At 38.6% G+C, this 230,686-nt stretch carries 212 protein-coding genes, 2 tRNA genes, 2 other RNA genes and 3 pseudogenes (2 of these 219 only partly in view); 83 read left to right on the forward strand and 136 right to left on the reverse strand.

The window, feature by feature from the left end; genetic code table 11:
• A protein-coding gene (locus F935_RS10145; RefSeq protein ID WP_016138852.1) for a Na+/H+ antiporter NhaC family protein crosses the window boundary here: on the reverse strand, window positions 1–503 show its beginning. 925 nt of this gene lie to the left of the window's left edge; 503 of the gene's 1,428 nt are visible here — the first part of the coding sequence; its start codon is at window positions 501–503; the stop codon falls past the left edge of the window.
• Between the two features lie 115 nt (window positions 504–618).
• Between F935_RS10145 and F935_RS10150 the strand changes: the two genes are divergently transcribed.
• The 3 genes from F935_RS10150 (at window position 619) to F935_RS10160 (ending at window position 3,180) form a co-directional block, all read left to right on the forward strand.
• A complete protein-coding gene (locus tag F935_RS10150; protein WP_016138853.1) occupies window positions 619–1,488 on the forward strand; it encodes a LysR family transcriptional regulator in 870 nt (289 codons plus the stop codon).
• Between the two features lie 89 nt (window positions 1,489–1,577).
• Window positions 1,578–2,819, forward strand: a complete 1,242-nt coding sequence (locus F935_RS10155; RefSeq protein WP_016138854.1) for a D-amino acid dehydrogenase — start codon at window positions 1,578–1,580, stop codon at window positions 2,817–2,819.
• A gap of 1 nt (window position 2,820) precedes the next feature.
• Window positions 2,821–3,180: a RidA family protein gene (locus F935_RS10160; RefSeq protein WP_016138855.1), complete on the forward strand. Its 360-nt coding sequence runs from the start codon at window positions 2,821–2,823 to the stop codon at window positions 3,178–3,180.
• Window positions 3,181–3,551: 371 nt separating this feature from the next.
• On the opposite strand, the gene F935_RS10165 is transcribed toward F935_RS10160, so the two are convergent.
• The 4 genes from F935_RS10165 to F935_RS10180 form a co-directional block, all read right to left on the reverse strand.
• Window positions 3,552–4,151, reverse strand: a complete 600-nt coding sequence (locus tag F935_RS10165) for a hypothetical protein (protein WP_016138856.1) — start codon at window positions 4,149–4,151, stop codon at window positions 3,552–3,554.
• Window positions 4,152–4,266: 115 nt separating this feature from the next.
• Window positions 4,267–4,356 (reverse strand) — tRNA-Ser (locus F935_RS10170).
• Window positions 4,357–4,441: 85 nt separating this feature from the next.
• Complete coding sequence (locus F935_RS10175; RefSeq protein WP_016138857.1) at window positions 4,442–6,472, reverse strand: NADPH-dependent 2,4-dienoyl-CoA reductase; 2,031 nt, start codon at window positions 6,470–6,472, stop codon at window positions 4,442–4,444.
• 128 nt (window positions 6,473–6,600) lie between these two features.
• Window positions 6,601–6,936, reverse strand: a complete 336-nt coding sequence (locus F935_RS10180; RefSeq protein ID WP_016138858.1) for a hypothetical protein — start codon at window positions 6,934–6,936, stop codon at window positions 6,601–6,603.
• Window positions 6,937–7,165: 229 nt separating this feature from the next.
• On the opposite strand from F935_RS10180, the gene argG reads away from it, so the two are divergent.
• Complete coding sequence (gene argG, locus F935_RS10185; RefSeq protein ID WP_009390370.1) at window positions 7,166–8,524, forward strand: argininosuccinate synthase; 1,359 nt, start codon at window positions 7,166–7,168, stop codon at window positions 8,522–8,524.
• A 61-nt stretch (window positions 8,525–8,585) separates the two neighbouring features.
• Here the strand turns inward: argG and F935_RS10190 are convergent, their stop codons facing one another.
• Window positions 8,586–9,848 (reverse strand): GGDEF domain-containing protein, encoded by a 1,263-nt coding sequence (locus F935_RS10190; protein ID WP_016138859.1) that lies wholly within the window; start codon window positions 9,846–9,848, stop codon window positions 8,586–8,588.
• Window positions 9,849–9,997: 149 nt separating this feature from the next.
• Between F935_RS10190 and pyrC the strand changes: the two genes are divergently transcribed.
• The 3 genes from pyrC to F935_RS10205 all read left to right on the forward strand — a co-directional run bounded on the left by pyrC (window position 9,998) and on the right by F935_RS10205 (window position 11,773).
• Window positions 9,998–11,032: a dihydroorotase gene (pyrC, locus tag F935_RS10195; RefSeq protein ID WP_003652801.1), complete on the forward strand. Its 1,035-nt coding sequence runs from the start codon at window positions 9,998–10,000 to the stop codon at window positions 11,030–11,032.
• A complete protein-coding gene (rnt, locus tag F935_RS10200) occupies window positions 11,017–11,679 on the forward strand; it encodes a ribonuclease T (protein ID WP_016138860.1) in 663 nt (220 codons plus the stop codon). Before pyrC ends, rnt begins: the two co-directional genes overlap by 16 nt.
• Window positions 11,680–11,697: 18 nt before the next feature.
• Window positions 11,698–11,773: transfer RNA gene (locus tag F935_RS10205), tRNA-Glu, on the forward strand.
• Window positions 11,774–11,869: 96 nt separating this feature from the next.
• Here the strand turns inward: F935_RS10205 and F935_RS10210 are convergent.
• Window positions 11,870–12,463 carry a DUF2726 domain-containing protein gene (locus F935_RS10210; protein ID WP_016138861.1) on the reverse strand — a complete coding sequence of 198 codons (594 nt, stop codon included), beginning with the start codon at window positions 12,461–12,463 and terminating at the stop codon, window positions 11,870–11,872.
• 294 nt (window positions 12,464–12,757) lie between these two features.
• Here F935_RS10210 and F935_RS10215 point away from each other — a divergent pair, with 294 nt between their 5' ends.
• Together F935_RS10215 and F935_RS10220 are read left to right on the forward strand one after the other, a co-directional pair.
• Window positions 12,758–14,875: a TonB-dependent siderophore receptor gene (locus F935_RS10215; protein WP_016138862.1), complete on the forward strand. Its 2,118-nt coding sequence runs from the start codon at window positions 12,758–12,760 to the stop codon at window positions 14,873–14,875.
• Between the two features lie 229 nt (window positions 14,876–15,104).
• A complete protein-coding gene (locus tag F935_RS10220; protein WP_016138863.1) occupies window positions 15,105–15,788 on the forward strand; it encodes a glutathione S-transferase in 684 nt (227 codons plus the stop codon).
• Between the two features lie 5 nt (window positions 15,789–15,793).
• Here F935_RS10220 and F935_RS10225 read toward each other — a convergent pair whose 3' ends face one another.
• The 6 genes from F935_RS10225 to F935_RS10250 form a co-directional block, all read right to left on the reverse strand.
• Entirely contained in the window at window positions 15,794–17,038 is a 1,245-nt protein-coding gene (locus F935_RS10225) for an NADH:flavin oxidoreductase/NADH oxidase family protein (RefSeq protein ID WP_016138864.1), read from the reverse strand.
• 181 nt (window positions 17,039–17,219) lie between these two features.
• Entirely contained in the window at window positions 17,220–18,821 is a 1,602-nt protein-coding gene (locus F935_RS10230) for an ABC transporter ATP-binding protein (RefSeq protein WP_155237756.1), read from the reverse strand.
• Window positions 18,796–19,806 (reverse strand): ABC transporter permease, encoded by a 1,011-nt coding sequence (locus F935_RS10235; protein WP_016138866.1) that lies wholly within the window; start codon window positions 19,804–19,806, stop codon window positions 18,796–18,798. The genes F935_RS10230 and F935_RS10235 overlap by 26 nt, the downstream gene beginning before the upstream one ends.
• Complete coding sequence (locus F935_RS10240) at window positions 19,806–20,858, reverse strand: microcin C ABC transporter permease YejB (RefSeq protein WP_016138867.1); 1,053 nt, start codon at window positions 20,856–20,858, stop codon at window positions 19,806–19,808. Before F935_RS10240 ends, F935_RS10235 begins: the two co-directional genes overlap by 1 nt.
• A gap of 31 nt (window positions 20,859–20,889) precedes the next feature.
• Complete coding sequence (locus F935_RS10245; RefSeq protein WP_035366213.1) at window positions 20,890–22,725, reverse strand: extracellular solute-binding protein; 1,836 nt, start codon at window positions 22,723–22,725, stop codon at window positions 20,890–20,892.
• Between the two features lie 15 nt (window positions 22,726–22,740).
• A complete protein-coding gene (locus tag F935_RS10250; protein WP_016138869.1) occupies window positions 22,741–25,950 on the reverse strand; it encodes a LysM peptidoglycan-binding domain-containing protein in 3,210 nt (1,069 codons plus the stop codon).
• A gap of 232 nt (window positions 25,951–26,182) precedes the next feature.
• Here F935_RS10250 and dnaQ point away from each other — a divergent pair, with 232 nt between their 5' ends.
• The 3 genes from dnaQ to nudC all read left to right on the forward strand — a co-directional run bounded on the left by dnaQ (window position 26,183) and on the right by nudC (window position 30,076).
• Complete coding sequence (gene dnaQ / locus F935_RS10255) at window positions 26,183–27,559, forward strand: DNA polymerase III subunit epsilon (RefSeq protein ID WP_016138870.1); 1,377 nt, start codon at window positions 26,183–26,185, stop codon at window positions 27,557–27,559.
• 130 nt (window positions 27,560–27,689) lie between these two features.
• Window positions 27,690–29,333 carry a hypothetical protein gene (locus tag F935_RS10260; RefSeq protein WP_016138871.1) on the forward strand — a complete coding sequence of 548 codons (1,644 nt, stop codon included), beginning with the start codon at window positions 27,690–27,692 and terminating at the stop codon, window positions 29,331–29,333.
• On the forward strand, window positions 29,333–30,076 hold the full coding sequence (gene nudC, locus F935_RS10265) for an NAD(+) diphosphatase (RefSeq protein WP_005303431.1): 744 nt from the start codon (window positions 29,333–29,335) through the stop codon (window positions 30,074–30,076). The genes F935_RS10260 and nudC overlap by 1 nt, the downstream gene beginning before the upstream one ends.
• 28 nt (window positions 30,077–30,104) lie before the next feature.
• Here the strand turns inward: nudC and F935_RS10270 are convergent, their stop codons facing one another.
• From F935_RS10270 to F935_RS10280, 3 genes are all read right to left on the reverse strand, one after another.
• Window positions 30,105–30,968, reverse strand: coding sequence for an alpha/beta hydrolase (locus tag F935_RS10270; protein ID WP_016138872.1), 864 nt, complete (start codon window positions 30,966–30,968; stop codon window positions 30,105–30,107).
• A 3-nt stretch (window positions 30,969–30,971) separates the two neighbouring features.
• Entirely contained in the window at window positions 30,972–31,679 is a 708-nt protein-coding gene (locus tag F935_RS10275) for a BON domain-containing protein (RefSeq protein WP_016138873.1), read from the reverse strand.
• Window positions 31,680–31,756: 77 nt separating this feature from the next.
• Window positions 31,757–32,158: a YraN family protein gene (locus F935_RS10280; RefSeq protein WP_004793907.1), complete on the reverse strand. Its 402-nt coding sequence runs from the start codon at window positions 32,156–32,158 to the stop codon at window positions 31,757–31,759.
• 208 nt (window positions 32,159–32,366) lie between these two features.
• Between F935_RS10280 and rsmI the strand changes: the two genes are divergently transcribed.
• Window positions 32,367–33,203 (forward strand): 16S rRNA (cytidine(1402)-2'-O)-methyltransferase, encoded by an 837-nt coding sequence (gene rsmI / locus F935_RS10285; protein ID WP_016138874.1) that lies wholly within the window; start codon window positions 32,367–32,369, stop codon window positions 33,201–33,203.
• A gap of 129 nt (window positions 33,204–33,332) precedes the next feature.
• Here rsmI and F935_RS10290 read toward each other — a convergent pair whose 3' ends face one another.
• Entirely contained in the window at window positions 33,333–34,223 is an 891-nt protein-coding gene (locus tag F935_RS10290; RefSeq protein WP_016138875.1) for a LysR family transcriptional regulator ArgP, read from the reverse strand.
• A gap of 105 nt (window positions 34,224–34,328) precedes the next feature.
• Here F935_RS10290 and F935_RS10295 point away from each other — a divergent pair, with 105 nt between their 5' ends.
• Window positions 34,329–34,931, forward strand: coding sequence for a LysE/ArgO family amino acid transporter (locus F935_RS10295; protein ID WP_016138876.1), 603 nt, complete (start codon window positions 34,329–34,331; stop codon window positions 34,929–34,931).
• A 56-nt stretch (window positions 34,932–34,987) separates the two neighbouring features.
• Here F935_RS10295 and F935_RS10300 read toward each other — a convergent pair whose 3' ends face one another.
• Complete coding sequence (locus tag F935_RS10300) at window positions 34,988–35,629, reverse strand: cation efflux transmembrane domain-containing protein (protein WP_016138877.1); 642 nt, start codon at window positions 35,627–35,629, stop codon at window positions 34,988–34,990.
• Window positions 35,630–35,694: 65 nt separating this feature from the next.
• On the opposite strand from F935_RS10300, the gene F935_RS10305 reads away from it, so the two are divergent.
• A complete protein-coding gene (locus F935_RS10305; protein ID WP_016138878.1) occupies window positions 35,695–36,096 on the forward strand; it encodes a MerR family transcriptional regulator in 402 nt (133 codons plus the stop codon).
• A 60-nt stretch (window positions 36,097–36,156) separates the two neighbouring features.
• Here the strand turns inward: F935_RS10305 and F935_RS10310 are convergent, their stop codons facing one another.
• From F935_RS10310 to F935_RS10330, 5 genes are all read right to left on the reverse strand, one after another.
• On the reverse strand, window positions 36,157–36,408 hold the full coding sequence (locus F935_RS10310) for a hypothetical protein (protein ID WP_016138879.1): 252 nt from the start codon (window positions 36,406–36,408) through the stop codon (window positions 36,157–36,159).
• Between the two features lie 207 nt (window positions 36,409–36,615).
• Complete coding sequence (locus F935_RS10315; RefSeq protein WP_016138880.1) at window positions 36,616–37,848, reverse strand: FAD-dependent monooxygenase; 1,233 nt, start codon at window positions 37,846–37,848, stop codon at window positions 36,616–36,618.
• Window positions 37,845–39,053, reverse strand: coding sequence for a 2-octaprenyl-6-methoxyphenyl hydroxylase (gene ubiH, locus F935_RS10320; RefSeq protein ID WP_016138881.1), 1,209 nt, complete (start codon window positions 39,051–39,053; stop codon window positions 37,845–37,847). The genes F935_RS10315 and ubiH overlap by 4 nt, the downstream gene beginning before the upstream one ends.
• 31 nt (window positions 39,054–39,084) lie before the next feature.
• Window positions 39,085–40,404 (reverse strand): Xaa-Pro aminopeptidase, encoded by a 1,320-nt coding sequence (pepP, locus tag F935_RS10325; protein ID WP_016138882.1) that lies wholly within the window; start codon window positions 40,402–40,404, stop codon window positions 39,085–39,087.
• Between the two features lie 67 nt (window positions 40,405–40,471).
• Window positions 40,472–41,101: a UPF0149 family protein gene (locus F935_RS10330; RefSeq protein WP_016138883.1), complete on the reverse strand. Its 630-nt coding sequence runs from the start codon at window positions 41,099–41,101 to the stop codon at window positions 40,472–40,474.
• A 64-nt stretch (window positions 41,102–41,165) separates the two neighbouring features.
• On the opposite strand from F935_RS10330, the gene F935_RS10335 reads away from it, so the two are divergent.
• The 3 genes from F935_RS10335 to ssrS all read left to right on the forward strand — a co-directional run bounded on the left by F935_RS10335 (window position 41,166) and on the right by ssrS (window position 42,379).
• Window positions 41,166–41,726 (forward strand): hypothetical protein, encoded by a 561-nt coding sequence (locus F935_RS10335; RefSeq protein WP_016138884.1) that lies wholly within the window; start codon window positions 41,166–41,168, stop codon window positions 41,724–41,726.
• Window positions 41,723–42,007, forward strand: coding sequence for a cell division protein ZapA (locus F935_RS10340; RefSeq protein ID WP_003652859.1), 285 nt, complete (start codon window positions 41,723–41,725; stop codon window positions 42,005–42,007). Before F935_RS10335 ends, F935_RS10340 begins: the two co-directional genes overlap by 4 nt.
• Window positions 42,008–42,195: 188 nt before the next feature.
• Window positions 42,196–42,379, forward strand: a non-coding RNA gene (gene ssrS, locus F935_RS18440) — 6S RNA.
• A 134-nt stretch (window positions 42,380–42,513) separates the two neighbouring features.
• Here ssrS and F935_RS10345 read toward each other — a convergent pair.
• From F935_RS10345 to F935_RS10350, 3 genes are all read right to left on the reverse strand, one after another.
• Window positions 42,514–42,834 (reverse strand): hypothetical protein, encoded by a 321-nt coding sequence (locus F935_RS10345; RefSeq protein WP_016138885.1) that lies wholly within the window; start codon window positions 42,832–42,834, stop codon window positions 42,514–42,516.
• Between the two features lie 90 nt (window positions 42,835–42,924).
• Window positions 42,925–43,038, reverse strand: a complete 114-nt coding sequence (locus tag F935_RS18445; protein ID WP_016138886.1) for a hypothetical protein — start codon at window positions 43,036–43,038, stop codon at window positions 42,925–42,927.
• A 114-nt stretch (window positions 43,039–43,152) separates the two neighbouring features.
• Window positions 43,153–43,497, reverse strand: a complete 345-nt coding sequence (locus F935_RS10350) for a hypothetical protein (RefSeq protein WP_016138887.1) — start codon at window positions 43,495–43,497, stop codon at window positions 43,153–43,155.
• A 223-nt stretch (window positions 43,498–43,720) separates the two neighbouring features.
• Between F935_RS10350 and F935_RS10355 the strand changes: the two genes are divergently transcribed.
• From F935_RS10355 to F935_RS10375, 5 genes are all read left to right on the forward strand, one after another.
• Window positions 43,721–44,305: a 5-formyltetrahydrofolate cyclo-ligase gene (locus tag F935_RS10355; RefSeq protein ID WP_016138888.1), complete on the forward strand. Its 585-nt coding sequence runs from the start codon at window positions 43,721–43,723 to the stop codon at window positions 44,303–44,305.
• 455 nt (window positions 44,306–44,760) lie between these two features.
• Complete coding sequence (lon, locus tag F935_RS10360) at window positions 44,761–47,190, forward strand: endopeptidase La (RefSeq protein WP_016138889.1); 2,430 nt, start codon at window positions 44,761–44,763, stop codon at window positions 47,188–47,190.
• Window positions 47,191–47,496: 306 nt separating this feature from the next.
• Window positions 47,497–47,976 (forward strand): 23S rRNA (pseudouridine(1915)-N(3))-methyltransferase RlmH, encoded by a 480-nt coding sequence (gene rlmH / locus F935_RS10365; RefSeq protein WP_016138890.1) that lies wholly within the window; start codon window positions 47,497–47,499, stop codon window positions 47,974–47,976.
• Window positions 47,977–48,088: 112 nt separating this feature from the next.
• Entirely contained in the window at window positions 48,089–48,865 is a 777-nt protein-coding gene (locus F935_RS10370) for a DODA-type extradiol aromatic ring-opening family dioxygenase (RefSeq protein ID WP_016138891.1), read from the forward strand.
• A gap of 169 nt (window positions 48,866–49,034) precedes the next feature.
• Complete coding sequence (locus tag F935_RS10375) at window positions 49,035–50,144, forward strand: META and DUF4377 domain-containing protein (RefSeq protein WP_016138892.1); 1,110 nt, start codon at window positions 49,035–49,037, stop codon at window positions 50,142–50,144.
• Window positions 50,145–50,199: 55 nt separating this feature from the next.
• On the opposite strand, the gene gdhA is transcribed toward F935_RS10375, so the two are convergent.
• Window positions 50,200–51,603, reverse strand: coding sequence for an NADP-specific glutamate dehydrogenase (gene gdhA, locus F935_RS10380; RefSeq protein WP_080645588.1), 1,404 nt, complete (start codon window positions 51,601–51,603; stop codon window positions 50,200–50,202).
• A gap of 272 nt (window positions 51,604–51,875) precedes the next feature.
• Between gdhA and F935_RS10385 the strand changes: the two genes are divergently transcribed.
• Window positions 51,876–52,667 (forward strand): RnfABCDGE type electron transport complex subunit B, encoded by a 792-nt coding sequence (locus F935_RS10385; RefSeq protein ID WP_016138894.1) that lies wholly within the window; start codon window positions 51,876–51,878, stop codon window positions 52,665–52,667.
• On the forward strand, window positions 52,668–53,357 hold the full coding sequence (gene nth, locus F935_RS10390) for an endonuclease III (protein ID WP_005048343.1): 690 nt from the start codon (window positions 52,668–52,670) through the stop codon (window positions 53,355–53,357).
• A 37-nt stretch (window positions 53,358–53,394) separates the two neighbouring features.
• Here the strand turns inward: nth and F935_RS19245 are convergent, their stop codons facing one another.
• From F935_RS19245 to F935_RS10405, 4 genes are all read right to left on the reverse strand, one after another.
• Window positions 53,395–53,532 (reverse strand): hypothetical protein, encoded by a 138-nt coding sequence (locus F935_RS19245; RefSeq protein WP_336169372.1) that lies wholly within the window; start codon window positions 53,530–53,532, stop codon window positions 53,395–53,397.
• A gap of 71 nt (window positions 53,533–53,603) precedes the next feature.
• A complete protein-coding gene (gene adk, locus F935_RS10395) occupies window positions 53,604–54,257 on the reverse strand; it encodes an adenylate kinase (RefSeq protein ID WP_016138896.1) in 654 nt (217 codons plus the stop codon).
• An 86-nt stretch (window positions 54,258–54,343) separates the two neighbouring features.
• Entirely contained in the window at window positions 54,344–55,657 is a 1,314-nt protein-coding gene (locus F935_RS10400) for a DUF445 domain-containing protein (RefSeq protein WP_016138897.1), read from the reverse strand.
• A gap of 61 nt (window positions 55,658–55,718) precedes the next feature.
• Entirely contained in the window at window positions 55,719–56,237 is a 519-nt protein-coding gene (locus F935_RS10405) for a hypothetical protein (protein WP_004793942.1), read from the reverse strand.
• Window positions 56,238–56,472: 235 nt separating this feature from the next.
• On the opposite strand from F935_RS10405, the gene mrdA reads away from it, so the two are divergent.
• Both mrdA and rsmD read left to right on the forward strand, forming a co-directional pair.
• Entirely contained in the window at window positions 56,473–58,485 is a 2,013-nt protein-coding gene (mrdA, locus tag F935_RS10410; RefSeq protein ID WP_016138898.1) for a penicillin-binding protein 2, read from the forward strand.
• Entirely contained in the window at window positions 58,485–59,036 is a 552-nt protein-coding gene (gene rsmD, locus F935_RS10415) for a 16S rRNA (guanine(966)-N(2))-methyltransferase RsmD (protein WP_016138899.1), read from the forward strand. The genes mrdA and rsmD overlap by 1 nt, the downstream gene beginning before the upstream one ends.
• Window positions 59,037–59,077: 41 nt before the next feature.
• Here rsmD and F935_RS10420 read toward each other — a convergent pair whose 3' ends face one another.
• The 8 genes from F935_RS10420 to F935_RS10455 form a co-directional block, all read right to left on the reverse strand.
• The gene (locus F935_RS10420) at window positions 59,078–59,647 is read right to left on the reverse strand and encodes a HupE/UreJ family protein (protein WP_016138900.1); all 570 of its coding nucleotides are present in this window, start codon (window positions 59,645–59,647) and stop codon (window positions 59,078–59,080) included.
• 9 nt (window positions 59,648–59,656) lie between these two features.
• A complete protein-coding gene (ureG, locus tag F935_RS10425) occupies window positions 59,657–60,271 on the reverse strand; it encodes an urease accessory protein UreG (protein WP_002117800.1) in 615 nt (204 codons plus the stop codon).
• A 24-nt stretch (window positions 60,272–60,295) separates the two neighbouring features.
• Entirely contained in the window at window positions 60,296–60,961 is a 666-nt protein-coding gene (locus F935_RS10430; protein ID WP_016138901.1) for an urease accessory protein UreF, read from the reverse strand.
• The gene (gene ureE, locus F935_RS10435) at window positions 60,948–61,430 is read right to left on the reverse strand and encodes an urease accessory protein UreE (protein ID WP_016138902.1); all 483 of its coding nucleotides are present in this window, start codon (window positions 61,428–61,430) and stop codon (window positions 60,948–60,950) included. The genes F935_RS10430 and ureE overlap by 14 nt, the downstream gene beginning before the upstream one ends.
• A 72-nt stretch (window positions 61,431–61,502) precedes the next feature.
• Window positions 61,503–63,203, reverse strand: coding sequence for an urease subunit alpha (gene ureC, locus F935_RS10440; RefSeq protein WP_016138903.1), 1,701 nt, complete (start codon window positions 63,201–63,203; stop codon window positions 61,503–61,505).
• 37 nt (window positions 63,204–63,240) lie between these two features.
• A complete protein-coding gene (locus F935_RS10445) occupies window positions 63,241–63,549 on the reverse strand; it encodes an urease subunit beta (protein WP_016138904.1) in 309 nt (102 codons plus the stop codon).
• 11 nt (window positions 63,550–63,560) lie between these two features.
• Window positions 63,561–63,863 (reverse strand): urease subunit gamma, encoded by a 303-nt coding sequence (gene ureA, locus F935_RS10450; RefSeq protein WP_002117495.1) that lies wholly within the window; start codon window positions 63,861–63,863, stop codon window positions 63,561–63,563.
• Window positions 63,864–63,963: 100 nt separating this feature from the next.
• A complete protein-coding gene (locus F935_RS10455; RefSeq protein WP_035366217.1) occupies window positions 63,964–64,839 on the reverse strand; it encodes an urease accessory protein UreD in 876 nt (291 codons plus the stop codon).
• A gap of 201 nt (window positions 64,840–65,040) precedes the next feature.
• Between F935_RS10455 and F935_RS10460 the strand changes: the two genes are divergently transcribed.
• Both F935_RS10460 and F935_RS10465 read left to right on the forward strand, forming a co-directional pair.
• Window positions 65,041–65,364, forward strand: coding sequence for a hypothetical protein (locus tag F935_RS10460; protein ID WP_016138906.1), 324 nt, complete (start codon window positions 65,041–65,043; stop codon window positions 65,362–65,364).
• Window positions 65,365–65,551: 187 nt separating this feature from the next.
• A complete protein-coding gene (locus tag F935_RS10465; protein ID WP_016138907.1) occupies window positions 65,552–66,022 on the forward strand; it encodes a copper resistance protein NlpE in 471 nt (156 codons plus the stop codon).
• A gap of 60 nt (window positions 66,023–66,082) precedes the next feature.
• On the opposite strand, the gene F935_RS10470 is transcribed toward F935_RS10465, so the two are convergent.
• Entirely contained in the window at window positions 66,083–67,687 is a 1,605-nt protein-coding gene (locus F935_RS10470) for an isocitrate lyase (protein WP_016138908.1), read from the reverse strand.
• A gap of 587 nt (window positions 67,688–68,274) precedes the next feature.
• Here F935_RS10470 and F935_RS10475 point away from each other — a divergent pair.
• The 3 genes from F935_RS10475 (at window position 68,275) to F935_RS10485 (ending at window position 72,607) form a co-directional block, all read left to right on the forward strand.
• Window positions 68,275–69,264 (forward strand): LysR family transcriptional regulator, encoded by a 990-nt coding sequence (locus F935_RS10475; protein WP_003653025.1) that lies wholly within the window; start codon window positions 68,275–68,277, stop codon window positions 69,262–69,264.
• Window positions 69,265–69,374: 110 nt separating this feature from the next.
• A complete protein-coding gene (locus tag F935_RS10480; protein ID WP_016138909.1) occupies window positions 69,375–70,700 on the forward strand; it encodes a polyamine export protein PaeA in 1,326 nt (441 codons plus the stop codon).
• Between the two features lie 569 nt (window positions 70,701–71,269).
• Window positions 71,270–72,607: a CitMHS family transporter gene (locus F935_RS10485; RefSeq protein WP_016138910.1), complete on the forward strand. Its 1,338-nt coding sequence runs from the start codon at window positions 71,270–71,272 to the stop codon at window positions 72,605–72,607.
• A 42-nt stretch (window positions 72,608–72,649) separates the two neighbouring features.
• Here the strand turns inward: F935_RS10485 and F935_RS10490 are convergent, their stop codons facing one another.
• Window positions 72,650–73,162 carry a hypothetical protein gene (locus F935_RS10490; RefSeq protein ID WP_016138911.1) on the reverse strand — a complete coding sequence of 171 codons (513 nt, stop codon included), beginning with the start codon at window positions 73,160–73,162 and terminating at the stop codon, window positions 72,650–72,652.
• Window positions 73,163–73,383: 221 nt separating this feature from the next.
• On the opposite strand from F935_RS10490, the gene F935_RS10495 reads away from it, so the two are divergent.
• Complete coding sequence (locus tag F935_RS10495; protein WP_016138912.1) at window positions 73,384–73,932, forward strand: DUF2239 family protein; 549 nt, start codon at window positions 73,384–73,386, stop codon at window positions 73,930–73,932.
• Window positions 73,933–73,984: 52 nt separating this feature from the next.
• Here F935_RS10495 and cysN read toward each other — a convergent pair whose 3' ends face one another.
• The 5 genes from cysN to lysS all read right to left on the reverse strand — a co-directional run bounded on the left by cysN (window position 73,985) and on the right by lysS (window position 80,076).
• Window positions 73,985–75,598 carry a sulfate adenylyltransferase subunit CysN gene (gene cysN / locus F935_RS10500; protein WP_016138913.1) on the reverse strand — a complete coding sequence of 538 codons (1,614 nt, stop codon included), beginning with the start codon at window positions 75,596–75,598 and terminating at the stop codon, window positions 73,985–73,987.
• 30 nt (window positions 75,599–75,628) lie between these two features.
• Window positions 75,629–76,537: a sulfate adenylyltransferase subunit CysD gene (gene cysD / locus F935_RS10505; protein ID WP_004641806.1), complete on the reverse strand. Its 909-nt coding sequence runs from the start codon at window positions 76,535–76,537 to the stop codon at window positions 75,629–75,631.
• Window positions 76,530–76,661 carry a hypothetical protein gene (locus tag F935_RS18455; RefSeq protein WP_080026499.1) on the reverse strand — a complete coding sequence of 44 codons (132 nt, stop codon included), beginning with the start codon at window positions 76,659–76,661 and terminating at the stop codon, window positions 76,530–76,532. Before F935_RS18455 ends, cysD begins: the two co-directional genes overlap by 8 nt.
• A 253-nt stretch (window positions 76,662–76,914) precedes the next feature.
• Window positions 76,915–78,360 (reverse strand): capsule assembly Wzi family protein, encoded by a 1,446-nt coding sequence (locus F935_RS10510; RefSeq protein WP_016138914.1) that lies wholly within the window; start codon window positions 78,358–78,360, stop codon window positions 76,915–76,917.
• Window positions 78,361–78,546: 186 nt separating this feature from the next.
• On the reverse strand, window positions 78,547–80,076 hold the full coding sequence (gene lysS / locus F935_RS10515; RefSeq protein ID WP_016138915.1) for a lysine--tRNA ligase: 1,530 nt from the start codon (window positions 80,074–80,076) through the stop codon (window positions 78,547–78,549).
• Window positions 80,077–80,334: 258 nt separating this feature from the next.
• Between lysS and F935_RS10520 the strand changes: the two genes are divergently transcribed.
• Window positions 80,335–80,823 carry a YqiA/YcfP family alpha/beta fold hydrolase gene (locus F935_RS10520; RefSeq protein ID WP_016138916.1) on the forward strand — a complete coding sequence of 163 codons (489 nt, stop codon included), beginning with the start codon at window positions 80,335–80,337 and terminating at the stop codon, window positions 80,821–80,823.
• Between the two features lie 53 nt (window positions 80,824–80,876).
• On the opposite strand, the gene F935_RS10525 is transcribed toward F935_RS10520, so the two are convergent.
• Window positions 80,877–81,317 (reverse strand): SRPBCC family protein, encoded by a 441-nt coding sequence (locus F935_RS10525; RefSeq protein ID WP_016138917.1) that lies wholly within the window; start codon window positions 81,315–81,317, stop codon window positions 80,877–80,879.
• A 436-nt stretch (window positions 81,318–81,753) separates the two neighbouring features.
• Between F935_RS10525 and rubA the strand changes: the two genes are divergently transcribed.
• The 4 genes from rubA to oxyR all read left to right on the forward strand — a co-directional run bounded on the left by rubA (window position 81,754) and on the right by oxyR (window position 85,107).
• Complete coding sequence (rubA, locus tag F935_RS10530) at window positions 81,754–81,918, forward strand: rubredoxin RubA (protein ID WP_000760495.1); 165 nt, start codon at window positions 81,754–81,756, stop codon at window positions 81,916–81,918.
• Between the two features lie 94 nt (window positions 81,919–82,012).
• Window positions 82,013–83,194, forward strand: a complete 1,182-nt coding sequence (gene rubB / locus F935_RS10535) for a rubredoxin reductase RubB (protein WP_016138918.1) — start codon at window positions 82,013–82,015, stop codon at window positions 83,192–83,194.
• 53 nt (window positions 83,195–83,247) lie between these two features.
• Window positions 83,248–84,192: an esterase EstB gene (estB, locus tag F935_RS10540; RefSeq protein WP_016138919.1), complete on the forward strand. Its 945-nt coding sequence runs from the start codon at window positions 83,248–83,250 to the stop codon at window positions 84,190–84,192.
• Between the two features lie 6 nt (window positions 84,193–84,198).
• Entirely contained in the window at window positions 84,199–85,107 is a 909-nt protein-coding gene (oxyR, locus tag F935_RS10545; protein WP_003653052.1) for a LysR family transcriptional regulator OxyR, read from the forward strand.
• A gap of 29 nt (window positions 85,108–85,136) precedes the next feature.
• Here oxyR and F935_RS10550 read toward each other — a convergent pair whose 3' ends face one another.
• The 3 genes from F935_RS10550 to mtgA all read right to left on the reverse strand — a co-directional run bounded on the left by F935_RS10550 (window position 85,137) and on the right by mtgA (window position 88,834).
• Window positions 85,137–85,727 (reverse strand): SPOR domain-containing protein, encoded by a 591-nt coding sequence (locus tag F935_RS10550; protein ID WP_051110042.1) that lies wholly within the window; start codon window positions 85,725–85,727, stop codon window positions 85,137–85,139.
• A gap of 245 nt (window positions 85,728–85,972) precedes the next feature.
• A complete protein-coding gene (gene ppk1 / locus F935_RS10555) occupies window positions 85,973–88,051 on the reverse strand; it encodes a polyphosphate kinase 1 (protein WP_016138921.1) in 2,079 nt (692 codons plus the stop codon).
• Between the two features lie 105 nt (window positions 88,052–88,156).
• Window positions 88,157–88,834 carry a monofunctional biosynthetic peptidoglycan transglycosylase gene (mtgA, locus tag F935_RS10560; protein ID WP_004793982.1) on the reverse strand — a complete coding sequence of 226 codons (678 nt, stop codon included), beginning with the start codon at window positions 88,832–88,834 and terminating at the stop codon, window positions 88,157–88,159.
• 76 nt (window positions 88,835–88,910) lie between these two features.
• On the opposite strand from mtgA, the gene F935_RS10565 reads away from it, so the two are divergent.
• A complete protein-coding gene (locus F935_RS10565) occupies window positions 88,911–89,720 on the forward strand; it encodes a rhomboid family intramembrane serine protease (RefSeq protein WP_016138922.1) in 810 nt (269 codons plus the stop codon).
• A gap of 1 nt (window position 89,721) precedes the next feature.
• Here the strand turns inward: F935_RS10565 and F935_RS10570 are convergent, their stop codons facing one another.
• On the reverse strand, window positions 89,722–92,181 hold the full coding sequence (locus F935_RS10570) for an ABC transporter permease (protein WP_016138923.1): 2,460 nt from the start codon (window positions 92,179–92,181) through the stop codon (window positions 89,722–89,724).
• A 3-nt stretch (window positions 92,182–92,184) separates the two neighbouring features.
• On the reverse strand, window positions 92,185–92,877 hold the full coding sequence (locus F935_RS10575) for an ABC transporter ATP-binding protein (protein ID WP_016138924.1): 693 nt from the start codon (window positions 92,875–92,877) through the stop codon (window positions 92,185–92,187).
• A gap of 44 nt (window positions 92,878–92,921) precedes the next feature.
• Here F935_RS10575 and F935_RS10580 point away from each other — a divergent pair, with 44 nt between their 5' ends.
• Window positions 92,922–93,545, forward strand: a complete 624-nt coding sequence (locus F935_RS10580; RefSeq protein ID WP_016138925.1) for an arylesterase — start codon at window positions 92,922–92,924, stop codon at window positions 93,543–93,545.
• 35 nt (window positions 93,546–93,580) lie between these two features.
• Here F935_RS10580 and F935_RS10585 read toward each other — a convergent pair whose 3' ends face one another.
• On the reverse strand, window positions 93,581–94,195 hold the full coding sequence (locus F935_RS10585) for a carbonic anhydrase (RefSeq protein ID WP_016138926.1): 615 nt from the start codon (window positions 94,193–94,195) through the stop codon (window positions 93,581–93,583).
• A 285-nt stretch (window positions 94,196–94,480) separates the two neighbouring features.
• On the opposite strand from F935_RS10585, the gene F935_RS10590 reads away from it, so the two are divergent.
• Window positions 94,481–95,506, forward strand: coding sequence for an alpha/beta fold hydrolase (locus F935_RS10590; RefSeq protein WP_016138927.1), 1,026 nt, complete (start codon window positions 94,481–94,483; stop codon window positions 95,504–95,506).
• Between the two features lie 26 nt (window positions 95,507–95,532).
• Window positions 95,533–96,540 (forward strand): hypothetical protein, encoded by a 1,008-nt coding sequence (locus F935_RS10595; RefSeq protein ID WP_016138928.1) that lies wholly within the window; start codon window positions 95,533–95,535, stop codon window positions 96,538–96,540.
• A gap of 23 nt (window positions 96,541–96,563) precedes the next feature.
• On the opposite strand, the gene F935_RS10600 is transcribed toward F935_RS10595, so the two are convergent.
• A complete protein-coding gene (locus F935_RS10600) occupies window positions 96,564–98,828 on the reverse strand; it encodes a TonB-dependent siderophore receptor (RefSeq protein WP_016138929.1) in 2,265 nt (754 codons plus the stop codon).
• 169 nt (window positions 98,829–98,997) lie between these two features.
• Window positions 98,998–99,636, reverse strand: coding sequence for a Fe-S biogenesis protein NfuA (gene nfuA, locus F935_RS10605; RefSeq protein ID WP_016138930.1), 639 nt, complete (start codon window positions 99,634–99,636; stop codon window positions 98,998–99,000).
• Window positions 99,637–99,793: 157 nt separating this feature from the next.
• Between nfuA and F935_RS10610 the strand changes: the two genes are divergently transcribed.
• The 5 genes from F935_RS10610 to F935_RS10630 all read left to right on the forward strand — a co-directional run bounded on the left by F935_RS10610 (window position 99,794) and on the right by F935_RS10630 (window position 105,632).
• Window positions 99,794–100,411 (forward strand): rhomboid family intramembrane serine protease, encoded by a 618-nt coding sequence (locus tag F935_RS10610; RefSeq protein WP_016138931.1) that lies wholly within the window; start codon window positions 99,794–99,796, stop codon window positions 100,409–100,411.
• 170 nt (window positions 100,412–100,581) lie between these two features.
• Window positions 100,582–102,258, forward strand: coding sequence for an arylsulfatase (locus F935_RS10615; protein ID WP_016138932.1), 1,677 nt, complete (start codon window positions 100,582–100,584; stop codon window positions 102,256–102,258).
• The gene (locus F935_RS10620) at window positions 102,255–103,259 is read left to right on the forward strand and encodes an SUMF1/EgtB/PvdO family nonheme iron enzyme (protein WP_016138933.1); all 1,005 of its coding nucleotides are present in this window, start codon (window positions 102,255–102,257) and stop codon (window positions 103,257–103,259) included. The genes F935_RS10615 and F935_RS10620 overlap by 4 nt, the downstream gene beginning before the upstream one ends.
• Before the next feature lie 107 nt (window positions 103,260–103,366).
• Window positions 103,367–103,531 (forward strand): hypothetical protein, encoded by a 165-nt coding sequence (locus tag F935_RS18465; protein ID WP_016138934.1) that lies wholly within the window; start codon window positions 103,367–103,369, stop codon window positions 103,529–103,531.
• Window positions 103,532–104,084: 553 nt separating this feature from the next.
• Window positions 104,085–105,632 carry a hypothetical protein gene (locus F935_RS10630; protein ID WP_016138935.1) on the forward strand — a complete coding sequence of 516 codons (1,548 nt, stop codon included), beginning with the start codon at window positions 104,085–104,087 and terminating at the stop codon, window positions 105,630–105,632.
• Between the two features lie 42 nt (window positions 105,633–105,674).
• Here the strand turns inward: F935_RS10630 and F935_RS10635 are convergent, their stop codons facing one another.
• Together F935_RS10635 and F935_RS10640 are read right to left on the reverse strand one after the other, a co-directional pair.
• Window positions 105,675–107,009 carry a D-serine ammonia-lyase gene (locus F935_RS10635; RefSeq protein ID WP_016138936.1) on the reverse strand — a complete coding sequence of 445 codons (1,335 nt, stop codon included), beginning with the start codon at window positions 107,007–107,009 and terminating at the stop codon, window positions 105,675–105,677.
• 164 nt (window positions 107,010–107,173) lie between these two features.
• The gene (locus F935_RS10640) at window positions 107,174–108,805 is read right to left on the reverse strand and encodes an inorganic phosphate transporter (RefSeq protein WP_016138937.1); all 1,632 of its coding nucleotides are present in this window, start codon (window positions 108,803–108,805) and stop codon (window positions 107,174–107,176) included.
• Window positions 108,806–109,268: 463 nt separating this feature from the next.
• On the opposite strand from F935_RS10640, the gene metH reads away from it, so the two are divergent.
• Window positions 109,269–112,955, forward strand: a complete 3,687-nt coding sequence (gene metH, locus F935_RS10645) for a methionine synthase (RefSeq protein ID WP_016138938.1) — start codon at window positions 109,269–109,271, stop codon at window positions 112,953–112,955.
• Between the two features lie 182 nt (window positions 112,956–113,137).
• Window positions 113,138–113,965: a TIGR02391 family protein gene (locus tag F935_RS10650; RefSeq protein ID WP_016138940.1), complete on the forward strand. Its 828-nt coding sequence runs from the start codon at window positions 113,138–113,140 to the stop codon at window positions 113,963–113,965.
• Here the strand turns inward: F935_RS10650 and F935_RS18470 are convergent.
• Window positions 113,965–114,173 (reverse strand): annotated as a pseudogene (locus tag F935_RS18470) (DUF559 domain-containing protein); the annotation flags it as partial. The gene F935_RS10650 and the pseudogene F935_RS18470 sit on opposite strands and share 1 nt — an antisense overlap.
• A gap of 83 nt (window positions 114,174–114,256) precedes the next feature.
• On the opposite strand from F935_RS18470, the gene F935_RS10655 reads away from it, so the two are divergent.
• On the forward strand, window positions 114,257–114,460 hold the full coding sequence (locus F935_RS10655; RefSeq protein WP_016138941.1) for a hypothetical protein: 204 nt from the start codon (window positions 114,257–114,259) through the stop codon (window positions 114,458–114,460).
• Window positions 114,461–114,469: 9 nt separating this feature from the next.
• On the opposite strand, the pseudogene F935_RS19075 reads toward F935_RS10655, so the two are convergent.
• The 5 genes and pseudogenes from F935_RS19075 to F935_RS10675 form a co-directional block, all read right to left on the reverse strand.
• Window positions 114,470–114,595 (reverse strand): annotated as a pseudogene (locus tag F935_RS19075) (hypothetical protein); the annotation flags it as partial.
• Window positions 114,596–114,705: 110 nt separating this feature from the next.
• Complete coding sequence (locus F935_RS10660; RefSeq protein WP_000080243.1) at window positions 114,706–115,710, reverse strand: transketolase family protein; 1,005 nt, start codon at window positions 115,708–115,710, stop codon at window positions 114,706–114,708.
• A gap of 10 nt (window positions 115,711–115,720) precedes the next feature.
• Complete coding sequence (locus tag F935_RS10665; RefSeq protein ID WP_080645743.1) at window positions 115,721–116,566, reverse strand: transketolase; 846 nt, start codon at window positions 116,564–116,566, stop codon at window positions 115,721–115,723.
• Window positions 116,567–116,585: 19 nt separating this feature from the next.
• Window positions 116,586–117,887, reverse strand: coding sequence for an MFS transporter (locus F935_RS10670; protein ID WP_035366221.1), 1,302 nt, complete (start codon window positions 117,885–117,887; stop codon window positions 116,586–116,588).
• 78 nt (window positions 117,888–117,965) lie between these two features.
• The gene (locus tag F935_RS10675) at window positions 117,966–118,715 is read right to left on the reverse strand and encodes an SDR family NAD(P)-dependent oxidoreductase (RefSeq protein WP_016138944.1); all 750 of its coding nucleotides are present in this window, start codon (window positions 118,713–118,715) and stop codon (window positions 117,966–117,968) included.
• 184 nt (window positions 118,716–118,899) lie between these two features.
• Between F935_RS10675 and F935_RS10680 the strand changes: the two genes are divergently transcribed.
• Window positions 118,900–119,775 carry a LysR substrate-binding domain-containing protein gene (locus tag F935_RS10680; protein ID WP_080645744.1) on the forward strand — a complete coding sequence of 292 codons (876 nt, stop codon included), beginning with the start codon at window positions 118,900–118,902 and terminating at the stop codon, window positions 119,773–119,775.
• Between the two features lie 12 nt (window positions 119,776–119,787).
• Here the strand turns inward: F935_RS10680 and F935_RS10685 are convergent, their stop codons facing one another.
• Window positions 119,788–120,234, reverse strand: a complete 447-nt coding sequence (locus tag F935_RS10685) for a hypothetical protein (RefSeq protein ID WP_016138946.1) — start codon at window positions 120,232–120,234, stop codon at window positions 119,788–119,790.
• A gap of 171 nt (window positions 120,235–120,405) precedes the next feature.
• Here F935_RS10685 and F935_RS10690 point away from each other — a divergent pair, with 171 nt between their 5' ends.
• Window positions 120,406–121,551 (forward strand): aldose epimerase family protein, encoded by a 1,146-nt coding sequence (locus F935_RS10690; RefSeq protein WP_016138947.1) that lies wholly within the window; start codon window positions 120,406–120,408, stop codon window positions 121,549–121,551.
• Window positions 121,552–121,619: 68 nt separating this feature from the next.
• Here F935_RS10690 and F935_RS10695 read toward each other — a convergent pair whose 3' ends face one another.
• Window positions 121,620–122,840 (reverse strand): MFS transporter, encoded by a 1,221-nt coding sequence (locus F935_RS10695; protein ID WP_016138948.1) that lies wholly within the window; start codon window positions 122,838–122,840, stop codon window positions 121,620–121,622.
• 105 nt (window positions 122,841–122,945) lie between these two features.
• Between F935_RS10695 and F935_RS10700 the strand changes: the two genes are divergently transcribed.
• Window positions 122,946–123,734: an AraC family transcriptional regulator gene (locus F935_RS10700; protein WP_016138949.1), complete on the forward strand. Its 789-nt coding sequence runs from the start codon at window positions 122,946–122,948 to the stop codon at window positions 123,732–123,734.
• Here F935_RS10700 and F935_RS10705 read toward each other — a convergent pair.
• Together F935_RS10705 and def are read right to left on the reverse strand one after the other, a co-directional pair.
• The gene (locus F935_RS10705) at window positions 123,701–125,023 is read right to left on the reverse strand and encodes a glutaminase (protein ID WP_016138950.1); all 1,323 of its coding nucleotides are present in this window, start codon (window positions 125,021–125,023) and stop codon (window positions 123,701–123,703) included. The genes F935_RS10700 and F935_RS10705 overlap by 34 nt on opposite strands.
• A gap of 177 nt (window positions 125,024–125,200) precedes the next feature.
• Window positions 125,201–125,683 carry a peptide deformylase gene (def, locus tag F935_RS10710; RefSeq protein ID WP_016138951.1) on the reverse strand — a complete coding sequence of 161 codons (483 nt, stop codon included), beginning with the start codon at window positions 125,681–125,683 and terminating at the stop codon, window positions 125,201–125,203.
• Between the two features lie 237 nt (window positions 125,684–125,920).
• Between def and F935_RS10715 the strand changes: the two genes are divergently transcribed.
• The gene (locus tag F935_RS10715) at window positions 125,921–127,219 is read left to right on the forward strand and encodes an MFS transporter (RefSeq protein WP_016138952.1); all 1,299 of its coding nucleotides are present in this window, start codon (window positions 125,921–125,923) and stop codon (window positions 127,217–127,219) included.
• Between the two features lie 60 nt (window positions 127,220–127,279).
• On the opposite strand, the gene F935_RS10720 is transcribed toward F935_RS10715, so the two are convergent.
• From F935_RS10720 to F935_RS10785, 14 genes are all read right to left on the reverse strand, one after another.
• Complete coding sequence (locus F935_RS10720; protein ID WP_016138953.1) at window positions 127,280–128,476, reverse strand: hypothetical protein; 1,197 nt, start codon at window positions 128,474–128,476, stop codon at window positions 127,280–127,282.
• 155 nt (window positions 128,477–128,631) lie between these two features.
• Complete coding sequence (locus F935_RS10725; protein WP_016138954.1) at window positions 128,632–130,272, reverse strand: thiamine pyrophosphate-binding protein; 1,641 nt, start codon at window positions 130,270–130,272, stop codon at window positions 128,632–128,634.
• 38 nt (window positions 130,273–130,310) lie between these two features.
• Window positions 130,311–131,777: an aldehyde dehydrogenase gene (locus F935_RS10730; protein WP_016138955.1), complete on the reverse strand. Its 1,467-nt coding sequence runs from the start codon at window positions 131,775–131,777 to the stop codon at window positions 130,311–130,313.
• 13 nt (window positions 131,778–131,790) lie between these two features.
• Window positions 131,791–132,582: an aspartate dehydrogenase gene (locus tag F935_RS10735; protein WP_016138956.1), complete on the reverse strand. Its 792-nt coding sequence runs from the start codon at window positions 132,580–132,582 to the stop codon at window positions 131,791–131,793.
• Between the two features lie 15 nt (window positions 132,583–132,597).
• Window positions 132,598–133,392, reverse strand: coding sequence for an SDR family oxidoreductase (locus F935_RS10740; RefSeq protein WP_016138957.1), 795 nt, complete (start codon window positions 133,390–133,392; stop codon window positions 132,598–132,600).
• Window positions 133,393–133,407: 15 nt separating this feature from the next.
• Window positions 133,408–134,232 carry an alpha/beta fold hydrolase gene (locus F935_RS10745; RefSeq protein WP_016138958.1) on the reverse strand — a complete coding sequence of 275 codons (825 nt, stop codon included), beginning with the start codon at window positions 134,230–134,232 and terminating at the stop codon, window positions 133,408–133,410.
• 36 nt (window positions 134,233–134,268) lie between these two features.
• Window positions 134,269–134,790, reverse strand: coding sequence for a cupin domain-containing protein (locus tag F935_RS10750; protein WP_003653112.1), 522 nt, complete (start codon window positions 134,788–134,790; stop codon window positions 134,269–134,271).
• A gap of 23 nt (window positions 134,791–134,813) precedes the next feature.
• Complete coding sequence (locus F935_RS10755; RefSeq protein WP_016138959.1) at window positions 134,814–136,037, reverse strand: MFS transporter; 1,224 nt, start codon at window positions 136,035–136,037, stop codon at window positions 134,814–134,816.
• A gap of 42 nt (window positions 136,038–136,079) precedes the next feature.
• Window positions 136,080–137,291, reverse strand: coding sequence for an NAD(P)/FAD-dependent oxidoreductase (locus tag F935_RS10760; protein ID WP_016138960.1), 1,212 nt, complete (start codon window positions 137,289–137,291; stop codon window positions 136,080–136,082).
• A gap of 28 nt (window positions 137,292–137,319) precedes the next feature.
• On the reverse strand, window positions 137,320–138,249 hold the full coding sequence (locus tag F935_RS10765; protein WP_016138961.1) for a VOC family protein: 930 nt from the start codon (window positions 138,247–138,249) through the stop codon (window positions 137,320–137,322).
• Between the two features lie 11 nt (window positions 138,250–138,260).
• On the reverse strand, window positions 138,261–139,025 hold the full coding sequence (locus tag F935_RS10770; RefSeq protein ID WP_016138962.1) for an SDR family oxidoreductase: 765 nt from the start codon (window positions 139,023–139,025) through the stop codon (window positions 138,261–138,263).
• A complete protein-coding gene (locus tag F935_RS10775; RefSeq protein ID WP_004641722.1) occupies window positions 139,018–140,085 on the reverse strand; it encodes an aromatic ring-hydroxylating oxygenase subunit alpha in 1,068 nt (355 codons plus the stop codon). Before F935_RS10775 ends, F935_RS10770 begins: the two co-directional genes overlap by 8 nt.
• Window positions 140,086–140,101: 16 nt before the next feature.
• On the reverse strand, window positions 140,102–140,401 hold the full coding sequence (locus F935_RS10780; protein WP_003653124.1) for a recombinase-like helix-turn-helix domain-containing protein: 300 nt from the start codon (window positions 140,399–140,401) through the stop codon (window positions 140,102–140,104).
• A 27-nt stretch (window positions 140,402–140,428) separates the two neighbouring features.
• Window positions 140,429–140,734: a non-heme iron oxygenase ferredoxin subunit gene (locus tag F935_RS10785; protein WP_003653126.1), complete on the reverse strand. Its 306-nt coding sequence runs from the start codon at window positions 140,732–140,734 to the stop codon at window positions 140,429–140,431.
• Between the two features lie 273 nt (window positions 140,735–141,007).
• Here F935_RS10785 and F935_RS10790 point away from each other — a divergent pair, with 273 nt between their 5' ends.
• Entirely contained in the window at window positions 141,008–141,820 is an 813-nt protein-coding gene (locus F935_RS10790) for an IclR family transcriptional regulator (RefSeq protein ID WP_016138963.1), read from the forward strand.
• Between the two features lie 46 nt (window positions 141,821–141,866).
• On the opposite strand, the gene F935_RS10795 is transcribed toward F935_RS10790, so the two are convergent.
• Both F935_RS10795 and pnuC read right to left on the reverse strand, forming a co-directional pair.
• On the reverse strand, window positions 141,867–142,166 hold the full coding sequence (locus F935_RS10795) for a hypothetical protein (protein ID WP_016138964.1): 300 nt from the start codon (window positions 142,164–142,166) through the stop codon (window positions 141,867–141,869).
• A 14-nt stretch (window positions 142,167–142,180) separates the two neighbouring features.
• Window positions 142,181–142,762, reverse strand: coding sequence for a nicotinamide riboside transporter PnuC (pnuC, locus tag F935_RS10800; protein ID WP_016138965.1), 582 nt, complete (start codon window positions 142,760–142,762; stop codon window positions 142,181–142,183).
• A gap of 407 nt (window positions 142,763–143,169) precedes the next feature.
• Here pnuC and F935_RS10805 point away from each other — a divergent pair, with 407 nt between their 5' ends.
• The 4 genes from F935_RS10805 to F935_RS10820 all read left to right on the forward strand — a co-directional run bounded on the left by F935_RS10805 (window position 143,170) and on the right by F935_RS10820 (window position 146,599).
• A complete protein-coding gene (locus F935_RS10805) occupies window positions 143,170–144,114 on the forward strand; it encodes a DMT family transporter (protein ID WP_016138966.1) in 945 nt (314 codons plus the stop codon).
• A gap of 194 nt (window positions 144,115–144,308) precedes the next feature.
• Window positions 144,309–145,097: a crotonase/enoyl-CoA hydratase family protein gene (locus F935_RS10810; protein ID WP_016138967.1), complete on the forward strand. Its 789-nt coding sequence runs from the start codon at window positions 144,309–144,311 to the stop codon at window positions 145,095–145,097.
• Between the two features lie 34 nt (window positions 145,098–145,131).
• Window positions 145,132–146,010, forward strand: coding sequence for an alpha/beta hydrolase family protein (locus F935_RS10815; RefSeq protein WP_016138968.1), 879 nt, complete (start codon window positions 145,132–145,134; stop codon window positions 146,008–146,010).
• A gap of 28 nt (window positions 146,011–146,038) precedes the next feature.
• Complete coding sequence (locus F935_RS10820; protein ID WP_016138969.1) at window positions 146,039–146,599, forward strand: TetR/AcrR family transcriptional regulator; 561 nt, start codon at window positions 146,039–146,041, stop codon at window positions 146,597–146,599.
• Window positions 146,600–146,644: 45 nt separating this feature from the next.
• Here the strand turns inward: F935_RS10820 and pgaD are convergent, their stop codons facing one another.
• The 5 genes from pgaD to F935_RS10845 form a co-directional block, all read right to left on the reverse strand.
• Complete coding sequence (gene pgaD, locus F935_RS10825; RefSeq protein WP_016138970.1) at window positions 146,645–147,064, reverse strand: poly-beta-1,6-N-acetyl-D-glucosamine biosynthesis protein PgaD; 420 nt, start codon at window positions 147,062–147,064, stop codon at window positions 146,645–146,647.
• Window positions 147,065–147,153: 89 nt separating this feature from the next.
• Window positions 147,154–148,410, reverse strand: a complete 1,257-nt coding sequence (pgaC, locus tag F935_RS10830; protein ID WP_035366226.1) for a poly-beta-1,6-N-acetyl-D-glucosamine synthase — start codon at window positions 148,408–148,410, stop codon at window positions 147,154–147,156.
• A gap of 13 nt (window positions 148,411–148,423) precedes the next feature.
• Window positions 148,424–150,418, reverse strand: a complete 1,995-nt coding sequence (gene pgaB / locus F935_RS10835; protein ID WP_016138972.1) for a poly-beta-1,6-N-acetyl-D-glucosamine N-deacetylase PgaB — start codon at window positions 150,416–150,418, stop codon at window positions 148,424–148,426.
• A gap of 243 nt (window positions 150,419–150,661) precedes the next feature.
• Entirely contained in the window at window positions 150,662–151,000 is a 339-nt protein-coding gene (locus F935_RS10840; RefSeq protein WP_016138973.1) for an FKBP-type peptidyl-prolyl cis-trans isomerase, read from the reverse strand.
• A gap of 86 nt (window positions 151,001–151,086) precedes the next feature.
• A complete protein-coding gene (locus tag F935_RS10845; RefSeq protein WP_016138974.1) occupies window positions 151,087–151,617 on the reverse strand; it encodes a YaeQ family protein in 531 nt (176 codons plus the stop codon).
• Window positions 151,618–151,806: 189 nt separating this feature from the next.
• Between F935_RS10845 and dctA the strand changes: the two genes are divergently transcribed.
• Window positions 151,807–153,069: a C4-dicarboxylate transporter DctA gene (gene dctA / locus F935_RS10850; RefSeq protein WP_016138975.1), complete on the forward strand. Its 1,263-nt coding sequence runs from the start codon at window positions 151,807–151,809 to the stop codon at window positions 153,067–153,069.
• Window positions 153,070–153,111: 42 nt separating this feature from the next.
• Here the strand turns inward: dctA and F935_RS10855 are convergent, their stop codons facing one another.
• A complete protein-coding gene (locus F935_RS10855) occupies window positions 153,112–154,110 on the reverse strand; it encodes a CobW family GTP-binding protein (RefSeq protein ID WP_016138976.1) in 999 nt (332 codons plus the stop codon).
• A 495-nt stretch (window positions 154,111–154,605) separates the two neighbouring features.
• Here F935_RS10855 and F935_RS10860 point away from each other — a divergent pair, with 495 nt between their 5' ends.
• Complete coding sequence (locus tag F935_RS10860; protein WP_016138977.1) at window positions 154,606–154,806, forward strand: hypothetical protein; 201 nt, start codon at window positions 154,606–154,608, stop codon at window positions 154,804–154,806.
• 114 nt (window positions 154,807–154,920) lie between these two features.
• Here the strand turns inward: F935_RS10860 and F935_RS10865 are convergent, their stop codons facing one another.
• The 4 genes from F935_RS10865 to F935_RS10880 all read right to left on the reverse strand — a co-directional run bounded on the left by F935_RS10865 (window position 154,921) and on the right by F935_RS10880 (window position 160,126).
• On the reverse strand, window positions 154,921–155,436 hold the full coding sequence (locus F935_RS10865) for an acyl-CoA thioesterase (RefSeq protein WP_003653152.1): 516 nt from the start codon (window positions 155,434–155,436) through the stop codon (window positions 154,921–154,923).
• A 252-nt stretch (window positions 155,437–155,688) separates the two neighbouring features.
• Window positions 155,689–156,303 carry a MarC family protein gene (locus F935_RS10870; RefSeq protein ID WP_003653161.1) on the reverse strand — a complete coding sequence of 205 codons (615 nt, stop codon included), beginning with the start codon at window positions 156,301–156,303 and terminating at the stop codon, window positions 155,689–155,691.
• An 11-nt stretch (window positions 156,304–156,314) separates the two neighbouring features.
• Window positions 156,315–158,381, reverse strand: a complete 2,067-nt coding sequence (locus F935_RS10875) for a choline transporter (RefSeq protein ID WP_005048485.1) — start codon at window positions 158,379–158,381, stop codon at window positions 156,315–156,317.
• Between the two features lie 122 nt (window positions 158,382–158,503).
• Complete coding sequence (locus F935_RS10880; protein WP_016138978.1) at window positions 158,504–160,126, reverse strand: BCCT family transporter; 1,623 nt, start codon at window positions 160,124–160,126, stop codon at window positions 158,504–158,506.
• A gap of 265 nt (window positions 160,127–160,391) precedes the next feature.
• Between F935_RS10880 and betI the strand changes: the two genes are divergently transcribed.
• The 7 genes from betI to F935_RS10915 all read left to right on the forward strand — a co-directional run bounded on the left by betI (window position 160,392) and on the right by F935_RS10915 (window position 169,381).
• Complete coding sequence (gene betI / locus F935_RS10885; protein ID WP_016138979.1) at window positions 160,392–161,015, forward strand: transcriptional regulator BetI; 624 nt, start codon at window positions 160,392–160,394, stop codon at window positions 161,013–161,015.
• Window positions 161,008–162,480, forward strand: a complete 1,473-nt coding sequence (gene betB / locus F935_RS10890; protein WP_016138980.1) for a betaine-aldehyde dehydrogenase — start codon at window positions 161,008–161,010, stop codon at window positions 162,478–162,480. Before betI ends, betB begins: the two co-directional genes overlap by 8 nt.
• Before the next feature lie 95 nt (window positions 162,481–162,575).
• Window positions 162,576–164,234 (forward strand): choline dehydrogenase, encoded by a 1,659-nt coding sequence (gene betA / locus F935_RS10895; RefSeq protein ID WP_016138981.1) that lies wholly within the window; start codon window positions 162,576–162,578, stop codon window positions 164,232–164,234.
• 510 nt (window positions 164,235–164,744) lie between these two features.
• Window positions 164,745–166,385 (forward strand): malate dehydrogenase (quinone), encoded by a 1,641-nt coding sequence (gene mqo / locus F935_RS10900; protein WP_016138982.1) that lies wholly within the window; start codon window positions 164,745–164,747, stop codon window positions 166,383–166,385.
• A 90-nt stretch (window positions 166,386–166,475) separates the two neighbouring features.
• Window positions 166,476–166,946, forward strand: coding sequence for a hypothetical protein (locus F935_RS10905; RefSeq protein WP_016138983.1), 471 nt, complete (start codon window positions 166,476–166,478; stop codon window positions 166,944–166,946).
• A 216-nt stretch (window positions 166,947–167,162) separates the two neighbouring features.
• Window positions 167,163–168,041, forward strand: coding sequence for a homocysteine S-methyltransferase family protein (locus F935_RS10910; protein ID WP_016138984.1), 879 nt, complete (start codon window positions 167,163–167,165; stop codon window positions 168,039–168,041).
• Between the two features lie 5 nt (window positions 168,042–168,046).
• On the forward strand, window positions 168,047–169,381 hold the full coding sequence (locus tag F935_RS10915) for a basic amino acid/polyamine antiporter (protein ID WP_016138985.1): 1,335 nt from the start codon (window positions 168,047–168,049) through the stop codon (window positions 169,379–169,381).
• A gap of 54 nt (window positions 169,382–169,435) precedes the next feature.
• Here the strand turns inward: F935_RS10915 and F935_RS10920 are convergent, their stop codons facing one another.
• Window positions 169,436–171,349, reverse strand: a complete 1,914-nt coding sequence (locus F935_RS10920; protein WP_016138986.1) for an esterase/lipase family protein — start codon at window positions 171,347–171,349, stop codon at window positions 169,436–169,438.
• Window positions 171,350–171,498: 149 nt separating this feature from the next.
• Entirely contained in the window at window positions 171,499–172,206 is a 708-nt protein-coding gene (locus F935_RS10925) for a YoaK family protein (protein ID WP_016138987.1), read from the reverse strand.
• Window positions 172,207–172,527: 321 nt separating this feature from the next.
• Here F935_RS10925 and F935_RS10930 point away from each other — a divergent pair, with 321 nt between their 5' ends.
• Window positions 172,528–172,803, forward strand: coding sequence for a hypothetical protein (locus tag F935_RS10930; protein WP_016138988.1), 276 nt, complete (start codon window positions 172,528–172,530; stop codon window positions 172,801–172,803).
• A 5-nt stretch (window positions 172,804–172,808) separates the two neighbouring features.
• Here the strand turns inward: F935_RS10930 and F935_RS10935 are convergent, their stop codons facing one another.
• From F935_RS10935 to F935_RS10970, 8 genes are all read right to left on the reverse strand, one after another.
• A complete protein-coding gene (locus F935_RS10935) occupies window positions 172,809–173,249 on the reverse strand; it encodes a YbaN family protein (RefSeq protein WP_016138989.1) in 441 nt (146 codons plus the stop codon).
• A 28-nt stretch (window positions 173,250–173,277) separates the two neighbouring features.
• A complete protein-coding gene (locus tag F935_RS10940; RefSeq protein ID WP_080645590.1) occupies window positions 173,278–173,877 on the reverse strand; it encodes a biliverdin-producing heme oxygenase in 600 nt (199 codons plus the stop codon).
• 32 nt (window positions 173,878–173,909) lie between these two features.
• A complete protein-coding gene (locus F935_RS10945; RefSeq protein ID WP_016138991.1) occupies window positions 173,910–174,830 on the reverse strand; it encodes an energy transducer TonB in 921 nt (306 codons plus the stop codon).
• Window positions 174,831–174,840: 10 nt separating this feature from the next.
• On the reverse strand, window positions 174,841–176,307 hold the full coding sequence (locus F935_RS10950) for a hemophilin secretion modulator (RefSeq protein ID WP_080645748.1): 1,467 nt from the start codon (window positions 176,305–176,307) through the stop codon (window positions 174,841–174,843).
• 102 nt (window positions 176,308–176,409) lie between these two features.
• Window positions 176,410–177,201 carry a Slam-dependent surface lipoprotein gene (locus F935_RS10955; protein WP_016138993.1) on the reverse strand — a complete coding sequence of 264 codons (792 nt, stop codon included), beginning with the start codon at window positions 177,199–177,201 and terminating at the stop codon, window positions 176,410–176,412.
• Between the two features lie 192 nt (window positions 177,202–177,393).
• Window positions 177,394–180,567 carry a hemophilin receptor HphR gene (locus F935_RS10960; RefSeq protein ID WP_016138994.1) on the reverse strand — a complete coding sequence of 1,058 codons (3,174 nt, stop codon included), beginning with the start codon at window positions 180,565–180,567 and terminating at the stop codon, window positions 177,394–177,396.
• A gap of 139 nt (window positions 180,568–180,706) precedes the next feature.
• A complete protein-coding gene (locus tag F935_RS10965; RefSeq protein ID WP_016138995.1) occupies window positions 180,707–181,723 on the reverse strand; it encodes a FecR family protein in 1,017 nt (338 codons plus the stop codon).
• On the reverse strand, window positions 181,724–182,245 hold the full coding sequence (locus tag F935_RS10970) for a sigma-70 family RNA polymerase sigma factor (protein WP_080645750.1): 522 nt from the start codon (window positions 182,243–182,245) through the stop codon (window positions 181,724–181,726).
• Between the two features lie 889 nt (window positions 182,246–183,134).
• Here F935_RS10970 and F935_RS18485 point away from each other — a divergent pair.
• The 3 genes and pseudogenes from F935_RS18485 (at window position 183,135) to F935_RS10980 (ending at window position 184,590) form a co-directional block, all read left to right on the forward strand.
• On the forward strand, window positions 183,135–183,419 hold the full coding sequence (locus F935_RS18485; RefSeq protein ID WP_016138997.1) for a hypothetical protein: 285 nt from the start codon (window positions 183,135–183,137) through the stop codon (window positions 183,417–183,419).
• A gap of 278 nt (window positions 183,420–183,697) precedes the next feature.
• Window positions 183,698–184,001 (forward strand): annotated as a pseudogene (locus F935_RS10975) (hypothetical protein).
• A gap of 205 nt (window positions 184,002–184,206) precedes the next feature.
• Window positions 184,207–184,590 (forward strand): VOC family protein, encoded by a 384-nt coding sequence (locus F935_RS10980; RefSeq protein ID WP_016138999.1) that lies wholly within the window; start codon window positions 184,207–184,209, stop codon window positions 184,588–184,590.
• Here the strand turns inward: F935_RS10980 and F935_RS10985 are convergent, their stop codons facing one another.
• The 3 genes from F935_RS10985 to F935_RS10995 are packed head-to-tail and all read right to left on the reverse strand — an operon-like array spanning window position 184,591 to window position 186,646.
• Window positions 184,591–184,905, reverse strand: coding sequence for an AzlD domain-containing protein (locus F935_RS10985; RefSeq protein WP_005048537.1), 315 nt, complete (start codon window positions 184,903–184,905; stop codon window positions 184,591–184,593).
• Window positions 184,902–185,567 carry an AzlC family ABC transporter permease gene (locus tag F935_RS10990; RefSeq protein ID WP_016139000.1) on the reverse strand — a complete coding sequence of 222 codons (666 nt, stop codon included), beginning with the start codon at window positions 185,565–185,567 and terminating at the stop codon, window positions 184,902–184,904. The genes F935_RS10985 and F935_RS10990 overlap by 4 nt, the downstream gene beginning before the upstream one ends.
• Window positions 185,564–186,646, reverse strand: a complete 1,083-nt coding sequence (locus tag F935_RS10995; RefSeq protein ID WP_016139001.1) for a hypothetical protein — start codon at window positions 186,644–186,646, stop codon at window positions 185,564–185,566. Before F935_RS10995 ends, F935_RS10990 begins: the two co-directional genes overlap by 4 nt.
• A gap of 1,300 nt (window positions 186,647–187,946) precedes the next feature.
• Here F935_RS10995 and F935_RS11000 point away from each other — a divergent pair.
• On the forward strand, window positions 187,947–188,564 hold the full coding sequence (locus F935_RS11000; RefSeq protein ID WP_016139002.1) for a hypothetical protein: 618 nt from the start codon (window positions 187,947–187,949) through the stop codon (window positions 188,562–188,564).
• A gap of 60 nt (window positions 188,565–188,624) precedes the next feature.
• Here F935_RS11000 and F935_RS11005 read toward each other — a convergent pair whose 3' ends face one another.
• From F935_RS11005 to F935_RS11015, 3 genes are all read right to left on the reverse strand, one after another.
• Window positions 188,625–189,026, reverse strand: a complete 402-nt coding sequence (locus F935_RS11005) for a hypothetical protein (RefSeq protein WP_035366229.1) — start codon at window positions 189,024–189,026, stop codon at window positions 188,625–188,627.
• Between the two features lie 236 nt (window positions 189,027–189,262).
• Window positions 189,263–193,312: an NACHT domain-containing protein gene (locus F935_RS11010; protein ID WP_016139004.1), complete on the reverse strand. Its 4,050-nt coding sequence runs from the start codon at window positions 193,310–193,312 to the stop codon at window positions 189,263–189,265.
• A gap of 506 nt (window positions 193,313–193,818) precedes the next feature.
• Entirely contained in the window at window positions 193,819–194,067 is a 249-nt protein-coding gene (locus F935_RS11015) for a helix-turn-helix domain-containing protein (protein ID WP_016139005.1), read from the reverse strand.
• A 127-nt stretch (window positions 194,068–194,194) separates the two neighbouring features.
• On the opposite strand from F935_RS11015, the gene F935_RS11020 reads away from it, so the two are divergent.
• Window positions 194,195–194,878, forward strand: coding sequence for a zinc ribbon domain-containing protein (locus F935_RS11020; RefSeq protein ID WP_228253328.1), 684 nt, complete (start codon window positions 194,195–194,197; stop codon window positions 194,876–194,878).
• A 76-nt stretch (window positions 194,879–194,954) separates the two neighbouring features.
• Here the strand turns inward: F935_RS11020 and F935_RS11025 are convergent, their stop codons facing one another.
• The 3 genes from F935_RS11025 to F935_RS11035 form a co-directional block, all read right to left on the reverse strand.
• Window positions 194,955–195,467 (reverse strand): hypothetical protein, encoded by a 513-nt coding sequence (locus F935_RS11025; protein ID WP_016139007.1) that lies wholly within the window; start codon window positions 195,465–195,467, stop codon window positions 194,955–194,957.
• Window positions 195,464–196,528 (reverse strand): hypothetical protein, encoded by a 1,065-nt coding sequence (locus F935_RS11030; protein ID WP_016139008.1) that lies wholly within the window; start codon window positions 196,526–196,528, stop codon window positions 195,464–195,466. Before F935_RS11030 ends, F935_RS11025 begins: the two co-directional genes overlap by 4 nt.
• Window positions 196,529–196,667: 139 nt before the next feature.
• Window positions 196,668–197,741: a hypothetical protein gene (locus tag F935_RS11035; protein ID WP_016139009.1), complete on the reverse strand. Its 1,074-nt coding sequence runs from the start codon at window positions 197,739–197,741 to the stop codon at window positions 196,668–196,670.
• A 210-nt stretch (window positions 197,742–197,951) separates the two neighbouring features.
• On the opposite strand from F935_RS11035, the gene F935_RS11040 reads away from it, so the two are divergent.
• Entirely contained in the window at window positions 197,952–198,206 is a 255-nt protein-coding gene (locus F935_RS11040) for a hypothetical protein (RefSeq protein WP_016139010.1), read from the forward strand.
• Between the two features lie 17 nt (window positions 198,207–198,223).
• On the opposite strand, the gene F935_RS11045 is transcribed toward F935_RS11040, so the two are convergent.
• From F935_RS11045 to F935_RS11080, 9 genes are all read right to left on the reverse strand, one after another.
• The gene (locus F935_RS11045) at window positions 198,224–198,472 is read right to left on the reverse strand and encodes a hypothetical protein (RefSeq protein WP_016139011.1); all 249 of its coding nucleotides are present in this window, start codon (window positions 198,470–198,472) and stop codon (window positions 198,224–198,226) included.
• Between the two features lie 57 nt (window positions 198,473–198,529).
• A complete protein-coding gene (locus F935_RS11050; RefSeq protein WP_016139012.1) occupies window positions 198,530–198,856 on the reverse strand; it encodes a hypothetical protein in 327 nt (108 codons plus the stop codon).
• 172 nt (window positions 198,857–199,028) lie between these two features.
• Window positions 199,029–199,778 (reverse strand): hypothetical protein, encoded by a 750-nt coding sequence (locus tag F935_RS11055; RefSeq protein WP_016139013.1) that lies wholly within the window; start codon window positions 199,776–199,778, stop codon window positions 199,029–199,031.
• Between the two features lie 604 nt (window positions 199,779–200,382).
• A complete protein-coding gene (locus tag F935_RS11060) occupies window positions 200,383–201,624 on the reverse strand; it encodes a tyrosine-type recombinase/integrase (protein WP_016139014.1) in 1,242 nt (413 codons plus the stop codon).
• Window positions 201,625–201,803: 179 nt separating this feature from the next.
• Window positions 201,804–202,162: a transfer-messenger RNA gene (gene ssrA, locus F935_RS18490) on the reverse strand.
• Between the two features lie 160 nt (window positions 202,163–202,322).
• Window positions 202,323–204,305, reverse strand: a complete 1,983-nt coding sequence (gene ggt, locus F935_RS11065) for a gamma-glutamyltransferase (RefSeq protein ID WP_035366521.1) — start codon at window positions 204,303–204,305, stop codon at window positions 202,323–202,325.
• Between the two features lie 303 nt (window positions 204,306–204,608).
• Window positions 204,609–206,135: a DHA2 family efflux MFS transporter permease subunit gene (locus F935_RS11070; protein WP_016139016.1), complete on the reverse strand. Its 1,527-nt coding sequence runs from the start codon at window positions 206,133–206,135 to the stop codon at window positions 204,609–204,611.
• A gap of 6 nt (window positions 206,136–206,141) precedes the next feature.
• Window positions 206,142–207,293, reverse strand: coding sequence for an EmrA/EmrK family multidrug efflux transporter periplasmic adaptor subunit (locus F935_RS11075; RefSeq protein ID WP_016139017.1), 1,152 nt, complete (start codon window positions 207,291–207,293; stop codon window positions 206,142–206,144).
• A gap of 267 nt (window positions 207,294–207,560) precedes the next feature.
• Window positions 207,561–208,058: a thioesterase family protein gene (locus tag F935_RS11080; RefSeq protein ID WP_016139018.1), complete on the reverse strand. Its 498-nt coding sequence runs from the start codon at window positions 208,056–208,058 to the stop codon at window positions 207,561–207,563.
• A gap of 142 nt (window positions 208,059–208,200) precedes the next feature.
• On the opposite strand from F935_RS11080, the gene hemB reads away from it, so the two are divergent.
• Together hemB and F935_RS11090 are read left to right on the forward strand one after the other, a co-directional pair.
• Window positions 208,201–209,214, forward strand: coding sequence for a porphobilinogen synthase (gene hemB / locus F935_RS11085; protein ID WP_016139019.1), 1,014 nt, complete (start codon window positions 208,201–208,203; stop codon window positions 209,212–209,214).
• Between the two features lie 25 nt (window positions 209,215–209,239).
• A complete protein-coding gene (locus F935_RS11090) occupies window positions 209,240–210,355 on the forward strand; it encodes an NAD(P)/FAD-dependent oxidoreductase (protein ID WP_016139020.1) in 1,116 nt (371 codons plus the stop codon).
• On the opposite strand, the gene F935_RS11095 is transcribed toward F935_RS11090, so the two are convergent.
• Together F935_RS11095 and F935_RS11100 are read right to left on the reverse strand one after the other, a co-directional pair.
• Window positions 210,347–211,252, reverse strand: coding sequence for a TIGR01777 family oxidoreductase (locus F935_RS11095; protein ID WP_016139021.1), 906 nt, complete (start codon window positions 211,250–211,252; stop codon window positions 210,347–210,349). The genes F935_RS11090 and F935_RS11095 overlap by 9 nt on opposite strands.
• Window positions 211,253–211,335: 83 nt before the next feature.
• Window positions 211,336–211,788 (reverse strand): ABZJ_00895 family protein, encoded by a 453-nt coding sequence (locus F935_RS11100; RefSeq protein WP_016139022.1) that lies wholly within the window; start codon window positions 211,786–211,788, stop codon window positions 211,336–211,338.
• A 379-nt stretch (window positions 211,789–212,167) separates the two neighbouring features.
• Between F935_RS11100 and F935_RS11105 the strand changes: the two genes are divergently transcribed.
• The gene (locus F935_RS11105; protein WP_016139023.1) at window positions 212,168–212,545 is read left to right on the forward strand and encodes a VOC family protein; all 378 of its coding nucleotides are present in this window, start codon (window positions 212,168–212,170) and stop codon (window positions 212,543–212,545) included.
• Between the two features lie 75 nt (window positions 212,546–212,620).
• Here the strand turns inward: F935_RS11105 and F935_RS11110 are convergent, their stop codons facing one another.
• Entirely contained in the window at window positions 212,621–213,094 is a 474-nt protein-coding gene (locus F935_RS11110) for an OsmC family protein (protein ID WP_016139024.1), read from the reverse strand.
• 164 nt (window positions 213,095–213,258) lie between these two features.
• On the opposite strand from F935_RS11110, the gene F935_RS11115 reads away from it, so the two are divergent.
• Together F935_RS11115 and F935_RS11120 are read left to right on the forward strand one after the other, a co-directional pair.
• Entirely contained in the window at window positions 213,259–214,527 is a 1,269-nt protein-coding gene (locus F935_RS11115; RefSeq protein WP_016139025.1) for an exonuclease SbcCD subunit D, read from the forward strand.
• Between the two features lie 9 nt (window positions 214,528–214,536).
• Window positions 214,537–218,133 carry an AAA family ATPase gene (locus F935_RS11120; RefSeq protein WP_016139026.1) on the forward strand — a complete coding sequence of 1,199 codons (3,597 nt, stop codon included), beginning with the start codon at window positions 214,537–214,539 and terminating at the stop codon, window positions 218,131–218,133.
• 110 nt (window positions 218,134–218,243) lie between these two features.
• On the opposite strand, the gene F935_RS11125 is transcribed toward F935_RS11120, so the two are convergent.
• Window positions 218,244–219,086 (reverse strand): undecaprenyl-diphosphate phosphatase, encoded by an 843-nt coding sequence (locus tag F935_RS11125; RefSeq protein WP_016139027.1) that lies wholly within the window; start codon window positions 219,084–219,086, stop codon window positions 218,244–218,246.
• A gap of 107 nt (window positions 219,087–219,193) precedes the next feature.
• On the reverse strand, window positions 219,194–219,886 hold the full coding sequence (locus tag F935_RS11130) for a YggS family pyridoxal phosphate-dependent enzyme (protein WP_016139028.1): 693 nt from the start codon (window positions 219,884–219,886) through the stop codon (window positions 219,194–219,196).
• A 126-nt stretch (window positions 219,887–220,012) separates the two neighbouring features.
• Between F935_RS11130 and F935_RS11135 the strand changes: the two genes are divergently transcribed.
• Together F935_RS11135 and F935_RS11140 are read left to right on the forward strand one after the other, a co-directional pair.
• Window positions 220,013–221,050 (forward strand): type IV pilus twitching motility protein PilT, encoded by a 1,038-nt coding sequence (locus F935_RS11135; RefSeq protein WP_035366231.1) that lies wholly within the window; start codon window positions 220,013–220,015, stop codon window positions 221,048–221,050.
• Window positions 221,051–221,069: 19 nt separating this feature from the next.
• Window positions 221,070–222,188, forward strand: coding sequence for a PilT/PilU family type 4a pilus ATPase (locus tag F935_RS11140; RefSeq protein WP_004641663.1), 1,119 nt, complete (start codon window positions 221,070–221,072; stop codon window positions 222,186–222,188).
• Between the two features lie 69 nt (window positions 222,189–222,257).
• Here F935_RS11140 and fur read toward each other — a convergent pair whose 3' ends face one another.
• Window positions 222,258–222,695 (reverse strand): ferric iron uptake transcriptional regulator, encoded by a 438-nt coding sequence (gene fur / locus F935_RS11145; protein ID WP_016139030.1) that lies wholly within the window; start codon window positions 222,693–222,695, stop codon window positions 222,258–222,260.
• A 111-nt stretch (window positions 222,696–222,806) separates the two neighbouring features.
• Between fur and F935_RS11150 the strand changes: the two genes are divergently transcribed.
• Window positions 222,807–223,205, forward strand: coding sequence for an outer membrane protein assembly factor BamE (locus F935_RS11150; RefSeq protein WP_003653245.1), 399 nt, complete (start codon window positions 222,807–222,809; stop codon window positions 223,203–223,205).
• A gap of 67 nt (window positions 223,206–223,272) precedes the next feature.
• Here the strand turns inward: F935_RS11150 and F935_RS11155 are convergent, their stop codons facing one another.
• From F935_RS11155 to rep, 9 genes are all read right to left on the reverse strand, one after another.
• Complete coding sequence (locus F935_RS11155) at window positions 223,273–223,584, reverse strand: RnfH family protein (protein ID WP_016139031.1); 312 nt, start codon at window positions 223,582–223,584, stop codon at window positions 223,273–223,275.
• Window positions 223,584–224,651: a hypothetical protein gene (locus F935_RS11160; protein WP_016139032.1), complete on the reverse strand. Its 1,068-nt coding sequence runs from the start codon at window positions 224,649–224,651 to the stop codon at window positions 223,584–223,586. The genes F935_RS11155 and F935_RS11160 overlap by 1 nt, the downstream gene beginning before the upstream one ends.
• Before the next feature lie 151 nt (window positions 224,652–224,802).
• Complete coding sequence (locus F935_RS11165) at window positions 224,803–225,258, reverse strand: bacteriohemerythrin (RefSeq protein WP_013198763.1); 456 nt, start codon at window positions 225,256–225,258, stop codon at window positions 224,803–224,805.
• Between the two features lie 249 nt (window positions 225,259–225,507).
• Complete coding sequence (locus F935_RS11170) at window positions 225,508–226,356, reverse strand: class II glutamine amidotransferase (RefSeq protein ID WP_016139033.1); 849 nt, start codon at window positions 226,354–226,356, stop codon at window positions 225,508–225,510.
• Between the two features lie 107 nt (window positions 226,357–226,463).
• Entirely contained in the window at window positions 226,464–227,246 is a 783-nt protein-coding gene (locus tag F935_RS11175) for a GNAT family N-acetyltransferase (RefSeq protein WP_016139034.1), read from the reverse strand.
• Window positions 227,247–227,368: 122 nt separating this feature from the next.
• Window positions 227,369–228,274, reverse strand: coding sequence for an acetylglutamate kinase (gene argB / locus F935_RS11180; RefSeq protein WP_016139035.1), 906 nt, complete (start codon window positions 228,272–228,274; stop codon window positions 227,369–227,371).
• Between the two features lie 15 nt (window positions 228,275–228,289).
• Window positions 228,290–229,708: a phosphomannomutase/phosphoglucomutase gene (locus F935_RS11185; RefSeq protein WP_016139036.1), complete on the reverse strand. Its 1,419-nt coding sequence runs from the start codon at window positions 229,706–229,708 to the stop codon at window positions 228,290–228,292.
• 198 nt (window positions 229,709–229,906) lie between these two features.
• A complete protein-coding gene (gene dut, locus F935_RS11190) occupies window positions 229,907–230,359 on the reverse strand; it encodes a dUTP diphosphatase (protein WP_016139037.1) in 453 nt (150 codons plus the stop codon).
• 23 nt (window positions 230,360–230,382) lie between these two features.
• Window positions 230,383–230,686 carry the 3' portion of a DNA helicase Rep gene (gene rep / locus F935_RS11195; RefSeq protein WP_016139038.1) on the reverse strand. The gene runs 1,736 nt beyond the window's last position, so the window shows 304 of its 2,040 coding nt (coding positions 1,737–2,040); the start codon falls outside the window, past its right edge — the gene reads right to left on this strand; its stop codon occupies window positions 230,383–230,385.

The raw sequence follows: 230,686 nt of genomic DNA on the forward strand, positions 1-230,686 counted from the left end.
ACAGCAACAATAATGGCATTACCACCTGCCATAGTGCCCAATGAACCACAAATAATAACTGATGAAATCATGATGCCAAGTTTGACGCGAGGAATACTTGAAAGCCCAACTTTATTGACAATAAATTTGACCAATTCTTTCGCGGCACCTGTTCGGTTGGCAACTTCACCAACCCCAGCACCTAACATAATAATAAGACCTACAGTCGCAATAAATGAGCCCGTAGACTTTGCAAGAATTCCACCCAATTCAAATACACTGGTGGATGTCATTATCACGCTGATAACAATGGCAATAATAACAGCAAGGACAATATCGAGACCAATAACAGTTAAGAGCGCCAAGGCAAAAATAGGCAATAACCCGATTAAACCGACCTCCTCTATTGGTAGGCTTTTTGCGTAAAATGCTAAAGCAAAGCTAAGAATAATAATGGTGATAAGGGCAATATTTTTAGGTGTCCTTATATTAGGTATTGTTATAGAAGATTGCTCAACTGACATATGTATCACTCCTTGATCATTGGGCATTGAATTTCTCACCAATTTACAAGGGTTCATTGACATTAAATAATGAATTCTAATAGATTACCTATAACTATTAGTTATGTGCTCATTTATGAATCTTCGACACCTAGAAATATTCTATTTAGTCATGCTTTTTGGTTCACTCACAGAAGCAGCATCATCGTTATGCATTTCACAGCCAGCAGCCAGTAAATTGCTCAAACATGCTGAACAACGCCTTGGTTTTGCTCTATTTAAACGGGTCAAAGGGAAATTACAACCCACGAAAGAAGCCTATATTTTATATGATGAAATTAAGCCAATTTATGAAAAAATAAATGAATTAAATAAGTTGACGGATAATTTGGCAAGAAATACTCAAGGTCAAATCACACTCGGATGTTTACCCAGTTTAGGTTTGAGCCTCATTCCCAAATTAACTGCAAAATTTCTAAAAAAATACCCTGAAGTTTTTGTCAATATTGGTACAGATCACACTCAAGCATTAGAACAAAAATTATTAAGACGTGAAATTGATATTGCAGTGACATTCCAGCCCCATACTCAGCATGGCATTATTGCCACACCTGTTCTGGAAATTCCTCTGGTTTACATTGACTCTAAGCCTATTGATGCAAAGCAAGATATTCATTCAATTGATGAAAACAGGTGGATTCAACCCTACTCAGATTCCCTCATGCAAGTCGTAAAAAAGTACAGAACATTTAATAAAAGTATTGTGAATGTACAAACTTACTATATGGCGAGTGAACTGGTACACGAAGGTTTAGGGTGTAGCATTACCGATATTTATACTGCTGCACACTCCTTACCCAATCATATGATTCATGAAATAAAACCAAGTTTATATACCACAATTTATATTTTAAAAAATGCCAATGTAAGTACGACCAAAGCGACTGAAGATTTTATTGAATTGATTAAAAGAGAAATTGCTTCGATGACGCCATCGATTAACTAAAAGTTATGAGTACTACGTAAAAACTCATTTGTTTAACTCTTTTTCTTCTTCTTTAATACAAATGTGTGTTGCAAATATAGCATGGAAGAATGAAAAAACATGTCGTTGTCATTGGTGGTGGAGTCATTGGTTTAAGTACAGCCTATGCACTTATTCACGCGGGTCATCAAGTCACAATAGTGGAAGAAAAAGACCAGATTGGTTGCCAGACAAGTTTTGCAAATGGTGGTCAACTCAGTTATCGCTATGTTGCACCTTTAGCAGATGCGGGCGTGCCGTTTCAGGCGCTGCAATGGTTAGGAAAAGCCCACTCGCCTTTAAACTTTAAATTGAATTTTTCACCTCTTCAATGGTCTTGGTTATTCCAATTTCTCATGGCATGTAATCGCAAAGATAACATTGTGAACGGCAATCATATTTTACGGTTATCCCTATATAGTCAAAGTATTATGTCTAAATGGCGTGATGAAATTGATGATTTTGACTGGGCAAAATCGGGAAAAATGATTATTCATCGTGATGAAGAAGCTTTTAGAAAAGCAGCAACAGGGATAGATCCAATTGTACAAAAGGTACTGTCACCACAAGAAACAGTTCAACTTGAACCTGCATTGAAAGGTATTGAATCTACTTTAGTAGGTTCAATTTATACACCTGATGATGAAACAGCAGATTGCTACAAATTTTGTTTAGCTTTGTATAAATCACTAGAAAAGAGTAGTAACTTCACATGTTTATATGCACATGAAGCGAAAGATTTTTTTGTAGAAAATAATAAAATTACTGCAATTGAAACAAATCAAGGACGTATAGAAGCAGATGAATTTGTCGTTGCTGCGGGCAATGGTAGTACTGCAATTTTTAATATGGTGGGTATTTCAGTCCCAGTTTATCCATTAAAAGGATATAGCCTAACTTTACCATTCCCAGAAAAAGCCAATGTTGTACCCAATATAAGTGTAACCGATTATGCAAATAAAATTGTATATGCAAAATTGGGGAATCAACTTCGAATTGCCGCAATGGTCGATATTGGCTATCAAGATATCTACATTCGAAAAGAACGTATAAATGCATTGAAAGATACGGTACGAAAAACATTTCCCGATTTATTTGGTGTAAATACTGCTCAAGAATGGAGTGGTTTACGTCCATCCACCCCTACAGGTTTACCCATTTTGGGTCGTACGAAATATTTGAATTTATGGGCAAATATTGGCCAAGGTAGTTTAGGTTTCACATTGGCAGCTGGTTGTGCCATGGTCATTAGTCAATTAATTAGCCAAGCAACCTCGCCAATTATATTAGATGGTTTATCTCTGGAGAAATAAAATGAGTCATGATATTCAACGTATTGATGCGAATGCACGTTTATCAGGTTGTGTCCTTCATAACGGTTTAGTGTATGTTTCTGGTCAAGTTCCAACGACTTTAGATGCTGATGCTAAGCAACAGACTTTAGAAGTTCTAGCAAAAATTGATGCTTTACTGGAACAAGCTGGTAGTGATAAAAGCCGTATTTTAACTGCACAAATTTGGATTAAAAATATTGCCGAAGATTTTGTAGTGTTCAATGAATGTTGGGAAGCATGGTTACCAGATGGAGCAGCACCAGCACGTGCGGCTATTCAAGCAGATTTGGCACGTCCGCAAGTATTAGTCGAAGTAATGGTTACAGCGAGTATTAAATAATATTTGCCTTAAATAAAGCCAGTGAATTTACTGGCTTTATTAATTACATGTTCAAATGTAATCACTCATTAACTCGATGTTGCACATCTTTATATGTAACGCTGATCACCTTATCCTTACTAAATACTTTACGAATTGATTTTAATCTGACCAGTTAGTTAGGCTGAGACAAAATAAACTTTCAAAAGACATTTTTAAAATTTTTATAATAAAAAACTCGTTCCAAAAACTTGAAATGGCTCTAGTGAAAAACACTGAGCCTGAAATAGTAAAAAATTAGAGCCTAATAATATCTACTGTAATAATTTGATGAGAAAATACAATATATTCAAATAATTTTTTAGAAGAAATTTACTAAAAATTAAATTATATTAATTAACAAAATGTATTTCCTTTACTTCTTCATTTAAAATTTTTAATGCAGTTAGACAAATATCTAAATATTGATTATCTGTAATTTTTTTAGGATAGGTATTAGCATCAATATTAATAATTACCCCATTCCACGTAAAAAGCTTTCTAAATGTATTTGATTTACATGCCACATCACTACTCAAAAAATCAGCTTTACGATTATAATATTGTGGTGAATACATAAAAACTCGAAACCCACCTTCCACCACAATATCACCTTCCCACTTTTTCCCTATTAGTTTATCTATATCTATAACTCTAATAGTAAAACCATTAGCACCATAATACTCTCTTGGTATTAACCAAAAACGACCATTACGTTTTATTAAAAAATATTTACGAGAGTCATATTTGGGCAATCTTGCTCTATCTGCATCTGTAATAGCATCAAATTCCCGAGCCAATCTTCTATTCTGCGCCTCCATCAGTCGCCGAATTTCTCCCTCCTGTTCCTCTTTTGTTAAAGGAACACACTTATATACAAGCCAAGCTATAAAAACTAGCAAAAGCAAAGTCCATATAAAACCTTTAGTTGGTGTGTAGTTTTTTATTTTCATTTTTCTACCTTTAATAAACTAAGAATTAATGTACCTACATTTTGATGTGGGTTATTTGGGTGGTAAAAGCATAGATAAAAAAAAGCCCCTGCTATTAACAGGGGCTTTTCGAATTTGGCGGAAGCGGTGAGATTCGAACTCACGGAGGACTCACACCCTCGTCGGTTTTCAAGACCGGTGCATTAAACCGCTCTGCCACGCTTCCATGTGCGTAAGAATACAAAGCTTATTCATTTTATTCAAGAAAAATATCATCGCTTTGTGTTCAAGTGCATATTGTTTCATCAATTTTACAATCGAGCAGCTAATTCTGCTCCTTCTTTGATCGCACGCTTCGCATCTAGCTCTGCTGCGAGCTTTGCTCCACCAATAATATGGTAGTTCGCTATAGTCGACTCACCTTCTTTTGGCATCAAGTCTTTTACAGACTCTTGACCTGCACACACCACAACTGTGTCTACACGTAAAAGCTGATCTTGACCATTGTGCTCAATCCAAAGCCCTTCATCAGTGACTGCTTTATATTGCACACCACGTAACATACGCACGCCATGCTTTTTAAGCTGTGCACGGTGTACCCAACCTGAAGTCTTGCCAAGGCCAATACCGAGAGGTGTTGTTTTACGTTGCAATAAATAAATCTGGCGAACAGGAAGTTCAACTACTGGTGGCTGCATACCACCTTCAGAAACATAATTCGGATCTGGGTCTACACCCCATTCACGTTGCCATTCAGCTAAAGGTTGAGGCTGTGGTTGATGTGGAGGTTTAAGTAAAAACTCAGATACATCAAAACCAATACCACCTGCCCCAATCACTGCAACTTTTTGTCCAACTTCTGCACCTTTTAAAACTTGAGCATAAGAAAGAACTTGTGGTGCATTGCTTCCTTCAATTTTTAATGCGCGAGGGATTACACCAGTTGCAACAATCACTTCATCAAAACCTTCGCGTTCAAGCTGCTCGCGATTCACGCGAGTATTTAAACGTACATCCACCCCTGTTTTTTCGAGCTGGACTTTAAAATAACGAATCGTTTCGTGGAATTCTTCTTTACCTGGTACAACTTTGGCAAAGTTAAATTGACCACCTACATCTGAAGTTGCTTCAAATAGTGTCACTGCATGGCCACGGCTTGCCGCAACAGTTGCCGCGGACATTCCCGCTACACCGCCACCTACAACAGCAATACGTTTAGGCTGTTTGGTTTTTAAATAAACCAGTTCTGTTTCATGGCCTGCACGTGGGTTCACTAAACAAGACACGCGCTTATTTTTAAATGCATGGTCTAAACAGGCTTGGTTACAAGCAATACAGGTATTAATTTCATCAACGCGGTTAGTCGCAGTTTTATTTACCCAAAATGCATCGGCCAATAAAGGACGTGCCATTTGAACCATATCTGCTTTGCCAGTTGCCAAAATCTCTTCGGCAGTTTCAGGCATGTTAATACGGTTTGACGCAATAATCGGAATAGAAATATGCTGTTTTACATGTGCAGTGTAATCGACAAAAGCGGCTCGAGGCACAGATGTTACAATGGTCGGTACACGTGCTTCATGCCAGCCAATGCCAGTATTTAATAAAGTCACACCTGCCTTTTCTAAAGCTTTGGCTACAGTAACCACTTCTTGCATGGTGTTACCATCATGCACAAGATCGAGCAACGACAAGCGGAAACAAATAATAAATTTCTCACCAACTTTGGCACGAATCGCTTTAACAAGCTCGACTGGAAAGCGCATACGGTTTTCAATTTCACCACCCCAACGGTCAGTACGTTGGTTTACGTGGCTACTTAAAAACTGATTAATTAAATAACCTTCTGAGCCCATAATTTCGACACCGTCATAGCCTGCTTTTTTGGCAATGTCAGCGCACTGTGCGTAATCTTCTATTGTGCTAAGAATATTTTTTTCAGAAAGCTGACGCGGTTTAAATGGCGAAATTGGAGATTTAATTGCTGTTGAAGACACAACAAATGGTTGGTAGCCATATCGGCCAGCGTGCAAAATCTGCATTAAGATTTTAGAGCCATGTTTATGAACAGCATGGGTTACCAAACGGTGCTGAGGAACATCAAAGAGACTGTTCATGGTTCCACCAGCAGGGGCCAACCATCCTTGACGGTTCGGAGAAATACCACCTGTTACAATCAGGCCAACCCCGCCTTTTGCACGCTCTTCAAAATAAGCTGCCAGTTTTGGGTAATTATAGAAACGGTCTTCAAGCCCCGTATGCATGGATCCCATCACCACACGGTTTTTAATGGTGGTAAAGCCTAAATGTAATGGTTTTAATAAATTGGCGTAACTTGTCATGCTGCGTCCCAATAGTTTTTTGCAACTTGTTGCATAGTACTTTAATACTTTTTTAATAATTTTGGATGACCCAGTAAAGAAATTTATCGGAGCTTATGGTCAATCCATCAAAACCACTCCGATTACTTTTATTTAATGACACTAAGGAAATCTGGTTCTTTTTCCCATTTATATAATAAGCAGAGCATAATCACACCAAGAATAGTTCCAATTGGGAATGCAAAAAGTAAAAATACCGTTAAGAAAAGTGAAATATATCTAGAATTTTTTGTGCCATCTAAAACTCTTTTAGCAGCATATAGATGAAGCCCAATCACAACCACTTTCCCAGTAACTCCACCGAGTAAATAAGCAGAGCTTGAGCCACTGATTGCCATATAATGGTAAATCATATAAATCACGTCGAGTACCGTGATTATAGCCACGACATAGTGTGCACGCGATAAGCCAAAATTTTCCTTCATATTTATCCTATTTTCTTTTTAAGTCATTAAAAGTCTTTTCTTATTTGGAATAACAATACTTCATTCCCCCTTCTCATTCTATAAATACGCTTAGATTTTTTATGAAATTAAAACCCCAAATCAGAACAAGTGAATTAATGCTTTTTTTGCCAAAAAAGCACCATAAATAGTGATACAATAGCCGCCATTCAGAATTCTCGAGACCACCTGTACGGGGTCTTTTTTATAAATGTTAGGATTAGCAATGACTGATAATGCAACTATCTTGCAGCATGTACCAGTAGGCAAAAAAGTTGGGATTGCCTTCTCCGGAGGCCTAGACACTTCAGCTGCTTTATTATGGATGAAACAAAAGGGTGCAGAGCCTTATGCATATACTGCAAACTTAGGCCAGCCTGATGAAGATGACTACGATGCAATTCCAAAGAAAGCAGAACAATACGGCGCTGTAAAAGCTCGCTTAATTGACTGCCGCTTACAACTTGCGCTCGAAGGTATTGCTGCAATTCAGTGTGGTGCATTCCATATCAGTACAGGTGGTGTTCCTTATTTCAATACGACTCCATTAGGTCGTGCAGTAACAGGTACAATGTTAGTTACTGCAATGAAAGAAGATGACGTAAACATCTGGGGTGACGGTTCAACTTATAAAGGTAACGATATTGAACGTTTCTATCGTTATGGTTTGTTGACCAACCCGAATCTTAAAATTTACAAGCCTTGGTTAGATCAAAACTTCATCGACGAACTCGGTGGCCGTGCAGAAATGTCACAGTTCCTGATCGACAATGGTTTTGACTACAAAATGTCAAAAGAGAAAGCGTATTCAACTGACTCAAACATGTTGGGTGCAACTCACGAAGCAAAAGATCTTGAATACTTAAATGCTGGTATCAAAATCGTTGACCCAATTATGGGCGTTGCTTTCTGGAAAGAAGAAGTTGAAATCAAACCAGAAGAAGTAACTGTACGTTTTGAAGAAGGTGTACCTGTTGCGTTAAATGGTCAAACTTTTAACAATCCAGTTGAGCTTATTCTTGAAGCGAACCGTATTGGTGGTCGTCATGGTTTAGGTATGTCTGACCAAATCGAAAACCGTATTATCGAAGCGAAATCTCGCGGTATTTATGAAGCTCCGGGTATGGCCCTTCTTCATATTGCTTACGAGCGTTTGGTTACTGGTATTCATAACGAAGATACGATCGAACAATACCGCATTAACGGTTTACGTTTAGGTCGTTTACTTTACCAAGGTCGTTGGTTCGACTCTCAAGCGCTTATGTTGCGTGAAACTGCACAGCGTTGGGTTGCTAAAGCTGTTACAGGTGAAGTGACTCTTGAACTTCGTCGTGGTAATGACTACACCATCATGAACACCGAATCTCCAAACTTAACGTACGAAGCTGAACGTTTAACAATGGAAAAAGGCGATTCAATGTTCTCGCCTATGGATCGTATTGGTCAGTTGACTATGCGTAACCTCGACATTACCGATACACGTGCAAAACTTGGTATCTATACAGATGCTGGTTTACTTTCAATCGGTCAAGGTTCTGCTATTCCTCAATTAGACAGTAAGAAAAAATAATTTTCTTATAGCGTTAAAAAAGGCCACCTTAATAGGTGGCCTTTTTATTTTTAAAGTTCATTCAGGCAATTTCGGCGACTTGTAAAGGCTGATAATAAATCTGGTTACGTCCAAGCTGCTTAGCCCGATATAAAGCTTGATCGGCAGCATGAATTAAATTTTCCTGAGTGACTTTTAAACCTTCTGTGTAAACAGTAAAACCCAAACTAATCGTTACATGCTTAGATACCAACGATGCCCCATGGGGTATCGCTTGACGCTCAATGGCTTTATAAATATTGGCAGCCACCGCATAGGCACCTTGAGCGGGTGTTTTTGGTAAAAGAACCACAAACTCCTCTCCGCCATAACGGGCGACAAAATCAACATGACGTATCGAATTTTTAATTGCAGAGGCAATAGACGCGATGACCTTGTCCCCCATCTGATGCCCATAAAAATCGTTATAGTTTTTAAAAAAATCGATATCAATAAATAAAACGGCCAATGGTCGTTGCTCTTGTTTTGCCCGATAGTAAAAAAAGTCGAACATCTCATCGAAAGTACGTCGATTAGAAATTTTAGTGAGCGCATCTTGCTGACTTAAATGAAGCAATTCAGATGCCTCAATACGTAAAATCTTTTCGTTAAGTTCAGCAAGCTGATTATTTAAAAAAAGGCTTCTTTCCCTCGAGATAAGCATCGTACTAATTGAAAAACCTAAAATACAGCTACCAAATAATGCTCGCCCCAAAGCAATATAGTCACAATTCGCTTGCAATAAAATTAATGAAGAAAAAACGAAAATTGCTGCCGTTAAACCAACATAAAGCATGTGCAAAGGTTTTATACCGCTCAAAATAAAACCAAGCATATATAAAAAAGAAAGCAGCAACATCGACTGATTTTTGAGAGCGATATTTCCTACACTAAGCAGCAACATTGCATTGAAAATAATGGTAAAAAATACAATACCGCACGCAGCGACGTAAAAATATTCAGTGAGTTTTTTAAACTTGGCAAAAACCCAAAATAGTAGCAGCGCACCAGCGATATTAATTGCGCTCAGTAAACAGTAAATAAAATCCCAAGTAATGTAAGGTACACCGATCACCAAGTAGTCTGTAGGAAGCGCTAATAAAATAAAAATGAGATAAGTGAGAACACCACTTGCTAAAAATTTTGAGATATTTTGTTTAGTTCGTTCAAGATTCAAGCACCAGAACTTTTTTTCTAATTGATGAGGCAAAGCTGTATTGGCATAACGATGGGTATGTAAAGTTACCAGATATTCTATTTCTTCTTTTGCTTTGAGTAATTCATGTACATTTCCCCTATTTACCACTACCCGATTCCTACCTCTTACACATTAACAAAATATAACATTATTTTTTAAGGCCTCTTGGGCTTTATTTTGCCATTTGTCCGTAATTCTCGTTACCATTTTCACACTTTATCGATTATCATTTGTTTTATTTCGAAGTTTGAACTGCCTTGGACTCTATTACCCTGCTCCAGCCAGATGACTGGCATGCACATTTACGTGATGGTTTAGCATTAAAACGTACTGTACCTGATTTGGCTAAACAGTTTGCTCGCGCGATCTGTATGCCAAACCTTGTTCCGCCAGTGAAAACTGTGGAAGAAGCACTGGCTTACCGTGAACGTATTCTTGCTCATGTTCCAGAGGGTCTCAATTTTGACCCGCGTATGGTGCTTTATTTTACTGACTTCACCTCACCAGACGAAGTTCGTAAAATTAAAGAATCTGGACATGTAAATGCAATTAAACTTTACCCAGCGGGCGCGACCACCAATTCTGATAATGGTGTGAGTGATATCCGTAAGGTTTATGCAGTTATTGAACAATTAGAAGAACATCAAGTTCCATTATTACTTCATGGTGAAGTGACTCATAACCATGTCGATATTTTTGACCGTGAAAAACGCTTCCTTGACGAAGTACTCAACCCGCTTTTAAAACAGTTTCCAAAACTTAAAGTGGTACTTGAGCACATTACAACAAGCGATGCGGCTCATTTTGTGTTAGAACATGACCGTAATGTTGCTGCGACAATCACTCCTCAGCATTTATTATTTAACCGTAATGATATGTTGGTTGGTGGTATTAAACCGCATTTTTATTGTTTGCCAATTTTAAAGCGCCAAACACACCAAACAACTTTGCTTGAAGTTGCAACGAGTGGTAACCCTAAATTTTTCTTGGGTACAGACAGTGCGCCTCACTCACAAGATGCAAAAGAAAATGCGTGTGGCTGTGCAGGCTGTTATAGTGCACCTAATGCAATTGAGCTTTATGCCCAAGCATTTGACCAAGTCGGTAAATTAGAGCGCTTAGAAGGGTTTGCTAGCCATTTTGGCGCGGACTTCTACGGTCTACCACGTAATACTTCTACCATTACTTTGGTAAAAGAAGATAATCTTGTACCAGAATCTTTTGATTATTTAGATGATCAAAAAATTATCCCGCTGCATGCCGGGAAAACGCTGCAATGGAGAAAAGTGTGACACAAGAAACCTCTGTCCCGGTCATTGGCCAACGTTTTCGTGGCTTCTTACCTGTTGTTGTTGACGTTGAAACGGCAGGTTTTAATGCCCAGACAGATGCATTGCTAGAAATTGCGTGCATTCCAATTGTGTATGATGCTCAGGGACAATTTGTCCCTGGTCCAGCATTCCATGCGCACATTAACCCGTTTGAAGGGGCTAACCTCGACCGTCGTTCGTTAGACTTTATTGGTATTGATCCATTCAATCCAATGCGTATTGCAATGGCTGAAGATGAGCGGACTGCTTTACGCCGTATTTTTAAATCAGTCAATGAAGTTCGCAAACAGCAACATTGTACGCATGCCGTGTTGGTCGGTCATAATGCCCATTTCGATCTTAGTTTTGTTCAAGCAGCGATTGCACGTACAAGCACCAAAAACCAGAATCCTTTTCATAGTTTTTCAGTCATGGATACAGTTACTTTAAGTGCTGTGATGTTTGGACAAACCGTCCTTGCTAAAGCCTGTATTCAAGCTGGAATTGAGTTCGATGGCAAAGAAGCACACTCTGCTTTATACGATACTCAGAAGACTGCTGAACTGTTTTGCTATATTTTGAACAAACTGTCTCCTTACCTACTTGACAGTTTGGTGGCGGCTTCTTAAGATACCGCCATCCTCAACGTCCCTATCGTCTAGAGGCCTAGGACATCGCCCTTTCACGGCGGTAACCGGGGTTCGAATCCCCGTAGGGACGCCAATTTCTTTTATAAGAAATTCATTTCAAAATCGTATCTTTTTAACTACATTATCTCACTTCAATTTTATCCATGAGATAACTTAGTTTTTTCAAAATTTAAGATTTCAACTTTACTTTATCAACATGTGATAAAGGTTGTATTGTCGGATCATCTCTCTCAATAGTGATTGCATCAGTCACGAACTTTGTTTTTATCTCAATTGGGTTTGACTCTAGTGAAACTTGGTCTAATAAAATTTTTGAAATATTAAAATCAGCATGTATTTGCGCAAGCTCTGGTGTTCTTTTATAACGTACAACTCTAAAACCAGCTTCCTGAATCAAAGCATCTCGTTCTGCATCAATTTTTTCTTTCCCCTTATGACTTGAATCATCTAATTCAACAATAGCAACGATATTAAATTTTTTATCTAACACAATAAAATCAGCAACTTTACGATTAAACAAATTACGTGTCGCATATCCTTGTGCTGTCATAAAAGCACTAAAAGCAACTTGTGCCAAAATAATATGTTCAGGCAAGGCTTCTCTTAGCTTTATAAAAGTCGGTTGTTCATTCATGGTAATGATACGCTTTCCCTTGATTGGGCTACGTTTTGCATTTCCATTTTTACTTTCCCCTTTCTTTAAAACACTTAAAATTGCCAATATAATTATGGTCAACAAAACCATGCCGATAAGCATAGACATTAGACTTCCCCTTGATAAAAATAAAAAACTAACTGATCTCTAAAAAATACAATTTAAAACGATTAGCTATGAAATATTTAATTGATTTTTAAAGCTATTGTTTATGCATCTAACGAGCTATTTTAGACTGAAATTTAGAATTATTTAAGGATATTTTTTTAACTCTCAAAATTTATATTTTCAAATAAAATACACTTGTGCAAATATATCACTGATCCAGTATTTCCTTTACATAGATTTACAATATAATAATTCTTATTTTTATACTGATATTTATTATCAAAAAGGTTTTAAATGGATCTTAAGCTTCGTCTCCTCTCCCTGAGCATCGCTCAACTATGTTGTATGTCAACTGCTTTCGCAGAAACAGATCAACCTTCAACTACGCTTGCTACCATTAAAATTAAAGCTCAACAGGCCTCTGACCAAGCTTATAAGGTAGATAATTCGAGTAGCGCAACACGTAGCGAAGTTGCATTAAAAGATACGCCGCAATCTGTCAGTGTGGTGACTCAAAAAGTAATTGAAGATATTGGTGCAACACGTTTAATCGAAGCACTTGATTTAGCCGGTGGTGTTACTCGTGCTAATAACTTTGGTGGTCAAGGTTTAACTGGTTTTAACGTTCGTGGCTTCACCAGCGGTGAGTTTTACCGTAACGGATTCCCAATTAACCGTGGTTATCCAAATGCTCCAGATAGCAACACTATTGAACGTGTAGACGTTTTACGTGGCCCCTCCTCTAGCTTGTATGGCCGTGGCGACCCAGGTGGTACGTTTAACTTAATTTCTAAAACACCAAAATCTGAACAACAAACAACTTTAGGAGCACAGCTTAACAGTGAGGGTCTGTACCGCACTACTGTCGACACGACAGGCACTATTCCAAATGCAGAGAACATTGGCTATCGCCTAAATGTAATTGCAGAAGGTGGTGATAGTTACCGCGATGGTGTCGAATCTAAACGTTATGGAATTGCCCCAGTCATCCAATGGCAAGCTTCCGATGCAACCAAAGTTACTTTTGAAGCCGATATTTTACGTAACCAGCATCCGCTTGACCGTGGGCATACGCGCTACCCTACACAAAAGTCTTTTAATAGTTCACCCGAAACCTATTTATGGGAAACTGGTAAATACAACAACCGCCTCTACAATGACAATAATATGACTCAATTACGAGTCGAACACGACCTTGGAAATGACTGGAAACTTAATGCTGGCGTGCAATATTTAAATGGCAAATTGTATGGCTATGCGGTAGAAGGAAGCGGTGTTAATAAAAATGATATAGAAAAAATTAACAGGAATTACAGCTATCGGGAATTAAAGTGGCAAGATACTGATGCGCAGATCAATCTAACAGGTAATTTCCAACTTTTAGGTTTAGCACATACCTTAGTGACTGGGCTTGAATATGAAAATTATGACTACAAGTCCTACATTATTCGTTCAGACCCAAATTCAAACAACTATCCTATTAATATTTATGATCCAGTTCTAGGACAGCCTTTACCTGAACTTAATAGCGTGGCAACACATGACCGTGAAAACTTAAAAACAACCGCCCTTTTTATACAAGACCAAATCGATTTAAATGAACGTTTAAGTGCACTATTGGGCTTACGTTTTGAGCACTACGAACATGATTACAAAAACCTATTACCGAATACTGCAAACTGGAATACCAGTCATGATGCATTTATTCCACGTTTAGGTTTAGTTTTTAAAGCCCGTGATGACCTTTCTATCTATAGCAATGCTGCAAAATCTTTTAAACCAAACACAGGTGCTAGCCGTAATGGAGAAGGTTTTGACCCAGAAGAAGGCATGGCTTATGAGCTAGGCTTTAAATGGCAAGCACTCGACAATATGCTATCGGTTGACTCTGCTGTTTTCTATGCAAAAAAAGAAAATGTCTTAACTCTAGATCCTATAGATTCAGCCTATAAAGTTGCTGCTGGTGAAGTTCGTAGCCAAGGTATTGAATTAAACGTTGCGGGGCAAATCACACCTGCTTGGAAAATTATTGGTGGATATGCCTATACAGATGCAGAAGTCAGCAAAGATAATACTTTGAAAAAAGGAACCTCTTTAGCGAATATTCCAAAGAATAGTTTTAATCTTTTAAATATCTATGAATTTCAGGATGGCCCTTTACAAGGCTTAGGTCTAGGAATTAATCAAAAATATATTGATAAGCGTGCAGGACAAACAGCAAATAGTACTTACACCATGAAAGGTTATGCGGTTACAGATTTGGTTTCTTACTATCAAGCAACACCAAAACTTCGTCTTAACTTAGATCTGAAAAATATTTTTGACAAAGTTTATGATGAAAGCGCCTTTAGCTCATATGCATATCCAGGTGAATCACGTACTGTTCAATTGGGTATGAGCTATATGTTCTAAACTGAAATATAAAAACATTCGATATACAGCAGTCTGTTCAGGACAACAACCTTGTAAGGCAGATCTCGTTAGGGATATCAAACAATAAAAAGCCACTGCATTTTTAAGGCAGTGGCTTTTTATTAAGCTAATTTTATAGAAAAAATATAATTTACTGATTTATAAATATTTTTATAATTAAATTATGTAATACACTAAACATAGATCAAAACTATAATTTCAACATGACATGCAAATTCAATTATTTCACCTAAAAAATTCGCGCTCTCAACGCATTATTTGGTTTTTAGAAGAATTAGGGCTCGACTATGAGCTCACTATTAAAGATCATTCAGGTATTGGCGAAGATAAAAATCCACCTCATCAATTATCAAAATTTCCAACTCTCGAAATTATTGAACAAGGAAAAACTTCAGTCTTAGCTGAAACCTCAGCAATCCTAGATTACCTATCTCATTTACATCCTCAATTGGGACCGAACTACCTATCAAGCCACCAGCTCCAAAATTTTTATTATTGGAAAAATTATTGCGAGGCGACATTCATTCCCGATTTGGTACTCAAACAAATCTTTCACCAAATTGCACAAAGTACACCTTTTCCAATCCGTTTCATTCCTAAACTTTTAAAATATGGATTTGATCAAGGTTATCTCAATCAATCGTTACAACGACAAATGAAAATGATTGATGAATATTTAGAGCAACATGCGTGGTTTGCCGGAGATCAGTTTACTATTGCTGATATTTTGATGTGGTTTCCATTACTGGCTTGCTCACAAAATTACAGCCAGTTTAAGCATATACACCGTTATCTTGCCCAAATAGAAAACAGACCTGCCTTTAACAATGCTTTAATTAAAGGCCAATGGTCTGCTTCTACATTTAATGCTTACTGGACGACTGCATGGTAATGAAATTATGCCGACTTACGTGAATTCACTTGTCCTTGAATCACCGCTTTAATATTGCCTTTGGCATAATTTAAAAACACCACAAGTGGTGAAAGTTTTGGATTTGGTTTTTTACCCTTGCCAATGGTTTTAAATTGAGCGGCATACCAAATAATTTCCATAATTGCCATTTTATCGACAAAAGGTAAGCCCGTTTTAATCGGTTTCACGGCGTAACGCACATCTTGCCCTGCAATTAAACGTTCTGTTAAATCGGTTTCCACAGCAAATGGGCGAGCAATACCAATAAAATCACATGCACCACTTTCAAGTGCAGCATTCATGCCCTCTACGGTACGGAAGCCACCTGTTACCATGAGTTTACACTTAACATGTTGGCGAATTTTCTCAGCAAAATCTAAAAAGTATGCCTCACGCGCAATCGTGCTTGCTTTACGCTTATCCGCCTTAGCTCCAGCCATTGCTGGTGCCTCGTAAGTGCCACCTGAAATTTCAATTAAATCGATACCAGCTTCATCTACTGCTTTAAACACTGAAATCACATCTTCTTCGCTAATACCGCCACGCTGGAAGTCAGCCGAGTTAAGCTTCACTGAAATAATAAAATTCTCTGAGGTTGCTGCACATACCGCTTTATAAACCTCTAATAAAAAACGGCTACGATTTTCAACAGAACCGCCCCATTGATCTGTACGCTTATTCGTTAATGGCGATAAAAATTGACTAATTAAATAACCATGTGCACCATGTAATTGCACTCCTTCAAAACCTGCTTTTTCACAAATGTGAGCTGCTGTCGCGAAACGTTTAATAATATCTAGAATTTCATCATGAGTAAGTTCACGTGGCGTTCCAAACATGGTTGCTAAAGCTGGGCTAAAAGGTACTGCTGATGGTGCAACGGTTTCTTTATTTAAACCTTTTGGACACTGACGACCTGGGTGTGACAATTGAATCAACTGCACCATGCCATATTTTTTACCTAATGCTGCCCACTCTTTTAAGCGATCTAGGTCACGTTCAGTTTCAATAACAACAACGCCCGGTTCATTTTTTGCTCTAGCATTTACCATGACATTTCCCGTAATGGCACAGCCAAGTTCACCTTTTGCCCAAGCACCATATAAGCCCAAATGTAAATCATTTGGTTGGCCTTCATAATTTGCAAGTGCCTCACTCATCGCACCTTTAATAATTCGGTTTTTAAAGGTGGTATTACGAATTGTGATGGGTTGAGCAATCTGGTTCATGGTTAACCTCTTTTTTTGAATTATAGAGCAATTACTCTAATTTAGATGAGTTATGGAACATGTCAAGCCATAATCGATAACTGACAATAGCACATGTCAATTTTAAAAAATATAAAGAAATGCAACTTTTTGCATAAGTTGAAAATTTAAATTATTTAATTAAAAAACAATTAATTAAGATCTAATTATAAAGAGATGCCTTTATTAACTGTCTCGTATATTCAGTTTGCGGTTTAGAAAATAAGAGTTCAGTTTCCTGATATTCAACAACTTTTGCATGACGTAATACCATCACTTTATGGCACAGTGATTTCACGATATTTAGATCATGACTAATAAAAATATAACTTAACTGCTCAGTTTGCTGTAATTGTCGTAACAACTTAATCATGGCTTTTTGCGTGGTCCGATCTAAGGCTGATGTAGGTTCATCCAAAATTAAAAGTTTAGGCTGAACCACTAAAGCTCTGGCTAAAGCGACACGTTGACGTTGGCCACCCGAAAGTTCATGAGGATAACGATGTTGAAAATCTTCAGCCAACTCAACTTTTATCAAGGCAGATTCAACTTGCTGGATTACCTCTTTTTCATTCACAGCTTTGAGCTTTAATCCTTCAGCAATAATCTGCCCCACCGTCATACGCGGGTTTAAACTGCCAAATGGGTCTTGGAATACAAGTTGAAAATCTGATCTCATCAAACGTAGAGCTTTTGGCTGTAACTGATTCAAATCTTGCTCTAAAAAAATAATTTGCCCGTTACTCTTAATAAGCTGAACCAAAGCGAGGGCTAAAGATGACTTACCTGCACCACTTTCACCAACCACCCCAAGTGATTCACCTTGAGCAAGATCGAAACTCAAATCTTCTATTGCGGTGAAATATTCTTGAATGCGATTTAAAATTCCTTTTCTTATAGGAAATTGCACGCTGAGCTGTCGAACTGATAAAACGTTCTGCTGAGCGGGTCTAGACTCTAAACTTCCAAAATCATGATCTAACAACTGTACTGTATAAGCTGTTTTAGGGTTTGCAAAGATTTGGCTCAGTTCACCTTGCTCTACTACACGCCCACTTTGCAATACAATCAGTTTCTCAGCATAGCGATGTACTAAATTTAGATCATGGCTAATTAAAATAAGTGCCATTCCATATTTTGCTTGCAAAGATTTTAATAGCTCTAAAATCTGTATCTGTAAAACCACATCCAACGCAGTCGTAGGTTCATCAGCAATCAAAACTTTAGGCTGAAGCGCCAATGTCATCGCAATCATGACACGTTGTTTTTGTCCACCAGAGAGTTCATGCGGATAGCGTTTTAAAATTTGTTCTGGTTCAACAATTCCCACATCTTTTAGCAGTTCAACTATTTGTTGTCGAACTTCTTGCTTTGAAAAACCTGATAAAAGAAGATTTTCTCCTATGATTTTTTCAACACGATGGAGCGGATTTAACGCAGTAGCTGGTTCTTGAAAAATCATAGCGATTTGTCGACCACGTAAATATGCTTGAGCTCGTTCATCTAACTCAAGCATGTTTTGTGAGCCAATCCAAACTCGACCCGTTACTTCTAATTTTTCTTGTAGCAACCCCATTATTGCTAAGCAGCTCATCGATTTACCTGAACCACTTTCGCCCACAATAGCGAGTGTTTCACCTTCACTTAAGTAAAAATTTAGATCTTCTAATAAAACCTTTTGGTTTTTGGTTTGAACCGAAAGATGCTCTACCTTTAGTAAAGTTGAAACAGTGTTTAAATTATTTTCTTGGGTCAAATGCATCACGGGCCGCCTCCCCAATATAAATTAAAAGTGAAAGAACAATAGCCAGACTAAAAAAGCCTGAAATTGCTAGCCATGGCGCATCTAAATTATTTTTACCTTGTAGCAATAACTCACCTAATGAGGCTGCATCGGGTGGCAGCCCATAGCCTAAAAAATCAAGAGCGGTTAAAGCGCTAATATTAGTCGTTAAAATAAAAGGTAACTGAGACAAACTCGAACTGATCGCATTGGGCAAAATATGCTTAAAAATAATAGCGCGATCTGTCACTCCCAAAACTTGGGCTGCACGCACATAATCCAACTGGCGAGCTTTCAAAAATTCGGCTCTGACAATACCCACTAAAACGGTCCAGCCGAAAAACAACATAATGAAAAATAGCCAATATACATTTGGAACAAACATACTGACTAAAATCATGACCATAAAAAGCATGGGTAAACCATTCCAGACCTCAACCAAACGTTGTCCTAATAAATCTATCCAACCTCCATAGTAACCTTGAATAGCGCCCACGGTAATTCCAAATAAAGCGGAACAAAAGGTTAAGGCTAAACCGAAAAGTAAAGATACTCTTAAACCATAAAGAATGCGGGCAAAAACATCTCTTCCTTGATCATCTGTTCCCAACCAGTTTTGCTTGGAGGGTGGTGACGGCACAGGAACGGCCAAATCTAAATTAGGCGTTTGATATGAAAATTGAATGAGGGGCCAAACTGCCCAACCTTTATGATTAATAAGCGCTTGTACGGCGGGGTCTTTATAATCCGCTTCTGTTTCAAACACTCCACCAAACGTCGTTTCAGGATAAGTTTTAAATACAGGCAAATAGTAAGAATCTTCATACTTCACTAGCAGCGGCTTATCGTTAGCAATCAACTCCGCGGCTAATGAAAAAACCAAAATCAGACTAAATAGAATAAAGCTGGCCCAACCCAATTTATGCTGCCTAAAACGCTGTAATCGTGTACGCACAATTAAAGACATTATTTGCCTCCTTGTGCGTCAAAGTGAATTCGAGGATCAATCCATTGATACAACACATCACAAATGAGACGTAAAATTAGACTAAATAAAGTAAAGAAAAATAAAACCCCAAAAATAACAGGATAATCACGCTGGACAAGGGCTTCAAAGCCTAGCAAACCCACCCCATCTAAATGAAAAATAATTTCTACAAACAGGTTACCCACAAAGAAAATACCCGCTAACACTTCTGGCAAGCCTGCGAGCACCACTAAAATGGCATTACGAAATACATGCTTATATAAGACCTGTTGGCTGTTCAAACCTTTTGCATAAGCTGCTAAAACGTAGGGTTTATTGAGTTCTTCTAAAAATGAGTATTTGGTTAAATAGGTTAAACTGGCAAAACCGCCTAATACCATCGTAATCAGTGGCAAAGTCATATGCCATAAATAATCGGTAACTTTGCCCCAAAGACTAAGTTGATGAAAGTTATCTGATACTAGGTTTTGTAATGGAAACCATTGAAAATAAGAGCCGCCCGCAAAAAAAACAACTAACAAAATGGCAAATACAAAACTTGGTACAGCATATCCCACCACAAGCACTAAAGAGGTGGACCGATCGAACCATGAACCTTGTTGTCTTGCCTTCTTAATTCCCAGCGGAATAGAAATTAAATAAATCAGAAAAGTACTCACCAGCCCAAGCGAAATCGAAACAGGTATTTTTTCCCACAACAATTCCACGACTGGTTTATCTTTAAAGAAACTTTGTCCAAAATCTAAAGTTAAATAGCCTTTTAACATTAGAAAAAATCGTTCAGGGGCAGAATGATCAAAGCCGTACTGAGCCTTAATTTGCTCAACCATTTCAGGACTTAAACCTTGAGCACCTTGATAATAAGTTTCTGCACTCAATGCACGACCAATTCCCAAATCACTTTGTGCCTGATGTATTGCTTGCTCAACTGGCCCACCTGGTGCAATTTGAACAACCACAAAGTTAATCAATAAAATGACAAACAATGTGGGAATTATTAAAAGAAGCCGCTTGAGAATATATGAACCCATATAACAGGATTTCCTTTATGGCAGGTGCTTTTTATTGTTGATGTAAATATTTAGCAACTGTTTTGGCTTTGTTTGCATCACTCCACCAATATTCTATCCCAGAAGAAAGTGCTGGTTTACCTTTAGGTTGTTGATACATATTCCAATAAGCATACCAGTTTTCACCTTTACCATAGGTCGGAATTTGATAATAACCAGCTCTCAGCAATCGATCGAGAATGCGAGTATAAATAATCTGTTGTTCACGGCTTTTACTTGCAACGAGTTTTAAAATCACTTGATCAATTATTGGGTTGCGAATCCCTGCATAGTTGTAATTCCCATCCTGCGCTGCGGCGATACTTCCCCAAAACTGAGTTTGTTCATTGCCTGGATTGAGAGATTGCGGCAGATTCATTGTGGTCATATCAAAATCGTAACGACGAGTCCTTTCTAAATATTGCGGAGCATCGACCTGACGCAAATTAACTGCAATGCCTAACTTTTTTAGATTACGAATAAAAGGTAAGAGTGTTCGTTGTTTACCATCTTGCTGAATTAAGAACTCAAGCTGAACTTTTTTTCCTTCAGGTGTAAATAGCTGCCCTTCTTTTACTTTATAACCAGCCTGTATGAGTAATTGCCGTGCTGTTAACAAGTTCTGACGGTTGAACCCACTTGCATCCGACACTGGATATTTCCAGTCTGCTAAAACACCTTGCTGCATAAGTGGAGATAACTTAGGCAATAACGGTTTTAATAACTCTAATTCAGTTTTTGAAGGTCGGCCCGTTGCTGCTAATTCACTATTTTCAAAATAACTTTGAAGGCGTTGATATTGACCATAAAACAAAGCTTTATTTTGCCATTCAAAGTCATAGGCGTAGGTTAAGGCTTGTCTAAAACGAATATCATCTAAAGGTTTTCGTCTGGTGTTAAAAATATAACTTTCAGTGGCGATAGGATTGTGGTGACGAAATTTATATTGAGTAACCAACCCTGCTTTTACGGCTGGAAAACGGTAATCTGTTACCCATTTTTTAGGATTAGTTTCTTCATGCAAAGTGTATTGCCCAGATTTAAATCCTTCAAAAGCAATATCCCAATTTCGATAATAGACATATTTTAATCGGTCAAAATTATAGCGCCCTTTATTAATAGGCAAATCTTTTGCCCAGTAATTCGGGTTTCTTTTATAACTAATGCTTCTACCTGCATCAACTCGCTCGACCACATATGGCCCCGAGCCAACAATTGGCTGTAAGGTAATTCGGCTAAAATCTCTTTTCTGCCAATCTGCTTTTGAATAAATGGGTAAGGTTGCCAAAATGAAGGGCATTTTAGGATTATGGGTAGACTTAAAACTAAATTTTACTTGATGGATATTGATTACTTCTGTTTTTGCCAAATCGGCAAGGTACATCTGTAAACCTAAATTGGACTTAGTCTGATATGCATCGAAGCTAAATTTAACATCTGCCGCAGTGACTGGCTGTCCATTACTAAAACGCGCTTTAGGGTTTAAATAGAAAGTAACAGACTGCGTTTTTTCTGGGTCATAACTTACTTTCTCGGCCAAAAGCGGATATAAAACCCCGACCTCATCTAACGACTGAGTCATTAAAGTATCAAAAAGATAATTAACACCCTCTGTAGCATTCCCCTTACCATTCATACTATTGAGGTTATCAAAAGTTCCTTGAGCTGCCTGACTTAATAGACCACCTTTAGGGGCATTCGGGTTTGCATATGACATAGCCATCTTTCCCAAATATTTAGGTTTGGAATGAATCGCTATATATGAGGTCGTTTGCTGTGCAGAAAAAACTACATGCGAAACGGCACTGAGCCCGACTAGCAGGCTCAGTTGAAAAGATGATTTATGCATAAATTGCTAATTGTTTTATAAATTAGGCACTTTAATAACATCACCAATGCGAAGCTGAGTAGAAGGTGTCAAATTATTCAGCTCAGCCAAGAAATTGGTTTCTAAACCATATTTGCTAGCAAGACCAATTAATGTATCACCACGCTTCACTTTGTATTCCACAACAGTTTTTGGAATTACAATATTTTGGCCGCGCTGTAAATTAGCACTCGCTTTTAATGCATTCATTTCAGCAAGTTCACGCACTGAAATGCCGGCACGGCTCGCAATACTATTTAAAGACTCACCAGATTTCACAGTATATTTTTCAGTGTTTTTACCAGCCGCAACTGTTTTAGTTGAAGACTTGGTATCTACTTTAGCTGTTTCTACTGTAGGTACATCACCTGTTAGCTTTAAACGTTGCCCTACACGAACGCTACTGGTACGTGAAAGACCATTTAATGAAGCAAGGTAGTCTAACTGTAAGTGGTAACGGTTAGCGATATTACCTAAGCTATCACCAGATTTGACTGTATAAGTTTCTGGTGTTTCTTCTTTAGTATTTTTAGAAGGCTTAGTTGGTGCTTCTTCTTCAACTGTACCTGTGAGTTTTAAACGTTGACCAGCACGTAACCCAGCAGTACGAGACAAACCATTTAAGTCAGCCAAATAACCTGTTTGCAAGTTATATTTACTCGCAATCGCATTTAGACTATCACCCGACTTTACAACGTATTGTTCTGGAACACTTACCCCTGCTGGTACTTTTATCGTTTGACCAAGCTGTACATGGCTACTCGCTTTTAAGTTATTTAACTCGGCTAACTCAGCTAGGCTAATTTTTGATTTCGTTGCAATACTCGATAAAGTATCACCACGCTGTACTTTATAGCCCTCTGTTTTATAAGAAATACTAGCAGTAGCCTTCTCAGATTTACTAGAAGTTTTATTTTCAGCAACTTCATCTACAGAAATATCTTGTGTAGGCACATTAATTTTTTGGCCAGCCATCAAGTTACTGCCCGCAGATAAACCTGGCGTTAATTCAGCAAGTTCCTGATTAGAGAGCGCATAACGATCTGCAATCAATTTAAGGTATTCACCGCGCTTCACAGTATAACTTTTAGTTGCTATACGTTTTGCACTTGCCTGAACTGCTTTCGGCTCTGCTTTAGCAATTGAACGAATATTCTTAGGCTCTTTTAACTGTAGTTTTTGCCCGACAAATAGGCCATCGGTCACTGATAAATCGTTATATTCAGCCAATTGTTTTACTGACAAATTAAACTGATTAGCAACACCGCTTAAACTGTCGTTAGCTTCAACTACATATACATCTGGTTTAGCCGTACTTTTAGAAGTAGTTTGAGTGTCTTGTGGCTTAGCATCATAAAGATAAAGCGTTGACCCTACATATAACGTCTTTTCAGGGTCAATTTGGTTCCACTTAGCAACATCGCGCCAGTTCACACCATTTTTCATTGCAATAACGGCTAAAGTATCGCCCGGTAAAACCGTATAAGTACTACGTTTGCCTTTAGGTTGTACAACCACTACATCAGTATCAGTCTTGATGTAAGGTTTATCTTTGTTGCGCTGTCCATCTTCTGAATTCGCAACGCTTGCATCTTCAGCTAAAGTTTTTGGATAAGCAAAACCTCTACTTACCTCTTTACCTTGTTGCTCTGCAACTGACTGGCTCGTCTGAATTGCGGTTAACCTAATTTTGCCATCATACGGATCGACAATTTCAGTTCCTTTAGGCGCGATTGCTTTTAATTCAGCAACGACTTGATCTTTTTCAGCTTGAGTTGCTTGCGGTTGTAAAGCTTGATCTACAGTCTCTTTTTCACCTTCAGCGCGAACCGCCGCTAAAATCTTTTCACGTTCAGAAGCCGAAATTGGTGGCTCCATCTTAACAGGCTTTTTAATGTTAGCTGCATTGGTTACAGCTACAGGAATACGCGGTGCACTCGGTACATCCGCTGAAGCTGCAAAGGCAGCCAACGCATCTGAACCACGTGGAGTAGATTTTGATGAACTATTCTTCACTGGTGAAGATGGTTTAACTGGCTGAACTTGTGTTGTAGGAGTAGTTTTTGTTGTCACTGTAGTAGAAGGACTAACAGTTGTAGGTGTAGACGGTGAAGTTACATTTGCCCACCAACCAGAGCTACCACCCGATTTCGTTCCTTTTAATTTATTATCAATTGAAGGACTTAAATCTGCTGGAATCAAAATACGCATTGGGCTCGCAGGGTCTACTGCTTCACCACGATATCCTGGGTTCAATGCATAAAGTTCTGAACGGCTTAATCCTGCGGTAGAAGCAATTTCATTTAAAGTTAAAGGTGCAGATAAAGTCACTTCACGGAAATGGGGTCTATTTGCAATTGGCGGTAGTTCGACACCATACGCCTTCGGATTTTTAATAATTTGAGCAACAGCTAAGAAACGTGGAACATAGTTCATTGTTTCTGCAGGCAATTTTAATGACCAATAGTCAGTTGGTAAACCAGCAGCTTGGTTACGGTTAATCGCTTGTTGAATACGTCCTGGGCCAGCATTATAAGCCGCCAAAGCAAGTTCCCAAGAACCAAATTGATTATAGAGGCTTCCCAAAAATTCATAAGCTGCACGAGTCGACTCAACCACATCTCGGCGCCCATCATACATACCAGTTTGCTTTAAGCCATAAATACGACCAGTACTTGGAATAAACTGCCATAGCCCCGCTGCTGCTGCACTACTTGTTGCAGCTGGGTCATAAGAACTTTCAATTACCGGCAATAACGCAAGTTCAGTCGGTAAGCCACGGCGTTCTGCTTCTTTCACAGTATGGTACAAATAACGACTGGCACGAGCACTCAAGCGATCAAGGTAAGGCTGACGAGAAATAAACCAACTACGCTGAGCTTCAATACGTGAATCCCAATGATTCAAGTCCATTTTGAAGCCAACTGACATACGCTTCCAGACATCACCATGCTTCAAAATAAGCAGACGATCACCTTCTACAGCGCGCATATCGGTTGCTGAAAGTAAGTCTTCCAAAGAGTCAAGACTACTCGCATCTAAATAACCTGCACCACTGACCTGTTTCGATTTTGAGGTTTTTGCAGATTGCGGAGTCGATGAACAGCCTGTTGTAATACCCAACGCAGCTAAAGCAGAGCTAAGTACGGTAATTTTGAACAATGATGCCGCAGATGGCTGCCACACAAATGTGGTTGGTTTATACATAAAAACTTCCAAACAACTCGCGTAATATTTTTTGGGGTCTGGCCACAAACCCTAGGTCTTCGATGCCATTGTAGTAAAGCGTGCAAGATAGACAAGGCAATAATTTGATGTCATTTGCATGGAAATGTTACAAGAAATTAAAAAAACCTTGCTTTGTTACGATGGAACCGAACTTTTTGCGTATACAATACACCATATTCAGTTCTTTTTCTTTTAGTTTAGGTTTCGATTTATGTCTCAAACAATCACACTGTATGTTGATGGTGCATGTCGTGGCAATCCGGGGTTAGGTGGTTGGGGCGCATATGTCATTACCGAGCAGGGTGAACATAAACTATTTGGTGGTGAACCGGATACAACCAATAACCGCATGGAACTCACAGCTGCGATTGAAGGCGTTGCATTTTGCCCAACCGATGCTCATTTAATTATCTGGACAGATTCAAATTATGTGAAGCAAGGGATTACTGAGTGGATTCATGGCTGGAAAAAGAAAAACTGGAAAGATGTAAAAAATCCTGACCTTTGGCAAAAATTAGATGCTGTATGTGCTGGTCGAAATATTGAGTGGCATTGGATTAAAGGCCATGCTGGACATGCTGGCAATGAAATGGCCGATGAGCTTGCCAATATCGGAGCCGATCAAACTGCATTGCAAAAAAAAACAGTTCAAGCAACTGCCCTGCAAGATATAAAAAAGCCTGAAGAGGATTGGTTGCTTGATGACCCTTTTGGGTTTGACATGGCAGAAGTAGCCGAAGAAGATAATATTGATCTTGAACAGCCTAAAGAAGTTGAGATGATTATTGTGGAAGAAGAAGTTATTGAAGTTGAAGCTGCTGAGCCAGAAAGTAAACAACCCATTAATAATATTCATCCTCAAGTTGTTGTGACCGAAGCCAAACTACAATTACAAGGGCCTCGACAACTGATTCTCGATACGGAAACCACTGGTTTTTATTTCCAAGATGGCGACCGAATTATTGAAGTGGGCGCTATTGAAATGATTAACCGGAAACTCACCGGTAGCTCAATTCATATTTATATTAACCCGCAAAAACCCGTAGGCGACTCAGAAAATATCCATGGTATCAGTGATAACTTCTTAAAAGATAAACCGCTCTATGCAGAAATTGCTGACACGCTCTTTGATTATTTAAAAGGCGCAGAGATTATCGCCCACAACGCAACCTTCGATATGAACTTCCTTGATATGGAGTTTAGACGCGCTGGCCTTCCCGCGCTTTCGGAAGTATGTGAGGTAACAGATACTTTAGCTTTAGCAAAAAGCAAACATCCGGGACAAAAAAACTCGCTTGATGCCCTTGTAAGACGTTATGAAATTCCAGCACGTGACCGTACTTTCCACGGCGCATTACTGGATGCTGAAATTCTTTCAGACGTTTACCTAGCAATGACAGGTGGACAGGTTTCTTTTGATATAGATGCTTTATCTCAAAGTGAAAACAGCCTGAACACAGCAAATAAAACTAGGGTTCAAATTGACTTACCAGTTATTCATCCTTCCGAAGAAGAGCTCAATACACATGAGACTTGGGTCAAAGAATTTGAGAAAAAACATGGAGAACCTTGCCTTTTTGCAAAATAAATTTTTGATTCTTTAGCGTTTTTAGCTTTTCCCCTTTGTAAGTTAAGTTATATTAGTCACATAGATTTTTAGCTCAAATTACCGAGCACTACGAATATAACAATTGATTTTTTTGCAAAGGGGAACGTTTATGTCTGAGCATACTTCGATTCATTTCGATCCAACAGCTTTACTCATCATTAAACATGAAATTGATCGCTCAATAAAACTGGTTGAAGGTGCAGTAAGTACTTTAATTGAAGAACAAACACTCCCTTTTGGTATTGATGATGCATTAGAACAATTTAAGCAATGCACTCAAGTCCTACGTTTAATTGATATCCCCTATCTTGCAAAAATTACTCAATATTCAACTGAGCTAATGCAAAAAATTATTGCGAAGCCAACGCAAATTAATACGAACGATGTCGTTGCACTGAGTGAAGGCACGACTATGGTAAAACGATATATTGAGTTTATCTGTTTGCGTGAATTACAAGTACCTCAGTTTCTTCTTAATACCTTAAATAATTTAGAATTAGCTTTAAATAAACCGCTGACATCTTCTGGACAAGCGATTGCTCCTTTACTTGCAAATACTTCACTTGAACTTCCATCTCCAGAAGTGTTTATAAATGAACAAACTCAGTTTATTCATCAGCTCTACAAGCTATCTCTGCATCAATTTTTAAACAAGACAGAAGCTACGCATAATTTTCAAGCTTTTAAACTGATTGCGACCTATTTAGTCAGCATGGCAAACCATCAGCCAAGCCAACAATATTGGCAACTCGTAAATTATGCTTTCGATCATATCGATAACTTGCTTTTAAATGATTCACACCTACGCATACTCATTAATATTGAAAGTTATATTGGTCAGTTCCTAGCAACTCCAGAAACTTTTAAGCCCGATTTAGCTGCCCTTGCAGATATTTTAAGTATCGTTATCGCTCAGGAAGATGAGTTTGCGCACCATATTCGCAACCAACTGCATATTGGCGATGAAATACAAACAGACACGCAACTACTGGTTTTAAGCCGCCATCTTTTTGGTCCTGATTTTGAAACTATGCACGCAGTCAGCCAATTAATTTTGAGCGAAATGAACAAAGTGCGTAACGATATTGAGTATAACTATCAAAATATGTCGACTGAAAAAGCACAGCAATTACAAACAAGTCTTTTACAGCTCGCATATACATTTAAGCTACTTAACCTTGATGAAGCTTCATCTCAACTTTCTCAACAAGCGAGTAGCTTAAGTCAGCTCAATATATTAAGTAATGAAAACTATGCTCAGCAGCTTATGGACAGCATTTTGTCTGCCATGAACTCAATTGGTATTTTGGTCCGCCAATATACGTCTAGTCGCTTACAACTTAACGTGAACAATACGAATATTTCCTTAGATCGTCTTGATGAGGCACATCAAGCCTTACTCATCGAGACAAAAAATTTAATTGATTTTATTTGTCAGAGCCTTACGTTGTATGCAAATGATCCAACACAAAATATTGAAGCAATTGCAGGTTCACTAAAAGAACTAGCGGGTGCCGCCGAATTTCTCGGAAGTACCATTCAACAAGATGCTTTACTTCAAACTGCTCAATTTGTTCAACAACAACTTGAACAAAACCAGCCTTTTAATACAGACCAAATTCACTGTATTTTTAACGTATTAGCGGGCCTTGACATGTTGGTTGACAATTTAAAAAACAAACAACCTGTTCTACAATCTATGTTTGATGTAGCATTGTCGAGTAGTCAACAACTTCAAGAAAAGGCAGCTTAATGTCTGAATTATCACTTGCTTATATTTTTCATCATCAACAATTACTGGTTGACCAAAACCTTCAACTGCCCAAAGTCGAAAAGTTAGCAAGTGATTTACTTTTCACTCATGATGAGCAGGTCATTGCACGTGACTTGCTTGCTGAGGAACCTATCCCCGAAGGCTTACAACTTGTTCCAATTCGCCAACTCATTACAAGTTGGTCAAAAGAACAGTTCTTGCAAGCAAGCCGTGCTGTACAGTTACTTGAATGGCGACGCAATCATAAGTTTTGTAGTCACTGCGGACACCCAACAGAAGTTCACCCAACCGAATATGCAATGGTGTGTCCTTCTTGTCGCTATCACCAATATCCTCGTGTAAACCCCTGCATTATTACCGTCATTACGCGAGGTGATGATGAAATCTTGCTGGCGAAGTCAGTTCACAATAAAACCAACATGTATGGTTTGATCGCGGGTTTTGTTGAAGTTGGAGAAACTCTTGAAGAAGCGGTACAACGCGAAGCTTTTGAAGAAGTAGGCCTAAGACTCAAAAATGTTCAATATATGTCAAGTCAGCCTTGGCCGTTCCCAAGTAACCTTATGGTTGCTTTTAGAGCAGAATATGAGTCTGGTGAAATTAAGCTACAAGAAGAAGAAATTGCAGATGCACAATTCTTCAAAATTGATCAATTACCCGAAATTCCATTTAAAGGTAGTATTGCTCATTCAATGATTATGCAGATTACCCAAGCTGGGTAATCTGCCGTATTTTAAACGAGAATATCGTTTAAAATACTTCTTCAAGAAAATGTAAGATCGTTCTTTTAGTCCTGAAATAATGACTAATAAAACTAGAAAGACTGGCCAAAATTGTAATATGTCCAGTTTTAGGAATCACGGCGATATGGCTGTGATTTCCCTTTTCTCTAAGTGCTAAATCCATATCTAAAGTATTGTGTTTTTTCACAATCTGATCATTTTCAGCCATCAAAAGGTAATGCTTAATATTATTTTGATTGACGAAATAATATGGCATGACTTCTTTATAAGAGATGCCTTGATCAAATGCATCTTCGGCCAGTGGGTCACCCTTGTAGTCAAAATGATAAGGCCCAGCTAAACCAATTATTGCCTTAATTTTCCCTAGGCACTCAATTTTAGTTGAATCAGGGTGATAAACAGCAGACATGACATTAAATGCACCTGCCGAATGCCCCATAAGTACAATATTTTCTGTAGAGATTTCTAGCTTGTCTTGGTTTTGATGCAAATAGTTCAATGCCTGAGTCAGGTCATCAACAAAACTTGGGAAAATATTTTTAGGTGCTAACTGATAGTTAATCACAGCAACGTCATAGCCTTCTTTGGCAAATGTCTCACCAATAAAAAGATAATCTCGTTTATTACCATGTTGCCAAGCCCCACCATGTACAAAAACAATAAGGGGCTGATGAGTTAGCTTTTTAACAGATCGGTAAACATCCAAACGGTGGCGAGGCTTTAGGCCATAACGAACATTTGGAACCTGCTCAAAACCATCTTTTGGCGTAAAACGGTTTAAAGCAAAACTCCCCAAATCATACAGGCGGAAATCTTTATAAAGAGTTCGCGCCTGTTCAATTTTGCTTTGTACTTGTTCAATCAGATTCATATATTACTGTGCAGTCGAAGCAGGATCTGTTTGGTCAGGATCAATTGCAACAGGTGTTTGAACTGTTGGTTGAGCAATGACGTTATTAATAATCGGCGTAGTCGTTGTATTACCAGAACTTGCTGCTGGAGCAGGTGCCAAATCAATATTATCAATTAAAGTGACAATTTTGGTGACGTTACCAACGTTTTGTAAAACACTGTTTAAATCATTAATTTCAGCAGTATTTAAACGTCCCATTACATAAAGCACACCATCTTCGGTATGTACAAGAACCTTACTATCAGAAACCACAGGTGCTTTCATTAAAAGAGCACGCGTATTTGCTGTTACACCCGCATCTTGCATGATGGTGTTATAGCTAACTTTGTTACCCACCGTAATATAGTTATGTACGGCTTTCACATCACTCATGGCTTTAAGGTTGTCTTCTGCCAATTGTTTCAAGTACGGGTCTGGTACTTGGCCAGTTAATAAAACTGTACTGTGGAAGCTTTCGATATTAATACGTGACTGCTTGAAACGTTGATCAAGTTTGTAAATGTTGATATTTGCTGTACGTTTAATTGAAGAGTCAATGAATACTTGGCCTAGACTGCGAACACCACTATCTGTGCCCACTGGAGCTGTGCCTGTTCCACCAGAAATAAAACTTGCGCAACCTGATAAACTTGCGACACAAAGCATTGTTACAGCAATACGTTTTAACACTCCACCAGACTCCTATCAATTTCTTGGCTTGATCATAAAGCATCAGACTTAAATTTGCTCAAAAGAGTAATGAACTCTTAATCCAAAGTAAATGCATTTTCGATCCATTGCAGATCATAATGGAATTTTGAAAAGTCATGCTGTACTGTTTTTGCAATTTTCTGTGGAAAATCAAAACAAATCACATCAAAACGACAATAAAAATCCTGATAAGATGGATAGCGCTGTAAAAAACGCATTGCGGTTTTGATAATTTTCTTCTGTTTTGTCCACGTTACCATTTCACAAGCCTGCCCATAATTTCCTATAGTGCGTGCTTTTACTTCAACAAAAACTAACTCTTGCCCTCTTTTGACGATTAAATCCACTTCGCCACGGCGTGAATGGTAATTACTTGTGACCCATACATAGTTTTGTGCTTGTAAAAGGCTTAAAGCAGTTTGCTCTGCCCATTTCCCCAACTGTTGTGCTAATAGCATTTTTATTTTCCCCAATAAAAAGCATCTCTAGATGTTTTTATGCGTAAGTTATTTTCTTAAATTCATCTGTCGCATCAACTCTAAATCGAACAAATGAAAATCAGATCTTTTTCGAAAAGCTCAAGCTAGCAGACATTGTTCACGCCCAAATCATAATTTCGGGTAAACTACTCCATTAAAATTGTTTATCTGTACGGAGTAAGACCAAATGAGTGCTCAGTTATTTGTTGTAGCCACCCCAATCGGGCACTTAGATGATATGACTTTCCGTGCAATTGATATTTTAAAATCAGTTTCTATTGTAGCTGCCGAAGATACGCGTCAATCAGCACAATTATTTAAGCACTATAATATATCGACTCAACTTACTGCATGTCATGATCACAATGAAAGCAATAAAATTGAGCAGTTAGTTCAAAAACTACTTGCTGGCGATAGCGTTGCGTTAATTAGTGATGCAGGTACACCGCTCATCAGTGACCCAGGCTTTAAATTAGTCCGCGCTGCTCAAGAACATGGCATCAGAGTCGTTCCTGTGCCAGGTGCGTGTGCTGCTATTGCTGCCTTAAGTGCGGTAGGTTTGCCAAGTGACCGTTTTAGCTTTGAAGGCTTTCTGCCATCTAGAGCGTCACAACGTATTTCTCAATTAGAAAAACTTAAGAACGAAACTCAAACCTTAATTTTCTATGAAGCACCCCATCGTATTTTAGAGTCTATTAAAGATATGGCTCAGGTATTTGGTGAAGACCGTCCTGTAGGGTTTGCACGTGAAATTACAAAAACATTTGAAACCATCAAAAAAATGACCTTAAAAGATTTGGTCAGCTTCATTGAAAATGACCACAATCAAGAAAAAGGTGAAATTGTAGTGGTTGTGGGTGGTGCAGCGGCAAAAACAGATCTAGAACAAGAAAAACTAGATGAACTGTTAAAGCGTTTACTTCAAGACTTATCTGTTAAAGCTGCATCTCAACTTGCTGCCGATTTAACAGGAATTAAGAAGAAAGTCGCTTATCAACGTGCGCTCGAGTTAACTCAATCTTAATTTTTTAATTAGATATGGTGATGACATAGATTATTTGTCATCACCATCTGTTAATTTTGAATAATAATATTACAGATAAAATTACTTCAAAATCTGAACAAACTTTCTGGCTTTTAAAATACCTAATCGCTATCTCAATATGCGTTTTGCTGACTCCACAATAGTCTCTGTTAGTGCATCTAACTGTTTAGACTGCCTTTTCCAATGGTGCCAATATAACGGAATGTCTAGCTCAGCATCAGGGATAACATCCACTAAAGTTCCATTATTTAGTAAAGATTGAACCTGAAGCTCGGGCACCATGCCATATCCCAAACCTAATTGGATTGCTTTCACAAAGGCATCTGTGGCAGGAATAAAACTATAAGGATAGCTCTGCAAAGGCAACCCATAATATTTCAGTAATACCTCTGAATGCATGAGGTCTTTGTGGTTAAAAATTACAGCGGGTGCATTTCTTAAAGTTTCTCGGTTTACGCCCTGTTTAAACCAGTCAGCCACAAATTCAGCAGAAGCCAACATTTTATAACGCATTTCCCCGAGTGGTTGAGCTAAACAACCGGACATGACCTGCTCTTCTGCCGAGATACACGCGTTGACTTGTCCTGTTTCTAATAAAGTATGCGTATGCGATTGGTCATCAATTTTTAGTTCTAAGACTATTTTTTCTTTAAAAAGGGTTTGCTGAATGCTAGGTAAAAGCCAAGTCGCTAGCGAATCTGCATTGGAAGCTAGAGCAATTTTATAAAACTCCGACTCAGATGACTTGCCCATCAAACCTTGTAATAAATTTTGCTCCATTATTCTCGTATGACGTAAATGTTGCAATAACGTTTGCCCAGCTTGTGTGAGTACGCATGGGCGTCCACGTATAATTAAAATTTGACCTAAATACTTTTCTAAAGCTTGCACGCGTAAGGACACTGCTGAGGGCGTAATATATAAATGCTTACCTGCCGCATCAAAACTTCCCACTTCTGCTACTGCAAGAAAGGCTTCACATTGTTTGCTATCTAACATATCAAACCTAAATTTTTTTTAGCTAAACCTAAATATTCTTAATTTTACTTATTTCTTAAGAAAAAGTCAGATAATTCCCACATCTGATTTTTTCACCTTATTGTTATGTTCTCTCTTAGTATATTTTTTAAAGGTTTCGGTATTGGTAGCGGGCTTATTGTAGCAATTGGAGCGCAAAATGCTTTTGTTCTAAAACAAGGACTTAAACAGCAATATGTATTTTGGTTATGTTTAATCTGTGCGCTGTCCGACTCAATTCTAATCGCTTTTGGTGTATTAGGTTTTGCCGAAATCATGACAGCATCACCCATCTTAATTACAGTCGCTAAATATTTAGGGGCAACATTCTTATTGGTCTATGGTGCGAAAGCATTCTATGCTGCCTTAAAAACCACCCAAAGCATGGAGCTTGATAGCAGCCAGAAACAGACTTTAACTCAAGCACTAGTGACCTGTCTCGCCTTTACTTGGCTTAACCCCCATGTCTATTTGGATACCATTGTTCTGATTGGTTCAGTTGCAACTCAGCTAGAAGACAAAATTAGTTTTGCTTTGGGCAGCATTGTTGCCTCTTGGATTTTCTTTTTCAGCTTAGGTTATGGCGCAAGGTTATTAAAACCATTATTTATCAATCCTAAAGCATGGAAAGTTTTAGATTTCATTATTGGTTGTGTTATGTGGAGTATCGCAATATCGCTTCTCATCTAATGCATTCAAACAGTAAAAAGTACCATGTCTGAATGGTACTTTTTATACGCTCAAAATTATGCTTGAGAACCCAACACCAGTTTTGACTGTTTTCTTTCTTGCTGAGACTGTTTTATGACAGCATAACCAGAAGACACGCCCAAGTACGCAATGACAAAGGCAACAAATAAATCGGGAAATACACTACCTGTTCCAAATACGCCAACGGCCGCTAAAATCACAGCAATATTGGCAATAGAATCGTTTCTACTACACAACCAGACAGAACGCATATTGGCATCTCCATCACGGTACGCATAGAGCATAAGCGCAACTGAAACGTTAGCAATTAAAGCCATCACGCCAATTGCTCCCATCACCATAGGTTCGGGCGGAACACCATGAAAATACGACAAAACCACTTTTGCAATAACAAAAACACCAAAAGCTGTCATCGTTATTCCTTTAAGTAATGCAGCTGTTGCGCGCCAATACAAACTCATCGAAAGCACGACTAAAGATAATGCATAATTTGCTGCATCTCCGGCAAAATCTAATGCATCGGCCCACAATGAAACAGATTGGGCTTTATAACCGCCCAATATTTCAACTACAAACATCAAAGCATTGATCACAAGTGCAATCCATAATGCTCTTCTAAAACGTGGACTCACTTTCTTTGAAGGAGAACATGTTGAAGCACAACCACATCCAGCCATTTTATTTCCTCTAAAACTCTTTTATAGTCATTAAAAACCTTTGAGTAGCTCCAGAGTCAAGCCTTATGAATCTTTCTATTGGTCAATTATCAAAAAAAGCGGATGTTCCAATTGATACGATCCGTTATTACGAAAAAGTAGGTGTGTTGGACCGTATCCAACGTTCAGAAAATAATTATCGTATTTATACCGAGCAGACATTCAACGACCTATTGTTTATTAAGCATTGCCGAGAATTAGATATTTCACTCAGTGATATTAAAACGTTAAAAGAAATGAAAACTCAGCCTAAACAGGCATGTACAAAAATTGATAACCTAGTAGATAAATATTTAAATGAAGTATCTGAAAAAATTGAACGATTATTGCTTTTAAAAGAATCTTTAATTGATTTAAAACAGCACTGCTCTACCAATCGAACAGTAGATGAATGTGGAATTTTAAAAGAACTGCAAAGCTCGCCTTAAACCTATTTTAGTAAATTTACACAAATAAAAAAGCACCACTCATGTGATGCTTTTTTAAGATTAATGGTCGCTATGTTCATCAGGAGGAACTTCGGTAATTCTCCCACCCCGAGCTAAAAATGCGGCGATTTCATCTTCCAGCGCTTGGCGCTGTTTCTGTTTAGCAGTTACAGTCAGCGTTTCTGCCTCAGCAAGATCAGTATCACTCATACCGCCTACTTCTTCATCAGCTGCACCGCTTTCGGCTGCTTTCGCTTCATCTTCATCTACAGCAGAATCTTCTGCATCTTCATAATCATTGATATCTGACATTTCACACTCCCCACAATGATTTTTATTGCATCATCGCTATGGTCCCAAGACCTCAGAAATTTAGCAATCTCTTTGCGTTTAGCAAAGAGCCAATTTGGTCACTTCCGTATCTTTTATGACCAAATTGGTAATGATATATAAATGATTGTTCAAAAAATATCTACTGGCATTGAATTCGCTTAGTAGAGTATAGGCCCAGTGAATATTTTAATGCTTATAGCGGGTACTTTGTAAAGCCCCTAAACCATTTGCTTGTTGCATAAATCGATCTTTTAAAACCGGAGTCAGCTCAACTTGCTTAAGCCCCATATTACGAGCCCACACGACTGGAAATAGCTCACTACTTTCAAGCCAACCAATTGCCGACATGCTATGCATCATTGCATCATTCTGACCTTTACGGCGATGTTCATAGCGCATTAAAGTTTGCTCATGCGCCCATACACCACGGTTTAAATCGTGAAGCAATACATCACACAGTACTGCGGCATCAAGACAGCCAATATTTACCCCTTGTCCAGCAAGTGGATGAATTACATGTGCAGCATCACCAATCAAAGCTAAACCTGCTTTTACATATTGTTTTGCAGCACGAGCTTTGAGCGGAAATTGTGCTCTTGAACGAACCTCTAACACCTCACCCAACATGTGTTGGCTTTCTTGAGTTAAAAGTTGCATAAACGCAGTATCGTTTAAAGCTGAATATTCATCGGCATAATCATCTGGTAGTGTCCAGACAATGGATTGCCAGTATCCGTTCTCAGTTTCTTCAAGACTTGCCATAGGTAAAAATGCTAAAGGTCCTGTAGGTAAGAAAATTTGGCGGGCAACATAATGATGAGGCTTTGCTGTTCTGATTGCACAGCTAATGGCTGCTTGTTTGTAATCTAGTACATCGAGGTCAATAAAAGCCTGTTCACGTACAAACGAATTCGCACCATCTGCACCAATAAGAAGTTTAGTTTTAAGCGTAGTGCCATCTGCTAATTGAATATGCCAACATCCTACGCCCTGCTCAATACGTGTAACACGCACTTGAGTACGGTAATCTGTAAGCTGCTGCAACATTTTTTGCTGAATGGCAACGTTCAGTACACTGGGTTCCACCATAGAACCCAAGGCTTGCTCTGGCATCGGTCTTAGTTGCGACTCTTGGCCAAAATTAATTTCACCGTAGCCATTTAGATTCCAGACCTGCATGCCTGTATAAGGCATTTGACGAGCAAGATCATCCCAAACATTTACCGTTTTAAGCAAATGAATGGTCGCTTGGCTAAGTGCTAAAACACGTGGATTCATCACGCTTAATGTTTTCTCAACATCAAGTACAGGAGCCGCATCAAGCACTGTGGGTTGCACCCCACCTTGCGCAAGTAACAAAGCAGTTAAACCTCCAACCAATCCACCACCAATAATGACGACATCCAACACTTCACTCATGCTTTTAACCCCATTGCATAGTTAGCCACCAATGGTTTTACACCCGGAATAACATCAAATGCAATTAATCCCGTATTACGAATTAATTTTAATAATGGGTTTTGGTTACTAAAACCACGAACTACAGTGTCACAGAACTTAATAACCCGCTGCTGATCTGATAAACGAGCTTGCTCATAGGCAAGTAAGTTATCTGGGTTACCTAAATCATCAGAAGTGCTTAACTGGTTCACTAAATAACGCACTAAAACATCGGCATCACGTAGACATAAATTAAAGCCTTGTCCTGCAACAGGATGAATTGTATGCGCTGCATTACCCATTAAAATAACGCGACCAACAGCTTGTTTATGCGCAAGCACTTGTGAAAGTGGATAGCTAAAACGTTTACCCGTTTTTTCAAATTTACCCGCTCGGTCACCGTAAGTTTGTTGCAAAGCACTTAAAAAGTGTTGGTCATTTTCATCACCTAGCCATTCATTTTCGGTGCCTTTTTTCACAGGCCATACCACTGAACGGCGGTACTCACCGGGTAAAGGTAATAAAGCTAAAGGGCCTAATGCACTAAACCGTTCAAAACCTACCTGTTCATGCGGTTTTGATGTCTGAACCGTAGTCACAATTGCAACCTGATCATAGTCGTGAACATCAACACCCACGCCAATTGCCTGACGACAAAAAGAATCGCGTCCATCAGCCGCAATTAATAATTTTGACTCAAGTTTTAAAGTTTCCTCACCACGCAAAGCTTCAATATGTACTTGTTCGGCATCTTGAGTTAAAGCGGTAACCTGTACACCATCAATTAGTTCAATCAAAGGTTGTTGGCGCACTTGAGTTAAAAGTACACGTCCAAGCCAAGCATTTTCAATTACCTGACCAAAGCTTTCGACTTTTTCTTGTTCTGCAATTAAACGTGCCTTGCCAAAACTACCTTGCTCTGTAATATGGACTTGCAAAATTGGAGTCGCATGTTGCTGTAATGCATCCCACAACCCCAGCTTCTGATAAATCTGTACGCTACGACGCGATAAAGCCGTATTACGTGCATCAAAACTCGAATGGTAAGGAGCAACATTTTGATCATCATAGTTTGGGTATCTCACAGCTTCTAATAGCTTTACCGCAATATTAGCCTTCGCCAGCATGAGTGAAAGGCTCAAGCCAACCATTCCCCCACCTACAATAATCACTTGTTGTTGCATCGAATTTTGCTCCTTTGGCGAATACGTTTAATTATGCTTTAGCTTGCGCCATTAAATGTTCAATATCTGCAATATCTTTAACCACATGGGCAGTTAAAACTCGTGGTCCTTTCGATGTTGCTACCACATCATCCTCAATACGAATACCAATACCACGCCATTTTTCATCTACAGTTTCATCATCTGGTGCAATGTATAAACCAGGTTCCACTGTAATCACCATACCTTCTTCGTATTGACGCCAGTCTTCACCTTTTTTGTAAGATCCGACATCGTGTACATCCATGCCTAACCAATGACCTGTGCCATGCATATAAAACTGACGGTATGCTTCGGTTTCGATGAGTTCGTTAACATCACCTTTGAGCAAACCTAAATTAACTAGACCTTTAGTTAAAATTTTAACTGCTATTTCATGAGGCTCACGGTATGAATTACCAATACGTACTGCATCAATCGCTGCATATTGGGCAGCCAATACAACTTCATATAATGCTTTTTGCTCAGCACTAAATTTACCATTGACCGGAAAAGTACGGGTAATATCTGACGCATAGAATTCATATTCACATGCAGCATCAATTAAAACTAAATCACCATCTTTGAGTAGCTTGTTATTTTCAACATAATGTAAAACACAAGCATTCGCACCACCGCCTACAATACTGTTATAAGACGGGACACAACCATTTTTCCCAAAAATATAATTAAGTTCAGCTTCAAGAGCATATTCCATCATCTCTGGGTGTACCGTTTGCATCGCACGCGTATGTGCTTCAGCACTAATATTTGCAGCAATTTGCATTAAGTCAAGTTCTTGCGGTGACTTAACTAAACGCATTTCATCAACAATACGGTCGAGCTGGACCAATTGAGCTGGAGCACTCTCATGTCGGTGTTCGTCATCTGCTTTTTTAATCCACTGACTCACCCGCGCATCAAACGCAGCATTGTGCCCAATCCGATAATAAAGACGCTCTTTATTTAATAATTTTTCAATAATTTCTTCATCAAGCAAATCAATTACATATGCTTCATCAGCATCGTAGTCTTCAACTGCACCATCAACTCCGGCACGGAAACCATTCCAGATTTCCATCTCGCGATTACGTTCACGGCAAAAAAGACTATAGCTATAGTCTTCATCGTCAAAGGTTTCAATGACAGCAACTGCCTCAGGCTCAGCAAAACCCGTCAAATAGAAAAAACTACTATCGGCACGGAATTTATAATCCGCATCACGATTACGGTACATTTCCTCACGCGTTGCAATAATTGCAATGCTGTTTGGACCCATTTTTTCTGCCAGACGGTCTCTACGATGTCGAAAATCAGCTTGAGGCAATTTCATAATGATCTACTTGATTTAGAATTTTAAAGTCAAAAAATAAAATACAACCAATAACACATCGCCTCAATTAGCTTGGGCGATGTGGAGTAAACATTTCTACAACATTTTTTTCTGTAGCTACAGCAGCAGATTTACTTTTCGCATGAAAGTTTTTCAATAAAGAGCTTTCAGTTACAGTAATTTTTTTTCTGCCAATAGACAAACTTACAGGAATTAAGCGTACAAATTCATATAATTCTTCATAACTGCTTTCACCTTCCTCATCATTATCAGAGTCTTCAAATTCGACTGCTGCAATATCTTGAAGGTTCTCAATTAATTCAAGTTCATCTGGACGAATATGACCCGATGCCAACCCAAAACCTAATACAACACCTGCACACCAATCTGATAAAGCTTGTACACGCTCTTGAAGAAGGTGGTCATCATCAGGAAGCATAGGTAAATAATCTAATTCATCATCAGATATAGCGTGAACGACATCTTCTGCTTCATCAGTTAAAAGTGTTAGAGCATCTTCACTTAACTCTGGCACATTAAGGGTTGTTAAAATTTGTGACCATTCTTCACGCGTTGGCGCTTCTGTCACACAAACAATACCTGTTAATAGACCATGTAACTCACTAGGGCTTGAAATTTCTTCAATTCCTTCAAAATGAGCGTTCCAATCTGTCCAGCCTGAAATATCGTCTTGCATTCGTTTATCCAATCTCTATACTTTGTATATATTACCTTTGATTGCAATTCTGTGCGACCTCGTTATGTTAGAACAATTACAGCGGCTACAAGCGCATATTAGCGTATTAAAAACACGCTTACATCATTTAGAGAGTGAACATGCGACACTCTCGGAAGCTAAAGAACTGGCTGAAACAGAGCATCACGCACAAGTTGTGCAAAAAAATAGTATTATCACTAAAAAACAAGAGGAAATTGAGTCGGTAACTGAGCAACTATCTCAGTTAAAAGGTCAATTTCAACAATTGAATCAGGATGCTAACACACTTGCTGAACGTTATAGTCGATTAGAAAAAAGTACGACTGATTTAAAAAATCGTTTTCAAGAAATTCTTGCCGAACGCAATGAATTACGTGTTGCAAAAGAAAAGTTACAAGCCCACCAACGTCAAACTCAGCAAGAGCTTCATGATTTACAACAAGATCGTGATCGTTTGTTACAAAAAAATGAGCTTGCTAAATCAAAAGTTGAAGCCATTATTCAACGTTTAGGAATTTTAGGCACTGCCCAAGATCAGCATGCTCAAGAAATTCAGCAGCTTGCCCATCCTAATGCTGAAACTGGTGAGGAGACCCAATCATGAGTGAACAAGTCATGGTAGAGCTTAGGCTGATTGAGCAGACCTTTAGACTCGCGACTACGCTAGATAAAAAAGACGAACTTGAACGTGCAGCAGAACTTCTCAATGAGAAATTTAATGAGATGCGTCGTAGTGCTCCACGTGTTGAGCACAATAAACTGGTCATTATGGTTGCTCTACAATTGACTCAAGAAGTATTGAGCCTTAATAAGTCTTTGCAAGAATACACTCACTGTGAACGTTTACTGCAAACGATATTGGATGATGTTGAACAAATTGTTTAATAAATCATCCATACAAAAACGCCTTGCTCTATGAAGAATAGATGCAAGGCGTTTTTTATTGAGGCTATTAAGCGCAATTGGAAATGATTTTTGCATATTAGTGTACAAAGCTTCATCAAACGCAAACTAAGTTTACAGTTCCTGAGGATTTGAGGATTGCCAACATAGTCAGATCGGTTATACTTAAATTGTCTCTGGGGTGTTCGCCAGCGGGTCTATTCCCCTGCCGATACTTAAACTTATGGATGTGTTCTGTATATTTAGAGTGTATGCCTACCCTCGTGTAGGAAACCCAGCAAGTATACGTCGCGTCCACCTTGAACTCATCGGGTTCAGGGTAACGACACATGCAGCGGCATCTTCGGAGCATTTAGTTTTAACTTTTAAGAAAAATTCAAAACATTTATTTTAATTTAGCTTTCCATACAGACCTTTCAGTCTAAAATTTTCTTTTTAAAACATTAAATTGTAGTTTAGCTGATTAATCTACTCAGCCCTCTCTAATATTATTTTTTATTTCTATTAAGACACTCTTCATACCAGCCTGTTTGAAAATCTTCTATTGCCTTTCTTTTAAAGAAACTGGTTCTAAATACTTTGGCAGAGTAAGCCGAATTAATTAAATCTTGATAAAGTTGTTTGGCTTTAGGATCTTCGAGGCCATTTGCTATCTGTTGCAAGTCTTCAGATGGAACTTTTTGTTGACGTGCCTCCATGACAGTATAAGCAACTTTTTTTACTACATTACAAATCTCAGGATCACTTACATTTTCGTCTGCATAACAACTTAAAGCCAAAAAACTAAGCAGAAATAATCTAAACTTCATGACCCTACCTTTTTTTATAGTTTAAAATTAATGACAGAATTTAATTATTAAAAAAGAAATAGAAAATTTCTTACTATTTCTTTTTAAAGATCACGCTGGATTAATTACATAAAAATATAGAATAAGGCCAGCCAAAATGGTTGAAGCAATCGTTAAATATGTACCGACAGTATTAAAACTCTGTAAGAATTTCAAGATTTCCATATCTAGAACCCCCTAAATTAGCAACTATAAAGACAAAATGAAATTTATCACAATTCAATAATGCCAATCAATTCACACTTATCGGATTTTTTGAGAGTTAAAACATCAATTGGCTTATTGGTTACAGCTAATCGCTAAAGCATCCTTGTAGTAGTCAGTGGCACTCTTCAAATCTGACAACATTTTTTCTTCGGTATAAGGTTTAGGTGAAATTTTGATTAATGCAGGCATATATTGGGTCTTATAGACCTCAGGATAATCATGACACAAGATTTTTACTTTAACCTCTTGTGATATCTTCGGATTATCTAATTGATCTAAAAACTCTCCAATTTTACGGTCAGACTCTTCAAATTGAGCTTTATAGTCAACTTCAGCTGCTTCAGGTTCTGTTTGTTTTGTGCACCCACCAAGCATCAATACGGTGCTTATTGTAATGGTTAAAATTTTTAACTTCATAGGCTTAACAATTTCACATTCATCTTTTTAAATATTCTTATCTGATTAAATGTAAATAAATACTGGTAATACGTAAAGAAAGAGAATTTTTTAACGCCAAAGAAGATACCTCACATCAAGTAAAGTTAAAGTTATTTCTTAATTACTCCTCTATTTCCATAAAGCTATAGAAAAATAGGTATAATTTTGCTCGACTGATCTCAAATCTTTGTTAGATTTACACATGAATGAACTTAGTTTTATTAGAAAAAATTTAAGATCTAAAAGACGCTCTTTAAGCCCATTGGAGCAAAAACAAGCTCAGCTTAATGTCCTCCATCATTTAAACAGTCTTGCTATTTTTCATTCATCAAAAAAAATTGGTTTATATTTACATGCCTTCGGAGAAGTTCATACAGATCTGCTCATAAAGTTATGTTTTCAAAAAAATAAAAAAGTTTATTTACCTATGATTTGTTCTATGAATCAACATTTAGTTTGGGTAAGAATATCTAAAAACCAATATTTAAATCGGCGTTTTTCGCATCATCCGTTGGGTATGAAAGAACCCATGGCAACAAGAGGAAAACATGTATCAAAACTTGATTTACTGTTGATGCCACTTTTAGCTTGTGATCACTACGGAACACGTATTGGTATGGGAGGCGGCTATTATGACCGAACACTAGCAAGTGCAAAACATAAGCCTTATCGTTTGGGAATGGCGCATCAATTTCAATTTATTGAGCATACTTTAAAACGTCAAAGTTGGGATCAACCATTAGATGCTTTACTCACCCCTCAACATATTTATTATTTTAAAAGATGATTTTTATATAAAAATTTATAAAACTTAAAATATATCCTTTTACTTTTTAGTCCCTTAAAACGAAAAAGTAACCACCCTAAGGATGATTACTTTGCCGTGACAGACCGTTTTACCAACTTATATTAACACGCCTATTTAATGTTCAATATCGAATAAGCTTTGCATTATTGTTAACAATACATTGTGTATAAATGGCACAAGAAAATGGTTATTTACTATCCAAACGATTTTTTTATCATATGAATATTTCATAATTATTAAGCTAAATTACTTACCCTTTCTACAAAATTTTATTCTTCTTAAGAATTAATTCGTTGATTCATAATATTTTAATAAAAAAGTTGACTAAATTAGTCATTTTTTCCACATTTTCTATAAATAGGCCCTTGTAATTTTTGAAATACACATCACTATAAAAAACATGGCAACCTCGTTGTCACTCATTAGGAGTGCCCATGTCTGAACTTATTATGAATGAAAAAACTGACTTAGAGCCTCAGGTTCCAAGTGTATTACCACTTTTAGCGTTACGTGATGTAGTGGTCTATCCACACATGCAAATTGCGTTATTCGTGGGTCGTGAACAATCGATCAATGCAGTTGATGTGGCTCGTAACAGTGACAATTTAGTATTTGTAGTTGCGCAAAAAGATTCGCTTACAGAAGATATTGATCACGATAACCTTTATCAGTACGGAACTGTCGCTAAGATTGTTCAGGTCGTAAATCATGAGAATGATGAAAACTGTATCAAAGTACTTATTGAAGGGTTACAGCGCTCTAAACTTGAAAAAATTATCGATGAAGATAGCTATTTGACGGCTGAACATAGCTTAAGTCCAATGACAATTAACGTAGATAAAGCTACTCAAGAAACTCGTTTACAAGAGTTACGTACTTTATTTGCTCAATACGCTGAAGCAAAATTACGTAATGCACGTGAACTGGTTGCAGCTGCTAATAAAATTGAAGACTTACTACAGCTTATGTTCTTCGTGGCAACACGTGTGCCTCTAAATATTGAAATTAAACAGAAGTTTTTAGAGCACGATGAGTTTGAAGCACATTTGCAAGAACTTATGAGCTACTTGGTAAATCAATCTGCTGAACAGCAAATTGAACAAACTTTGCATGACAGCGTAAAACGCCAAATGGAAAAAAACCAACGTGAATACTTTCTAAATGAAAAAATGAAAGTCATTCAACGTGAACTTTCTGACATGAATGGTGGCGCTGAAGATGACGTTGCTGAAATAGAAAAACGTCTTGCTGAAGCTGATTTACCTGAACACGTACGTAAAAAAGCTGAAGCTGAGTTCCGTAAGCTTAAAGCAATGCAACCTGCATCTAGTGAAGCAGCTGTTGTACGTAACTATCTAGAAGTAATTTTAGATACGCCGTGGAATAAGGCGAGCAAAGTCAGTATTAACCTTGCGAAAGCTCAAGAAATTCTTGATACAGATCACTACGGCTTAGATGACGTTAAAGATCGTATTGTTGAATATTTAGCTGTTCAATCACGTGTTAAAAAACTCAAAGGTCCGATTCTATGTTTAGTAGGTCCTCCTGGTGTAGGTAAAACTTCACTTGGTGAGTCAGTTGCGAAAGCAACAGGTCGTGAGTTTGTTCGTATGGCACTTGGTGGCGTACGTGACGAAGCTGAGATTCGTGGTCACCGTCGTACTTATATTGGTGCGATGCCAGGTAAAATCGTGCAGTCTTTAACAAAAGTTGGCGTGAAGAACCCTCTGTTCTTACTCGACGAAATTGACAAGATGGCACAAGACTACCGTGGCGATCCTGCTTCTGCATTGCTTGAAGTATTAGATCCATCACAAAACAGTAAATTCAACGATCACTATTTAGATCTTGATCTTGACCTCTCTGAAGTGATGTTTATCTGTACTGCAAACAGCATGAATATTCCTGAGGCATTACTTGACCGTATGGAAGTTATTCGTCTACCGGGTTATACCGAAGATGAAAAAGTTAATATTGCTGAACGTTACCTTGTTCCAAAAGCGATTAAGAACAACGGTCTACGTGCTAAAGAGTTAACAATTCATGAAGAAGCGATTCGTGATATTGTTCAGCGCTATACACGTGAAGCTGGTGTACGTAGTTTAGAACGTGAAGTATCTAAAATTGCGCGTAAAGTGGTAAAAGAAGCAGTAAGTAAAAAGTCTAAAAACTTACAACTTGATGTGACTTCTGCCAATCTTCCAGAATACTTAGGTCCACATAAGTTTGACTTCGGTATTGCAGAAGAAGAAGCGCAAGTAGGTCGCGTAAACGGTCTAGCTTGGACATCTGTAGGTGGTGAGTTACTTACCATTGAAGTTGCAGCGGTAAAAGGTAAAGGCAAATTCATTACGACCGGTTCACTTGGTGATGTAATGAAAGAATCGATTACTACAGCAATGACTTTAGTACGTACACGTGCCGATGAGCTAGGTATTGAAGCTTCTCGTTTTGAAGAAACTGATGTACACGTTCACTTACCAGAAGGTGCAACACCAAAAGATGGCCCATCTGCTGGTTTAGCATTAACAACTGCCCTTGTATCAGCATTTACAGGTATTGCGATTCGTCCGGATATTGCAATGACTGGTGAAACAAGTTTAGGTGGTCGTGCAATGCGTATTGGTGGCTTAAAAGAAAAACTTCTTGCGGCACACCGTGGTGGAATCAAACTTGTATTTATTCCACAAGATAACGTACGTGATTTGGCAGAAATTCCAGCCAATGTTAAAGAAGGTTTAGAAATCAAAGCTGTGAAAAGTATTGATGACATCTTGCCTTTAGCATTAGTTTCAATGCCAAAGCCTTTACCTAAAACGCCGATTGTAAAACCGGTGGAAGGTTCAAAAGCAGCACGTCACTAATTAAAATACGAAAAAAGAGAGCTTCGGCTCTCTTTTTTTTGTTACACAATTTGATTGAAAAATATCCAACCATCCTCATAATAGGTATTAAGAGTATTTAATTAAATTAAGTATTCTTCGTTATCTATTATTTTATAGATAACCTTGTTTTTTTATTCTCTATGATCATCTGAACTCCAGACAGGTGATCATTTGATCGCAGTCCAACACAGTTTTTTGGACTGCGTTTTTTATGCCTATTTTACTACCACGAACTTATCTCTTCCTCAGGTATAATGCGCAAGCTGTTTTGAATGAATAGATAATATGAAAATTCGTATTCTGACCATTGGTCAAAAAATGCCTACTTGGGTTCTCACTGGTTTTGAAGATTATTTCAAACGCATCCAACCTTTTGTGCAAACCCAAGTCATTGAACTGCCTATGGCCAAACGTGGTAAGAATGATTCAGAAGCAGATATTTTAAAATATTGCCAAATTGAAGGCGAAAGCATTTTAAATGCTTTAAAACCGAATGAAACTTTAATTGCTCTAGAAGTCGGTGGGCGAGAACTCAGCACAGAAAAGCTGGCTGACACCATGAAACAGTGGATGCTTGAAGGCAATGATATAGTACTTGCGATTGGTGGCCCAGATGGCTTGTCAGATCAAGTACGTAAAGCTGCTGCATGGCATTGGTCACTCTCAAAACTCACAATGCCCCATCCTTTGGTACGCGTGTTATTAATTGAGCAACTGTATCGGGCAATGACTATTAATCATAATCATCCCTATCACCGTGCATAAAAACAACAACCGTTTCATTTTAGGAACAATCCGTTGAAATCAGGATACTTTTAACATGCCCTGATTTTGGCATAATGACTATTATTCTGCTTTTCAACTCAGGTGCAATGCAATGGAACTACAAACCCTTCCTGGACTGTTTATTTCACATGGTTCACCCATGCTTGCACTTGATCCAGAACAAGTAGGACCTGCTCTACATCGTTTAGGTGCAAATCTTCCCACACCAAAGGCAATCATTGTGATGTCTGCTCATTGGGAAAGTAAAGCACTTGAAGTATGTATTTCGACACGTCCAGAAACATGGCATGACTTCCGCGGCTTTCCTAAAGAGTTATATGAAATTCGCTACAGCGCACCTGGACAACCACAACTCGCTGAAGAAATCTTAAAATTACTGGCAGATGCTCATCTTGTGGCACATGCGAATAGTACGCGCCCTCGTGACCATGGTGTATGGATGCCTCTATTACATATGTATCCTGATGCTGACATACCAGTGGTCGAGATTTCTTTGCCAACCAATTTAAGTGCACAAGAAATTTATCGTATAGGGCAAACACTTGCGCCTTTACGGGACAAACAAGTTTTATTGATTGGTTCAGGCAGTATTACCCATAATCTTGCAGAGTTATCTTGGCAAGGAGACAATTCCAAAGTTCCTGAATGGGCTTCGACTTTTAGAAATGCTGTTGTGAATAAACTTACACATCAAGATTATGATGGCGTACTGGACTGGCAATCATTGCCCTATGTAAAACGTAATCATCCTACCCTTGAACATTTTGCCCCTTTGTTTTTTGCTATGGGCACAGGCAATCGCTTTACGATTGTTCACAGTAGCTTCACAATGGGCTCACTAGGCATGGATATCTATCGTTTTGATTAATTATTAACAAATACCCCGTTTTTCGGGGTATACCATTATTTTTGTTGAAAATTAGAATAACTTACAAACTTATACATTTTAAAAACCGAAACAATCAAATGTTTACATTTTCTTTTTTTAAGAATGTTTTAAGCTTATTGCTGTTGTTTTTTTACTTGAAGTTTTTTAAATGAAAATTAAATATTTAATTCTTGCGTTATTACCTTTTTCTTTGATGGCATGTCAAACAGTTACGAATACTCCAGCTCCAATTGTATCTGAGCAACAACAAAACCTTGCGGCCACTTTAGGTGAATATGCTTGGACTTATCAAAATGTAAAAGCTTCTAAACCACTTATCCTTAACTTTAATGCAGATAGCAAATTAGCAATCAATACAGGTTGTAATAGTCAAGGCGGTACTTGGAAAGTTGAAGGCAACCAACTTGTTACTTCTAACCTTGTTTCAACCATGATGGCTTGCCAAGATGACCTAATGAAACAAGAACAACTTTCTAATAGCATCTTTAATGACGCGAAATTACCAATCGAAATTAGTAACAATAATGGTCAGGTGATTTTAAGCGTGACAGATAAAACTGGTCAAAAACATATTTTCCAAGGTCAAAAAGCAGTAAATACTCAAGCTTTAACAGACTACTCTTGGTCTTATCAGCCTGAAAATACAAAAAAACCTATCGTTCTTAACTTTACCAATGACCGTTTATCGATCGCAACGGGTTGTAACCGCCAAGGAACAACTTGGAAAGTTGAAAACAACACCATCGTAACTGCTGATGTAATGTCAACAATGATGGCGTGTGAACCTGCTTTAATGAAACAGGAACAATTTTCTAGCAGCCTTTTCCAAAAACGTGCGATTCCATTTGAACTCAATACCACAAACGTTGATCAACCAACTCTAACGGTATCTGATGCTCAAGGTCAAAAATATACCTTTACTGGTAAAATGACACCTGAAGCAAAATATCAATCTGAAGGAAAAACTGTTTTCCTAGAAGTTGCTCCACAAACTAAATCATGTACTGGTGTTGCCCCACAAACTTGTATGCAAGTTCGTGAAATTAAATATGATGACAAAGGCGTTAAAACTTACGCTGACAAAAACTGGTCATTATATTATGGCCAAATTGAAGGTTTTGAACACAATCCAGATCAACGCGTAATTTTACGTGTAAAACGTTTTGAAGTGAAAAACCCAGCAGCAGACCAATCTAGTCAAGCTGATGTATTAGATATGGTTGTTGAACAAGAACTAGTTAAAAAACCTAAAAAATAAGTTTTTAGACTAAAAAAAATCCGATGCTTTTGCATCGGATTTTTTATTTCTATTTTTAGAAAATACCTTGAGCAAGCATTGCATCAGCTACTTTTACAAAACCTGCAATATTGGCACCATCAACATAGTTAACAGTACCATCTTCTTTAGTACCGTATCTTACACAATTGGCATGAATGTCTTTCATGATTGCATGTAAGCGTTCATCAACCTCAGCATGTGTCCAGCTTAAACGAATTGCATTTTGAGACATTTCTAAACCAGACGTTGCAACACCACCAGCATTAGATGCTTTTCCTGGCGCATACAAAATTTTAGCTTCGATGAAGTATTCAACTGCTTCAAGTGTAGATGGCATATTTGCGCCTTCAGCCACACAAATTACACCATTTGCAATAAGCGTTTTAGCATCTTCACCTGTTAATTCATTTTGCGTAGCACATGGTAAAGCAATATCGACAGGAATATGCCAAGGCGTTTTTCCTTCAAAATATTCAAAACCATGTTTAGAAGCAAACTCGGAAATACGACCACGCTTAACGTTTTTAAGATTCATGACTTCAACAAGCAACTCATCTGTAAAACCATTTTTTACATAAACTGTGCCGTTAGAGTCAGATAAAGTAACAACTTTTGCCCCTAGGAACATGGCCTTCTCTGCTGCATATTGTGCAACGTTACCAGAGCCAGATACTGAAACAGTTTTACCAGCAAAAGATTGTCCACGTGCTTTGAGCATTTCCTCTGCAAAATAAACCGTACCATAGCCAGTTGCTTCAGGACGCATTAAGCTACCACCAAATGAAATTCCCTTACCGGTAAAGACACAAGCGGTGTCATTACTCAGCTTTTTCATCATACCTGCCATATAACCGACTTCACGCGCACCCACACCAATATCTCCCGCAGGAATATCAGTATTTGGTCCTAAATGACGATAAAGCTCAATGATTAATGCCTGACAGAATCGCATAATTTCAGCATCAGATTTGCCTTTAGGATCGAAATCTGAACCACCTTTTCCCCCACCCATTGGTAAGGTGGTAAGTGAGTTTTTAAAAGTCTGCTCAAAACCTAAAAATTTTAAAATTGATAGATTGACTGATGGGTGGAAACGCATTCCCCCTTTGAATGGACCAATTGCTGAATTGTATTGAACACGGAAAGCTCGGTTAACTTGAGTCTGACCTTGATCATCCATCCATGAAACACGAAATTGAATCACACGCTCTGGTTCAACTAAGCGTTCCAACAAACCCTGCTCTGCATATTCCGGATTTTTTTCAATAAAAGGCCACAAACTCGTCATGACTTCTTCGACAGCTTGCAAAAATTCAGGTTGATGCGGATCACGCGCTTGCACGTAATTCAGGAATTCATTCAGGTTGTTATATTTCAATGCACGGTCCTCAGCATAGTAATGAATTAAATTGGTGCAATACATTATTAAATGCATCATTTAGCAGCAAAATATTAAATCCCTTTCCATCAATTTTAACAATAGTTATTTTAAATTATTTTATTCACCTTAATTATCAAAAACTTATTTTTAGAAAAACTACTTAAAAATAAGAAATAGTCATTTAACTTTTCACTTTTATTGATCTATTATTGTGCAATATTGGCGACATTTTAGGTCAATTAAAAACCCGATAAATTCGTTAAAATCCATTGACCTTACTTAGGTTTTTCTTCATTATCGCATCGTTTTAACCAAGCTATTTGCCCACTATGAATTCATCTATTTCTCTCATACGCGAGATTGATGCGTTATTACCACAAACACAATGTGGTCTATGTGGACATCGTGATGGATGTCTACCCTACGCAAAGTCGATTGCTGAAGGTGAAGAAGCAAATAAATGTGTTCCAGGTGGACAACCTGTTGCTGATGCACTCGCAAATCTATTAAATCGCTCCCCATTAATTGCTGAAAGTAGCGTGTGGCCTATACAAACAGATGGTCGCCCACAGCGAATGAAAGCAATTATTCGTGAAGATGAATGTATTGGCTGTACCAAATGTATTAGTGCTTGTCCTGTAGATGCTATTATTGGCAGTGGTAAGCTCATGCATACCATCTTGACCGACTTATGTACGGGTTGTGAGCTATGCATTCCACCGTGTCCCGTAGATTGCATTGATTTGGTTGAGGACACACAAGCCTTACCAAATGAACAACAGCGTAACGCAGAGCAAGATGATTTAAGACAACGCTATTACGCACATATTCAACGTGAAGAAAAGCGTCGCAGTCACCGTAAAGGGCCTGTAGTACGCGCTGAAATTGATACTCAACTGTTTGCGCAGTTTTCTCAGGCACTTGATGAATTACCTTCAATTGAACTCATTGAGAAATCTAAAGAAACTGCGCCAACTGATGCTAAAACTACAATTGAGTTAGCTAAAATTCGTACACAAATTAAGAAACTGGAAAAACAGTTAAGTGTACGTGAAGATGCTAAAAAACGTCTTCAACTCGAAGAACTACAACAGCAACTCATGCAACTACAGGAGGTCTGAATGGCTGTCAAAAATATGACGAAAAAGCAGATTCAAATTTTCTTTGAACGCCTTCGTGAACAACGGCCCTCTCCTCAAACCGAGTTAAAATATTCATCTTCTTTTGAGTTACTCATTGCAGTTATGCTGTCAGCTCAAGCGACCGATGTGAGTGTAAATAAGGCAACTGATAAACTTTACCCTGTGGCTAATACAGCCGAGAAAATCTACAACTTGGGCGTAGATGGGTTAAAGGAATATATTAAAACTATTGGCCTTTACAACGCGAAAGCTGAAAATGTTATTAAGACCTGCAAGATTTTAATGGAGCAATTTAACGGCGAAGTTCCAAGCAACAGAAAAGATTTGGAAGCTTTACCAGGCGTTGGACGTAAAACCGCAAATGTTGTTTTAAATACAGCTTTTGGACAACCGACTATGGCTGTCGATACCCATATTTTCCGAGTGGGAAATCGAACTGGCTTAGCCGTAGGTAAAAATGTACTTGAAGTTGAGCATCGCTTAATTAAGGTCATTCCTAAAGAATTTATTTTAGATTCACATCACTGGCTCATATTACATGGCCGTTATTGTTGTATCGCTCGTAAACCGAAATGTGCTGAATGTGTAGTTGCAGATGTTTGCAACTGGCCTGATCGCTTTGAATTTGGTGCACAAAAGCAAATTGCTATTAAAAATATTGAAGCTTAAAAATATGGTTGGGTATAGATAATATACCCAGTCAATCTTACTTTAGACGTTTGTTCTGATTACGCTCTTCTTTTGCTTGTTTTTGTACCTGCCTAAGCATTTTATAGCTCTGATAACTCAAAAAGATGACGAGTGCCAGACTTAGCAATACCACCAAAATCAATATGATTTTCATATTGTTCTCCTGCACCGAATGAAAGAAAAGAGCCCTCACAAAGAGGGCTCATTATCACAAACAATATTAAATTATTTGTCTAAGATGTTGAACAAATCTTTTTGTACATCTTCAATTGTACGCAAGCCATCAAGCTTGTCATAAGTCGGTGCATTCTCACCAGATGCAGCACGGCTTTGATAGAAACCAACCAATTGCTCAGTTTCTGTATGATAAGACGCTAAACGTTTACGGATTGTTTCTTCTTGGTCATCTGGACGTTGAACAAGATCTTCACCAGTTTCATCATCTTTACCTTCCACTTTAGGTGGATTGTAAACTGTATGATAAACACGGCCAGAAGCTGGATGCTGACGACGACCAGAAAGACGTTGTACGATTTCTTCGTCAGGAACGTCAATTTCAATCACGTGATCAATGCTAATCCCTTCTTTTTCCAAAGCTTCAGCTTGTGGAATAGTACGTGGGAAACCATCGAAAATGCAGCCATTTGCACAATCAGGCTGAGCAATACGTTCTTTTACTAAACCGATAATAAGTTCATCTGAAACCAAACCACCAGATTCCATTACACTTTTAGCTTTTAGACCTAATTCAGTACCTTCACGAATCGCAGCACGGAGCATATCACCGGTTGAAATTTGTGGGACATTGTAGCGCTTACAGATCAACTGAGCCTGAGTCCCTTTGCCTGCCCCAGGTGGTCCGAGTAAGATAATGCGCATAAAAAACATCCTCATTTAAAACAATGAATGTGAAGCCTGGCAGAAAAAGTCTCGTTAATCTTCAATAGATCCTGCCCGACATCGAATTATAAGAAAGCCACAAACAAATGTATTGTACCAGCAATAAATCCGGTTACCCCACCCAGCACAATAAGAATCCACTCATCCTCCTGAAATGCAGGACGCAATAAATTCTGAAACTCTTTTGGTGTCAGTTCGCGAATACGCTCTTTAAACATTTGAAAAATTTTCTGTGCCCGGCTTGCGTTTAGCGCAGGGTCACATACGGGTCCCATCGTAATTTCAATTGAACGATCAATCAAGTCCGTCTTTAACCTTGCGTACTCTCTTGGCCCTAAAGAAAGCTGTAAAGATGTACGAACTAACGGTGTTTCCATAATTTCGTTAATATGACGCTTCACAATACGACGGGTTTTATCTTTACGTGGCCCGTACATCATTTCAGTCATAATCGATTTTAACGTAATCAAATCTTCTGTTACTACGCTTGAAAACACATCAGAGACTTCTTCTTGACGCTTCATGAAAGCACCTTGGAAATTATAGGTCCCAATTCGAAGAACGGGTACAATCCAAGGAAACTTACGATCTTCTGTTAATCTAAAAATCTGTGGGTAACGAATATAATGTGGTTCAAGAGGATTAAATACCATCCAGATTGCAATCCAGTTGGTTAAAAAGCCCCAAATTGAAGCCCAAAACGGGACTGTCCAGTGCCAAGGTACGACAAACCAAACAATCATTTGGAAAATACCAAAGAACATCCCAATTAAAGCGCTAATATGCCAAATAAAGTTGATTTCTTTTTGTCCAACTTTTAAGAACATGCGTACCATCAAACGGCGATCACCTTCCATTTGACTCACGACCATTTCACGCATATTAACCAGTGACTCGACGTTCATGGTCAGCTCAGTCACTAATTCTCTTAGCACGCCTGGTAATTGTTTATGTGCCTGAGCATAAATACGGCGTTTAATTGAATAAGGTAAATTTTCCCAAAGTACGGCATTACGATCGATCATGACTTCATCAATCAGGTGTTCAAGTTCAAAACCAACCTGCTCACCAATAATGCGTGCCATATCTTCAGGATCCATTGCTTCTAAAAATTCACGCAATGAACCTAACTTAGATAAAGTATTGTCGGTAATAATACCCGAGATACGTCCAGCTTTACGTGGCACAATACCTTGCCAACCTACTGGTAATGGACCTAAATGGAATCCCCAAAATTTAATTGGGTAAAACACCATTTTTAAAGCCATCCACACGTGTGCCCATGTAACAAAGGCGGTGACTGGAATGATACTTAAAACGGCCCAAAAATCAGGTCTGTGTAAAAAGGTCTGCCACAATCCGCTGACGTACTCTAACATGTAAGACTCTCGTATTTATTTGTGCTCTGCTTATGGCGAGTTAACGATAAACTGCTTTGTTTTATAAACCAAAACTTAGAGAATAAGAAAATTGAATTTGTGGTTTCGTATCCGCAGCAACTGCTCCATTTTGGTCAGTTAATTTTTCCGCCGCGCCAATACCCACACTAAAAGTACTAATTCTTTCTGAATTCAACAATACATAAGCCAAATCAACACCAGCGCCTAAACGGGATTTATAATCACCATCGACCTCTTTACTATCGAGATGCCCAGCATAAAAACCAATATAGTAACCATTTTTATCTGTGCCGGTAAGATAGTAAGGATATCGAAACCCGACTTGGCCACCAGCAGTTTTGTCACCATTCAAAAATGCGCCAACTTTGGCATAGGCAATACCATAAGGGTTTACCCATTCACCGTTTAAATGTAATAGTTTTTGTGTAAAACCGGCACCCACATTCCACGTAGATGCAGTATGTCCTGCTAATTTTGCTTCTGGAAGAAACGAATAGTCTTGAGCATGAGCCCAACTACTTACCGTCAAAACTGCAAGTAAGGGATAAATTTTTCTCATTATTTTCTCCATTTTCCCTAATCGTATGGTGAGAACAACCCTATTCTATTGAATGAGAGACTTTAACAGAATTATTTTGCTTCTTATATACAAGTATCTACAATTTTGTTGTCTGCAAAGTCAAAAAGTATCTTATCGAAATGCACTGAAACTTTGAAAATTATGCAATATTTTAAGTGCTCTTGCGTTAGAATAAGCAGCTATTTTTCTACCCTATGTCATTAAGTCGATCCTTATGAAGCAGCACTTTCCTTTAAAAGATATCCAGCAAGAAAAGCGCATTTATCGAGGACGAATCTTTTTTGCCGTAGGTCTGGTTATCGTTTGCTTATTAGTGTTGATTAGCCGATACGCTTATTTGCAAATTTTTCACTACGACGAATTTTCTACTGCATCCGATAAAAACCGGATTCGCTTACAACCACTTCCACCAGCTCGTGGTTATATCTATGACCGAAATGGTGTATTACTGGCAGATAATTATCCTGTTTTTACAGCAACTTTAAGTAAAACAGATGTAGAAGATGCCGACCATGTTGTTGAGCAGCTACAGCCTATTTTAGATCTCACACAAGAAGATATTGACCGCTTCAAAAGTCGTATAAAAACTGCTCGAAAAACTGAACGTGTTGCGATTAAACTTAATCTAACCGAAGCCAATATTGCCAAGTTCAGCGAAGCAAAATATAAATTTCCCGGCGTAAGAATCGAAACACAAATGACCCGTTACTATCCACATGGTGAGTTATTTGCTCATGTGATTGGTTATGTCGGGCGTATTAACGATAAAGAATTAAAAAGTATTGATAAAGATTTATATGCTGGAACCAACCTGATTGGAAAGATTGGCGTTGAGAAAAGCTATGAAGATTTGCTACACGGAACACCAGGTTATGAATCTGTTGAAGCAGACGCTCACAGTAATATATTGCGCCATTTAGGCCGCAAAGACCCTACTCGTGGCAATGATCTCTATTTATCTTTAGATTATGGTTTACAGGTTGTTGCCTCTCAACAGCTCGCAGGCCGTCGTGGTGCCATTGTCGCCATCGACCCTCGTACTGGTGAAATTCTGGCTTTAGTATCTAGTCCAAGTTTCAACCCTAATTTATTTGTGACTGGTATTAACCATAAAGATTATAGTTCTTTACGTGATAGTTTAGATCAACCGCTTTATAACCGTGCTGTACAAGGTGCATATCCACCAGGTTCTACCATTAAACCAATGGAAGCGATGGGTGGCTTACACTACGGTATTGTAAACTGGTCAACAGCAATTTCTGACCCAGGCTATTTCCACTTACCCGGTGATTCTCATAAATTCCGCGACTGGAAAAAAACCGGTCATGGCATCGTAAACATGCATAAAGCCATCATTATGTCATGTGATACCTATTTTTATATTCTTGCCCATCAAATGGGTATTGATCAAATGAACCAATGGATGCGTCAATTTGGGTTCGGGCAAAAAACCGGTGTCGACTTACCAAGTGAAAGTGAAGGTCTTTATCCAAATCCTGAATGGAAAATGCGTACTCGCAAAGCCAAATGGATGAAAGGTGAAACGATTTCTGTGAGTATTGGTCAAGGTGCGTTTACTGCCACACCTTTACAACTCGCTATGGCAACTGCAATTACAGCCAATCATGGTTCTCATGTTACCCCTCACGTTTTACGTTCAACTCATGGTGCAAAACCATTTACTGTACGTAATGCACCAGATGGCAAAATCAACTTCAATGGAACGGATGAAGACTGGGTTCAAATGCGCGATGCCATGATTGACGTAATTCAATCAGGTACTGGCCGAGGCATTCGTACACCTCTCTATCAAATTGCAGGAAAGACAGGAACTGCGCAGGTTAAAAGTATTGCACAAGGTAAACGCTACAATGAATCAGCCCTGAACGAACGCCAACTTGACCATGGTTTATTCGTTGGCTTTGCACCAGCTGATAAACCAGAAATTGCGATTGCCGTGATTTGGGAAAATGGTCGTCATGGTGGTTCTGCTGCCCAACTTGCAAAACCTATTTTTGATTACTGGTTATTAACTCGTAAGAAAAACCCAGTCCGACCAGCAAACCATCAAGTTAATGGTGGACTGATGACTGCAGGAATTAAGCCAGGTGAACTCTCAAGCGGTGCTGAAAGCTCTAGTCCAGCAGCAGCTACTTCAACTGCACCTGCTGCCTCAACACCACTGGCTACCCCAGCTCGCCCTGCAACCAATGAGGTCGATGACTAATGAAAAATCAATTACGTATTATTGGCGGTGAATGGAAAAGACGAGTCCTTCCCTTCGCTAGCATTGAAGGTTTACGCCCAACGCCAGACAGAGTACGTGAAACTCTATTTAATTGGCTCATGTGGGATATTCAAAATGCGCATGTACTTGATATCTGCACAGGCTCTGGTGCATTAGGTTTTGAAGCATTGTCACGTGGTGCTGCCTCAGTTTATATGATTGAACCAGACAAAACTCAGGCACGTTTTTTAAAAGATAACGTTGAGCTATTAAAAGCCCAAAAATGTCATTTAATTAATGCGACTGCTCAACAAGCATTACCCCGTTTAAAAGAACAGTTCGATGTGGTGTTTTTAGACCCACCTTATAGTCTAGATTTATGGCAAGAACTTTCAAACTTGGCAGATCCACATATTAAAAAGAATGGATATATTTATGTTGAAGCCGATCGAGATTTATCTCAGCTTCTCCTCCCTTCAACATGGCAACAAGTTAAAACAACGAAAGCTGGTACCGTTCATGCAGGGCTTTATCAGAAAGTAGCTGAATAAAAAAGGTAGCTTAGTGCTACCTTTTACTTTTAAAGTTATGACTAACTTAATCCAATCACTGCAACAACTGCTGCACAGGCGCCAACAATTTTTTTGCCATATGGCACATATCGTGTAAGCGCAGCACCCAATGCTAATCCACCACAATAAATTAAAGCCATAGCTGAAACCATACCCATTACTAATGCAACGACATGGCCTGAGTGTGCTAATTCAACACCATGCGCTATGCCATGAAAGCTCGCAAGTAATGCCGCGGCGATAGGTAAAATCCGATTTGATTTTGTCCATAGTGCAATTGCTGTAACGACTAAAGAAGCAACAATTCCATATTCAGCAATATTTGCAGACACTAAGCCTTGAGCACCGATTAAAAAGCCAATAATAAGGGTAACACTCAAAGTCATTACGCCTGCAATTTTCCATTGCTTAGCTGCTGACCAGAGTAGAACACCAAAAGCCAAAGCCATCACTAAATGATCTAAACCTGTAAAGGGATGAATAAAACCCGCCATAAAACCAGAATGTTCATGGTCATGTCCTGGGTGTGCCATTACCAGTGTCGGCAATAATGCAAGGAGCCCTATGCCCCATTTTTTAATGAAGTTCATAATCTCTCCTTAAGCTTTAAACAGCCCTTGTTTCTCGATAAATTGAATGATTTCTTCAAGACCATCTTGCGTTTTCATATTTGAAAATAAGAATGGCTTTTCTCCGCGCATGCGTTTCGCATCCTGATCCATCACATCAAGATTTGCGCCGACCATTGGTGCAAGGTCTGTTTTATTAATAATGAGTAAATCTGATTTGGTAATACCCGGCCCGCCTTTACGAGGGATTTTTTCTCCGCCTGCCACATCAATCACATATAGAGTTAAATCCGAAAGCTCAGGACTAAATGTTGCAGCTAAATTATCACCACCGCTTTCAATAATAATAAGCTCCAAGCCTTCAAACTTTTCACACAAATCATCAATTGCAGCTAAGTTAATTGATGCATCTTCACGAATTGCTGTATGAGGGCAACCACCTGTTTCTACCCCCACAATACGATCTGGTGACATCGCTTCGTTACGGGTTAAAAAGTTTGAATCTTCTTTGGTGTAAATATCATTTGTCACCACAGCCATGTTGTATTTATTACGCAAGGCTAAACATAAATTAAGTGTAAGCGCAGTTTTACCCGAACCTACCGGTCCGCCAATTCCAACTCGTAATGGACTACGTTCTGTCATGATTTTTATCCTTCTTTCCTAAACTTAAGATCTGAATAACCGTGAATATTGTGTTTCGTGTTTCATGCTCAGCATGGCATAACGGGGTAAAGCACTACTCAATTGCTCATCAACAAGTTGCAAGGCTTTTTCCACGGCTTGGGGCACTAAACCATGTAAGTGCCATAAAATTCTTTGTCCAGCCATTTGCCCTAAAGGAACAGTTTTTACTGCTGCTAAAACCTGATTTTCTAAAACGGTAAAGGTATAAGCTGTGAGCACGTCAACATCGTTAAGCCCAAGTCGACCACAGAGCTGTGCATAGACAGGCACAAAACCAAACTGCTTTTTAACCTCAACAGGTTTTTTTAAAACATCTCTAATCCACGCATTCAAAGAAAATGCCAGCTGTTGAGACTCTGCTAAAAGCTCTTTAGTTTCACGGCTTGCCTTATATAAATTTGCCCAAATCAGAAACTGATCTTGGTCATCATGATGTTGCATGAGACGTTTTAATACTGGTAGCTCAAACCGTACTAACAGCATTTCCAGCACTTCTTCAAAATAAGCTATTGCCGAGGCTTCATCGTGTATTAAGCCAATATCGATGGCTGTTTCTACACCTTGTGAATAACAATATGCTCCAACTGGCAGTGCCGTAGAAGACAATGTCAGCAATTGAAGTAATTGCGCTGCGTTATGAATGGACATGATGCAAAGCTTTGATTGGGCTTAAGCGGTGGTCATGACTATGCTGTGCATAGGCGCCACTTTCAGGTTCAAACGGATGATCAGTTTCTGAGACTGTAAGCCCCAGTCCTTCTACCATTTCTGCAAGCACATGATCAGGTTCAAAATATAAAGCTGTAGGCGTCAACATTAATGGCACATGTCGGTTACCAAGGTGATAGGCCGCTTTAAGCAGATCAAAATCACTAGCTGCGCTGACTTGCATCAAACGTTCAGGCTTCGCATCTACGCGTAGTACATTACCCTGTTCAGTTGCAATATATGAACCACTACGCAAAATGCCAGTACGTGGTAAATCAGCACCAATATCTACACCACTCACTAAAGTCGCCCGAAAGCGAGATTTTTGGCGTGTATCAAAAGTCAGTTCAACCGTTTCAAATGTTTGATCAGGAGAAATATATTCAAGGCGTTGTGTATAGATTTTCATTTAGCTCTTCTCTCCTTATTTATTTCATTCATGTGTATAAATTAATGGGGCAAACCACCCCGACAAAACTAATCAAAACAAGAAATAACGCTGAGCCATAGGTAACACATCAGCAGGTTCACACGTTAATAACTCACCATCAGCTCGCACCTCGTAAGTCTCGGGATGTACCTGCATGACAGGGCAATATGTATTGTGTTTCATGTCAGTTTTGCTAATTTCACGCGTGTTTTTACACGGACTAATTAATTTCTTCAGGTTTAATTTTTCAGCAACTTTTTCATCAATCGCTGCTTGAGATAAAAAGGTAATGCAGGTGTTATGAACACCACGTGGATATGCACCAAACATTGGACGGTAATGCACTGGTTGAGGGGTTGGAATTGAAGCATTAATATCACCCATTGGTGCCGCTGCAATCATGCCACCTTTAATAATCATGGAAGGTTTCACACCAAAAAAGGCTGGCTTCCATAACACTAAATCGGCAAGTTTCCCGACTTCAATCGAACCGATTTCATGGCTTAAACCATGTGTAATTGCTGGGTTAATTGTATATTTGGCAATGTAGCGTTTAACGCGATTGTTATCATGAAACTCATTGTCACCCTCTAAAGGACCACGTTGAATTTTCATTTTATGGGCAGTTTGCCAAGTACGTAAAATCACCTCACCCACGCGACCCATCGCCTGAGAGTCCGAAGACATCATGGCAATCGCGCCTAAATCTTGCAAAATATCTTCGGCGGCAATAGTTTCACGGCGAATACGGCTTTCTGCAAAAGCAATATCTTCAGCAATTGCTGGGTCTAAATGATGGCAAACCATGAGCATATCTAAATGCTCATCAATGGTATTAATCGTATAAGGTCGTGTTGGATTTGTTGAAGATGGCAATACGTTACTTTGTCCAATCGCTTTTAAAATGTCTGGTGCATGCCCACCACCCGCACCTTCGGTATGGTATGTATGAATCGTACGATTTTTAAATGCCGCCAAAGTTTCTTCTAAAAAACCGCTTTCATTTAAAGTATCTGTATGAATTGCCACCTGCACATCAAACTCGTCCGCCACACTCAAACAGTTATCAATAGCTGCCGGTGTTGAACCCCAATCTTCATGCAGTTTTAAGCCAATTACTCCTGCTTTAATTTGCTCTCGAATGGGATCAGGTAAACTCAAATTCCCTTTGCCTAATAGACCAATATTCATAGGCAAATCATCAATCGCCTGTAACATGGTCGCAATATGCCAAGGTCCTGGAGTCACTGTGGTTGCCGAAGTTCCGGCTGCTGGTCCTGTACCACCACCAACCATTGTTGTTGTACCCGACATTAACGCAGTTTCAACTTGTTGAGGGCAAATCCAGTGAATGTGGGTATCAATACCACCTGCTGTTAAAATTTGTCCTTCACCTGCGATCACTTCTGTTGCAGCCCCTAAAGGAATCGTAATGTCTGGTTGAATATCGGGATTTCCAGCTTTTCCTATTTTCCAGATTCGGCCATTTTTTAAGCCCACGTCAGCTTTAACAATTCCCCACCAATCCACGATTAAAGCATTGGTAATGACTGTATCAGCAACTTCATCAGCTAAAAGCTGTGATTGCCCCATCCCGTCACGAATAACTTTTCCGCCACCAAATTTAACTTCTTCACCATAAGTCGTTAAGTCTTGCTCAACTTCAATAAAGAGCTCTGTATCCGCCAAACGAATACGATCACCAACCGTTGGACCAAACATCTCAGCATATGCACGACGTGACATTTTCATAACTTATTACTCATCTCTTTCATTATCGTTGTTATGTTTAATCCAACTTACCCATGACGCGGCCTGCGAAACCATAAACTTCTCGCTTACCGACCAAAGCAACAAGCTCCACTTCTCGAGTTTGTCCCGGTTCAAAACGAATTGCTGTACCCGCTGCAATATTCAGTCGAAAACCCTTCGCCATTTCGCGATCAAACTGTAATGCATCATTTGCTTCATAAAAATGAAAATGAGAACCCACCTGAATAGGCCGATCGCCAATGTTAGCAACTACAACTTTTACGGTTTGCCGTCCAACATTCAGTTCAATATCGGCATCTGGAGTAATGATTTCACCGGGGATCATAAGCGTTCCTTTTATACGATTGGCTGATGGACTGTGACTAATTTCGAGCCATCTGGAAAAGTTGCCTCGACTTGAACCTCAGCAATCATTTCTGGCACACCATCCATCACATCTTCGCGCTTTAATAAGGTGGTACCGTAATGCATCAAGTCGCTGACTGTCATACCGTCTCGTGCACCTTCAAGTAAAGCTGCTGAAATAAAAGCAATAGCTTCCGGATAATTCAGTTTCAAACCACGAGCTTTACGGCGCTCAGCCACTAAACCTGCAGTAAAAATGAGTAACTTATCTTTTTCTGTTGGATTGAGTTCCATTTCTCTTTCCTAAATTTCATTTATATTCTTTAAGCAAAATACGTGCTCAAAAACAGCATAGCTGTTTTAACTGTTTTTTAAATACGCAATTTAACGTAATTTAGGTTTTCCATATTCTTGGAAATTCTTCTTCTAAATCAAACCAATAACGTCTTAATTTTGCTCGTATAGCCGCAAAAGCATCATGACAATGTCGGACATCATTTCCCAAAAAACGGGCCAAAACCACATCATCCAATAAAGTTAATGTGACAGGTACTTGCATACGCATCATCAATTCACGAATGAGTTCTAGCTGTTGTTCTAAGTAAAATGATGAACGATATTTCTCTGGAGCAACTGCCCAAAAGCTTCCCATTACGGCTTGATTATTCATGCCTAAACATGAACTCAGCCAACGATCCTCTCCTTCAAAATACAATGTATCTGCAACCAATAACTTATGTTCTCGCCATAATTTAAACTGGTTGTGATAACTCCCTTGAGCAAAGCGCTCCCCACGTGCCTGCCGCCCAAGCACCAACATATCCCACCCAATAAAACTTGCAGCATTATCAAGATGAATATGAGTTTCTGAATGTGCTAAAGCCCCATCAAACAGCATCGTTTCTTGTGGAACCCACTCTAAAATGGACTGATCTTTCACGTGTAAATGAATATGCTGAAAAGCTTGCTTACCATTGGTTTTGTACCATTTTCCGGCGCCCGGAGTAGTTACTACCGCATGAGCTTGATCTTTGGTTTCAATTTCAAAAGTAAGATGATCTCCTCCTGCAATTCCTGCTGGTGGATGAACAATAATGGCATGACATACACCCGTTCTTTCAGGCCAGAGCATTTTTTGCACCCTAACAGGGCCATGATGCTTTCTGTGATTCATTATGGTGCGTGAATTTTCAAAACAAAATCCGAGTTCTAATCGCGCATACCAAAATGGTGCTAAAGAGTTTTTTGAAAACGTTTGTACCTGATTCATTCTGATTCATATGTTCAAAATAAGTGCTTAAACTTATAAGCAAAATACGCACCAAATATGAAAATAAGCCCACTGATAAAATTAGATACAATTTTTCGATTTTAATGAGTTAAAAAATCATCAATGTCTAACATAAAACCACAGTAACTTATGGAATTGTTTATACAATAGCGCCCATCCTCGCTCTTATAAATTTTTTCCATGAAAATCTTTTTCGTGTTAGTACCATTGGTATTTTTAACTGGGTGTATTTTTGGCCAATCTAGTGAGGTCAAACGTGCAGAAAAACTATTAAATAATTTTCAATGTAAAAATATTGAAACAAGTGAAATACCTACAAGTTCTATCAATTCTTATTACCAACAAACTTTAGCAGTCAGTAAAGACAAAGCAACCTCTTATGTAAAAAGCTATAACGATGGTGAAGAATTATTCGCTATGCCTTTAGATGAAGTTGTAAAGCAACAATATGAACTTTATAAATCAGCTTGCGACTCTCTAGGTGGAGTTTCAGCGCAACCGTAATTTATAAGGTATTCATTAAATCGTTTTAGTGGATACCTCCTTTTTATTTTTGTTTTAATAATTATTCCAAAATTTACTCACTTTACCTTTTGTTAAAATTTAATTACATACTTAAACTTTTATTAAGCTCTCATATTTCATAGCCTGTTATTTGCTTTTTTATTTATTTTCCGAGGTTTAGATCATCATGAAAAAAACATTATTATCAGTTGCACTTGTAAGTGCCCTTCTTGTTGCTTGTAGCAAAAACGAAAATAAAACCGATACAACAACTCAAGCCTCTGCTCCAGTACAAACTACAGAGACGAACAACAATGCAGTAGATACTGCTCATACGGCTGAAAACTCACTAGATTGGGATGGCACATATAAAGGCACTCTTCCATGTGCGGACTGTGAAGGCATCAAAACTGAGTTAGAGTTAAAAGATGATAAAACTTACGAATTAACTGAAACTTATCTTGGCAAAGGTGATAAGAAACCATTTGAAACCCATGGTACATTTACTTTTGATAAAGATAATACTTCAGTCATTACCCTAGATGATAAATCTGAAAACCGTAAATTCTTTATTGGTGAAAATACGGCAACTGCTTTAGATACAGAAGGTAAGAAAATTGAAGGCTCTTTAGCTGAGCATTATGTATTGAAAAAATAATTATTTTTTCATAATAAGAAAACCCGCTCATGTGAGCGGGTTTTCTTTTGAAATCAATTCTTAGTGAGCTGCGAATTGGTTCATTGTGTTTTTAGCATCATCATGTGCTTTAAGTGCGTTGTCACCAGAGAAGATTTCTTTGTGATCATCACCGATGTCAGAACCCGCCATTGCTTGGTGTTTCACACAAGCGATACCACCGCGGATTTCTTTACGTTGTACGCCAGCAACATAAGCCAACATACCTTCAGAACCGAAGTAACCTTGTGCAAGCTCATGTGTAGAAAGAGCAGCAGTATGGTAAGTAGGAAGAGTGATCAAGTGATGGAACACACCCGCTTCACGAGAAGCATCTGCTTGGAATGTACGGATCTTAGCGTCTGCATCAGCAGCTAATTCAGTAGCATCGTACTCAGCGCTCATTAATTTAGCACGGTCGTAAGCAGAAACATCTTTACCTTCAGCCACCCAACGATCGTAAGCTTGTTGACGGAAGTTTAAAGTCCAGTTGAATGATGGGCTGTTGTTATAAACAAGCTTAGCATTAGGAACAACTTCTTTAACACGGTTAACCATGTGAGCGATTTCTTCTACGTTTGGAGTCGCAGTTTCGATCCAAAGAAGGTCAGCACCATTTTGAAGGCTAGATACACAGTCAAGTACAACACGATCAATTTGAGTGTCAGCACGGAACTGGTATAAACCAGAAGCTAAACGCTTAGGACGGTGTAATTTACCATTACGTTTGATCAAGATTTCATCTTCTTGAGCATCAGCAATGTCAATTTCAACAGTGTCTAAGAAACCGATGTATTGAGAAGCAATGTCACCTGGCTCTTTAACCACTGGGATTTTTTGAGTCAAGTCAGCGCCTTCAGAGTCAGTACGTGCAACGATGATACCGTCATCAAGACCCATTTCTAAGAATGCATAACGTAATGCATGGATTTTAGAGATGAAATCTTCATGTGGAACAGTTACTTTACCAGCTTGGTGACCACATTGTTTCGCATCAGATACTTGGTTTTCGATTTGAAGCGCACAAGCACCAGCTTCAATCATTTTACGAGCAAGTAAGTAAGTCGCTTCTTCGTTACCGAAACCAGCATCGATGTCCGCAATAATTGGTACGATGTGAGTTTGGAAACCATCGATTTGAGCAGTGATTTCAGCAGCTTTAGCAGTATCACCAGCTTCGTTTGCTTTTTTAAGCGCACGGAATAAATCGTTTAATTCTTTTGCATCAGCTTGACGTAAGAAAGTGTAGATTTCTTCGATCAATGCAGGTACTGAAGTTTTTTCGTGCATAGATTGGTCAGGAAGTGGACCAAACTCAGAACGAAGAGCAGCAACCATCCAGCCAGAAAGGTAGATATAGCGACGTTCAGTAGTACCGAAGTATTTTTTGTTCGCAATCATTTTTTGTTGTGCAATAAAACCGTGCCAGCAACCTAATGATTGAGTGTATTTGCTAGAGTCAGCATCATAAGCAGCCATATCACGACGCATAATCGCAGCTGTATATTTAGCAATGTCTAAACCAGTTTTGAATTGGTTTTGCATTTGCATACGTGCAGCATCTTCTGGGCTAATATCGCGCCAAGTGCTACCGAATTTTGCTTTTAGTTCGCGGATTGCATCAATCGCTGTTTGATATGTAGTCATGATATTGTCCTGTATTCATTTTAGGATTTCATCGATTAAAGCCTAGAGTCATGTACTTAAATTTCTTATGACACCAGCTGCTTCTTCATGAACACAGCTTAGACTTAGCCAATCAATTAATCCAATATCCTTTATTAATCTTCAGTATTTATTTAAAAAATGTACCGATAAATCGATATTATAGATAAAACCAAAAACTTTAACACTTTGTTTATAAAAATAAAATTATTCTAAAGGAGTATAGAATTTTATTCTAAAAACTTAGTAAGTCTTATTTTTATACAATTTCTGAAGTTTTTCCCACCCATTTTTAACCTTAAAAGTCAATTGTAAATTAGGCTATTTTGCCAATGTTAAAAGTCAATTTTTATGCTAGAAAGTAATAAGTTATATATAAATATATTCTATTTGTCACCTTCATACTTAAAAACATAGCAAAGACAATAAAATCGAGCGTTTGAAGTACTTTTTACACCTACTTAATTCCTACAAAAAATGTCGTTTTTCTCATCATTTTTTCACACAATAGTTATTAGATATGGCATAATTTGAAACAATTTCAGGGTTTTATTTTCGGTATTTTTTTTATGAATCTGGAGCGAGTAGATCTTAATCTATTAATATATCTTGATGTACTTCTTCGTGAAAAAAATGTTACACGCGCAGCCGAACAACTTGGGGTAACTCAGCCTGCTATGAGTAATATTTTACGTCGCTTACGTAATTTATTTAATGACCCTCTTCTTATCCGTTCTTCTGAAGGGATGACTCCAACAGAACGTGCTCTTGAATTACAACCTCGTATTCGTGATGCACTTGCTGATCTCTCCATGATTTTGGAACCCCGTACCGAATTCCGCCCTTATACAAGTAACCGCGTTTTCCGCATTATGACATCGGACTATGCCGAGGCAACTTTAGTTCCTCGTCTTGTAAAAGCGCTCCGCTCTGAAGCTCCAAACGTTGTTCTTGATTTTCTTACACCAAGTGATGTGTCTTATAGAGACATGGAACAAGGTAAAGTTGATCTCGCAATTAATAGATTTAATGAAATACCGCAAAGTTTCCATCAGGTTTTAGTTTGGCGTGATAGTTTCAGTTGTATTCTTAACGACAAACACCCTGCTGTGACTCATCTAAATTTAAAAAGCTATTTAGATGCACAACATATCTGGGTTTCTAAAACAGGTATGGGTGTAGGTTTTGGCGTAAACCCCGATAAACAAGGTGGTTTAGGCTGGATTGATCAAGCATTAGAACGTATTGGTCAGCGTCGTAAAATTTCTGTATTTACTCGCCACTACCAAATGCCAGCGTTACTTGCTCAAAATGTAGACCTTATTGCCACCCTCCCAACACGGATGGCACGCCTACAAACACAGAATCCTAAACTGGTTATAAAGGATCCTCCTTTTTACATTCCAGAGTTCGAACTTAAAATGGCTTGGTGTCCGTTATTACATCATCACCCTGCTCATCGCTGGTTGCGCCAACTTATCTTATTTGTTGCTCGTCAAATGATTGAAGAGGAAAACCGTGAATTTCTAACCAACAATTCACAGTTTTCTCACTATTAAATAAATTTTAATTTAATTGTCGATTTCAGGCGCTGGGCAATCAATCTGATTACCTCAGCGCTTTTTTATGTTAAAACATAGTCATAATAATGATGAATCTCAGGTGATTTGTGAGTCTCTTTCAAAATATCATTATCATCGTACTGCTTATCATCGGAGCAGGCTTTTTATCTTTAACCGAAATTGCACTAGCTGGTGCCAGAAAAGTTAAGCTAAAAATTCTAGCCGAAGCGGGTGAAGAACGTGCCCAACAAGTACTAGATTTACAAGAACAATCTGCTGACTTTTTTGCAGCCTCTCAAATTGGTCTAAATGCAGTCGCGATTTTAGGCGGTATTTTGGGTGAAGCTGCTTTTCGTCCTTATTTCGTCACTTTAGTGGACCGTTTCTATGTAGGCCCTTGGACACAGACAATCGGTTTTGCCCTATCTTTTACTTTAGTGACATCACTGTTTATTTTATTTGCCGATCTTATGCCAAAACGTTTGGCTATGATTGCACCTGAAAAAATTGCAATTAGTGTTATTAATCCAATTCAGGTTTTTATTAAGGTTTGCAAACCCTTAGCTTGGGGAATTAACGCAATTGCCAATCTGCTATTCCGTTTATTTAAAGTGAATACCACCCGAGAAGACAACATTACTTTTGATGACATTTCAGCAGTAATGGACGCAGGTGCTCAAGCAGGTGTACTTCAAAAACAAGAACATCACTTTATCGAGAATGTTTTTGAATTAGAAGAACGCAACGTACCTTCCAGCATGACAACACGTGAAAATGTTGTTTATTTCACTTTAAATGAACACGAAGATAGCATTCGCCAAAAACTAGCAGAATATCCTTATTCAAAATTTTTGGTATGTAATGAAAATATTGATCAGGTCATTGGTTACGTCGATGCCAAAGACTTTCTTGTTCGCATTTTAAACAATCAATCTCCAACTCAATTGAATGAAACAACCATTCGTACTGTCTTGATGATTCCAGATACCCTAACCCTTTCGGAATTACTTGATCGTTTCCGCTCTACAAAAGAAAAGTTTGCGGTTGTAATAAACGAATATGCTCTTGTCGTAGGTGTTATTACTTTAAGCGATATTATGATTACGGTTATGGGCGACTGGGTAACCCCAATTGAGGAAGACCAGCAAATCTTTAAACGTGATAATAACTCATGGTTAATTGATGGCAGCACACCAATCGATGACTTAAGACACGCACTTGAAATTGACGAAATGCCTGATGAAGAAAATTATGAAACATTAGCAGGCTTCATGATGTACCGCCTACGTAAAATTCCACGCCCGGCAGATTTTGTAGAATTTGGTGGATACAAGTTTGAAGTAGTCGATGTTGATCATTTTAAAATTGACCAACTCCTTGTAACTCGAATTTTAGAACAAACCGAAGTACATTCATCAATTGATGAAAACTGATTTATATTAATTTAAATACCTCACAATTTTATGTGGGGTATTTTTTTAATCTAAATAAATTTTTCAAATATATGTAATAATTATTTTAGATTTATAAATTCAAGTTGCTCTTTTAATCTAAAAGCAATATTATTTAAATCATCATCTATATTAAATCTTAAATACTGAAAAATAATAAAATAATCCATATATCTCAATTAACACGAAGCGACTAAGCCCCAATTTACATTACCACTAAACTTATGTAACTTAGCTCAAAGCCAGTCTTTAAATGGTTCTCCTTCTCATCTCAACCATCAAAACACATATAATGAAAAAAAATATCATATAATTTTTATTTTTATAAAACCTTTATAATCCATTATAATGAGTTGTATTTATTATATGCTTACTATAATCCTAATATATATGTTCAGTATTTCGCCTAAATATACCTCTCCAACTGAATATATATTAACCAAATAAACTAAATATATTATTTGTCTTTTTATTAAAAATTAATAAGAATAACCAAGGTCAGAGTTTTGAATAAACTTGTTCAGTAAAACTATAGGCAAAGGATTGATTGTATGCTGACATTACTTGGTGTTGGCATGATTTTGTGCTTCATGTACTTAATCATGTCCAAACGTTTAAGCCCTATTATTGCTTTAATTCTCATCCCATTTATTTTTTCTCTTATTGCTTGGGGCCTCGGTCACTACTTTGAAAGTTTAAGTCACATTGAACTCAAAGGTCTCAGTGAGATGATGCTAGAAGGCATCAAAAAATTAGCGCCAACTGGCGTAATGCTTTTATTCGCAATTTTATATTTTGCCTTAATGATCGATGCAGGTCTCTTCGACCCACCGGTTAAATGGATTTTAAAAAAGGTTAAAGGCGATCCTCTAAAAATCACAATGGGAACCGTATTCTTAACCACAATGGTTTCTTTAGATGGTGATGGCTCAACAACTTATATGATTTGTGTAGCTGCAATGCTGCCACTTTATCAACGCTTAGGAATGAATACACTCATCATGACTGCACTTATGCTGTTATGTAGTGGTGTAATGAACCTAACACCATGGGGTGGTCCTACAGCTCGTGCTGCAAGCGCCCTGCAAATTGACCCAAGCCACATTTTCGTACCAATGATTCTTCCTATGGTCATTAGTATTGGTTGGTTATTCTTCTTGGCATACCTATATGGTCGTTACGAGCAAAAACGTTTAGGCGTTATTGAGCTTGAAACTCACCACGGTGACAATATTACCGTATCGAAAGATCCTGAAGCGACTCGTCCACATTTACGCAAAGTAAATATGGTACTCACAATCCTTCTTATGATTGCTTTGATCAAAGGCATTTTGCCTATGTCTGTGTTGTTCATGATAGCGTTCTGTATCGCAATGCTCATTAACTACCCAGATGTTGATATGCAGAAAAAACGTATTGCAATGCATGCTGACAGTGTCTTAGCTGTTGTAGGCTTAATTTTCGCAGCGGGTATTTTTACAGGTATTTTATCTGGCACAGGTATGGTTGAGGCGATGTCTAAAGAATTCGTCGCAATGATTCCCCCAAGCATGGGTCCATATCTAGCACCGATTACTGCTTTAGTAAGCATGCCGTTGACATTCTTCATGTCAAATGATGCTTTCTTCTATGGCGTTTTACCTATTCTTGCTGAAGCTGCTTCACATTATGGTATTAGTGCAGAAGCGATTGCTCGTGCTTCGATTGTAGGTCAACCTGTACACTTGCTATCGCCTCTTGTTCCATCAACCTATTTGTTATGTGGTCTTGCTAAAGTCGATTTTGCTGACCATCAAAAGTTCACTTTAAAGTGGGCATTTATAACTTGTATGGTATTGATGGGAACCGCTTTAGTGATTGGGGTTTTCCCACTTTTCAGTTCACTCTAATTCTTCTTTCATAATAAAAAAAAGCCCCAATCGGGGCTTTTTTTATTTCTGTACATATTCAATTAAGTGATCTAACACAATGTTAAAATGCAATGTAATGTCTTCTTCTAAAATTTTATAGGCATTATCAAATTGCACCATTGGCCAGCCTTCTTTCCAAAATGGAAAAATATTGTGTAAACCTTCAGTCACGATCGCATCTTCACGACTAATCGCTTGAGCAACTTGAGCTAAAACCTGAGCGGTTTCTGCACCATCCATAGCTAAATAATCAAGACCACGTGCTTTAAAAATACGGATACGGTCTTTTTTATAACGAATCTTTTTCGCCTGACCTGAATTCAAGCCTAATGCCAACGTAGCAGCTTCTACAAACTTATCTTCAAAGTTTGCGCTCAATGCAACTAAAGCCTGTTTATGTGCTTCTTGACGCCCAGCTTTCCCCCCATTACGGATAATCTCATTTGCTTCCGTATCAAGCTTATCTTTTTTCATAGACTGTAAAATGTCTAAAATTTCGATATCGCTTAGAGATTCAGGAGATTGCTCAAACATAGGAGTCCTTATACATAAAACTAAAGGCATATTCTCTCATAAAAGCGCTACTAAAGCAGAGTAAAATTTTAAATAGCCTATCAACTTGACTATTTTTATAGTCCTAACTTCAGAGACTACACTCATAAAATCAGATAATTCTTTGGTTATAATTTTAATTATTTGCAAAATTAATTTTACCCAGATAATATAGTTTTACCCAGATAAAATATACAGCTAAAATGAATACTAAAATCACCTATACTGCTTTCACTGGAAGCACGCTTATTGCGAGTGACTCCCTAGTTGAACTTGCAAAAAAACTCAAAGATCTTCCAAAAACAACGGAAAATATTTTGATTTTTAATGATCAAACAGGTCAACAAATTGATCTTGATCTTTCTGGTTCGGAACAAGAATTTCAACAACGTTATGCTGAACCGGAAGAAATTAAAAAAGTTGGACGACCTAAACTCGGAGTAATTTCTCGTGAAATCACTTTACAGAAAAAACATTGGGATTGGTTAGATCAACAAAGTGCGAGTGCATCAGCAGTAATTCGTAAGTTAATTGATCAAGAGTTAAATAACCCAAATTCTGAAGGTAATATTATGGTCGCTAAACAAGCCATCGACCGTTTTATGTCTGCCATGTTGGGTAATATGCCAAATTACGAAGAAGCAACACGCGCCTTATATCAAGGTCATCGAGATATATTTTTAAAGATGATTCAGAGCTATCCTAAAGATTTAAGAGAATATTTAACTTTAAAATCTCAAAGTATTTTCTAAACCCAATAAAAAAACCCGCTTACGCGGGTTTTTTCAAAATCAATTCAACCTATTAAAGACGAACTAATTCCACAACTTTTTCAGCGGCCTCTTCAACGGTTTCAGCAGTAACTTCTGTATCTGTGCCATCCACAACCGTAGTGATAACCACAACACCTGTCTCACGCAATAAAGTAATTTGCTCAGCAGTTAAGTTGGCTTTTGCAATCGCAACTACACCTTGGTGGATCAATAAGCTTTCTAAAACTTGAGCTTTCTCGATTAACTGTGCAGAAATCCCAATCACCGCAGGTTTTTGACCTAAACGTGCAGCACGATCTTCAGCAGTAACAGGATTGCTATGTGCAGTCCACTCTACCGCAGACTCAACCATACCCGCACCAACCGTTACATTGCTTAAACGATCAATGAAAATAAATGAACCTGTGTATCGTGAATCTTGATATTGATCAAATACGACTGGTGCATCGAATTCAACAACAACATCTGCAATTGCATTTAACTCAAGCTCTTCTACCTGAGTATGCTCAAGCGTATTCACATTCACACGATAGTGAATGTTAGTCACTTTGGCAGGAACAGTCTGTGTACCAATCTTAACGTTGTACAACTTACCCTTCACTAGAGGATGTTCATTCATCCATACTACTGAAGCACGAACACTGCGTGAAATTAATGGCTGTTCACCTGCACGTACTAGAACGTTGCCACGGCTAATATCAATTTCATCATTCAACGTTAATGTAACTGCTTGACCCGCAACAGCCTGGTCTAGATTTCCATCGAATGTTACGATTTCTTTAACTGTTGAACGCTTACCTGATGGTAATGCAACAATTTCATCACCAACATTGATTTCACCTAAAGCAACAGTACCAGCGAAACCACGGAAATCTAGATTTGGACGGTTTACATATTGAACAGGGAAACGGAATTCGTGTTTGTTTGATTCACGACTAATTTCAACTGACTCAAGAATGTTCATCAAGGTTTGACCCTTGTACCAAGCTGTATGCTCAGAAACATTTACCACGTTATCGCCATTTAAAGCAGAAATCGGTACAAATTGAATATTGGCTGGACGACGATCGCCCAATTGGCTTACAAAAGCATCATATTCAATCTGAATTTCAGTGAAGCGTTCAGGTGAATATTCAACCAAGTCCATTTTATTAATGGCAACAACAATATTCTTAATACCAAGCAAACTTGCAATAAAAGTATGACGACGTGTTTGTGTTTGCACACCATAACGTGCATCAATCAAGATAATTGCAAGATCAGCTGTTGATGCACCTGTTGCCATGTTACGGGTATATTGTTCATGCCCAGGTGTATCAGCAATAATAAACTTACGCTTTTCCGTTGAGAAATAGCGGTAAGCCACATCAATGGTAATACCTTGCTCACGCTCAGCTTGTAAACCATCTACAAGTAATGCTAAGTCTGGTGCATCACCTGTGGTTCCTACTTTTTTACTATCACGCGTTACAGCTTGCAATTGATCTTCGTAAATCAATTTTGAGTCGTAGAGTAAACGTCCAATTAAAGTACTTTTACCATCATCTACGTTACCGCAAGTCAAAAAGCGCAGAAGGTCTTTTTGTTCATGTTGCTTCAAATAGGCCAAGATATCTTGACTGATTAATTCTGATTGATGAGACATTGCTCAAACTCCACAAATTTAGAAATTGTCTTAGAAATAGCCTTCTTGCTTTTTCTTTTCCATTGAGCCCGCTTCATCATGATCAATCATACGACCTTGACGCTCAGAACTCGTGGCTAAAAGCATCTCTTGGATAATTTCAGGTAACGTATCTGCTTCAGACTCAACTGCACCAGTTAATGGGTAACAGCCAAGCGTACGGAAACGTACAGACTTCATCTGTGGAACTTCACCCTCTTTTAAACGCATACGTTCATCATCAACCATGATTAACGTACCGCTACGCTCTACGACTGGACGAACAGCAGAGAAATAAAGAGGAACGATTTGAATATTTTCTAAATAAATATATTGCCAGATATCCAACTCAGTCCAGTTAGATAAAGGGAATACACGAATACTTTCACCTTTGTTCACTTTACCATTGTAAAGATTCCAAAGTTCAGGACGCTGGTTTTTCGGATCCCAACGATGCTTACTATCACGGAATGAATAAACACGCTCTTTCGCACGTGATTTTTCTTCATCACGGCGTGCACCACCAAAAGCAGCATCAAATTGATATTTATCCAAAGCCTGTTTCAAAGCTTGGGTTTTCATAATATCTGTATATTTTGAGCTACCATGATCGAATGGATTAATTCCAGCTTCGCGACCTTCTTTGTTCTGATGAACGATTAAATCGAAGCCATGCGTTTTTGCCATGTTATCGCGAAATGAAATCATCTCTTTAAATTTCCACCCAGTATCTACATGTAATAACGGGAATGGAAGTTTAGCTGGATAAAATGCTTTTAACGCAAGATGAAGCATTACCGCAGAGTCTTTACCAATTGAGTAAAGCATGACCGGATTTTCAAATTCAGCAGCAACTTCACGGATAATATGAATACTTTCAGCTTCAAGTTGCTTGAGATGTGTAAGTCTTGATTCAGTCATGAACACGTCCTTCTCTATCCATTTTGCCCATAAAATCTAGAAGTGGTATTAAACCACCACGTAGAAGACCATGTGGAGGAACGAGTGCCATAACAACTCCAATTTTTCGTGATAGATAATCCAACCACAAGCCTTTATATGGCTTATAGCATTAGTTATGCATTATAGTGATTTAAAACCGATTCCTTTTGCTTGTTTTTTCATATTGATATTCGATTTCATCATATACATGTAATATGCTGTTCCACTTGCACAACTTGGCAATCGTAGCTTGTGTAGCCAACTTAAGCAAATCATGTTCTAGTCTTTAGATTTCTCTAAAAACCATAAAAAAGAGAAGCTTTGATAGCTTCTCTTTTCTAAAACAAGATCTATTCTTAGAAACCGAACATTTTACGTTCTAATGGAATTTCAATCCCAATAGATGCGCCTGCATCATTACCTTCTAGATCAGAATCACTTACCCAGCCATTAATTTTTAATGGAAGATCAGGTTTGATGTAATGCGTCCAAGTTAAATCAAGGGCTTTAATTTCATCATCTTTAGGGAATGCTTTATTGATTGCCAAGTTAGATTGGTTAACCTTAACCACCATTGCTCGACCACTTAAACGGTTCATGACATCAAAGCGGATATCCCCACCCACTGAATACATTTGCCCATCACCACCCATCGCATGACCTAACGGGAAACCATGTTGGTAATAGCCATCTTTATAAGTTGAATGAGCATAAGAGATGCCTCTTACATCACCATTAGTACGTGTATCTGCCCATTCTGCATAAAGTTGATAAGGCAAGTTATTGTAGCTAGATGAATAGTCCACACCTGCTAAGTACATTTTCTTAGAAGGTAAACCGCCTGCCTCATCTTCACCTACATATTGTCCATAGATGCTAACTGGAACTTGGAATAGTGGTTGTAATAATAAGCGGCCATCAAAGCCAGCAATTTGGTTTGATGGATCTGGTTCACCTGTTCCGCCATTATCTTTATTACCGACAAATGCATCCCATAAAGAACTAAAACTTTCAGGACGTCCATCACCACCCCATTGAATAGCACGCGATGCACCCAACTCAATATATGGTAATGGTTGTGCAGTCACACGTAAGCCAATTAACTTAGCATCTGGGACTGATTTATAGTCATCTAACTGACCAGCAAAAGCTTGATATTGCCAAGGCCCAATCCAAGATAACCATTTTGTATCAAAAGCATTTTGTACAGCACGTTGTGCAGTTACACCATAAACCGGACGGCTAGCATCACCACGAATTAAGCTACCATCATGGCCAGGCCCCCACCATGTTGGAATTTGACCCGCAACGACCCACTGATTCCAAAGTTTACCAGCAACATATGAACCTTCAACATTCACATCTTGACCATTATCAATTTGTGGGTCTTTTTCTGCATTTACTCGGATTTTTGCATCCCAGTTTTCGCCACCTGCATTAAACTCTAAAGAACCTTGATATTGAGCTTTTTGGTTATCACCAAATGCTTGGGGAATATTTTTGCTATCGGTTTCAGCAAAAGCACCCACTTTAACCGTATTATTATCTGCTTTTAATGCATCAAGAACTGAATTAATAACTTTTTGTTGAGCTGGATGCGTCACTTGTGCTTGAGAGAGTGCTCTCTGGATTTCATCACCACTTAACGGCCAAGTTGAGGTGCTAATCTTGATAACACCTTGTTGATTCAACCAATTTAAGTCTGTACGTAAGTCCTCATTATTTAGCACTAAACCTTGTGCAAAAATAGCGGATGAAGCAGTTGCCAATATTGCAATCGAAAGTGTTTTTCTTAGAAACATGCCAGCCAATTCTCAAAGTTATTTATGAGCAACACCTTAAATTTTTTATCACAACTTTGCAATTGTTAAACTGTGCAATTACATTTTTTAACGCTATTTTAAGATTAGTGTAGATAGGTAAGTTTTTGAGATATAAAAGTAATAAAAAAGGCAGTATAAATACTGCCTTTTTTTGTCTTTAGAAGATTAACCTTCTTTACGACGCATGTGCGGGAATAAAATTACATCTCGAATACTTGGAGCATCGGCAAATAACATTACTAAACGGTCAATACCGATACCTTCACCAGCTGTAGGTGGTAAACCATACTCAAGCGCTTCAACGAACTCTGCATCGTAATGCATTGCTTCATCATCACCAGCATCTTTCTCTGCAACCTGAGCTTGGAAACGTTCAGCTTGATCAATTGGATCGTTTAACTCGCTGAAACCATTTGCTAATTCACGACCACCAATGAAAAACTCAAAACGATCAGTAATATGTGGATTGTCATCATTACGACGAGCAAGCGGAGATGTTTCAGCTGGGTATTCAGTAATAAATGTTGGCTGACGAAGTTTAGTTTCAACAGTTTCTTCAAATACAATCGTTTGAAGCTTACCTAAACCAAAACCAGGCTTAACTTGTTCTTTTAATTCTTCACGAATAAATTGAGCAAGGAACTCACGGTCACCAACATTTTCAGGTGTAAATTGTGGGTTATTCTCTAAAATCGCATCAGACATAGAGATTTTCTTGAATGGTCCTTTGAAGCTAAACACTTCACCTTGGTAAGGCACATCAGTTGTACCTAAAATATCCAAAGCCAGCTTTTCAAGCATGTTTTCAGTTAATTGCATCAAGTCTTTATAATCAGCGTAAGCTTGATAAAACTCGATCATTGTAAATTCAGGGTTGTGACGCGTTGAAACACCTTCATTACGGAAGTTACGGTTAATTTCAAACACACGTTCAAAACCACCAACAACCAAGCGTTTTAAATAAAGCTCAGGTGCGATACGCAAGAATAAAGGCATATCCAAAGCATTGTGATGTGTTTCAAACGGACGTGCAGATGCACCACCTGGAATCACGTGCATCATTGGCGTTTCAACTTCCATGAAACGTTCATTGTTTAAGAATGCTCGAATACCTGCAACAACTTTGGCACGGATTTCAAAAGTTTTACGTGTTTCTTCATTCACAATTAAGTCAAGGTAACGTTTACGATACTTAACTTCTGTGTCATTTAAACCATGGAATTTATCTGGTAACGGACGAAGAGATTTTGTAAGAAGTTCAAAACCTTCAAGGTGAACATATAAGTCACCTTTTCCTGAGCGTCCGATATAACCTTCGGCAGCAATAATGTCACCAAGGTCTAAACCTTTAATGGTCTCAAGAATATCTTTTGGTAAACCTTTACGGTCAACATATAACTGAATACGACCTGTCATATCTTGAATAACCATGAAAGAACCACGGTTTAACATGACACGACCAGCAATTTTCACATAGACATGCTCAGCGCTTTCAATTTGTTCTTTCGACTGATCTTTAAATTGTTCTTGTAGATCAGCAGCGTAATGTTCACGCTTAAACGTATTCGGCCAAGGACTCTTTCCAGTTTCCTTCGCAACATCTTGGATTTGCTTTAATTTGGCATGACGCTGTGCAATTAAATCGTTTTCGGAAATAGTTGGTTCAGAAGTCGATTGAGCGTTTTGTTGCGTCATCTCTGCCTCGATTAAGTAAAAATTAAGTGCTATATCCTAACAGATTGCGGGAGTTTTTCGAATGATTTCAATCAAACAAAAATGAAAAAAGACAATTTTATAGAACAAAACACCACTTTTTAAAGGCAAAGTGACTTAGACCAATCGCTAAGATCATTTTTTAAAGCATTTAGTAAAATATAAAAAAATCCAAATAACCTCGATATTCAAAAGGCCGGATTTGCCTTTTATTTTATCAATGAGATTGTGTCGTAAATAATGAAAATTCTATTTTTACATGGCTTGGATTCTTCGCGTGAGTCGACAAAGTTCCATGCCATTTTACATCCTGAAAAATTTTGTATTGACGTCGATTATCGTAACTTAAGTTATGCATCTGTTGAGTACTTTTACCATCAGGCGATTCAGACGATCAAACCAGATTTATTGGTGGGTCATAGCATTGGAGGCTATTGGGCGCTAAAAACTGCTGCTCAACATAAATTAGCTGTGATTGTGGCAAATCCAAGTCTTACACCTAATTTTCGGGAAGACTACCCTCAGCTTTCTGAAGAAGAACTCATACTCTCTAATCCTAAAATGGCCTATTTAGAATTAGGAGATGAGCAACTGGATATGTATCAGGTTCAAGAAAAACTTGCTCCTTATATGAATATTGAAACGTTTGAAGGTGGACATCATCGCTTAGCCTATCCTTCTCGAATTAATGATCTGATTATAAAAATTTATAAAAAATATTTGGCTTAGACTTATATCGTTTGATTATAGAAAAACTGGTTTATAGGTGAATAAAAGAAGCTCTATTTTGCTTCTGCCATTTTTTTAACCACATCAAAACCTTGAACAAAGCCACTTTTCAACATGCCCATATATTCGGGTAAAGTGGCCAATTCAACTTTTAAAGTGGTTATATTACCTTTTTGGTTTAGAAAATATTTTTCTTGAGAACCACTCCAACCTTTAACCTCTTCACTTTCTAAATCTTCTTTACCCTCCTTAATCATACCTAAATGTTTAAAAATCAATATTTCCGGTTTTTGCATTTGTTCAATTGTAGAAACCATCCCATTTCCTTCGCCATCAAGAAAATAAGTTTTCCCACCTACTTGCCAGTCAGTACGCATTGAGGAATCTGGTGCAAAAAATTTCGTCCAAGCGTTATATGTCTCGCTATTCCAAAGTATGTCCCACACTTTTTCTATAGGAGCATCAATTTCCACTTCATATACTAAATTTTCCATATTTCACTTCCCTGATTTATACCGTCTTAAATGACAGTAAATTTTAATTTTCGGTTTTAATAATGACATTCTGGAGCGTCGTAGTTTGTTGTTATTTAGCTTTCAAATGAGATGAATCTTTTAAATAATTAGACACTCTTTATTTCATAATATTTTCAAAAATAAAATTAATTATAAGAATGCATTAGTTATTATTCGTTTATGGCGAAGTTTTGCCTAAATAACCAGTTATTTGTCCTAACCTGCCATTCATCTTTGCTTACGAATGATTAAACTCCGTTATTTACTTTACTTTGAATGTAGAACTGCGTAAAAATTTGATATCCGATCAAAGGCACATTGGTTATTATTGACCGGATCGTAGTTACATTATTAATAGATGGAATAGTTTTACTGAAAGGCAGCTTTGAGCAAACTTATCAGTGCGGAGAGTCTCATGAAAAAATATCAATGTATCGTTTGTGGATGGATTTATGACGAAGCGGAAGGTTGGCCACAAGACGGCATTGCAGCTGGAACAAAATGGGAAGATATTCCTGATGACTGGACTTGCCCTGATTGCGGCGTTTCAAAAGCTGACTTCGAAATGATCGAAATCTAAGAACGTAAAGTAAAAGGCCATGATAGACATGGTCTTTTTTACGAATATTACCAATCACCGTATTAAATAAATAATTCTAACTCTGGAGAAAAAAATGCATCCTATCGTCATTATCGGATCAGGCATGGCGGGTTATACCTTAGCACGTGAGTTCCGTAAGCTTAGCCCAGAGCAAGAACTTGTGATGATTTGTGCGGATGATGCAGTGAACTATGCAAAGCCAACATTATCAAATGCATTTGCAGGTAAAAAAGCACCAGAGCAGATTCCATTAGGTGATGCTGCTAAAATGGGTACTCAACTCAATATGCGTATTGAGCCTTTTACTTTTGTAAAAGAGATTTTAACTGAAGACCATGAGCTTGTTTTAGAAAAAGATGGTGTAACGTCGAAGCAACCCTACTCAAAACTGATTTTAGCTGTGGGTGCTAACCCAATTCGCCTTGCAATTGCAGGTGATGGTAGCGATGACATTCATGTCGTGAACTCATTGATTGACTACCGCGCTTTCCGTGAAAATCTAGCTCAGCGCAAAGACAAACGTGTTGTTATTTTGGGTGCAGGTTTAATTGGTTGTGAATTTGCCAATGACTTACTGCATAGTGAATATGACACCACTGTGATTGATTTGGCTCCGCAACCATTAGGTCGTTTACTTCCAGAACATATTGCTTCTGCTTTCCAGCAAAATCTTGAGGAAGCTGGAGTAAAATTTGCACTTGGAACCACGGTTGAAAAAGTAAGCAAAATTAATAATGGCGAAGACTATGCGATAACACTCGCAAATGGACAAACATTGGTTGCGGACCTTGTTCTTTCTGCAATTGGTTTACAGCCAAATATTTCACTTGCTAAAAGTGCGGATATTCAAACAAGCCGTGGAATTATTACCAATGGTTTACTTGAAACCAACCAAGCAGACATTTATGCAATTGGGGATTGCGCAGAGGTAAACGGTACTTTACTTCCATATGTAATGCCGATTATGCAACAGGCTCGCGCCCTCGCAAAAACACTTAGTGGACAACAAACTGCTGTGCACTACCCTGCTATGCCAGTTGCAGTAAAAACGCCAGCAGCTCCACTCACAGTTTTGCCTGCTCCAGTTGATGTAGAAGTGAACTGGGAAACAGAAGAATTCGACGATGGGATGCTTGCCAAAGCAATTGACAATGAAGGAACATTGCGTGGTTTTGTATTGTTAGGTGCAACCGCAGGTAAACAACGCTTAGCTTTAACAAAGCTTGTTCCAGATCTTATTCCAGCCCAAGCATAAGGTTTGTATCAGGAATACTCAGTTAGAGAGTATTCCTTTAAGGAATGAATAACATGAATAGCGCCTTACAGTTTAACATTTCACCGTACACATCTTTCATGCAAGAAACCAAAGTCAACTTAGGCAATGGAATTGAATTACATGTAGAAGTTGGTGGAAAACCAGAACATCCAACCATTTTGCTGATTATGGGTCTTGGTGCCCAAATGCTTTTTTGGCCAGATTTCTTCTGTAAATCGCTGATTGATCAAGGATTTCGTGTTATTCGTTTTGATAACCGTGATATTGGCCTTTCTTCAAAAGTACGTCATGAAGGTAAACGCTTAAATACTGTCAAATTGATGAGCCGCTTTGCACTAGGGCTAACTAATCAGGGTGCACCTTATACTCTGCATGATATGGCAGACGATGTGTCTATGCTTATTGATCGTTTAGGCGTAAGCAAAGCACATGTGATTGGTGCATCAATGGGTGGGATGATTGCTCAAATTCTTGCAGCAAAATATCCAGAAAAGGTTGAGAAGTTAGGGCTTATGTTTACAAGCAATAACCAGCCTTTTTTACCACCGCCTTTTCCGAAACAACTTTTGAGTTTAATTGGTAAACCCGAAACGCGTGACGAAGAAGGTATTGTTAACCACAGTTTAAAACTATTTCAATTGATTGGTTCACCTGGTTATATCAACCAGATTGAAGCAATACAAACTGCGCGTAAGCTTTATCAACGTAGCTACTATCCTGCTGGTGTACTTCAGCAGTTTTTAGCAATATTATGTACAGGCTCCTTACTTCAACTGGACCGTGAAATTAAGCAACCCGCATTAGTCTTACATGGCTCTCGCGATCGCTTACTTCCACCTAGCCACGGTAAGGCTGTAGCAAAAGCAATTTCCGGTGCTAAGTTTGAATTAATTGATGGAATGGGGCATGATATCCCTGCACATTTTATTCCACAGCTTAGCGGTTTATTTGCGCATCATTTTAAATCATCAGACTAGGACACTATGGCTGCATTACCCTCACTAAGACAGCTATCATATTTAGTTACGTTGTCGGAAACTTTGCATTTTACTGAAGCAGCACGCCGCTCTTTTGTCACTCAATCGACGTTATCAGGCGGCATCATGGAGCTTGAACGTTTATTAGGTGGCGTTCTGGTAGAACGTGATCGTCAGAATGTGCGTTTAACACCTTTAGGTGAACAAGTCGTTGCTCGTGCCCGTGTACTACTAGCAGATGCTCAAGATTTAATGCGTTTGAGCCGTGAAATGAGTGAGCCGTTAACGGGTGATTTGCATTTGGGTGTTATTCCAACCATTGCACCTTTTATCCTGACACGCTTACTTAATGAAGTGCATCAACAGCTACCTAAAATTCAGCTGCATTTGCATGAAGCACAAAGTGAAAAAATTGTAGAGCGTTTGGAACACGGAAATCTAGACATGATTGTTCTTGCTCTACCGTTTGACACTCGAGGTCTAAAAGTCGCTGAAATTTCGAAAGAGAATTTGTACCTTGTATGTAGTAAACAAGATACGAATGCTCTTCAAGCAAACTCTCTAGATGATCTTGATTTATCCAGATTAATTTTGCTTGAAGAAGGCCACTGCTTACGTGACCACGTTTTAAGTGCATGCCCTATCGGTGAGCGTAAAAACGACAACCGTTTAAAAGCAAGTTCTTTACCAACGTTAGTTGAAATGGTTTCTTCTGATTTAGGCTTTACGCTTTTACCAGAAATTGCAATTGAAAATAGTATGATCAAGTTTAATGATCAGATTACTGCAAAACCAATTGAAGATGCACCGAGCCGTACCTTAGCGCTAGTGACGCGTAAAAGTACACCATTGCAAAGTGAGTTCGATGTGTTACTACAAATTATGCAGAAAATCACGACAAGAATACATGAATAAAAAAAGGAGTCTTCGGACTCCTTTTTATTTTATTGCGGCGTTAAAGATGCCCACTTAAACACCCAAGCAGATGGCATATTCAAACTATTGTCAGCAATAATTTTTTCTCTAATAATTTGTGCAATGGCATAGTCATTGGCAGGGTCTACCATAACTCGTATTCCTTTAGTCGTTACACTCGTTACAACCTTGTACCCTTTTGCTTCTAACTGCGACTGAACCGTACTTGCCTTATTTTGATTAGCAGCTAGCGCCACTTGTACCATCCATTTCTTTTCACCATTTTCTAAAATTTCTTTAGCGACAGCTGCATCAAGTTGCTTTTTACTATCAAAATTTTTCTTTTCTTCTACTTTCTTGGTGTGGATATCTTCAATTTTCTTTTGAGCTAAAAACTCATCTTGTTTTGGTTTTCTTTTTTGGATGATTATTTTTTTATTTTTCTCTCCACTTTTGTTAGCTTTTTCATTAGATGAGTTTACAAAATAAGGATATATCGCTTGATCATCAAATCTTTGAAATACGATGATATCTCCATAACACTTCTGATCTGCATAGGCGGTCACTGGTATTATCCCCAAAAGTATTTTAATAAGTAAACTTCTAATAAAGCATTGCATCTTATTCATTTACCAAAGTTAAGTATATTTAATGCGGCGTATTAAAGTAGATTTCTCGTGATTTGTATATTTTTATAATTCAATGTTTTATGTAAAAAATCACATATTTTCAAAACATATTGCAGTGCTTCAAATTATTGTCGTTTATCCAGCAACCATTTAGAAAAACTAACTAAATTACTTTGAATTTCAGTCAATTAAAAAAGCCGACAAAATGTCGGCTTTTATTTATTCTTGAAAGTTGATTATTTAATGATTTCCAATAACGCTCTTTGAGCATTATGCAATTTTTCACCCTCTGCTGGCTCAGCACGAATCCAAGTACCATCACCTTGTAGCAACCATGCCTGTTGATTATCTTGTAAGTAGTTCACCAAACCTTGTTGATAAATACGTTTTTTCAACGCAGGGTCTTCGACAGGGAAACATGCTTCAACACGATTAAATAAGTTACGGTCCATCCAGTCTGCACTTGAACAGTAAATACGTGCATCACCATTATTACTGAAGTAATAAACGCGAGTATGCTCAAGGAAGCGTCCTACAATTGAACGCACCCGAATATTCTCCGACAGGTTCGGTAAACCCGGACGTAAACAGCAAATCGAACGAATAATCAGGTCAATCTGAACACCTGCCTGAGAAGCTTCATATAATTTATTGATTAACTGGACTTCGGTTAACGCATTTACTTTAACAATGATCTGAGCTTTGCGCCCTGCTTTAGCATTGGCAATTTCTTCATCAATAAAGTTAATGAGCTGAGCATGTAAGGTAAATGGTGCATGTAATAGCTTTTTCAATTTCGCCATTTTGCCCATACCGGTCAATTCTTGGAATATACGATGTACATCTTCACACAGATCTTTATCTGTGGTCATGAGACCATAATCCGTATAAATTCGGGCATTCGTCGCATGGTAGTTACCCGTCCCTAAATGAACGTAACGTACCAATTTATTATTTTCACGGCGCACAACCATAATCATTTTGGCATGGGTTTTATAACCTACGATACCGTAAACAACGACCGCACCAGCCTCTTGTAAAACGTTTGCTACCTCAATATTTGATTCTTCATCAAAGCGAGCACGTAATTCAATAACGGCAATAACTTCTTTTCCGTTACGCGCCGCTTCTGCCAAAATTTGCACAATTTCAGAATCAGCGCCACTACGATATAACGTCTGCTTAATTGCTAATACTTGTGGATCACGCGCAGATTCACGTAGCAATTGAATAACTGGTGCAAAAGATTCAAACGGATGATGCAGTAAAATATCTTGTTTCTGCATTGCCGAGAAAATACTCTCGGTCTTTTTAAATACTTTAGGCACAACTGGCGTATGCGAGTCATAACGTAAATGGGGACGTTTAAAATTTGAAACCAGACGAGCTAAGTTTACTGGACCATCAACTTTATATAATTGCTCATCAGTTAAATCGAACTCTTCAAGTAAGTACTCATAAATATGTTGTGGACAGTTATGAGTCACTTCTAAGCGAACCGCACGACCAAAACGTCGAGAACTTAATTCACCTTTTAATGCTTTAGCTAAGTCTTCAACATCTTCGTTCAATGCCAAGTCCGCATTACGTGTCACACGGAATTGGTAACATCCAGTTGCTGTCATTCCTGGGAATAAATCAGACACATGTTCATGGATAATTGCCGACAACATCACGTGATGTTCTTTACCACCTGTTAATTCGTCTGGTAGGCGTACAACGCGAGGTAATGAACGTGGTGCAGGCACAACAGCTAAATCAATTTGACGACCAAAAGCATCTTTACCTTCAAGCGTAATAATGAAGTTCAAGCTTTTATTAACAAGTCGAGGAAATGGATGTGCTGGATCTAAGCTAATTGGAGTTAATACAGGTGCAACTTGTTCCTGAAAATATTTTTTTACCCAAGCAGACTGAGCTGGAGTTAACTCACCACGACGTAAGAAACAAATATCTTCTTCACGTAGTTTAGGTAAGATTTGCTCATTTAAAATACGATATTGACGCTCAATCGCAGCATGAGCTGTTTCAGATATTTTTTGTAAAACTTGTCTTGGCGTAAGACCATCAGGGCTACGGCTTTCATTGCCTAGAGAGAATTGCTCCATCACTCCCGCAACACGAATTTCAAAGAACTCATCGAGATTACGTGAAAAAATGAGCAAGAAATTCATTCGCTCAAGCAATGGATGTAAAGGGTCTACCGCTTGTTCCAATACACGCAAATGGAAGTCAAGAATAGACAATTCACGATTTATATAACGGTCATTATAACTATATTCTATTGGGGTCGTTGCTGTAATCGCTGTATTCATGTCTAACTCTATTCTCTATCCAGCCAAAATCTCTATAAACCAGTATGCTGCAAAAATATGACAATTTGGTAAAAACTAAAAAATTAACACATCTTTAAAACAGCATTATTCAGGAATCTGGGTGCTATTCATATAACGTAAAATAACGCGTTTTCTATATTGTAGTTTATGATCGTTGCGGTGATCTTGATAATATTTTGGATCAGGCAATAATGCGGCTAAGAAAGCAGCTTGTTCACGCGTTAAGCTTTTAGCACTTTTACCATAATAATGATGAGCGGCTGCTTCAACACCATACAGATTTTTGCCAAATTCAACCGAGTTCATATATACCTCAAGAATTCGGCGTTTTGACCACATCCGTTCCATCATCCAAGTCGCGACTGTTTCTTGGCCTTTACGAATAAATGAACGCTTATTGTATAAAAACAAGTTCTTCGCAAGCTGTTGAGACACCGTAGAACCACCCGCAACCACTTCACCCTCTTCATTATTTCGCTCAAGGGCAAAACGGATACCTTGCCAGTCAAAACCATGATGATGGATAAATTTTGCGTCTTCGCCCGCTAAAATCGCATGTTTGAAATTGTCGCTAATATCATCATAGTCAAGCCACTGATGGACAATTGGCTCTGATGTATCAGACCAATAATCAATTCGCATGAACATGGTCGTATCCACTTCATGTGTCCGCCACCAGACCAAACTCGAAAAAATCCAAAGTTGAATAAGGAGAATCGCCCCAATAAAAATTAACAACACGCGAACAATAAAAGCTTTCATGTTCGTCCTGATCTCCTGTATTCAACTTTTTTCATGTTAAGCTGTAAAGCATGTTCATATATAACAAAAGCATAGCATGACTCAATATCAGCCTCCGCACATTAATCGTAAACTCAATGTACAAACTTGGTGGCTGACCGCCCTGCTCATCGCAATTAACGTAGGTTTGTTTGCCTGGCAAATTCTATCTGGCGTCGATATTAGTGACCCCGCCATGAAAGATGCTATTCATTGGGGAGCTGATTTTACACCACTTACTTTTTCTGGGCAGCCTGAACGTCTATTTACCAGCATGTTTTTTCATTTTGGTTTAGTCCATCTCATGCTCAACATGTGGGCCTTATATATTTTCGGTAATGTTGCCGAGTCACTATTTGGTCGCTTCTATTTTATTGGGATGTATTTACTTGCTGGCTTATTCGGTAGTCTGCTCAGTAGCTATATGACTATTCAAAATGGACATGAATTGCTGCAACATTTTGACCAGAGCTTACTTCCCCATGTCAGTGCAGGCGCATCTGGTGCTGTGATGGGATTAGGTGCTGCGTTAACAGTACTTTCTTTATTTCCCCCACTTCCGCATCAAGCCTACATACTCGATAAAAAAGCATTATTAATGATTATGGCAATCAACCTTATTTTTGGTTTTGTCGCAGCGGGCATTAATAATGCCGCACATATTGGCGGCATGGTTATTGGAGCATTCCTTGCACTGATGTGGTACTTAAGCTACGTCAGTAAATTTAAAAATACGCTCAGAATTTTAGGCTTATTCGGAGCAGTTGTAATTACAGGTGGTTTTTATATGTACTGTGTACAACTCAACTCACCTTTACTTCCACTATGGCATGAAATCATCATCCAAAACCCCGGAATTATTCCTTAAGCTACAGCTGGTTTAATTCCCTTAAGCTTTGTAAAGGCGGTAAGTTGCAAAGATAACCAAGTCGATAACGACCAATCAGCGCGCAAACCAGCATCATGCCAAGGGGTAAAATCAGCCATATTTCAAAATGCCACTGTATTGCCATATTCATTTTATAACTAGCAATCGCACTAATCACTTCTGCAAAACAGCAGGCTACTATGCCTGCTAACAATCCTAAAAAACCAATTTCAAAACTGAGCATCTGCTTCATTTTATTTTTAGATAAACCAAATGAGCGTAGTAAAGCAACTTCACGGCGCCTTTCATCCATTAATAGATTTAAACAAGCAATCAGCACTAATACACCAGAAAATCCGACTAAGGCAGCTAATACAGTCACAATTTTGACCAAAACATTCATTAAGCGTTTTACTTCATCCAAGATTCGATCCACATCAATAAAAACTGTATTTGAAAATTGCTGAATAATATTGATCATTTTTGGTTGGTCTTGCTTAGGTACATAAAAACTACCCAAGTAACTTCCAGCATTTTCGTCTAAGGTTTTAGGGGAAAAAATAAAGAAAAAATTAGGGCTAAAACTCTCCCACTCCACGCTCCGAAAATTGACAACTTTGGCTTGTAATGTGCCTTCTGGCAGGCTAAAGGTAAGTGTGTCTCCAATTTGGATTCCCAAACTTTCGGCAGTTTTACTTTCGACTGAAACTTGCCCCACGCCATTAAACTGGGTTTGTCCTTTTGTAATGGCATTGTCATTCGGCAATTCATTTGATTGCGTCAGATTTAACTCACGGCGCAAAGAGTTATTTTGTTTTATGGCTTCTTCTGAAAAAGGCACATCATTCTTTGCTACCAGTCGGCCTCGGATGTTTGGATATAACGGCGTACTTTGCCAACCATGTAACTTTAATTGTTGCTCAAAAGGTTTTAAATCGAATGGAGGTAAACCATATACAAATTGATTAGGAGTCCCTTCCGGAAGCTGTTGCTGCCATCGTTGTAATAAATCCGTTCTTAATACACTGAGTACCGTAATGAGGCTTAAGCCTAAAGCCAGTGCAGTAATTTGTAAGGCACTTTGCGAGGGCGACCGAATATAAAAAGACAAACGATTTTTCATCTTTTTTAAACTACGAAGCAAGAGCCAAACAACGGTATACAGCAAAATACAAAGAACGATAATCGCAGCCAAAATCATAATGCTGAGCATCAAGTTTTCACTCAACACCAAACTAAAAACAATCAGGCTGCTAATGCCAGCAAAAAACATAAAGAATAATGATTTTCGAGATTTGGCTTCTTCCCGAATCACCCGAATTGGAGGTGTATTTAAAAGCTCCCAAATACTTGGCAAAATAAAACCAAGCAGCACAATCACACTCGTAAAAATAGCAATTGGTAAAGGTCCGACTAAAAGAGGAATAACCGAAAAACTTAACTCTAATTGAGGAATCAATTGCAGCATAAGTTGCAGCAGGCCATATCCCATGACTAAGCCTAATAGACTGCCCATCACAATTGAAATCGCACTAACAATACAAAGCAATCCAATATAGGCCCATAAAATTTGGAACTTACTGGCGCCTAGACATCTGAGAAGCGCAATGTGATCTTGGTTTTGCTGAACATATCTTTGACTCGTTAAAGCAATCGCAATACCGCACAATAAAATCGTTAAAATATTGGCCAGTTGCAAAAAGGTATCTAGGTTTTCAAGCGGGCGTAATAACCGACTATTTGATTCATTTGCATCACGCAAACGTAGACCCGCCGTTTCATCTGCTTCTTTAGAAGGTTGATGCTGTTGCTTAAATTGCTTACTAAAGTTCTGAACTTGTTCAAGGCTACCAGCCATTAATAAACGATAGTCAATTCTGCTCCCTGTTTGAATTGCATGAGTTTTAGCAATATCGGCCTGATGAATAATAACCGTTGGAGAAAAACCTGAAAAACCGAGTTCCTGATTTGAATCACGCACAATCACGCCACTAAAACGAAAGGTACCATCAGCAATAGAAACAGTATCTCCCCTTTTTACTTTTAGTAAATCGGCAGCCCTTTGACTTAGCCAGACTTCACCAGATTGAATCGCTTGAGTTTTTGGCGCAATTTCAAGCTGTCCTCTTAGTGGAAATGCAGGTTCTATCGCTTTTACATTGACCATGACAAACTGATCTTGGGTATGCGCCATCGAACTAAACATGGTCACATTGGTTTGTTTCAGACCCAACTGCTCTGCGCTTTTTTTCCACGACTGTTCGATAGGTTCATTATTCGACAGAACTAAATCAGCACCCAACATTTGCGAAGCTTGCAAACTGACAGCATTTTTCACTTGGTCATTACTAAATTTCAGGGCTGTGGTTGCACTAATCGCAAGCGATAGAGCAATAATCAGCAGATATAATCCACCCGTACGAAAACTTTGTAGGAAGAGCGGCTTTAGAAGATTACGCATAATTTAACCACCCTGTACTATCTTTAGTCGGCCGTCATCTAACTCAACATGACGCTGACAAAGGGTTGCTAAATTACGATCATGGGTCACTAAAATCAGAGTCGTACCTAACTCTCGATTTAAATCAAAGAGCAAACTTTCAATTTCTTGTGCTGTCTGACCATCTAGGTTTCCGGTCGGTTCATCCGCAAAAATAATTTGTGGTTCTGCAATAAGAGCTCGTGCAATCGCCACACGTTGTTGCTCCCCTCCAGATAAGACTTTAGGCGTTTGTTCAACCTGACGACTAAGACCTACTCGATGCAACCAATCTAAAGCTTTTTTCTCTGCGGTTTTATAATCAAAATCTTTACGTAACCGTAAAGGCAACATTACGTTTTCAAGCGCACTCAACTGAGGTAAAAGTTGGAACGACTGAAATACGAAACCAATATGCTGCATTCTAATTTGGGCACGTTGTTCCTCTGTTAACTGATGAACAGCTTGACCACACAACCAAACTTCACCTTCAGATGGTTGATCTAAAGTCGCCAAAATTCCCAATAATGTTGATTTACCTGAGCCAGAACGCCCAGTAATCGCCACCTGCTCCCCTTCAAAAATCTCTAAATCGATATCTTTTAAAATCGTAAACTGATTTTGGTTAATCTGAATAGTTTGTGTAACTTGATGGGCAGCAATGATGGGTTGTGGCATGATGTAAAAAGTCCTATTTATTCAGAATCAGGGTCGAAGTACAAATGTCTAAATCTTTTTTGATTGGTTCTAAAAGCATCATGCTCATCTCATTAAGTATGCTGCCTATGCTTGTATCGGCAAAAACTATTTTAATTTTAGGAGATAGTATCAGTGCCGGTTACGGAATTGATCCCAAACAAGGTTGGGTACAATTACTGCAAAAACGCTTAGACCAACAGTATCCCAAACAACATAAAGTGGTCAATGCAAGTGTTAGTGGAGAAACAACCAGCGGCGCTTTAGCCCGATTACCTAAGTTATTACAGACTTATAAACCAAATGTGGTCGTGATTGAATTAGGCGGAAATGATGGCTTACGTGGGCAACCACCTCAAATGATTCAAAAAAATCTGGACCAGCTCATTCAATTAAGCCAGAAACAAAGAGCCAAAGTTATTCTTTTTGGCATGAAAATTCCGCCAAATTATGGGGCTGCATATAGCAAAGCTTTTGAAAATAACTATAAAGTTGTCAGCCAAAAATATCAGGTGAAATTACTACCATTTTTTCTTGATGGAGTCGCAGGTCAAAAACAGCTTATGCAAAATGACTTGATTCACCCCAATGCTCAAGCACAGTCAGAATTACTTAATTTGGCTTATCCATATATAAAAGGTGCCCTGTAGGCACCTTTTAGTTTTAAGTATTATTGCTAATATGATTAGAAATCAAAAAAAGTAACTTCACCAGTTTCTAGCGAATATTCAGCGCCAACAACAATTAATTTACCTTGTGCAATCAAGCTTTCAAGCACACTTGAACCGTGACGTAATTGATTTACCGAAGCAAAAACGTTTGAACGTACCGCATGACATGAAAGTTTCTTCAAATCATTTTTTAAATCAGTTTGCATTAAAATTTCAACTGATGGGCGAACACGGTTCACAATCGACATTAAGTTAGATGATGGTGGCTGATCAGGGTTCATTAATGTATCAATGGTCGCCTGAATCGCGCCACAATGACTATGTCCTAATACAACAACAACTGGGCAGTCATAACGCTCTGCCGCGAATTCAACACTACCTACTTGTGAAGGAGCAACAACGTTACCAGCAACACGAATTACGAATAAGTCACCAAGACCTTGGTCAAATACCATTTCTGCTGGAACACGTGAGTCTGAACAACCTAATACAATCGCAAACGGATTTTGATCCTTTGCCATTTCAGCGCGTTCATGATGAGATAAGGTTTTTGCAAGGGAAGTATTTCCATTTACAAATCGTTGATTACCAGCTTTCAGACGATCTAAAACTTCTTGCGCAGTAGGCATTTTATATTTCCATTGTTCTTTCAAGGTTGGAAATCATTTTAATGTGTCAAAATTTGAATGTCACTGACAAAAAATTAAATCCTTTTCCATGAAAAATTTAAAAAATACTTACTCTATTTGAATGGGGAATTTACTGCACATTTCGTACTGTTTAGTGAAAAAATAGACATACTTTGGTTCTCGGATTGACTATAATTTTTCTCCTTTTGATCATTTGGCAAATGACTCATTGGCAAAGTTTTTCAATAATTTTCAAACTCGCTTATGCCTCAAGGATGAAATCTTATGACGACGCTGTTTGTATCAACCAAAACGACCCTAAAGAAAACAGCTATGGCACTTGCCTTGGCTTGTAGCCTTACAACAATAACAGGTGTTTTTCAGACGCAAGCAGCTGATACGATAGATATAAACTTTCAGAATATTTTACAGCAAGAGCGCAGTTGGGCAGGTTTACAAAGTAAAAGTTTAAAAGTTGGCGAGGTTACATGGTCATATAGTGAAGGTGGTTCTACGGCTAAACCGACGTTGCTCCTTATTCATGGATTAGGAGGGAGTCGTGATAACTGGAACCGAGTTGCGCGTTATCTCACAGCAAATTACCACGTCATTATTCCAGACTTACCAGGTAGTGGTGAAACAATCGTTTCTCAAGACTTTGATTATTCTGTCCCAAATCTTGCTGAAAAATTACGTCGATTTGTTGAAGCTGCAAATTTAAAAGGTCCAATTCATATTGCTGGCCACTCACTTGGTGGTTCGATTGCCCTACTCTATGCTGGACAATATCCATTTGAAACCAAAAGCCTATTCTTGGTTGATAGCGGCGGTATTTTCCGTTCTGCAAATACAATTTATTTAAAAGATCCAGCCTACTTAAAACAACTTTTAGTATCTAAAAAAGGTGACTTTAACTATTTGTTAAAGCAAACCATGTTTAATCCTCCATTTATTCCTAAAGAGTTCCTTCAAGCTCAAGAAAAGCTCATGATTAATCAGGCGCCTCAAACACAAAAACTGGTTGATCAACTGATTGCACTCAATAAAGTCTACACGCCAGATTCATTTGCAGTTCTTACCAAGACAATCGATGCACCAACACTGATTTTATGGGGCAAGCAAGATAAGATTATTAACGTAGAAGTAGCAAGTGAACTAAAAAGACTTTTAAAGAATGCCCAGCCTCCGGTTATTTTAGAGAATGTCGGCCATATGCCAATATTGGAAGCCGAGCAACTGGTTATTCAACAATATGTACCGTTTTTACTTAAAGTAGAAACAAATCAGTCTTCAAAAACGACTACACCTTAAATAAAACTTCGGACTTGTGAGACCTTATGTCTACCCAACCGCTTATAGAAAAACTCATTGAAGCTCATGTTGATTTTTTAGATGAGGAATTTGCTCAGCCTCATGTTATCAAACAAGAATTTGAGCAATTTTATCATTGGTTGGGTAGTCGGCAACTACAACACCTCTGGACCTTTGAACAAATCCAGCAGCTCATTCAAAAGCAGATTTTAGAAACTCCTGCTTCTGATTTTCTGCTTGAACAAATTGCAGAACATATTCGCTTTGCACTGATTCATCCAGCTAATGAAAATACAACAATTGAAGATGTTATTCCTGTTTTAACAATTGATGGGATAGCGCAATACGTTGCAAGTAAAGAAGAGCATCGTAAAAAAATCATTAAAACGATTGTGAATAATCCTGCATTTTCAGCACTCTTGACTCAACTGATTCAACAAACAATGCATGATTACTTAGATGAATCTATGTCAAAGCGTGTGCCAAGTGTAGGCCGTTTTATGAAAATGGGAAAATCTGTTCTAGAAACAGTCACTGATTCAAATCTAGACGACACGATTAATCATTATTTGCAAAAGAATATTTTAAAACTCAGCCAAATGAGTGAGCGCGTTTTAAACCAACATTTTGACAATGATAAGCTCTACCATTTTCAGGCAAATGTTTGGCATAAAGTTAAATCTATGCCGCTTTCTGTTTTGAAAAACTATGTAGAAGTTCAAGATTTATCAAAAACTGTAGTTTTAGGACACGAGATTTGGGATCACATTCGTCAAACTGATTACCTGAAACAACAAGTCCATGATGGTATTTACACGTGGTATGTTCGCAATCAGGAACGTAATTTTGATTTGCTACTGCGCGATCTCAATATTAATGAAAGTTTAATTCAACATGAACTGACTCAGTTGCTTGTGCCTGTATTACAGCAATTAGTTACAACAGGGCATTTAAGACGTCGTGCCCGTGTTTACCTAGAGAAATTTTATTATTCTGAAAAAGCATTAGATATTTTAAATAACAAAGGCGCTTAAAGCGCCTTTGTTATTTGTCTTGATTAGAAAGAATATTTTAAAGAAGCGTAATAAGCTCGACCTGGCTCATTGTAGGTTTGACTGATCGAATTACTGTCTCTTAAAATTTGTTTATCAAACAAGTTACTTACGCCAACACGCGTACTAATATTGTCTGAAATTTTATAACCCATATTAATTCCAGCGGTGCTATAGCTTTTTACAGTACTTGGCTTAATTGCAGAATTTGTTCCACCTGAACCAATGCCAGATTCGATTCTATTTTCAGCAAATTGACGCGACTTTTGACGGCCATATTGAGTGAAGACAAAATTCACATCTAACTGATCTGTAATGTCATAATCAAAAATTGAGTTAATCGTATAGTTTGGAACTAAAGATAATGGGTTACCCGTTTGCTTATCTTTAGAGTCCATCATGTAAGTAAAGTTATTAGTCCAACGAATGTCACCAAAGTCTAACCCCAAACTTCCTTCAAAACCTTGAATTAATGCTTTAGGTGTATTTTCCCAACGTAAGATATTCCACTTGGTATTGGTCACAGCGCCTGTATTTGCGTTGGTACTTGAACCATCAACTGTTCCAACAACATTTGTACCAGCCACAATCTTATCTTTATAGTCATTACGGAACCACGTTAAGCTCGCGTTGACAATATCTTTTTGGAACTGAATGCCTAACTCTTTGTTTACCGAAGTTTCTGGTTTTAAATCACCATTACCTTGCAACAAGCAACGCGAATCAATATTGGCTGGGCAACCATTGCCGTTCGTACTGAGTAAGTATCCTTCAGCATTTTGATACATGTTTGGTGCTTTATAAGCTTTTGCTACCCCACCTTTTAAAGTGAAATAATCATTGAGCCGTTGAGTAACGTTTAAGCTTGGGCTCCAATTAGAACCAGATTTGCTATGGTCATCGAAACGCAAACCTAACACGGCATCGGTGCTATCTGTAAGTTTTAAGTTATCTTCGATATATGCAGAAGCAATACGTGATTCCATTTTACTGCGATTGCCTTTGGCTAATTGATCGCCATAACCTGAACTGCTGCTGTCTGTGCCCTCATTTGTCGAAATATTATCTTTAAATCTGTCTTCAACCCATTCAGTACCGAGTGTTAATACGTGTGGTACATAATATTCAAAAGGAATATTGGCTTCACCATTTAAACGAAGAGTCTCTAAGCGTGAAGTGGCTTTGTCATCCAGATTATTAATTTTTCCTTCTGTGCTGCCGCCAAGACCTTCAGGAAGACGTTTGTTGTGAGTTTTATCATATTGAGCAACTAACTTACTCTTACCCCAAGACCAATCCCCTTCGTGCGTTAACGCATAGCTATCGCGGTACATTGTGTTGGTTTCTTTACCAATAAGTTCCGAAAGAATCGCATCGGCTTCAGCATTTGCATTTAACTGAGAATCACCAGAATAAATATTACCTTGTTTGCTAGAAGAGACATCGAGCAAGACCGTTTGTTGGTCTGTTGCTTGCCAAGCTAAACGTCCTGAAATATCTTTATTTTTAACGCCTTCACGGCCAGCTGCGTTACTGCCTATTGATTTATTAATATCGACATCGTCAGCTTCTGTTTTATTGTAATTACCATATAAACGATATGATAAAACATCTTTGATCAGTGGCCCACTTACGTTAAAACCAACACGATTTGATGAACCTTCTTTTGAGTCTTCAGGTTGTGAAGTATAAAACTCTACTGAGCCATGGGTTTCATTCGTCACTTTTTTAGTAATGATGTTGACTACACCACCTGCTGCACCCGAACCATATCGAGCTGCGGCTGGTCCACGTAAAACTTCAATTGATTCGATTGCTTCTGCTGGGACCCAGTTTGAGTCACCTCGTGTATCACGCTCTCCTTTCCAGCCATAACGAACTGAATTACGAGAGTTAATCGGTTTTCCATCCACTAAGATAAGCGTATTTTCTGGACCCATTCCACGAATATCAATTTGTCGATTATTACCGCGCTGCCCCGTTGCGCTATTGCCTGTTAAATTGACACCCGGCATACGACGCACATAATCAGAAATATCATTACGGACTGGTAGTTTTTCTAAATCATCTTTGGTAATAACCGATACACCGAGCGATTGCTTCACTTGCTCTTCAGCTGTTACGAAAATTGTTTCCAATTTCACAGGTTCAGCAGGCTTTTCTAATGCTTGTTCAGCTTGTTCTTGCTCATTTTGTGCAGCATAAGCCATAGACATCATACTTGCCAGTACTGAAACAGAAAGCACTGACTGGATAATACGCTTCGACATAAGTATTCCCAATATATTGATTTATTAAACATCTCTCATTTTAAGTTCGGCATTGTAACAAATCTAAATAAAATTACAAATGATATTGATAATAATTATCATTATTTATATTGAATAATAAAAAAACCTCATTGCGAGGCTTTTTTATGTCACTTTTCAAATAATTTGATTATTTGAAATAAGCACCTTCAGCTTGCGTATGGTCAGTTTGGTCAACCACACGATGAAGCTCAGGAATCTGCTCTTTTAAAGTAGTTTCAACGCCCTGTTTCAAGGTCACGTCAATTGCAGAACAGCCTTGGCAACCACCACCAAATTTCAATACAGCTGTTAAACCATGTTCTGCATCATCTTGTACTTCTACCAAGCTACAATTTCCGCCATGCCCTGCAAGACCTGGGTTAATTTCTGCTTGAAGAATGTAAGTAATACGCTCTTCAATCGATGCATCTGGACCAACACGTGGAACCTTAGAATTTGGTGCACGGAAAGTAAGCTGACCACCAAAACGGTCTTTGTTGTAATCAATTACAGCATCTAAAAGATAAGGAATAGATGGTGCATCAATATAGGCAGGAAAATCAGGATAGTCCTGTTTATAATCCGTTGGGATCACTTCTTCTGGCGCACTATATGCCATGCAACATTCTGCACGTGGCGTACCTGGATGTTCAACAAAAACTCGAACGCCAATTCCCGGAGTATTTTGCTTTGTTAATAAATCGTGCAAATACTCTTGTGCAGATGGTGTAATCAAAAGGTTTGGAATTTCTTCTGCAACAGTAGTGTTGGTGTTCTCAGTCGACATAACAATATTCCTCAAGCTGATGCCTTTATATTAACCGAAGATGAGGTGGATTTAAAAAAAATCAACTAAATTTGTCGGATTTATACACAACAGGGTTTCAACTTAAGTTTTTAATGGCATTATTGAGCCAGTATTGATCATTTTTTAAATATTTCTTATGTTGCATTTGCCATTTAACCATACAGTTACTCTTATTATTATTACGGTCATTATCTCTTTAATTGCTTTTAGCAACCAAAACATGATGAACCGGCTGATTTTTTGGCCACCTGCAATGCAACGTGGACAAATTGATCGCTTCATTACTCATGGCTTTATCCATGCCGATGGAACTCATCTACTTTTCAACATGATTACCCTGTTCTTCTTTGGCAGTATTATTGAAAGTTTTTATCGCCAATATTTTTATGACATGGGTTTTGTGTTGTTCTATTTAGGCGGGTTAATTTTCGCGATTTTACCAAGCTACCTACAACATAAAAATGATGCGAATTGGGCCAGCCTAGGTGCTTCGGGTGCTGTTTCGGCGGTTTTATTTGCTTATATTCTGTTTCAGCCGTGGAAGCTAATTTTTGTATTTTTCATTCCTGTACCCGCTATTATTTTTGCAATTTTATATATAGCGTACAGTATTTGGGCTGGTAAACGCGGCAATAGTCATATCAACCATAGTGCGCATTTGTGGGGTGCAGCTTATGGTGTCATCGTAACAATTTTACTTGAACCAAAAGTTATTCCGCATTTCTTAGACCAACTTACTCGCCTTCCTTTCTAAACAAAATAAATTAAAGAATGGCCCCTTGTGGGTTTTTCTTTTTTTCTCATTTGTTTATCACCATAAATTCTCAGTCTTTTTTCTGATTATCTTTGATCTTTTCTTTGTTTTGATTGCAAAAACCATCTGATTAAACTCGTGCCAATTCTTTTAATAAATCAGATGATACAATGAAGTACAAAGCAATTTTATCTAGCCTTTCCATTGCTTTATTTAGCTTATCTTTGGCTGGATGTAATGACAACGATAATCAAGAAAATGTCGTAAGCACGCCTAAGCAACCGAATATCTTATTTATTATGGCTGATGACTTAGGCTATTCAGATTTAGGGGCTTTTGGTGGTGAAATTCATACCCCTAATATTGATAGTTTGACTCAAGAAGGTCGCCTTTTAACGGATTATCATACTGCCCCGACCTGTTCTCCAACACGCTCTCAACTCATTTCTGGTACTGATCACCATTTAGCTGGTATTGGGGCAATGGCTGAACTCACACCAGAACATTTGAAAGGGCAACCAGGCTACGAGGGATATTTAAATGAACGCTCTCTATCCATCGCTCAAGTACTTAAAGATAATGGTTACCGCACGTACATCAGCGGTAAATGGCATTTAGGGCTAACACCTGAGACGAATGCACACGCAAAAGGTTTTGATCATTCGTTTACCTTATTACAAGGTCTAGATCACCACTTTAAACAAGCACCAAGTGCGTTTAAACGAAATTCAACTTATACAGAAGATGGCCAAGTTATTCCTGTTTCAGCTTTGCCTGATGACTTTTTCTCAACAAATTATTTTACCGATAAATTACTGAGCTACTTAGACTCAGGCAAAAATAGTGGCAAACCGTTCTTTGCTTATGCTGCCTATACGGCGCCTCACTGGCCAATTCAAGCACCTGCTGAATACCGTGAAAAATATCGCGGTGTTTATGATGTTGGTTACGATGCTATTCGTAACGCACGTATTGCTAAGCAAAAACAGCTTGGAATTATCCCTGCAAACTTTGAGGCAGCAGAACCAATTGCGACTCAAAATGCCCCACAAAAATATGGAAAATGGGATGAGTTAACAGCCGAACAAAAGGCACTAGAAGCCCGTAAAATGGAAATCTACGCAGGCATGGTAGAAAACCTCGATGCTAACGTCGGGCGCATTATTCAATACCTCAAACAAAATAATCTTTATGACAACACTTTAATTTTCTTTGTTTCCGATAACGGTGCCGAAGGTTTTGTACGTGGCGGATATGGTAGTGAATCTGGTTTTGATAACTCTGTAGCAAATGTGGGCACGCCTACTTCGTATCACTATATTGGGCCACGTTGGGCCGAGGTCAGCGCGGCACCATTTCATTTATGGAAAGATACAGCTGGTGAAGGTGCAACGACTGCCCCTGCTATTGTGAAATTACCGAACCAGAAAAAAGCAGAAGAAACCAATCATAGCTTTGCATCTGTACTCGATGTTTTCCCAACCCTATTAGAATATGCTCATATTCCAGTACCTCAAGGCCAATACAATGGTCGTACCATTAATACGCCATCAGGGGTTTCATGGAAGCCTTTACTTGAAAATAAAACCACCACCATTCGCCCTGCAAATTTTAGTTTTGCCGATGAATTACATGGCAGTAAATATGCAAAACAAGGTGAATGGAAAATTGCAGTTCAAGGGCGCCCTGAGTTAGGCACAGGAACTTGGGAGTTGTATAACATTGCCACTGATCGTGGAGAAAATCACAATGTTGCACAGCTTTACCCAGCAAAAGTGCAAGAGTTGTTATCGGTCTATCAAAAATATACTGAGAAAAATGGTGTGCAGGAATATAACGCCAAATGAGATTAAAACCATTTTTAGTTACCACAATCAGCCTGTCTTTTATGGCGGGCTGTAGTCAATCTTCACAAGTTTCTGAATCAGCGCCCTCGTTGCAGCAGCAAACTTCTTTAGCTGACTTAGGCTCTATTGAAAAGTGTAAAAACTACACTGGACTACCTCAAGGTTGGCTCAAACAACCTAACGCTGGAATGGTTTTAATTGCCGATGGGCATGTTAATTTTGGTTCTGAAAAAGCCTATCCCGATGAACTGAATTTTGGAAAAAAACAACGGGAAGTCAAAGGATTCTGGATTGATCAGACTGAAGTTACGGTTGCTCAATTTGCAAGCTTCGTGAAAGCAACAGGCTATAGCACCGATGCCGAAAAACAAAAGCAGGCTGCTGTTTTTTCACCAGATCCTCATCACCCACAGCAATGGTGGCAGCTAAAATCAGGATATACATGGAAAACTCCAAATGGCAGTAATGGTGCTGTAGCTAATCCAAATGAACCTGTGCGCTATGTGAGTAAAAACGATGCTGAACATTATGCAGTCTGGCTCGGACATGATTTACCAACAGAACTAGAATGGGAATATGCAGCTAAAGCCAATTCAAAAACTGATACGCCCTTACATCAAGCTCCTACCGATGAACACCAACATCCACAAGCAAATTACTGGCAAGGTGAATTCCCTTTTCAAAACCTAAATCAAGATCACTTTAAAGATGTGGCACCCGTGGGATGTTTTGCGCCAAACAATTTCAAACTATTTGATACGATTGGAAATGTATGGGAGTGGACATCATCTCCTTATCAAGGCGCCCATGACCAACATATGGGAAATTATTCTGCTTTAAGACAACAACAAATCACCAGTACACAATATGTAATTAAGGGTGGATCTTTTCTTTGTGCTCAAAATTATTGTTCACGTTATCGAAACAGTAGTCGCTATCCGCAAGACTTTGATTTAGCAGCAACCCACGTTGGCTTTCGAACAATTTTAAGATCAGATTAGTTTCTTTTAATCAGGATTATTTAATATATTTTTAACGAAAATCAGGTCGAAAAATAATCAATATGTTTCTATAGTACAAAGGAGAAGGATAAAAAAGTGAGAACATGATGAAAGCATTATTTCTCTGTGTAGCAGCAATTTTCACAATGTCATTATCAGCCTGTGCAGTTCATACACGGGAAGGTAGTATTGTGATTGATCCAGATTCACCTTATCACAATCATCCCGGAGACTTTTGCCCACCAGGACAAGCGAAAAAAGGACGTTGTTAGAGATATCTTCTTTTAAAGTAATTTTGAAGTTACGTTAAAGAAATAGAGTTTAATTGAATGATAAGTGAGTTTGAAAATGGCGGGTTCCAACCCAAAAATAGATGGGATGAAACTAGAAAATTATGGTGCAAAAAAATCACCATATCCCCAAGATTTTTAAAAGACAATCTTATGTTGTCTTCTATCTAGTTTCATCCCAATTCTTTCTTATTCCGTCTGACTTTTCTTATCTTTTAATAAAAAAGTCTAGTTTTTAATCATTTCTGCATCTGTATTATTGATACATTTTGAACATTTTGCCTTCAGGTTAAAACAGATGTATTTGCTTAATACAAAATAATCATTTATGTAACGTAAGTCTATAAAAATGTTCTAAAATTGTGAAAAAAATTAAGACCAAAATGAGATGAATTTATCATAATAAATTGCTCTTTCATGTTTCATCACATAAATAATCAATATTATTTTGTCAGTTATTGCCACTCGTTTCCTTTCATTGGCATAGATAATGTATACATCTGTATATTAACCCAGTCTTATAACGAGATATTTTATGTCCAGCACAAGTCAAGTCGAAGGTCTACAATTTCCAGTACACGCCTCAACAAAAAAACAAAGCACATCTCTTACAGGCCAAGAGATTTTGTCAGAGGCTTTATCTGTTGTAGATAATAAAACCGCGCAACAAGTGTTGAATGAAAAAAACTGGCGAAAAAACTACCCTATCTATTTTAAAGTACTTGTTAAGCAAGGGATCTCAAATAGTAGCAACCCAATTACTATTGCTAAGCAAGGTTTGCATAAAGCTCACCATATTTTTGACTATTATCGTGATAGTAAACATTACCTTTTAAAAGATGCAGTTCATATTGCTTCATCAACACCACTTCATACTGTAAAAATTAAAGGTGAAAGTGAAGCAGCTCCAGAGTGGTATGTACCTTACAAAGGACAAAAACTCAGTGGACAAAGCTTGCTAGACCAAATTCAACGTTGGGAAGAGGCTGGTATTATTGAACCAAGTCATGCAAAAGCTTTGCGTGAAGCTACTGTTCATCCAGAATGGTTTGATTTGTCTGACCGTACCATGGTGTTGTTTGGTGCAGCTTCAGAAGCAGGCCCTCTGCCTTGGTTAGCCAAATGGAAAGCGAATATTATTGCTGTCGACTTACCAAACCCACGTGTCTGGGGCAAAATTTTAAATACGATTCAGCAAGGAAACGCAACTCTGATTGCACCAAGTGTTGAACAAATTGATTCATCAGCAAAAGTTTCTGAATTAAGAGATAAATTGGGTGCAAATTTATTGACTCAATTACCAGAAATTGCACAATGGCTAGTTCAGTTTCCGCAAAAGTTAGATTTGGCCGCAATTGCTTATTTAGATGGCGAAAAGCACGTTCGTGTATCCATGGCAATGGATAGCATCATGCAATATGTGAGCGAGCATAAGTCTGATACAAGCCTTATGTTTATGTGCACGCCAACCGATGTTTACGCGGTTCCTAAAGACGTAGCCAAAGCTGCTCAACAAAAATTTAAATCACGCACAAAAATACAAAAAATAGCAGTGAAAGGCGTTTCTACACTTTCCTTAAACCGTTTTTTTCAAGCGCCATATCAAGACTTGATTGATTGTGAAAATGGAAAAACTTATGGTATTGCCGACTGTCTAGTCGTTGAGCAAGGGCCAAATTATGCATTGGCAAAACGCATTCAACAATGGCGTGCTATTTTGGCCCGTCATCAGGGACAACACGTAAGTATTAATATTGCTCCCTCTACAACCACTCACTCTGTGACTAAAAACCCATTATTGAAAGCAGCTTTTAATGGTGCAGAGCTTTTTGATGTAGAAGCATTTAGCCCTGAAACCACCAATGCCATTATGGCGGCAATCTGGATTCATGACTTAAGAAATGAGTCTTCTGTAGCAAATCCTGAAACGGAGCTGGACCATCCGCTTGAACTCATGATGGAAGGCGCCAACCACGGCGGATTGTGGCGTGTTGCTTATTTAGCAAGAACTGCTCTGCCTTTTGCTGCAATCTATGGCTTTGCAACCGAAAAGCTACCTTTTGGAAAATCATCTAAAAAATAATTTGATTGAAGCCCAATTCTAGAATTGGGCTTTTTTCTGTGTTTATTTATTTTGAAAGTGTGATAGATATTTTTGCATTTCGTCAGACGGCACCATACCACCTCCTGTCGCCCATACTACATGGGTCGCCTGTTTTAATTTCTCGGCTGATAGTTGATGTAAAGCCAAATAATCAGGACTCGTCTGAACATAGTATGGACCCATCATGCCTGCCACCGCAGAAGGCTCAAGCTGAATATTTTCAGTTTGATTTAGAAGCGCAATGAGTTCATACAAACGTTCATCATGAATAGTGTAATACCCATCAATTAGCTGTTGCATAGCACGCCCCACAAAACCTGAAGCACGACCTACTGCAAGCCCATCTGCGGCGGTAACATTATCAATGCCAATGTCATTTACTGAAATCTGATCATGCAAACCAGTGTGCACGCCAAGTAACATGCAAGGTGAATGGGTTGGTTCGGCAAAAATACAATGTGCATGCTCACCAAAAGCCAGTTTTAACCCAAAACTCACTCCACCAGGGCCACCACCTACGCCACACGGCAAATAAACAAATAATGGGTGCTCAGCATCAACTGTAATTTGTTTTTGCTCAAATTGCTGTTTTAAGCGTATTCCTGCAACGGCATAGCCTAAAAACAATGTTTTCGAGTTTTCATCATCAATAAAAAAGCAGTGTGGATCTTGTTCTGCGGCTTTTCGTCCCTCTTCAACCGCTACACCATAGTCACTGGCATATTCCACAACATTGACGCCTAGTGAACGCAGTTTATCTTTCTTCCACTGTCTCGCATCGGCAGACATATGGACTGTGACTCTAAAACCCAGTTTGGCGCTCATAATACCAATCGAAAGCCCAAGGTTACCTGTAGAGCCTACTGCAATTTGGTACTTAGAAAAAAACGTTCGAAATGAATCTAGATCTAACTTACTGTAATCATCTTCCAACTTGAGAAGCCCGGCCTCAATTGCCAACTTTTCTGCATGAGCCAAGACTTCATAAATACCACCACGCGCTTTAATTGAACCTGAAATAGGTAAATGGCTATCTTTTTTCAGCCAGAATGCTCCATTCAATTGCACTTGTTCTGTTGAAGAAAGTGCCTTTTGCATGTTCACAATTTCAACGATATCTGATTCAATTTTTCCATGTTGAGCTTGAGTCTCAGGAAACACTTTTGCTAAATAAGATGCGAAACGCGCTAGCCTTGCTTCCGCGTCACTTACATCCTCTGCGGTGAGTCCAACTTTTTCTAAAGCTTCTGTTAAAGGATAGCGATGAGGTGTAAACCAAAATGTCTCTTGATAGGCTTGCAATGTCTCAATAAGTGGAAATTGTTGTTTTAACTGATCTATTTGAACCGCATCCATAATCTATCCTGATATCAAAGTTTTAAGCCCAGCTTTTGGAGCTGCTTGATGCTCTATAACGATTTGTTAATTTATAATTGAATGTACATGAAAATAGACTGAACTTTAAAAAGAAACAAATAAAAAAGCCACTGTTTTCAGTGGCTTTAATTTTTTAAATGCTTTTATACAAACTGTAAGAATAACCAGTACAAACCACCTGACAAACAGATTGTTGCAGGAAGTGTAAATACCCATGCAGATAAAATTGTTTTAACTGTATTGAAGTTTAAGCCTGATCTATTCGCGACCATGGTACCTGCAACAGCACTATTTAAAACGTGTGTTGTTGAAACAGGCATACCTAAACCATCGGCAGCTGCAATTGTACTCATTGCTACAAGCTCAGCAGACATCCCCTGACCATAAGTCATATGATGCTTACCAATACGCTCGCCTACAGTTACAACAATACGTTTCCAGCCCACCATGGTGCCTAAGCCAAGTGCCAAAGCAACTGCTACTTTCACCCAAGTTGGAATGTATTGTAAGAATGAATCCAAGCTACTACGGTATTCTTTCACAAGTTTTTCTTGTGACTGATCCATTTTTGGTAATGCATTCGCTTTGTCCAAACGTTTAAACGAAGTGGTGCTTAAATACATGTCATTACGAATTTCACTAATCGCAGCTTCTGGAATATCTTTTAAGTTGTTATAGCTAGAAACGCGCTCACCCAAATGATCAGTCATGCTTGCCAATGCAGGCACTACTTCTGGAGTTTGCTGTTTAGTTTGAATATATTTAGTCAAAATAACACGTGCTTTTTCATCGGTTAATTCTGGCTTATTTTGATTCAAAAATACGGCAGTTTGAGAAGAAAGCTGATGGAATGATTGAACTTGTTGTGTATCAAGGTTTTTATTTAATGAATAAGCCAACGGCACCAGACCAACCAAAATCAGCATGATGAGACCCATACCTTTTTGACCGTCGTTAGAACCATGTGCAAAACTTACACCTGTGCAGGTAAAGATTAAAATTGCACGAATGATTGCTGGTGGTGGTTTGTTACCTTCTGGTGGCTGGAATAATTCTAATTGGCGTTTAAAAATAGTTTTAACCAACAAGAATACAATCGCTGCAAAAGCAAAACCAATTAAAGGCGACAATAATAATGCCTTACCGACTTTAATCACCTGATCCATATCAACACCGCTGGTTGTTACGCCAGTCGATGCACTCAACAGATGGTTCATAATGCCCACACCCAAGATTGAACCAATCAAGGTATGAGAGCTAGAAGCAGGAATACCCAAGAACCAAGTACCCAAGTTCCAGAGAATCGCAGCAATAAGCAGCGCAAAAACCATTGCGAAACCTGCACCGCTACCCATGTTCATAATCAGTTCAACAGGCAACAATGCAATAATGCCGTAAGCGACTGCGCCGCTTGCAACCATTACCCCAAGAAAATTACAAAAACCTGCCCACATGACTGCAACTGGTGCAGGTAAAGCATTGGTGTAAATCACTGTTGCTACTGCATTTGCAGTATCATGGAAGCCATTTACAAACTCAAAGCCTAAAGCAATCAAGAGTGCAGTAGATAAAAGAATAACCGAATAGAGACTCAAAGGTGGAACATGTGCTAAATCAGCACTCACCTGAAATCCAATATAAATAAGTGTCGCAACAATAATCGTCAAAAACACCGGCATAAAAAACTTAGGTGTTGGGACATGTACATTCGTCGATTTGACTTGCAGGTTTGCCGCAAGTTTTGAATCCGAAACAGGGGGTAGATTAGAATTCATGCAGACGGTAAGAGGATAGAAAAATCCTCTGTATTCTTAAATTAAATTATGACAATTATATGACAAAGCGGCGCCTGATGAAGTCAATTTTTCATATTTTGACCTCATTTGATGCACCTTTCCTCTATCCAATTTATTTTTTTATTAAAATACAGCAACTTAAATCAATTTATGTCTTCCTTATTTGTGACTATTTTTAAAGCAAAAATATATAAAAAATTAGCTGTATGGTTATTTTTTAAACAGCTTAATTGTCATAAAACGGAATATTGCAGATGAAATATTTCAATATCATGATCATTTCATGAATATTTGATGAAAAAACAGTCTCTCTTTGTCATAAAAGCCGTTTTTTAATGAATCTATTACAAGTGAATGGCGGGTCGTTATAGCTCATCAATTGTGCAACTATTCTGTTACAATAGCGCCGCATTTTTAAATTTGTACAATATCGGGGTTTTCTATGTCTACGCTTGCCACCCTAAAAGCGCTTCTTGCCAAACGCATTCTGATTATTGATGGTGCGATGGGTACCATGATTCAACGCCATAAACTAGAAGAAGCCGACTACCGTGGTGAGCGTTTTGCTGATTGGGCACATGACCTAAAAGGTAATAATGACCTTCTTGTGCTGACTCAACCCGAAATCATCCAAAGTATTCATGAAGCTTATCTTGATGCGGGCGCAGACATTATTGAAACCAACAGCTTTAACGGCACGCGTGTTTCAATGTCTGACTACCATATGGAAGATCTTGTTCCAGAGATTAACCGTGAAGCAGCACGTTTAGCCAAAGCAGCTTGTGAAAAGTATTCGACTCCAGATAAACCACGTTTTGTAGCGGGTGTACTCGGTCCAACATCGCGTACTTGTTCAATTTCACCTAATGTAAATGATCCCGCATTTCGTAACATTACCTTTGATGAGCTAAAAGAAAACTATATTGAGGCAACTCATGCGCTCATTGAAGGCGGTGCAGATATCCTTCTGATTGAAACCGTTTTTGATACATTAAACTGTAAAGCTGCAATTTTTGCGGTGAAAGAAGTCTTTAAGCAACTTGGTTATGAATTACCACTCATGATTTCGGGGACCATTACCGATGCCTCAGGCCGTACTTTAACAGGTCAAACTGCTGAAGCGTTCTGGAACTCCGTACGTCATGGTGACTTACTTTCAATTGGTTTCAACTGTGCCCTTGGTGCAGATGCCATGCGTCCTCACGTTAAAACCGTGTCTGATGTGGCTGATACGTTCATTTCTGCTCATCCAAATGCTGGCTTACCAAATGCTTTTGGTGAATATGATGAAACACCAGAACAAACTGCTGCCTTCTTAAAAGAATTTGCAGAAAGTGGTTTGATCAATATTACCGGTGGTTGCTGTGGTACGACACCAGACCATATTCGTGCGATTGCCAATGCTGTAAAAGACATTGCACCACGTCAAATTCCTGAAACTAAGCCAGCTTGTCGCTTAAGTGGTTTAGAACCATTTAATATTTATGATGACTCATTGTTCGTTAACGTGGGTGAACGTACCAACGTTACTGGTTCAAAAAAATTCTTGCGTCTTATTCGTGAAGAAAAATTTTCCGAAGCTTTAGAAGTTGCACAGCAACAAGTGGAAGCTGGTGCACAGATTATTGACATTAACATGGATGAAGGGATGCTCGATTCGCAAAATGCGATGGTACATTTCCTAAACCTTGTGGCCTCTGAGCCAGATATTTCACGTGTGCCAATCATGATTGACTCATCGAAATGGGAAATCATTGAAGCAGGCTTAAAATGCGTACAAGGTAAACCCGTTGTTAACTCGATTTCCTTAAAAGAAGGTTATGACGAGTTTGTCGAAAAAGCTCGCCTGTGCCGTCAATATGGTGCTGCGATTATTGTGATGGCCTTTGATGAAACAGGTCAGGCTGACACTGCTAAACGTAAGCGTGAAATCTGTAAACGTTCTTATGACGTTTTGGTTAACGATGTTGGCTTCCCTGCTGAAGATATTATTTTTGACCCGAACGTGTTCGCAGTAGCAACAGGTATTGAAGAACACAATAACTATGGCGTCGATTTTATTGAAGCCACAGGTTGGATTAAACAGAACTTACCTCACGCCATGATTTCTGGCGGTGTATCGAACGTTTCGTTCTCATTCCGTGGAAATGAGCCTGTTCGTGAAGCGATTCACTCTGTGTTCTTGTACCATGCCATTAAACAAGGCATGACCATGGGGATTGTAAATGCTGGTCAAATGGCCATTTATGACGATATTCCTAAAGAACTCAAAGATGCGGTTGAAGATGTTGTTTTAAACCAGAACCAAGGTGAATCTGGTCAGCTTGCGACCGAAAAACTACTTGAAGTAGCTGAAAAATTCCGTGGCCACAGTGGTGCTCAACGCGAAGCAGAAAACCTTGAATGGCGTAACGAACCTGTAGAAAAGCGTCTTGAATATGCTTTGGTTAAAGGTATTACCACCTACATTGACGAAGATACAGAAGAAGCTCGCCTAAAAGCTAAACGTCCTTTAGATGTAATTGAAGGCGCTTTGATGGATGGCATGAACGTTGTTGGTGACTTGTTCGGTTCAGGCAAAATGTTCTTACCACAGGTTGTGAAATCTGCACGTGTCATGAAGCAAGCTGTAGCTTGGCTCAACCCGTACATTGAAGCTGAAAAAAATGGTAGCCAATCTAAAGGTAAAGTCCTAATGGCAACTGTTAAGGGTGACGTGCACGATATTGGTAAAAATATTGTAGGTGTTGTGCTCGGCTGTAATGGTTACGACATTGTTGACCTTGGCGTGATGGTTCCTTGTGAAAAGATCTTACAAACTGCGATTGATGAAAAATGTGACATTATCGGGTTATCAGGTCTGATTACCCCATCTTTAGATGAAATGGTATTTGTTGCGAAAGAAATGCAGCGTAAAGGTTTTAACATTCCTTTGTTGATTGGTGGTGCAACAACTTCAAAAGCACATACAGCAGTAAAAATTGACCCTCAGTACCAAAACGATGCTGTGATTTATGTTGCCGATGCTTCACGTGCTGTAGGTGTTGCAACTACCCTGCTTTCAAAAGAAATGCGTGGAAAATTCATTGAAGAGCACCGTGCTGAATATGTCAAAATTCGTGAGCGTTTAGCCAATAAACAGCCTAAAGCTGCCAAGCTGACTTATGCAGAGTCTGTTAAAAACGGCTTTAAAATTGATGAGAGTTATGTTCCTGCAAAACCAAATCTTTTGGGAACACAGGTCTTAACCAATTACCCACTTGCAACACTTGTAGAATATTTTGACTGGACACCATTCTTCATTTCTTGGAGTTTGGCAGGTAAGTTCCCGAAAATTTTAGAAGATGAAGTGGTTGGTGAGGCTGCAACAGATTTGTACAACCAAGCTCAAGCAATGTTGAAAGATATTATCGACAACAACCTTTTTGATGCACGTGCTGTATTTGGTATGTTCCCTGCTCAGCGCACTGATGCTGACACGGTCAGCGTATTTGATGAAGCGGGTCAAAATGTTACGCATACTTTTGAACATTTGCGTCAACAATCTGACAAAGTAACAGGTAAACCAAACTTGTCTTTAGCAGATTACATTCGTACTGATCGTGAGCAACAGGACTACTTAGGCGGATTCACTGTATCGATTTTTGGTGCAGAAGAATTGGCAAATGAATACAAAGCCAAAGGTGATGACTACTCTGCAATTTTAGTTCAGTCACTAGCCGACCGTTTTGCTGAAGCCTTTGCAGAACATTTGCATGAACGCATTCGTAAAGAGTTCTGGGGTTATAAAGCTGATGAACAGCTCAGCAATGAAGAACTAATTAAAGAGAAATATGTCGGTATTCGCCCTGCACCAGGCTACCCTGCTTGCCCAGAACACTCTGAAAAAGCTGTGTTGTTTGACTGGTTAGGTTCTACAGATAAAATCGGCACCAAACTCACTGAACACTTTGCAATGATGCCGCCATCTTCGGTAAGTGGTTTCTATTACTCTCATCCACAAAGTGAATACTTTAACGTGGGTAAAATCTCTCAAGACCAACTTGAAGATTATGCAAAACGTAAAGGTTGGACACTTGATGAGGCAAAACGCTGGTTAGGGCCGAATTTAGATGATTCGATTGTCTGATTTAGAGTCCTTTTAATCTTCTCTACCCCCTCTTTAAAAATAGAAAATAGAGAGATGTCATGTGAGTAAATGAAATACATGACATCTCCTCTCTTTGAAAAAGGGAGGTTGAGAAGGATTAAATTGATATTCAAATAAAAAATATATAATTTATCTATTAAATATTTTTAGAAAACTTTCAAATGGCAATAATTAAAAAATTTGAGTTAGCAAGCTTAGAATCTATTTGTAATATTTTAGGTAATACAGAAAATGGATTAACAGGTAGTCAGATATCTAAATATTTATCCGAATGCGATATCTCTGACCCCCAACTTAATTCCACCAAACGGAAAAAATTGTATGATGCTCTAGAACAGAAACAAAATAATGATAGATGTTCAAATAATATAATCAGCTTTATTCAACATGTAATGAAACCATCAAGACACTTTGATAACCAAGAATGGTTTCTAGATATGCGTAAAAAGTTAAATTTTGTACTTTCATTTGAAGGTTTAGAATTAGAAGAAACAGGATTAATAAGACAAATAAAAGCTACAACCACCCTATCTGAAGCAGAAGCGCGAGCACAGCAATTAAGAAAAGCTCTTATGGATAGAAAAATTCATAATGATGTTCTTCATTTTTGTAAGGCTGAATTATTAGTTGATAATTATTTCCATGCCGTTTTTGAAGCTACAAAAAGTATTGCAGAGAAAATTAGAATGAAAACAAATTTGACATCTGATGGAGCCGAGTTAATAGATCAAGCATTTTCCTTCAAAGGTAAAATTCCTCATTTAGCGTTAAGTTATTTAAAAACTGAAAATGATGAAAGTGAGCAAAAAGGTTTTATGAATCTACTAAAAGGAGTTTTTGGTACTTTTAGGAATACTACTGCCCATGCTCCTAAGATTACATGGAATATTAATGAACAAGATGCTTTGGACATTTTATCAACTATTTCATTAATTCATAGAAAACTAGATAAAGCACTGGAGCCTAAAAAAATGTACGAAGGAAAATGATAATGCTGCCCAATCTCACACTCAATAACTAAGCTTATTACTGAACAATAGAAATTATAATAAAGTTAGGAGTTAGCCTTTGTCGACAAAACTGTAATCCTAAAATTTGCTTAAGGCATAATGTTTGCCATAGCTACTGTTCTGTATCGGCCATATTGTTACGTAAATCACGCGATGGAAGTTTTAAGCTATTGTTATAAGACTGCATCACAACTCTCTTATTTTTTAAATATTCTTTTAAGAGTCTTGGCATAATATCTGCCAGAGAATAACAATGCACGAAACATCATTATGAACACAACTCAACTTTTTCTCGGCGTAATCTTTAGCTCAATTGGACTCGGCTATTTTCTCTATGGAAAAAAGCAAAAAATGACTGTGCCTTTTTCTGTGGGTTTAGTTTTAATGATTTTTCCTTATTTTATTGAAAGTAATGTCTTGCTTAGTGGCATTGGTACTCTACTATCCGTTATTCCCTATTTTTTACGTTTTTAGAGTCATTTCTTAAATGGTTTGAATTTCCTCAACTCTTAAGTGATGCATCATCTCTCGAACAAATACAAAGTAGGTAAAAACATAAAGCTGATTTGGGGACACTTGGCTTGTGTAGTAGCTCAAATGCTCAATAAAATCCATTTACCTAGCACTTTTAGATTAAACAATCAGTGAATAAAAATCCCCCAATCTTTAAGATTAAGAGATTTCCTTTCGATACTATTTATATCAAACACACATGAACTTTACTTCAAATGTGACTTAATCTTCTCTTTAACTGCTTCAGTTGAAATACCATAGCGATCATGCAAAGTGGGTAATGCCCCTGCATCTAAAAATGCATCTGGCAAACCAATCATGTCAAAACGAGGATGTTGTCCATTTCTTAGAAGTAGTGAGCCGACAGCTTCCCCTAACCCACCAATGACTGAATGATTTTCGGCTGTTAAAACAGGTCGACCACCTTTTGCGACTTCATCCAAAATAGTTTGTTCATCTAAAGGTTTAATTGTAGGCACATGCAACACTGAAACCTCAATGCCCTCTTTTTCAAGCTCTTCGGCTGCCTCAAGCGCACGCATGGTCAATAAGCCAGTCGAAATAATGAGTAAGTCTTTACCCGGTTTAATCACCTGTGCTTTACCCAATTTAAACTGGTAATTGTATTTATCGAGCACTAATGGAACCTGCCCACGCAATAGACGCATATATACAGGGCCATTATGAGCGGCAATTTGAGGAATCGCTTGTTCGATTTCCAAGGCATCACATGGGTCAATGACCATCAAGTTCGGCATTGCACGGAAAATCGCAATATCATCGGTTGCCTGATGGCTGGGGCCATAGCCCGTGGTTAACCCTGGAAGTGCAGCCACAATTTTGACATTCAGATTATCTTCAGCAATCGCCATACAAATAAAGTCATAGGCACGGCGTGATGCAAACACTGCATAGGTAGTCGCAAAGGGAACAAACCCTTCACGGGCAAGCCCCGCTGCTGCGCTCATTAAAAGTTGTTCTGCCATGCCCATTTGGAAAAACTTGTCTGGGTTTTCTTTAGCAAAAATATGCAGGTCAGTATATTTTGATAAATCTGCTGACAAACCTACGATATCGTCACGCTCTTTTGCCAAAGCATTCAGTGCATGTCCAAATGGAGCTGGTTTGGTCGGTTGGCCCTCGGCAGCAATAGAAGCAATCATTGCCGAAGTGGTTAGTTTTTTCTTAGGAGGATTGGCTAACTGGCTCATGGTGTATTCCTTACTGTCCGTAGTGGGTCAAAATATTTAAAGCGTCATCCCATTCATGTTCATCAACACGAATGAAGTGTGTTTTTTCGCGGCTTTCCAAGAACGACACACCCTTACCCATTTTGGTGTCACAAATAATGACGCGTGGGCATGCCCCCTCATGGTTTCGTGCTTGATTGAATGCCTTAAGTAAAGCTTCCATGTCATTGCCATCTACGCGTTGGGTGTACCAACCGAATGACTGCCAACGGTCTACAATCGGTTCAAACGCTAAAATTTCGCTTGAGTGTCCATCTGCCTGCTGATTATTCACATCAATAATGGCAATTAGGTTATCTAGTTTCCAATGAGACGCAGACATCACGGCTTCCCATGTTGAGCCTTCATTTAACTCACCATCGGACAGTAAGTTATAGACAAAAGCATCCGACTTTTTCTGTTTCAACCCTAGACATGCACCGACTGCAATTCCAAGACCGTGCCCCAATGAACCACCTGTAATTTCCATGCCCGGTGTATATGAAGCCATACCCGACATTGGTAGACGACTGTCATCTGCTCCATAGGTTTCAAGTTCTTCAAGCGGGATAATTTTCGCTTCAATTAAGGCCGCATAAAGTGCAATTGCATAGTGCCCAATAGAGAGATAAAAACGGTCACGGCCTTCCCATTCAGGGTTTTCTGGCTGATATTTCATGGCATGAAAATAAGATACTGCCAGTAGATCTGCTGCACCCAAAGCTTGTCCGACATAGCCTTGACCTTGTACTTGTCCCATACGTAAAGCATGTTGGCGAATGTGGTAGGCACGTTGTTGCAACTCGGCAATTTGGCCTGATTTATCAATATTTAACATTGTCATTTACTATTCCTTATCAACGATTGACCAGTTTCGCCGGAACACGCAGAACCAGACTGGCACCGAAAATTAATACTGCTGTGATTAAGAACATGCCGATTGCATTTGAACCTGTGTTGGTGGTGACCCAACCAATTAAATAAGGTGAGCAGAAGCCTGCGAGATTGGCGAAGCTATTGACGGCTGCAATACCTGCCGCTGCAGAAACACCACCCAAGAAGTTGGTCGGTAACATCCAAAATAAAGAGGATGCAGTCAGCACACCTGAGGCTGCGATGCAAAGGCAAATTAAAGAGAGCGTTAGATTTGAAGCGAATAAGGTCGCAAGTGTGAGTGCAATAGCGCCTGCACACATCGGGATAATTAAGTGCCAGCGACGTTCTTGGAAATGGTCACCACTACGCCCTGCCAAAAGCATAACCACAATGGCGCACATATAAGGAAGACTCGTAAGTAGCCCAATATGCCAGTTATCACTAATGCCTGAGTTACGAATGAGAGTTGGCAACCAAAAGGTTATGGCATATTGGCCCATCACTACACAAAAATAGATGCCTGCAAGTAACCATAAGCGTTTATCTGCGATGAACTCTTTAACGCTAGCATGACCTTCTTTGTGCTGGTTATCTTGAGCAAGCTCTTGCTTCACCAAGTTTTTTTCGTCTTGAGTTAACCAGTTGGCGTCTTGAACTGAATCTTTTAAAACAGCAAGTACCAATAGGCCAACAAACACAGTAGGAATGGCTTCAATAAGGAACATCCATTGCCAGCCAAACCAACCATGTACACCGCTCATTCGGTCCATGATTAAGCCTGAAAGTGGTCCACCAATCATTCCCGAAATTGGAATAGCGATAAACCAAAGTACAGTCATGCGTGCACGGCGGTAAGACGGAAACCAGTAAGTGAGATAAAGTAACAATCCCGGAGCCAAACCAGCTTCAGCAACACCAAGTAAAAAACGTAAAGCATAAAATTGCCATTCGGTTTGAACAAAGGCAAAACAACCTGACAAAATGCCCCAAGTAATCATGATACGGGCAATCCAACGTCTTGCACCTACCTTGTGAAGTACGATGTTACTTGGCACTTCACAAAGAAAATAACCAATAAAGAAAATCCCTGCGCCTAATCCATATACAGCCTCACTAAACTGTAAATCGTTCATCATCTGGAGTTTGGCAAAACCAACATTCACTCGATCTAAATAGGCACAAAAATAACAAAGCATTAAAAATGGCATGAGCCGAAATGCAATTTTTCGATAGGCTGACTTACGAAGCGCCGTATCTACTTCAGATGAAAATACTGTATCCATCATGCGAATCCCTTTACATTTGGCCACAGTATCCTCTTGTGACCATCATTCTATTTTTAGTTTTTAAATAGCGAGCGATTAATGAATCAGCATGCCACCATTTACATCGAGTGTTACGCCAGTTAAATATGCTGACAGATCACTTGCCAAAAATAATGCTGCATTTGCAACGTCTTGTGCTTTGCCTAAACGTCCGAGTGGAATACCAGCAAGAATGTCATGGCGACGGTCATCATTCATTAAACCGCCAGTAATATCAGTATGGATTAGACCCGGAGTAAGAGAATTTACACGAATTTGGTCAGGACCAAACTCACGAGCCATCGCTTTTGCCAAACCTAATACTCCTGCTTTGGCAGCGCTATAGTGTGGCCCGCCAAAGATACCGCCACCCCGTTGTGCTGAAACTGAAGATAAGCACACAATGCTTCCACCACCGTTTGCTTTCATGGATGGAATAACAGCTTGCGACATAATGAGTGTTCCGCGAAGGCTGACATCTAAAATACGGTCATAGTCATTGCGCTGAATATCGAGGGTTTTAACTGGCTGAGTAATGCCTGCATTGTTAATTAAAATATCAATCTTGCCGTAGTGCTGTAATGCTTGTTCAACAGCTGCTTTGACCTGTTCTTCATTTGCAACATTTGCAGCAAGACCTAAATGTCCTTCACCAAGTGCCTTCGCAGCGTTTTGGCTTTGAGCAAGATCTAAATCAACAATAATGACCTTAGCACCTTGTTGTGCAAAGATTTCTGCGGTTGCTCGCCCAATTCCACGTTCTGATGCTGCACCAGTAATTAATGCCACTTTTCCTTGTAGTAACATGTTCAATCCTCTTTTACGCTTTATTTCCTGAGTTCTGACTTAGAATCTCTTTTTTCACAAAGCCCAGCAATCAGCTCGAATTCAACAAGACATGAAAAAAATTCATGCCTATGCTATTTTTAAATAAGTTTTAGGGATAAAAACGGATCATTTCATGGATAGTAGTGAAAACAATTTCAACCAGATGCCCTCAATTAAAACATTACAGGCTTTTGAACAAACTGCTCGTTTTGGCAATGTTGCCAAGGCAGCAGAGCATTTGAATCTCACGCCTTCGGCAGTGAGTCATCAAATTGCCAAGCTTGAAGAAATGATTGGGCAGAGTTTATTTATTCGTGGTGCCCGTGGTGTGACACTTACCCCTTCTGGCGAACGCTATTTTCAAGACGTTACGACCATTTTGCATAACCTAATGTTAGCGACTGAAAAAGCTGCCGATAAAAGTCCTAAAGACAGTCTATATATTCATTCATCCCCAAGTTTTGGTTTGCTTTGGTTGCTCCCTCGCCTCGAGTCATTTAAAGAAAAGTTCCCAATGATTCAGGTCAATTTGTCCTGTTCGTATGAAAATTTGCACTTTACCCGCGACAAAATCGACATTGATATCCGACATGGTTTGCCCAACTGGACAGGGGTAGAAATCAGAACCATTCGTAATGAAAAGCTAGAAGTACTCGCGTCCCCTAAACTACTTGAACGCAGTCCGGTAAATAAACCTCAAGATTTATTAAAAAAAGAACTGATTTTATCGCGCTCGACCTTAGTTACTTGGCCACAATGGTTTGCCCATCAGGGTTTAAGCATTCCAGAGTTTCCCTACACTTTAAGTTTTGACCGCTCTTATATGTCACTTGAGGCAGCCACACACGGACTGGGATTTGTTTTGGAAAGTAATTTACTTACTCAAAATTATTTAGAATCTGGAAAGTTAGTAAGAGTTTTTGCAGATGAGCTATCGATTCCTATCTCTGCTCATCATTTGGTGTATCCAAGAACGCATCAATTTATTCCTAAAATTGAGCTATTTTTAAACTGGATTTATGATGAGTTAGCAGATTGAGAAAGTGATTTCTTAAATGATTTGTATTTGCTCAACTCTTAAGTGATGCATCATCTCTCGAACAAATACAAAGTAGGTAAAAACATAAAGCTGATCTGGAACTACTTGGCTTGTGTAGTAGCTCAAACGCTCAATAAAATCATTAAACCCATGCTCAAGCTCAATACGGCTGATTTGTTTTTTAGCACTAAAAAATAATTCACTGAGTTGTGTCATGGCTGCATCAGACGTAACAGCTACACCACTTATATTTAAATTTCTGAGTGGCTGAGACTCGATGATTTCTTCAATAAAATAAATCATCTTTTCGATAGCCAGCTCATCAATAACGCCATGACGAATACTGTTCGACTCAACAAAACTCAAGCCCTGCTCAATTTGAATGTGTTGGTTGCCTATTTCAAATGACAAGCCATTAAGACCAAGCGAAAACTTTAAAACCGAGTCGGGATGATTCATAAAATAGCTTACCGTTGAGCTTTATTAATAGGATTAGTGCCAGTTTGTTCAATACTTAGAGTTAACAGAGCTAATCATCATTAACACTATATATAATAAAAAACTCTTTAAAAAGACGAAAAATCAATCTTATATACATCTAATCCTAAGATTAAAAAATAGAGTATAAACATGAAAAAATTAGTAATTTTAGGTGTTGCGATTTATAGCTTTGCACAACTTGCAAATGCAGCAACATTAAATGTAAAGCCATATGGCACAACTCAAGATGGTCAAAAAGTTGATCTATACACCATGAGTAATAACAAAGGAGTCTCAGTTTCTTTTATTAGCTTTGGTGGGGTAATTACACAGATTTTGACTCCCGATGCACAAGGTAAACAAAATAATATTGTTTTAGGCTTCGATGATCTAAAGGGCTATGAAGTCACTGATACCAAAGAAGGCATTCATTTTGGTGGATTGATTGGTCGTTATGCGAACCGTATTGGCAATGCTAAATTTAGCTTAGATGGAAAAACATATAATCTTGAAAAAAATAATGGACCGAATTCATTACATAGCGGTAATCCCGGTTTTGATAAACGTGTTTGGCAAGTTAAGCCCCTCATTTCTAAAGGTGAAACCGTTAAAGCTTCTCTTAAGTTAACCAGTCCAAATGGTGATCAAGGTTTTCCCGGAAAGTTAGATGTGGAAGTAATCTACAGTCTTTCAGATCAAAATGAATTCAAGATTGAATATAAAGCCAAAACTGATCAACCTACAGTCGTTAATCTCACCAACCATAGTTATTTCAACTTATCAGGAGCTGGCAATAATCCTTATGGCGTACTGGATCATGTTGTACAACTTAATGCAGACCGTGTATTGGTAACCGATCAAAACTCTTTACCCACAGGTGAAATAGCTTCGGTTGCAGGTACACCTTTTGATTTTCGAATGCCTAAAGCAATTGTGAAAGATATTCGAGCGAATGATCAGCAATTGGCCTATGGATATGGCTATGACCAAACTTGGGTAATTAATCAAAAGTCTCAAGGAAAGTTAAATCTTGCTGCTCATGTTTTTGATCCAAAGTCTAAACGAACCATGCAGGTTTTAACCACTGAACCAAGCGTTCAAATGTATACAGCCAATCATTTATTAGGAAATGTTGCTGGGGCAAATGGCGTACTCTATCGACAAGCAGATGCGCTAGCACTAGAAACACAGCATTTTCCAGACAGCCCGAATCAACCATCTTTCCTTACTACACGTTTAAACCCAAATCAAACTTATAACAGTGTTACCGTATTTAAGTTTGGTATTCAAAAATAGTATTGTGAATTAACACTATATTTATCTAAAAAAAACTCTCAGCTGAATATGACTGAGAGTCTTTTCATTTATTTAACTTTTGTGTTTGGTAAAAATGCAGTTGCGAAACCAAGCAATGGTAAAAGTGAACATAATCCAAATACCCATTCAATGCCGTTAACATCAGCTAAATGCCCTAACCCTGCTGCGGCAATACCACTTACCCCGAACATAAGGCCAAACATTAAACCTGCAATCATGCCGACACGGCCCGGAACAGCTTCTTGTGCGTAAACCACCATGGCAGCAAAAGCAGATGACAGTACTAAACCCGTGATAATTGACAAGACCGTTGTCCAAAATAAGTTTGCATACGGCATCATTAATGCAAACGGCGCCATGCCTACAAATGAAACCCAAATAACAGCTTTACGACCAATTTTGTCACCAATTGGGCCACCCGCAAATGTTCCTAAAGCCACAGCAGCCAAGAAAGCAAACAAATGCAATTGAGCAGTCTGGATACTGATATGGAACTTTTGAATTAGGTAAAAAGTAAAGTAGTTACTAATGCTGGCAATGTAGGTAAATTTAGCGAACATCAACACACTAATCGTGCTCAAAGCAATAATGAGCTTACGGCCATGTAATTTACTCTGTGCTTGGTTTGCACGTGTAGCTACCTGATTTTTAGCATGACTCACCGTCCAGCGGCTTACGCCAAATAAAACCCAAATGGCTAAAAGTGCAAATATGACTAAGCCTGCAACTGCATGCTGCCCAAATGGAACAATCAACAACGCTGCTAATAATGGGCCAATGGCAGTACCTGTGTTTCCACCCACCTGAAAAGTTGACTGAGCAGTACCAAAGCGCCCACCCGATGCCATTCGCGCCACCCGCGAAGCTTCAGGGTGAAAAGTTGCTGAACCTACCCCAATAAGTGCAGATGCACATAACAACACTGTAAAGCTTGGTGAAAATGCTAACAAGATGATGCCGCAAAAAGTGACCATCATTCCAAGTGGCAGAAGATACGGTTTTGGATGTTTATCGGTATAAAGTCCAATCCAAGGCTGAAGCAGCGAACCTGTAATTTGATATACAAACGAAATCAGGCCAACTTGAGCAAAACTCAGCGAAAAGTTTGCTTTTAGCATTGGATAAATAGCGGGTAGCACGGCTTGAATCAAATCATTCAGTAAGTGTGCAACCGCCACGGCGCCTACAATTTTAATAATCATTCCTTGAGGCTGATCATTTGCAACGGTATTGGCAATACCATCTTTCAATTGTATTGAAGACGTCATACCTGAAAAACTCCAATATTCTAAGTAAGGTGCTTATTGTAAATTGTCGCTTATAAAGTTATCTTCCAATAATCATTGTATAAGTGACATTTTTTAGGATGGATTATGTCCGATTCTCTTATTCAGTCTGATTTGTCTGAACTTGTGATTGGGCTATCTTCTGAGCATGCTTACCGAGAAATCACGCCGACTCATACGCATACACGCGCTCAGTTTTTGTATGCATCCACAGGAAACATTCAGGTATTTACACCGAATAATGTCTGGATTGTGCCACCCATGTGTGCGTTATGGATTCCTGCGCATGTCGAGCATAGTGTGATTTCACTCAGTCACGTTAAATTGAATACCGCTTTGGTTGAAATAAATGCAGCCGCTTTAATGGGGCAACATTGCTTTATTATTCGAGTGAGCAATCTTTTGCATGAGCTTTTGATTCGTTTAAACGAAATTGAACGAGAGGAATCACCCAATATTACGACCTCTCAAGAGCTTTCGCGTTCTTTGCAAATTCTGATTTTTGAAGAAATTCATCGAGCCAATTTGCTGCCTATCCAGATTCCATGGCCAAAAGACAAACGACTATTAAAAATTTGCCAAGCGTTATTACACGCTCCAAATCAATCAAAAGATTTAACAGATTGGGCAGATGATATTGGTGCGAGTTCGAGAACTTTAATGCGCATGTTCCAAAAAGAAACTGGGCTGTCTTATCGGGCATGGGTCCAGCAAATGCATATTGCACTTGCCTTGAGTAAAATCGCGAATGGTGAATCTATTGCCCAAATTTCCGAGTCACTGGGGTATAACAACCCCAGCGCGTTCAGTGCAATGTTTAAACGACACCTAGGAAAAACACCTCAGCAGTTTAGAAGTGTTGCGATGTCGTTATAAGTCTTTTTTTTTGCAGGTAGGTCATGCTTTTCGAGCAAATCATCAAAATCATGGTAAACATGAAGCTCACGATCTTTACCTGTTCTCGCATGATCTAATCGCTGTTCAGGATCGACCAAAACAAGGGTATGACCATCATCAATCAAGCGATCTACCCCTTCTAAGAACATGCGCTTACCCACCTCATGGATAAGTGAAATCTGGGTTAAATCGATTACGATTGTACTTTGATCAGTTGTCTCGTCTTGTAAAATACGCAATAACATTTCAGCTTCGGTAAATTTCAATACGCCGCGAAGCACATATACGCTTAATGATGCATCTTTTCCTGTACGGTAATGGCTTTGCACAATGGTTTGTGCAGAAGGTGTACCTTCCATGAGATGTAATCCCATGTCACGAGATAAACGCTCTAAAATATCGATGCCTCGAATACTATGACCATGCTCATCTAGTCGAGGAGAGAAAGCAGCAATACTGACCTGACCTGGCAGCACACCTAAAATACCCCCTGCTACACCACTTTTAGCAGGAATACCTACAGTGGACAACCAGTCACCCGCGGCATCATACATACCACAGCTCATCATGACACTGAGCACTTGCCTAACCACAGAACGGTTCAATAGGCGTTTTCCGGTTTTAGGGTCGACCCCACCGTTGGCAAGCACACTACCCATGCGTACCAGATCTTTAACCGTAACCATGATCGCACATTGGCGAATGTAACCATTCACAATATCGACTGGATCGGTTTCTAAAATTCCTACTGTTCGCAACATATAGCCAATCGAAAGATTACGATAGGCTGTTTTCACTTCCGAATCATAAACAGACTCATCAAAACTTAATTCACGTCCTGCAAGTTCGCTCATAAAACGGCGTAAAATTTCTGCACTATGTAAACCATGTTTGACCTGAATCAAGGAATGTACAGTAATTGCGCCAGAGTTGATCATCGGGTTTTTAGGACGACCATCTTTCCCCAATGAAATTTCATTAAAAGCTTCCCCTGAAGGTTCCACTCCTACCTTATTGAGTACCGCATCAATGCCAAGCTGTTGTAAAACATAGGCATATACAAACGGTTTAGAAATCGACTGGATGGTGAATTCAGTATCATCATCTCCAATCGAATAAATTTCGCCATCTACCGTAGACATGGCCAAAGCTAATCGATCTGGATTTGCATTTGCTAACTCTGGAATATAGTCAGCTAGATGCCCGCTATTATCTACCTCACAGGCTTCTATCACATTTGCCAAATAATCTGGGAGAGGGGTTTTCATGGTGAGTAACCTTAAATGAGGAGATTTACACTTTCGAGCAATTTTTCAGCACAATCCGCTGATAATATTAAAATTATAATTTTTGAGTGAAATAAAAATCACGATATAAGTATTGTAATTCCGATGGCTTATTTATTTCAACCTCATTATACGTTTTTCAAAACTTTAAATAGAAGATTAGATTATTCTTTCTACAAATAGAACTCCATTTAAATGATCGACTTCATGTTGAACAATACGGGCAGGAAAACCGTGAAAAATCGTTTCAACGACTTCACCCTGAAGTGTTGAATATTTAACCTTTACCATTTCTGCACGTTCAACTTGTCCGCGTTCATCTGGCACGCTTAAGCAGCCTTCTTCGCCTAAGAGCGTTTCACTCGAAAACTCTAAAATTTCAGGATTCACCATCACCACAGCATCCATTTCAGGAGCATCCGGATAGCGTGGGTTCGGTCGAGATGCCACAATAATGACGCGTTTAGAGATATAAACTTGTGGTGCGGCAATCCCTACTCCATTACGCTCAAGCATTGTCGCATGCATAGCATCAGCAAGCTGATAAAGCCAATTACTGTTTAGCTCATCTGCCGAGACAGGAGCAGCAATTAACGTCAAAATATCTTCACCACGCTTAGCCACAGGTAAAACTACACTCATCCTTTGAATCTCTCATTTAACTGGCTATGACAAGTTTTATTGTGTCGCTGAACGGCTCAAAAGAAAAGTCATTCCTACATCTGTTTTTGTTTCATCTAATGCGTTTTTTGTTTTAAAGCATTTTGTCTTTTATTCGTTAGGCTTAATCAGGTCCCCATAGAACAAATTTCATCCATTTACTTTTACTTCACTTTTCCATTAATATCCAAACTTCAATTACAACAACTAAGTAAAAAAATGGATCAGGACTTAACTTTGCAGGATGCGAACTATCTTAATAAAGAAGATAAACGAACCATTGCCCTTTCTTCACTAGGCGGCGCTTTAGAATTTTACGATTTCGTGATTTATGTGTTTTACGCCAAAATCATTTCCGATCTTTTTTTCCCCAGCACGCTTAGCCCTTTTTGGGCCATGCTGAACACTTACGGTATTTTCGCAGCAGGTTACTTTTTTCGTCCTTTAGGCGGAGTTGTAATGGCCCATTTTGGTGATCTGGTCGGGCGAAAAAAATTATTCTCACTTTCTATTTTGCTGATGGCGCTGCCTACCCTGTTTATCGGGATTTTGCCCACCTTCGAAAATATTGGGTATTTGGCACCGCTACTTTTATTGCTCATGCGTGTGGTGCAAGGTATTGCGATTGGAGGTGAAATTCCAGCCGCGTGGACCTTTGTGTCTGAACATGTACCTGAAAGAAAAATTGGACTGGCAAATGGTTTACTCACTGCCGGACTATCTTTAGGAATTTTACTAGGCGCACTGATGTCTTTATGGATTTCACTGAATTTTAGTGAAGGGCAGATTCACGACTGGGCATGGCGTATTCCTTTCATTGCAGGTGGTATTTTTGGTCTGGTCGCACTTTATTTACGGACCTATTTAAAAGAAACCCCTGTGTTTAAAGCCATGCAGGCACGTAAAGAAATTTCAAAAGAAATGCCAGTGAAGCAAGTGTTAAAAACGCATAAAACAGCCGTAGCGATTGGCATGTTATTTACATGGTTTTTAACAGGCTGTGTGGTAGTGGTGATTTTAGCCATGCCAAATCTATTGATTGGTTCATTTGGTTTTGAGCGTGCACAGACTTTTGAAATGCAAAGCGCAGCCATTATTATGCAAATGGTCGGTTGTATTTTGGCAGGCTATTTTGCTGACCGTTTTGGTTGTGGCAGAGTGATGATGGTCGGTGCGCTTGCCGTTGCACTCACAGCAGCAGTTTTCTATAACAGTTTAGGTCACGCGGCACATTCAACTATTTTTGGTTTATATATGTTGTTGGGTCTATGCTCTGGTACTGTCGGCATGGTGTCGAGCAGTATGGTCAAAATGTTCCCCGCACCTGTTCGCTTCTCAGGCATTTCATTTTCTTATAATTTATCTTATGCAATTGTGGGTGGTTTGACATTGCCTTTAGTGCATTGGCTTAGTCAATATAGTGATATTGGTGCGATGTATTATATTTTCGCGCTGACTATTTTGGCCTTTGTGACTGCTTTTGTATTTTGGAATAAGTTTGAAAAAAACAGATATTAAAACTTTAAATTATTAAATAAAAAACCACGCCGATCGCGTGGTTTTTTATTGCTGTTCACTTTAGAAAGTAAACCCGATATTAAAGTTAATGCGGTATAGCCATTTATCACTGTTTGGCGAGGTTGCAGAGGTATAACCTGTTGAGTTGGTCGAGCCACCAATGATATTGGAGTTTTTACCCCACGTATAATCTGCCCAAACCATAAAGGGTGAAGCAATAAACATCATACCTGTGGTGTTCATTTGCGAGTCGGACCAATCATCACGTTTTTTATCAAGGTAACTATAGTCATTATAAAACTTAATGGCTTTTAGCTTGCCCATATTGGTCACAGGCAAAGTATAGGCAAGGTTTAAACTGGCAATCGTTCCTTCCGAAGCAATGAAATAGGCAGGTGTAAGGCCATTTGCACCCATCAAAGTCATATCACTATTTACACCATCTGGGTTTTTAGCATCGTATTGGTAATGAATGACCGAGCTTTGTAAATTAAAGCGTTTGTAGTTGTTTTCGGTATGCAAACCGACTGCATAATATTTGCCGTCTTTATCGGTAATATCATTATGTAGCTGGGCAATTGCACCCGATACACCGAACTCTTGCTTACCGAAATCAGTTTCTAACTTGCGAACAATGCGGGTATTCACCTGATTGCGCTTTTCATTTTGATAGACTTTTTGAGATGGAAACGCGTTTCCTGCCAAATCATCATAAGTTGCACTTTCAGGTGAATAACGCAAGTTCGTCTCTAACATTTGCGGGTAATAACCGAGTTTTAAATCCCAATCTTTGTCGTGATAATTCCAGTTAATCCCTGGTGCAATATTGTTGCCATAACCTAAAAAGAATGGAATGTGATAGGTCCAGCCATTTTGTGGATAAGGATAAATCGTGAAAGGCTTATAAACCAGACCCGCTTCAATACTGTTATTGGCATCTAAGTTATAGCCAACATATGCTTTTTCAATGGACGTTTTCTGTTGGTCTTGAAACATATAACTGGCATTGATGTAGGCATCATCAAATTTGCCTTTTAGGTCTACCCTGAAAATATCAAAATGGAGCTTACCAAAACCACTATTCGGTCCTTCCCAATCTTCATAGCGCTGATTTAACCGAACTACCCCACCTAACTTTAACGAGTCGGTGCCATCATCACTTTTCCATTCAAGTAATGAATCTTTTGCAAATGCATTGACGCTTACCCCCAGCGTAAGCGGTGCAATGAATGCCATGATCAATGAAGTCTTTTTCATCTCTACATCCTTGATTGAGTTCCAGCGTCCTGCTGGAACTTTATTTGTTTTACCTGTAAAACTTAGTTTTTATTGTTTTTTAGACAAAAAATTTTATCTAAAAAAAGGATGGCTTAGCAGCTCCCATCGCATATGTACTAAACCATCCAAACTGGTTAATACAGTTTCTTTTGCGGTGGACCCGCAAAGTTTAATGGTCCAATCGAGTTCATATCGAGCTCAATCACGGTGGGTCCTTCAAAAGCAACAGCCTCTTGAATAACCGTTTTAAACTCATCAGCACTACCAACTTTCCAGCTCTTCACACCCATTGATTCGCCAAGAAGTTTATAGTCCGGTGTATGCAATTCATTGAAATACTGACGACCACCAAAGTAGTTATTTTGAATGCCACGCATTACGCCATAACCACCGTCATTCATAATCATTAAGACCATGTTGGTGTTTTCTTGCACCATAGTTGCAATCTCACCAATACCCAGCATTAAACCGCCATCGCCGACTAAACCAATCACTTTTTTGTCAGGGTTAGCGACCGAAGCACCAATTGCTGTTGCAAGACCTAAACCAATTGCACCCGCAAGTGAGTGGATGTTTTGATTTGGTGCTTGTACAGGGAATAAACGGCTACCCCATGTACTACCCGACATCGTGATGTCACGTACAAAAATGCCATCTTGCGGTAAGGCTGCACGTAAGTGATCACAAATTAAAGCGTATTGGTCGATTTGCTTACGCAGTGCATCAATTGCAGCTTGTTTAGCAGCAACTACAGCGGCATCGTAATCGGCATTAACTTTTGAGGTTCCTTGAAGCTGTTCTAACACACGTGTTAAGACATCTTTGGCATCGCCACAAATGAAGTTACGGATTTTGTAATTACGTTGCTGAGCCATTGGGTTTGCATCTACCTGAATAATATTTTCAGGGAACTCAACCGAATAGGTTTTAGTTTCATTACTACGTAAACGTGAACCCATCACAACCATTAAGTCAGCATCTTTTAATAACTGCTCAACCGCCGCCGAGTTATGGAATGCACCTAAGCTACGCGGATGATCATCTGCCAACACTCCCCGAGCATGTGTAGACGACACAACTGGAATACCTAAATCTGCAATCGCTTTGACTTCGGCAACGCTATTTAAAGTTCCACCGCCAATCCAGAAAATCGGACGTTTTGCTTTTTTGATTTCACTGACAAGAAAATCAATTTCAGCTTGCTCTGCCTGTGGCAACTCAAGTGCTTTCACCGGTCCAAGGTTAAGTGGCAAATCAATTTCTGCGGCTTGCACATCAATTGGTAGTTCAACACTTACCGGTCCCATTGGAACTGTAGTTGCTACACGGATTGCTTCACGAATCACACCAACTGCATTGTCTGGACTGGTAATGCGAAATGCCGCTTTGCTTGATGCACGTAAGAATGTAAGTTGGTCTTTAGTTTCATGAATAAAACTTGCATCACGGTCGAGATATTCACGCTCAACTTGACCCGTTAAATGCAATACAGGACTACCCGCATTCATTGCTTCTATTAATGAACCTACGGCATTTCCTGCTCCAGCACCCGTACTGGTTAACGCTACACCTAGGCCTTTAAAGCGTGAGTGTGCATCTGCCATGGTGACCGCACCAGCTTCACCTCGAGCTGCAACAAAGCGCATTTTTTCACGGCGTCCTACTGCATCGGCAATAGGTAAATTGTGGATGGAAATAACACCATAAATACTATCAACTTGGTGCGCTTCTAAAACTCTTGCGATTGCTTCGCCTACATTTACACGTTCAGTCATGTCTGTTCCTCAAAATTTGTTTTCAGTCCTTGAATTTATTAATCGCACCAAGGGTTAGGCTGTTCATTCAGCCCCATATAAATACTCTTTTGTTGCATGTACGATAAAATGCCCAAACGGCCTTTTTCGCGCCCAATCCCACTGTCTTTAAAGCCACCAAACGGCGCACTAATCGAGAACTTTTTGTAGGTATTAATCCACACTGTTCCCACTTCCAAGGCACGTGCAATGCGCCAAGCTTTGCGATAGCTTTCAGTCCAGATGCCTGCGGCAAGGCCAAAACAGCTGTCATTGGCTTGGGCAATTAAATCTTGCTCGTTGTCATATTTCATAACGACTAAAACAGGGCCAAAAATTTCTTCCTGACAGGTTTGAGCATTGTTATTTAAACCCGTGATAATGGTGGGTAAGTAATAGCTTCCTTTGGCATAGTCACCAGTCGTAAGTGCTTCACCACCAATCAGAACCTGACCACCTTCGCTTTTGGCAAGCTGCACATAGTGGTCAACTGACTGCAAATGTTTGTCATTGACTAGTGGCCCTAAATGCACACCAGCCTGTTCCGGATGGCCGACACGTAAGCCTTTGGTAATTTCAACCAAACGCGTTAAAAACTGATCGTAAAGGCTGCTATGAATAAACAAGCGAGAACCTGCAATACACGCTTGGCCTGCCGAGCTAAAAATTCCGTACGCGACACCTTTAGCAGCCAGTTCGACATCTGCATCTGGCAAAACGATTGTTGGTGACTTACCACCTAACTCAAGCGAAGTGGTAATAAGTTTTTCAGCGGCAATATGTGCCAAATGACGACCCGTGGTTGTTCCACCTGTAAAAGAAATTTTACGAACCAATGGGTGCTGAGCAATGGCATCGCCAATCACAGAACCACGACCAACTAACACACTGAGTAAACCCTTGGGTAAGCCTGCTTCTTCAAAAATTTTGGCAAGCTCTAAAGCAATGAGGGAAGTCGCTTCTGCTGGTTTTAATACAACTGCATTTCCTGCTGCCAAAGCTGGAGCAAGCTTTTGAACTTCACTCGCAATTGGAGAGTTCCACGGGGTAATAGCTGCCACAACACCTACAGGTTCATGCACACTCATGGTCATAAAGTCTGGAGCACGTTGAGTGGTGAGCTCATCGTTCATCGTTTCACATGCTGCTGCAACATAACGTGCAGTCGCCGCAGCGCTCATCACCAAACCACGAGTTTCGGTTAAAGGCTTACCATTATCGCGGGTTTGTAATCTCGCTAACTCATCTACACGTGCTTCAATAATGTCTGCAACTTTATAGAGAATACGTGCGCGCTCATGTGGCAAGCTGTTTCTCCAGCTCGGTTGACGCCAAGCCTGATCTGCTTTTTCAATTGCTTCATTCACATCTTCAAGCGTTGCTGTTGAAAGCTCAGCGTTTACCGACTGATCTGCCGGAAACAAGCTTTGAATGACTGCACCTCGGCCTAATCGCCATTCACCTGCAATATAAATTTCCTTTGCCATGATCAAATCCTTCTTAAATCTGTATTGCTTCTACACTGTTGCGACAAGCACGAATCACGCTAAGCGCAGCCAAAGTTGATGTTTTCGGGTTACTTGGCAACGGCACGCCCACTAGTTCAATGGTCATTTGCCCAAAGCCACCTTCTGCCACAATGGTGTGTTTATTTTTGTTGATGGTTGGATCAACAGTTAACTCAACCATGGTTTCATCCATTCCAAGCCCTGCAAGTGCAATCGTTGCTGCAACATTGGCATTGGCTGGAAATTTGGTCGCAGCTTCGCGGGCAGTTCCTGTGAAAAAAACTGTAGCCTCAGCAACATGGTCTAGATCGACCAATTGCTCTGCATAACTGCCCTTCCAGCTTTTTGGACTTTTACAGCCCTTGTAAGTGACTTTTTGCAAACCACCTTCTTTAGCCGCGGAAATACCGTCAATGCCTGCGATAGCCCCTGCAAGTAAATGCAGATGTGCATCATTTTTTTCGGCAGTTTGCTTAAGCTGAATTAAAAACTCGTTATCAGCCAAAGTTCCAACCGAGATCAGACCAATGGTCCAACCTTTTGCTAAAACTTTTTGAGCATGCTCTTTCACTGCTGCTTGACCTGCCACCTCAATGACATAGTCTGGCGCACCATCACATTGCTCAATATCTGAAATCACCTGAATCTCTGAAGACACTTGTGACTGCACTTTTTCAATACTGCGAGATGGCACGACAATCCATTTGAGTTGCAGATCTTGAGGCAAATGGGCATACACTTCTGCTGCCATTGCGCCAAAACCAATCATCATCAACTTTTTCATGACAGCACCTAATATTTATAAATGTTTGTTAAAACCACCTGAGACATCTATTGCCGCACCTGTGGTGTAAGATGCCAATGGTGATGCCAAGAAAACTAAAGCCCGAGCAGGTTCTTCAGGACGGCCTAAACGCTGCATAGGAATACCGCGGTTTTTTGCGATATTGCCTGTCCACTCTTCCCACGACTGGTTTAAGTCTGAGCGAGTTTCATAACGGCGTTTCCACTGCGCAGATTCAACCATTCCAAGTAAAATCGAGTTAACACGAACGCCATATTGAGTAAATTCATGTGCCAAAGAATGGGTTAAATTCAACAGTGCAGCTCGTGCAGATGAAGTCGCAATCATGTGCGGTTCCGGCTGCAATGCCAGTAACGAGTTCACATTGGTAATTGAGGCATTTGCCGACTGTTTTAAGTCGTCGAGAAAAGCCCGTACCGGATGTAAAACACTGAAATATTTCAGCTCGATTTCTTTCATCCAGTCTTCATCTTGCGTATTTTCAAAATTTGAAACACGACCTTGCCCAGCATTGTTAATGAGCATGTCCACATTGCCCAAATTGAGTTTGACGTCTTTAGCAAATTGCTGAACTTCTTCTTTTTTCAATACATTGCATGCTTTGGTAAAAATATTGGCATGCGGATATTTTTCTAAAATATAGTGCTTAGAAGCATTTAAACGTTCTTCATCGCGACCACACCAAGCTACTTTTGCACCCTCTGCAACCAGTATTTCAACAGCAGCCAGCCCAATCCCAGATGAGCCACCGGTAACAACTGCAACTTTTCCTTCAACTTGGAAGCTCATAATCCTTAATCTCTCTTACGATTGTTCCTGAATCGTCAACATAATTTGGTTAAATGCTTGCGGTTGGTCGACATAACTTAAATGTCCGGCATCTTCTATGACGAAGCGCTGTTCCAACTGCAATTCCTGAGCAAGCGCTTGTATACCTAACGCAGGAGTGATTTGATCTTGCTGCCCTGCAATCACTGTGCATGGGACTTTTAAATGGGTTAAGTAATTACGTATTTCGTCATATGCAAGTAAGTACGATGCATGTGTGAAACCCTGTAGGGTCAACTGTTGCATCACCTCTGAAACTAAGGCTAAGGCTTGTGGCTCTTGTTTATAAATCAAATGAGGTCCACGGCTTTGGGCCATTCCTTTAGCACCAAGTTCTTTCAACATTTTTGGTCTTTTTTCAAAAACCTGAATTTGTGTTTGTTCATCGTGGCGTTGGTAGCCCTGAGCTAAGTTAGCGACAACCAAGTGTTCCACTCGCTCTGGGTAAAGTGCAGCAAATGCACTCGCCTGTAAGGCACCTAACGAATGTCCGACCACAATTGCTTTTTCAATTTTTAAAACTTCGAACAATGCTGCCAAACGCTTTGCGTAGTCGGTAGCATTCGGCAAATCAGTTAAAAGTTCATCTGATTTGCCATAGCCCGGTGCGTCCCAGGCAATGACATGAAAATGATGAGACAGCACTTCAAGTTGGTTCACCCAAGAAGCAGAACCTGAACTAATGCCATGTAACAGCACGAGGTATTCGCCCTGACCGGCTTCTCGATATGCTTGTTGCTGGCCTTGAACAGTCACCGTTTTAACCGGAAATTCTGCTAACTTTTCAATGAGTGTCATCATTTTTATTCCTTTCCCTTAACTCACATCATCAAGCGCTTAACGTTTGATTTGAGACAATGGATGCTCTGGTGGATAGTTAGGAATCGTCGGTTTACCTGTTCCTAACATTACGCACATCAAGGCATCTTCTTGACCTGGGTTAAATAGACCACGGTAGATTCCCGGTGGAATTGAAATCAGGTCACGCTCTTTTAAACGGGTTTCGAATTTTTCGCCGTTGTGCTCAATGAACAAATCAATTTCGCCGCGGAGCATAAAGAAAACCTCTTCAACGTCATGGTGAATGTGCAAAGGACCTTCACACTGTGGTGGCAACACCATGGTCGAAAACGTAAAGTTTTCTGCTGGTACAGTGTTACCGTCATTTGCAACACCTGTTGCGCCTGTACCCATGTAACGCATTTGAGCACGGCGATATTTTGGGTCGTAATCGGCTTGGAACTTCAAAGCCTCAAAGTCATATTTACGTGTCTCAAAGCGAGCAATACGCGTGTTTAACCAATCTTCTAAAGAAGAATTTTCTGGTTGTGCCCACGATTCGAATTGTTGTGTAGTCATTTTTTAAACTCCTATACAGTGAATTAATATCGTTTTAAAAGAGGAACCAAGAAAAATGACCCGATGACAGCGACAGCAGCCAAGAAGGTAATTCCCAAATTAAAACTATGTGTTTGCATCACGATGTAACCGATAAGTACAGGTGCAATTGCACTTGCAAAATTACCCAAACCGTTAAATATTCCACCCGCAGTCGCCCCTACATTTGAGGTGGTTACTTTTGCAAGCAGAGCAAATACAGCGGCCACTCCAAAACCCCAAGCCATCGCACTTAAAGACATCGCTGCAATAATCAATAATGGCTCGGTCATGATGACCATCACATACATGAAAATGCCTGCGAGTAATAAGCCGCTAAAGACTTGAATTGCGCGGCGGTTTAATTTGTCAGATAAAAATGCGCCGATCACTTCGCCAATCAACATGGCAATGAATGGAAAGCTTGAATACATCCCAAATTCTTTGAGGTTAAAGCCTTTGTCTTGCATTAAATAAGAAGGAACCCAGCTATTTAAGCCCCATAAATAAGTCATCAATGCAATGTTAAAGAAACAAACCAGCCAGAATGCTCTATTACTCAAAAGTACCTTGGTATTGGCAATATGGCCTTTGAAATTGGTACGTTTACTCTCGCCTTCAATTTCCACGGTTTTCTTGAGTTGCAAATTACGCAAACCGAAAACAATGCTGAAAATAGCGATTAGCGTTAACCCAGCCATCACAAAAAAAGTGGTATGCCAGTCATGGTGTGCCAAAACACTTGCCGTGATTGGGAACCCAAGGAATGCACCAATTGGTGTTCCAAGTAAGAACATGGTTGAAGCACGAGCTTGCTGACGGTCTGTATATGTCTGTTTTACAATGGTATAAGCCAAGGCAAACAACGGACCTTCTGCTAAACCTAACAGCACACGTAAAATCAACATACCCGAATAACTGGTGGTGAACCCCATGCAAAACATGAGTAAACCCCATGAAGCTACACTCCAAAACAGCATTTTCTTTGGGCAGAAGATGTCACCCAAAAAGCTTAGAAAGACTGAGGAAAAACCATAAGCAAGTAAGAAACTTGTCATGAGCCAACCTAATTTGGCCTTATCTTCATCAATTCCCATAGCACTTTGAAAATGAGGATCTGAAAATAAAACCGCAATACTAATTTTGTCGAAAAATGCCAGTACCACACACACCATAAGGACAAAAGCAGGTACCCAATGCTTTAATCCACTTTTTTCTTCATTACTCATGTGTCATTCCTTCGATTTGGTAATGAGAACCAGATTTAATGTTTACGGTTTTAACTTCATGACATTAAATTCAGAATCTTCTAACAGTTTTGGGTCTAAAACAGTGTTGGCTTGCATCCAACGTTTTGCCAGTTTGACCAGTTTAGAATCATTAATGGCAATCATGTTGAGCAAACGATTTTCATGGTCCAGATATAAATAACTCACCTGATCTTCACCGCCTTGGCGAATCACTAACTCTTTCGTTTTTTCAGGTTGATACGTACCTAATATCTGGATATTAAAGTGGTATTGATCAGACCATAACCATGGAATATCGGTATATTCAGTTTCAATACCCAACATCGACTTCGCTGCGGCAATTGCCTGATTTTGTGCATTTGCCCAAGACTGAATGCAATAGCCCAAACCCGGATGAATCGCGACATCGCCTGCGGCATAAATGTGTTGATCTGAAGTTTGTCCAAAGCAGTTCACCACAATGCCATCTTTCACATCGAGACCAGCGTGTACACCGAGCTCTTTAGCAATCTCGGCACCCGCACCCACCACCACACAGTCAAACAATTGACTATTTTGAGGATGGTTTACCACTTCAACTTTTTGATGAGGTGCTTCAACCAAGTGAAGGCTCTTGCTGTCTAAATGAATTTTTGTGCCTTGGGTTTCATGCATGTTTTTTAAAAATGCAGAGACTTCAGGGCTCACGCTTCTTGCACATAAACGGTCGCCATATTCAAAAATATGAACGTCTTTACCTTGCTTACGTGCAGTTGCCGCAATTTCAAGACCAATCCAACCACCGCCAATCACAGCGACATTTTTTGCATGCTTTAAAATTTCGGCTAAGCGTTCACAGTCATGCACATTACGTAATGTCACAACATTTGGAATGAACTGCCATGTATTGACTGGTACACGTGCACGGCTTCCTGTTGCAATTAGTAATTTGTCATAGGGCAAAACCTGACCACTTTCGAGATGAACCTGTTTTTGTTCACGATCAACTTTTGTCGCAATTTCCGGTTTGTGCCATTGAACATTGAACTCTTGAACCTGTTCAGGAGAGAACAGATTCAAACTTTCATAAGTTGCTTCTTTTGAAAGTACTTGCTTAGACAGTGGCGGACGCTCATAAAACACTTGATCTTCATTTGAAACCACGTGAATTTCGCCCACATAACCATTTTGGCGTAGTGTGCTTACTGCCCAACCCGCTGCCTGTCCGGCACCTACAATTACGATCTTTTCCATAGCCATCTTCCTTGTTCAGCAATACCTGTTAAACAGGCTTCACCTGACGGCGGGTTGTGTCATCAAGACCACCCTCAATCGCCCACTCGGTGAAAAGCTCTAGACGATGTTCTTCCACACGTGGCTGCCATTCTTCTGTCAAATAATCATCGTTGGTGTAATATTCAAATGCACCGCCCAATGGTGAGTTGACGTACCAGAAATAAGCAGAAGAAATTGGATGACGTCCCGGCCCAATAAAAGTTGACCATTCAGAACGATTCATGTTTAAACCACCCCCAATCACCTCGTGGATATCACGTACGACAAAAGCAACATGATTTAGGCCAGCAGGTTTATTTGGAACACTGAGTAGGAATAAATCATGGTGATAACCTTTACCGCGGCAACGTAAGAATGCACCACGATTTTTGTAGGCATCAGACAAATGAAAGCCTACTTTTTCAATATAGAAATTTTCAGTTGCTGCTAAATCTGGTGTGAAGAACACGACATGTCCAATCGCAACAGGTTGACCTTTTTCATATACAGGACTTGCCGCATTCACACGTTGAATATTGCCGTATTGGTTAATGCCTTCCGTTTTAAGTTCTTGAACATCTTTCACAAAACTTTGTTCAAAACGAATAGTCATGCCATTTGGATCAAGGCACTGAACTGTATTTTCAGAACGCTTAAAACCATTTACATCGGCTAGGCGGCCTGCCAAGTCTTCAAGGTCTTGAGCATGATCAACACCCCACGTGACTTCACGTAAAGTTGAACCTTGTTCAATCGCAGGTGGTAGACGGTCATCATCACAATTAAATAGATAAATCTTGCTACCGTTTTGAGTCTGATATAAATCAGCGCCTTCAATATCAGAAGCACTTTGGTTTAAACCAAAATCTGCTAAAAACTTGTTTGAAGCGGCTCTATCTTCAACTCCAAACTTTAAAATCTCGATCCCTGTAATCATTTGACTACTCCTTAGTTAAAGACAAAACCGCCATTGACCGGAATATTTTGACCTGTCACAAAAGAGGACAAATCCGACAGTAGATACAATGCTGTCCCATTTAAATCTTGTGGAAGTTGCTGACGCTGAATCGCTCTTCCGTTGACATATAAATCATGACGTTCCTGCGGTACATATTCAGTTGCTTCAACTAAAGTCAGACCCGGAGACAATGTGTTGACACAGATATTGAACTGCCCCAACTCTCTTGCCATCGAACGTGTCATGGCAAAAATTGCACCTTTACTTGCCACATAAGCCATCAGGTTCGGTGCGCCCCATAACGCAGTATCTGATGCAACATTCACAATCTTGCCAGCAGCCGACTGCTTTAAGTGTGGAACACATGCCTTACTGATCAGCCATGTGCCTTTTACATTAATATTCATGACCCGATCCCAAAGTTCAGGATCATAATCAATCATATTTTTCCCACCTACATTGGTTGCAAGCGCCGCACAGTTCACAAGGCCATCTAGCCCTTTTAACAGCTCAACACTTTTTGCTACCGCATTTTCAATAGAGTCTGCATTGGCAAGGTCAACGGTAACAGCATGAACATTCAGTCCTTGTTTTTGCAAAGCTTGCGCTTCTTGTTGCACCAAGTCAGATAAAATATCTGCCATCACAACTTCAGCACCAGCCTCGGCAATCGCTTGGGCGAAATCTCGCCCTAAACCACGTGCAGCACCAGTCACTAAAACTTTTTTGCCTTGCAGCAACGCTACATTAGCCATGAGCTTCTTCCTGCATCTCGATACGGTTTGATGCATTTAGTGCAGCAATTTTCTTTAATTGCTTCTCAGCTTCTTTCTTCATTAAACGGCGTAAACGTGCAAGACCCACATCGTGTTGATATAAGAATTCTTTTTCACGAGCATTTGGTGCAAGGTTTTCTAAAATAATGCGGTCTTGTTCCAACACATCCCAATGCAACTGTTCTAAGTGATTGCGATATAAGAAACGCCATACATTACGTTGCCAGCCACTTACTTTACGGCAGCGCCAGAAAAATACACGGGTATTGTTGGCATCAATTGGCGTTGCATAACCTACAATCCAAAATTCGCCACCTGGACCAAATTGCTTACGATACGGAATTGAAAGACGTAACCAACTTGCACCTGTAGAGCCATATTCAACCCAGTCGAAGTTCACACCCGTTTGGCCTTCTTTTTCAAAAACAAAACCATTATCGGTTGTACGATGCTTCATCTCTGCGGTACGTTCACCATCTGCCATCGAGTGCGATGTCGCGTGTAAATATGTACCGTGCATTGGGTCCATCACGTTATCAATCGCATATTGATGGTTTACTTTCCAGTCGGCTTGGCAAAGGAACGCACTCCACTCTTCGCTTGCAAGTTGTTCTGGGAACTCAAGTGGTTTTGGCTGTTCATTTGCGTCGATACCAAACCAAATAAAAATTGCGCCATGCTGTTCACTAACTGGATAGCTTTTTAAGCATTTGGTTCCTGTCATTGGACATTCGTGAACGGCTGGTACATCTGCAACCACACCATCAGCACGAACTTCAACACCGTGATACCAACAAGCAACTCGATCACCTAAGTTCCAGCCTAATGAAAGACGAGCACCACGGTGCGGACAGCGGTCTTCAAGTGCGTGTACCTGACCTTCGGCATCACGCCAAACCACAATGTTTTCACCCAAACGGGTAATTCCGACCGGATTGGCAGCCACTTCCCAACTTGCTAAAACCGGATGCCATTGATCACGTAAACCGAGTTCTAAATATTCTTCAGCGCTTTGTGAAGCTGATACGATTGCGTTCATTTTATTCTTCCTTGAATTAATAACCTAAACGTTGCATTTCTTCTGTAAAGCTCGCAGAAGTCCATTCATCACCAGATTCACAGCGGAAACCCTGCTGATTAAGTGCAGAAACAACGTCATCTAATGCTGTTGCGCCCGCAGAAAATGCTTGAATCAAGTTCTTTACAAAATCTTGTTCGTAGACGGTTGGTTCTTTATAACGTGTTTGCCAAACCAACAATTCAGATTGACCAGGAATTTGAATATTGTTGATGCCTGCATCGGTTGCCGGCGTTGCATGAATCCAGCTTGCCAACTTTTCATTAAATGTCTTCATTGTTCTGCTTCCTTGTACCTGTGAGGACTAGAGTTGAATTTGAATATCTTGTCCTTCAACACGAACTGGGTACGTACATAGGTTTCTACATCCCGGTCCACTTTTTAGCTCACCTGTCTGAATGTCAAAAATTGCTTCGTGCAATGGGCATTCGACAGTTTGATCTTCGATAAATCCTTCGGTTAATAAGGCATATGCATGAGGGCAAACATTTTCAATCGCAAAGTAATTTTCATCGACGAAAAATACGCCAATTTTCTTCCCTTCAATTTCGATGGCTTTCGGCTCATCTTCGCTAACGTCACCCTGCTGACAAATTGAGATCCAACTCATACCTTGCGTCCTCATTTTGTTTTATATACAAAACATAATTTGATTTTCAAAACATGAGCTAAGCATAATACCCTTGATCATTTTTTGTCAAAGTAAAAATAAATAGATAATTCATTGGTTTAATAAATTTTAAATATTTTGTTACGTTTCAAACAAGAAACAAAGTTTTAAATATAAAAATTGTTTTATGTATTTTTAACAATTACAATAGTTCTAAAATAAAGCAGCATGCCCCAAATTGAACCTTGTTTTATTTATAGGAAAACGACACGAATGAGCCTAACTATTGAAGAAGATTCGCAAGAATCAGAAACAACAAAAAATGATGATCGATATTTAGTACCCGGCCTTGTACGGGGTTTAGCCATCTTGCAAGCATTTAACCAACAAGCACAAGAAATGACGATTACAGAAATCGCTGAAATTTTAGAAGTGAACCGTTCTAGTGCATTTCGTCTAATCTATACACTCGAATCTTGTGGCTATTTAAGAAAAGCTTCTCAAAAAACTTATGCACTTGATTCAAAAGTCATGGAATTAGGTTTTAACAGTTTATCTAAACTTTCATTGCTCGATTTATCGACGCCTTTAATGAAAGAATTACGTGATCAAACCAAACTTGCCGTGCACCTTTCTATTTTAGAAAGCACACATATTGTCTTTGTAAATAATATTCAGTCGATGGGAACCTTCACGAGCAACATTAGCTTAGGTACTCGCTGGCCTGCTCATGCAACCGTGATTGGTCAAATGCTATTGTCTGATTTACCTGAAACTGAAGTACGTCAGCGTTACCGTAACTTTGATGATTGGGATAGTTTTTCTGAACTAACTCCAACCAATTTAAAAACCTTATTGCAAAGATTAGTTTATGTAAAAACACAAAAAATGATGGTGAGCTGGGGTCATTATAATCATGATATGGCAGCCTGTGCGGCACCTATCTTTAAACAGTCAAATGGCAAAATGGTGGCGGTTATCTCTGTGAGTTGCCCAATTACAACTTATGATGAAAGAACGTTTAAAGAAGATATCGCAAGCCTAGTCGTTGAAACAGCAAACAAAATTTCAAAATTTATTTATTAAAAAAAGCGACGTTAAGTCGCTTTTTTTTGCAATTTTACTTCACAAATTAAAAATTACGCTTAAATACGTTCCCATTCATATCTTGAAAAATAAGTGCCGAATGGTTTTCTTTAATATCAAACTTTAAATACTGCTGTTTAAATTGTACAACAGCATAAAACTCTTCAGCACCGTCATCTAAGCCAGTGGCAGAAATCTGGCTGCCTTGTGGGAAATCTTTGAGCCACGCGACATTATAAAAATCTGACACTGAACTAAATTCACAATACTGTTTTGGCTCTGCCATTATTTTTGCAGCAATCAGATCAAACTGTTGTTGTTTATAAACATCTAAGCTCAACAACATGATCACTCTCCAAATTAAAGCTGGTTAGAGGCTAAAAGCTGTTTCTTTTTAACCTTTTCCCATTGATACCAACCATAAGCTGCCATCAAAACAAATGCTGCATATAAAGCAGCTGTTAAAAATAAATCTTTATAGATAAACATGCCCACATAAATAATATCGACAAATACCCAAAGTACCCAAGTCGCAATATGCTTACGACTGGTCCAATAGGTTGCCAGCAAGCTAAATGCTGCAAGCTGTGAGTCGAGCATCGGTACTGCTGCATCAGTAAAGTTTTTAAGAATTAAACCAAACAGTAAGCCACCTACCGCAGCAATAATCATTTGGATGATAGCCGTTTGAAATGCAATAGGTTCAATTCGAATGTCGTGATCTTGCTGCTTTCCTTTAAACCAATAGTAAAAGCCATAAAAATTTACGACCATAAAAAAGAACTGCAAAATCGTCTCGCCATATAGCTTAAATTCGTAAAACAAATAGGCATATAAAACAAAGGCAAAGAAATTAAACAACCAACACCACATGTTACGGATGACAGTTAATCCGACTCCAATGAGACTAATTAAGACCGCAAAGATTTCTAGAGGTGACATAAAACAGCTGCTTATTGAGATCCATTTGACAGGGTATTATGAGAAAAATATGAAGCTAAGCAAACTACTAATTTAAAGTAATCAAAAAAACCATGTCTCATGCTTGAATCTAATTTGTACTTTTTCATTTATATGTTATAAAAATATCATCTATATTTTTAATATACTTATCATGTTTTTATCTAAAGCCCATTGTTGTCTAGCGCGTCAATCATACGCCCCAGAGATTAAGTTCGATGTGGTCAATTGGCGACGTCCTTATTTCAGACAATTTGGCGCTTTGGATACGAAAATCGAGATATTTAATTTGTAATATATTCCCTGATTTTCATCACAAGCCGCCATAAAACGCGGCTTTTTTTTATGCCCTTTTAAAACACTAAAGAACAAACTTTCTGGAGCTTTCTATGAAGCCATTATTTGAACAACAGAATATATCCACCCCGCAGATTCAGCCGGCTGTAGCGCCATCTTTAGCTCCGACTCGCATTGCTACAGCCGGCCAATTTATTGCTGTCGTCATTATTTGGTCGCTTACTCCACTCGCGGCCGTCTGGACAGTACAAGAAATTCACTGGGCATGGGGATTATTTATTCGATTCAGTTTGGCAATTCCAATCGCCTTGCTGTGTCTAAAATTTTTTCGTTTAAAGCTCATTTTTAGTAAAAAAGCTATTTTAAGTTACTGTGCTGGAGCCATTGGCTTATTTGGCTCTATGGCGTTTTGCTACATGGGTGCAGATAAAGTCCCCTCTGCCATTATTTCAATTATTTATGGCACCTCTCCGTTAGTGTCCGGACTCATTAGCTCCTTTTTATTAGGACGTGAACGGTTTTCAGTATGGCAATGGCTTGGACTCGGTATTGCTCTTGTCGGGATGAGCTTTACTTTAGGTCTGTCTTCATCAGGTTTTCAGCTCAACCGCGTCGGTATTATGTTAGAACTGATTGCGATGCTGTTTTATGTCTTGTCGACGTTTGCCGTGAAATCTGTCGGAGCCCATATTCCGCCCATTACACAAATGACAGGTGCTACCCTTGTCTCATGGGTCGGTTATGTATGTTTGTTACCTTTCTTTTGGTCACATCTTCCCACTGAATTTCAAAGCCTGAAAATTTCGCTAGCAGTATTCTACAGCGCGGTCTTTTCCTCTGTACTTGCCATGATTTTTTATTATCAACTCATCAAGATACTACAACCGACGACTGTGCTACTTATTACTATTATCACCCCCGTCTTAGCTACATTTTGGGGGACATGGTTTAATCATGAACAGCTCAGTTCACATCTTATTTTAGGTCTAACCTTATTATGCCTAGGGTTATTGATGTATTCACGCCGTCCAACATAATATTTATAACCTGATTGAGAACACTCATCAGGTTATTCTCCCCCTCATCTTTACATTAACCTTAATAATAAAAACTTAGTTTTCTTTTAATCGCCCTTCTATTTTTGTTTACGGAATAGTCAACAAATTGTATTTGACACTTTTTAAACGATCGTTTAAAAACTTATTAAAAATAAACAAAGGACATCGGAAAAATGTCAAATCAAGAAGGAAAAGTCAGCCGTGAAACCCGCGGACATATTTTTTTAATTGGTCTAGATCGGGCAGCAAAACGTAATGCCTTTGATAGCCACTTGATTAAAGATTTATCACTAGCACTTACCGAATATGAAAATAATGATGCTCTTCGCTGTGCAATTATCTTTGCTCATGGTGACCATTTTACGGCCGGATTAGATCTAGTTGAGTTACAACCCAAGCTCGCTACAGGTGTTTTTGATTTTAGTGATGAAGAAGTTAACCCTTGGGGTACAGTTGGGCGAAAACTGAGTAAACCTTTAATTGTTACGGTACAGGGTTATTGCTACACCGCTGGTATCGAACTATTTCTGAATGCAGACATTGCTTTAGCAAGTGAAAATACTCAGTTTGCACAGATGGAAGTTCAACGCGGCATCTTACCTTTTGGTGGAGCTACTGCGCGCTTTACTCAAGCCGCAGGTTGGGCCAAAGCCATGCGCTATTTGTTAACAGGCGACAGCTTCGATGCTAAAGCAGCTTTTGATATGAACCTGATTACAGAGATATGCCCAGAAGGTACGGAGCTCAACCGTGCAATAGAACTGGCTGAACATATTGCTCAAGCTGCGCCACTTGCTGTAAAAGCAACCCTCGCCTCTGCCCGTGAAGCTATAAATGAAGGTTATGAAACTGCATTTAGTCAATTACAGGGCCATCTCCATCCCCTCTTAAAAACTGAAGATGTTCAAGAAGGTGTTTTTGCCATGGTGCAAAAAAGACCGCCTGTTTTTAAAGGTAAATAAAATTCATCACGCTAGAAAAATAAAGAGAAAAGCAATGCAACCAGCAACTCAAATAAATGAACAGCTCAGCCAAACTGTACAATTTCCAGCTTTAGATGGCTATCAACTCAAGGGCACACGTTACTTTACAACGACACTAGCTAAAGCAAATATTGTCGTTGCGGGAGCAACGGGTGTGCCACATGAGTTTTACCGCCGCTTTGCTGAATATATGACGCAATTTGGCTATCAGATATTTACGTTTGACTATCGAGGCGTTGGAAAATCGAGTCCAAAATCTTTAAAAGGATTTGATATGTCTTATTTAGATTGGGGACAATATGACTTAGCAGGTGCGATTGAATATTTATCAAAAGAACCATTACCTCTTTTCATGGTTGGTCATTCCTATGGTGGCCATGCGCTAGGTCTACTACCTAATCATGATAAATTATTGGCCTGCTATACATTTGGTACAGGTGCTGGCTGGCACGGCTACATGCCACTGAAAGAACGTTTTAAAGTTCAAGTGGTCTGGAATATCGTATTTCCACCCATTGTTGCCGTGACAGGTTATTTGCCTTGGAGCAAATTTAATATGGGTTCTGATTTACCCCTCAATGTTTATAAACAGTGGCGTAAATGGTGTAAAAACCCTAAGTATTTTTTTGCTGACCCAGAACAACAACACTTAATTGAACAATATGCCTCTGTCAAAACCCCAATTTATGCAGTCTCTGCCCTAGATGATGATTGGGCTTTACCTACTTCTTGTCGGGCATTTATGCAGCATTATCGACAAGCTCAAGTTTCATACGTCAGTCTTCAACCTCAAGATGTTGCTATGAAAACCATTGGCCACATGGGTTATTTTAAAAAAGATGCTGAACACATCTGGAGTAAAATCCGCACCACTTTTGATGGTTTTTTATAAAACTGCTTTATGTTTTGGATAATGTGAAATGAGACCGCAAAAACTGACCAAAGAAGACCTGCTTAAGCACTGCGCTTTGCAGTTTAAAACTTATGGATATGCAGGAACGAGCATGGACATGCTGGCAAAGGCTTGCGGCCTCACCAAAGCTTCTTTTTACTATTATTATCCAAACAAAGAGGCACTTTTGCTTGAGGTGTTAAATGGCACTCATCAATATTTAATCCATTCTTTATTTGGAACGACTGCAAATTCAGAACTCTCAGCCATTGAACGTTTTGAGCAAATGCATAAACGTGCTGTTCAGTTTTTCACCCAAGGGGTGAACGGTTGTCTGATTGGGGTGATTTCAATGGAAGCGGCGTATGGTTCACCTGAAATTTTAGCCAAAATACGCAGTATTTTTCAGGACTGGCAACTGGCTATTCAATCTATTTTTGCGAAGAACCTTGCTCAAGATCAAGCTGAAATTTTAGCAAAACAAAGTATTGCTGATTATGAAGGTGCGATCTTAATGTACCGTGTGACTCATGATGAGTTTTACATCGATCAAGTTAAGCAACGTATTCTTGGACTTCTTAATTCTTAAAAAAATAAAGCCCACTTAAAGTGGGCTTTATTTTATGGCTAATCGTTATTCAACTCTCACGATTTTACCTAATTCATCGTGGTGAACGACTGTAATTTTTTGGCTACGCCCCTGCTCAATTTCATGTTCAGGTAAATCAAAATAGCGTGAATAATCATCAGTCTGTTTTGCTTTAAGCGCACTGCCACCGACACGGCGCTCTGGTAGCACATGGCTCCATAACAATAAGCAAATTGCACAAGCAATTAATGCTGTAAAGCCATGTTCAAGTCCTACACCAAAGGCACTAAATAAACGGTGTACCAAATGAGTTTTTTGTAGTTCAACCAATAGCCATACAAACACGAACGGACGCCACAACAACAACCAAACCGCCCACATCATGGCTGTGCTTGTTGTAGAAGCATAGCGTTTATGCCATGGTAATTGACGGCGTAAATCAATAATCAACGAATCTGTCTTCATTTCTCTCTTTACCTAACGAAGTGCTGTGGTTTTTCCCCAGACATCAATACAGCACGATCTTTAAAATCTCATGACTCTTGCATTTCATTCTAGCGAATGCCCCGATCCGGGCTCACCCAACGTGCTCGTTTCTCATCTCCACGTCGTAAGACTTTTGGAAATGCCACAATGGTTGCTGAAATAGTGATTAGCCAAAAGACCAATGGATACCAGATCATCCAGAAATAGTTTTTTCCTAGATGCGGTTCATAACGACTATCCATCCACTTGCTTAAAGCAAACTGAATTAGACAGGTTGCCCCCAATAAAATACCGGTACCATACGGTAAAAATGGGGAGCTCACAACAGCTAATGCAGGGAGTGGTAAAATAAAATGTACCAACCACAACAAAGCCATTGCCAGCATTAAATATGACCACACTAAAGTTAAGCAAAGCTCAAACATTAAAGGCCATAAAAAATTCAATTTTGGTTTGGTGAACACATCAATATTTTTAATTAATACTTGTGCACCACCCATTGCCCAACGTAAACGTTGTTTCCACAACCCATTGAGGGTTTCAGGCATTAAAATCCAAACCAAGGCATTCGGTTCAAACTCAATATCCCAACCTGCACGCTGTAACTTCCACGTAATATCGATATCTTCAGTCAACATATTGGGTGACCAATAATCGACTTGGTGAACGGCGCTTTTACGAAAAGCCGTAATTACACCAGATACGGTAAACAAGCGACCAAAGGTACGTTGTGCACGTTTAATCATGCCTACAATCGAAGAAAACTCACCGACCTGAATACGTCCCAATAAAGTTGAACGAGTACGAATACGTGGGTTTCCAGTAACGGCTGCAACTGTTGGATTTTCAAGGAAATGACGAATCATCCACTTTGCTGCATGTGGATCAAGTAAAGCATCACCATCAATGCCAATTAAGAATTCGGCATCAGTCATTAAGCTTCCAGCTTGCAATCCCATGGCTTTACCTTGGTTTTGCGCCAAATGAACAACACGTAATTTTTCATGTTGTTCTGCTAAACGATCAAGTACTTCACCTGTATTATCTGAGCTGCCATCATTAATCGCAATGACTTCAAAATGAGGATAGTCCAGTTTTAAAGCATGGCTAATGGTTTCCTCTGCATTATCCCCTTCATTAAAACAAGGAACTAATACAGCGACTTTTGGATAACTTTCTAAAGGAGCTGGTTGATCGTAAGGCGGAGCCTGACGTTCTTTCCAATAGAAAATGATCGCACCCATCATCCATAAATACGACATGAATAATGGATAATAAAAAACGAATTTTAAGGCATGCGACCATATTGCAGCAAAGATTGTCATGTTTCAGCCCCGACTACGGCACAAGACGAGATGATTTTTCGGCAAATGCTTTATGCATTACGTCAACATCTGGGTGATCTTTGATTGGGTCATCAGGGTAATATCCGACATGCATTACACCTTGCTGATAAAGTGAGTGAATTGTTGCTGCCATTTCAGTTGAAGGTACCTTTTCATTTTTACGCCAATCGGTTGCCTGTAATTCAAAAACGGTTTTCTTAATGCCATTAGGATATTGTTTCACGCGATCAACCATGTCTTTATAGAACTGATCTGAGTTATCGACCTGCTCCATATAAGGCATTGCCATAATAGCTGTAAAATCGTAACGCTTTAATGACTCTTCAAGCGATTGTGAATACCAGTTTTCTGCATATGGTTTTAAAGCTACCTGCGCATATAAGTTACGCGCAGTGACCAAGAACGGTTCATATTGTCGCACGTCATCAACGAGTTGCATTGCAAAATCATCTAGATATTTTGTCTTATATGCAGTCCATTTCTGTAAGTCTTGATCGTTTTCACGAATTTTTGCTAAATCTGTTGGCAAACCTTGTTTCGCATAAGCTTTTAAAGCATCAGGACTTGCATCTTCATAATCAGATAAGGTGACGTCGTCATGGAATAAAAGTCCGTTAAACGGCGTTGATTTAGCTAAATCCTGATAAATTTCACGAATAGTTTGGCGTGCATCTTTTGAAAACGGACTTAAACGTATATACCCCATATTAAGGTGTTCACCCGTTTTTTCCTGCTGAGTCACGACTAAGTCCTTAGAAACAGGGTCGGTTTTTGGTAGTTCCCACGCCAATAACGGCATCCATGCATAAATACGGCTTACAGAAGTGCGCGTTTGAATTTGCCATGCAACACGGTTAAACAAGTCTGCACGCATTGGAATGTGGCGGTTTGGGAAATAAACCATATCAGCAGAACCATTCGCATCTGGATCTGAAAATGCCTGTAAATAAACTGTATTTACACCCATGCCATTAATTCGATCTAACAAGTGACCTAGATTACGCTCTTGTTGTTTCGGGTCTGGATCATAAATATAGTCCAAATCGACATGCATGATTTTTTGCGGACGGTTATTATCCGTTAAATTTAATTCACGGTTTTTAATTTCTTGAGCCAAATCATCAGTTGTCATTCCGCCCTCTACCAAAATACGGCTCATATTTTGTAGAGATTGTTTTGCGTGGTCTGCCCCATCATCAAGTGTAATGGTCACAGGCATGCCTAAATTTTTTGCAATTTGGACAGTTTGCATATTATAGCGACCGTATGGCCAAACCATAACACGTGGCGAACGTAAGCCATGCGCTTTTAATAAGTCATTATTCTTTTTCAGGTCGCTATAGATTCGTGCCTGATATTGTTTATCGTTTTCATATGTTTGTGTTTTAACATCATAAAAACGTGTGGTCGCAGCAGGTTCAGAGTTGCCTTGCGGGTTGCCCGTAATACCACGATGCAAATGATAGCTATGATTCGCGATTTCGACTAAACCGCTGTCTTGCATTTCTTTAAGTTCATTCCAACTCAAGATCTTATCGCGAGAGATTTCCTCACCAGAGAAGTCAACTTTTTGGCCAGCTTTTGGTTCTAACCATGAACCTACTACAGCCAAAACAACCGGAATTTTTTTTGCTTTAATAACAGGATATACATTTTGATAAAAAGACTGATAACCATCATCTACGGTCAATAATACTGGCTTGGTCGGTAGTGGATTTTTACCTTGATGCGCACGAATTAATTGATCAACCGTAATAAAATGAAACCCGTTTTTTTGTAGCCATTCAACATGCTGTGTAAATTGTTGAGTAGTGACTGCATATTGAGGGATCATTGCATTTTTTGTATCAGTAACTTCATGATAGCCAATGACCGTAAGTGTTGAAGCATCGAGTTTTTGTGGTTTAGCCAATGCCATACCAGACATGCCTGTAAGGGCCAATCCAAGCGTAAGATTCAACAAAGGAGATGCAAAGCGGATAATCATGAAATAGCGTCTCAATAACAATATAGATTATTTATGTGAAATTTGAAGTTAAGACGCAAACTTTCTGAAATTTGGTCTTAATATCACACTGCCCACAAATGAACAGTTTTTCAGTCAGCATTTATAATCAAATAATCTGAAAATAATCTTAAATATTCAAAAAGCTAAAATATAAATTATGAATGTATTTATATTTAAAGCTCATATAAACAAGAAAGCCCCCTCAAGGGCTTCTATTTTTCACTAATCACGAGTTTTGACATCAAATAATTCAATTTCAAAAATTAAATTAGAATTAGCTGGAATAATCTTACCCATTTTACGTTCACCATAAGCCAAATGAGAAGGCACGATTAATTTACGTTTACCGCCAACTTTCATTCCCATGATGCCTTGGTCCCAGCCTTTAATGACACGCCCTGTTCCAATTACGCATTCAAAATAGTTACCACGGTCAATTGAAGAGTCGAATTTAGTACCGTCTTCTAACCAACCAGTGTAGTGAGTCGTAATTAAAGCACCTTTAACAGCTTCTTTGCCTTCACCTACTTTTAAATCGATAATTTCTAGTTCATTTGACATGGTTTACCCCTTAAATCGAATTTCTAAATAGCAATTGGTACTTAGTGTACCAATTGAATCTGTAGAATTTGTTGCGCTTTTCTATTTTACTGTAACTGCGTCCACACAACATTTGCCTGACCCTTTTCACCTAAAAGCGTCCACTCTGTGTCCATGACATTTAATTGTAGCTGCATGGTGCGTTCACAGATTTGTTCGAGCTCAGCTGTGCTTTGAGGAGCAATTTGCCAAACCTGAACGTTACTTAACGTTTTAATTTTACTGTTTCGCTTCCACCATTCTTCGACTTGTGTGCCATAAACAACAACCGCAACTGTTTTACAGCGCGAACTGGCTTTTTTGACTTTATCTTCAGATGGTAAACCCACTTCAATCCATGCTTCTAACTGACCTGTTAAATCTTTTTGCCATAATGCTGGTTCGTCAGTTTCAAAAAGGTCTTTAGTAAACTCAAGCTCATCACTTGCAAAACGGGCAAAGGCCATCAAACGAACCATTAAACGTTCTAAAGTTTCTGAAGGATGCAAGGCAAGTGTCAGTTGGTAATCACCATAAATATGGTCATCCATATTGGCAATATTCAAGTCTGCCTTATAAATTGTTGCTTTAAGCGCCATGATTAATATGTTCCAAAATTTGGCGCTAAGGATACTCGATTTTAGGTAAAAATTTATAAAAAAACTGAGCAATCCACAACATAGTAATTGGAAATTTGCATATTCTTCCAAAACGCTTTGCTTGCTTGAGAGTTGGCCGGCTTTTTGCTTGAAAGAGAAATATTCTCCTCTTGCTAAAATTGATGACTTATGTGGCAGAAGCTTAAACGTAGTTTATTTTTACAGGTTCTTTGCGCTCTCTTTCTTGGAGTTGCAGTTGGGGCTAGTTTTCATGATTTCTCCCTATCTTTAAAGCCTTTAGGTGATGGTTTTATTTCTTTAATTAAAATGCTGATTGCACCAATTGTGTTTTGTGTCGTTGTGCTCGGCATTTATGGTGCAAATGACATCAAAAAAATGGGCAAAGTCGGTGCAAAAACCATTCTCTATTTTGAAGTGGTTACCAGTATTGCTTTAGTTTTAGGCATTATTGTGGCTTATGTATTTAAACCGGGCGTCGGTATGAATATCGATATCAGCCATTTAGATGCAAAAGATTTAAGCACCTATACTGAACGCGCCCATGAAATGCACACAGGTTCGGAATTTCTACTCAATATTATTCCAAAAACATTCACTGCCGCTTTTGCAAACGGCGATATTTTACAAGTTTTATTAATCGCTATTTTATTTGGTGTATCACTCCTTTTAATTCCTAAACATTTGGCAGAGTTAGTACGTCAGGCGCTTGAAGCTTTTTCTGAAGTCTTCTTTAAAATTATGGGTCTGATTATTCGTTTAGCACCTATTGGTGTGTTCGGATCAGTGGCCTATACCACTGCCAAATTTGGTTTAGATTCACTTCTACAATTGGGCTATTTGGTTCTACTGTTTTATGCGACCTGCATTTTATTTGTTGTTGTGGTTTTAGGTTCAATTTTAAAACTTACCGGTCTCAACATCTTCAAATTTGTGGCTTATTTTAAAGATGAATTAGCCATTGTTTTGGGTACAGCATCTTCTGACTCTGTTTTACCTCAAATTATGAAAAAACTCAGAAATCTGGGAATCAAGGATTCAACCGTCGGTCTGGTCATTCCTACGGGTTATTCTTTTAACTTAGATGGGTTTTCAATTTACTTAACTTTAGGGGTGATCTTTATTGCGCAAGCCTGCAATATTGATTTATCCACTCACGACCTATTGGCTATTTTGCTGGTTTCACTCATCACATCTAAAGGCGCACACGGTATTCCTGGCTCAGCTTTAGTTATTCTTGCAGCGACCTTGTCAGTTATTCCAAGCCTTCCTGCGATTGGCTTAGTACTTCTATTGTCTGTAGATTGGTTCATTGGCATTATTCGTGCCTGCACCAACTTAATCGGTAACTGTGTTGCTGCTGTAGTAATTGCACACTTGGAAAAAGATATTGACCATGCTCAAGCCAAAGCTGTGTTAAATACAAAACCTTAAATCTGCTTTAGAGAACATTAAATCGTTTTCTTTTAATGTTCTCTATTCTTTAAGCTGACAAGCAAGTAACGCCGTTTCAAAAGCCAACCAATCGTGATTATGTTCACTAATGATTTCAATACGGTTATCAATACCCTCTTCACCAGACTTATAATTAAACTGATCAGGATTAAAGTTAAAAACTTTCCAACCTTGATCTGTATTAAAAATTCCCTTAATTCGCAGCCAGTCTTTTTGTGCACATAACACATCGAGCAAAGCATAAAACTCAAATTTCCAGCGTTTAGGCAATTTCCAACCCGCGACAATATAACCTTGTGCCGACTCCACATAATGATACGGTAACTGCTGAATTTCTTTTACCACCTCAGTTTCAGTCATTTGTTTTTGAAGTTTAAGTAAAGGTTGAATAGAGCGTTCTGTTAAACGAGCAGCCACATCAATTTTATTTAACGCTAACTGACCATGTTCAGTTTTAATCCACTCTTGTTGATAAGGCTGATATTCTTCTTTTAATAACTCAAGTGCCTGATCATCTTCAAAAGTCATCACATCAGTATGTGAGACTACAACAATCTGAGCAGCTTTTAACTGATCTTCATAGAGGTTTTGCTTGACCCAGTTTGTATCATGTAAACGGCTACCATCTACAACAGTAATTAATGCTCGCATGGCTAAACTACTTTGCCAATGCAGTTCAGTCAGTTGATCAAATAACTGCGAAGGATGCCCAAGACCAGTCGGTTCAATAAATAGTCGGTCTGGCTTTTGTTCACTCAATAGACGAGCTAAAGCAATATGCATAGGCAATTGACTGCTACAACATAAGCAACCACCTAATAATTCTTTGACTGCATATCCTTCATCTTGAGGTAAGAGTTGTTGATCCACTCCAATCTGCCCAAACTCATTCATTAATACAGCCCAGACCTCATCTTTAGGTTTCTGACTTAATAAATGCTGCAATAACGTGGTTTTCCCCACCCCTAAAAAACCGGAAATAATATGGGTAGGAACAGTTTTTTGGGCAATAAATTTCACGAGTCACTCAAATTGGAACGGTCTAAAACATTTTAGGTATATCACTCTTTTTTGTCATGTAAATGATTTTTAAACTTGGGTGATGATTCTTTAATTTTTACTTAACAAACCAATAATGAGACTTACTTCTCATTTAAAATCTAAATTAACTTTAAAAAACCACAATTCAAACGGAATATTCTATTTATATGCATTCACAATTCATGCCAGAGTGTTAGGTTTACGTAACACAATTGGTTTTTTTTCATTCAAGAAGAAATATTTTTACACATTTTAAGGTGTATTTAAGCCGGTTAACTTTACAGATTCCGCACATAAACGGCCCGTATATTTCATATTGTTAAGATAGGCGTAATAGATTGTTAAGTTAATTGATGTAATCCAAACCTCGGCTTAGCATGTGTCCTAGCTTAGTCATTCAGCCATACACGTTTCATGTAGGTATGAACGATTAGGTTTGATTTACTTTTTTAATGAATTTAAGGATGCCATAAAATGAAATTAGCTAAGACTCTACTTGCAACAACTTTAGCTTTAACTGCTGCTTCAACTTTCGCTGCTTCTAAACATGAACAAGCACACAGCACTGCTGGTGAAGAGAAAGTTGTTGTTTCAACTCAAGAACAAGCAAACACAGCAAATGCTGCATCTGATGCTGTAGGTTCTGCTTCTGAAGCTGCTCCTGCAACTCGTTAATTCTCTCAGCACTCTCCTCCAAGCTCAGAGATAATTTTACTGAAATGAAAAATGGATGCTGAATTTCAGTAAAGAAGAAAAGGATCGAACCATGCTGCGGTTCGATCCTTTTTTTTAAGAAGATTTTTTATACATACTACAAGATGGGTTGTGATTTTCTTGTAGACGTAAAACCTTACGGTGCTCGGCTGCTTCAAAGCGGCAACGTTTCCACTCAGTATTTAGATTTAATTGAGGCACTTCACATGGCTTGCTCTGTTCATCAACAGCAACCATGGTGAAATAACAGCTATTGGTATGGCGCACTGTACGCTTCTGGATATTTTGGGCTTCAACACGTATTCCCACTTCCATTGAAGTACGGCCTACATGGTTAACACTTGCCAAGAAGGTTACCAGCTCACCCACATAAATAGGTTCTTTAAAATTCACCTTATCTACAGATAACGTCACCACGTAGCCACCCGAATAACGACTCGCACAAGCGTAAGCGACTTGGTCTAGTAGTTTTAGAATCGTACCACCATGAACATTACCTGAAAAATTTGCCATATCAGGCGTCATCAAAACTGACATCGTCAATTCAGACTGATCATCAGTTGCTGTGGTTATTTCATCTAATGTAGGCATAGCTCAACTCTGTGTCTTAAAACAAGCTCAGTCAACATTATGGTTGATAATTCACAAAAAAAACATGATTAAATCCACAACATGGCATTGTATTTTTTAATATCTCTGATTGTTTTTTAAAATCTAATTTTTTAAAGCATTATTTTTAAAGTTATTTTTTATAGCTGCATCATTTATTTTAAAGTTTTATAGAACATGCTATGCCATTTTATTCCACGCTTAATGGCATAGCAGGGTCTTACAGATCACTCGCTATACTTTAGTAATAACGCCTGTCACACCATTAATAATCATATCAATGGCGATCGTTCCGATTAATAAAGCAGATAAACGTCCCACAATGTCGAAATAACGGTCGATATGCTTGGCATGTTTATAGCGTAAATGATCATGTGAAAATTTCATCAAAATCAAAATACTACAGGTTAAAAACAAGGTGAAGGCAATCACTAGGGCTGCCTCACCAATTGACATTTCAATACCTGTAACCACAGCGGCACTAATAGTTCCGGGGCCAATCATAAATGGCATTGCAATGGTGCCAGCCAGATGTTCTGGCGCTCCACGCATTTCACCAATCGTATCGGCACCCTGAAAAACATAACGATAGCCAATGACCAAAAAGATAAGGCCTCCAAAAATCTGGAAGGCTTCAAAACGTACATTCAGATATTTACTAAAAATTGTTTCGCCGCCCCATGCAAATAGCATGAACACGACAAAAGCAATCAAGCTTCCCTGAATCAGTGCTTTATTAAACACCTTTGTTTCTGAATGGCGGATTAGGCCAATCATATAAATGCTCATTAAAAATGGATTGAGCAAAGAGAAAAATAAAGCAAAAGAATGTAGATAAGGAGAAGCCATGCATTGTCCTCTTAAGCTTGTGGATCTGGGAACAAAGGTCGGTTCCCTGGGCTAATACGATTAATATGTAAGAACGTCATATGTCTTTCATATTTATCTAAAATGTCATTAATAACCTGTTCCTTACCGTAACCAACGAGGTCGTTATCTTGAGAACCATCATAAAGATAGGTTTCAAGTCGGTAATAGAACTGTTTACCCCGTTTCACACGTTGACTGAAATTCGGTGCGCTATAGCGTACGGGCCAGATCTGGTAAACAAAGTTTTGTTCTTCTTCCAAATGAATTGTGAAGTCGAGATGGTAAAGCGTATCTTCATCTTCGAGTAGCGTTTGCTGCACATCCACATTCATTCCCTGCTTAATAAGTTCATCAGCAACGGCCTGAACTGCTGGTCGGCAGACAGTGTCCAACATGCGCAGAGTTTCAGTGGTTCCCGGATGGTGCATCACTCGGGTTAAACGCTGCTTCCAATTCAAAATATCAACATTACCAACCACTGGAGCTGCATTCATACTGCGGCTGGCCTGCCTATAATCTTCAAGCCTTAAGGACTTATAAAGTCCTGCCATAACAAGGAACATCACGAAACTAAACGGCAATCCCATAATGATGGTTGCGTTTTGCAAAGCCGTAATCCCGTTGGTCATCAGCATTGCCAGTGTGAGCAAACCAATCGCAATTGCCCAGAACACACTCAGCCAACGCGGAGCATCATTATCAATATGCGTTAACTTGGTGGTGAAGTTCCCTAGAACCAGCGCTCCCGAATCGGCAGAAGTCACATAGAACAAAAGCCCTGTTACGGTGGCAATTGAAGCAATAAACGTAAAGCCCGGATATTGTGCTAACAAATCATAAAAACCATGAGCCGGATTCGCCAACACAGTAGCAGCTAAGGTTTGGTTCCCTTCAAAAATAACGCTGTGCAACGCACTATTACCAAAAATAGATAGCCACGTGATCGTAAATAAAAGTGGGATAATTAAAGTACCAGACACAAACTCACGAATGGTACGCCCTCTTGAGATACGCGCCAGAAAAAGTCCTACAAATGGAGACCACGCAATCCACCATGCCCAGAAGAACAAGGTCCAGCTACTCATCCACTCTTTAGGCTGTTCAAACGCAAAACTTTGTAAGGCCAAAGACGGGAAACGGCTTAAGTAATCACCAACATTTTGAACAAGGGCATTGAGTAAAAACTCAGTATTTCCCAAGAATAAGATAAACAGTAAAAGGCCAATCGAAACATAAATATTGATTTCAGATAAAATCCGCAGGCCTTTATTCACGCCTGATGTCACCGAAATAATACTGATCCCAACTGCGATGGCAATCAGGGCAAACTGCATCCAGATATTCTCTGGTAACCCCAATAACACATGTAGCCCATAATTTAGCTGTACCACCCCAATCCCGCAGGTCGTTGCAATACCAAAAATTGTCCCGATAACGGCAGCTGTATCAACGCTATGCCCAATTACACCATTAATTCTTTGACCAAAAATTGGGTAGAGTGCAGAGCGAATGGTAAGCGGCAGATTATAACGATAGCTAAAATATCCCAATGACATGCCAATCAAGGCATACATACACCAACCAGTTAAACCATAGTGGAACAATGTCCAGACCATACTTTGACGTGCTGCTTCATAAGTCTGAGCTGCACCTACTGGCGGTTGCATATAATGAGATAAAGGCTCAGCGACCGAGAAGAACATTAAATCGATACCGATACCGGCCGAAAACAGCATGGCAGACCAACTCAGTAAACTAAACTCAGGTTTTGAATGCTTAGGTCCTAGCTTAATATTGCCATATCTTGAACAAGCAATAAAAATCACAAACGCCATGTAAAGTGTTGCGGCAAGCAAGTAATACCAACCAAAGGTTGAGGTTACCCACTGAAGTACGGTGTTCATGATTCGGTTTGAAAAATCGTTGAACAAAAACGTGACGAGAGAAAAAATTAAGATAAGTACAGCTGAAAAATAAAAAACCACACGGTTGAGCGGGTCTTTTTTAGATTTAGATAATGTTAAATCATCAACTGCTCTTGGATTATCTGTTGCCATACAATCCTCAAGGAATAAAAATAAAAACAAAATATTTAATTTCGTCTTTTCACTCTTATTTAAAACAATGAAAAGACGACTTTAAACGCAAAAAAATAATATATAGATGTGATCGGTTGAGGTTATAAAACCTCAGTCACTTTATTCTGGTCACCATTCGATGGGACTGAAATGTCTTTTGAAACAGCTAACTGTTTTTTCACTAATTGAGGGTCAAAATCATCTTGCTTTAACGCTTTGGCTAAGCCAAACATATAAAGCAAAATAATGACTGAAAATGGTAAACCACATAACACCACAGCACTTTGCATGGAGTTAAAACTACCGGCTAAAAGCAAGCCAATACTTACAATGGTAATTACCACAGACCAAAAGACGCGTAACCAGATCGGTGAATCACTATCATTGGTGCCCCCTTTTGAGGACAAATTAGCGATCATTAGTGTACCAGAGCCAACTGGTGTCAAAAATAAAACGAAACAAATTACAACAACAATGCCAGCAACATAAGGATTAAATGGCAGATATTCGAGTAGCTTAAATAAAGATAATGCAGGATCAGTTAAGACCATATCACCCAAAACTTTCTGTTTTTGGTTCAAGATAAAGTAAATGGCAGTATTTCCAAAAACCGAGATCCAAGCCAGCGTAAAGCCAAGTGGAATCAGGCATACACCCAGAATAACTTCCCGAATCGTACGTCCTTTTGAAATACGGGCAATAAACATCCCTACAAAAGGTGCCCAAGCAATCCACCATGCCCAATAGAATACTGTCCACGAACCTAACCAGCCACTGGCTTTTTGGTTGTATAAATACATATCAAAGCTTTTACCAATAAAATTGCTTAGATAATCACCCGTATTTTGCACAAGACCATTTAATAAATGATTTGTAGGACCCGTTAAAAATACGAATAAAAGTAAGGCATACAGTAGACGTAAATTAATACGAGATAACCATGCCAGACCTTTTTCAATGCCGACCACTGTCGTAATTGTGGCAACAAACATCATGACCAGAACGGCAGTAATTAAGGTCACAGAGTTATCAGGAATTTGAGGAAGTAAATAGCAAATGCCAGATACGAGTACCAAAGCACCAATTCCTAAATTGGTGACCAAGGAAATAACCGTTGCTAAAATTCCAAAACCATCAACAAAATCCCCCACCAAGCCATGAACACGCTCTCCAAAAATTGGATAAAGTGCCGAACGTAATGCTAAGGGCAGGTCTTGTCTAAAGGCGAAATAACCTAGAGTGACTCCAAGCAATGCATAGAGTACCCAGCCATGAATCCCCCAATGCAAAAAGCTATAGGTCATGGCATTTCGGGCAGCTTGAATGGTTCCGGCCTCACCTTCTGGTGGTCTCAAAAAGTGATCAACAGGTTCGGCAACACCATAGTAAAGTAAGGCAATACCAATACCTGCCGAGAACAACATTGAAGTCCATGCCAAATAAGTAAACTCAGGTTTATCGTCGTCTTTTCCTAGGGGAATCTGCCCCACTTTTGAAAAAGCGAGCCAAGCCACAAAACCTAGACAAAGCACAATCACCAGCATGTAATACCACCCGAAAAAGTGATTTACTTGCTCTTGTATATAGGTCAACCAAAACTGACTTTTTTCTGGAAACAGCACAAAAAGTAGGCCAAAAATGCCAATACTGATGGCCGAACTCCAAAATACAAAACGATTTAACCGAATATGGTCTGAAGAATATCTATCACTTTTCAACACCATCTTATTGCTCCTTGCAATCGGTGTATTTTCTCAAAATAACGTGATAAGTAATGTACTTATGCGCATCATCCTATCCTTAAGAATCTTCGATTTTACCTCCTTATTCCTAGAGGCAATCTTCAAAAATTCATTGATTTTTACATATCATACTTGTTATTGATTGAACGTTCAATCAATAACAAGTATGATAAAAAAAGTGCTATGATGCTCTGCAAGTTAACATGCTGAATTTAAAGCACCACTAAAAGTGCTGATGTGGAAAAACATGACAAAACGCAGAGTAAAACCAGAGCACGTGCGACGTGAAGAAATTATGAACGCCGCACTCGACGTAATTTATGAAGTGGGGTTATCCAATACCACCATTGCACAAATTGCAAAAAAAGCCGAGCTGTCGACCGGCATTGTCAGCCATTATTTTGGCGACAAACAAGGGTTGATCAATACCTGTATGCAAGAAATGCTGAATGTTCTGCGTCATAAAACCGAACAGTACAGAGCAGAAGCAGATTCGCATCCAGAGAGCCAGATTAAGGCGATTATCGACTCTAACTTTGACATTAGTCAGGTCAATGAAAAAGCAATGCGGGTCTGGTTAGACTTTTGGTCAGCAAGTATGCATGTACCAGACTTAAGCCGCTTGCAAAAGATTAATGATCAACGCCTGTACTCTAACTTGAAATTTTATTTTCTCAAGTTAATAGATGAACAACAGGCCAGTGTTGCCGCTCGCGGTTTGGCAGCATTGATTGATGGATTATGGTTACGAGGCAGTTTAAGCCGTCATAACGAATTTGACAGCAACCTTGCTCGTTCCATTGCTTACGATTATGTACAAACGCAAGTTCAATTTGCGAACAAGCCTTTGCAGGAGAGACAAAATGAGTGATGCACAAGTTCATCAACTGTATATCCATGGACGCTACGTTAACGCAACCAGTGGAAAAACATTTAATAGTATTAACCCTGCCAACGGCGAGACGATCGCAACTCTTCAGCAAGCATCTGAACAAGATATTGAAGCTGCTGTACAAAGCGCACAACAAGGACAAAAAATCTGGGCTGCCATGACTGCCATGGAGCGTTCACGTATTTTACGTCGCGCAGTCGACATTTTACGTGAACGTAATGATGAACTTGCCCGTCTTGAAACACTCGACACTGGTAAAGCCTACAGTGAAACATCTACCGTCGACATTGTGACTGGTGCAGATGTACTCGAATATTATGCAGGACTTGCAACTGCCATTCAGGGTGAACAAGTTCCGCTTCGCGAATCAAGTTTCTTTTATACACGCCGTGAACCTTTAGGCGTGGTTGCAGGTATTGGGGCTTGGAACTATCCAATTCAAATCGCTTTATGGAAATCTGCCCCTGCCCTTGCTGCCGGCAATGCCATGATTTTCAAACCTAGTGAAACCACCCCTCTTACTGCATTCAAACTTGCAGAAATCTATACAGAAGCTGGCTTACCAGACGGCGTATTCAACGTAGTTCAAGGACCAGGCCGTGAAATTGGTCAGTGGTTAACTGAACATCCAGTAATTGAGAAAATCTCATTTACAGGTGGTGTTGAAACTGGCAAAAAAGTCATGGCAAGCGCTGCTGGCTCTACACTTAAAGAAGTCACCATGGAACTTGGCGGTAAATCTCCACTGATTATTTGTGAAGATGCCGATCTTAACCGTGCAGCTGATATTGCTGTCATGGCGAACTTCTTTAGTTCAGGTCAAGTTTGTACCAACGGTACTCGTGTATTCGTTCCAAAATCTCTTTTAGCCGATTTTGAAAAAGCCGTTGTAGAACGTGTAAAACGTATTCGCATTGGTGACCCAATGGCTGAAGAAACCAACTTCGGGCCACTCACCAGCTTCCCTCACATGGAAAAAGTTTTGTCTTTCATTGAGTCAGGCAAACAACAAGGCGCTAAAGTCTTAATTGGTGGTGGACGTGCAACAGAAGGTGACCTTGCTAAAGGCGCTTATGTACTACCGACGGTATTTAGCGACTGCAATGACCAGATGGCAATTGTTCAAGAAGAAATTTTTGGACCAGTCATGAGTATCTTAAGCTACGAGACTGAAGAAGAAGTGATTCGTCGTGCTAACGACACCACCTTTGGTTTAGCTGCCGGCGTGGTCACTCAAGACATTAGCCGCGCTCATCGCATTATTCACCAAATTGAAGCTGGTATTTGCTGGATTAACACTTGGGGCGAATCGCCTGCCGAGATGCCAGTGGGTGGCTACAAACAATCTGGTGTAGGCCGAGAAAATGGTCTAACCACGCTTGGGCACTATACCCGTATCAAATCTATTCAAGTTGAACTTGGCGATTATCAAAGCATTTTTTAATGCATCAATTGCCTTAAACACTTCAACCTAAACCACATATGCAGAGCAATCTTTATAGATTGCTCAGGCAAACTGTTAGTAAAAAAAGGATAGTTATGAATATTAAAGAATATGATTACATTATCATTGGCGCAGGATCTGCCGGAAATGTACTTGCTGCACGTCTTACTGAAGACAAAGATACCACCGTTTTATTATTAGAAGCTGGTGGACCAGATTATCGTTTGGATTTTCGTACACAAATGCCGGCAGCTTTGGCCTACCCTCTTCAAGGTCGTCGCTATAACTGGGCTTATTTAACTGACCCTGAACCGCACATGAATAACCGTCGTATGGAATGTGGTCGTGGTAAAGGTTTAGGCGGCTCATCTTTAATTAATGGTATGTGCTATATCCGCGGTAATGCAATGGATTTAGAACAATGGGCAACCCATAAAGGCCTAGAAAACTGGTCTTATGCCGATTGTTTGCCATACTACAAAAAAGCTGAAACTCGTGATATTGGCGAAAATGACTACCATGGTGGCAATGGCCCTGTGTCCGTTGCTACACCTAAAAATGGCAATAATGTCTTATTTCATGCCATGGTTGAAGCTGGCGTACAAGCAGGTTACCCGCGTACCGATGACTTAAATGGTTACCAGCAAGAAGGCTTCGGCCCAATGGACCGCACGGTAACGCCTAAAGGCCGCCGCTCAAGTACCGCACGTGGTTATCTGGATATGGCAAAAGGCCGTCCTAACCTCACCATTTTGACTCATGCAACCACCAATAAAATCTTGTTTAACCAAAAACAAGCCGTTGGTGTTGAATATATTATCGGGGCTGACCAAAACAACTTGCAACGCGCCTTAGTTAAACGCGAAGTCTTACTGTGTGCAGGTGCAATTGCTTCTCCACAAATTTTACAGCGCTCTGGTGTGGGTCAAAGTACCTTCTTAAAATCAATGGACATTGATGTCGTTCATGATTTGCCAGGTGTAGGTGAAAACCTGCAAGACCACTTGGAAATGTACCTACAATATAAATGTAAGCAACCCGTTTCTTTATACCCTGCCTTGAAATGGTATAACCAACCTGCCATTGGTGCTGAGTGGTTATTTAATGGAACAGGTATTGGCGCAAGTAACCAGTTTGAAGCAGGCGGATTTATCCGTAGTTCAGATGAGTTCAAATGGCCAAACATTCAGTACCATTTCTTGCCAGTTGCTATTAACTACAATGGTAGTAATGCCGTGAAAGAACATGGTTTTCAGGCACACGTTGGTTCAATGCGCTCGCCTTCACGTGGCCGTATTAGACTTAAATCAAAAGATCCGTTTGAGCATCCAAGTATCTTGTTTAACTATATGTCGAGTGAACAAGACTGGCGTGAGTTCCGTGATGCGATTCGTATCACCCGAGAAATTATGCAGCAACCTGCACTTGATCCATATCGTGGTGATGAAATTAGTCCGGGCAAACATTTGCAAACCGATGCAGAGCTTGACGACTTTGTTCGTAACCATGCAGAAACGGCTTATCATCCGTCTTGTAGCTGTAAGATGGGTGAAGATGAAATGGCTGTCGTGGATGGTCAAGGCCGAGTCCATGGTATGCAAAGCTTACGTGTGGTTGATGCCTCGATCATGCCGCTTATTATTACCGGTAACTTAAATGCAACCACCATTATGATTGCCGAGAAAATTGCAGACCAGATTCGTGGACGTGAAGCATTATCACGTTCAACTGCACCATTCTATGTAGCATCATAAAACCGTTAAGGGCATATTTCTTATACAGAGATATGCCCTTAATTTAATAGGTACTGCACAAGCATTAATAAGAACTATGTATGACAAAAAATAAGCGGTTATAAGGTGAACATTTACATAAATATGCCATGAAATAAAAATTAATCTATTTTTATAGGCAAATATTCTTCAAATGATTTAACTTTAGCCAAATCAATATTATTGCTTTAATTTCAAATACTTAAATTAAAATAATTAACTTAAACTATCTTATAAAACCTCAATTTGATTAAATATAAATCATATTTATGATTTTGATGAACCCCATTTATTATAAAAATTGTCTTGTCAATGCAAAATTAGTCTAAAATATAGAGTGTTTGCGATAATCCCAAGTCATTTTTATTTTTTTCGAATTTCTCTAATTTTGAGAATTCAGTTTCGCATTTATATCCATTTTGTCTGGATACGCTGTCTAGGTTTCCTCACTCCTTAAGTGACTCAAATAACTTATTTTAAGGTCCCCCTTACATGAAAAAGTTTTTGAAATACCTTCTGGTATTAATCATTCTTATTTTAATTGCAGGTATTGTTTTCTTGTTTAGACCAACTGCGTCAAAACAAGTCGAAACTGCAAAAGATGAGCCAGTTGTTGATGCTGTTCTTGTTGGCGGCGGCATCATGAGTGCCACTCTTGGTACTTATTTAACTGAGCTTGAACCAAACTGGCAAATTCGTATGTATGAACGTCTTGACCAAGTTGCTCAAGAAAGTTCAAACGGCTTTAACAATGCCGGAACAGGCCACTCTGGCTTTATGGAAATGAACTATACCGAAGAAAAAAACGGTAAGATGGAAATTGTCAAAGCTGAAAAAGTTGCTTCTCAGTTTGAAGTAGCGAAACAGTTCTGGTCATATCAGGTAAAACAAGGTGTTTTAGCTGAACCTAAATCATTCATTAATCCAGTTCCGCACATTGCTTTCGTTTGGGGCGATAACGTTCAATTCTTAGAAAAACGTTATGCTGCCATGATTCAAAGCCCGCTGTTCAAAGGCATGAAATTTACTGAAGACCCAGCTGTAATTAAACAATGGGCACCTTTAGTCATGAACGATCGTGACCCTAGTCAAAAAGTTGCAGCAACCCGTATGGATGTTGGCTCTGACGTAAACTATGGTTCTATCACTAAACAGTTAGTGAATCGTTTAGATCAAAACCCGAACTTCAAATTACAGACTTCAACCGAAGTGACTGGCATCAGCCAAAATGATGACAAAACTTGGACTGTGTCTTTCAAAAATTTGAAAACTGGTAAAGTAGATCACGTTAAAACACGTTTTGTATTTATTGGTGCAGGTGGTGCAGCAGTTAAATTATTGCAACTTACTGGTTTACCAGAAGCGAAACAATATGCTGGCTTCCCTGTAGGTGGTGAGTTCTTAATTACTGATAACCCAGCGATTACATCTCAACATACAGCGAAAGTATATGGCCGTGCTGAACTTGGTGCGCCTCCAATGTCTGTACCACATATTGATACACGTTATATCGACGGTAAAAAATATGTATTGTTTGGACCATTTGCAACGTATTCAAACAAGTTCCTGAAAAATGGTTCTCAGCTTGATTTACTTGCATCAACTAACAAAAACAACGTTTTACCAATGACCACTGTTGGTCTAGAAAACCTTGATCTTGTTAAATACTTGGTAAGCCAAGTAATGATGTCAGACCAAGACCGTCTAAATGAACTTCGTAAATACTACCCAGATGCGAAAGCTGAAGACTGGCGTTTAAGCCAAGGTGGTCAACGTGTTCAGATCATCAAGAAAGAACCAGGTAAACCTGCAACCCTTCAATTCGGTACAGAAATCTTTGCGTCTAAAGATGGTGCTGTAACTGCATTGTTAGGTGCGTCTCCAGGTGCTTCGACTTCTCCATACATCATGCTTAACTTGCTTGAAAAAGCTTTCCCTCAGCAAACTGAAGGTAAGTGGAATCAGAAGCTTCATGAAATTGTAGTGTCTTATAAACAAGACTTGAGCAAAGACCCTGTGTTACTCGACAAAGTTCGTCAGTACACAAGTTCTACGCTTGGCTTGAACTATACATCTCCGTTCAAAGCTGCAAACGATGAAACTGCTGCTGCCCCAGTTGCAAAAGCAAACTAAGTTTGACGATGTATAACTAAAACTCCAAAAGGATGAATTTCGATTCATCCTTTTGTTTTTAAGTCCTCAGTTGAGATATTTAGATTCGCTATGACGCCTTTAAAATCAACACCTCGCCTCTTATCATTTTGTTTTAAGCTCGTGCTTGTTTTGCTACTGGCTTATCTGTTGTTAAGCGGGTTTTATATGTGGATGATTGGCGGTACAACGATTTATGTCAGCTCAGCCCTATTACTCGCCATCACTGCTTATGCATTTAAGCTCGGCAAATATCAAAAACTATGTTCTGTTTTAAACGTACTGATGAGCGCAGCCGCATTATATTTCAGTAGTGCTCATTTATTTTTCTCTCCTGTTCAGTTCTTGATATTTTTACCTGCTCTGTTTTTTGCTGTGCTTGCTTTTATTTCTCAGAACAAGACTCGCAGCTTATGTAAGCTTTTATTATTAATCAGTTTATTGATTTGGTCAGGCGTACACTTTACGCAGCTTGAACAACTTAAAGCCTATTATAAAACACAGCACACAGGCGAAAGCTGGCAACAATTTGGTGCGTTGTAAGATTATTTTTTACGCTATATTTCAATATAAATACCTTATGTTTTCTATATAAAGTTCATCAGTAAAACTGAACATCATCTACAGAAATCCTTTTAAGAAAAAATATTCATAACAATCTAATTTATTTAGAAATATATCGAGCATATTAGCGATTGAACACGACTCATCTACACGCTAGATTACACAAATATTTTTTCTCCCTTTATGTCGTAATTTATGAAAATTTTAGATGGTGGTTTAGGCCGTGAATTGGCTCGTCGTGGTGCTCCGTTTCGTCAACCAGAATGGTCTGCACTTGCACTGATTGAAGCACCTGAAACAGTAAAAGAAGTACATCTCGATTTTATTAACGCGGGTTCAGAAGTCATTACGACTAACAACTATGCTGTTGTGCCTTTTCACATTGGACAAGAACGCTTTGAAACTGACGGCGTACGTTTAATTAAAGTTGCCATCGAACAAGCAAAAAATGCAGTTAAAGAAAGTGGCAAAAATGTCAAAATCGCAGGCTGCTTACCGCCTTTATTTGGTTCTTACCGTGCAGACTTGTTTCAACCTGAACAGGCTAAAAACCTTGCCGAGCCAATCATTAACACATTGGCACCAGAGGTTGATTTTTGGTTAGCAGAAACTCAATCGTGCTTAAAAGAAGTTGAAACAGTTCATGCGTTATTACCAAAAGATGGTAAAGACTATTGGGTATCGTTCACGCTGCAAGACGAAATCAAACATGAACAAGCACTACTTCGTTCAGGCGAAAACATGCAACAAGTGGCTGATTTTATAAAACACTCAAATGCAAAAGCAGTGTTATTTAACTGCTGCCAACCTGAAGTGATCTTGCAAGCGATTAAAGAAATTAAAGGATTTATTCCAGAGTCTGTACAAATTGGTGCCTATGCCAATGCTTTCCCGCCGCAAGATGACAGTGCAACTGCCAACGATGGTCTGGATGAAATTCGTAAAGACTTAGACGCTCCAGCTTATCTTGGTTTTGCTAAACAATGGCAGCAAGCAGGTGCAAGTCTAGTCGGCGGTTGCTGTGGCATTGGTCCAGAACACATTGCTGAACTTTCTCAATTTTTTAAAGAATAAATACCATGTCTGCTGCCAAAATTGGACTATTGTCTCTTACAGCGCTGGTCTTTAGTTCTATGGTGGGGTCAGGCGTATTTAGCCTTCCCCAAAATATGGCTCAAGTCGCTAACGGCTCTGCCCTTCTTGTTGCATGGCTCATTACTGGGGTCGGCATTATTTTCTTGGCCCTCACGCTATTGCATTTAACGCGTCAACGACCAGATCTTGACGGTGGTATCTATAACTATGCGCGGGAAGGTTTTGGAGACCTGATTGGTTTTTGCTCGGCGTGGGGTTATTGGTTGTGTACCACCATTGGTATTGTCGGTTATGTGGTGATTGCCTTTTCAGGCGTCGGCATGTTTACCGATAGCAAAGACCATATTATTTTTGGTGAAGGTAATACGCTCTACTCTCTGATTGGCTCAAGCATTTTTGTATGGCTAGTGCACTGGTTAGTGAGTCGAGGTATTAAAGAAGCTGCGATTGTGAATTTACTGGCAACTATTGCCAAAATCATTCCAATGGTGGTTTTCATCTTCTTTACCTTTATTGCCTTTAAGTTTGATTTGTTCAAACTCAACTTAAATGACTTCTCTTTAAAAGTTCCACTTTGGCAGCAAGTGAAAGACCTGATGCTCATTACCCTGTGGGTATTTACCGGTATTGAAGGTGCTGTAGTTCTATCATCGCGTGCAAAAAACCGTTATGACATTGGTAAAGCGACCATTTTAGGTGTGTTACTGGCGTTAACTTTTTACGTGATGGTGACAGTATTGGCTTATGGTGTGGTGAGTCGTGAGGCCCTTGCTGGCATGCACAACCCATCAATGGCAACCATTTTGCAGCAACTGATCGGTTTACCGGGCACAATCGTTATTACCATCGGGCTTATTATTTCAGTTTCTTCGTCTTATTTAAGCTGGACATTATTCGCCACTGAAATTCCATATTTAGCTGCAAAAAATGGTGCATTCCCGAAATTATTTTTAAAGAATAATCAAAATAATGTACCCATTTCATCACTTTGGCTAACCACCATTGTCGTGCAAGGTGCCTTAATTGCGGTGTATTTTTTCAATAAAAACTACACTCAGCTTTTATTAATTTCATCGGTCATGATTTTGCTGCCTTACTTTCTGGTGTCGGCTTTTTATCTTAAAGAATCCATTCGCCATAAACGCACGCCGCATATTGCCATTGCAAGTGTCGCTTCCATTTATGCACTTTGGTTGCTCTATGCAGCAGGATTAGATTTATTACTTCTGTCTGTAGTGTTGTATTTGGTCGGCTTGGTTATTTTTTCAATCAGCTATTTTGAGCATAAAAAATCGCTCAAACAAAATCAGCTTAATTGATCATTTCAACCACTGTTGAGTCGTTTCAGCAGTGGTTTTCTAAAAACAAAAATTCTATTTTAAAGGCTGTGACTGCTTTAAATGCAATCTTAAAATACGCCGTAATTCTAAAATCGCTTCTGGGGTAGTTTGAATCGAATGCCCGCCCTTAATCATCAGTTCCGACTGTTCACCACCTAAATGTGAACTTTGATACGGCACAATCCCATCGCTGCTTTTTAATTTATCAGTCGTGCCATTTATGTTCCCCATAATCGAGTGATAGACCACGCTGGAGGATGGCTGAATGGCTTGCGTAAGCTGCATAAAGCTAGAAGAACGACTTAAATTACTCGCCCCATTTTCAATTAAACCTTTTCTGAGCTTTGTGTTTTTCTCATCTTTCATTTCGACCGCAATAAAGAAATCAGCTGGCAAACGAATAATACGGCGTGCAATTTGGGTAAACCATCGATCAGCGTAATCTGTGCCATGATGCGGTGCCGAAACAAAAACAACCCGCTTAAAATAAGGCAAAGCTTTGAATTGAAAACGCTCTAGCACCACAGGATTTTCTTTTAAACGGTTTAGCTGGGCTTCATTCATTTTTTGCATGGCTTGCTCTGAAACATCGGCATCGCTTACCAATAGGCGACTAATCACTCCGCCCATACTATGCCCGACCAGCACTGCATCGTGTGCAGCGTAGCTATCTTTAGCAACATTTTGAAAAGCTTGATTCAGCAAAGAATAAATCTGAAAACGACTTTCAAAAATCGGCATATTGGTTGAATAAAACACCTGCCAGACTTGATAGTTATTTCTTAATTCGGCATCGCCCATAATGTCATTGGTTAGGCTTACCCAAGCCTCTGGGCTACTTGCTAAGCCATGAATAAATACAATGATTTTTTTATTGGGGTTAAAGGGTTCCAGCATATATAAATGCGGCATGATCAAATTGTTTTCTTTATTAATTAAAGACCAATAACCTGCTGCCCCTAAATTATATTTCGACAGCCAAAGCCCATAAGGCGCCGAATAGTTTGCAGTGAGCGGATAGTCCACACCATCAACCTTTACACGGTCTTGTCGATATGGATCAAACATGGCAATTTCTAAATCTGCTCCAGCAATGACCTGATCTGCTGTGGCTTTTTGTTTTGGGTAAGCAATGGCAGTGACTGGAAAGAAGCGTGGTAAATGTATGTTCGGATTATTCTGATGAGCATAAAAAGCATCGGGGTCTAAAATGAAGCCGTGATTTACATCATTTTCTTTACGCCCAACAATAAATTCCGCCCCTAAACCATCCTTACGGTTAACGGTATTAAAGCCAGAAAAGTTCATGTTATAGCTTGAACGAAAAGTATCGACTTCAATTTTTTGTACATCTACGGCATGGTCAAAATTGACGTGGTACTCATGGCCATCTGCTTTAAGCAATGGTGGAAAGCGATGTGTATTTAAATGATTAAAATACGTGGTCATAAGCTTCGACAAAGCCACGTTATAAAAAATACGCACCTGATTTTGCCGGTGATCAAATACCCGATCGAACGGCGACTCTTCAGAGTCAAATAAATAGACATAACTATAGCGCAAGCTTTTATCAAACAACGCCAACTCTTGCTCAAGGCAACTACTACTTTTATTGATGGCATTACATTGGCTATTACGTCCGACGTCTAAAGCTTTTGCCAAATAAATTTCACTGAGCGCAGCATAGCGTTCTTCTCGACTGCTATTTTCAGATAAGCTTTGAATTTTATTTAAACAATCATCAAAATTTTGCAGACAAGATTTTTCGTCTTTTTTAACTAAATACAGCAAGTTTTGAGTTTGATGACTTAAGGTGCCGTCGGTCAGAATACTTTCATTCTTACTTTTTAAAGCATTACTTAAATTACTTTCTTTTAAATTAATGACCTGACAGCCACTGAGCAAAGCCATTATTGTTATGATTGAATAATGATAAGACTTTGTCATTGTGCATTCCTTAATCGAATGTATTCCCCATCTGGTCATTATGCCTGTAAAGCAGTGAACGAACAATTTCGGCTCAGCTTCCATTTTCCTTTATTGCGAAAAAAAGCCTGAACTCATTTTAATTCAGGCTAATTTATTATTTTTTCTAATCAAGCTTGGTTGAACTTTTGCTGTGAAGCTAAATAAGAAAAATACAAAATTGGTAAGATAAATGGCGCTACACTCCAGAAGTCAAAATAGACATAGAGTATCGCTCCCAAGAAAGCACCAATCACAAATCCAATCACAATACTGGCACTTTTTAGAAAACTTGCCCGATTGGCTGCATTATTGTTTTTAAGCAAGTTGGCAATATCAATACCAAGCTGGGTAGTGTTACCTGTCATCATGGTACTTGGGCTAATATTTTTAATGAGGGTTTTGCTGGAAGTATTACGAATAGCCAAAGCAATTAAACCCAACCCGCCTGTTACTGCAACTGTTAGTGCGTCCGGATTTTTAAATGGTTCAAAGTAAAGTCCTGCAACCATGAAGGCACATAGAAAAATAGCTTCAAATAAAAACAAATAAGACAGTGTTTTGTGCTTAACCTGACTACGGTCAATTAACAATTTCGTGATCACCACCGTCAAAATAAATAGCGGGATTGCTGCGAGCTTAATCCATATACCAGTACCGCCTTTAACCCACGCAGCACCTGCCAATACTAAGTTTCCCGTAACATGAGCGGTAAAAAAACCAAACAGCGCAATAAAACCAATGGTATCAATTGCCCCACCCACCATGGTCAACAAAACAGGATCTCGACATATTGCCCAGGTACTTTCTGTCTCTTTTTGAATTGGGGTATCTGCCATATAAAATATCCTGTTAAATTAGAGTTTTAAAACAAGTAAGTTGTATATAAATGATTTAAAAATGAATAATACTAAAGTGTTTATGAAAGCAAAAAACGATGTAAAAAAATAGAGTGCGTAATGTCGCAACACTGTCTTTAAAATGGCAACAATTAAAATTGAGTGTTTTTAAAACAATAAACGGTTCTCAACTTCAAATCAATTTGACCTCTAAAACTGTTATAACTATGATGAAGCCGCAAGTTGATATCAATTGGTTTTGAACCTGAAAAAGTTATGCCAAGATATGGATAATGAAAAACAACAACCAAGAGTAGATATATGTCACTTTATAATTTTTCAGTTTTTCTAGGTGGATTATTATTTGTATCGATTGCCTCTGCTGGCTATAAAAGTAATGCACACCGTGATTTTTACTCAAAATGCATCGCAGCTGGACATAGCCGTTCAACCTGTCTGTGTATTTATCATCGTTTAGAGCGTCAATATTCCCCTAAACTCATGCATAAACTTGGAAATTTAAGTCTACAAAGCCCTGAGGTACCGCGTGATTTTGTGAAAACCATGATGCGCACCATGCAACAGTGCAGATCATAATTCTTTCATTTTTTAAGCCACATCCACGCTAACACCCCAGCCATACATAAAATTGCTGGATAGACAAACCACGGATGTGGAATGGTCCAAATCATAAGTCCCGCAGCCAAACTCATACTCAACGTCGAGATGTATTTTGCTTTTTTAGGAATACGCCGATGTTCTTGCCACTCGCGAATGAGTGGACCGATATAACGATGATTTCGAAACCATTGATGAAGTTTTTCAGAGCCTCGAGCCGCAAAGAAAACCGCCAAAATTATAAAATCAACGGTAGGTAAACCCGGAATAAAAATACCCAATATGCCAAGTGCAATGCACAACCAAGCCAAACCAATAAACACCCAACGCGCCCAAACAGAACGGGCAAGCTTACTGACTGGTTGAGCGGGTGCTAACGACTGCTCATGTTTTACGATTACATTTACTTGATTGAGTTTATCCATATCGGGTATTCCCTTTATCCACTTTTTATTATTTCAATTCATCAAGCTGATCAAGCGCCTGACCAAAATATCCAAAGGCATCTAACGCTCCCTGAACGACTCGGTCTTGTTGGGTTTGGTCAAAGCCTGTTTCATCAAGTGCTTGAACAAAACGTTTCCAAACTTTAGCGCGCCCTTCGGGATAAGCAGCTAAATTACGCGCAGCAAACGTTTCAGAAAAACCCAAATGCTTTTGAGCTTCTTTAAATAAAAATGCAGCCCCTAAAGTTGAACCTTCAGACACATAAATCCAGCCTAAAGCTTCGGGTAATTGTACGTTTTCACTGTGTAATTGCTGTTCATTGGGTTGAATACCCAAATCATTTAAATCGGCAAGTGCTTGTTTTGAGCGGCCACGAATGTCGAGGTCTGGAATCAGCCCTGCCACACCCTCTTTTTCAAAAAGATGTTCAATTTCACGCTGAAAGTAATATTGAGACAACGTAAATTGCGCGTATTTTTCTTTACTTGAAAATACCTTTGCCTGTGACATTAATTGATGCATACGTTCATGTTCAGCAGCGGTTTCTTGTTTCAAACGTAAAGACAAGCTGTTGCTAATGATTTGGTCTGTAGATGAGTTCATCATCTTTCTCCTGCAAAATGGATATCGCTCATCGGTTAACGGCCCCGATTGAGTTTAAGTTGGACTGGAAAATCCACAACAATAGTCACGGCTCGACCGTTAATTTTGTGGGGTTTAAATCTGGATTTACGTGTAGCTTGCATGACCCGTTCATCAAGGCTTTGAATGCCCGAACTTTGACGTAATTGAATATCGATTGGCTGCCCTTTTTCATTAATGCGAATCCGAAGCTCAACCAAACGATTTTGTTGTTTTAACTCGCGGTCATCATAATCAAGCCCGCCAAAACTCAGCACATCCACGCTACTCACCTGAACAACGTCATCGTGTTCAACTTGAGTACTCGGTGCTTTGGAATATTCTTGCTGCATTGCGGGTGTTTTGACGCCGCCACTTTTAGTTTCGCTATTGGTGTTTTGTGGCAAATGCTCAGTTTGCGTTTGTTCAAGGTCTGTCGAACTCAGTTTTTTATCGTTATGAACCGCTAGCCTTTCTGTACGCTGCAATGGTTGGAGCGAAGTTGAATTGTTTAAACTCGTTTTTGATGGTGCTTGCTGTTTATCATTTAAATTATTTTGCACGACCTCTTTAGCGGCAGTTTTTGACGCTAATGTTTGAACATTTGTAGGCGAGTTTTTTGATTCTTCAGGTACTGAAGATACCGAACTGTTTAATGTAGATTTAGGCGTTACACTTTTTTTAGGTTGGCTTTCGGTCTTTTCAGCCGATGGCTTTTTAGCAGGTGCCAATGACACAAAACTTACTTTTAATGCATCTACTTTTGGCGATGCTTGAAAAGTATAAGGTTCAATTAAATGGCTCAGCATCCAGACAACAAACACATGCAGACCAATCACCACAACTACGGTTAAGCACTTATAAAAATGCTTCGGCCCCTGTGGTAAAGGCAACATAACCATCGGCTTATGTGTAGGGAATAAAGATTTTGATTTCATGACTTATTCCCTAAAAACGATGCTCAAGCTTGAGACTAATGTTGTGTTTATCGTAGGAATACAACCAATCGACATTGCTTTTATTTTGGTTATAGCGATAGGTTAAATTGGGTGTCATGCCATAAAACTCAAAGCGCGGCATTTGCACAACAAAGGTATAGTTCTGTTCAAAATCATGACGACGAGCTAAGAAAGTTTCTGCGTATTTGTCAAACTGACGCCAACGGTAAGAACTTAACAAAGTGGTGTTAAATCCTGTGCTCCAAGATTTGCTTAAGCCTAATCGTACGCCTTGCTGTTCGTAGGCAGCTACATATTTTTCTTGTGCAGAATGGTCAACTACATCTAGACCACCAAAAACAGTCCATTGGTCTGGAAAAATCTTCCAGAAAGTGGCAAAAGCTGAATTTTCTATACCATCAAAGCTTTTATATTTCTGATAATTAAAATCTTTTCTTTCAACTTCAAGCTTAAAGGCTTTATCTGACGAGATAAAATGCATCCACTCGGCACGGGCCCCCCACGCATTATAAAGGCCGTCATTGCCATAACGTTTATGTTCAAAAAGTGGACTCACCCCAATTTGATTTTTTAAGTCAAAGTAGCTGTAGCCTGCATTAATGTTAATGGTAGATTCATTAAATGCCGCGTAGTCGTTATAGGACTGTCCAAACGCCAGCGCACGTAAAGCCACGCCATGATGCCCTTCAATCGCATAGCGTTTGATAAGACTGGCTTCGTAGTCTAATCCCGTTGCTGACACAGGTTTAGGACTATCACGAGTAACTTTCTGAGACCCAATAATCTTACCGTCCTTATCTGTCTGATAACTCATCCATGTTTTGCTCTGTTCAGACGAACTATTTAAATTACTGACATAGGTATAACCCGCTGAAACAGAGCCTTGCCAAGAGTCTCGTTTTTTTAGTGCTTGAACAAAGGTATTCACTGTTGTTAAAACCCCAGACGGGATTACCGCAGGGTCACTTTGTTTCAGTTTGTCTTGAATGGAAATAAAAAGGCGTGCTGCTTCCTTATTTTTCTGTTGTTCAAACAGCACGCGCGCTAACTCAAGTTCACAAATTAAATTATGAGGTTGTTGTTTTAGGCTGCTTTGAAATTTTTGTTCAGCCAATTTCAGTTGACCCTGAGAACGTGCAACTGCCCCTTCGGCAAAGTCGGTTAAAGCCCGATCGTAGCCAACATATTTCTTATAATGTTCTAAATAAACCGTGGCTTTGAGCCACTGTTTTTGCATGACTGCCAAATATAACGCCTTGGCAAGATCATTCTGGTTTTGTTCAACACTGTATTCTTGTCCATTAATTTGAAGTTTTGGTAATTGCTCGGTACTACGAATGGTTCCCTGCTCATGAAACTGTCGCTGTTCTTGTAAAAGTGTTTGGTCCAAGCTTTGATTAAGACGAAGCTGTGTGTCTTCGTCGGCATATAAAAATGGACAACTCAACAATGTCAGACAGCACAAAAGCGTTCGTTTCATAAAACAATAAACCTGAAGCAACCAAGCAAAAGTCAAAAAACAAAAGGAATCTACGTGTGTAGATTCCTTTTGCATTCATTAATTTTTAGCACCGCCAAAAGCAGTGTTGTAAGACACGTTATCAAACTGGGCAATACCCGCTAAAGCCGACGCATTTGCACCAAAGAATTGACCTTGAACCACACCAGAGTTGTCAACACCAGCCGTACCGTTAGCTGTTGCCAAACCTGCAAACGCAGCAGTACCTGGGTTAAATGCCACACCATCTAGGCTTAATGATGAAACAGCTGTACCAGTTCCTGTAAGCGTTCCTTCAAGTGTGCCCGCGCCATAATTTGCCGTGAACGTACCACTTAACAGATTGCTTCCAGAACCGTTAATCCCTGCAACGGTATAGGTTGCAGTACCCGCGGTTGGAACAGTGGTATTGGTATTATCACCCGCGTAGTAAACGGTATGGCTCGCGCTTGCCGGTGTGTCGCCCGCTTTCCACCATTCACCAAAATAGACTTCCTGTGTGCCCACCTGACCAAAGTTAAAATTACCTAATGCGCTGTGTGAAGGTGGCATTGCAGACACTGGAATATGCGAAATATTAAAGGTTTTGCTGCCAACCGTTACATTGGTGTTACTTGTTCCCTGAGCAGCAAAAGCCTGAGCCAAACCTTTTAACGAACTAAAACCTGTAAAAGCGTTATATGGTGCACCCGCAGCTTGAACCGATACCGCTGACACACCACCCGGATGGCTTGCATTGGCAGCAGCACCAATTTTGATGTTACTTTCATTACTCGAAATACCATCAATACCTGCATAAGCAAATGCAGTTGAACAAGCAACAAGACCCAAGAACAATTGAGAGATTTTCATTTGTTGTTACTCCATCTTTTTTAAAACTAAGTTATTGTTTAATTTAAAATAACGATTTCGCTATTTTTAGTTTATTGAGTAGACCCAGCTGCAAACCTACTCAGTTTTTTTGTAAATAATAATCATTCAATCTTATTATTTACTGTTACCTGACTCCCCTTTTATGTATGTGTAGAGGGAATCAAATTCTGTTTAAAATTTGGTGGTCCAACTAATTTTCATCGTTCGGCCGGGTGCGGCCATGGCACTACGGGTTAAAGGATCGATATAAAACTGGTTAGAAAGGTTACTGCCGACAAATTCAACCGTGTTGTAGTTATCGACCTGATAACGCGCATAGGCATCAAAAATCCACGTGTCATCCCAAGCCAAAGGCACATTGAGGTAATAGCCTTTATTGATGCTAGCATCATTGTTTTTGCGTAACGGGCTTTCATAAGCTTTATAGAATGTTGCACGTGCACCGAGCTCTAACTTTTCATCAAAAAACCGTGCGCCAAGCAAACCGTGAAAACTCAATTCAGGTGTGGCCATGGTTACCAAGTAGCCATTTGGGAAACCATCATCGACACAACGCTGATACGGTTCACGGAACTCAAGGCCCTGCTCGGTTTGAACCGTGCCGCCTAAAATCATTTTGTTAATGGCACTATTGGTGTCACACACTTCATTTTTTAAGTTATAGGCCACGCTCAAGTCTGTGAAAAAACCGCCATTATCAAAACGGCTTTGTAACTCTAAACCTGATAGCTTTTGCTCATCCATATTGGTAAAAATAAGGTTTTGATCACGCTCAATCACATTTTTGGTTTTGTTGTAGTAATAGGCGAGCTTAATGTCAGCATTGCGCGCTGTGCTGAACCAATCACGCATGTCATAGACATAACCCACTTCGTAGTTAAAAGCGTGTTCAGGTTTGATTGCTTGATATGGCAACATGGCAGAAAAACCGACAGTGCTTTCAAACAAACTTGGTAAGCGATATTCCTCTGCGTAGCGTGCATAGATTCTGCTATTTGGCGTAAGATGAATTGAAGCGCCTAATTGTGGTGCCCAGCCGCTATCTTTAACTTTATCGGCAGACTCAACTGGAACTTGGTCTACCACTGACATAAAGTTCCCGCCAGTTACGACGTACTTTTGTCCAGAGGCATTAAGCTGGTTTAAAGGATTATCGGCAAGCGACAATTGCCCATTCGCATCTGCTTTCCAGCTCAGCGTATTTTTCTGTGACCAGATCATGCTATACAAATTGCTCTCTGACGCAGGCACAGTGTCGAGCTGCCCATCCCAATCAGGATTTTTTGTGGCATAGCGCTGTTTTAAAATATTGATTAAACGCTGCTGAGTCGAGGTGTAACTCTCAGGCATGGTTTGATATTCAAAGGTATATTCTTTAAGCCTACTTTTTTTGGTAAACAGCGGATTTAAACTCGGGTCAATCTCGCTCTGCAAAGACTTATTTAAAAAGTCATCAACAGCCCAATACGAACGATAACGCATGCCCGCATCAAAACTTAACCAAGACAACGGTCTATAATTAAAGTTAAAGTCGAACGTTTTTTCCTCACGACGCCCTGCTCGTGGCAGTGCCTGATAGAGCGAATAACTTGGGCCAAATTCGCCATATATATCATCGGACGTTAGTTTTTCTTTTAAGAAACTTCCACCGAGCGTCAAATCAAGCTGGTCTAACAAACGGGTTTTATTACTGACCGTTATGCCTTTACGCGTATTGTCAGAATGGCTTATCGCCGTGTTAATAATGGTGTTATCTCGAAAATCGATTGTGGTTGGCCAGCCACCACGTGTGTAGGTCTGGCTTTCGGTGTCGGTTTGCCAAATGTTGGCATAAAAATCAACCCAGCGATTATTCTCAGGCTTAAACTTATATTCGAGGCTATAGGCTTTAGAGTGAATATTGCTTAAAGGCCACTGCGGAACCCCTAAGTCAGGCGTAATGCCCCAAACAATTCGAGATGGCATAATTTCACCAAAAATATTTTTGGTATCTCGGTAAGTCAATTTAAGGGTCTGGTTATCGGTTGGACGATAAGTCCCTTTTAATAACCACGACTCCATATGACTTGAAGTGTTGGGAACTTCATCGCCCGGTTGATAGGCATAGGCAAAGTAAGGAATAAAATCGAGGCTACTATCTGGCGTCGCTCGTTTATAGTAGCCCGCGCCATGTGTGCCCGAAAAATAATTACCGCGCTCACGTACTGCATAAACTGCCAGTAAATCGAATTTATCTTGCTTGGTGGCAATTGCCAGTCGGCCCGCTAAGTCATCGCCCGAGAAATTAGAGTTATCACTTCTGGTACGGTTCTTTTTATAGATATCGGGGTCATATTTAGCCCCATTCATGTCGATCCAAGGCGTTGTGTCATCGTAGTTTTGACCCACTCTACTCATGTCTGGCAAAGACGGATCAATTGAGTTGGTTGAACCTTCTACTTTTAACTCGGCACCAAAAGACTTACCCGGACGAACAATATCATCGGCCTCTAGCGTTTTAACGACTACACCGCCGCCAACAGAAGTTGTGGTATTGCGCTCTAAAGATGGGCCTTTAATGACTTCAATGCCCGCAATGAGATTGGGGTCGATATAGTTTCGGTTGTTTACCCCGTTGTAGCCACGCCATACGGCAATCGACTGTTCGGTGCCATCAATGGTTAAAGGCACACGACCAACACCCTGCACACCACGTACACTTGGGTCGAGTGCGCCACTGTTACGGGCATCGCCGCTATAGACTCCCACCATGCCTTGTAAAACATCGGCTGGGTTGGTTCCTTTAAAGCGTTCGACATAGTCTTTGCCCGCATAGACCGAAGAACGGTTTGCGTCATAAACTTTGTTATAGCCTTCTGTGTCACGGTCTTCTTTGCCGTACACCACAATTGGCGTGAGTCGTACCGATGCATCTTCTTCAATTACGGCACTACTTGGCGGCAGGCTAACGGCCTGAACCTTAGATGAACTTACCCGTGGTGTAGATTTTTTGCTGAGTGTGTAGCCCTGCCCAACCTTTACAGCATTAAATTCGGTTGATTTTAAAAGCTGCTCAAAACCTTGCTCGACAGCAAAATTGCCTTTTAAGCCTAGGCTATGCAACCCTTGGAGTTGCTGAGCATCCATTGCAATTGAAGTACCCGATTGTTCGGCAAACTGGTTGAGTACGTTAGCAAGGCGACCAGCAGGAATGTTATAGCTTTTAACTCCGGCTGTTTGTGCATAGGCCTGCTGCATAGGCAGCGTAACAAGCCCACCCATCGACACAACATGTATCGCAAACGCCAGTGTTGAAAATCGAAAAATCGATCGATTCCGCTTTTGCCCCGTTCCCACTTTTTTCATTTGCCCCGCCCCAGTAAATCGTAATAAGAATCATTTAATACAACTGATTAAAATGATCCATATTTATTGCTTCTACTTACTATGACGAACGACTTTCAAAAAAGTGGAACCAAAAATTGAAAATAAATTTAATTTTTTATTATTTTAAAGAAACCATGACCACAAACGGCGTGATTTGCTTAATTTTCAGGTCAGGAAAAACCGTAGCCAAAAGCTTAAGTGATTCTGTGGTTTGGTCTAAAGGCAATACCGCATTGACGCGTACATGTTGCAACGCCACATCATTAAAAATAATTTTGCCTTTATAGTTGCGGTCTAGCTCTTGTAGCACTTGATTTAGCGGCAGGTTTTCTACCATAAGCTGATGCTTTTGCCATTTTTGTTGTTCGTTATAAACATTCAGTTCAGGCAATTTTTGTACGCCATTTTTGTCCATTTTAATGGCTTGCCCTGCTTCAACAATGGCCTGACGTGTCGCATGCAATTGGAGCGTTTTAACCTGTGTAGCTTCTACTTTTACCTTTGAGTGCAACATTTTGAGTTCGGTTGCCGAAGGGTCATAACTGACACTAAAAGCTGTGCCGAGTGCCTGAATTTGCCCATGACTGGTTTTGACCAAAAAGGGTCTGGTCTTATCTTTAGCAACATCGACATAAATTTGACCTTGCACCAACTCAACCACTCGCTGGTTGGTTTTAAAATCAAGATTGACTGCGCTTTTGCCACGTAAAATTAAACGTGAGCCATCTGGTAAGGTTTGCGTAGTCCACTGCCCCGATTGCCCGTGTATGTCGGCCGTAACATAGGCCACGGTGGTGTCAGTTAAATAAAATAACGCCCCACTCATGGCAACAAACACAACTGCAAAAGCTGTTCCTGCACGTAAATGTTTATAGGCTTTGCCTGAGTTTAGACCAGCCTTAAGGGCAACCTTGGTGACTTTTTTATGTCCGCTGGTTTGAGAAAGTTTTTGAATTGAACCTATACACTGTTCAATATCGGCAGCCACTTGGCGGTGTTGCTCACTGGTTTTTTTCCACTCTTCAAATTTTTGATTGGCGGTTTTCCGTGAGCTTTCATCATCCGAACTCAGTTGAACAATCCAATGCGCGGCTTCTTCAACCAGTTGATGATGTTTGCTTTTATCCATGGCCATTTAAATACAGGCATCCATGTCTTGTCGGTTTTGGTAGCACTGAATTAAACAGCTCGCCAAATATTTTTGAATCATTTTGGTCGACACACTTAAACGCTCGGCAATTTCTTTATGGGTATAGCCTTCGAGATAATGCAAAATAAAAGCTTGCTGTGCTTTTTCGGAAACCCCTTCGAGTGATTTGCAAAGCTGGTTAATCGCTTGAATAATTTGCATTTGCTCTTCGGGCGAAGCCACCGCATCAAGCATATATTCCATTTGACTCAAGCCATCTAAATAGGCTTGTTCAATGCGTTTACGGCGAACTTGGTCAATCAGCAGGTTTTTAGCAATCGAGGTTAAATAGGCACGCGGTTCCTTAATGCCGAATAGCTCGTCACGCGTTTGTAGCAGTTTAATAAATGTGTCCTGAACCAGATCTGCGGCCTGATCAGTATTACCTAATTTTTGTCTCAACCATTGGTGAAGCCAGCTTTGGTGACTTCTATACAACTGATCTACAAGCAAAGAAGTTTTGTTCACAGCAATTGGACTCAAAACAAGGAACCCACAAATGATAATAATTATCATTTAAACAAGTCAAGCAATAATTCAAGTAAAACTTAAATCACTGTTTAATAAATTGAATTAATTGCCCGCTCGCTTTGCTGCACTTCTCTTAAAGCAAATTGGAAAAATTTCTAATTTGTTGAGTCTTTAATAAAAACAACTAAAACGATATATAAAAATTAGAACCTGCAACATGTATTTATTAATTACTATTTTACATTTTAAGAGCAAGCTAAACGTTTAGTTTAACTTTATTATCTTTATTAATTTACTCACTTAAATAGATTAACTTTTGAGTTTAATTAAAATATAAATATATATTTAAAATTTTTATAATATTTTATTTAAATTGAATTGACCTGTTAAAAACTTATGATTATTATGGTCTCGCTGGCCTACATTGCCAGTCGGTTTTAGCAGACCGTAGATCCATGGCGGGTTATAGTTCCACTATAAGTCGTTAGACCCTTGCGTCCCTTTTCTTTGCGGTAGGACGAGAGGGGGACGCGCTTGCGCGTGCTGGTTCCTTGGATCCCAGTCTGCTAACCCCTTTTCGTTCTACCACCATAATCAATTGACGGTGATCTTTGGTGGTAGAGCTCCATAAATTTTAAGGAGTTGACTATCATGCTTTCTAAACTTTATTCCTCTCCTATCTCGTGATTTTATTTATTTAAAATTTAGGTTTTCTCTCACCTAAAATATTTTAAATTTATAAATAATTTTATTTTAAAATTTTAATCATTTTATTTTCCTGTATTTCAGGCGGGTTAACTACACCCTTTAAAAATGATTTTAATACTTTAAATATATGCAGCTTATTTTTTATTAATAACTTAGTGAAAATTATCACGAGAATAATATGAAACTTTATAAACCTATTTTGGCTTTAAGCTTTTTAATAGGCGATTACGGTGTTTCTGGTTGCAACATTCACACTCAGCAGGATTTTGAAGAAATTTGCCTGTCGGGTGGGCACACCCAAGCCAGTTGCAACTGTATTTACCAACGGCTTGAACAAGCGTATTCGCCTCAGCTCATGCAACGTCTAGAACATGTCAGTTTGCAAAGTCCTGCTCTCCCACAGGACTTTGCCCCTACTTTTTTTAGCGTGATGCGGCGGTGCGATAAAAATGACATGGGCTAAGCGTTTGGCTTAGCTCCCTTATCTCTGTGCCGCAATGGTAGATGACTTTAAATCAGCGCAAAAAATTAAAGTTCTGTTGTGGCATGGGGGCCTTGGGGGGAAATCATTTCATTACTTCCTTTTCTAAGGATTTGTTCCTACTATTTGTCTTGAAGTATCTATGTTAATCAAAAAGTTTAGTCTATTCTTTTACATAGAAAGAATGCTCAAAAAATTAATCATTTGATTTAAAAAAAATTGCTCATCTAAAATTTAATATTTCAAAGCGAGCCATTCCTATGTCAATAGAAGATTTCTTTATAAAAGACTCTCCCTCTAAGAGATATCTTTTAATGAGCTTAGCCCTATTCATGTTAATAATGGCTTTAATTGCTTACTTTAAGGGAAAGTTGGGATTTGAATATATATTTTCTCTTATTGCAGGGTACGCCTTAATATTCTTTATTTTAAAAAATGCAGTATTACCACTTCCCCCCCCCACTTACGGAAAAAAGTAGTGATGCAAACGCTATGGCTAGAACAACAATAGCAATTGTTTATATCCTTGCTTTCATAACTCTAACTATTTCTTATTTTTTATAATTTAATTACTCTTCAATTTTCTTGCTTCACTCTACAGAAATATATTCATTTGGAATACAATCTGCTTCTCAATATCCTCAAATCTATAAAAAACTAAATTATTTTTTATTAACAAGAGATAATATTTTAAAATTACAACAGTTATAACTAATTATGTGAATTTCATGTTAGATTAAATCTAATTTTATATTTAACATTTATAACCATGATAGATCACATTGAATTAAAAGTAACTAATTTACATTTAGCTTATAATTTTTATACTTATCTCTTAGAGAGTATAGGATACAAATGTTTAAAAAAAAGAAAAGATGATAATGAAAATATAAGTGCTTATGGTTTTGGAATGAATAGTAGAGTTTATTTCTGGATAGCGAGTAGTTCAGAAGACGGTGTCCGTAGTAAAGTACATCTTGCCTTTTCAGCTAAAACAAAAGATGAAGTAATTTCTTTTCATAAAATGGGCTTAGAAATTGGTGCCAAAGATAATGGAAAACCAGGATACCGCTTGAACTATAGTACTAATTATTATGCCTCTTTTCTCATTGATATGGATGGTAACAATATTGAAGCAGTTTTAAGAGAATGATTAATTAAGGTTTGTAAAATTCTTAATAAAAATAAATAACAGTATTGAACCAATAATTGTCACAAGATTATTACTTTTAATTTGCAACAAGATAAATATAAATATGAATGAAATAATAGCTGGTAAAAAGTTTTTCTGTATTTCAGTTATAAAAAAATATACAGCCATAGGTATAAAAACACATATGGGCAAAACTTGCTCAATATTATCCAGTGTTTCACTATTCAGTCTATTTTTTACAAATGCAGGAGCTATTCTGACAATAACACTTATGGAAAATAATATTACAACACCAATTAATAGTTTTGTATTCATTTAAATTTCCTAAAAATAATATAATTAGTTAGAATTGCTGGTATCCAAAAAAACCTTTCTCCAAAAATAAAGAAGGATAAAATAGTTACCAAAAACAGAACAAATATGACTTTAATATTATTTTTCGTAGTTTTATTTTTTATATTAATAAAGCTTAAAGTAAATAAAATTGCAGAAATAGGAAACGATACATTTAAATAACTTAATATATAGTCAGGTATATATGATGATAATATCTGACCAGCTAGGGTAGATATTACCCATGTAAAGAAAATATATAATCGGATTTTGAGATGATCATGATATGTATCTGTGTATCTCTCAGTAGCAAACGATTCATCAGAAAGTATATGACCATAGACTATTTTCGAACTCAGTTTAATATCTTTTGGAGTGCTTATTAATGTCATTGGAATATATCTAACATTCATACTTAATATAAGTAAAAATGCTGTTAAATATCCAATATCTATAAAGTTATTCTGATAAAAACTTAAGAGAGCAAACTGCCCACTCCCCGAAAATCCGAAAATACTTAATAATAGAACTTCATAATGATCAAGATTCTGTTGGCCAGCGAGAATACCAAATAATAAACCGATAGGTGTTAATGCTAAGCAAACAGGTATAGTTCTGCTTAGCAATGATGTATGAGTTATCATTCTATACAAGGACATCCAATTGATTTATTTCGTGCTATTTTTTTCCCTTCTTTTCCAATTAGGTATTCATTTTTATTGTTTTTCACTACAGTATTTGGGCAAATTATATCTAAATGATATTGTGTGTACGGTGTTAAACCTAAACCAAAATGTATAGCACCATCAGTATTACCAAAGGTTTCATTCATAGCTTGGTTTCCATCGAGTATTTTATTGTGTGTATTTACACCAAACCCAATTTCCCAAAGAATTCTATATCTAGAATCTACATTAAACATACTATTTAACATATTTAGAGCATTCGGACATTTGCCAGTTGGATCACTGAGAGCAGTGATAACACCATTTTCAACAGTAGCAATAATCGGGTTATGTTTAATTTCTATAAGTTGATCAAATATCCTTTTTTGATCTTCGCGCAAGAAGCTAACAGTCCCATTATGTAAAATAGGAACCCCATGTAATGCGATTGTTCCGTTAAAATCTAAACGTAAAGTTTCATCAAAATCTTGAATTCTCAAAGGTAAAACACTAATTTCCCCAGCAGGAGCTAATTGTTGTTCCCCATAACCTAAATGACCAGCCTGCTCACTCCATAGATAGCTTTCATCTAAATGATTAAATGTTGCTAATGTATTATTCACTGGATCTACAAAGTTTAAAAAATCTGAATCTTCACCAATACCAAAGAATCTATCAGCAAATTCTTGCTGGCTATCTGGATCAGTATTTTCAATTATTTCCATAAAATGTTTTATGGCATTTATATCGGTTGGAGTTGAGTTGCATGCCATAGCAATCAACTTTCTTTTGCTTCCAATATGTTTTTGATCAGGTGATTGAAAAAAAACATCAGGGGAAATAACTAATACATGAGAATTCTCAGGTATTACATTTTCCAATAAATTTTCAAACTTATCATTAGGTTTATATAAAATAATCTTACTTTCAATATAGTTAGAATCATCAGTAATTTTAATTTTATCTTCCAAAGATTCATTAGTTACTATACAAAAATAATCATTATTTGGGTTGCTAAAAGTTTTAATAAAATTTGGACGAATACTAATAACTTCCATGACCATATTCCTTTAAATTATTATTTTTCATTAATTTTAAAAAATAGTATGTCTATGGATATAGACATACTATTTTTATCGAGGATACCGAATTAACCTAACAAGGTGCCTAGGTATTCAGCATTTTTTTTACGATTTTTCATGATGAAATTTCCTTTTTTAAATTAATAGTTTTTGTTTCGGTTACTAAATCAACCTAACAAAGTGCCTAGATATTCAGCATTTTTCTTACGATTTTTCATGATGGTACTTCCTTTTTTAAGATTAATAGTTTTGTTTCGGTTACTAAATTAACCTAGTAAAGTGCCTAGGTATTCAGCATTTTTTTTACGATTTTTCATGATGGTACTTCCTTTTTTAGATTGATAGTTTTTGTTTGGGTTACTAAATTAACCTAGCAAAGTGCCTAGGTATTCAGCATTTTTTTTACGATTTTTCATGATGATACTTCCTTTTATAAATAGTTAAATACAGATATACAGACAAATCTGTATAGTTTTTATATCCTTTAAAATTCTTGTTTTCAAGCAAAGAAATATAATGTTACATATTAATATATATAATTATGTTTTATATTTAAATAAATCATTGTTCTAGCAGGTTTTAATTAATTTTCAAACGAAATAGTATGTCTAAAAATAGTGAATAAATATTTTTTAATAAATACTTTAGATATTTTTAATAATAATCAGGAACATTAACCTATTCACAAAGTCATGTTTTATGCTAACAAATTCACTATATACATAGATTTATTAAGAAATAATTTAAATAAAAATTAATGATTAATAATCTATAATTAAAACAAATTTAAATAGTTAGTTCATTCAAATTTTTTCATTTCTCCATAACACCAAAGCCATAATCATAAGACCAAGTAGGCATTTCATCTCTAAAAATGTTTTCTCAACTCACTTAAACATATACGTTTCTTAATAAATACGTTTACGTGAAGCCATTAAATTATGAATATTCCCTGTCAAAATATTTGCGTCTACATCCGACCAAGGAAATAACTGCTCTCTCACAGGACTTTGCCCCTACTTTTTTAGTGTGATGCGGCAGTGCGATAAAGAAAACATGGGCTAAGCGTTTGGCTTAGCTCCCTTATCTCTGTGTCGCAATAGTGGATGACTTTAAATCAGCGCCAAAAATTAAAGTTCTGTTGTGGCACGGGGGCCTGTTTATAAGAGAGTTTGAATACTGGTAAATTAAATTTTCAAATAATTAACAGTGAAATATTTTTATAAAATAAACAATATGTTATATAACAATATAAATTAAATACTAGATAAAACAAATGATTAGTCTTACTGCTATTACTACTGTATTGGGGGCCTTAGTTCCTTTAATGGTTGCGTATATTTCATCGCGGCATAACTTTAAAAAACATCCAAGATTGGAGTTTAGCGAAAGTATTGACGCTGCTAAAGAGTTTGCCGCAATTGTAATTTCCGCTGAATCACAATTAGTAAAAGATCGTGTTGCTCAAAAATTGATAATGAAAAAGAATATCAATTTTCTAGAAACACAGTATTTCTATAGCTATGTAGATATGGAACTTTGGGTTGAAAGATATGTTGATGTTCGGAAATACATAAAACCAATTATTGATGAGAATAATAAGATTGTGGACTTAAAGAATAAATATACTATGGCAAAGGGTGTCCTATTTTTATGCATGTATTTTTTCTTTGCCATTTTAGCCATGATCCCATTGATATTTCTAAAGTATTATGTAGAAATCTTGCAGCGATCTATTGATACTATTAGCTTTTTAATAACATTTAATTTAATAATTTGGCCAATTCTATTTGGTTTTATAGCCCTAGGTGGTCTTCATAAAGCTAATAAAATATCTGATGCTTATAATTTTTTAAAGAATTTTGAACATGAAAGAATAAAAGTTGAGGAATAGATAATTATGGGATGACTAGCAAGCATGAAAAATCCGTATCCCATTAAATAAAAAAAGAGCTCACAAGAGCTCTTTTTTATTTTCAATAAATTTTAGGAAATTAGTTAATGCTAATTTATCTTTAAAGTAAACGCCTATTCCATGTTGTGTAGGATTTTTGGCACAATCAGACTCACTAGAGTGTGGGAATCGATCAAATGCTGTATTCATATTTCCTTTTTCTTCAAAACTAAACTCAACTTTCTCTAGCTTTGTTAAATCTTCTTTAAATTTCAGAAAAGCTGGATGTATCATAAGCCTCGAAGGTTCTTTTTTTCTTTTTTGGCTATCTTTCAAACGTTTAATATAAAGATATTGGCCATTCTTTAATTCAAATTCATGAGCATATTCACGAGTATTAGTTTGTATATACCCTAGCTCTGTCATGAGTTCATAAATTTCTTTACAGCTTAAATATGTCAGATGCAGCCATCAAACATTAAAATTTTACAGATTAGTAAGAGATTGTTCTTTCAATTATCTCTTTCTTTATTTCGACTCAAATAATAACTGATCTATAAGTAGAGAAAAATCTAAAATATTTTTTAATTTACCTAATGCATATTCATGAAACTAATTCATCCCTATTTTACCTTATAAAAACTAATTAAATTATTGATAGATACTTAACTAAAAATTATAAATACTCTTTATTTAATTTATAGTGAAACATCTAAAACAAATATATCAATAAATCCTTTTAGCTCAACAGGTAAGTGCTTATCCAAAATTTCTTTTAATTCCTGTGCTGAACTAACACCATGATTAGTTAAGTTTGCAACTTTTTCATCGGCGCCAAACCATAATATAAAATAAATTCCCTGCTGTTCTGCATGTGGATGTATAGAGTATCGGTCAGACAATTGAGTTGTTGCAGCATTGTAGAGCTCTGAATGCCATTGACCTTTTGATTCCAACACCAAGAGTTTTCTTTGATTATCAATAATCTTTGAGAAAGTTATATCACAACGATTAGCATTTTGAAGTTGATGCTCTGGTGTTACAGTAATTCCTTTATGTTCTAATCTCAACCGCAACCTATCAGCAACACGTAAAGTAGCCTCAACTTCACCTAATCGTTTAAATTCGACTAATTTAGCTGTCTTATATTGCAAATTATAAAAAATATTCTTAGAAGTTGTTTCACTACCATTTAAATCTAATTGAAATATTTTTAATTCCTCTAAAATTAATGATCTCAACCCCTCTACGGTAATTACTCTATCATTATCTAAAAAATTAACTATTTCTTCTGGTGAAGGAGCATTAAAATTTATTAGAGCAAGATTTCTAATTACTGTTGAACGAATACTTTTTAAATCTAATAGCATAGCTTCAAATCTAGAATCTGAAATTAAACTATTTACAATTGGTAAAGTATTTTCAGAAATATACTTTGTAAAATTCCAAATTACATTACTTATAAATCTATAGGCTATTTCATTAGGAGGATCCCCTGTCCCCCAAGAATCAGGTAAATTAACCTTCGGCCACTGATCTATAAATGCATCTAAAATCCACCCAATTTTTGTAGATGTTAATGCAGGCCAAAATATATGATTCCCATGTCGAATTCCTTCATGTCTATCACTTAAAAGAAATATTGTTTTTTCTTGCTCTTTTAAAAAGTTCCAATAAGGTACAATCTCTGATTCATTAAGAAAGAAAAATGCTCTTACAAACCAAAACATAACTTTAGAATTTAAACTTTCAAAATCGGTAGCATGTTTTGTAAGTAACGTATTTAAATCATCACATCTTTTTATAATTAAATTTTTTAATTTATTTTGATCACAAAATTGAGCACTTAAATCAAATAATGTTTTTGTGGTTTCTATACTGATATTTGGATATTTATATAACCACTCTAATGGTAACGTATCTTGAAACTCTTTGAATGTCTCACTAAAACGTAACCAGCTTACTTGTGTGTATTGACAGTCGTTATAGGTCAGTTGAGGTTCAATGTAATCTTTTATAAACTGTAGTCGACTTTTAAAGTCAGGGAAAAGTATTCTATCAACTTCCTGTCTAAATGCTTGATGTTCTTTTTCATCAACCGCATAAGAACGACTGTCTATATTTGTTCGTAAGGCTTTTAATAATTCTAATTTAACATTTTCAAGATTTCCGCTGTTTCTAAATATTTCCAAACATGCAGCATTTAAAATTTCTTCTGAAGAATAGTGAACAGAATCACATTGTGCCTTAGCTAATTCAATTAAACTAGGAACATGAGTTTCAATAAATGGTAGACAGTTTCTAAGAGATGTCTTTACTAATTCTTCATCTCCAAATTCCTCTATTATTCTTTGAGGTTGATTCAAAGTTAAGTTTGCGAAATCAGTTAAAAGTCCCCAATGCTCCCCCCTCTCAATAAGTTCACGATTATTCTGGATGTAATTTATATTTTCATTTCTTATCATTTTTCGTTTGAAATTTCCATTTCTTATACGATGTCTTATTCTAGCTTGTGTCTTTTTATAGCTTGCTTTAGCAGCTAAATTTTTTCTTATCCATGCTTTCAAAAACTCAGACTTTTCTCTTGCCTGCAATTTTGCATATTTACGTAGTTCAAAATTGGTTTGATTTCTATTTGCTACATGAAATTGATGTGTCTGAATATAATACGTCCATAAATTTATATTATTATTTTCAAAGGCCCAATCTAAAATAAAATAATAATCTTGTAATCTTAAGTTAAGTCCAGAATGAGTATAACAAGATAATGTTTGCCAGCTTACTCGATGAATTTCCTCTAGAGATTTTAGTCCTTCAAATGCTAATAGAACAATATTCTGACGTAGTGCATCTTCATTTTGTAAAACTTTTACAGCAATACTATCTTTTTCAGTTTTTCCATGATGAAAATTCAAATTTCTTAGCCATTTCCAAATCTGACTAGCATCATATAATTGTTTTTCAATTTCAAAATATCGGTCTAAAAGTGTTCCAATAATTTTGCTCACACCATTTCGACAATAGCATTCATAATATTCTTTCCTACAAATACATTGAAGATCATGACTTAAATCATCAAGTAAATTAATGACTAATTCATAATTAAATAAAGAAATAAGACTTTTGATAAAATAACGCTTTCCAACAACTCTCTCTATACCTTGCTTATTATGACTTGGATATAAAAATGAGCATTTTTTTAGAAAGCTTAAAATTATTTCATATTGTACCGAATCAATATTACTTTTTTCTATCAAATTAGCAGCAATATCTAATGAAGATTCTGTTCCAATTTCTATAAGTCTGATAATAGATTGTTTAATATCATAATCAATTATTTCGCTTACTCTTAATCCAGCTAACTTTCTAATATATTTATCAATAGTCTCATCTAATAGAATTTTTTCTAATTCTGGTGCTAAATATTCAAGTATTCTTGCATTTTTTAGTAACTCTAGAATTAGCCCTCGTAACACACCTTTATCTGACTCAACCAATATTAATTTAACTATTGATATAGAATCATCGTCAAAAAATCCTGAAACTGAAAAATTTCTCCACATATCACTACGACGAAAATACGGATCTTCGTTAGCAAGATGAATTAATTCTTCTAATAAATACTTTTTTGATGCAGATAATAGTTGAGAAGGATCTCCATTTGCTAAAACTGCATATGGATCGATATTGATTAGGGTTTTTTGCGTTAATTTATTGCCTAAGGCTGCCATCCATCCTAATAAGCCTCGTAATTCATCACGTACAATTCCATTAGGAGCTATAATTGAAAGACATTGAGAGAGTGAAATACCGTTTCGGCTAGTATTAATTCTTCTTATTAAATAATTTGCTGCCGAGAATTCAGCAATAATTTTGTGGCTCGGCTGATGTTGACTTTCATTATCAGCTAGTTTGAAAAGTCTAGTGGATAATAAAGATGTATAGTGATCGGTATTATCCAATTTAATTAAGGAATCTATTCGCGGATATAGATTGTCTAGATCATCTACATTAGTGCTCACCCCTTCAGATCCCGATAGAAGTAATTTGGCAAATATTTCCTCAGTACATTCTATTTTTCTAGGTAAAGGCAGATCATTTCTTACATTGAAAGCAATATTTGTCTCTTTTGCCAAAGCCTTAACAGCTTGACTAAATATTGATTTTCGATCAGCAAAAACTCTATTACTTTCAATATAAGCGTCTGCAAAAATCTTCAAAAACTGAGGATTAGAAAGCAATTGTTCTAAATTATATTTTTTTACTTCAGATTCAAATTTATGAAAATCTTCTTCTAATTTATAATTTTCAAAAATCTGTTTTTGTTCTAACTCATTAAAAGAAAATAGACGAAGAATTCGTGGCTCAATCTCAAAATGATCTTTAATTATTCTAGTATAAGATTCATCCCATTCGCTTGATCTACTAGAAATAATTAAAGTAGATGGATCTAGATCTGCTACTTTTCCTAGTAAGCTATTAACCGCTGATTGATCTATTCTTACTAACTCATCTAATGCATCAATAATTAAAATTGAATTTTTTTCTAGATTATTCCTATACGAAAAAGTATTCGCTGTTCTTTTCTTAACATTTAAATAACTTGAAAAGCTCTGTAGTAAAGAAGTTTTACCAGCCCCAGGTTCAGCTAAGATAACTATTATTCTAAAATTCTTTATAACTTCGAGTTCATCGTAGTCTCGTTCATGATCATGAAGCTTTCTTTGCAAATAAAATTCAGAATTCATAGTAAAATATTATAAATATCATATGCATTTTTTACACTGAAATAGTTTTTATGTCCATCAGAGTAGATAATTTAAAATTTTAAAAATATTTTACCTCCCCCCCTCCCTAAACAAGTTTCAACCTATTTATAAAATAATATTAAGTTTTAGTAAATTATTTATTAAATTCAAACTCTAATAAAACATATGAGAATCACTATAAATCTCTTAATAAAATATTTTCCAATAAAAAGCCCCGAAACTTACGTTTCAGGGCTTTTCACGAATTTTGGTGGGATGGCGTCTACTTACAAATAATTATAACTAATTGATTTTTAAAAACTATAATTAGTTTCAATTTAACAACTATACACCAGACTATACATAAATATTCTTATTAACACACAGTTCAATTCCACATATCCACTAACGAGATAACATTTAAACCATTAATTTTTAAAATAAATTAAATATAAAACCAATGATACACCACGTGATACAAGACGAAATCTTTTAAAAGGATAAATTTATTGATCTTTTACTATCGCCAAGACAAGTTGCACACCCGTATGGGGATCAATCTTTAGAGCTGTACAGTACCAAATATATTCTACGACATCTAAACGCCGTTCGCCTTGCTCAACTTTTTGTACATATGAATGAGGCTTATCTAGGCGTTCTGATAATTCCCGCATAGTTAATTTTTGTGTGATACGTTGCTGTTTAAGCCAATCACACAAAGCACTCATTTCAGTGGTATGGATACTATTTGTCATTGTACCTTTTTATGGTACAAATTAAATTTACCCAAAATAGGTACAAATATATTAAAATACTATTCTTTATGATTAATTCTTAGGCTATCTACTAGTTTCCAAATGAACAAAACGATTAGATAAGTTAATGAACCAATCTATAAACATAACTCTAGCTAAATTATTATCGGGGGAAATTATGACTTTAATATTGTGCCAAGAGTGCAAACGAGAAATAAGTGATCAAGCAAAAGCTTGTCCTCACTGTGGTTTTCCTATAGAGGAAAGCTTTAAACTTAAATCCTCAAATTGGCCCCCAACTGTTACACCCCCACCTCTGCCAAACCTAGATCATGATAATAAAAACTTTACTACTGGAAGCTCAAAAACTGAAAAGAGCTTTAACTTTTTTAATTTGTTTTGGATTTTTCTTTTAATATTTATTATCTCAGTCTTTTTCTTTAATAGTAGTTTCGAAGATAACACCACTTCTGAATCGTATAGTACTAATAATAATTCAAATGAAAAAACAAAGACTTCTACTTCGAATACCAATGAAGATATTCAAAATAATAAAAAGCTAACAAAGGAAGAGAAGAGTGAAAACGCACAGTTAATTGAAAAAGATGCACTAATTGACGATCAGCTCAATGAAGATCAAGTCAAAGTTGTAATTGCATTTATAAGACTTAACGACTACAAATGTGACAGTGTCAGCTCAATGGCACAAACTAGAGATGAAAAAACAATTCGAGTAAATTGCAATAATTACAAATACAAATACTATATAAATGATGAAGGTGGGAAATGGACTATCTCACTTAGTAGTTAAAGTAAAATACTTTAAATCTAATAATTAATTTAAAAGTATCATATGTCTCCCCATATAATACTTTTAAATTTAAATATTATTTATCTTTCCCAACAGGAGAATTTCTTTTTCTAAAATCTCTATCATGCCTAGATTTAACTATATCAAATAGTATTTTAATATTAGGCATTAGCGTAACAAGTAAAGCATGAGCTTGTACTAAAGCAATAATATAAATATATGATAACAATACACCACGGAGTATACTTTTATATTGAATAAAGTAGTCAAGGTTTTTAATAAGATTAATTGCAGGCAAGGTTACAATCATTATTATTAATACTGTAGTTACTATTATTAAGCTATAAATCAATTTTTCAAAAACTAATTCACTCTCTTGCTCCTCTAATGTTTGTACTTTAAGAATTTTTTGTAAATCGTTCGGATAGATAACAGCGATCCAAGCTCCTAAAATAGCAAAAATAATAGAAGCTGTATCTTTAAGACTATCTAAAATATCCTTTTGATCACTGAATGGAACATTTTTACCATACACAAAGAAAATGGGTGTAATAAGCAAAAATATTAAATAAAAAATTATTTTAATCATTCTTCTAATTTTTCATCAAGTTTAAGGATACTAGAAGTAATACCAGTCAACCATTCAACTAACTCATCAGTCTTGAATATTCCCCCTTGCTCTTTAGTAAGTGGACAGTCAAAATCATTATTAGCTCGACTTTCACTCAACCAGATCACCTTTTGACTTTCACCGATTAAAGAGAAACCTATATCTTCCCATTTTGTTGGGTCTTTCTTTTTTTCCCATTCATTAATCAATTCTTTTAGTTCAGACTGATTATTAAAATTCACATCAGCTTCTAATTTAAATTTAATACCTGATTTTTTTGATGTAGAGGCATTCATACCTAATAACTTACTAACCCCTCTTGTTAAAAGAGGTAATTTTACAATATCTACAATAGACATTTCATTATGTTGATATACTTTTCTAATATCTTTCCAATGATTTAATAAAAAATCAATTTTCCCTGAATTAACAACAAGGTTAGTTTCAAAATGACTAAATAATAAAGGGTATTTTTTCCCAACATTATTAGGGTCTTCCCAGCACTTTATTTCTTCTATACCATTCTCATCAGTAACTGAAACAACAAATCTACTCCACTTAATAAAAAATTCACGTAGATATTTTTCTACAGCTTGACGCCCATTTTGAGCATAATCAAAAGTTAAAGTTGCATATCTATTCTTATTTGGCATTATCCAAAAATATGTTGGGAACCCCGGAATATCATCAGGTTTATGGGTATTTGTTTGAATAGTAGCTTCACCAACTTTAGATGACCCAGAAACTGTAGCAACAGCATTGTTAGAGCTGGAATTTTTATTCCATGTAATTAGCAAATAATTTCCATTTACATCCTTCTTAATATCATAACAAAAAGTTTTATTTAACTCTTCATCATCTAAAGATGCATAAGTACAGGTTTCTTTCAGAGTTTTATCTTTTATATGCACCCATTTTTCTAAATCTTCTAGAAAAACACTAAGATTACCTAAAACAGGACTTTTCCCACCTTTTTCATATAAACCACACTCAGTAATTTTATATAAAGTTATTCTTGCATTAATACTATTTTGGCTCATATTAGTTAAAAAAAGTTATATGTTTAAGCAATTTTAATATTATTTTTACATCAAATCTATATAAAAAAAACTATTTTTTAAGATTTAATTTAAAAAAAGCTAACCATATAAATAGATGGTTAGCTTAAATTACATAAAATTAGTTATGATTATGTTGTAAGATTTTACGAATTGAAAATTTAAGCCCTTCATAAGAGGTTACAGAATCTATAACTGCCGAGTTGATCCTTGCATTAGCTTTCTTATATTCCTTATATGTCATACGAACAGTTAATATAGCCTTCTCATCATTATTTAATGGGAAAAGTTTTTTAATACCATAGAAGTCAGCATCTTTTCCACTTATACCATCTTTATGAAAATCATCATTTCGAATATCTTGATTAGAGGTAATACTATTTCCAGCATGGTTAAAACCTCTATCCGCAGTCATGAAGGAATGATTAAGAACACGCCCTTCTTTTTCATGCTCCAAACGAGCTACACAATTACGTAAAGTTTCTGCTTTCGTACTTTGAAGATGACCTAATTTCGTTAAGTCTCTAATATAGTTTCCTTGTGCTTTATTAGTTTCAGCAGTAGGAAATACATCATCTAAATCTAGACCAATAATTAAATGGTTATTCTTAAAATCAAAAGCAAAGAAATCAAAAGCATTCATTACATATTGAACTTTGATAATAACATCTATAACTTCACCATATTCGTCATCAGCAAATAAATGTTCTTTATTTTTAGGATGTCTTGTTTCAGTGCGATTCCTACCACTTCTTAAATAAATTATTTTAAAATCTTCATCTTTATCAATAATTAAACTTGTTTCCACCCTATCATGATCAATCATCTCATAATTAAATGTCTTATTCTCAGAGTTATAATCAAAATACTCATTTTTTTCTGTCAAAGCTTTAAATAATCTATTGAGAACATCATTTGAAAGACCATAAAAGAATACACGCTTATTGTTAAAGGCAACATTCTTATATAACAATTCATCAGTTACTTTTTTAGCCTCATTAAGGGTTTTAGCTACATCACCCAATTGAGTTTTAGCAATTTTTGATATGAGTGCTTTAAATGTATTTGAGCTTTCAAATCCAATATTCATAAATGCTGTATTAATAGCCCCACAAGCAGCATCGCGTTTTTGTAATTCAAGAATATTGCTAACAATATGTAACCGTAAAGAGTCAAAATCTTGCTCTTGTTTCATAAAAAACCTTCTAATTTATCAATTTATGTATATTTTATAGACTATATCAGGTTACTTTTTACTAACAAAAAGACAATTGTAACAAATTAATTAAAGGTACTTTTATTTGTTTTCTAATATAATATCCAAGTATTATTATTGAAATTAACTTTACCCATATAATTATATACTATACATATCAAACACTTAAATACTTTCTAGGAAGAAACCATGAACCAATCTACTATTTATGACTGGGAAAATATATCCCAAGAAATAAGATATATAGCTACGGATAAAAGTGGTCGAGCATATGGCTATACCAACAAACCTAGAGCATTTAAAACTTATGGTAAATGGACTAATGCTAACTTTCTTCCTGAGGAGGAAGGTGGGGTAATTATTGATAAAAAAGACAATCCTTTTCAGGGAATTTGGTATGAGTCATTAGAAAAACGCCCCTCTCAAAAAAAGAAGGGCAAATAGTATAGTTAATATTTCTCTTATATAAACTCAGCATCATTAACTTTAGTTTGCCACCAACACACAATTTGTCTTGTATCAAAATAAACTGCTGCTTGTCTTGTTGTACCATCTTTTATTGCAATAGGAAAAGTAGGATCATTTTTCATTAGTTTCCCCAACTTATCTCTTTTTATTGATAAAATTTCACAGGCTTCATTTATTGTTATACGTAACTTACGATCTAATATACTGCTTAACTGCCCTCCATTGATTGTTACTTGATTCATTTTGTATATTTCCTCCTTAATTTTTAGTTAATAATTTTTGCCAATGCGCTTAAAAGATCATACTTCTTCATAGTTAGCGACTTCTTTTTCAATGCCATGTAAGCTAATTTTATCTACAATCTCTTTAGTACAAGTATTAATTAACTCCTCAATCCTACTAATCTCATCTACTTCCGAAATTCTAATTTCACGTGTTATCAATCCATGTACTAAACTTGATAAGTTTGAGTAGTACCCAAGGCTTGTATATTTTATCTTGCCTACATTACAAACATCAGGCGATCTCGTAGCTGGCTTTTTACTACCAATTATCTTCTTCTCCTGTAAAATAAAGTTGTACTCATCAGTTACCACACGATATTTCTCATTTAAATCTAATTCCATTTTTACCTCTATTGTTTATTTTACCCATAAAAATAGCCATAGTTCTTACCTGTCTGGTAGGTAACTATAGCTTCATTCAAAATCGCTCTATAACATGCTTAAATCATGCTTAGAATTAAAGTTTGGTTGTCATTCCCAAGACTTTATTTTCAATTAATTAAAAACTCATGTTTTAACTCCTTTTTTCTCTAGTGATATTAAAGCTATTACCCTTTTGAAATCGTTCAGGTAGTAAAAGCTTCTGTTCTGTTTTACACAAATAAGATGCCCTAATTATTGCATCCTCAAATTCTTTTTTTAAATCGTGCCAATAATAATCAATAAACTCAGTCTCAACTTTGACCTTGCTATTACTATCTCGTAACTTAAGAAATCCTAGTGACACTACTCGATAATTTTTGATACATACACAATCTTCATATACAACCTCCTCTAAACCAGAGATTCTTGAGATTGCTTTATTAACACAAATTTTTATCTCATTACGTCCATAATCATTATGCCCAATATCTACTATTATGATGATATGGATATGATGATATATACGCTCACTATTCCCCTCTTCATGCAAATATCTTTCGTATTCACCAATTTTGATGATTTTTGATTCAATACTATAAAGTAACTCGACTTCGGGAAGTCTCCTTCTCTGATAATATTTAACTTTATCAGTTGGCATCCATTCCTTTTTATGTTCTTTATTTCTTAACTTTATTTCACTAATAAATTTTTCTTTAAATGATTGAATAAATTTATTTGGAAATGCATCAATATCTACAATTTCTGATACAAAATGAAGCATCCGAGGATTTATCATTGTATCTTTAGCCCTTGATAAAACTTTAATCATTGAATCTAAATTATCTTTATTCATTTCTTTATTTAGTATTATGAAGTCTTTATATTCTGTACTACCTACCATAGTCCTCCTTTGTATGTTTAGTTTCTAGTCAGTATTTAACCAACCCTGTTCTCAACACTAAAAAGGCAATAGCTATCGCATAGATTTATTCTTTAAAAGAATATCTAGGATATGATAGTAATAACAAATATAGCTACAGAAGAAGATGCGGTAAGTTTAGTGCACTTATTGCTGAGTAAATTTCAATTAGATGTATTGCGATTATTAGTGTTGGTTTAAATAATCAATTATGTTTTTTATTAAAAAAACGTCTGCCAAATCAGACAGGCGGATAAATATATACAAGTTAAAAATATTTGTCAACAGTTTTATGAAAAATATTTCTCTACTGGCTTTAACACATTAACTAATTCACAAGATTTCAAACACTTACTACAGAAGATATAAATTAATAAAACATACCCCTTAAGCAACTCTAGTAACAATTTAAAATCAATTACTTAGCTACAATTATTACATATTAATTAATTTTACTTCCCATCTTCAACTTTCGTGTAACACACTAATTACAATTAAGAATTTATTTATTCATAGGTTAAGCACAACAATAGAGGGGCAAAATAAATTCAATGTTATTTTTTAAAATATCCCCACCACTTGTAGCTTATGCCACTTCTCTTTTCATCTCTGCATCAATCAAACCATCCAAATAATCAGCCCATCTTTGTATCATTGCTTTTCTTGGCTCAACATAAATCGCTTTGTTATAAACACCCTCAACACCACCAACTTTATGAGCTAAAGCAGCTTCCACATGATCACGAGCAAAACCTTGCTCTCTTAATTCTGTTGAAAAGATATGTCTGAAACCATGGGGTGTTTGTTTACCTTGATAGCCCATACTCTTTAAGGCTTTGTTAAATGTATTATTAGATACTGGTCTGTTTGAATCACTACGACTCTTAAATAGATAGACACTGTTGCCAGAATATGATTTTAATTCATTCAGTAAAATGAGGGCTTGAGTAGGTAATGGAATTGTATGCTCAATTCTTTTTTTCATCCGTTTAGATGGAATAGTCCATAAGCATTTTTCAAGATTAAATTCATCCCATATAGCTTCTCTTAACTCTGTTGGTCTGCAAGCTAGCATACTTAAAAGTTGTAATCCTATCGAAGTTACACGACTTGGATATGCTCTAATATCAACAAGCAATTTTGGTAACTCATCAATCTTCACAGAATCCATATTCTGCTGTTCATGCTTCTCTATAAACTTTTCAAGACCTGATAATGGATTAAATTCAATTCGCCCCGTTACTTCTGCTAGATCATAAATGTCTCTACAAAGTCCTCTAACACGATTGCCCATCTCTACAATTGGTTTACCTGTTCTAGGGTGTAGCTTTTTCTGAATATCTCTAATTAGGTCTAACCATTCTTTTTTAGTGATCTTTCTATAATCACGACTACCCACTAATGGATAAACATGATTATTCAATGCTCCCTCATTTCGGGTTCTTGTACCGTCTGTCCACGTTTTGTTATTACAATACTCAACTGCTAAACTTTTAAAGCTGAATTTATCACTGTTTAACAATGCTTGTTTTTCTTGGTCACGATGCTCTTTCGGGTCAATACCATCAGCAAGCAATTCCCTAGCTGCTGCTGCTTTTTGTCTAGCCAACTTACCACTCACTTCGGGATAAGCACCTAAACCCATCCAGTTCCACTTTTGGGTTAATGGATTCTTGTATCTAAAATCCCATCTTTTATTACCTTTAGGACTAACAACAAAATGAAGATTATCGCCATCATTGATTCTATACTCTGTATCTGCTTCAGGTTCCAATGATGAAAGAACTGTATCTTTCATTGGCTTTTTAATAGGATCCGTTCTCTTCATATTGATTCTTGTATAGTGAAAACAAGTGAACTCAAACTATACATCACACTATACAATCACACAAACTATAAGTTACCCCATATAACGGTATATACAAGTATAAAAAAAGCCCTAACTACTGATAGTTAAGGCTTTTAGTCTTATATAACGTCATACTGAGTTATATAAATTTTAGTATTTGGTGGAGATGGCGGGAGTTGAACCCGCGTCCGCCAGCATTACGCTCGAGAATACTACATGCTTAGATATCGTCTATTGTTTTAACACCAAGTGACCCGACGAACAGGGTACAAGGTGCGATCCTCTAAGTTTGGTATAAAGCCCCGAGGCTTGACTCTATACGGACTTGTGTGCGTGCGCTACGGTCGGGTTCCTAAACCACAAGTATTCTAGGAAGCGGACAAACTGCCCTTAGGCAGCTAGAGCGTAAGTTTCGTCGTTTGCGACTAAAATATGCAAATTTGATTTACGAGAGAAAATGCGCTCTCGGCATGCATCTATGAGTTTCATCACCAGCGTCGAAGCCAATAACATCCCCATGAATGTCTGAGCATCATAGCATAACTAAAATAAAATACTGTGCATTTTATCAACAGTCTGCTACTGATGAACATATTTACATAATTGAGTGTCTTTTGTTTTTTTCAAGGGCCACATAAAAAAGCTGCCAAAAATGACAGCTTTTTTTAAAGTTGGGTCTATAAAGCACCATTGCCTAACACAATACCTTCACGGCGTGGGTCTACCCCACCTGCGTATTTACTCTGATTATTAATATTTACTTTCATAATCGTTGAAATACCGCTGGTTTGCGCAGTGTTGGCAACGCCATGCCCTTTTGCTTTTAAACCTTCAATCAAATCAAGCAAAGAAAGCTGCACATTCGAGCTATCTACATTGGTGTTTTTGCTATTGGTTGTACCAAAGTTAACAAGCGAAGTGGCCTGCTGTGCGTTTAAGTTCCAGTCCAACGCACCCACCAAAGTTTTAACCACATATTGAATGATCGTACCGCCACCTGGTGAACCTGTTGCCATATAAAACTCATCTGGCGTAGTGCCTTTAAACACTAAAGTTGGCGCCATGGTACTGCGTGGGCGTTTGCCCCCTTCAACACGGTTAGCAACCAGCGCTCCAGTGCTGTCTAGCGGGTTGGCGCTAAAGTCAGTTAACTGGTTCGACAGCAAGAAACCATCCACCATGTGGAATGAACCCATGCTCGATTCAACAGTCGATGTCATTGAAACCACATTGCCATAGGCATCTACAATCGTGAACTGAGTTGTACCGTGTTCAACAGTGGTGTCGACTCCCGAAGCAGGGTTGAAATTACCCGCTGGTGCAACGCCCATACTTTGGTTCGGGTTAATCAGTGCTGCACGTTGTTTCAGGTAATTTTTATCAATAAAACTTGCAATACCCTGTGCTGGTAAAGCGATAAAGTCAGTATCAGCCACATATTTATCACGGTCAGCGTAGGCCAAGCGCTCTGCCTCAGACACTAAATGCACGCCCATCACATCCGGTACGCCACCTTCATTTTCAGGGTTTTTAGGTGGATAAAGCGACATATCAAAGTTTTCTAAAATACCCAGCGTTTGCGCAACCGCAATCCCTCCCGAAGATGGAGGCGGCATGGTACAAACATAGTAACGGTCACGATACGTCGTACAAATTGGGTCGCGTTTTTTTACTTGATAGTTCGATAAATCCTGCAAGGTCATTAAGCTTGGCGTAATCGGAGTTTTTGCTGGGTCATCCCCTAACGTCTGTCCTGCTTTTGTCACAATTGCTTGGGCAATTGGCCCTGTGTGCAACGCATTTGCGCCTTGCGTAGCAAGTGCTTCTAGGGTTTTTGCATAGGCTTTATTGGTCATGGTCTCACCGACTTTACGAGGTGAACCATCAGTGTAGAAATAGGTTGCCATTGCATTTGCATCAAGCGCTAAGCTGTTTGCATTACTTGAAATTGCGTCTGCCAAGCGGCCCGGAATGCGGAAACCGTTATCAGCTAACTCAATCGCTTCACCAAAAAGCTGGTTCCACTTAAGCTTGCCATGTTCCTGTTGCGCTTGTTCAAGCAAACGCATCACACCCGGCACACCAATCGAGCGACCACTACGCCGCGCACTTGGTACAGGTGCTGGTGAATTTGGGTCATATATATCTTGGCGAATTAAATAATATTCATTGGCTGCGGCTGGTGCTGTTTCACGACCATCATAGGCAGTGACTTTTTTGGTTTTGGCATCGTAATACATCATAAAACCACTACCCGCAATGGTGCTCGATTGAGGCTCGACTAAACCCAGCACCGCTTGTACCGCAACGGCTGCATCGACTGCGCTACCACCTGCTCTTAAAACATCACAGCCCGCTTTTACCGCAAGTGGTGTGTTTGCCACCACCATATATTTATCTGCGTATTTAACCGTGTTACCGAGTCTATAACCCGATGCACCTTCAGGCGCTGCTGGATCACCATTTTGGTTTGAACCGACCACCACGTTTGAACCATCTTGTGCCAATTTGCTACAACTGGTGGGGTCATTATCAACAATTAAATTCGGCGGGGTTGTATTTGAATCATCCTTGGGCTGATCTGAAGAATCATCTCCACATCCTTGTAATAAACCGACTGCTAATAAACTACTGAACAAAAATGAATATCTTTTATTCACGTGATAACTCCAATATATACGCTTGCCTATCCATGCAATTGCCATGCAAGCTTCTTTGTTTTCAGGTATTAAGTTTTTTTAATCTTTGATAAAAATAAGGTTTTATAATATTGAATGTTTAAGGGCGTTTTATCCTGTGCCCTGTCTTAAGCCTCCTTGCTTGATATCACACGCTTTTATATCTGATCTGCCCGATTCTGGCATGCTTTATTTAGTGAAATACAGGCAAAATCTACCATTTATAGACTCGCTTTATTTTTTAATAGAGCTAAAAAAAGCACCTCCGAAGAGATGCTTTTATCTTTAGTGAGAAGGCATTCCGCCGACGTCCCCTTTGGGTTTCGGACACAGCCAAATGACCAGCCCCGCAAAGACAAACACCATTGCAAATAGCAAAAACACATGGTTTGCTGACATGGTAATCGCTTCTTTATCAACGAGGTTTGAAATGATTCCTAAAGTCGAGTCAGCCGAAAAACCATTTTGCGCAAGGTTATTTTGAACTTCGGCAGTATTTAGATTTGATACCATTTCACTGCGTGCAACTTTGGCGTGGTCGTCCCACACGGTCACTGCAATTGACGCCCCTATCGCTCCTGCCATGGTTCTCAAGAAGTTCATAAGGCCCGCAGCAGATGCAATCTCTTGCTGGTGTACCGAACCGAGTGCAATATTCGACAGTGGAATAAAGAAGAACGGCACAGCAAAACCTTGCAGGATTTGTGGCCAAGCCAGCGACATAAAGTCGGCATCTGTGGTCCAGAATGCTCGCATTAAGGTCACAGCACCCAGCAAAATCAAACCGAAACTCGCCAGAGCTCGTGGGTCATGTTTGGTCGAAAGCTTTGCCACAATCGGTGACATGGTCAAACTACCAAAGCCCATGGTTGCGGTTAAATAGCCGGCCCACGTGGCGGTATATGAAAGGTTCATTTGCAGCCACTGCGGGATCAGCACAATACTGCCAAAGAACGCTCCAAAACCAAGTGATAAGGCCAGTACCGAAACTGCAAAGCCCCTATGCCTAAAGACTTTCACATCCACGACGGGGTGTTTGTCGGTTAGCTCCCATATGAGGAACACCACAAAGCCAATGGCGGCAGTTAAGCCTAACAACACAATGCTGGTGCTATTAAACCAGTCACGTTCGTGCCCTAAATCGAGCATGAGCTGTAGTGCGCCAATCCACAAAATTAACAGACCTAAACCAACGGTATCAATTCTTAAAGAAATCGTTTCTGTTTCGGCTGGTTTAAGCAATCGTATAGCTGCTAAAACACAAATAATGCCGACTGGTATGTTAATAAAGAAAATCCAGTGCCAAGATAAGTTGTCACTAATCAGACCACCCAGAATTGGTCCTAAAATTGGCCCAACGACGGTCGTCATTGCCCATAGGCCCATTGCTTGTGCATGCTTTTCTTTAGGGAAAATACGCATGAGCAAGGTTTGGCTGAGTGGCATGAGGGGGCCACCGCATAGACCTTGTCCAATACGGAAAAACACCAGCATGCCTAACGAGTTTGCTAGACCGCACAAGAAAGAAAAAATGGTAAAACCAATCAGGCCAAAAATAAAAACCCGAACGGTACCAAAGCGCCCTGCAAGCCAACCTGTTAAAGGTACACAAATCGCTTCTGCAACAGCATACGACGTAACAACCCATGTTCCTTGTGTGCTTGAAACAGCAAGGTTACCGGTAATGTGCGGTACAGATACGTTGGCAATGGTCGTATCGAGCACGACCATAAAGTTCGACAAGGCAATAACAAACGCTGCCAGTAATAAACGGCCACCGCTTAGTTCGGCAAAAGGTGTTTGCGTTTTCATAAGCGTTTACTTCGCAGATAAGTCGACTTTTGCTTCCATCGACAAGCCAACACGCAGTGGGTGTTCAGCAAGTTCTTTCGGGTCAAGTGCAATACGAACTGGTAAGCGTTGAACCACTTTAATCCAGTTACCTGTTGCATTTTGAGCCGGAATTAAGGCAAAGGCAGAGCCTGTACCACCAGAGAAGCCCATCACTTTGCCGTGATATTCAACATCGTCGCCATATAAATCTGAAGTAAGCGTAACGATTTGACCCGGACGGACTTTTTTCAACTGACTTTCTTTAAAGTTCGCATCTACATATAAATCATTAAGCGGCACAATCATCATCATGCTGGTGCCCGGTGCAACACGTTGGCCAACTTGAATATTACGACGTGTGACCACACCATCGACTGGCGCACGAATCACGGTACGTTCTAAATCAAGCTGAGCTTGTTCAACATGTGCCTGTGCAACTTGTACATCAGGTGTTGAAACTTCGCTTACACCCTGAATTAAGGCTTCGTTTGCAGCTAACGTGCTTTCGGCAGCTTTACGGCTTGAAGACGCTTGCGCTAAACCTGCTTTTGCAAGCTCTAGCCCTGCTTTTGCTGTTTCAACTGCACTTTGTGCCTTAGTGAGTTCTTCTTTAGACACTGCACCAGACGCGGCAAGTTGCGCACGGCGGTTGAGCTCTAACCCAGCTTTGTCGTAGTCAGCCTGAGCTTGAGCAACTTGTGCTTTGGCACTGTTAATTTCGTCAGCACGCACTACAACTTGAGAGTTTAAAGAGCTACTGTTTGCCGAAGTTTGTTTGTATTGGCGTTTTGCTTTGGCGAGTTCTGCCTCAGCTTGAGCCAGTGCAATTTTGGCATCACGTTCATCAATACGAACGAGCACGTCACCACGATGTACCGTTTGGGTATCTTTTACAACAACCTGAGCGACCTGTCCGCTCACCATTGAGGTAATTTGCGCGGTTTCTGCACCGACATAGGCATTATCCGTACTCACGGAATGATTTAAAAATAATGCCCAGATTGCATATAAAATAGCGGCGATCAATAAAATCAGAGCAAAAAAACCAAGAAATTTTTTGCGCTTGTTTTGATTGTTGTCATCCGAGGCAGATGTTGTTGGCACTGTTTCTTCTACATTGCTTTGTGCATCAGTCATGGTATGTTCCTAAAGATGAGTTGGCTTTGCCATCAATCTCGCACTACACCTTGCTATAGAGTTTTTATTTTTCTCTAAACAAGACATATCGCATTGTCAAAGGAGCTAATTTTAACGCTAAAACCTCACAATATGAGAATAAAAATTTATAACTCATGCGTTCGTTCTAATTAAATGAATGTTTATCTCAAAGTTTTTATGAAAATTTCAGCTTTTCAAACACTAAAAAAAGCGCACTTGGCGCTTTTAAATGTCTCAATTCATTGCTTAATAGGCATATGAAGCAATACCCGCAGCAATGGCTTTCTCTTCATCATTGACCATGGTCATGCGCATGGTACAGCCCTTACGTCCTAAACGTAGCACTTCAGCGCGTGCAATAAAATACTTACCACGCCCCGGCGCCAAATAATCTACACGCATGTCGACGGTTGCCAAACGCGTTACTTGTTTAATTGTTTCAGGCAAGGTTTCAGGTGTCGAACGACGATATAGATGTTCCATTGCCACAATTCCGCCAATACTATCGAGCAAAGTTGCAGCAACGCCGCCATGTAAAACCTGAAAAGCCAGATTACCAATCAGATTCGGTTGCATTTCAACATAGCCTTCAATGTGGCCGTCTACCACACGCATAATCATTCCACTATGCTTAAAAAAAGGGCAGCTATTAAACGCTTTACATAACTGGTTGAGAACCACGTTTAGGTCAGTTTTGGTGCCTAAATGAATGTTCCCAGTCCAATTTTTCTTTTCATCACTCATACATTGCCTAAATTTAAAAGCATGATAAACACCCATAATTTTGTACAAATCCAACATTATGGGGCTACAATACAGCAGTCGGTTGACAGTAATGGAATATCCGCCAACCTCTCCTAGTGTAATACCGAACATCGAGATTGTTATGACTTATACGTTCAATCGTCCTGCATTTCCAGCCACTCGCATGCGCCGTATCCGTAAAAATGACCAGTTGCGTGCGATGGTCAGCGAAACACAGCTCACTACCAATCACTTGATTTATCCAGTATTTGTATTACCGGGACAAAATCAGACCCAAGATATTCCAAGTATGCCAAACATTCAGCGTTTGTCAGCAGATTTATTACTGAAAAAAGCTGAAAGACTTCTGGAATTGGGCGTATCAAAACTGGCTCTTTTTCCAGTCACCCCTCAAGAAGATAAAAGCCTCACCGCAGAAGCTGCATGGCATGAAAATGGTCTAGTACAAACCACCTGCCGTTTGCTTAAAAAAGAATTACCAGAAATGGTGTTAATCACTGATGGTGCCCTCGACCCTTACACCACGCATGGTCAAGACGGCATTATTGATGAAACTGGCTATGTGCTGAATGACGAGACTGTCGAATGCTTGATTAAACAAGCGTTAAGTCACGCAGAAGCAGGTGCCGAAGTGATTGCACCAAGTGACATGATGGATGGCCGTATTGGCGCGATTCGTCAGGCTTTAGAAGCCAATGGTCACATCTACACCAACATCATGGCCTACTCTGCGAAATATGCGTCTAGCTTCTATGGCCCATTCCGCGACGCTGTTGGCTCTGCATCCAACCTAAAAGGTGGTAATAAATATAACTACCAGATGGACTTTGCCAACCGTGCCGAAGCGTTACATGAAATCGCGCTTGATATTCAAGAAGGCGCCGACATGGTGATTGTAAAACCCGGCATGCCATATCTAGATGTGGTACGTGAAGTGAAAGATACCTTTGGTGTTCCAACATTCATTTATCAAGTGAGTGGCGAATATGCGATGTTAGCCGGTGCAATTCAAAATGGCTGGTTATCAGACTCAGTCATTTTAGAATCACTCATGTGCTGCCGCCGTGCTGGTGCAGACGGGATCTGGACTTACTTTGCAGAAACCGCAGCCGAAAAACTCAAGGAAATGAACTAAGTTCGCAGAGAAAGGATAACACTGCATGCATATTGCAATCATTGGCGCGGGCATAAGTGGATTAATGTCTGCGCTGGAGTTGGTTGAACAAGGCTGTACTGTCAGCATTTTTGATCAACAACAAGCGGGACAAGCAGCCTCTTGGGCTGGCGGAGGCATTCTTTCTCCGATGTACCCGTGGCGCTATGTGCATGCAGTGAACCAACTTGCTCAATTTGGCAAAGCCTCTTATCAAGCATGGAACCAAAAACTCTCCTCTGTTACAGGCATTGATTTTGAAATTCATGACACAGGCATGCTCATTTTTGATGAAGAAGATTTTGACGTCGGACTTTCCTACGCCGAGCAACATCAAGAACCTATGCAACGCTGTGAATATTTACAGCGAGATGCGCTAGAACAAGTTAACCCACATATTTCCGATCAGTTTCAAGAAGCGATTTATTTCCCCGAACTGTCTAATATCCGCAACCCGCGTGTATTACAGTCCCTCATTAGCTATTTAAAACAACATCCAAAAGTTGAGTTTTTTGAGCACTCCGCTGTTAAAAAACTGATTCAACAGGGTGATGCCATACAAGCCGTACAAACTGAAGATGGTCGCAAACACACAGCAGATCATTTTGTAATAACTTCGGGGGCTTGGAGTCATTACTGGAACTCACAATTACAACTCGAAATTCCAGTCGAACCTGTGCAAGGTCAAATGCTGTTGTTTAAAACCCCTGCTCACTGGCTACCGACCATGTGTATGAATCGAGTCATGTATTTGATTCCTCGTATGGACGGTCATATCGTATGTGGGTCTAGCATGGCACATCGTGGTTTTGACACTTCTACTGATGAAACCACTCAGCACAATATTTTAGAAGCATGTTTAGAAATGGTGCCTGAACTGGCCGATTTCCCAATCGTACAGCGCTGGGCGGGACTCAGACCAAGTTCACCAAATGGTGTTCCCTACATTGGCAAAATGCCTGAAATGGATAACCTATGGGCAAACTTTGGTCATTTTAGAAATGGCTTATGTATGGGTGCAGGCTCTGCACAATTGCTCCGTCAACTTATGCTGGGTCAACCGACCTTAGTTGATGCCAAAGCATATTCCCCAGAGCGTTTGCAAAATAAAATCTTAGCCTGACGCCAATATATTCTCTAAAGCCATTTTTAACTGAGGATAAGCAAACTCAAATCCTGCTGCTTGCAGGGCTGCGGATTTGACGTATTGACCATTTAAGATCAATTGCGACTGTTCCCCCAACAAACAGCGAAAAACCGTGCTAGGCGCCGACAATAGTGGTTTCTTATTGAGTACCGCAGCAGCTTGTTCAACAAATACCTTTTGAGTCACACTTTCTGGCGCCACGACATTGTGAATTTGGGCAGATTGAGGATGCTTAAATATAAACTCGATTGCCTTTAATACATCTTTAATGTGTACCCAAACTATCGGCTGACGACCGTGACCAATTTGACCAACTAAATTGAGTCGAATCGGAAGCAACATTTTAGGCAAGATGCCACCGCCCTGCCCAAAGACCACACCTAAGCGAATAATTTTAGTATTTTGCTGAGTATCTGTTAAAGCTGCTCGCTCCCACTCTTGGCAAAGTTGAGACATAAAAATAGGTTGTGGTGAGCTTTGTTCTGTGCACACCTCTGCCCACTTTTCTTGATTATCAATTCCGTAATAGCCAATCGCGGAGCCAGAGACAATCACTTCTGGAAAAATTTCAGATTGCGTGAGCCATGCATACAATTTTCGGGTCGCGTTTACACGGCTTTCAATGAGTTGTTTTTTACGTGACTCGGTCCAGCGTTTTTCGCCAATATTTGCACCTGCCAAATTCACCACATAGTCAATTTGACGTGTCGTAATATCTTCGAATTTTTGCACCCACTGTAAGGCAGGATGGTCAGATTTCTTTCCAGCCTGCCGTGTCACAGCAATCACGTTATAATTTTTTTGCAGCAGGAACTTAATTAAATGCGTTCCGATAAAACCACTGGCACCCGTGATTAATACACTCTTATTCATATTTCCTCCTAAGTTGAGGACTCAAGTTTTATTTAATTATATAAGACCCATTTATATTTAATCGTAGCTGTTTATATAGTGATCTATTGCACATTAAACATTTTGCTTGCCATTCGCTGTGCCTGTTTGCCATAAAACCAGTAGGTAATTAAATAAAGCGGGATAGCTAACATTAAAAGCATAATCACCATAATGCTCAAGAACTGAGGCTGTTTGAGGTAAAGCATAAAGTTTTGCAAAATCTCAGGGTCTTTTCTGGCAAATAAAAACAGGCCAAATAAAACGCCACTCAAGTTATAGCCCCAAAAAATCAGGGTAAAACCTAAAGTAAATTTCTTTTTTTCTTGTACAGTCGGAGCACGGCGTTCTTTCTTTAAAAATTTAAATAAGACAAAAATCATTGCGCCTAAATAGGGAACGGCTGTTAAAATACCGCCTACACTCGCTGGTAATAGTGCTGCAACCACACCAACAACTAAGGTGAGTACGATGCATAAAGCAAAAAACCAGAGAAAGTAAGAACGTAATTTGGTCATATTTTTGCCTAATTTATGGGTTTAAAAAATAATTATAAATTTTTTTCAATTTTTTTTCATTTTTCTGTCAACCAATCTGAATCTCTTGACGTTATATAGGGTAATAAGGTCGCAGCAACCGAATACTTCCTTTGCACGGCATCCGCAAAATTGTTTCGGTGACCTTTCATTACGACGCTTTTCTTCCTTCAGATTAGGTTTTGTTAGCAGCCGAAACCCTTGATGAAGTTTTTGACCGACGATTCTCTCATCACTCGAATCGTCGGTTTTTATTTTCTGGCACTTTCATTTATTTTACGCTCAACATACACAATCGTTATTTCATGGTCATGAAAGCCATGCGTATACTTTTACACCATAAAAATATGTTTTAAAAAATATGAACAACATTGCCTATTTTGAAATCCAGTCTTCAACCCCTGCCCGCGATGCGCAGTTTTATCAAGCTGTGTTTGGCTGGCAATTTAAATTAGATCCAAACTTACCGATTGAATATTACCGTATCGAAACGCCCTCAATTATGGGTGGACTATTAAAACGCCCTGCTCAAACGCCGCCAATGGAATATGGCACCAATGCCTTTACCTGCTCAATTCAAGTCGAGAATTTCGATGAAGTTGCGACAAAAATTTTAGCGCAAGGTGGCATCGTTGCGATGGATAAATTCGCCATTCCCGGTCGCGCTTGGCATGGTTACTTTGTCGATTTAGACCACAACGTTTTTGGTATTTTTCAAGTCGATGAAAATGCAGCTTAAAGATTTTATTTAACGGCTCTATTTATTTGTTAATGTATAGCCACCGCCTTTTTATCGGTGGCTATTTCATATTGATTATTCAGCAAAACTAAAGCTGGCTTCACATGTAATTGGGAAATTCACCGAATTGGCAATCATACATTCATGATGCGCTTCTTCATGTAATTTTGCAGCAAGTTCTTGGTCAGCACCTTTTTCTAAAACAACTTCGGGCCTTAAAATAATTTGGGTAAAGTGACCACGTTTAACTGGATCTGCATCTTCCATAAAGCCAAGTGCATGGTCGATATAACTCACAACATGAATATGGTTGACTGCACATAGGTGCAAATACCAAAGCTTATGACAAGCTGAAGCTGATGCAACCAATAAATCCTCTGGGTTCCATCTAGTCACATCACCCAAATAAGCGGGGTCTGATGAACCTTGAATCGTGGCCTTTTGCGGATGCTGAATACTAAAATCTCTTTTATATGAACGATAAGAAGAAGTGCCTGTTCCTGTATTCCCTTCCCACTGTATTTTTACTTCGTATTCATGAATGGTCATTTTGTTCTCAAAGTTCATGGTTTGCATTGATAGTAACAAAGCAAAGTTTAAAGTGAAAAATTTAATTTAAGTTTCAACTTAGGCTTAAATAACGAGCACTTTAAAATGTCTTGATAAAATCTCCTGCCAATTTATGCTAACGTATCTGTGTTTATTTTGGCTTGATGTCTGTTTCTATGTCCGTACATTTTCTACATACTTCTGACTGGCATTTGGGGCAGTTTTTTTATAATCATTCACGCCACTACGAACACCAACAATTTTTAAGCTGGTTGCTCACTCAAATTCAAGAAAAACAACCGCATGCTCTGCTTATTGCCGGCGATATTTTTGATGTCATTAACCCGGGTTCCCAAGCACAAAAACAACTCTACCAATTTTTAGCAGATGCCCATCGCCTTGCCCCACACATGCAAACGCTCATGATTGCGGGTAACCATGACTCAGGTTACCGTATTGAACAGGTCGAACCACTCTTAGAAAAATACAATGCAAAAACCGTGGGCGTGGTTCGCTGGAATGAAGATAAAACCCTAGATCTCGATCGACTACTTTTACCTATTTATAATCAAAATCAAGAGATTGTAGCGTGGTGTCTTGCCCTGCCTTTTTTACGTTCGGCCGAAATTACGGGTTTTAATGAACATACCACCAACAGCAAAAATGCGATTGCCTATTTGCACCAGCAACTGATTGCAGAAGCCAAACGTCGTAAAACACCAGACCAAGCCCTGATTTTAATGTCGCATGCCCACATGCAAGGTGGGGAAACATCTGACTCTGAACGTCCAATTATTATTGGTAATGAAGAAGCGCTTTCAACCACTTTATTTGAAGATGCTGTCGACTATGTCGCTTTAGGGCATCTGCATAAACCACAAAAAGTGGGTCAGCCGCACATTCGTTATAGTGGCTCGCCTATTCCACTGTCTTTTAGTGAAATTAACTATAAGCACCAAGTGGTGGAGGTCAAAATCGGACCTTCTCAAGACACTGACAACCGTTTGCAATTTGAAGCTGTAAAAATTCCACGTTGCATACAATTGCACCGCATTCGTGGTGAATTAAACGAAGTGCTGCAACAACTCAAAGCCTTACCTCACGGCGTGATTGAAAATATTGACCACCGTGAATATGTCGATATTGAATATTATAGTTTAACGCCGCCACAACCCAATTTACGTCAGCAGTTTGAAGCAGCCTTACCGCCTAACCGCTATCGTTTAGTGCGTATTTCACGTCAATATGTGAATAAAGACGCTACCGATTCAAATACTACTCAGCAAATCGCTCTTGAACCACCAACACCAGAAAAACTCTTTCAAAATATTTGGGAAAAACAAGGTTACAGCGCCGATGATGCGGTCTTAAAAGATTTTCTGAGTCTGGTACAAGAAGCACAAAAAAATCTTGAAAATGATGCAACCCCTTAAGGATATGTCATGAAAATTTTATCCATTCGAATAAAAAATCTGGCATCTCTTTCTGATGAACACTTTATTGATTTCGAAAGCGCGCCCCTAGCCCATGCAGGTCTTATTGCGATTGTGGGAAAAACGGGTGCGGGTAAATCAACTATTTTAGATGCCATGTGTCTGGCCTTGTTTAATCGGGTTCCTCGTCTTAAAGACAGCGATGGTAAATTGAAAGATGTTGATGGTTCAGAGTTACTCACCAACTCACCTTTGACTGTCTTACGCCGTGGTACAGGACATGGTTTTGCTGAGCTTTGCTTTATTGCACAAGATCAAAAACGCTATTTGGCACGTTGGGAAATTAAGCGGGCACGTGAAAACCCAAGTGGTAAATTACAAAGCGTGCAACGCCATTTAAAATGCCTGACCGATGGTGTCGTGCTTGCCGACAAAGCCAAAGCGGTTGATGAAAAAGTTAAACAAATTACCCAGCTTTCATTTGAGCAATTTACTCGTGCTGTGCTGCTTGCCCAATCTGAAGTGACTGCATTTTTAAAAGCACGAGACAGCGAACGCGGTGAGTTACTTGAGTACCTGACCAACTCCAGTATTTTCGCCAAAATCGGTGAACTGGCTTTTCGTAAAACAGCAGATATTGCAAAACAGCGTAAACAGCTTGAAGAGTTTTTAGGACATATTGAAATTTTGTCTGATGAAGAGATTGCTGCATTTACCGAACAATATCAGCAAGCCGAGCAAAACCATCAACAGTTAGAACAACAAAAAAATGTCTTAGACAAACAACAACAATGGTTTGAACGTAAAGCGAAACTTGAGCAAGAAGTTCAAGCTAAACAACAACAGTTTCAAACCCAGCAAAACCATCATCAGCAATTGGCTGGTGAACGTGAGCAATTACAACGGCTCGAAGTTTTTTCTGAAATACGTCAGCAGGTTTTTCAGCAAGCTCAAAATTTACAAACGCTACAACAACTTGAGCCGCAAATTCAGCAAGCACAAACCAAGTTTAATGATTTGGTGCAAATTTTTGAAACGGGTCAAAAACAATATCAACTTGCAGAGCAAGAACTCAAACAGACCCTCGATTTTGAACAACAGCATCAACAATCTTTAAATCAAGTTCGACAGTCCATTCAAGAACGTGCATTTATTGCCGACGAATATAAAAAGTGCAAAGAAAAAAGACATGTACTTGAACAAAAATTGAGTCCACTGCAACAGCAACAAAACACTGTGCAACAGCACATTGCACAGCTTGAGCAGAACCAAATTCATTTACAACAGCAGCTTACCCAAACTCAGCAATATGCTGTGTTAGACAAAGGCCTTTCAGCACATCTGCCTCAGCTTGGGCAATTTATTCAAAATTACCAAGCGATTGAACAACAGCTCGGTAATCCTACCCTTGCTCGCCAAAAGCTATCGGAAGCTAAAAGTGAACTCGAACAACTGACAGCCTCACTAGGCACAGTTGAACAGATTGAGTTAAAGCTTGAACAACAGCGTAAAGATAAAGATCAAAAGCTTACTCAAATCACGCAGTTAGATTTGATTCAGCAAAAAATAAAAACTTATCATGAGTTATATGCTGAGCTTCAGCAATTTACCGAAAAACATACCCAAGCCTCCGCGCAAGAAGAACAACTTAAAACTGTTTGCCAGTTAGCTGGACAAGACTACCAAACAGCAAAAACTGAACGTGAAAAGTTACAGCACATCCTGCAACAGCAACGTTTACTACACACCGAAAATATTGAGCAGTTACGGGCCAATCTTAAAGACGGCGAAGCTTGCTTAGTGTGTGGAAGCACACATCATCCCTATCGTGTTGATGACAGTGCTGTCTCTAAAGCTTTATTCGATTTGCAGCAACAACAAGAGCAACAGGCAGTAGCGCTAGAACAAACTAAATTTAATGCATGGCAAACTCAGCAACATGCACTTACTCAGTGTCATGCCGAGCTTGAACAGGTTCAGAAATACCTAGCTCAACTGCAAGTAAAACAGACGAACTTACAGCAAGAACTTGAGCAGCAGTTTAGCCTCAATCAATTGCGAATTGAGCTTAATCAAGCTCCTGAACAAATCTTGCAAACGCTTAACGAACTCAGACAAGCCGCACAAACTGCGATAAGTTCATTTGATTCAGAAAACTTGCGTTTAACCCAAGCGATTAAACAACATAATCAGTTGGTTCAATCTATTCAACGTAATGAAAGCTTGCTTAATACGGCACAGCAATGGCAACAACAAGTTAAACATATTGTTGAATGTTTATCTGAAGCTGAACAGCAGGCATGGCAGCAATCGAGTAGCCAAACAGCTAAACAGACTTGGTCAATACTTGATGTACGCGCTAAGCAACTTGAACAACAAGAACAGATTTCTCAGCGTTTTGAGCAACAGCAGCAAGAACTTAAAATGTCAGCTGCCAACCTTGAACAAATGACCAAGCAAATTGATGAGATCGATCAAAATCTCAAAGAAATTACGCTTAAAGGCCAACAGAATAATGAAAAAGCGGTGTCGCTCATTCAACAAATGACTGGCCACGCTGACATTAAACCGCACGAATGGTTAATTGAGCACGACGCTAAACGTCAGCAGCAACAAACGGCGTACCACGAAGCTAAACAACGTTTCGAACAAACCAGACAGCACTTTGAACAACAAAAACAGGCACTTGATCAGCTCAAGCATCAACATCAACACACCTCGCAACATCAGCAGCAGGTTGATGAACAAATTCAAAACTGGTTAAAGGCTCACGCTGATTTTCAAGCATCTGCTCTTACGGCGCTCATGCAAATCAATTCCGCCCAAGAGCAAGACATTCGTAACCGTCTTAATCATGCAGAGCGTTTATTAAGTGAAGCCTCATCTGCCCTTAAGACCATGCAAGAGCAATTGAGTGAGCACTTACAAACTCAGCCAGATATTGAACATGAAAAGCTTGTTAGCCTTATTCAAGACAATATTGCAGAGCTCAAAGCACAACTTGAAGTACGTGATCGACTTAAGCTTAAGCTCGAAGTACATCAGCAAAATCTTGCGAAGCAGCAACAATACGCTGAGCAAATTCAAAATATTCAGCAAGAAGAACATCGCTGGAGCAAAATTTCAGGTTTAATTGGTGATGCTAAAGGTAAAGAGTTCCGTGACTATGCCCAGCAATATCACCTAGATATTTTAGTAGAACATGCTAACCAGCAACTGGCGATGCTGTCTCAACGCTATATGCTTAAACGTTTAGAGCAATCGTTAAGTCTTGCGATTATTGACCACGATATGGATGGAGAAATCCGCTCTGTTGCCTCTTTATCTGGTGGTGAGTCGTTCTTAACTGCCCTTGCCTTGTCTTTAGCGATTGCCAATATGGCCTCGGGTTCAATGAAAATTGAATCTCTGTTTATTGATGAAGGGTTTGGTACTTTAGATGCTTCGTCTTTGCACATGGTTATGAATGCTTTAGATCAATTGCAAAATCAGGGCCGTCAGGTCATTCTGATTTCACACATTCAAGAAATGCATGAGCGTATTCCTGTACAAATTCAGGTGAAACCTCTTGGTGCTGGCGCAAGTACGATTGAAGTCGTAGGCTAATTTATTAAGATTTCATATCTGAAAGTTAATGAATCTTATATAGCAAAGGGGCGTATCATTTACGCCCCTTTGTCTTGTATTCATTTTCTTTTATTTTAAAACATCAAAAATTAATTAACGCAGAGCACTACAACTGCAAAACCGATACAGTACATACCGAACAAATGCCAGCGCCCATGTTCTAACCATGAAGACAACCATTTTAGCGCCAAAAGGCCAGCACCAAAGCTAAAGCACATGCCTAATAAGCTGGGAACCATCGAATGGAACACTTGTCCATGAGCTACAGTTTGTAAGCCTTGAGCGTGAACTAAACGATATAATTCTTTTAAAATTACTGCTGGTGTTAATACAACCGCCAGCGCAAAACTGAATTCTTCAGCCTTTTGGCGTGATACACCTAAAAATAGCCCTGTAGAGATGGTTGCACCAGAACGTGAAAAGCCACGGAAAGGCAAACATAACGCCTGCACTGCCCCAATAATAGAAGCACTACGTAAACTGATTTCACCTTGTTGTCCGCGATCTAAACGCGAAGATAAAATAATCAGAACACCTGCCGAAATCAGCGCAGCTGCCATGAGTTTTGAGTTACTAAACAAATACTCAATTTCGAAACTGCTCGCGCCGCCGAAGAACACATGTTTAATCATAGATTGAAGCGCTAAGCCAAGCACACCTGTAATTAGGGTTGCCAAAATAATATAGAAGGCTTGTTTTTTGAAACTTTCCCATGAAGAAAAATAGGTTTTTTTCCAAGATTTCCAAAAGTAGACAATCACTGCAAACATCGTACCTGTATGTAACATCACAAGTAAGAAAGTCATATCAGGTGCAGATGGATCATACCCCATTAACTTTTCAGCTAAGATAACGTGTGCGGAACTAGAAACTGGCAATAATTCAGCAAAACCTTGAATGATTGCCAGAATGAAAACATGCAATAAATCCATACCCTACACACTCAAATATTAAAATATCTGGGTTATAAGCTAGGAAAATTAAATTTAAATTAACAAATTACAGTTACCCGACAAAACGTTTATCTAAATTGTAAAAGTCATTTTTTCTCTACTGTATCGCGCTTTCCAAATAGAGCCGTTCCTACACGTACCATGGTTGAACCTGCGGTAATTGCAGCGTCTAAATCACCTGACATTCCCATGCTTAATGTGTCCCAGTGTTCTGGGTGAGCATGTTGTTCTTTCACAGCATCAAACAAGGCTTTAGCATCTGCAAAAGCAGCTGTATTGTCTGGCGCTGGAATCACCATCAAACCGCGCAATTTGATTTTCGGCAGTTGACTAATTTGAGCAACTAACTCGGCAACCTCATCTGGTGCACAACCATCTTTACTATCTTGCCCATCAATATTCACTTGCAAACAAATATTCAAGTCAGATTGATCTTGAAGTCTTTGATTGGATAATCGCTCAGCAACAATTAAACGGTCTACACCATGCACCCAATCAAACTTTTCAGCCAAATGTTTAGTCTTGTTGCGCTGAACATGACCAATAAAATGCCATTCAATTTCTAAATCGTGTAAAGCTTCGATTTTGTCTAAAGCTTCCTGTAAATAGTTTTCACCAAATGCTCTTTGCCCTGCTGCATACATTTCTCGCAAACTTTCACTCGGATGTGTTTTCGACACGGCTAAAAGTTGCACATTTTCAGGCGCACGCTGAGCATGTTCACAAGCACGTTGGATTTGCTGTAATACGAGCTGTCGCGCATCTTGCAGGTAATTCATTGACAAGGTTCTCATTTTCAAAAAACTTTTTTGCTTTTCACCTAAAGCGAGGTGTTGGTAAGCCTCGGTGAAAGCCGTATATTATTCTACAAAATAATGACATATTTTGATTTACTTGGGGAAATTATGGATATTACAGAGCTACTCGCTTTCTCTGTGAAAAATGGCGCGTCCGATTTACATTTGTCTGCTGGCATGCCACCGATGATTCGCGTTGATGGTGAAGTCCGTCGCATTAACTTACCAGCTCTAGATCATAAAGATGTTCACCGTCTGGTCTATGACATCATGAATGATAAACAACGCCGAGACTACGAAGAAAAGCTTGAAACCGATTTTTCTTTTGAAGTGCCAAATGTTGCTCGTTTCCGTGTTAACGCATTTAACCAAAACCGCGGTGCTGGTGCAGTATTTCGTACCATTCCATCTAAAGTACTTACTATGGAAGATTTAGGCTTAGGTCAAATCTTTAAAGATATTTGCGACTATCCACGTGGGATTGTACTGGTTACAGGTCCAACAGGTTCTGGTAAATCTACGACGCTTGCAGCGATGATGGACTATATCAACGAAAATCGTTATGACCATATTTTAACGGTTGAAGACCCTATCGAATTTGTACACCAGTCGAAGAAATGTTTGATTAACCAGCGTGAAGTGCATCGTGATACGCATGGCTTTAATGCAGCACTACGTTCGGCACTGCGTGAAGACCCAGATATTATTTTAGTCGGTGAGATGCGTGACCTTGAAACCATTCGTTTAGCACTTACTGCTGCCGAAACGGGTCATTTGGTGTTTGGTACGCTCCATACAACGTCTGCTGCAAAAACCATTGACCGTGTGATTGATGTATTCCCTGCCGAAGAAAAAGACATGGTTCGTGCCATGTTGTCAGAATCTTTACAGGCCGTTATTTCGCAGACCCTGCTTAAAAAGAACGGCGGTGGGCGTGTGGCAGCACATGAAATCATGATTGGTATTCCTGCCATTCGTAACTTAATTCGTGAAAACAAAGTCGCCCAAATGTATTCATCAATTCAGACTGGTGCAAATCATGGCATGACGACTCTCGACCAAAGCTTAAAAGGTCTAGTTTCTCGTGGCGTGATTAGTCCACAAACGGCTCGTACTGCTGCAAAACAGCCTGAATCATTCCTATAAAAAGAATTAGAGAATAAATATGGATTTTAATGACTTACTCAACCTCATGGTTGAAAAAAAATCATCCGATCTTTTTATTACAGATGGTGTTGCGCCATCTATGAAGATTAACGGGCAAATTGTTCCAATTTCAAAAAATAGTCTTTCAGGCGATGTTATTGGTCAACTCTTACATTCCATCATGAGCGAAAAACAGCGCAAAGAATTTGCGGACACTCGTGAATGTAACTTTGCCATTATGAACCGTGATAAAACTGCCCGCTTTCGTGTGAGTGCTTTTCAGCAGCGTGACATGCCAGGCATGGTACTACGTCGAATTGAAACTAAAATTCCTTCAATTGATGACTTGCAGTTACCACCCGTTCTTAAAGATTTATCAATGACCAAGCGCGGCATCATTATTTTTGTTGGTGCGACAGGTACGGGTAAATCGACGTCTTTGGCTTCAATGATTAGCTATCGTAACCACAATACTAAAGGTCATATCATTACCATTGAAGACCCAATCGAGTTTATTCACGAACATGCGGGCTGCATCATTACCCAACGTGAAGTCGGAATCGATACGGACTCATTTGAAATTGCCTTAAAAAATACTTTGCGACAAGCACCAGATGTAATCTTGATTGGTGAAATTCGATCTCGTGAAGTGATGGACTACGCGATTGGCTTCGCTGAAACAGGTCACCTTGTATTAGCCACAATGCACGCCAACAACGCTAACCAAGCACTCGACCGTATCATTCACTTCTTTGAAAGTGACCGCCACAGTCAGCTCTACATGGACTTATCTCTTAACTTAAAGGCCATGATTGCTCAGCAACTTATTCCAACGCCTGATGGTAACTCGCGCCGTGCTGCAATTGAAATCTTAATTAACTCACCATTAATTTCGGACTACATTCGAAAAGGTGAAATTCATGAAATTAAAGATTTAATGAAGCGTTCCCGTGAACTCGGTATGCAAACCTTTGACCAAGCGTTGTTTGATCTCTACAAAGCAGGCCAAATTACCTACAAAGATGCATTAAAACATGCCGACTCACCTAACGATTTACGTTTGACGATTAAGCTTGCCGAAGAAGGACCTGATCAAATTGCAGGCACAAATCAGCATTTAACCTTCGACCGACAGTAATTTCCCCATAAAAAAAGGAAGGTTAAACGTAACCTTCCTTTTTTATTTGTTTTCTTTGTGTGAAAACGATTATTTCTTGCGCAACACTTCCTGACACTCAGGTTCGTTACAGTAACCGTAGAGGTTTAATGAGTGACCCGTTAAGGTAAACCCATATTGGTCTGCTACAGCATGCTGTTCCTTCTCGATAACATCATTAGTAAATTCAATAACTTTGTTGCAATTATAGCAAACCAAATGATCGTGATGATCTTCTTGCATAATTTCGAAAACAGAATGATTATTTTCGAAATGATGACGCTGAATGATACCTGCAGCTTCAAATTGTGTTAACACACGGTAAACTGTCGCAAGACCGACATCTTCCCCTTGTTCTAACAAAGTCTTGTAAATATCTTCAGCACTAAGATGATGTTGCTTTGAATTTTCTAATAATTCCAAAATCTTAATTCGTGGAAGGGTAACTTTAAGTCCAGCTTTGCGCAAATCTTGATTGGAAATAGGCATGAAAAAAGGTCTCTCAACAAATCTCAAGTTGGAATAGGCAATAGAATTTAGATGAAGTATGATCTATCCTTTGATCAAATGCATCATAATTTATTGGGATAGTGTAGCAAAATGCAAAAACTCGTGCTGACGTTATTAGTCACTTCACTCCTTGCTGGTTGTTCAATCTTTGGTGTATATAAGGTTGATATTCCTCAAGGGACTCCTTTGACCAAAGCTCAGGCCTCTCAAGTACAAGTCGGCATGAATTTCCAGCAAGTGCGTTTTTTGCTTGGTAGTCCAACTGTGACTGATCCCCTCAATCCTCAGCGCTGGGACTACATTTACAACTATATCCCGGGAACTTACGCTAAAAAGGCAAAAATCCCCGCAGCACATGGTCAGCATTTAAAAATTTACTTTGATGGCACTGGCACAGTAACTAAAATTGAAGGTTTAGAAACTATTCCAGAATCGCAACCAGGTTTACCTGCTTCTAAAGAAGCGATTTTAACTGCCCCACCACTATAATCGTTTTTTCTAATAAAAATAAACCCCTCAAGTGAAATACTTCGAGGGGTTTTATTTATGGGACTTATTACTTTAAGCGATTACTTTTAATATATCGCCCCACAGGATTTTTCTCAGCGCGGTTACGGCGTATATCCTTAGGATTAATCGTTAAAGGTCGATAAACCTCTACCCGATCGCCTGCTTGTAAAATCGCATGTGCCTCAACTTTTGCACCAAAGATGCCAAGTTGTAATGGCTCAGGCAAAGTTACCTGTGTCTGCAAGCCACTCGCTTCAACTGCTTGTAATGCTGTCATTCCAGCTTCAAATGGAACAGCAACTAAAAACTGTTGCTCTGGGGCTGCAAAAGCAACCCACACTTGCTGAGCTTTTTCCATCAGATCATTTGTCCAACTACCGCAATCATGGCAATTACAATTGAAAGCGGTAAAACAATACGTACCGCAATACGCCACAAGTTATAGAACAACTCATTGCTAAAATTCATTGATTTACGCAAGTGGCTAATTTTCATAATCCAGCCAGCAAAAATTGCATAGATGAGGCAAATGAGTAATCCCCAAAGCATCAAAATCAGCGTAAAAATGCCGTGAAGTTCAGGCACAGCCCAAACCGCAATTGCTACAACAATAATCACCCACTGTAAAACGTACATCAGTTGACGTTGAGCAAGCTGTTCTTTAGCAAGTTGAATAAACAGAGCTGTTGTCATTACCGCAGTAAAAATCCAGGTAAAAACAGGAAGCTGTGCTTGAAGAGAAAAGAAACCAAACGCAACGACAGCAATTAACTGAGCTAACCAGATTGGAAGTACAGTTTTTGTAGCGCCTTCTTGAGAGTGAATGACAGACAAGCTATTTTGCCAGTAAAGTCCTAAGCCTAAACCACTCGCAACAAGAGCAAGTACAGTCGCATTACCCCATTCTTTAAACTCAACATTTGTCCAATGCCAAGGCTGTAAAGTCGTTCCCATTGTATTAGCTAAAACAAGAGAAGCGATTACACCAACTGTCATGAGCAGAATTAAAATCTGACGCGGAATAAAAGATAAAATTAAAGCCGCAACTGCTAGCCCAGCAAAAACAATTTGCCCAGAAACGCTGTTATTGAGCTGTACTGTCAATAAATTGCCAGCAGTACTCAGTACATTCCCTGCTAAAAATGGAATAAAAATAACTGCAAGCCAACCAGCCAAACGCCATTTTGGTGAACTATCTGCTTCACGAGTTAAACTTGATAAAGCATTTAAAGCAGTAGTCTTCGACCGTTTTGCTAAAGCAATTTCTAAATAGCAAACTGGCAAAGCCAATAACAGCATTGTGCCTAACCACAATAACCAGAAATCGATTTGACGATCAATCTGGATCCCCATAGCGGGCGCCAATGTCGCCATAATGATGAAAGATAAGCAAAACGCCATCAGGGGCGATAACCATCGTGACATAGGTATGTCCTGCATTATGCATTCCTTGAAAAAGACTATCGATATTTTGCCCGTCTCATGCCTGAAAATCAAAGTTTGCTCAATAAAAAAAGCAAACTACCGAAACGATAGTTTGCTGCGCTAACTAAAATTATAAGTTTTGTTATTTAAATTATGCGAAAAACCGAGCAAACCAGTTTTTCCCTTTCTTCTTTTCTTTTTCTCTAATAATTCCCATCATATTTTCTTTTACTGCCCCCACATAATCAGCATCATCATGTTGAATATGGTTAATTAACCATTTTGCTAAAATTTCTTGAAGCTCTTTTTCAACAGTATGTCCCATTTCAAAACGCTCACGATATAACTCTATTTTTTTAATAAATAAGTCATGTACACGTTTATGTGGTACACGATATTTATAATCTGCTTCCTCTTGTAAACTTTCTTCAAAAGTAAAATGTGATTGCGTGTAATCAATAATATTATCTAAAACATCTTTAATTCGACGTCTATCTTCATCATCTTTTACATCATCAATTTCATTAATATAATCAAGTATTCGTTTATGTTGCTCATCAATTACATCAATACCCGTATTATATTCTGAAGCCCATTTCATTTTCATACATCTCCCCAATGATGTTCAATGACTATTGCATAAACCTCATGATATATTTAAAGAATTAAAATAAAAACAAAGCTATTTTGTCGGGTTTATCACATAAAAATTATATTTAAATCAAACCATTGTTTTTATTGTTTTTTTAAAAAATTAACCAACTAAAATAATAAAGTATTTTTTAAACAAAATACTTTATTATTAAACGTTTAATATATAGATATTTCTATTTATATATTTTAAATATACTTTATATTAATATTGATCTGCACGAGTAATACGCTTAAGTTCAGGATTATCCTGCTCACGCTTTAATCTTTCCACATGAGTAATTGCTTTTTTAATCGGCTGACCATGTTGAAATAAAATCATTTCACCAGGTAGATAAGCTGTCCAATTTTCATTATGTGTTAAAGGCTCCGTTGTTATTACTGCTACACGATCTTCAGGGGTTGTTACCTGACTAAAATCGACTTCAACATCTAAATCAATTAAATGAGCCTGATTAAATGGATATTCTCGAACCAACCAATGTAATTTAGTAATCGCATAACTAAATAATGCCTTGCCATTCGATAAGCAATAATTAAATGTACCGTACTCAGCAATTTGTGGCGAAATTTTTTCTAATACTTCAAATATCTGTTCAAGGCTTGGTTCTTCATAGCCAAAAGCTTCAACAAGTTGATCGAGCAAATAACAAAATGCGCGTTCACTGTCTGTATTCCCGACCGGCGTAAAACGTCCACTGAGTGGTGGATCAAAGTCATGCAAATCACCATTATGGGCAAAAATCCACTGACGCCCCCACAGCTCTCGAATAAAGGGATGAGAGTTTTCTAAAGTGATTTTGCCTTGAGTCGCTTTACGGATATGCGCGATCACATTACGTGATTTAATTGGATAATTACGGATAAGATCGGCAATTGGAGATTCAACTGCCGACTGGTTATCGACAAATAGTCGACAAGCTTTATCTTCGAAAAATGCAATACCAAATCCATCACTATGGTCTGAGGTAATTCCTGCACGCTGTGAAAAACCACGGAAAGAAAAAGTGATATCCGTTGGTGTTGCACAATTCATTCCTAATAGCTGGCACATATTGCTTTTAAACTACTTCTAATTACCCCATCTGCTCTATTGTGCATGAGAGTAAAATTGCTTGCAAATCTCAATATGTGCTGGCTATTAGAAAATAGGACATATGATTAACGCTGACCCATTTTATTCATGACAAATGAAGTCGCCACTTTATTCACTTCCAGAAATACAAAATAATCTAGACAGTTAAATTCTTCATCAAAAAATGCCTGCTTCGATAGTTTTGACTGCATGCTCAAATACATTTGGAATAACTTTGGCATACGTTCATCTTGTGGAAAACTAAACTCAGGATATTCAGGTTCGTAGATTTTTTTCGAACGAATATCAATTGTTTTGCTTTCAGATAATTGCTGAATCTGGCGATGCGTGTAGTACGCTCTAGCTAAATTATCTTGTAGATGAATACTGACACACCCCATCAAATATTTAGCACGCATTGACCACAACACTTTTGGTGCAAGATTCATCCAAAGCATTGAAAGAGCCTTACCATTACGAAAGCGTGGATGCACACAGGTACGCCCTATTTCTAACACATTCGGAAGGTGTGATAACTGAGGAACAATATCAAACTCATGCGCGCTGTAGCTTTGTGCGATCTCATGACCTTGAAATAATTTTAGACGAGTATACGCGACAATTTCTCCAGTCCACTTTTCACGTAGGACTGCGTGCTCACAACCAAAATCATAAATGTCTTGGTCTAAGTTATCTTCAAAATGAATTCCAAATTGTTGGCTAAATTGTTGTGCACGAAACCGCTGTACATCTTGTAATTCTTTTAAATTATCAACCCATTCAAAACGAAATTGTGTCTGATTTATTGCTTTATGACGATTTAAAGGTAAAGTCCAGGTTTGGCGATATTGATTAAGTTTTTCCAGCATAATGAACGCTCCTAGTGACACCCCATACACTAGTCAAAGCTCATGACAAAAAAATGACCAAATTAAAATGGTATAAAAAAAGACCACCTAGGGTGATCTTTTTATTGAGAATAACGGATTTCTTAAGCTGTTTTACTGCGATTAGAAATAAGCGTACCCACTCCATGATCAGTAAAGATTTCAAGTAAGGTTGCATGTGGTACGCGACCATCAACAATATGCGCGCTCACAACACCACCTTTAACAGCATCAAGTGCACAACCTACTTTAGGAATCATACCGCCATAGATCACGCCTGTTTCAATGAGGCGATCAACTTCTTGCGTAGTAAGCCCAGTTAACAGATTTTTATTTTCATCAAGCACACCAGTAATATTGGTAAGCAAAATTAACTTTTCAGCGCCTAGTGCTTCTGCAACCTTACCTGCAACTAAATCAGCATTAATATTATAAGTATTGCCTTCTTCATCTACGCCTAATGGCGCAATCACTGGAATAAAGTCACTTTGGGTAAACATTTCCAATACATCTGTTTTAACGCCTGTCACTTCACCAACCATACCCAAATCGATATGTTTGATAGAACCGTCTTCTTCTTGCTTTTCCATAAGTAATTTACGAGCACGAAGTAAATTACCATCTTTACCTGTTAAACCAATTGCACGGCCACCATGTTTATTAATCAGGTTAACAATTGATTTATTTACGCTACCACCTAATACCATTTCAACCACTTCCATGGTTGCAGCATCAGTTACACGCATACCGTCAATACGATCAGACTCGCGGCCTAATTGCTTTAAAAATGAGTCTACTTGTGGTCCACCACCGTGAACAACAATCGGATTTAACCCGACAGTTTTAAGTAAAACGATATCTCGGGCAAATGAACTTTCGAGCTCCGGATCAGTCATCGCGTTGCCACCGTATTTCACCACCAGCGTTTTACCAGTAAAGCGTTGAATATACGGCAAAGCTTCAATCAAGATTTTTGCTTTGTCGACACCGATATGCTGATGTTGGGGCATTACGCCTCTCCTTACTTAGGCCTCTGAAAGTTCTTGTGCAATTTGTGGATAGTGTTCTTGCAACATATCTACAAATTTTTGCTGGATTTCCTTTAATCGTAAAGGATTATCCGCATCAAATCTTACTGTAAAATATTCACCAGTATTTGATGCTCGAATAATGCCAAAACCATCATCAAAATCAAGACGTACGCCATCGATTTTACTGATGTGGGCACCTAAACGATGACTTAAAATTTCAATATCTTGTAATACATACTTCGGATCGGACTGATATGTACCAATATAGGTATCTTCTGTACAACATCTTTCTGGATAAGGAGCAAATAATTCGGAAATTGTTGTCGCACTCGATTGGGTAAAATATTCCATTACACGTAATGCAGCATATAGACCATCATCATAGCCAAAACCACGCCCATCATTAAAAACGTAGTGGCCTGCATATTCTCCACCAAAAATGGCGCGTCCATTTGACTGAGATAAATAAGCGCGTAAGAAACTACTTCCAGTACGGATCATTTTTGCTTTTCCGCCGAGTTGTTCGACTGTTTTTTGAACCATACGTGAACATTTCACATCAAAAACAATTTCTTGCTCGGGGTGTTGTTCTAAGCACATTTGCGCAAAAAGTGATAATAAACGATCTGCTGTCAATATCTGGGCTTTTTCATCGACTAAAACGACACGGTCACCATCGCCATCAAGGGCAATGCCTATATCTGCCTGCTGCTCAACCACTGCTTTACGCAAATGAGTTAAGTGAGCTGCATGCGAAGGGTCTGGTGCATGATCTGGAAACTCTCCATTTGGATTAGTCCGTAAAGCAATCACTTCACAGCCCATTTTTTCCAATATTAATTTTGAGCAGTGGCCAGCAGAGCCATGTAAACCATCTAAAATAACTTTTAAAGGCCGTTTTAATTGAATATCTTTAAAAATGGCTTGCTGGTATTTCTGGCAAAATTCAGCTTTAAATTGAGGTAATGTTAACTCAAGTACAGAAATGGAATGAGCTGGTACATGATTTTGAGCTTCGTCACCCACCTGCTGAATCATTTCTGGAGACGGCGGTTCACCTTTTAAAATCCACTTAATACCATTATCCGATTTTGGATTATGGCTTGCAGTCACCATAATGCCATTGCCACCAAAATCTCTCGCAATGTAATACATCATTGGTGATGAACAACAGCCAATGTTGGTAACTTTTAAACCTTGTTCTATTAAAATCTCTTCAATTAATTTTGCATAGGCTGGACTTGTGAGACGGGCATCATAGCCAACTACTAATTGAGTTTGTTTTGCTTGTTTGTATTGTTGTGCCAATCCGTAGGCAATCGAACGAACAACGTCCGCGGTTAAGTAAGAAAGTTTGCCTCTAATATCGTAAGCACGAAAAATACTTTTTGGAAATGAGTGTCTTACATTCATAGCGTATCTTCTATTTAAAGATCAATCCGATCTATCGCAAAAACATAGATTATTCAAAATTTTTGAAAGGTTTGTTTGCTAAAAAAGTTAAAAGAATATGAGTAAAGCGTGTTGTAATATAATCCATTGTAACATTCAAGATGTAAAAAGAAACGCCTGTTCAACAGGCGTTTGATTTTCGTTAATATTTTAAAAAACTTATTGTTTACCTGTGTGACCAAAGCCACCAGCACCACGTAAAGTTTCTTCAAATTCTTCTACTTGCTCAAATTCAGCTTGTACGACTGGCACTAAAACATACTGTGCCAAACGCTCCCCTGGTTCTAAACGGAATGTGCTTTGACCACGGTTCCAAACAGAAACCATCAATTCACCTTGATAATCTGAATCAATCAAACCAACTAGGTTACCAAGCACGATACCGTGTTTATGACCTAAACCTGAACGCGGCAAAATTAAACCAGCAAAATTTACATCATGAATATAAATTGCCATACCAGTTTTAACTAAAATAGTTTGTCCTGGTTCAATATCAATTGCTTCATGGACGCAGGCACGTAAATCTAAACCGGCTGAACCTGCTGTTGCATATGAAGGTAAAGGCCATTCTTTACCTAAACGCGGATCGAGCAATTTCACTTGAACTTTCATGGGATTTCCTAAAAATTAAAAAATTAACGCTTTAATAAAGCTTTTAAATTTGCCAGATATTGTTGAGCCTGTTCTTTAGGGTCAACATTAGCCGCAATTTTCTTTTTACGCCCTAACCACTCGAGCTCATCTTGCGGAAGTTCATCAAGGAAACGGCTAGGCGTCATTTGTTTCATCTGTCCGCCATTTTTGCGCTGTTCCGCCAGTGTTAACGTTAAACCTTGGCGTGCACGGGTAATTCCCACGTACATGAGACGGCGCTCTTCCTCAATGGTTTCAGCTGCAATCGAGTTTTTATGCGGCAATAGTTCTTCTTCCAATCCCATA

The organism is Acinetobacter calcoaceticus ANC 3811 (assembly GCF_000399665.1).
In the GTDB taxonomy this organism is placed as follows: domain Bacteria; phylum Pseudomonadota; class Gammaproteobacteria; order Pseudomonadales; family Moraxellaceae; genus Acinetobacter; species Acinetobacter calcoaceticus_B.

Bases quoted from the DNA above. Each gene is read 5' to 3' on its own strand.
- F935_RS10150 (WP_016138853.1), top strand. From the start codon at position 619: ATGAATCTTCGACACCTAGAAATATTCTATTTAGTCATGCTTTTTGGT.
- F935_RS10155 (WP_016138854.1), top strand. From the start codon at position 1,578: ATGAAAAAACATGTCGTTGTCATTGGTGGTGGAGTCATTGGTTTAAGT.
- F935_RS10160 (WP_016138855.1), top strand. From the start codon at position 2,821: ATGAGTCATGATATTCAACGTATTGATGCGAATGCACGTTTATCAGGT.
- F935_RS10165 (WP_016138856.1), bottom strand. From the start codon at position 4,151: ATGAAAATAAAAAACTACACACCAACTAAAGGTTTTATATGGACTTTG.
- F935_RS10175 (WP_016138857.1), bottom strand. From the start codon at position 6,472: ATGACAAGTTACGCCAATTTATTAAAACCATTACATTTAGGCTTTACC.
- F935_RS10180 (WP_016138858.1), bottom strand. From the start codon at position 6,936: ATGAAGGAAAATTTTGGCTTATCGCGTGCACACTATGTCGTGGCTATA.
- argG (WP_009390370.1), top strand. From the start codon at position 7,166: ATGTTAGGATTAGCAATGACTGATAATGCAACTATCTTGCAGCATGTA.
- rnt (WP_016138860.1), top strand. From the start codon at position 11,017: ATGGAGAAAAGTGTGACACAAGAAACCTCTGTCCCGGTCATTGGCCAA.
- F935_RS10210 (WP_016138861.1), bottom strand. From the start codon at position 12,463: ATGTCTATGCTTATCGGCATGGTTTTGTTGACCATAATTATATTGGCA.
- F935_RS10215 (WP_016138862.1), top strand. From the start codon at position 12,758: ATGGATCTTAAGCTTCGTCTCCTCTCCCTGAGCATCGCTCAACTATGT.
- F935_RS10220 (WP_016138863.1), top strand. From the start codon at position 15,105: ATGCAAATTCAATTATTTCACCTAAAAAATTCGCGCTCTCAACGCATT.
- F935_RS10225 (WP_016138864.1), bottom strand. From the start codon at position 17,038: ATGAACCAGATTGCTCAACCCATCACAATTCGTAATACCACCTTTAAA.
- F935_RS10235 (WP_016138866.1), bottom strand. From the start codon at position 19,806: ATGTCTTTAATTGTGCGTACACGATTACAGCGTTTTAGGCAGCATAAA.
- F935_RS10240 (WP_016138867.1), bottom strand. From the start codon at position 20,858: ATGGGTTCATATATTCTCAAGCGGCTTCTTTTAATAATTCCCACATTG.
- F935_RS10245 (WP_035366213.1), bottom strand. From the start codon at position 22,725: ATGCATAAATCATCTTTTCAACTGAGCCTGCTAGTCGGGCTCAGTGCC.
- F935_RS10250 (WP_016138869.1), bottom strand. From the start codon at position 25,950: ATGTATAAACCAACCACATTTGTGTGGCAGCCATCTGCGGCATCATTG.
- dnaQ (WP_016138870.1), top strand. From the start codon at position 26,183: ATGTCTCAAACAATCACACTGTATGTTGATGGTGCATGTCGTGGCAAT.
- F935_RS10260 (WP_016138871.1), top strand. From the start codon at position 27,690: ATGTCTGAGCATACTTCGATTCATTTCGATCCAACAGCTTTACTCATC.
- nudC (WP_005303431.1), top strand. From the start codon at position 29,333: ATGTCTGAATTATCACTTGCTTATATTTTTCATCATCAACAATTACTG.
- F935_RS10270 (WP_016138872.1), bottom strand. From the start codon at position 30,968: ATGAATCTGATTGAACAAGTACAAAGCAAAATTGAACAGGCGCGAACT.
- F935_RS10280 (WP_004793907.1), bottom strand. From the start codon at position 32,158: ATGCTATTAGCACAACAGTTGGGGAAATGGGCAGAGCAAACTGCTTTA.
- rsmI (WP_016138874.1), top strand. From the start codon at position 32,367: ATGAGTGCTCAGTTATTTGTTGTAGCCACCCCAATCGGGCACTTAGAT.
- F935_RS10290 (WP_016138875.1), bottom strand. From the start codon at position 34,223: ATGTTAGATAGCAAACAATGTGAAGCCTTTCTTGCAGTAGCAGAAGTG.
- F935_RS10295 (WP_016138876.1), top strand. From the start codon at position 34,329: ATGTTCTCTCTTAGTATATTTTTTAAAGGTTTCGGTATTGGTAGCGGG.
- F935_RS10300 (WP_016138877.1), bottom strand. From the start codon at position 35,629: ATGGCTGGATGTGGTTGTGCTTCAACATGTTCTCCTTCAAAGAAAGTG.
- F935_RS10305 (WP_016138878.1), top strand. From the start codon at position 35,695: ATGAATCTTTCTATTGGTCAATTATCAAAAAAAGCGGATGTTCCAATT.
- F935_RS10310 (WP_016138879.1), bottom strand. From the start codon at position 36,408: ATGTCAGATATCAATGATTATGAAGATGCAGAAGATTCTGCTGTAGAT.
- F935_RS10315 (WP_016138880.1), bottom strand. From the start codon at position 37,848: ATGAGTGAAGTGTTGGATGTCGTCATTATTGGTGGTGGATTGGTTGGA.
- ubiH (WP_016138881.1), bottom strand. From the start codon at position 39,053: ATGCAACAACAAGTGATTATTGTAGGTGGGGGAATGGTTGGCTTGAGC.
- pepP (WP_016138882.1), bottom strand. From the start codon at position 40,404: ATGAAATTGCCTCAAGCTGATTTTCGACATCGTAGAGACCGTCTGGCA.
- F935_RS10330 (WP_016138883.1), bottom strand. From the start codon at position 41,101: ATGCAAGACGATATTTCAGGCTGGACAGATTGGAACGCTCATTTTGAA.
- F935_RS10335 (WP_016138884.1), top strand. From the start codon at position 41,166: ATGTTAGAACAATTACAGCGGCTACAAGCGCATATTAGCGTATTAAAA.
- F935_RS10340 (WP_003652859.1), top strand. From the start codon at position 41,723: ATGAGTGAACAAGTCATGGTAGAGCTTAGGCTGATTGAGCAGACCTTT.
- F935_RS10345 (WP_016138885.1), bottom strand. From the start codon at position 42,834: ATGAAGTTTAGATTATTTCTGCTTAGTTTTTTGGCTTTAAGTTGTTAT.
- F935_RS18445 (WP_016138886.1), bottom strand. From the start codon at position 43,038: ATGGAAATCTTGAAATTCTTACAGAGTTTTAATACTGTCGGTACATAT.
- F935_RS10350 (WP_016138887.1), bottom strand. From the start codon at position 43,497: ATGAAGTTAAAAATTTTAACCATTACAATAAGCACCGTATTGATGCTT.
- F935_RS10355 (WP_016138888.1), top strand. From the start codon at position 43,721: ATGAATGAACTTAGTTTTATTAGAAAAAATTTAAGATCTAAAAGACGC.
- lon (WP_016138889.1), top strand. From the start codon at position 44,761: ATGTCTGAACTTATTATGAATGAAAAAACTGACTTAGAGCCTCAGGTT.
- rlmH (WP_016138890.1), top strand. From the start codon at position 47,497: ATGAAAATTCGTATTCTGACCATTGGTCAAAAAATGCCTACTTGGGTT.
- F935_RS10370 (WP_016138891.1), top strand. From the start codon at position 48,089: ATGGAACTACAAACCCTTCCTGGACTGTTTATTTCACATGGTTCACCC.
- F935_RS10375 (WP_016138892.1), top strand. From the start codon at position 49,035: ATGAAAATTAAATATTTAATTCTTGCGTTATTACCTTTTTCTTTGATG.
- gdhA (WP_080645588.1), bottom strand. From the start codon at position 51,603: ATGATGCATTTAATAATGTATTGCACCAATTTAATTCATTACTATGCT.
- F935_RS10385 (WP_016138894.1), top strand. From the start codon at position 51,876: ATGAATTCATCTATTTCTCTCATACGCGAGATTGATGCGTTATTACCA.
- nth (WP_005048343.1), top strand. From the start codon at position 52,668: ATGGCTGTCAAAAATATGACGAAAAAGCAGATTCAAATTTTCTTTGAA.
- F935_RS19245 (WP_336169372.1), bottom strand. From the start codon at position 53,532: ATGAAAATCATATTGATTTTGGTGGTATTGCTAAGTCTGGCACTCGTC.
- adk (WP_016138896.1), bottom strand. From the start codon at position 54,257: ATGCGCATTATCTTACTCGGACCACCTGGGGCAGGCAAAGGGACTCAG.
- F935_RS10400 (WP_016138897.1), bottom strand. From the start codon at position 55,657: ATGTTAGAGTACGTCAGCGGATTGTGGCAGACCTTTTTACACAGACCT.
- F935_RS10405 (WP_004793942.1), bottom strand. From the start codon at position 56,237: ATGAGAAAAATTTATCCCTTACTTGCAGTTTTGACGGTAAGTAGTTGG.
- mrdA (WP_016138898.1), top strand. From the start codon at position 56,473: ATGAAGCAGCACTTTCCTTTAAAAGATATCCAGCAAGAAAAGCGCATT.
- rsmD (WP_016138899.1), top strand. From the start codon at position 58,485: ATGAAAAATCAATTACGTATTATTGGCGGTGAATGGAAAAGACGAGTC.
- F935_RS10420 (WP_016138900.1), bottom strand. From the start codon at position 59,647: ATGAACTTCATTAAAAAATGGGGCATAGGGCTCCTTGCATTATTGCCG.
- ureG (WP_002117800.1), bottom strand. From the start codon at position 60,271: ATGACAGAACGTAGTCCATTACGAGTTGGAATTGGCGGACCGGTAGGT.
- F935_RS10430 (WP_016138901.1), bottom strand. From the start codon at position 60,961: ATGTCCATTCATAACGCAGCGCAATTACTTCAATTGCTGACATTGTCT.
- ureE (WP_016138902.1), bottom strand. From the start codon at position 61,430: ATGAAAATCTATACACAACGCCTTGAATATATTTCTCCTGATCAAACA.
- ureC (WP_016138903.1), bottom strand. From the start codon at position 63,203: ATGAAAATGTCACGTCGTGCATATGCTGAGATGTTTGGTCCAACGGTT.
- F935_RS10445 (WP_016138904.1), bottom strand. From the start codon at position 63,549: ATGATCCCCGGTGAAATCATTACTCCAGATGCCGATATTGAACTGAAT.
- ureA (WP_002117495.1), bottom strand. From the start codon at position 63,863: ATGGAACTCAATCCAACAGAAAAAGATAAGTTACTCATTTTTACTGCA.
- F935_RS10455 (WP_035366217.1), bottom strand. From the start codon at position 64,839: ATGAATCAGGTACAAACGTTTTCAAAAAACTCTTTAGCACCATTTTGG.
- F935_RS10460 (WP_016138906.1), top strand. From the start codon at position 65,041: ATGAAAATCTTTTTCGTGTTAGTACCATTGGTATTTTTAACTGGGTGT.
- F935_RS10465 (WP_016138907.1), top strand. From the start codon at position 65,552: ATGAAAAAAACATTATTATCAGTTGCACTTGTAAGTGCCCTTCTTGTT.
- F935_RS10470 (WP_016138908.1), bottom strand. From the start codon at position 67,687: ATGACTACATATCAAACAGCGATTGATGCAATCCGCGAACTAAAAGCA.
- F935_RS10475 (WP_003653025.1), top strand. From the start codon at position 68,275: ATGAATCTGGAGCGAGTAGATCTTAATCTATTAATATATCTTGATGTA.
- F935_RS10485 (WP_016138910.1), top strand. From the start codon at position 71,270: ATGCTGACATTACTTGGTGTTGGCATGATTTTGTGCTTCATGTACTTA.
- F935_RS10490 (WP_016138911.1), bottom strand. From the start codon at position 73,162: ATGTTTGAGCAATCTCCTGAATCTCTAAGCGATATCGAAATTTTAGAC.
- F935_RS10495 (WP_016138912.1), top strand. From the start codon at position 73,384: ATGAATACTAAAATCACCTATACTGCTTTCACTGGAAGCACGCTTATT.
- cysN (WP_016138913.1), bottom strand. From the start codon at position 75,598: ATGTCTCATCAATCAGAATTAATCAGTCAAGATATCTTGGCCTATTTG.
- cysD (WP_004641806.1), bottom strand. From the start codon at position 76,537: ATGACTGAATCAAGACTTACACATCTCAAGCAACTTGAAGCTGAAAGT.
- F935_RS10510 (WP_016138914.1), bottom strand. From the start codon at position 78,360: ATGTTTCTAAGAAAAACACTTTCGATTGCAATATTGGCAACTGCTTCA.
- lysS (WP_016138915.1), bottom strand. From the start codon at position 80,076: ATGACGCAACAAAACGCTCAATCGACTTCTGAACCAACTATTTCCGAA.
- F935_RS10520 (WP_016138916.1), top strand. From the start codon at position 80,335: ATGAAAATTCTATTTTTACATGGCTTGGATTCTTCGCGTGAGTCGACA.
- F935_RS10525 (WP_016138917.1), bottom strand. From the start codon at position 81,317: ATGGAAAATTTAGTATATGAAGTGGAAATTGATGCTCCTATAGAAAAA.
- rubA (WP_000760495.1), top strand. From the start codon at position 81,754: ATGAAAAAATATCAATGTATCGTTTGTGGATGGATTTATGACGAAGCG.
- rubB (WP_016138918.1), top strand. From the start codon at position 82,013: ATGCATCCTATCGTCATTATCGGATCAGGCATGGCGGGTTATACCTTA.
- estB (WP_016138919.1), top strand. From the start codon at position 83,248: ATGAATAGCGCCTTACAGTTTAACATTTCACCGTACACATCTTTCATG.
- oxyR (WP_003653052.1), top strand. From the start codon at position 84,199: ATGGCTGCATTACCCTCACTAAGACAGCTATCATATTTAGTTACGTTG.
- F935_RS10550 (WP_051110042.1), bottom strand. From the start codon at position 85,727: ATGCAATGCTTTATTAGAAGTTTACTTATTAAAATACTTTTGGGGATA.
- ppk1 (WP_016138921.1), bottom strand. From the start codon at position 88,051: ATGAATACAGCGATTACAGCAACGACCCCAATAGAATATAGTTATAAT.
- mtgA (WP_004793982.1), bottom strand. From the start codon at position 88,834: ATGAAAGCTTTTATTGTTCGCGTGTTGTTAATTTTTATTGGGGCGATT.
- F935_RS10565 (WP_016138922.1), top strand. From the start codon at position 88,911: ATGACTCAATATCAGCCTCCGCACATTAATCGTAAACTCAATGTACAA.
- F935_RS10570 (WP_016138923.1), bottom strand. From the start codon at position 92,181: ATGCGTAATCTTCTAAAGCCGCTCTTCCTACAAAGTTTTCGTACGGGT.
- F935_RS10575 (WP_016138924.1), bottom strand. From the start codon at position 92,877: ATGCCACAACCCATCATTGCTGCCCATCAAGTTACACAAACTATTCAG.
- F935_RS10580 (WP_016138925.1), top strand. From the start codon at position 92,922: ATGTCTAAATCTTTTTTGATTGGTTCTAAAAGCATCATGCTCATCTCA.
- F935_RS10585 (WP_016138926.1), bottom strand. From the start codon at position 94,195: ATGCCTACTGCGCAAGAAGTTTTAGATCGTCTGAAAGCTGGTAATCAA.
- F935_RS10590 (WP_016138927.1), top strand. From the start codon at position 94,481: ATGACGACGCTGTTTGTATCAACCAAAACGACCCTAAAGAAAACAGCT.
- F935_RS10595 (WP_016138928.1), top strand. From the start codon at position 95,533: ATGTCTACCCAACCGCTTATAGAAAAACTCATTGAAGCTCATGTTGAT.
- F935_RS10600 (WP_016138929.1), bottom strand. From the start codon at position 98,828: ATGTCGAAGCGTATTATCCAGTCAGTGCTTTCTGTTTCAGTACTGGCA.
- nfuA (WP_016138930.1), bottom strand. From the start codon at position 99,636: ATGTCGACTGAGAACACCAACACTACTGTTGCAGAAGAAATTCCAAAC.
- F935_RS10610 (WP_016138931.1), top strand. From the start codon at position 99,794: ATGTTGCATTTGCCATTTAACCATACAGTTACTCTTATTATTATTACG.
- F935_RS10615 (WP_016138932.1), top strand. From the start codon at position 100,582: ATGAAGTACAAAGCAATTTTATCTAGCCTTTCCATTGCTTTATTTAGC.
- F935_RS10620 (WP_016138933.1), top strand. From the start codon at position 102,255: ATGAGATTAAAACCATTTTTAGTTACCACAATCAGCCTGTCTTTTATG.
- F935_RS18465 (WP_016138934.1), top strand. From the start codon at position 103,367: ATGAAAGCATTATTTCTCTGTGTAGCAGCAATTTTCACAATGTCATTA.
- F935_RS10630 (WP_016138935.1), top strand. From the start codon at position 104,085: ATGTCCAGCACAAGTCAAGTCGAAGGTCTACAATTTCCAGTACACGCC.
- F935_RS10635 (WP_016138936.1), bottom strand. From the start codon at position 107,009: ATGGATGCGGTTCAAATAGATCAGTTAAAACAACAATTTCCACTTATT.
- F935_RS10640 (WP_016138937.1), bottom strand. From the start codon at position 108,805: ATGAATTCTAATCTACCCCCTGTTTCGGATTCAAAACTTGCGGCAAAC.
- metH (WP_016138938.1), top strand. From the start codon at position 109,269: ATGTCTACGCTTGCCACCCTAAAAGCGCTTCTTGCCAAACGCATTCTG.
- F935_RS10650 (WP_016138940.1), top strand. From the start codon at position 113,138: ATGGCAATAATTAAAAAATTTGAGTTAGCAAGCTTAGAATCTATTTGT.
- F935_RS10655 (WP_016138941.1), top strand. From the start codon at position 114,257: ATGAACACAACTCAACTTTTTCTCGGCGTAATCTTTAGCTCAATTGGA.
- F935_RS10660 (WP_000080243.1), bottom strand. From the start codon at position 115,710: ATGAGCCAGTTAGCCAATCCTCCTAAGAAAAAACTAACCACTTCGGCA.
- F935_RS10665 (WP_080645743.1), bottom strand. From the start codon at position 116,566: ATGTTAAATATTGATAAATCAGGCCAAATTGCCGAGTTGCAACAACGT.
- F935_RS10670 (WP_035366221.1), bottom strand. From the start codon at position 117,887: ATGGATACAGTATTTTCATCTGAAGTAGATACGGCGCTTCGTAAGTCA.
- F935_RS10675 (WP_016138944.1), bottom strand. From the start codon at position 118,715: ATGTTACTACAAGGAAAAGTGGCATTAATTACTGGTGCAGCATCAGAA.
- F935_RS10680 (WP_080645744.1), top strand. From the start codon at position 118,900: ATGCCCTCAATTAAAACATTACAGGCTTTTGAACAAACTGCTCGTTTT.
- F935_RS10685 (WP_016138946.1), bottom strand. From the start codon at position 120,234: ATGAATCATCCCGACTCGGTTTTAAAGTTTTCGCTTGGTCTTAATGGC.
- F935_RS10690 (WP_016138947.1), top strand. From the start codon at position 120,406: ATGAAAAAATTAGTAATTTTAGGTGTTGCGATTTATAGCTTTGCACAA.
- F935_RS10695 (WP_016138948.1), bottom strand. From the start codon at position 122,840: ATGACGTCTTCAATACAATTGAAAGATGGTATTGCCAATACCGTTGCA.
- F935_RS10700 (WP_016138949.1), top strand. From the start codon at position 122,946: ATGTCCGATTCTCTTATTCAGTCTGATTTGTCTGAACTTGTGATTGGG.
- F935_RS10705 (WP_016138950.1), bottom strand. From the start codon at position 125,023: ATGAAAACCCCTCTCCCAGATTATTTGGCAAATGTGATAGAAGCCTGT.
- def (WP_016138951.1), bottom strand. From the start codon at position 125,683: ATGAGTGTAGTTTTACCTGTGGCTAAGCGTGGTGAAGATATTTTGACG.
- F935_RS10715 (WP_016138952.1), top strand. From the start codon at position 125,921: ATGGATCAGGACTTAACTTTGCAGGATGCGAACTATCTTAATAAAGAA.
- F935_RS10720 (WP_016138953.1), bottom strand. From the start codon at position 128,476: ATGAAAAAGACTTCATTGATCATGGCATTCATTGCACCGCTTACGCTG.
- F935_RS10725 (WP_016138954.1), bottom strand. From the start codon at position 130,272: ATGACTGAACGTGTAAATGTAGGCGAAGCAATCGCAAGAGTTTTAGAA.
- F935_RS10730 (WP_016138955.1), bottom strand. From the start codon at position 131,777: ATGGCAAAGGAAATTTATATTGCAGGTGAATGGCGATTAGGCCGAGGT.
- F935_RS10735 (WP_016138956.1), bottom strand. From the start codon at position 132,582: ATGAAAAAGTTGATGATGATTGGTTTTGGCGCAATGGCAGCAGAAGTG.
- F935_RS10740 (WP_016138957.1), bottom strand. From the start codon at position 133,392: ATGAGCTTCCAAGTTGAAGGAAAAGTTGCAGTTGTTACCGGTGGCTCA.
- F935_RS10745 (WP_016138958.1), bottom strand. From the start codon at position 134,232: ATGATGACACTCATTGAAAAGTTAGCAGAATTTCCGGTTAAAACGGTG.
- F935_RS10750 (WP_003653112.1), bottom strand. From the start codon at position 134,790: ATGACTACACAACAATTCGAATCGTGGGCACAACCAGAAAATTCTTCT.
- F935_RS10755 (WP_016138959.1), bottom strand. From the start codon at position 136,037: ATGAGTAATGAAGAAAAAAGTGGATTAAAGCATTGGGTACCTGCTTTT.
- F935_RS10760 (WP_016138960.1), bottom strand. From the start codon at position 137,291: ATGGAAAAGATCGTAATTGTAGGTGCCGGACAGGCAGCGGGTTGGGCA.
- F935_RS10765 (WP_016138961.1), bottom strand. From the start codon at position 138,249: ATGATTACAGGGATCGAGATTTTAAAGTTTGGAGTTGAAGATAGAGCC.
- F935_RS10770 (WP_016138962.1), bottom strand. From the start codon at position 139,025: ATGGCTAATGTAGCGTTGCTGCAAGGCAAAAAAGTTTTAGTGACTGGT.
- F935_RS10775 (WP_004641722.1), bottom strand. From the start codon at position 140,085: ATGAACGCAATCGTATCAGCTTCACAAAGCGCTGAAGAATATTTAGAA.
- F935_RS10780 (WP_003653124.1), bottom strand. From the start codon at position 140,401: ATGAAGACATTTAATGAAAAGTTGGCAAGCTGGATTCATGCAACGCCG.
- F935_RS10785 (WP_003653126.1), bottom strand. From the start codon at position 140,734: ATGAGTTGGATCTCAATTTGTCAGCAGGGTGACGTTAGCGAAGATGAG.
- F935_RS10790 (WP_016138963.1), top strand. From the start codon at position 141,008: ATGAGCCTAACTATTGAAGAAGATTCGCAAGAATCAGAAACAACAAAA.
- F935_RS10795 (WP_016138964.1), bottom strand. From the start codon at position 142,166: ATGTTGTTGAGCTTAGATGTTTATAAACAACAACAGTTTGATCTGATT.
- pnuC (WP_016138965.1), bottom strand. From the start codon at position 142,762: ATGTCACCTCTAGAAATCTTTGCGGTCTTAATTAGTCTCATTGGAGTC.
- F935_RS10805 (WP_016138966.1), top strand. From the start codon at position 143,170: ATGAAGCCATTATTTGAACAACAGAATATATCCACCCCGCAGATTCAG.
- F935_RS10810 (WP_016138967.1), top strand. From the start codon at position 144,309: ATGTCAAATCAAGAAGGAAAAGTCAGCCGTGAAACCCGCGGACATATT.
- F935_RS10815 (WP_016138968.1), top strand. From the start codon at position 145,132: ATGCAACCAGCAACTCAAATAAATGAACAGCTCAGCCAAACTGTACAA.
- F935_RS10820 (WP_016138969.1), top strand. From the start codon at position 146,039: ATGAGACCGCAAAAACTGACCAAAGAAGACCTGCTTAAGCACTGCGCT.
- pgaD (WP_016138970.1), bottom strand. From the start codon at position 147,064: ATGAAGACAGATTCGTTGATTATTGATTTACGCCGTCAATTACCATGG.
- pgaC (WP_035366226.1), bottom strand. From the start codon at position 148,410: ATGACAATCTTTGCTGCAATATGGTCGCATGCCTTAAAATTCGTTTTT.
- pgaB (WP_016138972.1), bottom strand. From the start codon at position 150,418: ATGATTATCCGCTTTGCATCTCCTTTGTTGAATCTTACGCTTGGATTG.
- F935_RS10840 (WP_016138973.1), bottom strand. From the start codon at position 151,000: ATGTCAAATGAACTAGAAATTATCGATTTAAAAGTAGGTGAAGGCAAA.
- F935_RS10845 (WP_016138974.1), bottom strand. From the start codon at position 151,617: ATGGCGCTTAAAGCAACAATTTATAAGGCAGACTTGAATATTGCCAAT.
- dctA (WP_016138975.1), top strand. From the start codon at position 151,807: ATGTGGCAGAAGCTTAAACGTAGTTTATTTTTACAGGTTCTTTGCGCT.
- F935_RS10860 (WP_016138977.1), top strand. From the start codon at position 154,606: ATGAAATTAGCTAAGACTCTACTTGCAACAACTTTAGCTTTAACTGCT.
- F935_RS10865 (WP_003653152.1), bottom strand. From the start codon at position 155,436: ATGCCTACATTAGATGAAATAACCACAGCAACTGATGATCAGTCTGAA.
- F935_RS10870 (WP_003653161.1), bottom strand. From the start codon at position 156,303: ATGGCTTCTCCTTATCTACATTCTTTTGCTTTATTTTTCTCTTTGCTC.
- F935_RS10875 (WP_005048485.1), bottom strand. From the start codon at position 158,381: ATGGCAACAGATAATCCAAGAGCAGTTGATGATTTAACATTATCTAAA.
- F935_RS10880 (WP_016138978.1), bottom strand. From the start codon at position 160,126: ATGGTGTTGAAAAGTGATAGATATTCTTCAGACCATATTCGGTTAAAT.
- betI (WP_016138979.1), top strand. From the start codon at position 160,392: ATGACAAAACGCAGAGTAAAACCAGAGCACGTGCGACGTGAAGAAATT.
- betB (WP_016138980.1), top strand. From the start codon at position 161,008: ATGAGTGATGCACAAGTTCATCAACTGTATATCCATGGACGCTACGTT.
- betA (WP_016138981.1), top strand. From the start codon at position 162,576: ATGAATATTAAAGAATATGATTACATTATCATTGGCGCAGGATCTGCC.
- mqo (WP_016138982.1), top strand. From the start codon at position 164,745: ATGAAAAAGTTTTTGAAATACCTTCTGGTATTAATCATTCTTATTTTA.
- F935_RS10905 (WP_016138983.1), top strand. From the start codon at position 166,476: ATGACGCCTTTAAAATCAACACCTCGCCTCTTATCATTTTGTTTTAAG.
- F935_RS10910 (WP_016138984.1), top strand. From the start codon at position 167,163: ATGAAAATTTTAGATGGTGGTTTAGGCCGTGAATTGGCTCGTCGTGGT.
- F935_RS10915 (WP_016138985.1), top strand. From the start codon at position 168,047: ATGTCTGCTGCCAAAATTGGACTATTGTCTCTTACAGCGCTGGTCTTT.
- F935_RS10920 (WP_016138986.1), bottom strand. From the start codon at position 171,349: ATGACAAAGTCTTATCATTATTCAATCATAACAATAATGGCTTTGCTC.
- F935_RS10925 (WP_016138987.1), bottom strand. From the start codon at position 172,206: ATGGCAGATACCCCAATTCAAAAAGAGACAGAAAGTACCTGGGCAATA.
- F935_RS10930 (WP_016138988.1), top strand. From the start codon at position 172,528: ATGTCACTTTATAATTTTTCAGTTTTTCTAGGTGGATTATTATTTGTA.
- F935_RS10935 (WP_016138989.1), bottom strand. From the start codon at position 173,249: ATGGATAAACTCAATCAAGTAAATGTAATCGTAAAACATGAGCAGTCG.
- F935_RS10940 (WP_080645590.1), bottom strand. From the start codon at position 173,877: ATGATGAACTCATCTACAGACCAAATCATTAGCAACAGCTTGTCTTTA.
- F935_RS10945 (WP_016138991.1), bottom strand. From the start codon at position 174,830: ATGAAATCAAAATCTTTATTCCCTACACATAAGCCGATGGTTATGTTG.
- F935_RS10955 (WP_016138993.1), bottom strand. From the start codon at position 177,201: ATGAAAATCTCTCAATTGTTCTTGGGTCTTGTTGCTTGTTCAACTGCA.
- F935_RS10960 (WP_016138994.1), bottom strand. From the start codon at position 180,567: ATGAAAAAAGTGGGAACGGGGCAAAAGCGGAATCGATCGATTTTTCGA.
- F935_RS10965 (WP_016138995.1), bottom strand. From the start codon at position 181,723: ATGGCCATGGATAAAAGCAAACATCATCAACTGGTTGAAGAAGCCGCG.
- F935_RS18485 (WP_016138997.1), top strand. From the start codon at position 183,135: ATGAAACTTTATAAACCTATTTTGGCTTTAAGCTTTTTAATAGGCGAT.
- F935_RS10980 (WP_016138999.1), top strand. From the start codon at position 184,207: ATGATAGATCACATTGAATTAAAAGTAACTAATTTACATTTAGCTTAT.
- F935_RS10985 (WP_005048537.1), bottom strand. From the start codon at position 184,905: ATGAATACAAAACTATTAATTGGTGTTGTAATATTATTTTCCATAAGT.
- F935_RS10990 (WP_016139000.1), bottom strand. From the start codon at position 185,567: ATGATAACTCATACATCATTGCTAAGCAGAACTATACCTGTTTGCTTA.
- F935_RS10995 (WP_016139001.1), bottom strand. From the start codon at position 186,646: ATGGAAGTTATTAGTATTCGTCCAAATTTTATTAAAACTTTTAGCAAC.
- F935_RS11000 (WP_016139002.1), top strand. From the start codon at position 187,947: ATGATTAGTCTTACTGCTATTACTACTGTATTGGGGGCCTTAGTTCCT.
- F935_RS11010 (WP_016139004.1), bottom strand. From the start codon at position 193,312: ATGAATTCTGAATTTTATTTGCAAAGAAAGCTTCATGATCATGAACGA.
- F935_RS11015 (WP_016139005.1), bottom strand. From the start codon at position 194,067: ATGACAAATAGTATCCATACCACTGAAATGAGTGCTTTGTGTGATTGG.
- F935_RS11020 (WP_228253328.1), top strand. From the start codon at position 194,195: ATGAACCAATCTATAAACATAACTCTAGCTAAATTATTATCGGGGGAA.
- F935_RS11025 (WP_016139007.1), bottom strand. From the start codon at position 195,467: ATGATTAAAATAATTTTTTATTTAATATTTTTGCTTATTACACCCATT.
- F935_RS11030 (WP_016139008.1), bottom strand. From the start codon at position 196,528: ATGAGCCAAAATAGTATTAATGCAAGAATAACTTTATATAAAATTACT.
- F935_RS11035 (WP_016139009.1), bottom strand. From the start codon at position 197,741: ATGAAACAAGAGCAAGATTTTGACTCTTTACGGTTACATATTGTTAGC.
- F935_RS11040 (WP_016139010.1), top strand. From the start codon at position 197,952: ATGAACCAATCTACTATTTATGACTGGGAAAATATATCCCAAGAAATA.
- F935_RS11045 (WP_016139011.1), bottom strand. From the start codon at position 198,472: ATGAATCAAGTAACAATCAATGGAGGGCAGTTAAGCAGTATATTAGAT.
- F935_RS11050 (WP_016139012.1), bottom strand. From the start codon at position 198,856: ATGGAATTAGATTTAAATGAGAAATATCGTGTGGTAACTGATGAGTAC.
- F935_RS11055 (WP_016139013.1), bottom strand. From the start codon at position 199,778: ATGGTAGGTAGTACAGAATATAAAGACTTCATAATACTAAATAAAGAA.
- F935_RS11060 (WP_016139014.1), bottom strand. From the start codon at position 201,624: ATGAAGAGAACGGATCCTATTAAAAAGCCAATGAAAGATACAGTTCTT.
- F935_RS11070 (WP_016139016.1), bottom strand. From the start codon at position 206,135: ATGAAAACGCAAACACCTTTTGCCGAACTAAGCGGTGGCCGTTTATTA.
- F935_RS11075 (WP_016139017.1), bottom strand. From the start codon at position 207,293: ATGACTGATGCACAAAGCAATGTAGAAGAAACAGTGCCAACAACATCT.
- F935_RS11080 (WP_016139018.1), bottom strand. From the start codon at position 208,058: ATGAGTGATGAAAAGAAAAATTGGACTGGGAACATTCATTTAGGCACC.
- hemB (WP_016139019.1), top strand. From the start codon at position 208,201: ATGACTTATACGTTCAATCGTCCTGCATTTCCAGCCACTCGCATGCGC.
- F935_RS11090 (WP_016139020.1), top strand. From the start codon at position 209,240: ATGCATATTGCAATCATTGGCGCGGGCATAAGTGGATTAATGTCTGCG.
- F935_RS11095 (WP_016139021.1), bottom strand. From the start codon at position 211,252: ATGAATAAGAGTGTATTAATCACGGGTGCCAGTGGTTTTATCGGAACG.
- F935_RS11100 (WP_016139022.1), bottom strand. From the start codon at position 211,788: ATGACCAAATTACGTTCTTACTTTCTCTGGTTTTTTGCTTTATGCATC.
- F935_RS11105 (WP_016139023.1), top strand. From the start codon at position 212,168: ATGAACAACATTGCCTATTTTGAAATCCAGTCTTCAACCCCTGCCCGC.
- F935_RS11110 (WP_016139024.1), bottom strand. From the start codon at position 213,094: ATGACCATTCATGAATACGAAGTAAAAATACAGTGGGAAGGGAATACA.
- F935_RS11115 (WP_016139025.1), top strand. From the start codon at position 213,259: ATGTCTGTTTCTATGTCCGTACATTTTCTACATACTTCTGACTGGCAT.
- F935_RS11120 (WP_016139026.1), top strand. From the start codon at position 214,537: ATGAAAATTTTATCCATTCGAATAAAAAATCTGGCATCTCTTTCTGAT.
- F935_RS11125 (WP_016139027.1), bottom strand. From the start codon at position 219,086: ATGGATTTATTGCATGTTTTCATTCTGGCAATCATTCAAGGTTTTGCT.
- F935_RS11130 (WP_016139028.1), bottom strand. From the start codon at position 219,886: ATGAATTACCTGCAAGATGCGCGACAGCTCGTATTACAGCAAATCCAA.
- F935_RS11135 (WP_035366231.1), top strand. From the start codon at position 220,013: ATGGATATTACAGAGCTACTCGCTTTCTCTGTGAAAAATGGCGCGTCC.
- F935_RS11140 (WP_004641663.1), top strand. From the start codon at position 221,070: ATGGATTTTAATGACTTACTCAACCTCATGGTTGAAAAAAAATCATCC.
- fur (WP_016139030.1), bottom strand. From the start codon at position 222,695: ATGCCTATTTCCAATCAAGATTTGCGCAAAGCTGGACTTAAAGTTACC.
- F935_RS11150 (WP_003653245.1), top strand. From the start codon at position 222,807: ATGCAAAAACTCGTGCTGACGTTATTAGTCACTTCACTCCTTGCTGGT.
- F935_RS11155 (WP_016139031.1), bottom strand. From the start codon at position 223,584: ATGGAAAAAGCTCAGCAAGTGTGGGTTGCTTTTGCAGCCCCAGAGCAA.
- F935_RS11160 (WP_016139032.1), bottom strand. From the start codon at position 224,651: ATGTCACGATGGTTATCGCCCCTGATGGCGTTTTGCTTATCTTTCATC.
- F935_RS11165 (WP_013198763.1), bottom strand. From the start codon at position 225,258: ATGAAAATGAAATGGGCTTCAGAATATAATACGGGTATTGATGTAATT.
- F935_RS11170 (WP_016139033.1), bottom strand. From the start codon at position 226,356: ATGTGCCAGCTATTAGGAATGAATTGTGCAACACCAACGGATATCACT.
- F935_RS11175 (WP_016139034.1), bottom strand. From the start codon at position 227,246: ATGCTGGAAAAACTTAATCAATATCGCCAAACCTGGACTTTACCTTTA.
- argB (WP_016139035.1), bottom strand. From the start codon at position 228,274: ATGCCCCAACATCAGCATATCGGTGTCGACAAAGCAAAAATCTTGATT.
- F935_RS11185 (WP_016139036.1), bottom strand. From the start codon at position 229,708: ATGAATGTAAGACACTCATTTCCAAAAAGTATTTTTCGTGCTTACGAT.
- dut (WP_016139037.1), bottom strand. From the start codon at position 230,359: ATGAAAGTTCAAGTGAAATTGCTCGATCCGCGTTTAGGTAAAGAATGG.